117 protein-coding genes, 7 pseudogenes and 1 CRISPR repeat array are annotated in these 190,939 nt (G+C 69.9%); of the genes and pseudogenes, 70 read left to right on the forward strand and 54 right to left on the reverse strand.

From position 1 onward, the window contains the following. Positions 1–134: 134 nt before the first annotated feature. Positions 135–2,603: direct repeats of the CRISPR family, unit length 29 nt; unit sequence GGGATCACCCCCGCGTACGCGGGGAGCAG. Between the two features lie 604 nt (positions 2,604–3,207). Continuing rightward, on the reverse strand, positions 3,208–6,468 hold the full coding sequence (locus tag ABTW87_RS01885; RefSeq protein ID WP_350647603.1) for an NACHT domain-containing protein: 3,261 nt from the start codon (positions 6,466–6,468) through the stop codon (positions 3,208–3,210). A gap of 1,167 nt (positions 6,469–7,635) precedes the next feature. Here ABTW87_RS01885 and ABTW87_RS01890 point away from each other — a divergent pair. From ABTW87_RS01890 to ABTW87_RS01900, 3 genes are all read left to right on the forward strand, one after another. Then, entirely contained in the window at positions 7,636–9,156 is a 1,521-nt protein-coding gene (locus ABTW87_RS01890; protein WP_350647605.1) for a pentapeptide repeat-containing protein, read from the forward strand. 253 nt (positions 9,157–9,409) lie between these two features. Beyond that, positions 9,410–16,129, forward strand: a complete 6,720-nt coding sequence (locus ABTW87_RS01895) for a polymorphic toxin-type HINT domain-containing protein (protein WP_350648034.1) — start codon at positions 9,410–9,412, stop codon at positions 16,127–16,129. 2 nt (positions 16,130–16,131) lie between these two features. After that, complete coding sequence (locus tag ABTW87_RS01900) at positions 16,132–16,512, forward strand: DUF6188 family protein (protein WP_350647607.1); 381 nt, start codon at positions 16,132–16,134, stop codon at positions 16,510–16,512. 211 nt (positions 16,513–16,723) lie between these two features. Here the strand turns inward: ABTW87_RS01900 and ABTW87_RS01905 are convergent, their stop codons facing one another. Next, positions 16,724–16,966: a hypothetical protein gene (locus ABTW87_RS01905; RefSeq protein WP_350647609.1), complete on the reverse strand. Its 243-nt coding sequence runs from the start codon at positions 16,964–16,966 to the stop codon at positions 16,724–16,726. A 52-nt stretch (positions 16,967–17,018) separates the two neighbouring features. Continuing rightward, on the reverse strand, positions 17,019–18,443 hold the full coding sequence (locus ABTW87_RS01910; protein ID WP_350647610.1) for a hypothetical protein: 1,425 nt from the start codon (positions 18,441–18,443) through the stop codon (positions 17,019–17,021). Positions 18,444–18,825: 382 nt separating this feature from the next. Between ABTW87_RS01910 and ABTW87_RS01915 the strand changes: the two genes are divergently transcribed. The 4 genes from ABTW87_RS01915 (at position 18,826) to ABTW87_RS01930 (ending at position 23,803) form a co-directional block, all read left to right on the forward strand. Further along, entirely contained in the window at positions 18,826–21,003 is a 2,178-nt protein-coding gene (locus ABTW87_RS01915; RefSeq protein ID WP_350647611.1) for a glycoside hydrolase domain-containing protein, read from the forward strand. Positions 21,004–21,012: 9 nt separating this feature from the next. Continuing rightward, entirely contained in the window at positions 21,013–21,675 is a 663-nt protein-coding gene (locus tag ABTW87_RS01920; RefSeq protein ID WP_350647613.1) for a hypothetical protein, read from the forward strand. A gap of 80 nt (positions 21,676–21,755) precedes the next feature. Then, the gene (locus ABTW87_RS01925; protein WP_350647615.1) at positions 21,756–22,232 is read left to right on the forward strand and encodes a hypothetical protein; all 477 of its coding nucleotides are present in this window, start codon (positions 21,756–21,758) and stop codon (positions 22,230–22,232) included. A 392-nt stretch (positions 22,233–22,624) separates the two neighbouring features. Then, a complete protein-coding gene (locus ABTW87_RS01930; RefSeq protein ID WP_350648036.1) occupies positions 22,625–23,803 on the forward strand; it encodes an NAD-dependent epimerase/dehydratase family protein in 1,179 nt (392 codons plus the stop codon). A gap of 14 nt (positions 23,804–23,817) precedes the next feature. Here ABTW87_RS01930 and ABTW87_RS01935 read toward each other — a convergent pair whose 3' ends face one another. Further along, positions 23,818–24,546, reverse strand: coding sequence for a hypothetical protein (locus tag ABTW87_RS01935; RefSeq protein WP_350647617.1), 729 nt, complete (start codon positions 24,544–24,546; stop codon positions 23,818–23,820). A 344-nt stretch (positions 24,547–24,890) separates the two neighbouring features. On the opposite strand from ABTW87_RS01935, the gene ABTW87_RS01940 reads away from it, so the two are divergent. Further along, positions 24,891–25,400, forward strand: coding sequence for a PD-(D/E)XK nuclease domain-containing protein (locus ABTW87_RS01940; protein WP_350647619.1), 510 nt, complete (start codon positions 24,891–24,893; stop codon positions 25,398–25,400). 24 nt (positions 25,401–25,424) lie between these two features. Further along, positions 25,425–25,667 carry a hypothetical protein gene (locus ABTW87_RS01945; RefSeq protein WP_350647621.1) on the forward strand — a complete coding sequence of 81 codons (243 nt, stop codon included), beginning with the start codon at positions 25,425–25,427 and terminating at the stop codon, positions 25,665–25,667. A 318-nt stretch (positions 25,668–25,985) separates the two neighbouring features. Here the strand turns inward: ABTW87_RS01945 and ABTW87_RS01950 are convergent, their stop codons facing one another. Beyond that, entirely contained in the window at positions 25,986–26,795 is an 810-nt protein-coding gene (locus ABTW87_RS01950) for a hypothetical protein (protein WP_350647622.1), read from the reverse strand. Between the two features lie 345 nt (positions 26,796–27,140). On the opposite strand from ABTW87_RS01950, the pseudogene ABTW87_RS01955 reads away from it, so the two are divergent. The 3 genes and pseudogenes from ABTW87_RS01955 to ABTW87_RS01965 all read left to right on the forward strand — a co-directional run bounded on the left by ABTW87_RS01955 (position 27,141) and on the right by ABTW87_RS01965 (position 29,764). Next, positions 27,141–27,912, forward strand: a pseudogene (locus tag ABTW87_RS01955) (transposase family protein). Between the two features lie 278 nt (positions 27,913–28,190). Beyond that, a complete protein-coding gene (locus tag ABTW87_RS01960; RefSeq protein ID WP_350647623.1) occupies positions 28,191–29,297 on the forward strand; it encodes a ParA family protein in 1,107 nt (368 codons plus the stop codon). Then, the gene (locus ABTW87_RS01965; RefSeq protein ID WP_350647624.1) at positions 29,294–29,764 is read left to right on the forward strand and encodes a hypothetical protein; all 471 of its coding nucleotides are present in this window, start codon (positions 29,294–29,296) and stop codon (positions 29,762–29,764) included. The genes ABTW87_RS01960 and ABTW87_RS01965 overlap by 4 nt, the downstream gene beginning before the upstream one ends. 742 nt (positions 29,765–30,506) lie before the next feature. Here the strand turns inward: ABTW87_RS01965 and ABTW87_RS01970 are convergent. Continuing rightward, entirely contained in the window at positions 30,507–34,247 is a 3,741-nt protein-coding gene (locus ABTW87_RS01970; protein ID WP_350647626.1) for a DEAD/DEAH box helicase, read from the reverse strand. A 624-nt stretch (positions 34,248–34,871) separates the two neighbouring features. Here ABTW87_RS01970 and ABTW87_RS01975 point away from each other — a divergent pair. From ABTW87_RS01975 to ABTW87_RS01990, 4 genes are all read left to right on the forward strand, one after another. Beyond that, the gene (locus ABTW87_RS01975; protein WP_502891519.1) at positions 34,872–37,814 is read left to right on the forward strand and encodes a COR domain-containing protein; all 2,943 of its coding nucleotides are present in this window, start codon (positions 34,872–34,874) and stop codon (positions 37,812–37,814) included. Between the two features lie 1,026 nt (positions 37,815–38,840). Then, positions 38,841–41,618, forward strand: coding sequence for a TrlF family AAA-like ATPase (locus ABTW87_RS01980; protein WP_350647630.1), 2,778 nt, complete (start codon positions 38,841–38,843; stop codon positions 41,616–41,618). A gap of 707 nt (positions 41,619–42,325) precedes the next feature. Continuing rightward, a complete protein-coding gene (locus tag ABTW87_RS01985; protein ID WP_350647632.1) occupies positions 42,326–49,465 on the forward strand; it encodes an RHS repeat-associated core domain-containing protein in 7,140 nt (2,379 codons plus the stop codon). A 324-nt stretch (positions 49,466–49,789) separates the two neighbouring features. Continuing rightward, on the forward strand, positions 49,790–50,686 hold the full coding sequence (locus tag ABTW87_RS01990; protein WP_350647634.1) for a hypothetical protein: 897 nt from the start codon (positions 49,790–49,792) through the stop codon (positions 50,684–50,686). A 356-nt stretch (positions 50,687–51,042) separates the two neighbouring features. Here the strand turns inward: ABTW87_RS01990 and ABTW87_RS01995 are convergent. Next, a pseudogene (locus tag ABTW87_RS01995) lies at positions 51,043–52,424 on the reverse strand (IS1380 family transposase). A gap of 257 nt (positions 52,425–52,681) precedes the next feature. On the opposite strand from ABTW87_RS01995, the gene ABTW87_RS02000 reads away from it, so the two are divergent. Next, a complete protein-coding gene (locus ABTW87_RS02000; protein ID WP_350647635.1) occupies positions 52,682–53,578 on the forward strand; it encodes an S-4TM family putative pore-forming effector in 897 nt (298 codons plus the stop codon). 114 nt (positions 53,579–53,692) lie between these two features. After that, entirely contained in the window at positions 53,693–57,211 is a 3,519-nt protein-coding gene (locus tag ABTW87_RS02005) for a tetratricopeptide repeat protein (RefSeq protein ID WP_350647636.1), read from the forward strand. Here ABTW87_RS02005 and ABTW87_RS02010 read toward each other — a convergent pair. Then, entirely contained in the window at positions 57,177–57,782 is a 606-nt protein-coding gene (locus ABTW87_RS02010; RefSeq protein ID WP_350647638.1) for a helix-turn-helix domain-containing protein, read from the reverse strand. The genes ABTW87_RS02005 and ABTW87_RS02010 overlap by 35 nt on opposite strands. 156 nt (positions 57,783–57,938) lie before the next feature. On the opposite strand from ABTW87_RS02010, the gene ABTW87_RS02015 reads away from it, so the two are divergent. After that, entirely contained in the window at positions 57,939–58,223 is a 285-nt protein-coding gene (locus ABTW87_RS02015) for a hypothetical protein (protein ID WP_350647639.1), read from the forward strand. A gap of 1,004 nt (positions 58,224–59,227) precedes the next feature. After that, positions 59,228–59,824: an SRPBCC family protein gene (locus ABTW87_RS02020; protein ID WP_350647641.1), complete on the forward strand. Its 597-nt coding sequence runs from the start codon at positions 59,228–59,230 to the stop codon at positions 59,822–59,824. A 418-nt stretch (positions 59,825–60,242) separates the two neighbouring features. On the opposite strand, the gene ABTW87_RS02025 is transcribed toward ABTW87_RS02020, so the two are convergent. Together ABTW87_RS02025 and ABTW87_RS02030 are read right to left on the reverse strand one after the other, a co-directional pair. Then, a complete protein-coding gene (locus tag ABTW87_RS02025; RefSeq protein WP_350647643.1) occupies positions 60,243–60,632 on the reverse strand; it encodes an amidohydrolase family protein in 390 nt (129 codons plus the stop codon). Further along, positions 60,515–61,093, reverse strand: a complete 579-nt coding sequence (locus ABTW87_RS02030; RefSeq protein WP_350647644.1) for a hypothetical protein — start codon at positions 61,091–61,093, stop codon at positions 60,515–60,517. The genes ABTW87_RS02025 and ABTW87_RS02030 overlap by 118 nt, the downstream gene beginning before the upstream one ends. 111 nt (positions 61,094–61,204) lie before the next feature. Between ABTW87_RS02030 and ABTW87_RS02035 the strand changes: the two genes are divergently transcribed. From ABTW87_RS02035 to ABTW87_RS02060, 6 genes are all read left to right on the forward strand, one after another. Beyond that, positions 61,205–62,452 (forward strand): M20 metallopeptidase family protein, encoded by a 1,248-nt coding sequence (locus tag ABTW87_RS02035; RefSeq protein WP_350647645.1) that lies wholly within the window; start codon positions 61,205–61,207, stop codon positions 62,450–62,452. Next, positions 62,449–63,450 carry a Gfo/Idh/MocA family protein gene (locus ABTW87_RS02040; protein WP_350647647.1) on the forward strand — a complete coding sequence of 334 codons (1,002 nt, stop codon included), beginning with the start codon at positions 62,449–62,451 and terminating at the stop codon, positions 63,448–63,450. The genes ABTW87_RS02035 and ABTW87_RS02040 overlap by 4 nt, the downstream gene beginning before the upstream one ends. Positions 63,451–63,465: 15 nt before the next feature. Next, a complete protein-coding gene (locus ABTW87_RS02045) occupies positions 63,466–64,764 on the forward strand; it encodes an ABC transporter substrate-binding protein (protein WP_350647649.1) in 1,299 nt (432 codons plus the stop codon). 61 nt (positions 64,765–64,825) lie between these two features. Beyond that, a complete protein-coding gene (locus ABTW87_RS02050; protein ID WP_350647651.1) occupies positions 64,826–65,785 on the forward strand; it encodes a carbohydrate ABC transporter permease in 960 nt (319 codons plus the stop codon). Next, entirely contained in the window at positions 65,782–66,615 is an 834-nt protein-coding gene (locus tag ABTW87_RS02055; protein ID WP_350647653.1) for a carbohydrate ABC transporter permease, read from the forward strand. The genes ABTW87_RS02050 and ABTW87_RS02055 overlap by 4 nt, the downstream gene beginning before the upstream one ends. After that, positions 66,612–66,986, forward strand: a complete 375-nt coding sequence (locus ABTW87_RS02060; RefSeq protein WP_350647655.1) for an L-rhamnose mutarotase — start codon at positions 66,612–66,614, stop codon at positions 66,984–66,986. Before ABTW87_RS02055 ends, ABTW87_RS02060 begins: the two co-directional genes overlap by 4 nt. 114 nt (positions 66,987–67,100) lie before the next feature. Here the strand turns inward: ABTW87_RS02060 and ABTW87_RS02065 are convergent, their stop codons facing one another. Continuing rightward, complete coding sequence (locus ABTW87_RS02065; RefSeq protein ID WP_350647657.1) at positions 67,101–68,231, reverse strand: mandelate racemase/muconate lactonizing enzyme family protein; 1,131 nt, start codon at positions 68,229–68,231, stop codon at positions 67,101–67,103. Between the two features lie 126 nt (positions 68,232–68,357). Between ABTW87_RS02065 and ABTW87_RS02070 the strand changes: the two genes are divergently transcribed. From ABTW87_RS02070 to vioC, 12 genes and pseudogenes are all read left to right on the forward strand, one after another. Continuing rightward, on the forward strand, positions 68,358–69,293 hold the full coding sequence (locus ABTW87_RS02070) for a thiamine pyrophosphate-dependent dehydrogenase E1 component subunit alpha (RefSeq protein ID WP_350648037.1): 936 nt from the start codon (positions 68,358–68,360) through the stop codon (positions 69,291–69,293). Continuing rightward, on the forward strand, positions 69,286–70,266 hold the full coding sequence (locus ABTW87_RS02075; protein WP_350647659.1) for an alpha-ketoacid dehydrogenase subunit beta: 981 nt from the start codon (positions 69,286–69,288) through the stop codon (positions 70,264–70,266). Before ABTW87_RS02070 ends, ABTW87_RS02075 begins: the two co-directional genes overlap by 8 nt. Next, entirely contained in the window at positions 70,263–71,039 is a 777-nt protein-coding gene (locus ABTW87_RS02080) for an SDR family NAD(P)-dependent oxidoreductase (protein WP_350647661.1), read from the forward strand. The genes ABTW87_RS02075 and ABTW87_RS02080 overlap by 4 nt, the downstream gene beginning before the upstream one ends. A gap of 37 nt (positions 71,040–71,076) precedes the next feature. After that, positions 71,077–72,399, forward strand: coding sequence for a helix-turn-helix domain-containing protein (locus tag ABTW87_RS02085; RefSeq protein WP_350647663.1), 1,323 nt, complete (start codon positions 71,077–71,079; stop codon positions 72,397–72,399). Beyond that, positions 72,396–72,695 carry a YciI family protein gene (locus tag ABTW87_RS02090; RefSeq protein ID WP_350647665.1) on the forward strand — a complete coding sequence of 100 codons (300 nt, stop codon included), beginning with the start codon at positions 72,396–72,398 and terminating at the stop codon, positions 72,693–72,695. Before ABTW87_RS02085 ends, ABTW87_RS02090 begins: the two co-directional genes overlap by 4 nt. After that, the gene (locus ABTW87_RS02095; RefSeq protein ID WP_350647667.1) at positions 72,695–74,281 is read left to right on the forward strand and encodes a hypothetical protein; all 1,587 of its coding nucleotides are present in this window, start codon (positions 72,695–72,697) and stop codon (positions 74,279–74,281) included. Before ABTW87_RS02090 ends, ABTW87_RS02095 begins: the two co-directional genes overlap by 1 nt. Before the next feature lie 1,015 nt (positions 74,282–75,296). Continuing rightward, on the forward strand, positions 75,297–75,554 hold the full coding sequence (locus ABTW87_RS02100) for a hypothetical protein (RefSeq protein ID WP_350647669.1): 258 nt from the start codon (positions 75,297–75,299) through the stop codon (positions 75,552–75,554). A 567-nt stretch (positions 75,555–76,121) separates the two neighbouring features. Further along, positions 76,122–78,914 carry an AfsR/SARP family transcriptional regulator gene (locus ABTW87_RS02105; RefSeq protein ID WP_350647671.1) on the forward strand — a complete coding sequence of 931 codons (2,793 nt, stop codon included), beginning with the start codon at positions 76,122–76,124 and terminating at the stop codon, positions 78,912–78,914. 345 nt (positions 78,915–79,259) lie between these two features. Then, complete coding sequence (locus tag ABTW87_RS02110; RefSeq protein ID WP_350648039.1) at positions 79,260–80,402, forward strand: branched-chain amino acid aminotransferase; 1,143 nt, start codon at positions 79,260–79,262, stop codon at positions 80,400–80,402. A gap of 63 nt (positions 80,403–80,465) precedes the next feature. Continuing rightward, a pseudogene (locus ABTW87_RS30160) lies at positions 80,466–80,603 on the forward strand (hypothetical protein); the annotation flags it as partial. Next, positions 80,600–80,731, forward strand: a complete 132-nt coding sequence (locus ABTW87_RS02115) for a hypothetical protein (RefSeq protein ID WP_350647673.1) — start codon at positions 80,600–80,602, stop codon at positions 80,729–80,731. The pseudogene ABTW87_RS30160 and the gene ABTW87_RS02115, both read left to right, overlap by 4 nt. Before the next feature lie 463 nt (positions 80,732–81,194). Then, positions 81,195–82,238, forward strand: coding sequence for an arginine beta-hydroxylase, Fe(II)/alpha-ketoglutarate-dependent (gene vioC / locus ABTW87_RS02120; protein WP_350647675.1), 1,044 nt, complete (start codon positions 81,195–81,197; stop codon positions 82,236–82,238). Between the two features lie 50 nt (positions 82,239–82,288). On the opposite strand, the gene ABTW87_RS02125 is transcribed toward vioC, so the two are convergent. The 3 genes from ABTW87_RS02125 to ABTW87_RS02135 form a co-directional block, all read right to left on the reverse strand. Next, positions 82,289–83,428 (reverse strand): aminotransferase class I/II-fold pyridoxal phosphate-dependent enzyme, encoded by a 1,140-nt coding sequence (locus tag ABTW87_RS02125; RefSeq protein WP_350647677.1) that lies wholly within the window; start codon positions 83,426–83,428, stop codon positions 82,289–82,291. Between the two features lie 70 nt (positions 83,429–83,498). Continuing rightward, positions 83,499–84,665, reverse strand: a complete 1,167-nt coding sequence (locus tag ABTW87_RS02130) for an aminotransferase (RefSeq protein ID WP_350647679.1) — start codon at positions 84,663–84,665, stop codon at positions 83,499–83,501. 29 nt (positions 84,666–84,694) lie between these two features. Beyond that, a complete protein-coding gene (locus ABTW87_RS02135; RefSeq protein ID WP_350647681.1) occupies positions 84,695–85,288 on the reverse strand; it encodes a LuxR C-terminal-related transcriptional regulator in 594 nt (197 codons plus the stop codon). 340 nt (positions 85,289–85,628) lie between these two features. On the opposite strand from ABTW87_RS02135, the gene ABTW87_RS02140 reads away from it, so the two are divergent. Then, positions 85,629–86,315, forward strand: a complete 687-nt coding sequence (locus tag ABTW87_RS02140) for an SDR family NAD(P)-dependent oxidoreductase (RefSeq protein WP_350647683.1) — start codon at positions 85,629–85,631, stop codon at positions 86,313–86,315. Here ABTW87_RS02140 and ABTW87_RS02145 read toward each other — a convergent pair. Next, on the reverse strand, positions 86,310–86,516 hold the full coding sequence (locus tag ABTW87_RS02145; protein WP_502891515.1) for an MbtH family protein: 207 nt from the start codon (positions 86,514–86,516) through the stop codon (positions 86,310–86,312). The genes ABTW87_RS02140 and ABTW87_RS02145 overlap by 6 nt on opposite strands. A gap of 117 nt (positions 86,517–86,633) precedes the next feature. Between ABTW87_RS02145 and vioD the strand changes: the two genes are divergently transcribed. Further along, positions 86,634–87,749, forward strand: coding sequence for a capreomycidine synthase (vioD, locus tag ABTW87_RS02150; protein ID WP_350647687.1), 1,116 nt, complete (start codon positions 86,634–86,636; stop codon positions 87,747–87,749). Here vioD and ABTW87_RS02155 read toward each other — a convergent pair. From ABTW87_RS02155 to ABTW87_RS02170, 4 genes are read right to left on the reverse strand one after another with little or no spacing between them, the layout of a single operon-like run. Continuing rightward, positions 87,736–88,920, reverse strand: a complete 1,185-nt coding sequence (locus ABTW87_RS02155) for a cytochrome P450 (RefSeq protein ID WP_350647688.1) — start codon at positions 88,918–88,920, stop codon at positions 87,736–87,738. The two genes, vioD and ABTW87_RS02155, sit on opposite strands and share 14 nt — an antisense overlap. Beyond that, entirely contained in the window at positions 88,917–91,250 is a 2,334-nt protein-coding gene (locus tag ABTW87_RS02160; RefSeq protein ID WP_350647690.1) for a M20/M25/M40 family metallo-hydrolase, read from the reverse strand. Before ABTW87_RS02160 ends, ABTW87_RS02155 begins: the two co-directional genes overlap by 4 nt. Further along, the gene (locus ABTW87_RS02165; RefSeq protein WP_350647692.1) at positions 91,240–91,692 is read right to left on the reverse strand and encodes an SRPBCC family protein; all 453 of its coding nucleotides are present in this window, start codon (positions 91,690–91,692) and stop codon (positions 91,240–91,242) included. The genes ABTW87_RS02160 and ABTW87_RS02165 overlap by 11 nt, the downstream gene beginning before the upstream one ends. Next, entirely contained in the window at positions 91,667–96,337 is a 4,671-nt protein-coding gene (locus tag ABTW87_RS02170; protein ID WP_350647694.1) for a condensation domain-containing protein, read from the reverse strand. The genes ABTW87_RS02165 and ABTW87_RS02170 overlap by 26 nt, the downstream gene beginning before the upstream one ends. Positions 96,338–96,579: 242 nt before the next feature. On the opposite strand from ABTW87_RS02170, the gene ABTW87_RS02175 reads away from it, so the two are divergent. From ABTW87_RS02175 to ABTW87_RS02200, 6 genes are read left to right on the forward strand one after another with little or no spacing between them, the layout of a single operon-like run. Beyond that, the gene (locus ABTW87_RS02175; RefSeq protein WP_350647695.1) at positions 96,580–99,684 is read left to right on the forward strand and encodes a non-ribosomal peptide synthetase; all 3,105 of its coding nucleotides are present in this window, start codon (positions 96,580–96,582) and stop codon (positions 99,682–99,684) included. Further along, complete coding sequence (locus ABTW87_RS02180) at positions 99,681–100,829, forward strand: thioesterase domain-containing protein (protein WP_350647697.1); 1,149 nt, start codon at positions 99,681–99,683, stop codon at positions 100,827–100,829. Before ABTW87_RS02175 ends, ABTW87_RS02180 begins: the two co-directional genes overlap by 4 nt. Then, the gene (locus tag ABTW87_RS02185; RefSeq protein ID WP_350647698.1) at positions 100,826–106,093 is read left to right on the forward strand and encodes a type I polyketide synthase; all 5,268 of its coding nucleotides are present in this window, start codon (positions 100,826–100,828) and stop codon (positions 106,091–106,093) included. Before ABTW87_RS02180 ends, ABTW87_RS02185 begins: the two co-directional genes overlap by 4 nt. A gap of 20 nt (positions 106,094–106,113) precedes the next feature. Beyond that, positions 106,114–111,486 (forward strand): SDR family oxidoreductase, encoded by a 5,373-nt coding sequence (locus ABTW87_RS02190; protein ID WP_350647700.1) that lies wholly within the window; start codon positions 106,114–106,116, stop codon positions 111,484–111,486. A 6-nt stretch (positions 111,487–111,492) separates the two neighbouring features. Next, complete coding sequence (locus tag ABTW87_RS02195; RefSeq protein ID WP_350647701.1) at positions 111,493–113,787, forward strand: lantibiotic dehydratase family protein; 2,295 nt, start codon at positions 111,493–111,495, stop codon at positions 113,785–113,787. Then, positions 113,784–114,551 carry a thioesterase II family protein gene (locus ABTW87_RS02200; protein WP_350647703.1) on the forward strand — a complete coding sequence of 256 codons (768 nt, stop codon included), beginning with the start codon at positions 113,784–113,786 and terminating at the stop codon, positions 114,549–114,551. The genes ABTW87_RS02195 and ABTW87_RS02200 overlap by 4 nt, the downstream gene beginning before the upstream one ends. Here ABTW87_RS02200 and ABTW87_RS02205 read toward each other — a convergent pair. Next, the gene (locus ABTW87_RS02205; RefSeq protein WP_350647705.1) at positions 114,548–115,363 is read right to left on the reverse strand and encodes a class I SAM-dependent methyltransferase; all 816 of its coding nucleotides are present in this window, start codon (positions 115,361–115,363) and stop codon (positions 114,548–114,550) included. The genes ABTW87_RS02200 and ABTW87_RS02205 overlap by 4 nt on opposite strands. Beyond that, on the reverse strand, positions 115,360–118,149 hold the full coding sequence (locus tag ABTW87_RS02210) for a condensation domain-containing protein (protein ID WP_350647706.1): 2,790 nt from the start codon (positions 118,147–118,149) through the stop codon (positions 115,360–115,362). Before ABTW87_RS02210 ends, ABTW87_RS02205 begins: the two co-directional genes overlap by 4 nt. 110 nt (positions 118,150–118,259) lie before the next feature. On the opposite strand from ABTW87_RS02210, the gene ABTW87_RS02215 reads away from it, so the two are divergent. Then, the gene (locus ABTW87_RS02215; protein ID WP_350647707.1) at positions 118,260–119,018 is read left to right on the forward strand and encodes a thioesterase II family protein; all 759 of its coding nucleotides are present in this window, start codon (positions 118,260–118,262) and stop codon (positions 119,016–119,018) included. Positions 119,019–119,150: 132 nt separating this feature from the next. After that, complete coding sequence (locus tag ABTW87_RS02220) at positions 119,151–119,690, forward strand: DinB family protein (RefSeq protein WP_350647709.1); 540 nt, start codon at positions 119,151–119,153, stop codon at positions 119,688–119,690. Here ABTW87_RS02220 and ABTW87_RS02225 read toward each other — a convergent pair. From ABTW87_RS02225 to ABTW87_RS02270, 10 genes are read right to left on the reverse strand one after another with little or no spacing between them, the layout of a single operon-like run. Next, entirely contained in the window at positions 119,687–119,890 is a 204-nt protein-coding gene (locus ABTW87_RS02225; protein WP_350647710.1) for a ferredoxin, read from the reverse strand. The genes ABTW87_RS02220 and ABTW87_RS02225 overlap by 4 nt on opposite strands. Continuing rightward, positions 119,883–121,118, reverse strand: a complete 1,236-nt coding sequence (locus tag ABTW87_RS02230) for a cytochrome P450 (RefSeq protein ID WP_350647711.1) — start codon at positions 121,116–121,118, stop codon at positions 119,883–119,885. Before ABTW87_RS02230 ends, ABTW87_RS02225 begins: the two co-directional genes overlap by 8 nt. After that, on the reverse strand, positions 121,115–121,423 hold the full coding sequence (locus ABTW87_RS02235; protein WP_350647712.1) for a phosphopantetheine-binding protein: 309 nt from the start codon (positions 121,421–121,423) through the stop codon (positions 121,115–121,117). Before ABTW87_RS02235 ends, ABTW87_RS02230 begins: the two co-directional genes overlap by 4 nt. Continuing rightward, complete coding sequence (locus ABTW87_RS02240) at positions 121,420–122,685, reverse strand: cytochrome P450 (protein ID WP_350647714.1); 1,266 nt, start codon at positions 122,683–122,685, stop codon at positions 121,420–121,422. The genes ABTW87_RS02235 and ABTW87_RS02240 overlap by 4 nt, the downstream gene beginning before the upstream one ends. Further along, the gene (locus ABTW87_RS02245; protein WP_350647716.1) at positions 122,676–123,938 is read right to left on the reverse strand and encodes a cytochrome P450; all 1,263 of its coding nucleotides are present in this window, start codon (positions 123,936–123,938) and stop codon (positions 122,676–122,678) included. The genes ABTW87_RS02240 and ABTW87_RS02245 overlap by 10 nt, the downstream gene beginning before the upstream one ends. Further along, positions 123,929–125,716, reverse strand: coding sequence for a non-ribosomal peptide synthetase (locus ABTW87_RS02250; protein WP_350647718.1), 1,788 nt, complete (start codon positions 125,714–125,716; stop codon positions 123,929–123,931). The genes ABTW87_RS02245 and ABTW87_RS02250 overlap by 10 nt, the downstream gene beginning before the upstream one ends. 2 nt (positions 125,717–125,718) lie before the next feature. After that, complete coding sequence (locus ABTW87_RS02255; protein ID WP_350648041.1) at positions 125,719–126,489, reverse strand: thioesterase II family protein; 771 nt, start codon at positions 126,487–126,489, stop codon at positions 125,719–125,721. A 22-nt stretch (positions 126,490–126,511) separates the two neighbouring features. Continuing rightward, positions 126,512–128,317, reverse strand: a complete 1,806-nt coding sequence (locus tag ABTW87_RS02260; RefSeq protein WP_350647720.1) for a gamma-glutamyltransferase family protein — start codon at positions 128,315–128,317, stop codon at positions 126,512–126,514. Then, positions 128,314–129,270, reverse strand: coding sequence for a 3-methyl-L-tyrosine peroxygenase-related protein (locus ABTW87_RS02265; RefSeq protein ID WP_350647721.1), 957 nt, complete (start codon positions 129,268–129,270; stop codon positions 128,314–128,316). Before ABTW87_RS02265 ends, ABTW87_RS02260 begins: the two co-directional genes overlap by 4 nt. Continuing rightward, a complete protein-coding gene (locus ABTW87_RS02270) occupies positions 129,267–129,740 on the reverse strand; it encodes a VOC family protein (protein ID WP_350647723.1) in 474 nt (157 codons plus the stop codon). Before ABTW87_RS02270 ends, ABTW87_RS02265 begins: the two co-directional genes overlap by 4 nt. A gap of 185 nt (positions 129,741–129,925) precedes the next feature. Between ABTW87_RS02270 and ABTW87_RS02275 the strand changes: the two genes are divergently transcribed. Then, positions 129,926–131,167 carry a cytochrome P450 gene (locus ABTW87_RS02275; RefSeq protein WP_350647724.1) on the forward strand — a complete coding sequence of 414 codons (1,242 nt, stop codon included), beginning with the start codon at positions 129,926–129,928 and terminating at the stop codon, positions 131,165–131,167. Between the two features lie 40 nt (positions 131,168–131,207). After that, positions 131,208–131,903, forward strand: a complete 696-nt coding sequence (locus ABTW87_RS02280; RefSeq protein WP_350647725.1) for a sulfotransferase family protein — start codon at positions 131,208–131,210, stop codon at positions 131,901–131,903. Positions 131,904–131,955: 52 nt separating this feature from the next. On the opposite strand, the gene ABTW87_RS02285 is transcribed toward ABTW87_RS02280, so the two are convergent. From ABTW87_RS02285 to ABTW87_RS02315, 7 genes are all read right to left on the reverse strand, one after another. Next, positions 131,956–134,187, reverse strand: a complete 2,232-nt coding sequence (locus tag ABTW87_RS02285) for an arylsulfotransferase family protein (RefSeq protein WP_350647727.1) — start codon at positions 134,185–134,187, stop codon at positions 131,956–131,958. Next, positions 134,184–134,939 (reverse strand): thioesterase II family protein, encoded by a 756-nt coding sequence (locus ABTW87_RS02290; RefSeq protein WP_350647728.1) that lies wholly within the window; start codon positions 134,937–134,939, stop codon positions 134,184–134,186. The genes ABTW87_RS02285 and ABTW87_RS02290 overlap by 4 nt, the downstream gene beginning before the upstream one ends. A gap of 3 nt (positions 134,940–134,942) precedes the next feature. Further along, entirely contained in the window at positions 134,943–135,800 is an 858-nt protein-coding gene (locus tag ABTW87_RS02295; RefSeq protein ID WP_350647729.1) for an aspartyl/asparaginyl beta-hydroxylase domain-containing protein, read from the reverse strand. Beyond that, positions 135,800–136,672 carry an LLM class flavin-dependent oxidoreductase gene (locus ABTW87_RS02300; RefSeq protein WP_350647730.1) on the reverse strand — a complete coding sequence of 291 codons (873 nt, stop codon included), beginning with the start codon at positions 136,670–136,672 and terminating at the stop codon, positions 135,800–135,802. The genes ABTW87_RS02295 and ABTW87_RS02300 overlap by 1 nt, the downstream gene beginning before the upstream one ends. Beyond that, positions 136,669–139,020 (reverse strand): non-ribosomal peptide synthetase, encoded by a 2,352-nt coding sequence (locus ABTW87_RS02305; RefSeq protein WP_350647731.1) that lies wholly within the window; start codon positions 139,018–139,020, stop codon positions 136,669–136,671. The genes ABTW87_RS02300 and ABTW87_RS02305 overlap by 4 nt, the downstream gene beginning before the upstream one ends. A gap of 85 nt (positions 139,021–139,105) precedes the next feature. Then, entirely contained in the window at positions 139,106–140,455 is a 1,350-nt protein-coding gene (locus tag ABTW87_RS02310) for an MFS transporter (RefSeq protein WP_350647732.1), read from the reverse strand. Further along, positions 140,440–141,174, reverse strand: coding sequence for a thioesterase II family protein (locus ABTW87_RS02315; RefSeq protein WP_350647733.1), 735 nt, complete (start codon positions 141,172–141,174; stop codon positions 140,440–140,442). The genes ABTW87_RS02310 and ABTW87_RS02315 overlap by 16 nt, the downstream gene beginning before the upstream one ends. Before the next feature lie 122 nt (positions 141,175–141,296). Here ABTW87_RS02315 and ABTW87_RS02320 point away from each other — a divergent pair, with 122 nt between their 5' ends. Then, a complete protein-coding gene (locus tag ABTW87_RS02320) occupies positions 141,297–144,635 on the forward strand; it encodes a non-ribosomal peptide synthetase (RefSeq protein ID WP_350647735.1) in 3,339 nt (1,112 codons plus the stop codon). On the opposite strand, the gene ABTW87_RS02325 is transcribed toward ABTW87_RS02320, so the two are convergent. Beyond that, positions 144,613–145,632 (reverse strand): Rieske 2Fe-2S domain-containing protein, encoded by a 1,020-nt coding sequence (locus tag ABTW87_RS02325; RefSeq protein ID WP_350647736.1) that lies wholly within the window; start codon positions 145,630–145,632, stop codon positions 144,613–144,615. The two genes, ABTW87_RS02320 and ABTW87_RS02325, sit on opposite strands and share 23 nt — an antisense overlap. A 105-nt stretch (positions 145,633–145,737) precedes the next feature. Then, positions 145,738–146,403: a 4a-hydroxytetrahydrobiopterin dehydratase family protein gene (locus tag ABTW87_RS02330; RefSeq protein ID WP_350647737.1), complete on the reverse strand. Its 666-nt coding sequence runs from the start codon at positions 146,401–146,403 to the stop codon at positions 145,738–145,740. A 168-nt stretch (positions 146,404–146,571) separates the two neighbouring features. Between ABTW87_RS02330 and ABTW87_RS02335 the strand changes: the two genes are divergently transcribed. Together ABTW87_RS02335 and ABTW87_RS02340 are read left to right on the forward strand one after the other, a co-directional pair. Beyond that, the gene (locus tag ABTW87_RS02335) at positions 146,572–147,270 is read left to right on the forward strand and encodes a 2OG-Fe(II) oxygenase (protein WP_350647738.1); all 699 of its coding nucleotides are present in this window, start codon (positions 146,572–146,574) and stop codon (positions 147,268–147,270) included. Beyond that, positions 147,267–147,878, forward strand: coding sequence for a GNAT family N-acetyltransferase (locus ABTW87_RS02340; RefSeq protein ID WP_350647740.1), 612 nt, complete (start codon positions 147,267–147,269; stop codon positions 147,876–147,878). The genes ABTW87_RS02335 and ABTW87_RS02340 overlap by 4 nt, the downstream gene beginning before the upstream one ends. 21 nt (positions 147,879–147,899) lie before the next feature. Here ABTW87_RS02340 and ABTW87_RS02345 read toward each other — a convergent pair whose 3' ends face one another. Beyond that, complete coding sequence (locus ABTW87_RS02345; RefSeq protein WP_350647741.1) at positions 147,900–148,562, reverse strand: helix-turn-helix transcriptional regulator; 663 nt, start codon at positions 148,560–148,562, stop codon at positions 147,900–147,902. Positions 148,563–149,135: 573 nt separating this feature from the next. Between ABTW87_RS02345 and ABTW87_RS02350 the strand changes: the two genes are divergently transcribed. From ABTW87_RS02350 to ABTW87_RS30165, 6 genes and pseudogenes are all read left to right on the forward strand, one after another. Beyond that, positions 149,136–153,635 carry a non-ribosomal peptide synthetase gene (locus tag ABTW87_RS02350; RefSeq protein WP_350647742.1) on the forward strand — a complete coding sequence of 1,500 codons (4,500 nt, stop codon included), beginning with the start codon at positions 149,136–149,138 and terminating at the stop codon, positions 153,633–153,635. 10 nt (positions 153,636–153,645) lie between these two features. After that, positions 153,646–155,556 carry an AMP-binding protein gene (locus ABTW87_RS02355; RefSeq protein ID WP_350647744.1) on the forward strand — a complete coding sequence of 637 codons (1,911 nt, stop codon included), beginning with the start codon at positions 153,646–153,648 and terminating at the stop codon, positions 155,554–155,556. A gap of 114 nt (positions 155,557–155,670) precedes the next feature. Continuing rightward, positions 155,671–156,438, forward strand: a complete 768-nt coding sequence (locus ABTW87_RS02360; RefSeq protein ID WP_350647746.1) for a thioesterase II family protein — start codon at positions 155,671–155,673, stop codon at positions 156,436–156,438. Continuing rightward, positions 156,435–158,594 (forward strand): AMP-binding protein, encoded by a 2,160-nt coding sequence (locus ABTW87_RS02365; protein WP_350647747.1) that lies wholly within the window; start codon positions 156,435–156,437, stop codon positions 158,592–158,594. Before ABTW87_RS02360 ends, ABTW87_RS02365 begins: the two co-directional genes overlap by 4 nt. Continuing rightward, on the forward strand, positions 158,594–161,968 hold the full coding sequence (locus ABTW87_RS02370; protein ID WP_350647749.1) for a condensation domain-containing protein: 3,375 nt from the start codon (positions 158,594–158,596) through the stop codon (positions 161,966–161,968). The genes ABTW87_RS02365 and ABTW87_RS02370 overlap by 1 nt, the downstream gene beginning before the upstream one ends. Positions 161,969–162,032: 64 nt before the next feature. Continuing rightward, positions 162,033–162,156 (forward strand): annotated as a pseudogene (locus ABTW87_RS30165) (transposase); the annotation flags it as partial. A gap of 78 nt (positions 162,157–162,234) precedes the next feature. On the opposite strand, the gene ABTW87_RS02375 reads toward ABTW87_RS30165, so the two are convergent. Further along, entirely contained in the window at positions 162,235–162,726 is a 492-nt protein-coding gene (locus tag ABTW87_RS02375) for an SRPBCC family protein (RefSeq protein WP_350647750.1), read from the reverse strand. A 10-nt stretch (positions 162,727–162,736) separates the two neighbouring features. After that, positions 162,737–163,291, reverse strand: a complete 555-nt coding sequence (locus ABTW87_RS02380) for a CGNR zinc finger domain-containing protein (protein WP_350647752.1) — start codon at positions 163,289–163,291, stop codon at positions 162,737–162,739. 384 nt (positions 163,292–163,675) lie between these two features. Here ABTW87_RS02380 and ABTW87_RS02385 point away from each other — a divergent pair. Further along, positions 163,676–164,479: pseudogene (locus ABTW87_RS02385) on the forward strand (IS5 family transposase). Between the two features lie 10 nt (positions 164,480–164,489). After that, positions 164,490–165,059: pseudogene (locus tag ABTW87_RS02390) on the forward strand (IS3 family transposase); the annotation flags it as partial. A 127-nt stretch (positions 165,060–165,186) separates the two neighbouring features. Here ABTW87_RS02390 and ABTW87_RS02395 read toward each other — a convergent pair. Further along, positions 165,187–168,585 carry a 3-keto-alpha-glucoside-1,2-lyase-like domain-containing protein gene (locus ABTW87_RS02395; protein WP_350647754.1) on the reverse strand — a complete coding sequence of 1,133 codons (3,399 nt, stop codon included), beginning with the start codon at positions 168,583–168,585 and terminating at the stop codon, positions 165,187–165,189. A gap of 719 nt (positions 168,586–169,304) precedes the next feature. Here ABTW87_RS02395 and ABTW87_RS02400 point away from each other — a divergent pair. The 4 genes from ABTW87_RS02400 (at position 169,305) to ABTW87_RS02415 (ending at position 172,890) form a co-directional block, all read left to right on the forward strand. Continuing rightward, positions 169,305–169,691 (forward strand): hypothetical protein, encoded by a 387-nt coding sequence (locus ABTW87_RS02400; RefSeq protein WP_350647756.1) that lies wholly within the window; start codon positions 169,305–169,307, stop codon positions 169,689–169,691. Further along, positions 169,688–170,170 (forward strand): hypothetical protein, encoded by a 483-nt coding sequence (locus ABTW87_RS02405; RefSeq protein WP_350647758.1) that lies wholly within the window; start codon positions 169,688–169,690, stop codon positions 170,168–170,170. Before ABTW87_RS02400 ends, ABTW87_RS02405 begins: the two co-directional genes overlap by 4 nt. A 945-nt stretch (positions 170,171–171,115) precedes the next feature. Beyond that, on the forward strand, positions 171,116–171,634 hold the full coding sequence (locus tag ABTW87_RS02410) for a MarR family transcriptional regulator (RefSeq protein ID WP_350647760.1): 519 nt from the start codon (positions 171,116–171,118) through the stop codon (positions 171,632–171,634). After that, positions 171,631–172,890: an MFS transporter gene (locus ABTW87_RS02415; RefSeq protein ID WP_350647761.1), complete on the forward strand. Its 1,260-nt coding sequence runs from the start codon at positions 171,631–171,633 to the stop codon at positions 172,888–172,890. Before ABTW87_RS02410 ends, ABTW87_RS02415 begins: the two co-directional genes overlap by 4 nt. A 201-nt stretch (positions 172,891–173,091) precedes the next feature. Here ABTW87_RS02415 and ABTW87_RS02420 read toward each other — a convergent pair whose 3' ends face one another. Then, positions 173,092–173,463: an ArsR/SmtB family transcription factor gene (locus tag ABTW87_RS02420; protein ID WP_350647763.1), complete on the reverse strand. Its 372-nt coding sequence runs from the start codon at positions 173,461–173,463 to the stop codon at positions 173,092–173,094. A gap of 79 nt (positions 173,464–173,542) precedes the next feature. Here ABTW87_RS02420 and ABTW87_RS02425 point away from each other — a divergent pair, with 79 nt between their 5' ends. Beyond that, the gene (locus ABTW87_RS02425; RefSeq protein ID WP_350648042.1) at positions 173,543–175,489 is read left to right on the forward strand and encodes a heavy metal translocating P-type ATPase; all 1,947 of its coding nucleotides are present in this window, start codon (positions 173,543–173,545) and stop codon (positions 175,487–175,489) included. Positions 175,490–175,613: 124 nt separating this feature from the next. On the opposite strand, the gene cydC is transcribed toward ABTW87_RS02425, so the two are convergent. The 6 genes from cydC to ABTW87_RS02455 are packed head-to-tail and all read right to left on the reverse strand — an operon-like array spanning position 175,614 to position 182,829. Next, a complete protein-coding gene (cydC, locus tag ABTW87_RS02430) occupies positions 175,614–177,365 on the reverse strand; it encodes a thiol reductant ABC exporter subunit CydC (RefSeq protein ID WP_350647765.1) in 1,752 nt (583 codons plus the stop codon). Then, complete coding sequence (locus ABTW87_RS02435; RefSeq protein WP_350647766.1) at positions 177,362–179,086, reverse strand: ABC transporter ATP-binding protein/permease; 1,725 nt, start codon at positions 179,084–179,086, stop codon at positions 177,362–177,364. Before ABTW87_RS02435 ends, cydC begins: the two co-directional genes overlap by 4 nt. After that, positions 179,083–179,880, reverse strand: coding sequence for an ABC transporter ATP-binding protein (locus ABTW87_RS02440; RefSeq protein WP_350647768.1), 798 nt, complete (start codon positions 179,878–179,880; stop codon positions 179,083–179,085). The genes ABTW87_RS02435 and ABTW87_RS02440 overlap by 4 nt, the downstream gene beginning before the upstream one ends. Beyond that, positions 179,877–180,851 (reverse strand): iron chelate uptake ABC transporter family permease subunit, encoded by a 975-nt coding sequence (locus ABTW87_RS02445; RefSeq protein ID WP_350647770.1) that lies wholly within the window; start codon positions 180,849–180,851, stop codon positions 179,877–179,879. The genes ABTW87_RS02440 and ABTW87_RS02445 overlap by 4 nt, the downstream gene beginning before the upstream one ends. Beyond that, a complete protein-coding gene (locus ABTW87_RS02450) occupies positions 180,848–181,852 on the reverse strand; it encodes a FecCD family ABC transporter permease (protein ID WP_350647771.1) in 1,005 nt (334 codons plus the stop codon). The genes ABTW87_RS02445 and ABTW87_RS02450 overlap by 4 nt, the downstream gene beginning before the upstream one ends. After that, a complete protein-coding gene (locus ABTW87_RS02455; RefSeq protein WP_350647773.1) occupies positions 181,849–182,829 on the reverse strand; it encodes an ABC transporter substrate-binding protein in 981 nt (326 codons plus the stop codon). Before ABTW87_RS02455 ends, ABTW87_RS02450 begins: the two co-directional genes overlap by 4 nt. Before the next feature lie 190 nt (positions 182,830–183,019). Between ABTW87_RS02455 and ABTW87_RS02460 the strand changes: the two are divergent. Then, positions 183,020–183,139: pseudogene (locus ABTW87_RS02460) on the forward strand (IS5/IS1182 family transposase); the annotation flags it as partial. 300 nt (positions 183,140–183,439) lie between these two features. Here ABTW87_RS02460 and ABTW87_RS02465 read toward each other — a convergent pair. Together ABTW87_RS02465 and ABTW87_RS02470 are read right to left on the reverse strand one after the other, a co-directional pair. Continuing rightward, a complete protein-coding gene (locus ABTW87_RS02465; RefSeq protein ID WP_350647775.1) occupies positions 183,440–184,195 on the reverse strand; it encodes a hypothetical protein in 756 nt (251 codons plus the stop codon). Positions 184,196–184,233: 38 nt separating this feature from the next. Next, positions 184,234–185,349, reverse strand: a complete 1,116-nt coding sequence (locus ABTW87_RS02470) for a cation diffusion facilitator family transporter (protein ID WP_350647777.1) — start codon at positions 185,347–185,349, stop codon at positions 184,234–184,236. Between the two features lie 64 nt (positions 185,350–185,413). Between ABTW87_RS02470 and ABTW87_RS02475 the strand changes: the two genes are divergently transcribed. Further along, positions 185,414–185,773, forward strand: a complete 360-nt coding sequence (locus ABTW87_RS02475; protein ID WP_350647779.1) for an ArsR/SmtB family transcription factor — start codon at positions 185,414–185,416, stop codon at positions 185,771–185,773. Between the two features lie 32 nt (positions 185,774–185,805). Here ABTW87_RS02475 and ABTW87_RS02480 read toward each other — a convergent pair whose 3' ends face one another. Next, entirely contained in the window at positions 185,806–187,116 is a 1,311-nt protein-coding gene (locus tag ABTW87_RS02480; protein ID WP_350647781.1) for an MFS transporter, read from the reverse strand. Positions 187,117–187,178: 62 nt separating this feature from the next. Between ABTW87_RS02480 and ABTW87_RS02485 the strand changes: the two genes are divergently transcribed. Together ABTW87_RS02485 and ABTW87_RS02490 are read left to right on the forward strand one after the other, a co-directional pair. Next, positions 187,179–188,915 carry an ABC transporter ATP-binding protein/permease gene (locus ABTW87_RS02485; protein ID WP_350647783.1) on the forward strand — a complete coding sequence of 579 codons (1,737 nt, stop codon included), beginning with the start codon at positions 187,179–187,181 and terminating at the stop codon, positions 188,913–188,915. Beyond that, positions 188,912–190,720, forward strand: coding sequence for an ABC transporter ATP-binding protein (locus tag ABTW87_RS02490; RefSeq protein ID WP_350647784.1), 1,809 nt, complete (start codon positions 188,912–188,914; stop codon positions 190,718–190,720). The genes ABTW87_RS02485 and ABTW87_RS02490 overlap by 4 nt, the downstream gene beginning before the upstream one ends. Positions 190,721–190,939 lie beyond the last annotated feature (219 nt).

A 190,939-nucleotide genomic window follows, 5' to 3' on the forward strand; every position in this document is an offset into this window, starting at 1 on the left:
CGCCCAGTCCTCCACGCTCAACACCCTCCCGATACTGGAAGGGGGGTCCAGATTCGCCCGCCGCCTGGGGGTCAGTCTTCACGCGTCGCCGACAGGGAGCAGATTCGACTGCTCGTCGCGGTGGGCGGCGAGGACGGATCACCCCCGCGTACGCGGGGAGCAGCAACGCAAACGCGCGTCTCAACGTCTCTCCAATGGATCACCCCCGCGTACGCGGGGAGCAGGCCGGCACGAACAGGAGGTAGTCCCAGTCCAAGGGATCACCCCCGCGTACGCGGGGAGCAGTGCGCCAGGAGATCGAGGCCGCGGTGGACCGCGGGATCACCCCCGCGTACGCGGGGAGCAGGCCGCCTTCCCACCCAGCGTCGGCCGGTCGAAGGGATCACCCCCGCGTACGCGGGGAGCAGCGCTCCCTTGGTTCACTGCGGCTTGCTCCTCTGGGATCACCCCCGCATACGCGGGGAGCAGCTCGCGGAAGACGCGTACGTGCTCGAAACCCGAGGATCACCCCCGCGTACGCGGGGAGCAGGGCGCCGAGGTGGTGCTCGGGTTCGACGGGTCGGGATCACCCCCGCGTACGCGGGGAGCAGGACGTGCTCACCGACCGGTGGGGCTGGGAGGCGGGATCACCCCCGCGTACGCGGGGAGCAGCGCGGCCACGGTCGCGGTGGCCACCGCCACCCAGGATCACCCCCGCGTACGCGGGTAGCAGCGGGCAGTGGCGGGTGGAGGTTTCCGCGACGGGGGATCACCCCCGCGTACGCGGGGACCAGGTCGTCGGCGTGCCCGGCCCCTTGGTTGACCAGGGATCACCCCCGCGTACGCGGGGAGCAGGTGACCACGCCTACCCTCATCATTGAGGTCGGGAGTTCACCCCCGCGTACGCGGGGAGCAGGAGCGGTTGTGGGCGCAGGTGCTGGGTCGGGAGGGATCACCCCCGCGTACGCGGGGAGCAGTCAGCCACCACTACCCCCTCGGAGTGCCGGGTGGGATCACCCCCGCGTACGCGGGGAGCAGTCCGCCAGCCCGTATTGCACGTCGAACTCATCGGGATCACCCCCGCGTACGCGGGGAGCAGCCGAACACCTCGCCGCGTTCGATCCGCAGCAGGGGATCACCCCCGCGTACGCGGGAAGCAGTCCTGCGCCCGCCACACCTCAACCCGGTCCGGGGGATCACCCCCGCGTACGCGGGGAGCAGGACGCCGCCCGGGCGCTGCGCGCGGCCGCCAAGGGATCACCCCCGCGTACGCGGGGAGCAGCGGGCCGACCAGCGCGACACCGCCGAATACGAGGGATCACCCCCGCGTACGCGGGGAGCAGTCCAACAGCTCCTCCAGGGACCGCTTGCAGGCGGGATCACCCCCGCGTACGCGGGGAGCAGCCGGTTGAGGACTCCGGGGTGCTGGCCGGTGACGGATCACCCCCGCGCACGCGGGGAGCAGGGCGTTACGGGCGGCGCGCTCGTTGCGGTCCCGGGATCACCCCCGCGTACGCGGGGAGCAGAGTCCCCGCTCATGCGACCAGCCGCCGGGCCAGGGATCACCCCCGCGTACGCGGGGAGCAGTTGTACGCGTTGCGCGCGCCCTGATGCGCCGAGGGATCACCCCCGCGTACGCGGGGAGCAGATCTGCCCGCAAAGGTAGAAACAACTCGCAAGGGGATCACCCCCGCGTACGCGGGGAGCAGACCCCGATGCTTGCGCTCATCGCGTGCATCCTGGGATCACCCCCGCGTACGCGGGGAGCAGGTTGAGCAGGCCGGCCTCGACGCTGAGCAGGCGGGATCACCCCCGCGTACGCGGGGAGCAGCTTCTTGGTCATGGCGGGCTCCTGTCCGGTCAGGGATCACCCCCGCGTACGCGGGGAGCAGGCCCGCCTTCGGGCTCGGCGGGCTGCCACGGCGGGATCACCCCCGCGTACGCGGGGAGCAGAACCGGACGATCATCCCGGTGGGGATCGGCGAGGGATCACCCCCGCGTACGCGGGGAGCAGGACGAGGCGGCCGGCAACATCAAACACATCACGGGATCACCCCCGCGTACGCGGGGAGCAGATCGCCTTACGGACCCGCTGCTTCGTCACCTTGGGATCACCCCCGCGTACGCGGGGAGCAGAGCCTGGACGGTGCGGTGACGGAGCTGGTCGGGGGATCACCCCCGCGTACGCGGGGAGCAGGCCGCCTCGGCGATCTCGTCAAGACGCTGCGAGGGATCACCCCCGCGTACGCGGGGAGCAGAGGGCGCGTTGCTGGCTGATGTGATCCGCCGGAGGATCACCCCCGCGTACGCGGGGAGCAGGTACAGGCGCATCGTCTCGATGGCCGGCCGGCGGGATCACCCCCGCGTACGCGGGGAGCAGTGCTGCGCACGTTCCGCACCGAGGTGATGTGCGGGATCACCCCCGCGTACGCGGGGAGCAGACCCGGGGCCGTCCGGGCCCCCCTCAGGGCCACGGATCACCCCCGCGTACGCGGGGAGCAGCTACGCTTCTTGCTCTGTTCCATCATGCGAAGCGGATCACCCCCGCGTACGCGGGGAGCAGGACAGCCACGACTTCACCGCCGACAGCAACCAGGGATCACCCCCGCGTACGCGGGGAGCAGACTTCCTGACCTGCTGCTCTAAAGATCGTTTGAGTAGTTTTTCTTCACTCGACCTTCTAAGATCGTCTTCTGCCGGCTCGTGAACTTCAGGACTCAATCTGGTTGCAGCCTATATGGCAATCGCTGTGATGGGTTGGTGCGAACCTTCACCCGCTCGATGTCAGTGGTGTCATGTATCAATAACCGACGGAGCCGGTTTCGGCGTGTGGCGTTGCCTCTAATACCGACGCGCCTTCACGACCCGGCGAGCAGCGCCTGCCACCTGGCGTCGGGTTCCCCTTTTCCTGATCGTTCCTCTCGACCCCTGACACCAGGTGCGACGGCCATCAGCAGGATCGCGAACCGCCGGGGAAGCGTCAGCGACTGCTCACCGTGGGCGGGACCGCACAGGGGCGTAACCATAATGGTCATTCCGCACGCGTCGGGTCCGGCCGCCAGTCCTTCCGCGGCGAGTCGGCGGCTCGCCGCAGCTTCTGGTCGGGCCATTGACCGGCGGTGTTGGCCGACCAGACGGCGAGATCGCCCGGAGGACAGCATCGACGCACCAGCCTGCATGAAGCAGCCCTCAGAACATCATCCACGGGCCTTCGCATCGAGCAGCAGATTAGCGCGACGTCTTGACGGCCGTGAAGGTGGAACGACTAGGAACTACCTGGTCGATTTTCAGAAGATAGCGGACCCACCGCATCGCATCTTCGGCGGAGCTAACTCGCTGTCGACGAATTCCAGCTGCTGCGGCGGCAGCTTCGGCGAACTCCTCCAGCATGCTGATGTCGCCCGGCAAGAGGGCAGGATTGGAGGCGGCAGCTGCGAAGACCAAAGAAACCCAAATTGGCGACTCGGGCGAGCTTCCGATATAGATCGTCGGGTTTCGCAACTCGCCGAAATGCTGAACTAATTGCGGGTGGATAGCCACGGGAATGGCGAGCTCCGGAACGGGTTCCTGTGGAGGCCGGTTCTCTAGACAGAGGCGAACTAGCACAGCAATATCGTCAATCTTTGCGTTGATTGAGTGATGGTAAAGGTAGTTCGCTATCACCCGACAGAGGTTCTCCCCCCTAAGGCCAGCAGGTGCTATGTGCGACTCGGCCAAGTGCTTGAGGCGGGCTGGAGCAGAACCGGACGGCTGGGCGAACCCCTCCGCCAGAACGCTCACCAGAACTCCGTATTCATTGTGGCCGTCGTCGTCGGGATGAATTCCTGCATGTAGTGCCAAACCGGCCCGAAGGTCGGCCTCGGCTTCTCTGTCGCCGATCAGGCGAAGGTACGCGATGTGCGAGGAGACGGGCGAGCTACGAAGACGTCGCTTGACAGAAGGCGGATCTGGCCGAACATCGAGAGCGTCATGGAGCGACATCCAACCCGATGGGTCAAGTCCCGCACGCCAAAGGTTGACGGTTGATTCCCACCAGTCTCCGGCCGTCGTGTCGGGGGGAGCGATCTGTTCGATCGGCACGTAGGATTCCGAGGCAGACACACGCAGCAACAAGAGGTTAGCTGAGTAAGCCGCTAGGCGACGGAGCTCGTCGTTGGACGACGCTTGGTACGAGGCGTAGACCGGGTTGATCCGACGCTGGCGGCTAGACCTTATCAGCATGTCGATGGTGCTCTGAAGGGCGCTCACCGCGGCGTCGGCACCTGAAATCTCGGATACGAAGTCCAGGATGCTCTGACGTGCGGAGAGCGGGTGGTGGCTGAGCAGTGCGTACAGCAGGTTGTCGTCCGTCACTTGGCCCGGCAGCGCCCCGAATCCTGCTCGCACCGCCGGAAGTTGCCGAAGCATCTGCACCGTGAATTTGGCAACTAGGTACTCGCCGAATGTGGCGTGCAAAAATTCGTAGGACCGACGAACTCCGTCCGGCCTGTGAACGTTCGCCTCCGCCGCGTAGACGAAGAAGAACCTACCGATAGTCTGCTGACCTATCTGTTCACGTGAGACTCCTTGGGAGTCAGCGCGAAGGGCATTCGGCTCGCCCAAGGCTACCAGGTCGTCCCCAAGTCGATTGTCGGCAATATCCTGTCGACCACGGTTGAACATCCCGAACGCTGTAACCCCTAGCCTCCACAGTTGTGCGTAGACTGCGTCGTCGACTTCCTCATCGCGCCGTCCCTGTAGCTGCTTCAAGACCTCGCGGCGAACGAAGTTCGTTAATAGGCGCTCGTATAGCGCAGTCGTTGACAACTTCCCAGCCAGGATGGGGGCGTTCGGATCGGCTGCATACAGGGCGAGCATAAGTAGTAAGAGCGGCTGACGCGCAAGAGACGGATAACCCAGCGCAACTTCGGCGCTGAGTTCTCCTACCGTCCCGTCCTCAATATGTGCTTGATTCGCCCGTCGCCACGTCTGCAACCAGGATTTGATGTGGTTGTCGCTAAATTCCTCTAGCCGGGCAATCGGCAAACCTCGAGGGATGCGGACGTTATCCGTCACGACGGTCCTGCTGGTTACAATTACCACAACCGGATGATTCTGGTCGGCCTCCCGTTGCTGGAAATCCATGATCTCCTGGAGGTAGCCGGCCCGGTCGTTGGCGGTGGCTTGTAGCAGCTCGTCGAGCCCGTCCAGGAGTACTACTCGGAGCGTGTCCTTGCTCTGCTCGACCAGGGTTGGCCAGTCGGTCCGCCCGTGGGTGACCTCGTCCAGTGCCTGCTGAATTTGGTGGTACACGGGTGCCGTTGCGTCGACGCGACGCAAGGCGACGCGGACGACCGTATATGAATCAGATGGGATGCGGGCTGCCAAGACCTTCGTTAATAGCGACTTCCCTGCTCCGGGATGGCCAAGGAGTAGTAGGGGGATGCTCGCGCTCGTCGGGGACATCAAGTGCGCGGCTAAGAAGATGCTTAGGTTCTTCGAAACCGGGACTTCTCGCCACCAGTTATCGTTGGCGGGCTGGCTTTCTTTGTCAAAAACTGTATGTCTGAACTGCGGCTCGACGTAGATTTCTTCGACCGTCGGGAAGATGATGTCATCCAAGCCGTGGAAAGCATCGGCTGGAACGATCGGCTCACGTAGGAGACCGCGTGATGCGTTCATCAGCGCTTGACGGGCTGTCTGGTCTTGTGGTGGATTGTTGATCGATACCGTGGCGAGAAGCGCTTGTGTCGAGGCGAGAGCCCTTGATTGGGCCCGAAATGCCTGGTTAACCTCGTCTCGCAGGGTTGCGATTTTTGCCCGCGTTGAAGAATGTTCGCCGAGGGTTGCCCAAACAAACAACTCCGGTACGTCGGCCGCCATTTTAACGTAGTGCGACTTGTACCGCTCTAGCGCCCCGGACACGACGTGATCGCGCTTTTCTGTGTTGTCGAGTGTTCTGACGAGACGCTCCTGGCCGGCGGACTGAGCCAGGCCAGCGATGAAACGCTGTGTCTCTGTTGCCATCAGGAAGAGGTGCTGCTGTATACGATCGAGGTTCTCGTAGTAGCCGACTGACGCGGACGGAATCGGCGTTCGGCTTAGGAGGAGCCGCTCCAGTACTGGTTGTACCAGCAAACCGTCCGTGCCGGCCGTGAGGCTAACCTTCTCGCATAAGGTAATTTTGAGGGAGTCGTAGTCCTTCTTGTCTACGCTCTCCCGCATCACTTCGAAGAACGCGCTACCTACAAGGGTTGTGTGCGCTGCTGCTATTAGCTCATGTCTTTCAAGGCCGCCTGTCTTGAGTAAGCGGTTCAGGCCCGCATCCAGGAGTTGCCGCACGGTCGATGCTGCTTCATTCTTCTGGTCCACCAGTCCCCACAGTCCGCCCAGCCACGCGACGGGCGCGAGCGGGCTGAGCAGGAGGATCCCACCCATGAGCGTGTTGAGGCGTTCGAGACGGGGGTGATCGTTTTTGCCCAGAATCTTGAGAGCGCCCGCATAGGTCATGCTTGGGTGGTGTCTCATGAGCAACCGCCAGTGCTCGGGGTCGGTGCAGCCTTCATAGCACACCCGTCGCTATGCAGCGATCGTGAACGATGCTCAAGCTCCCGATGCGTGTGGGCAGGCCATGAGGCCGACATAGACCAGTCCGACCGTGGTCTGTCCAATGAGGATCTTGTTTTGTCCTGCAACCGCGAGGATGTTCGCTGTTCGCCCGACTCGCAGTAGTGGTCACCGCAGCAACGCGACGCCTTCGACGCCGCCCATCAGCGTCACGGCGACCAGCAGTGGTGGCTGCTGTTCTCCGGAACCGAGGCCGGCAACGGATACGGCTCCCCGGTCGACCCGGCGGAGGCAACGAGGATCGCGGCGGCTTTCGCCCAGCCGTACTGGTACAGCTGGGTGAGAACAGCCGGGTTCCACGACGACGCCGGACTCTGCGGCCCTGCGACGCCCCGTACTGCCACCACCACTGGAACGTCTCCAGCAGCGGATGCGGCACATGCCCCCGCGGCTGCGGCAAGAGCCTCGACCCCCCTTTGGTGGCCCGACGACCTCTAGCCTGGGCCTCTCTCAGCTGCCTGGCGGGTCAGTCGAGGTCAAGGTCGATGTAGGCGGGGTCGTGGTCGGATCCGTCGCCGCTGATCTGGGTGCGGCGCATGACGCATCGCGACCACGCGGAGCTGTTCCAGTCGCTGAAGCCCACTTCGGGCGACTACCGAACGCTCTATGATGACGAGTTCGCGGCCCGGGCGGAGCCGTACTACTAGCGGTGGATCTGGGCGGCGAAGGTTCCGGCGCCGCTGGAGGCCAAACCGGATCAGACCGAGACGTCGGTCCAGTGCTTTCGCACCGACGACATCCGGGCGTGGACTCCGGGGGCCAGGGCCAACCTCGCCGGAGGCTACGAGAAGGTCGCCCCGCACATCCGCCCTGGGCTGATTCTCTGCGACTGGGAGTACACCCGCCCCGGCGACTCGTACGACATGGCGTACAACGGGTTGGCGTACGTGACCAGCGCTGGGTGTTCACACCGAAACCGTGGCGGGTCCTCGGGTGAGAGGACACCAGCCTCCGCGGCGATGCAGGAAGCCACCAGCCACGCCGGCGTCCGCTCCCGCGCCCGTGTCCGATCCGGCCCCGACGCCCGTCCCGGCTCCAGTGGTAACACTCATGCCGGCCCTGGTCGACTGGTTCCAGCGGGTCGCCGCCGTCGCGGCCCTGCTCACCGCCCTAGGCACGGTCGGCGCGCTGTGGTTCACCCGCCAGTCGCTGGACCACACCGCCGAAACAACTGACGCCACCCGGCGCCAGGTCGAGGTCGCCGAGAAGGGGCAGGTGACCGATCGCTACATCCGGGCCACCGACCAACTGGGCTCCGGCGTCCGGCTGGGCGCGATCCACGCCTTCGCGCGGCTGATGGACGACTCGAAGCCGGACATCCCCACCATCGTGGAGGTGCTGGCGGCCTACGTCCGCGAACACGCGCCGCGGGCGCGTCCCGGACCCACCCCGTCGCCCCTGCCCGAGGGTTGCCCCGAGAAGACGGCCAAACCCACCCGCACACTCGCCGCAGACGTGCAGGCCGCGCTCACCGCGATCGGTCGGCGGCCGGTCGACCCCGGCCTGCCACCAGCGCGGATAGACCTCACCGGCGTCGACCTCACCGGCGCCGACCTCGTCCGCCTCCATCTGAACGGCGCCCAACTGTCCAGCGCGGACCTCTCGAGCGCCAACCTGTTCGAGGCGCACCTGGAACAGGCGGTGCTGCGCAACGCCCGACTGACCCACGCGACGCTGCGTCACGCCCACCTGTCCGGCGCGGACCTGTCCGGCGCGGACCTGTCCGACGCCGACCTGAGCGACGCCAATCTGGAAGAGGTCGACGCCACCACCGCCTTCTTCCCCGATGCCACCATGCCTCGGGTCAGGTTGTCGCACGCGGTGCTGAACCGAACGGACTTCGTCCTGGCGAACCTGTGCTGGGCGAGCCTGGGCAGCGCCACCCTGACGGCAACCAACTTCACCGCGGCGAACCTCACCGAGACGTACCTGGTCGACGCCCGCTTCGACAACACCCAGCTCATGGGCGCCGACCTCACCCGCCGAGGGCCTAACCAGGCCGCAGCTCGCAAAGGCGGTCACCGACCGGCGAACCCGGCTCCCCGCCGACCTACCGTGAGGATGACGTCCGTGTCACGTCGCCCGGGCCAACCCCGCAGCTATCGAGAATCGCGTCCGGCGTTGTCCGACTTCGGGGTTCCCTCCGAGTCAGCCGGTCCGACGCCGATCAGGTCGCCTTCCTTCTCGCGCCTGTCCGCAGGGCGTCGAGGTCTCGTTCGGCGAACTGCCGGTGATGCCACTCATGGTTCAGGACGATCAGCAGGCACTCGCGCACCGGGAAGCTTTCCGGCGATCGCCAGCCGGCCCCCTCGACCGGCTGAGTGCGGCTGGCCAGGGACTCATCGGTCAGACCGTCGAGCACCCGTGCGCACGGTCGCCATCCGGTCGCGGCGCAGCGCCAGGACCTCGTCGAGCGAGGGACGGGCCTCGCGGTCCCGCGGAATCCCGGGGCGTCCGGCATCTCGTCCCACGGCAAGTCTAGCGGGTTCCGCGGCTTGTTCTCCGAGGCTCGGGCCGCAACCGCCGCTCGACATTCAGGTAAGAAGATCTCTGGCATGCCCGCCAAAGTGAACAAATCCGACTATCGAGATCTGCATTAGGGCGACTCGGCTTCCGCTGCTGTTTCGGAACTAATTGAATCTACCGGGCACCTACGGTCATGCCGCGTGCGGTTAGATGGGCATTTCGAATCATGTCTTGACAGGTTCTTGATCTCCTCCGGATACTCGCGGGACTCGTTGATCATCCAGCCCCCGGAGTTCGCGTGTCTGCTCACCGTCGTATGGCTTCGGCTCGTCGTCGGGCCCGCCTCCTGTCGCCGTTGTTGGTGGGGTCGTTGGTGGCCTCGTTGCTGGGCGGGGTGCCGGCGGCGCTGGCCGCCCCTGCCGCAGAGCCGGGTGGGCAGGAGCGGCCGGTGCCGGTGTCATCGGCGGCGACGAAGCCCAAGCCGCTGCCCAAGATGCCGGCGTTCGTGGGCAAGAAGGTGGTGTGGCCGTCCACGGGGTCTGCGGTAGTGGACTTGCCCTTGTCGGCGGATCGCTCGCGGCGTTTGCAGGGTACGGCGAAGCCGGGCGGCCTGCCGGTTGCGGTGACGGCAGTGGACGACGGCGCGACGGATGTGCTGTCGGGTCGGGCGTTGGCGGATGCGGCGGACGCGTCGGAACTGCCGGGGAAGGTGCGGGTTGAGGTCCTCGATCGGAAGGCGGCCGAGCGGGCGGGGGTGGCGCTGGCGCTGAAGGTCGCCCGCGCCGACGGTGCCGGGCGGGGGCGCGCCGAGGTGCGGGTGGATTATTCGGCGTTCGCGCACGCGTACGGCGGGGACTGGGCGTGGCGGCTGCGGTTGGCGAAGATGCCGGCGTGTGCGTTGACCACACCGGAGGCTGAGCAGTGCGGCCAGGTCAGGTGGCTGGACTCGGTCAACGACGGTGAGGCCGGTGTGGTCACCGCAGAGGTGGATCTGGCCGGTTCGTCGCCGGTGACGCGGGATGCCGGCACGACGGGGGTCGACGACACCCTGACGGCGGCTGGCGGTGAGGTCATGGTGTTGACCGCCAGCGGTTCCTCGAGCGAATCCGGGGACTTTTCGAAGACGGACTTGAAGGAGTCCTCGACGTGGGCGGTCAGCGGTAACTCGGGCAGCTTCACCTACGCGTATCCGATGGAGGCGCCTCCGGTGCCGGGTGGTCTGGTGCCGCAGGTGGGCTTGGGCTATAGCTCGGGTGCGGTGGACGGGCAGACGGCGGGGTCGAACACGCAGCCGTCGACGTTCGGGGAGGGCTGGAACTACACCCCTGGCTTCATCGAGCGCACCTACCGTGCGTGTGTGGACGATTCGGAGAATTCGCCGTATTGGACGTCGCTGAACTACACCGGGGACCTGTGTTGGCGGCTGCCGAACGCGCAGATCATGCTCAACGGCATCTCCAGCGAGATCGTCCTTGGTGACGATGGGAAGTGGCGGCTGGGTGACGACGACGGGTCGAAGGTGGAGTTGCTGACCGGCGCGGGCAACGGTGACAACGACGGTGAGCACTGGAAGATCACTACGACGGACGGGACCGAGTACTGGTTCGGTCGGCATGCTCTGCCCAACGGCAAGGGCTACACGAATTCCACGCCGGTGGTGCCGGTGTTCGCGAATCACTCGGGTGAGCCGTGTTTTAGCACGTCGTCGGCGGGGGCGTCGCGGTGTCAGCAGGCGTGGCGGTGGATGCTCGACTATGTCGTGGACCGCAACGGTAACGAGATCTCGTACTGGTACGGCCGGGCGACCGTTTTTACCGGGTTGATGAACTCGGCGTCGACGACGGCCGGTTATCACCGTGAGGTGTACCTGAACCGGATCGATTACGGTACCCACAAGTCCGATGCCTCGACGGTGTCGGCGCCGGCGCGGATGGTGTTCACCAACTCCGACCGCTGTGTGACCACCTCCTGCGGTACGCATGATGAGGCGAACTGGCCGGACACTCCGTGGGACTTGGAGTGTCTCTCCGCGCCGTGTTCCAACAACCTGACGCCGACGTTCTGGTCGACCAGGCGGGTGTCCAAGATCTCGACCGAGGTGCTGAAGAGCGGCTCGTACTCGGTGGTGGACGAGTGGGCGATCGGACAGTCCTTCCCGTCGGCGCCGTCGCCGGTGTTGTGGCTGTCCAGTATCCAACGCACCGGCAAATCCGCGGGTACCTCGGTCACGCTGCCGAAGCTGCTGACCTACGGCACGAAGACGCAGAACCGGGCCGACTACGACCCGAACGCGACGATGCAGTCCCACGAGAAGTACCGCATCACCAAACTGCAAACCGAGACAGGCGGCCAGGTCGACGTCACCTATGCGGCCCCCGACACCGGCTGTGCGTTCGGCGGTAGCTTCCCCAACCCGGACAACAACTCCAAGCGCTGCTTCCCGCAGTACTACACCAACCCGTCGGGTCAGACGGGGTGGGCGTGGTGGCACAAGCGGATCGTGGCCAAGGTCGTCGCAGCCGACCTGCTCGGCGGATCCCCGCCGATCACCACGGAGTACAGCTACTCGACGGCGAACTCCTCCACCAGCGTGCTGTGGGGACACTCGGACGGTGCTGCGGTGTGGGGAGCGCCGTTGGCGAAGCGGTCCTGGTCGGACTGGGCCGGCTACACCAACGTCACCGTCAGGAAGGGCAACCCGACGGGTACCAGGTCGCAGGTCGATTACCTGTACCTGCGGGGCCTGCACGGTGACCGCACCGACTCCGGCACCCGCACGGTGTCGGTGACCCCGTTCGACTCGGTGGCCGGTGGGGGAGCGGCCACGGACGCCGAGTACCGGCGTGGGCATCTGCTCAACGAGCGGACCTACGACCAGGCCGGCGGCAGCGTGGTACAGATCCTCAAGCACGACCCGTGGACCTCCACCACCGGCACGCGGACGCTGTCGACGTCGTGGGCGGTGCCGAACGTGCACAAGTCCTACATCAACAGGACCGGCAAGGAGATCCGCTGGGAGTGGGTCGACGGCGCCTGGTCACAGCGGTTTCTGGTCGACACCAGCTACGACTCCACCTTCGGGCGGGTGCTGACCGTCTCCGACGAGGGTGGCCCAGCCACCGACGACCAGACCTGCACCACGTACACCTACGCCGACAACCCGGCGACCTACAAGTACGCCTTCGTCGCGCGGAAGAAGATCACGTCCGGCAGTTGTTCAGGGAGCTTGTACTCGCTGCTCGGCGATACTCGCTACTACTACGACGGGCTCGCCTACGTCGGTGACGCGCCGGGACGCGGCAATGTGACGAAGAGTGAGAGCTGGAAAGACGCCAAGCTCCACTTCCCGGCTGACGGCTGGGTCATCGCATCGCAGAACGTCGTCTACAACCCGCACGGCCAGGTCACCTCGGCCACCGACGCGCTGGGCCGCACCACGACCACCACCTACACCGAAAACGCCGACCGGCTGGCTACCCAGATGACGGTCACGAACCCGGCCGGGCACGCGGTCACCAGCACCTTCGACGTGACTCGCGGCCTGCCACTGACCGTTACTGATGCCAATGGCAAGGTCACGACCGGGACCTATGACGCGCTGGGCCGGACGCTGTCGGTGACCAAGCCCGGCAACACGACCGGCACCCCGGACGAGCAGTACGGCTACAGCCTGTCCCAGACCGCGCCGTCGTGGGTGTCAACCAAGTCCCTCGGGCCGAACGGCACCCAGGTCAGTTCATACGAGATCTACGACGGCCTGCTGCGACACCGCCAGAGCCAGGCGACCGCCGCCGACGGCAAGAGGGTTATCACCGAACGCGTGTATGACGAGCGGGGCCTGACAATCAAGGACTCGCTGTTCTGGAACACCGACTCCGCGCCGACCTCCACGCTGGTGACGGCGGCAGACTCGGTGATCGAACGACAAACCCGGTTCGCCTATGACGGGCGTGGCCGTCAGACCGCGGCCGAACTTTGGTCGCTGGACGCGTACAAGTGGAAGACCACCACCGCGTACGCCTGGAACTCGACCACCGTCACGCCGCCGGCCGGCTCCTTCCCGACGCGGAACGTGGTCGATGACCACGGCCGGGTTGTGGAGAAGCGTCAGTACCACACGGCGGACACCAGCGGTGCACACGACACGACCCGCTACGACTACAACTTGCGCAACGAACTGGTGTCGGTCACCGACCCCGCCGGCAACATTTGGCGGTACTCCTACGACCTGCTCGGCCGCCAACGCACCGTCGGCGACCCCGACGCTGGCACCAGCGTCTTCAACTACGACGACGCCGGCCAGGTGACAAGCATCCGTGACGGCCGCGACGAACTGCTGGCCTTCGTCTACGACAACCTCGGCCGCAAGACCGAGATGCGCGATGACACAACGACGGGAACCCTGCGCGCCAAGTGGGTCTACGACACCCTCGCCAAGGGCCAACTGACCAGCGCCACCCGCTATGACACCGACGGGCTGGCCTACACCACCAGCGTCGGCTCCTACGACGACGCCTACCGCCCCCGGTCCACGACGGTCACCATCCCGGCGTCCACCGCGAACGGCGTCCTCGCCGGCACCTACACCACATCAATGACCTACAAGGCCAACGGCGCACCGGCGACGATCAGCCTGCCCGGCGTCGGCGGCCTGCCCACCGAAACGCTGACCTACACCTACCTCAACCAAGGACTGCTCACCTCGGTGAGCTCCGGTCAGCAGACCTACCTCGCCGACGTCGACTACGCCTACGACGGCCTGCCCTACCGCACCTACCTCGGCGCCGCCGGCAAGCAGGTCCGGTTCACCACGCAGCACGCCACCAGCCACCGCCGCCTGATGGACGCCCAGGTCCACACCGAAAACCAGACCACCCCCGGCACCTGGGACGACAAGTTCAGCACCCAATACGCGTACCAGGACAACGGCCTTATCGCCGTCATCGCCGGCAAGACCAACGGCGTACGTGACCAGGTCGAATGCTTCGACTACGACTACCAGCACCGGCTCGTCGAAGCATGGACCGAAGCAAGCTGGAACTGCGCCACACCACAACGCGCCGGCGCGGACCCCTACTGGCGGCAGTGGACCTTCGACACCGTCGGCAACCGGACAACCCAGGTCGACAAGGACCCAGGCGGTGACACCACCTGGACGTACACCACCCCCGCGGCCGGGCAGCCCCAACCGCACACGCTGATCAGCGTGTCCGCGACCGGACCCAAGGCCGGCACCCCCACCCGATCCTTCACATACGACGCCGCCGGCAACACCCTCACCCGCACCACCGAAACCGGCGCCGGCCAAACCCTGACCTGGGACCCCGAAGGCCACCTGGACACCCTCACTGAGAGCGGCCAGACGACTAGGTATCTGTACGATGCCGACGGCAACCGGCTCATCTCCCGCGCACCCGACAAGACCACCCTCTACCTCGGCAACACCGAACTCGAACTCACCACCGGCAGCACACAACCCGACGGCACCCGCCACTACGACGGCTACGCCGTCCGCGACGTCACCGGCCTCAAGTGGACGATCAACAACCACCAAGGCACCAGCAACATCCAGATCGACCCCGGTACCCTGGCCAGCCAACGCCGCCGAAGCATGCCCTACGGCGAAGAACGCGGAACAACACCAACTCCCTGGCTGGGCACCAAGGGATTCGTCGGCGGCACCACCGACGACACCGGCCTCACCCACCTCGGCGCCCGCGAATACGACCCCACCCTCGGACGGTTCATCTCCGTCGACCCCATCCAAGACCTTGCCGATACCCAGCAGTGGCACGGCTACGCATACAGCAACAACAGCCCAATCACCTTCTCCGACCCCAGCGGCCTCATCCACATCGAAGGAAACAGCCAAAGCGAAGGCGGCCAGATCGGCTACCAAACCGACAGTGGTGTCACTGTCACCGGACAGCCGTTGAACCAGCCCGCGACGCCCCCGCCCCCGCCCCCGCCGCCCACTACCAACAACCTCGGACAGGCCACCCTCGGCGTAGAACCAGGCGTCACCGAAGTCTGGACCCTCGACCACATCGCGACACTCAGATTCCAAGCAGGTTACGACCAAATCGGCACATGGGAGCAGGGTCAGGTCCTGCGCCTAGTCTTCTGCCACAACAACCCCAAGCGCTGCGCGGAAATGGAGGCCGAAGAGAACCACCAAGCAGGCGAATTCTTCGCCGGCCTCGCCCTTGAACTGTCCGGCTACAACGACGCCAAGGCCTGCGTCGGCGGAAGCGTCTCAGGCTGCGCCTGGACCGGCGTCGCTCTCATTCCGATCGTGGGGAAAGCCGCCGGCACGCTAGGGAAGTCATTCGTCAAATGGGCAACGAAGTTCTTTGGGAAGGCATGCAGCTTTAGCGGCGACACACACGTCCTCATGGCCGACGGCAGTACCAAGGCCATCAGGGACGTTCAAGTTGGAGACGTGGTCCTGGCCACAGATCCCGAAACGGGCGAGGAAGGCCCCCGCACGGTTGTCCGTCTATGGGTCCACGAGGACCAGCTGGTCGACTTGAAGTTGGCAGGCGGTGAAGTCGTCACAACTACCGAGGACCACCCGTTCTGGAACCAGACCGACCAGCAGTGGCAAGCCAGCCAGGATCTTGACCCAGGCGATACCCTACGCACGGCATCCGGAGGAAGCGTTGCTGTCAACGGCATCGAATGGGACACCTTCCAAGAAGGCTTGGCGTACAACCTGACCGTCGCCGACATTCACACGTACTATGTGATGGCAAGCAACACCCCGGTCCTCGTACACAACACTGGGTGCGATGTCCCTGTGCCGCTCGGTCCTCATCGTCCCGCTGGAACAGGCGATAACTGGGTGGCGAGAACGGCTGATAATGGCAAGGGGCAGGTGTGGCAGGCCCCTGGCGCAACGGGAAACGCGGACATGGTTCGCGTGATGAATCCGACCACGATGTATCCGAATGGGTATGTGCGCTTCTACAACGGACATGGTCAGCCGATCGGGCTCAATGGAAAGCCGGGCTCGAAGGCCGAGACGCACATCCCGATGAATTCCGATGGTACGTACCCTCTTCCGAACGGCTGGTAGGTATGGATTTGAGTGTTCGAGGTCAGTCGGTGAATCGCGTCTGCTTCGACGCCGCCTTTACGATCCTTACGAGTGGGGACTGCGAACTGCGCGTTGAGACGGAGGCGATCATTAGGGCGCCGGAGGGTGAAAAGTTCCGCTTTGACCCGGAATATCCGGGCGATGCGGCAGCTCATCTGGCGCAGTTAGTGCGCGATACGATTACGCTGGCTGAAGCGGGAAGCGCTGGGGATCTTCGAGTGCTGTTCGAAAGTGGCGCGGCACTAACAGTTGCTCCGCATTCTGACTACGAGGCTTGGGGGTTTGTGGGGCCGAAGGGAAGGCGGATTACGTGCATGCCTGGGGGCGAGATCGCATTGTGGGGTGGGCAGGGGGCATCGTGAACTTGATCCCGGACCTATAAGTCATGCCCGCCCGGGCGTCCGGTGTTGGCTACAGCGCTTGCAAAGTGGCGGCCTTAATCGTCGAACGGTTTCAGTGTTAGGTGAAGCAGCTTTGGACGTGGTGTTGTCAGACCCACCTAATAGCGTACCTACGGCCAGGCCGGCAGGAGACTATTTCGATGATGTCTGTGTAGTCAATGCTGAGTCGGGACTATAGACAGTGATTGACGGGCGCTGGACGCCGCCGTGAGCGCAGTTCGCCCCGTTCCAGGGCGTCCTGCATGCTGCGGCCCTCGATCCACTTCATGACGAAGTACAAACGGTCGCCCTCGCCGTCCGGTGCCTGCCCGACGAACACCTCCCGTACCTTCACCAGCGCCCGATGCTCCAGGTGGGTCAGAATCGCCGCCTGGGTTCGCAGCTCCTCCAGCTGGCGTTCGGCGCCACCACTCATCTGGCTACGCGCGATACCGGACTACCCCAAGCCATGATCCAGGAGACACGCCCTAGTGGTTCGCGCTCGCGTACACCTTTTCCGGCAGGTTGAGCCACCACGCTGCCGCGGCTCTTACCGGCTCCGGCATCCGGTCGTCGGCGCGTAACCGTTGCAGCATGGCGACATTCCGGGACATGCCGAGGCCGTAGGTCAGGCCGTTCAACGCCGCCGCGCTCGCCGACTGGCGCGTCCGCCCCCACAGGCGGGCGTGATAGGCGATCGCCCGCCCCCAGAACTGGTCGTCGCTGCGCCCGCCCACGTGCCCGATCGCCTGTGCTGCCGCAACGGTGATCGGGGCCGGCATCCCGCTCGCGATAACCAGCCGCTCGATTACCGCCCGTTGCTCGCTTCCCCCGAGCAGCCGCAGCGCCTCGATCATGGCGGGCGCCACCGGCGCGGCGAGTACCGCCGGACCGGCCAGCTCCGCGGACAGCGCGGTGGCAAGGCGTTGGCGGTACGGAGTGCCGCTCACGGCGATAGCTGCATACATCCGGACGTCGAACACCGGGCTGAAGAGCATCTCGTCGACCAGGATCGGCAGCACGTCGTCGTGGAACGGAGGTGCGTCGCCGGGCATCAGGGCCAGGACAGTGTTGGTGATGCGGTCGACCAGGTGCCGGCTCGCCTCCCCTTCCGCCAGCCGGCCGGCGCGAAGGACTTGCTGCAGAGTCGGATCGGTGGCCAGTCGGCGCAGCCGGTTCCGGCTGGCCCTCGAGGCGGTGTCCGGCAGTCGGCGGAGCAACTCGACCGCGAGCGGCTGGACATCTTCACGCCTGGTCGAATCGGAAGCCAACTCGTGAATGATCGCCACCAGGACCGGCATCTCCCCGTCGGTGAAATGCCCGAAACGGAGCTTCCTCACGCTCGCCAGCAGAGCGCCGAACTGGGCTCGTTCATTCGTCGGGTGGATCAGCTGACGCAGCACGTGCCGGTTGGCGTCGGGATGGCCGCTCGCGTCGAGCGCGCTCACCGTCTCGATGAAGACCTGATTGGTGCGGTCGGCCGCGAGGCTGGCGCAGGCGGCGACGGCTGCCTGTTGGCCGACGGGATGGGCCAGCAGGCGGCTCAGCGCTTCGTAGCGCTGCATCCAGGCGATCCCGTCGGCGACGATGGTTTCGCTAAGCAGTCGCTCGGCAATGGCCGTCCAGGCTCGCTGCGGGCTGATCACCACCTGCGGCGCCGCGGCCAATCGCCGGGTGAGCTCGTCCCACTCCATCCCGGTGAGCAGTGCCGTCGAGGAGCTAGCCATGTCCACGAGCTCGGTGAGTCGGTCCGGCGCCGCCAGTCGCTCCGGACCTCGGGTCAGCACCGGCGAGGCGTCGCCGGTGGATGCCGCGTACCGATAGATGGTGTCGATCAACGCCACGAGCCGATGCGACGGTAGGTCGAGCAGCTCCTCGTACCGGCAGATCGCCAGGTACGGCACGCGGACCACGGCGGTCTCCCAGCGCGAGATCTGGTAGACGCTGGTGCGTTCGGGCCAGGAGCCGCCCTGGAACGCCTGGGCGAAGTCGGCCGACCGCAGCCACCGCTCGGTTGGCCCGTACAGCCGGTTGACCCGCAGCAGCCATCCCACGCGCTGCTGGTGCGCCGGCAGACGCGGACGGGCCGCCGGTCCGGCACTCGACCCGTACGGACGCCCACGACGGCCGGAGGCACTCCGCCCGGCTCCCACGGGCTATTTATTGCACAGGGGGTTACGCTGTGCAACGCCTCCGCCACTAGCCGACACCAAGGCCGATCCTGTGGGCACCCCACGCACACCGACCGTCCTCCCGCCTCTCCGCCCACCTGAAGCGCCGTCGGAACGAGGAGCCATGCCCATCGACATCCACAAGCGGGCAATCTGGGCTCAGTACGTGAACCCAGACCAGCAACCGCACGCCGCCGCAGCTCCCAAGTGCAGTAGCAACCCCGACTGGAACCCGGTCGGCGGCGTGTTCATCCACCACCGCGGCCCGGCGGACCCATTCGGCAACGATTACGAGTCGGAGGTCGCGTGCCAGATGGATGTCGCCGAGATCTACGAAAACCACATCCGTGACCACAAGGAGTACGACGGGGACATCGCCTATAACTTCCTCGTCTGCCGGCACGGCGACATCTACGAGGGCCGTGGGTACGAGCGCGGTGAGGCCAACTCTCCGGGCTACATCTGCGACGACGGGGAGACGATAGGCAGGAACGCGGGGTTCTACTCCATCTGTGCGCTCATGCGGTCGAACCACACGGCGACCGAGGCGATGCTGGGCGCCTACCGCCGGCTCATCGCGCACCTACGGGCCGAGGCTCCCAGGAAGGCTGGGCTCAGGATCCTTCCGCATTCCTTCGAGTCCAACATTCCCACCGAGTGCCCCGGCAACCTGACGATGTACGCCCAGCGGGGCTCGACGATCGACCCGAGCGTGCCCTGGACCGGCCTCGCGGACATCCACGTCTTCGGGGCCCAGCGTTGGGTGAACGCCGCGTACCGCGCTGCCCCGGGATACGTGGCCTGTCCCGAGGACGGGCGTACCGGCTGGTCGACCGTGCTGTCGCTCACCCAGGGACTGCAACACGAACTCGGCATCTCTCCGACCGTGCAGAACTTCGGCCCCGGCACCTTCGAGGCGGTCCGCAGGCGCGACACCCTCCCCGCGGAGGAGTTCAACCTGAACCTGGTGCGGATCTACAACGCGGCCCTGTGGTGCAAGGGCTACTGGACCTCGGACGAGCTGATCGACTGGAACAGCGACTCCCGTAACGCCCTCGAGAAGCTCTACGGTGACGCGGGTCTGTCGTACGCGGACGAGTCGATGCGGCGCAGGATGTGGCCGCACGTCGTCAAGGCGCTGATGCGCATGGACCAGTTCCAGCTCGTGCCCGGCGGCGACGCCGAGATCCAGCGCATCCAGCAGCGGCTCAACGTACGCTACGTCGCCGACGTGGGAATTCCCACGATGCGGCTTGTGCCCTGCGACGGCTTCTACTCCCGGGACGTCCAGCAGGGGCTCATGATGGCCGTCCAGTACGAAATCGGCATCTACCTGCACTCGATCAACGGCTACTTCGGACCCGGTACCCAGGCTGGGCTGAAGGGGCGGGGTTCCGGCCAGCTCACCGGCGACCTCCGGTACCTGTTCCGGGCGGCCTGCTACTTCAACTCCCCAACCATGCTGGCGGGCCCACGCCCGACGCCGCTGGGCTACCGTCCGGAGGACATCGGTACCGACAGTACGACCAGCACGCACGTGGAGTGGGTGGCTGCCTTCCAGCGCTTCTCGCAGATACCGGTCACCGGCACCAACGACTACACCACGTGGGCGCAGCTGCTCGTGTCCTGTGGTGACACCGCCCGGCCGGCCACCGGCTGCGACTGCATCACCCAGATCACCGCCACCCGCGCCGCGCAACTGAGGACCGCCGGCTACCAGATCGTCGGCCGCTACCTGGACGAACACCTGCCACCGACCGACGAGTACTACCTTGACAAGGCTCTCAAGCCCGGCGAGCCGCAGACCATCCTGGACGCGGGGCTCAGCTTCTTCCCGATCTTCCAGTACAACGGCACGCAGTTGGTCAACTTCACGTACCAGAAGGGGTACGACCAGGGCAGGATCGCCCACCAGAAGGCCGTCGAGCACCGCATCCCCGCCGGCGCCTGCATCTACTTCGCCGTCGACTACGACGCGTTGGACGTCGACATCGACACCCACATCAATCCCTACTTTCGAGGAGTGCGGGACGGCCTTGCCGAACTGGGCAACCGCTACGTCTTCGGCGTCTACGGCTCGCGCCACGTGTGCACCCGCGTCTCCCGCGAGGTCGGCGCCCGCTGGTCGCTGGTCTCCGGGATGTCCTGGGGCTACTCCGGCAACCTCGGATTCCCTTTGCCGGACAACTGGTCGTTCAACCAGATCAGGGAGTACGAGTTCCAGCCGGGCTGGGGACTGGACCACGACGTCTGGCGCCACGGAGCCGACCCCGGCGTCTCCGCCCTCGACAGCGCCGGGTGAGGAGCAAAGATGATCACAAGACGTAATCTGCTCGGCGTCGCCGCCGGTGCCGGCATCCTGGCCGTCGCCCCCGGTATGGCCGCCCGCGCGAGCGACACGAGCGCGGGTCGGTGGACGGGTCCCCGATCCGCGAACGGCTGGCGCATCGACCCCGCCGCCATCGCCACGTACCGGGTCGAGGGATCGAGCGCCACGGTGGCCCTGCGGCCAGGTCCCGCCGCCACGGTGCTGCTGCACGTCGCCCGCCGCTGGCACTACGAGATCGCCCCCCTCGACAGCGGCGAGGGCGGCGGGATCGCCGGCCACACCACCCGCCGGACGGTCCGGGCGGCCTACGAGTCCAACCACCTGTCCGGCACCGCCACCGCGCTGCATCCCGCCGCGTACCCCGCCGGTGGCAGCGAGCGGTTGTGGCCGCATCACGAGACGATCGTGCGGGACATCCTCGTGGACTGCGACGGCACGGTCGTCTGGGGAGGCGACCTCACGCCGGCGAAGGCCTCGCACTTCCACCTCGTCGCCGGACCCGGCGACGCCGCCCTCGCCCGCACCGCCGCACGGCTGGACACGAGCGTGCAGACGGAGTTCCGGGCCCAGACCGCCGGCCGGGTCGCCGATCCGGCGACACCCGCACGACGCGCCAAGGCTCGCCGTCCGCCCCGCCCACGCTGACCGTCAGCACACCACCGGAGGCGAGCGGTCGCCCGTCGCCTTGCCTGCCCGACCACCCGGTCACCCACACGGTCAACGGCATGGACCGTTGCCAGCTCACGCGAGGAGAAGTGATGAAAAGGTCCGCAACACGAGTCGTGGCCGCATTGGCTCTCGGCGTCCTTCTGGCTGGCGCCGGCGCCGCGCCCGCATCGGCTGGGCCCACCGGAGTGAATCCCGCCGGCTGCGGCACCGGCAACACCTGGAAGTACAAGGATTTCGATGTGGATGGCGCGATCATGCGCGAGGAACTGCGGCACTCGTATGGCTGCAGCGGAGTCGGCTGGGGTCGCCTGTCGCACCTTCGAGGTTCGAGCGCCCGGCCACTTGCCCTGGTCCAGTCGGCCTGGAATCCCGGCGGACCCAGTCAGGGCGGCGTGCCTGGGACAAACTGGACGTATACCGTCGATGCCAGCCCGGGCAAGGAAGTCTGCGCCGGGTTTCAGGCTTACTGGGTGGACGGCTTCGGCACCTGGCACCACATCGACTGGTTTTTCGCCGGCTGCTACAGGGCGTAGCGCTGCCGCCTCCGCGACGACGGCTCAACCAGCACCTAGCGGCCTCCCGGCCCGTCTAGAGCGGATAATTCTCGCGCCTGAACTCCCGGCACCTCGCTCGATTTGTGCGCAGGGGCGGATATAGGCGACACACCTGAGCGGCGACGCCAGGCGAACGGGGCTCTGCTTCGAGCTGTGAGAGAAAGCTAGGACGCATAATGTCGGCAACGGACGAAGTCCTGCAACGCATGGTAGGGGTTGTTCCCCACCAGAGAGAAGTCTCCGCCGCTGACCGCGGACGACTGTCGGAGCTGACCGCCGAGTTGCTGCGAGCGCGTTCCGGGTACGTCGAGGAACTACGCCGCTACGTGGCCATCCGGAAAAGGACAATACCTTTGTCGGTAGATGCGGTCATGGCGGCGGTCCGTGGCCGACGGATTGTCGTGACCGGGGGTAGCGGTTGTCTCGGTACAGCCCTTCTGCGCCGTCTCAACCTCCTTGGACCGGTCGCCTTGATGAGTGCAGCCATCACACCGCCTACGCGGCCCGTTCCAGGCGTGAGGTACCTGCAGTTGGATATTCGCGATTACGAATCGGTTAGCGCGTTTATGCGCGAACATCGCCCGGAGGCGGTATTTCACCTTGCCGCGCAGCGTGACCCCGGCTTGGCTGAGTTCCAAGTTGCCCGAACCGTTCACACCAACGTAATGGGCACCCGCAACGTTGCCGAAGCGGCCGAACGTGCGGGCGCCAAAAACTTCGTATATGCGTCGACGGGGAAAGCGTTGCGCCCGTACAGCAGTGATATTTATGCAGAGTCAAAACGGATGGGTGAGTGGGTGGTGAGCCAGGTGGCGGCGCGCGGCAACATCGGCTGTGCGGGCGTCCGATTTACGCACGTGGTAGACAACTCGATTGTCCTGCAGCGGTTCCGTCGCTGGTGTCGCACCGGCAACCTGGTAAGGCTTCATTCGCCGGATACGCTGTTTTACGCCCAGTCTGCGGCGGAATCGGCACAGCTTATGCTCGCGGCTCTGGTGGTGTCGGCTAAGCCTGTTATGCGGCTATGCATGATCCGAGACCTGGGCTGGCCGGTGAATCTGCTCGACTTGGCGCTCGGCGTCGTCGCCGAGTCCGGCGGCGTTGCGCCACTCTACATTGCCGGTCACGAACCCGGTTACGAGGAGATGCCGTACCCCGGCCTGTACGACCCAATGCTAGCTGGAAACGTTAGCCCGCTGATGAACGCAATGGAGGCGCACAACTTGCCAGAGTCGGAAAGCCAGGCCGTTGACGTGATATCGGTGCATCCTGTTTCGGCACCGGCCCTTACGCGACGAATGCCAAAGCTCGAGGAACTTTGCACGGCCGGCGACGATGCTGCTGTCCGCATAGTCTTCGATGAGATGGCGTGGAACCTGATGGAGCAAATTGCGGTGGCGGCCCCAGCTGCCGCAGTGAAGCGCATGGTGCAAGTCAGCAAACCTTACCGCGCTCTACTAAGCCCTGAGCATCGGAAGTTGGACGAAATCCTCCGCCGGGCTGCCTATACATCCTCCGCTGAAGATCCGGGCGGCGTCACGGCTCGGTGAAGACGCCGGGGTGGCTACTGCCGATTCGGGGGCGGCTGTCCCAGACGGCTGTAGCATGCCCGCCGAACGTTTTCCTCCATCTTTCTGTTTTGCCACATGAGCTTCACGAAGCGGAACCAGTCTCGAATGAACCGCGGTCGCCACGTTCCTAGCTCCGGGATCGGGCTGTAATAGTCACGATTATTCAGCCCGAATGGCACGGGCAGTCCTTCGCGATAGGTAATGAAGTCGTACGGTTGCCGGCCCGGCGCTCGGTGACGGACGAAGAAGATAGGAGCGCCGTCGAACTCGTCACCATCTCGGGCGATGTCCTCAATCCAGGCCCATGGAATATGCCCGGATTCGATGACAGTAGGCGCTGGGTTTTCGGTTTTGGCAAGAGTGCGTCGTCCTTGAGCATCGTAATAGCTGCTCACACCTTTAATTACCACCTCCACACCACCGTGGACGATTTCGATCAACTCCGGTCCCGTGTAGGCGTACCCCCGCCAAGTCATCTTGTTACTGCCGTCGTAACCGCGCTTGTAGCGAGCCACATTCATGACTACAATCTTGCTATTGAGCCCTTCGTTACGAATTGGCCCGAGTACCTCCCAGGCTTTGGCTTCGAGCTCGCGAATCCGCTCACGCTGCTGTCGGAACGACAGGCGCCGCCCGAGGAAGAAGATGGCGATCGTGATGCCGAGCGAGGCCGTGGAGACTACGAGAGCCACAAGGTCTACCCAGGAGAACGATCCAGCCACGCGGCAATTCTACTGGCACGCGCAAAGTTGACGGCCTGCGGCGGTGATCGATCCCTTCAGGAGTACATCAACGCTGAGCGATCTGCTGGAAGGGCTCGATCCGCTTCGGGCTGCACGCGATCGAACTAACCAGGCTCTAGCAGCACACCATCCACCGTACCTAGCGGTCCGCCAGCCTGGCGAGCCGTAATAACGTAGGGCGACACTAGATTGCGATCGAGTCCGTCAGGATACCGACGCAGTCCGCATCAACTGTCTCTACCGACTCGGTGATCCTGGTAGTGGGCTGGGGGCGCTCGTCGTTTGCGTCGGTGCTGTGGACGGCAGGGGTTGCAAGGATAGCAATGCAGCAGCAAGCCCTTTTCGAAGACGTACGAGCCAATCTGTCGATTCTCCGCGCTTATCTGCTAAACCCAGTCAACCCGAAAGCCGAACGCATTTCCGGCATCGCAGATTTCCTGGAGACGAACCTTCGAAGGGCGATGCTTCACATGCCTGAGAGGGAGAGGGACGTTCAGGGCGTGGTGGAACAGCTTCTCATCGGTAAGGGGATGGAGAACGGTCTTGACTATGACCGGGAGTCAGGCCGCGTCAAGTACTCCGCGAAGGAGGTCATTCCCGACTTCAGTCTCCCCCAGCTCTTCACGGCAATCGAGGTTAAGCTCGTCAAGGATAGGTCAAAGATGGGATCGGTCGTCGATGAAATCAACGCCGACATAGTTGCCTACGGGAGGGCCTACCGAGCTTTGGTGTTCGTCGTATACGACGTGTCCGGATGTATCAGGGACGGCGCCGAGTTCCGGCGAAATATCGAGGCAGCCGACGGCGTTCGGGCGATCATCGTCAAACACTGAGGACGACTGATTCGATGGGCAGCCGTGTCTATCGGCGGGCGGATCGCCGCGTATGAGGTTGCCGCAGTGCCGGTTTTATCAACAGCCTTCGGGGTGTCCCTCAGGCTGTCGAACCAAGCGCTGTTCATCAAGGCCAAGTGGCTCAGGAAGTTACGAAACAAGATCGCACATGAGGGTGAAGCGGTCGACCGTGACGAATGCAACCAACTCGTGCTTGCTGCGACCCAGCTCTTCGACTGGCTGGACGCGATCCAACCCACGCCGTAGGAATTTGCTGCCGCCCTTCCGCACGTCGCCCGGTGCTCCTCGTAGCGCGTCTGGAGAACCTCCCGGCAGCAGCAGGGACTGCCAGCATAAAGCCCTTAGTCCCTCTGGCCGATACCCGAGCGGTCGGCCTAGCCACGACAGCTGATGCGCGTGCGGCGCACCGCACGAGCCGCCCTCCCCAATGATCAACGCATGCGTCGACGGCGCTGCAACGCTCCGGCGGTGCGGCCGGGTCTCGCCCTATACCCACTAGCAGGTGCAGGACCACCGTTCGCCCCTACCGTGCCAGCGGCACGCTGGTCGGCGATCTAGGCGTTCCTAAATGGGCAGGTCAGCCGCTATGGCCAGCCGCCTTTGTTGGGAGCAGGTTTGGGATGTATCCTGCCCTGGAGATCGACCTGCACCTGTCACCCGCTCTCGCAGGATGTCGAGGATGTCATCGCGAAACCGAGGCTTGACGCGGTGCTTGGTGCCGGCCTTCATCTCCTTGACGAACTTCACCAATGACTCAGCGTGACGGAAGGCTCCGCCCGCGGCGAAGAACGCCCGGAGCCAGGCGTCCCCATCGAGCGGGTACCCCGAGCCGGTGAAGGCCCTCAGCAGTTGGACGACAGCGTCCTTGCCGCGACCGGAACTCAGCCCGTTGTACTGCTCGGCGACCATCAGCTTGGCGGCGGCCACCTGGAGTGGGTCGGGCGCAGGACAGGGCGTTCCGGTGTGCAGGTCGACAGCACCGTGTCCGTCCAGCCAAGCGCGGATGATGTCTCGTGGAGACCAGATCAGAGCGAACACGCGGCTGGCCGCTTCAGATCCGATCATCTCGCTGAGGGCCTCGCAGTCCCGCTGATCGAACGGATGCAGCACCACGACCGCGACATTGACCAGTCGGTCATCGTCTGCGAGACGCGTGAGGTCAGCAATGTCAACGACGTGGTGCCGCGCACGACCCACGATGTACTCTGCCGCCTCAAGATCGGCGCTGTGGGCGCCGTTGAACTTCCTCTTGTCGGTGACTGCGAAGACCACGGGTCCGTCGCCGAGCCACTCGCGGATGCGAGCGCTACTTGAAACCATCGCCGTGCCCTGCTGAGCCCAGTCCTCTCGGACCATGTACGCAAGATCGGTCATGCAACAAGTATGGCGGGAGCCACTGACATCGACGCAGAGCCAAGTTCGCGGAGGTGTCACGGGGAAGCTTCGTCCGTCTCTCCGACGTTCTAGGGTCGCCGACCTGGGACAAGCAGGCTAACGTCGTCGAGCCGGCCGCACTGTGGGACGCGCTGCCGCAGACACTCGACTGGCCGCTACGAGACGACGACGATCGACGGACAGCGCACCATCTTGAGTGAGCATTTTCATCGTGATCAGGGAGGCCTGAGCAGGTACGCAGCGGCGTGTCGTTGCTCCAGATAGGACGAAGCTCCCGGTAGGACAGCAGTCGACCAAGAACGACCGCCCAGTACGGGAGCTTCGTTGCTGACCTATCCTGCCAGCATCCCGCTGTCCACGCGCAGCCTGACCCGCTTGACCGAGTTGATCCGCGACCGGCGCCGCGCACTGGGCGGCCGCTGGCGTCGGCTGCCCGCGCGGCAGCAGGCGCTGATGGCCTTGGCCCACCTGCGCAACGGCGACACCCTCACCCGGCTGGCGGCCGGCTTCGCGGTGTCGGTGGCGACCGTGTGGCGCTACTTGCGCGAGGCCGTCGACCTGCTCGCCCGTGCGCCGACGACCTCAACGCGGTGATGCGCCACACCCGGTTGGCGTACGCGATCCTCGACGGCACGCTGATCCCGATCGACCGGGTCGCCGACCAGCGGCCCTACTACTCGGGCAAGCACAAGCGTCATGGCGTGAACGTCCAGGTCCTCGCCGACGCCGCCGGGCGGCTGGTCTGGGCATCGCCCGCCCTGCCCGGCTCGGTCCATGACCTGACGCCGCCCGCACCCACGGCCTGATCAAGGCACTGACCAGCAGCAACGTGCTGACCTTCGCGGACAAGGGCTACCAAGGCGCCCGCGGCACCGTCTGGACCCCGTTCAAACGCCGCCGCACCCGCCTGTCCCGCCGGCAGAAGTCCGTCAACCGGCACCACGCCAAGATCCGAGCTCTCGGCGAACGCGCCGTGTCCACCCTCAAGACCTGGAAGATCCTGACCAAACTACGCTGCTGCCCCCGCCGCGCCACCCCGACCTTGCAGGCCAGCCTCGTCCTCCAAGCCGCCGAAGACGCCCGCTACCCACGATGAAAATGGCTCAGTACTAGCGCTTCGAGCAGGCGCTGCCGCTTATGACCTTCGCCCTGTGCGACCTACCGAGGGAACTGGCCGCGTCGGCTTCTCTCGGAAAGGATCTCGCGCTGTAGTCCGGTCGTACCCAACGCTGGGCGACTACTCCTGCATCAAGGCCAACGATGGTCCAGGCGCCGATCCGGCGGTGAGCGCCTACACCAGCGGACGGGGCGAAGTCGAGCTCAACGTCATCGTCGAACATTCCTCCGCGCTGGACCACCTTGACGAAGGCGTGAATGACGTACACACTTGGGTTCGGTGGCGTGAACGTCATTCACAGGGGGAGCGCGGTGGTTGCTGACGATGCTGATCTCGTCGGCTTGGCGGAGATCGCTGAGCTTGCTCGCGTCAGCCGCACGGTGGTCTCCAACTGGCGGGCGCGGGACGAACGTTTTCCGGCTCCTATAGCGGAGCTGCGCGCGGGGCCGGTCTTCGCGCGTGATGCTGTCAGGCGATATCTTCGGCGGAGGAACAGGCATATGGCACACGTAATTTCGACGATCAATCTCAAGGGTGGTGTCGGAAAGACCACCACGACGGTTGGCTTGGCCGAAATGCTGTCCGCCGAGTTTGGCAAGAAGGTTCTTGTCATCGACTTGGATCCTCAGACGAACGCAACCACCGTTCTCATCGGGGAGGACCGGTGGCGTGACCTGAATGCGCAGAAACACACGCTGGTCACCCTCTTCACGGACGCGCTGCGCCCTGACGGCGAGTCGGCGAAGTTCGACCTCGATGCTGCGCTTCAGCGCAAGGTGAGTCCGGTTTCCGAGGTGCGGACTGTCGACCTGCTTCCTTCATCGCTAGACCTCATCGATGTGCAAGACCGGCTCGCGTCGATGCCATCCGGACGGTTCTACTCGAACAACCCCACCGACCTGTTACGAAGAGCAGTTCGGCCGATCCTCGGCAACTACGACTTCGTCCTGGTTGACTGCCCTCCGAACCTCGGCATCGTGACACTCAATGGGCTTCGCATCTCGGACGGATATATCATCCCAACAATCCCGGACGTTCTCTCAACGTACGGCATTCCACAGATCCAGGCCAGGGTCAAAGCTTTCGCCGACAACCTTGGGGAAACAATTCATGAAATCGGTATCATTGTTACGAAGTATCGTGCTGCATCGACGGTTCACCGCACGACGATCGACCGGCTACTGAACGACGAAGAACTGCCGCCCGTGTTCGAGACGGTCATCCCCGAAGGCAACGCGATCGCGGCTTCGGCCGAATTTGCCTCAACATCGACACTGCGCCAGAAATACCAGTACCAGGGTGGCTACGAGGTTTTCCGTGACCTGGCCAAAGAGTTTATCGACGCTGTAGAGGAAGCCGCATGACCAGCCAAGCCGCTCCGGATGACATCTCTGGCGCACTCCAGGCCGCCTCCGATTCGCTGTCGCAACTCGCCACAGCACGTCCAGAGGTTGCCGTGCCGCTCGCCCGGCTCCTCTCGGTGGTAGCCGACGAAGCAATCCGCACCGGACGGTTCGCCAGTGCCCTCCAACGCGCTCTTGCCTCGGAGGCCCCGACCGCCTCAGCTACCCCTACACGGAGAAGCGGACGCCGAGCTCCTGGTGTCCTCGACCCGTTCGCTGTGTTCGGCGAACAAGGTGAGGCCGGCCTGCGGACGAGGCTGGCTGAACTCGACCTAGAACAGCTTCGTGACATCGTCGCGGAGCATGGCATGGACCACGATCGGCTCGCGATGAAGTGGAAAGACCCGTCCAGGGTCGTCGACCGCATCATCGAAAAGGTCGAGGCGCGAACGGCGAAAGGCTCCGCGTTCCGGCAAGTTTCCAGCTAACCGAAGCCGGGCCGATGTGAACCGCCGTACAGACGCCTTTAGTACGCCGGCCCGCCTACGTGTTGTGCCAATCCATGGCAGAACAGTAGGCGGGCAACTAACGCATCCAAGTATCACGGGTGCGCGACGGGCCTCACGGCAACCGTCTGCGAACCGCCGACACGGTCACTATCGGCCCCTGAGCTGCGGGAATGCGGTTCGGGTTCTGCCTCATCCGGTCCACCGCGTGGGGATGTAGCTCAATTGGTAGAGCAGCGGTATGTCTTGGCTTGAGGCCGGGGCGGGAATCCGCTCCAGCCTCGCCAGCTCCCGAATCAAGTGCCGGACAACGCAGCTTCCCGTCTGGCAGCCGAGTCATTGCCGCTGGGCCGCGGGCGCAGCCGGCTCCGGCACATCGACTTCGTCGCAACGGTCCGGGATTCAGGGGATGGCTGACGCCTGGCCGCACATGGCCGCGTAACTAGTAGCAGACGCATGCCGCTGCCTAGTCGAGGAGCACTTACGTGATCCCGCCGTGCGCACCCGTTCGGCACTCGAACGCGGGTGGAGCGACGGGTCTGGCCAGGAAACCTATAGCGGTGCAACTCCCGCCGGAACGCGGCCAACCGCCCGACCTCCTCCGGTCCCGGCATCGTGCAGACTGATCACCAGACAGCCCTTGGTTCTTGATTTCTTCCCTACGCAAGGGCTGTTCCCATGATCAGCCGGGGTCGATGCCGCCACCCAACAGGTCAAGATCAAGCTACCTGTGGTTGCGCCTAGCGTTCCATCTCCACCCCGGAAGAGCTTCGAGGGTTCTGATGTGGCCAGGCGGAAGGTCACCGCGTTTGTACTGGACGCGTTGCCTGCTGACCCAGGCGCCGAGCCTGAAGCCTCCCTCGGTGACATGGGCGGCAGGCACGCGAGCATGGTGGTACCCGGCAACGTAACCGAGCAGGGCCGCCATCCCGTCGTTGAAGCTGGCGGCGCGGGTCTCACGCTGCACCGTCCAGCGCCAGCCGGGCAGGCTCTCCAGTTGCACAGCGCGCTCGTCAGAGAGGACGCCCTTTTTGTAGTCCTGCCTACGGCCGTTGACCCACGTGCCCAACGCGAAACCGTCGGCCGCGACATACCCCTGGGGGACGCAGGCAGATCCGTGGACTTCGACGTAGGAACGCAGGGCGCTCAGGCCTTCGTCGAACCTGGCTTGGTGTCGGCTCCATGACCAGCCGGGAAAAGCCTCCAGCGCGGCGATCCGCTCTTGCGCCAGCCTGTTCGCCTTGTATGCGGACTGCTGCTTGGTGATCCACTTTCCCAGTTCGAGGCCGTCGGGCGTCACGTGGTCCAGGCGCACCCTTGCGTTGCCGTTTTCGGCGACATAGCTAGCGAGGGCAGCCAGGTTCCGTTCGAAGCGCTCGTTACGTGTGTTCCACGACCACCCGGGGAGCGCCTCCAGTTGCTTTGCCCGGCTACCGGAAAGGTTGCCGTTCGTCTTGTCCTGACGGCGCACCACGACCCATTGGCCGAGCTTGAACCCGTCGGCGGTGACGTAGCTCGCCGGGACGCGTGTGTGGCCGTGGTCGTGGGCGTAGGCCGTCAGCACGGCCAGTCCCGTTTCGAAGCCTTCGTCGAACACTTCCCATCGCCAGCCGGGCAGGTCCTCTAGCTGTGCCACCTGCTCGGCCGAGAGCCTGTTGCGCTTCCGGTTCTCACGCCGCTTGCTCACCCATGTACCGAGCTGATAGCCCTCTGCGGTGACATAACGAGCCGGCACACGCGCGTGGTGCTGCTCGGCGACGAAGGCCAACAACGCCTCATATCCCGCGTCGTAGCGGGAGTCCTGAACGTTCCAGAGCCAACCGGGAAAGTCCTCCAGTTGGGCTATGCGCTCGCTGGAAAGTCGACCGATCTTGCGATCGAGTCGACGGACCTGCACCCATTGGCCGAGTGGGAAACCGTCGACCGTGACGTAGTCGGTTCGGACGCGGGCATCGCCAAACTCGGCCACGTATTCGGCCAGCGCGTTGAGACCGGCTGCGTAGTCGGCCTCCCGGGTGTCCCAGACCCACCCGGGCAGCGCCTGCAATTCCGCCGCCCGGACGCTCGACATCCGGCCGGCGCGGTGCTCTCCGCGCACGCGCGTCACCCAGGCGCCGAGGCTGAACCGGTCAGCGGTGACATAGCTCTGCCGAACGCGGGCACTTCCGTTCTCGCGGGCATACGACTGGAGACGGCCGAGCCCTTCGTAGAAGCCGCTGGAGGCTACTTCGACGGCCTTGATCCTGAGCTGTTCGGCAAGGTCGGACGAGTTCCAGATCGGCAGGTCAATGATCAGCCGCCGGAGGGATCCCCCGGGGATCTTCCGGTCGCGACCAAGCGTGGTGCGTAACTCGTCCAACTCTTCTGCAAGACGTTCATCGTGGTCGCGGAGCGCTGCAATGACTTGCCACACCGCCTCGAAGGCGCTGCTGGACAGGACGGTGTCGGGGTCGTCGTCTGCTCGCAGAACGACCGGCAGGACGATTAGGCCGCGGTCCTTCCCGGTAGTCCGACGCAGGGCACGACCCACCGCCTGTACGATCTCGATCGTCGAGCGGCGAGGGTCGGCGAACACGACCGCGTCCAGATCCGGCAGGTCGACCCCAGCGATGAGGCATCGCGCGTTGGCCAACAACGCCCGTTCGGCCCCGTCAGCCGTTCCGGTCGCGGCAAGGTGGCGTATGAGGCGAGCCCGCTGACTAGTGGGCATGGCACCACTGACATGGGCCGCGTTGATGGGGCCCGGTGAGGCTGCGGGCGCGGTCGCATCCAGGTTGCCGAGGAGGCTGGCGAACTCCCGGGCCCGGGAAACGGTGGTGTGGAAGCTGAGCGCGGTGCGGACTTTCCGTTCGCGGAAGGCGCGGCCGGTGGCGACCAGGGCAGCGAACGCGGTGGCGTCGACGGTACGCCCGGCCGCATCGACGAGGTACCTGTTGGACAACGCCGCTGCGACGTTGTCCGCTGGGCGGTCGGGGTCTACGCCAAGGACGAGCACCTGGTAGTCGGCCAGCAGCCCCAGGCCGATCGCCTCGGCGAAGCTGAGCCGATGCGCGACCGGACCGAATACTGCCGTGTCGCTCATGCTGGTAACCGGCAGATCCATCTGCTTGGCCCGGGCGGCGACCCGCGGGTGGACGACCTTTGGCGTCGCTGTCGCGAAGATTCGCCGGGTCGCTGTGATGCGATCGCCGTCCAGGATGGTGCCGAACGCCGGCGGGCATCTTCCGGCGAGGTAGTGCGCCTCGTCCGCGACCGCGAGATCGAAGGGCGTCGGCGTGCCGGCCGCGGCGAGCACCCGCTGAGCCTCGGCGACGACCGGGCTCGAGTGATACGTCGAGAAAACGACCAGGGGCCGAGTATCGCTGGCTGCGGCGTGTACGCGAGCGACCAACTCGCGGGCGTCGGTGAGCACCGGGATTGCCAGCTCGGCCGCGGAGATGTCGGCGTCGTCACCGGCGGCCTTGGCGACTGTGTCATCGCTGCACACGGCGACCGGTTGAATGTGGCCGGTCGACTGAGCCGACCACTCTCTAAGCGTCTGCGACATCAACGCCAAGCTGGGCACTAGGACCAGGGTTCTACGGGCGCCGATACGTTCGGCGATGCCGTGGCAAGTTAGCGTCTTGCCCGAGCCGCATGCCATCACAAGGCACGCGCGGGCGCTCCCGCCCGAAGCAAGCTGGCGATCCAGCTCAACAACGACGTCGTCCACCGCTGTGAGCTGGTGCTCGCGCAAAGCGCGCCGTGCTGAACGCAGCGACGCTGCGGGGTCGGCCACGTGAAGCGCGGCTAGTGTCCTCGGCCAGCGCATCGGTGACGCCTCCAGCTGGGCGAGCCCGACGACGGTGACCGGGGTGGACTGCTTCAGAACAGTGCGGTGGGCGTTGCGGGCGAGGTGGTCCGTCGACATGACAAGCAACCGCTGAGCGAACTCACCCGTCGCGGAGGCAGACAGGAAAGAATCGATGTCTGCCTTGGTGACTGAGCTCGTCGCGGCATATCCCTTGCACTGCACCGCCCACAACGCGCCGGTGACGGTCTCGACCACCAGGTCGACGCCCATGTCGGGGCCATCAGCACCCGGCCACTGCTCCCACCGCCAGATCCGGGCCACCTGCGGCGCATACACCGGATCGGCCTGGAGCCAGAAACGCACGATACTCTCGAACTGCATGCCTCGCAGAGTGCTGTTGTCCTCGGCGAGCTGCGTCAGCAGTACCGCTAGGGCGTCGCGGTGTGAATCTGGCGTCCGCCCGCTCGAGTTCTGAGCGCCGCCACGGCCCTCGTCGTCACAGACGGCTACATCGACCGGGCGATCCTGGCGGATGGGCATCCTGCGCTCCTCCTGCTGCAAGCCGGCACCGGCGATCTTCAAGGCCGAGCGGCACCCACCATAGTGCGACGCACCGACACGAATTTCGCGTCCGATTGCCGCGATGACCCCTTCAGTGAGCGAGACGCACATGGGCGGCCTCTCGCTCGCTCTCGCTCCGGCAGGCGGGGCTGACACCATCAAACGCCGCCGAGCTAGCGGGACTTGACCCAGCCGGCCTGAGCGGTGGAACCCTCCACGGCCTGACAGATCTACACGTTGCGGATGAGCTATTCGGCACGGCGACACGCGGCCGCTCGGTCAGGACCCCTGCTGCAGCGTCCGCTCGGGCTGGGTGCGGGGCCGAACGATAGTCCACTTACCGCGACCGCATGTGGACACCCGTGAACGTCCGTTCCGCACTCCGACTCCGGTGGACTCCGGTCCGGTCGTTGGTGCCTGATTGTCGGTCGCAGATCCGACTCGTTGTGTTGCGGGTGCCTTTGACGCTTTTGGCCAGTCGCAACGCTGTCAGGAAGCTGACAGGCCATCCTCGTCACGCGGGTCGACTGTAACTACCGCCATTCGTTACGGTCGACGTCAAATCCTGACACCACAGAGGGCTGGGCTTTGCCCAAGTCCGAATCATGATGAACCGTGGACACCTCGGAATGAGGGGGAGTCATCAGCAAGGCGGACCACACCGAGCGCACGTTCACTGCCGCAGACGCGAACCGTGCCCGGAAGGAAGGGTTTGTAAGATTCTCCGGATGGGGACTGAAGAGTTTGCCGGCGGAAATCAGCCAACTTGGCGACCTTGACCGGCTCTACCTCATCCACAACGAACTGGAAACCCTGCCGGCCGGCATCGGCCACCTGATCAACCTTACCGAACTGGACGTTCGCAGCAACCGCCTCTCGTCCCTTCCCAAGGAGATTGGGGAGCTGCGGAAGCTCGAAGAACTCTACCTAGATGACAATCAGCTCGGGACGCTGCCGGCAGAGATTGGAAAGCTGTCCGAGCTGCGCGAGCTGGATCTCGACGGAAACAACATCGCGCATCTTCCTGCCGAGTTGTTCCGGCTCCGGAACCTCGAACAGCTTGACCTCAGAAACAACAAGCTCACCGAGATCCCGCCTGACATCTGCAGGCTCACCAATTTGCGGCGCCTGTATCTCAGCAACAATCAGATATCCGAGCTGCCGCCAGAAATCGGTCTACTAACCAAGCTGGACAAACTAGAACTGGACGGGAACCAGATCCGCGAGCTGCCACGCGAAATGGTTCAACTGCTCGGTAGATCGATTTCGCTGTCCCTCTCCCGCAACCCGCTCTCCGACCCGCTGCCGGATCTGCTTACTCGCGGCCTGGACGCATTGGCCGCCTACCTTCGAAGCCTGGAGGACGCAGTACCTCACTACGAAGCCAAGGTCCTGGTGGTAGGCGAGGGAGCAGTCGGGAAGACCTCCCTGCTGGCCGCGCTTCGAGGTGAACCCTTCGTGCTAAACCGCGAAACCACCCACGGTCTGGAGATTCACCCTCTCGTCCTGCCGCATCCCGACCTTGATCTCGACATGATGGTGCGAGCCTGGGACTTCGGGGGCCAAGAGGTCTACCGGATCACCCATCAGTTCTTCTTCAGCCGACGGGCTCTCTACATCCTGGTCTGGAATGCTCGCCAAGGACAGGAGCAGGGCGAGGTTGAGGGGTGGTTGGGTCGCATACGGCTCCGGGTGGGCCATGAGGCCCGAGCAATCCTGGTGCCGACGCACTGCGACGAGCGCAACCCCGAGGTCGATTTCGAGCAACTGAAGCAGGGATTCCCCAACATGTTGGCGGGCCAGTTCAGCGTCGACAACCAGAGCGGTAAGGGGATAGCGGAGCTACGAGAGCAGGTGGCGAAGGAGGCCGCAGCGCTTCCGCAGATGGGGCGGATGCTGAGCCCGCGTTGGATCGCCGCGCGGGACGACATCCTGTCGCGCTACCAGAGCGAGCCGCAGATATCCTGGTCCGACTTCGTCAAGACGTGCCGTGAGCAGCATCTCACCGACGAGGAGACCACAACGCTAGCGGAGTTGCTGCACGACCTCGGGCACATCATTTACTACGGTGACGACGAGGGCTTGAAGGACATTGTGGTCCTGAACCCCGAATGGCTCACAAAGGCGATCGCGTACGTCCTTGAGGATTCTGCGACGCGAGAGGCGAAGGGAGTCCTCGACCATGCTCGCCTGCGCGCGATTTGGCAGGACCACGACCGGGGAGAGTCGTACCCTGTGCGTCATCACCCCTACTTCCTTCGACTCATGGAGAAGTTCGATATCTCCTACCGCCTAGAGGATCACGAAGAAAAGAGCCTCATCGCGCAACTCGTCCCGCACTCAAGACCCGTATTGCCCTGGATATTCAAGACTCCGGCACCATCGAACATGCGCACCGTGACGCTGGTGTGCAAGCTCCAAGAGCCAGCACCGGGTCTGATCGCGTGGATGACCGTCCGGCATCACAATGCCTCCGTCGGCAAGCACTGGCGAAACGGTGTCTTCCTGCGCCACCCGACTGCCGCCTACGCGTCCGAAGCGCTCATTGAGCTGCAACAGGACGGACGGCTCCTGCTTCAGGTGCGTGCCCCGTCGCCGGACCTGTTCTTCAACGTGCTTCGCGACAGCATGGAGCACCTGCTGGCGCGGCGCTGGCCCGGTCTGCAGTACCAGTTCCTGATTCCCTGTCCCACTCCTGGCTGCGTCGGGGAATTCCCCCTCAACGGCCTACTGCGCCGGCGAGAGCGCGGAAAGACGACCCGAGACTGCCTCGACTGCGATGTCGATCACGACATCTCTACCCTGCTTACCGGCTTCACCTCTTCCCAAGCCGAGATCCGAGCGCAGCTGGAGGCACTGCACGAAGAGTTGGGGGCGATCTCTGGGGGCATAGAGCGCATCGAGGGCGGCGTGCAGCGGGTCGAGGTCTTCGCCGCGCAAAGCGCTGATTCGCTTCGCCGCGTTCTCAAGGTTGTTTCAACCGAGGTGGTCGACTGCCCCAGAATGTTCACCCTGGCACCGCCGCCGGGAAACACGGAGCCACTGAACCCGTCAGGTCTGGTCAGACAACGGCGCATCACGTTCCAGCTGGTCTATCTCACCCTCTGGTGTGAACACCCAGGGGAGTGGCACCCGTGGCAACCGGCCACCTACGAGCTGAGGCAGGAGCGCGAGTGGGTGGCGAGACTGACCCCGTACGCCAACTTCGTGCTCAAGACACTCCGGCTGGTGGTGCCCATCGTTGCTGCCGTTTCGGGCATGACGCTGCCGAAGCAGCAGGCCGAGGATCTGTCGAAGCGGATCGAGCTCATGAAGGTGATCACCGACCGTCTGCCCTCCGAGGTCGAGCGCCAGGAGCGCCTCGAAGGGATGCCCAACAACGAACTCACCAAGGCGGAGGGGCAGGCCCTCCGCAGCCTTCGGGCGTTGCTCTTCAAGTACGACGAGGGCCGAGCGTTCGGCGATCTGCGCCGGGTACAGGCGCCGTCTGGAGAACTGCTCTGGGTGTGCCCACGTCACTATCACGAGTACGACCCGGGCCTGCCACAACTTCCAGAACCCGCCGCGGATCCGTCCACCGACGTGTCGCAAGGGTCGCAGGCCAGGTCTCGGGATGCCGACGCGGATCAATTGCCTCCCGCTCTTGCCCTTCGACCCGCCGTTCCGGATCTGCCCTGACTCGGCCGACAGGAGCCCTCGCCCGACCGGCCACAGATCCGAGTCGTCACGTTGGTACGGGCGAGGACGTGGAGCGGGCGGCGACCCAGTGGGATGTTCTCGCCGCCTGCTCGGGGTGTACATCCTCCTAGCTGTCGGCGACGGACTCGGACAGGGCTCGGAGCCCGTCACGGAAACGCTCCAGAGGGTGTGCCTACCTCAGCGGCCGGCAGCGCTACGAACTCGACCGACGCTGCGGCCTCCACCCGCCGGTGAACTAGAGCACGCCGAGGCACGGCCGGTGGCGCGCCGCCGCGAGGGTCCCGATGGCGGAGGCCATGCGCAGCCTGCCGTCGGCGGGGAGACGGCCATGACGCTGGCTGCTTTGGATTGCCTTGATTACGGCAATGCGGGCCATCGCACGGCCGCCAATGACCGCGGATGCGAGTTCGGACACTGAGACGCGGATGGCCCGGCGGTTGTGTACCAGGTGCGCTGGCAAGTCGGGGTCGACAGGGAGGACGGTGATCCTTAGCGTGGCGAGGCCACCCGCGGCCGCTCGGTCCTGAGCGGGAAGGGCGAGGAAGCTCAGAGCCGCTGCGATCGAGGTGACACCTCCTCGTCGTTGATCGGCTGCCGTCCGGGGTGCTGTCGAGTCCGGCCGGGGGTGCCGGCCGTCGAGGCAGAGGGCGATGCTGCCGCTGCGGTTGTCGTGCAGCTCGCATGACCCTGGGGCCGGCAGTTTCCTCGACCAGACGACCGGTTCAAGGAGTCTCCTACAAACATGTGGCGGCGCGACCGACTTCGCCAGCATTGCCGATCGTGTCGCTCTGGCATTCAATCCGAGTCTCAACAGGGCAATGATGATCTTGTCGGTGTAAACCGCTTCGCAACTACATGCCGCGATGGTCTAGCATCTACGGCCGACTGGCCGATCACGCCAGCCCCTAACGTCGCGACGGCGCCCGACACTCGGGATACCCCTCCGTTCCGCCACGGCATGTGGTCGACAGCAGGCTTCGACCTGCGCGGAATAAGGGAAGACCGATGACCAACGGAGGCTCTCGGTGGCGCAGAGTGGACTTCCACCTGCACACCCCCGGTGTGGACAGCTTCGCCGGGTTCGACGGCATGAGCTACGACGGCCCTGACGACCAGCGCAAGCTGGCGACGGCGTACGCCGACCGGCTCAGCAACGCCGGCATCGAGATCGCTGCGATCACTGACTACAACGGCATCAGGCTCCCTTGGTATGACCTGATCAAGGAGGAGGCCGCCAAGCAGGGCATCATCGTGCTGCCCGGTGCTGAACTTAACCTTGCCGAGGGAAGGCAGGGCGTGCACATTCTCGTGGTGTTCCCGCAATACACGCCGCCCGCCGCCATCAACGACTACCTGAAGTCGCTCGACCGGGATCCCTCCACGCCGCTGTGGAAGGGCCGCACGCACCGCGAGATCGAACTGCAGAAGCCACCGGCTGAGGCTCTGCGTCAGCTGCGCGAGCGGTTCGGCTGCCTGATCATCCCCGCGCACGGCGACGCCAAGAAGGGCATCGTGGCCGCGATGGGCGCCAACCTAGCCGCTCGCCTCATCGCGGAGACTGACGTCGATGGTCTCGACCACGCCGGCGGTGCGCTGCCCAAGTTGCGTAGCACCGGGATCAGCCACCGCTGGGACCACCTGGCCCAGGTCGAGTTCAGCGATCCCCGCTCTATCGATGACATCGGCGGCAAGCCGCTGGCCGACGGCACGGTGCGCGGTACCTGGCTGAAGCTCAGCTCCACAAGCCTCGAAGCGATGCGCCTAGCGCTCCACGACCCCGAGACCCGCGTACGCACGGTCGCCCCGGTCCTGCCCTATAACCCGCGCATCATCTCGATCACGATCGAGGGGAGCGGCTTCCTGGCCGGCACCCAGCTGGTGTTCGACGCCCACCTCAACACGCTCATCGGCGGTCGCGGAACCGGTAAGTCGGCACTGCTGGAGACCATCCGTTACGGCTTGGCCCTCGAGCCGTTCTGCGAGCAGAAGCGGCGCGACGAGCTTGTCAAGCACGCACTGGGCAGCGGCGGACGCGTGACCTTGGAGATCGAACGCCACAGCGACTCCGGCCCGACCCGTCGTTACATCGTCAAACGGGTGCTGGGCGAGAGCCCGCGCGTGTTTGACCCTGACAGGGGGCAGGTCGACATCGCGCCACGCGACGCCTTCGGCCCGGACCGGGAACCGATCATTCTGCTGCAGCGGGAAATCGACCAGGTCAGTGGCGAGGTCGACTACCGCCGCCAGCTGCTCGACCGGCTCATCGGCGACGAGGTCAAGGCCGCCGAGCGCGAAGTCGACGATGTGCGCCGCCGGCTGCGCACCAACGGCGCTGAGCTGCGAAAGCATGTGCTGGAACAGGCCAAGCGTCCCGAGTTGGAGAGCCAAATCGCGAAGCTGACCCATGAGTTGGACCTCTTTCAGCAGACCGGCGCGATGGACAAGCTGGCTACGCATGACCGGCTGCAGACCATCGAACGGTCTCTGACTTCCGCCTGTGACTTCACCTCACAGACATCGGGCATCGGCAATCCTTGGCGGCAGGCGCTGCAAGACCTACAGGAGACGATCGATAACAAGCGGGGGGACCTCACCGGGCGCGCAGATGATCTCACCGGCGTGGCCGAGCAGGCCTTGAGCAAGGTCACAACCGCCATCACGACGGCCGAGCAGCAAATCATCGCGGCCCTGATTGAAGCGAACGAGACTATCGAAGGACTGCGCGCCGAGCACGCCGCCCGGGTCCTGCCGCTGGCGGACGAACTCAACCACATCAAACAGGAGCTGCACGCTGAGAGGCTAGACCCGGAACGGCCTCTGAAACTGTCATCCGACCGCACCGTGCTACGGGACCAGCTGGCCACCCTCGAGCGCAAAGTGCCCGCTGGCACAGCACTGCGCAATGCGCGCCTCGGCTTGCTCGACGAGCTGACCAAGGCCCGCGCACGTGAGAGCCAGGTCCGTGCAGACGCTGCGGCTAGAATCAACTCTCAGCTGAGCGGTCGGGTCGAGGTGGCTATCGTCGCCCACGGCGACCGGCACCGGTTCACCGAAGACCTGCGCCAGCTGCTGCAGGGTAGCGGAGCCAGCGGCGCGGCGATCGAAGCGATCGCCATGACAGACGGAGCCGACGGCAGCATCATCGCGTCGGCAGTCACCGAGGGCCCAGCTAAGCTGACCCAGCAGTTCGATGTGACCGTCGCGCAGGCGAACAAGATCTGGACTTGGCTGACCGACGAGAACGCTGACCGCATCAGCGAGCTGGAGATCCTCGCACCCCGTGATCGAGTCGACATCCGGCTGCACGTCGACGGCGAGGCCAAGACCCTCGATCGCCTATCGGCTGGTCAACGGGCTACCGCGATCTTGCTGCTCATCTTCGCGATCGACGGTCGATGCATGATCCTCGATCAGCCTGAAGACGACCTCGACAATCGGTTTAGTTTTGACGATGTGGTCCAAATGATTCGTAGCCAGAAGGCCATCTCTCCCAGCGGAGGCAACCGGCAGATCATCGCCGCCACGCACAACCCGAACATCCCTGTGCTCGGCGACGCCGAACTCGTCGTCGTCCTCGACGCCGGCAACGACCAGGTACGAGTGCTCGCCCAGGGTTCGATCGACGCCGAGGACATCCGCACGCACATCCGGCAGGTACTCGAAGGCGGCGAAGAGGCGTTCCTCCGCCGGTACACCAAGTACGGCGGCGCCCGCCTGAGTCTGCCGTCTTCGGGTATCGCGCTGGCAGCCATTGCGAAGCAGCCGGTGGCATTGGCGTCGTAGGCACCTCATGGCCGACAGGTGGGCCAGCTAAAGGAGCTCCGGCACCAGACGGGTCCCGGGCCGTCAGCCCGGGACCCGCCTTGTCCAGCTAAAGTGGCTATCCGCCGAGCGTGATGGCGCCCCGTAGGCGCAGGCCGCGTTGGGAATCGGTTTGTGTCGATCCCGACAAACACCCAAAGCCAACACACCAGGTCAAGCCCGATGTCGAGGTGCTGACCTTCAAGGCGACTCGAACCCCAACGCTGCAACACATCGTCTCACTGCAAGGTCCGGGGCGGTTCGATCTTCCGTGTCTGTGGCTTGACGGTGCGGTCCGTCTGCCCGTGGAGTGGCGAGCTTTGCCTTCGGTACGCCACTGGCTTCCCCGCCTGGGACTTTCCCGGTTCGGGAGGCGGTCTGGAAGGCGGGAGTGAGGGCAAGTCAAAGTGTTCGATAGCTGGCGTTATGGCCGCTTCCGATCAGATTGATGCGCCGTGATGCGGCCCTTGACAGGGCAGTGACCTCCTCTGATACTCGCGGGACCCCTCGTTGATCATCCCGCTTGTGGAGCTCGTGTGTCTGCTCACCGTCGTGTGGCTTCTGCTCGTCGTCGGACCCGGCGTCTGACGCCGTTGTTGGTGGGGTCTTTGCTGGCTTCGCTGGTGGGGTGGGTGCCGTCGGTGCCCGCCGCTGCGGCCCCGTCCGACGTGGGTAGCAAGGATCGGTCGGTGCCGGTGACGGCGGTGCCGGGGGAGCAGGTACGCCAGACGGCGACGCAGCGGTGGCAGGCAGCTCCGGCGAGGTTTCCGCGGTCCGCGTCGGCGGTGGTCGACCTGCCGGTGCAGGCCTCTGGGGACCGGCGGGGGACAGCGACGGTGGGGGGTCTGCCGGTGACGATCTCGTCGCCGGGGTTGGCCACGGATGTGCTCTCGGGGCGGGTGCTGGCGAGCCTGGCGTCGGGTGGGGGCGCGCCGGAGAAGGTGCGCGTCGACGTCGTGGACGGGTCTGTGGCGAAACGGGCCGGGGCCGCGGTGGCGTTGAAGGTGTCCCGAGCCGATGGCCTCTCAGGTGATGCGCGGGTTCGGGTCGAGGTCGGGTACGGCGATTTCCGTGACGCGTTCGGCGCGGATTGGGCCAAGCGGTTGGATGTGCTGCTGCTGGCCGACTGCGCGGCCACGACACCGGAGAAGGACGCCTGTAGGAGCCGCACTCAGCTGGAGTCGGTCAACAACGCCTCGACATCGACGGTGTCGGCGAACGTGGACCTGATGGCCGCCCCCACCGCAGTGGTGGACGAGCCGCTGGTGGACGCGTCACCTGTCGAGCAGAGTCCGCCGACGGTCGGTCTGTCATCGGTGCAGGTGACCGGCTCGGACTCGCAGATCGCGCAGCCGCCGGCCGAGCCGTCCGTGCCGCAACCGGCGTCGTCACCGAGCGCCAGCGCGGCGCCGCTGGCGGCGGGTGCCGGCGACGGCGCGGTGATGCTCGCCCTGGCCGCGGACGGTGCGTCGGAGACGGGGACGTTCTCGGCGACGCAGCTGTCGCAGACCGCGTCGTGGCAGGCGGGTGGTCCGTCCGGCGGGTTCTCGTGGTCGTATCCGGTGGCGGCGCCGCCGGTGCCCGGCGGGCTGACACCGAAGGTGTCGTTGGACTATTCGAGCGCGGCGGTGGATGGGCAAACGGCCAACAACAACACCCAGCCGGGGTGGGTCGGCGAGGGGTTCAGCTACGAGCCGGGGTTCATCGAACGGTCCTACCGGGCGTGTGACGAGGACACCAACGTGGCGCCGTACTGGCCGACGACGGCGTCGATGAAGGATCTGTGCTGGCGGCTGCCGAACGCGCGGCTGGTGTGGAACGGCAAGGCCACCGAGTTGGTGCCGGACGACCAGAGCAACCCGCCGAACACGGCCACTCCCACAGTGTGGCGCCTCGCCGATGACGACTCGACGAAGGTCGAGTACGTCTCGGACCGGGGAACCGGGATCACGGGGTACTGGAACAACGAGCGGTGGAAGCTGACGACCAAGGACGGCACGCAGTACTGGTTCGGCCTGTCCGCGGTGCCGGGTTCGGGTGCGGGAACCTCGTCGGTGCTCGGTGTCGCGATCATGGGCAACCACGCCGGCGAGCCATGTTTCTCGTCGTCGGCGGTGACGTCGTCGTGGTGCCGCGTCGCCTACCGCTGGAACCTGGACTACGTCGTCGACGTGCACGGCAACGCGATGTCGTATCACTACAACCGGGAGTCCAACGGCCAGCGGATCTACAACTCGAACGCGTCGTACGTGGGCTACTACCGCGCCTCGACGCTGGCTCGGATCGAGTACGGGCTGCGCGCCGGGAAGGTGAGCGGATCCGCGCCCGCGCGGGTGCTGTTCACCGTGTCGGACCGGTGCTGGGAGAACTGCTCGACGCACGGCAGCAACTGGCCCGACGTGCCCTGGGACCTCGAGTGCACCGCCTCCCCGTGCCACGGTCCGACGTTCTGGTCGACCAAGCGCCTGACCAAGATCGATACTCAGGTGTGGACGGGCTCGGCGTACCGGACGGTGGACTCGCACGCGCTGAACTCGACCGTGCCGGGCACCGGACACGCCGGCAACGGCGGGGTCCTGCGGCTGTCGTTCATCCAGCGCACCGGCTCGGACACGGGCACGGGTGTCACCGGCGGAAATCTGAGCACCCCGCCGGTTCAATTCGACTACGGCGACGCCCTGCAGAACCGGGCGCTGTTCGCGGCGGGCTCGGGTGCGGCGGAGTCCTGGAAGTTCCGGCTACGACAGATCGACACCGAGTCCGGCGGCCAAATCAAAATCGGCTACGGGTTGGACTCCACCTGTGTGGGCGGGCAGAGCGCACCCAACCCGGACAGCAACACCCGCCGCTGCTTCCCGCAGGAATACCAGGGCGCCTGGACGTGGTGGCACAAGTACCTGGTCACACAGGTCATCGAGCATGACACCCGCGGCGGTGCCCCGGATGTGGTGCGCCGCTACTCCTACGGCATCACCGCAGACGGGCTGCGCGCCAGCGGCGGGTCCATCGGCTCGAACACGGCGGTGCTGTGGCGCCACGACATGAACGCCTTCGCCACCGAGCTGAGCCACCGCAGCTGGTCACAGTGGGCCGGCTACCCACTGGTGACCGAGACCGTCGGCTCCGGATCGACGGTTTCGAAGACGATGAGCCTGTACTTCCGGGGCATGGACGGGGACCGCACCGACGCCGGCGACGGCACCCGCAACGCCACCATCACCGACACCGACCACGCGGCAGCCACCGACGCCACATACCGGGCAGGGTTCCTCAAACAGCGGATCACGTTCAACGGCACCGACGTGGTGTCGAAGGAATTCTTCGACCCGACCTCGGTGCGCACCGCGCGGCGAACGTTGAGCGCGACGTGGGCGGCGTCAGCGCCGGTGGAGGCGTGGCGCACCCACACCGGCTGGTCCAAGACGATGACCTGGGTCGCGGCCAGGAACACCTGGCGCACCGCGCAGACGCGCTGGCCCAGCTACGACGGCTACGGCAACGCGCTGCAGGAAGAGCGACTCGGCGACCTCACCGTCAGCAGCGACGACGTGTGCGTACGCACCACGACGATCCTCAACACGGGCGCGGACCTGCGCCGCTTCGACACGATCAACGGCGCTGCACAAGGGACGTGGCTGGCCGACTTCAGCGCCTACGACCGCGTCTTCACCGCCGGCGACATCACCGGTGGAAGAGCCACGGATCTGCTCGCCCGCAAGGCCGACGGGACGCTGTGGGTGTTCACCGGCACGGGCAACGGAGAGTTCGGCGCCGGTACCCAGATCTCCGGCACCTGGAACGTCTACGACACGATCCTGTCGCCGGGAGACTTCACCCGCGACGGCAACAGCGACATCATCGCCCGCAAGCCCGATGGAACCCTGTGGCTGCACACCGGCAACGGCACCGGCGGGTTCACCGCCACCGGTGTGCAGGTCGGCAGCGGCTGGGGCGGCTTCGACATGATCTTTTCCGTCGGTGACTTCGCCGCCAACGGCGTCGGCGACGTCATCGCCCGCAAACCCAACGGTGAGCTGTACCTGTACTCCGGCAACGGCTCCGGCGGGTGGACCAACGGCAACGGCGGCACCCTCATCGGCACCGGCTGGCAGGGCTTCGACGCCATCACCGGCTGGGGCGACTACTCCGGCGACGCCCACCCCGACATCGTCGTGCGCGGCGGCGGCGGTCTGCGCCTGTACCGAGGCAACGGCGCCGGCGGATTCGTCTCCGGCTCCACCGACCTGCACTACGGCATGGCCGCCACCGACGTCGGCGGCGAACTGATCGCGGTCGGCAACATCACCCTCGGCGATCTCTCAGGGGACCTGATCGCGCGAATGCCGATGTACCAGACCGGCACCCTCAAGCGGCAAGAGAGCACTGCCGGTACCTGCGCAACCACGCCCGCCTACCCCGGCGATGCCCTCGGCGCGGTGCGCTACTACTACGACCAGCCGGGCGCCTCGTCGCCGAGCCTGGACCGCAAGCCGTCGTTCGGCGATGTCACCCGCGTCGACAACGTCAAGGACTACACCGCCACCACACCGAACTGGATCACCGCCAGCGAAGCAGCGCACGACAACTACGGCCGCCCGACGACGGTCATGGACGCGCTCGGCCGGGCCACCACCACCGACTTCTCCGTCAACTATGGCCTGACCAATCAGATCCGGGTCACCAACTCGCTCTCCCACACCGTCACCACGAACCTCTCTGTGGGCCGCGGCCTGCCAGTCGCCGTCGTCGACCCGAACGGCAAGACCAGCACCGGCCAGTACGACAGCCTAGGACGGCTGACCAAGACCTGGAACAACCGGCCCACCTCGGAAACCCCGGACGCCGAGTACACCTACAACCTCAGCAACGCCGCCGCTTCCTACGTCACCACCAAGACGCTCGGCCCCAACGGCAACCAGATCATCTCCCACCAGATCCTCGACAGCCTGCTGCGTCCCCGCCAAACCCAGAGCACCGCGCCGGACGGCAAACGCGTCATCGCCGACACCGTCTACGACGACCGGGGTCTGGTCGCCAAGTCGTCGGTGTTCTACAACAACGCCTCCGGCCCCACCACCACCCTCGTCACCGCCGCCGACACGACTATCGAACGGCAAACCCGCTACGCGTATGACGGCCTCGGCCGGCAGACCGCCGCCGAAACCTGGTCACTCAACGCCTACAAGTGGAAGACCAGCACCGTCTACGACGGCGACCGTACCGCCACCATCCCACCCACCGGCGGCACCACCACCCAAGATCTCGTCGACGCCCGCGGCAACGTCATCCAGAAACGGCAGTTCCACACCGGCGGCAGCCTCGCCGGTAGCTACGACGCCACCACCTACACCTACAACCGGCGCGGCGAACTCACCGGTGTCACCGACCCGGCCGGCAACGACTGGACCTACACCTACGACCTCCTCGGCCGGCAAACCCAGACCGTAGACCCCGACGCCGGCACCACCGTCAAGACCTACGACAACGCCGGACAGCTGACCACCTCCCAGGACGGACGCGGCGAGAAACTCGCCTACACCTACGACAGTCTCGGCCGCAAGACCGAGGTGCGCGACGACAGCCCAAACGGGACACTGCGCGCCAAATGGGTCTACGACACCGTCGACAAGGGCCAACTGACCAGCTCCACCCGCTACGACACCGGGCTGGCCTACACCACCAGCATCGGCGATTACGACGATAGCTACCGGCCCCTGTCCTCGACGGCTACCATCCCCGCCTCCACCGCCAACGGTGCCCTCGCGGGCACCTACACCTTGTCAATGACCTACAAGGTCAACGGCGCCCGGGCCACCGTCAGCCTGCCCGGCGTCGGCGGCCTGCCCGCCGAAACCCTCACCTACGGCTACCGCGATGAGGGCCAGCTGAACTCGATGAGGTCGGGCCAGCAGTTCTACCTGAACAGCGTCGACTACCACTACGACGGGCTGCCCTACCGCACCTACCTCGGCAGCCTTGCCAAGCAGGTACGGCTGGGCACGACCTTCGACCCCGCTACGCGCCGCCTGACCAACGCCCAGGTCGACACGGAGAGCCAGCTCACGACGGGCACGTGGGACGACAAGTTCACCACCGACTACGCCTACCGGGACAACGGCCTGATCAGCGTCATCGCCGGCAAGACCAACGGCACCCGCGACCAGGTCGAATGCTTCACCTACGACCATCTGCAGCGGCTGGTCGAAGCGTGGACTGAATCCTCGTGGAGCTGCGCCACACCACAGCGCGCCGGCGCAGATCCTTACTGGCGGCAGTGGACCTTCGACAAGGGCGGTAACCGGAAAGCCCAGGTCGACAAGGACCCCGGCGGCGACACCACCTGGACCTACACCACCCCCGCTACGGGACAGTCCCAACCGCACACGCTGACCAGCGTGTCCGCGACCGGGCCCAAGGCCGGCACTCCCATCCGGTCGTTCACCTACGACGACGCCGGCAACACGCTCACCCGCACCACCGACATCGGCACCAACCAAACCCTGACCTGGGACCCCGAAGGCCACCTGGCAGCCCTCACCGAGAACGGCCAAACCACCAGCTATCTGTACGACGCCGACGGCAACCGCCTCATCACCCGCGCACCCGACAAGACGACCCTCTACCTCGGCAATACCGAACTCGAACTCGCCACCGGCAGTAGCCAGACCGACGGCACTCGCTACTACGACGGCTACGCGGTCCGTAATGCTGCCGGCCTCAAATGGACGATCAACAACCACCAAGGCACCGGCCAAATCCAGATCGATGCCGGCACTTTGACAAGTCAACGCCGCCGAACCATGCCCTACGGCGAAGACCGCGGAACACCACCAACTCCCTGGCTGGGCAGCAAGGGATTCGTCGGCGGCACCAAGGACGACACCGGCCTCGCCCACCTCGGCGCCCGAGAATACGACCCCACCCTCGGACGGTTCATCTCCGTCGACCCCATCCATGATCTTGGCGACCCGCAGCAGTGGAACGGCTACACATACAGCAACAACAGCCCGATCACCTTCTCTGACCCCAGCGGGCTAATCCACATAGAAGGAAACAGCCAAAGCGAAGGTGGCCAGATCGGCTACCAAACCGAGAGCGGTGTCACGGTCACCGGCACCCCGATGAACGCGCCCGAGCCGCCTCCGCCGCCGCCGCCGACGGAGGAGAGCGGTAGCTCTGGCGGCGCCGGGGCGTCTTGCACTGGATTCAGGTCTTGTGAGCAGCAGATCGACGAGGATACGAGGACGCTCGCCAGCGGGACGTCGCTGTATGGATTCTTGATCCTTGCCCCTTCGCCTGAAGAACTTAACGAGGCGCTCGACGCTGCTGAGCGGGATTATTGCAGTTGGAAGATCTTCTGCGATAGGAACAACGAAGGTGTTGCCGGTCAAATGGCGACGCAAATCTGCGGAAGCCATGCCGATTGGTGCGGATTCGATCCGAACGGGCCTTTCCCCGTCATGGGATACGAAGAAGCAGGAGCCGGTTCACTGCTACGGCCATTGCTTCCCAAGGCGCTCGCCGCTGGTCGCAATTCAGTCGGGGGCTATCGGGTCTACATGGGCTATGCGGACGACGGTACAACCTGGGTGTATTCCGGAATAACGAAGCAGGGAATTGCCAAGCGGCAGGCGCAGCACGGTACACGATTTGACATCAAAGAAATCACAACGTCGACCGTGACCAGGGGCGAGGCGCGTGCTATTGAGCAGGCGTTGATTGTGCGAAACCAGGGGTTGAACAAGATTAACAGTATCAGCCCAAAGCATTCATACTATGAAAGAGCCGTGGAATGGGGGAACGCCTGGCTTAGGTTGAATGGCATCTAGCCCTCTTTCGCATAGGAGTGGCTGTAGGTGTTCATAGAGTGGTCATGGACGTTTTGGCTCGGGGAAAGCGTGACGACGGTCCAAAGCCCGATTGATCGCATAAGTTTATCGCTAGGAGAGTGCCAGGTCAGATTTTTTTGCTCGTGGCGCAGAGTGATACAATGTCGACGTATCGGAGTGTTCAATTTGTCGACGGTCACCCCTGAAAAATCGCGCGAAACTATTGTTTTGGATGGGAGGTGCTAGGTATTGGAACGTTTCGTCACAGTTCAGTCTCCGTTTGATGTTGCCTCCCTTCGAGCGTCGATCGATACCCTTGAGAGGGTGCAGATCGACCGCAATCTGCATGACGACGAGTACCTTGCGCTAGCCTCGTTTCTGCAGGAAAACCCGCAGATTCTGCTTAGGGCGTTCGGCTTCGACCAAGAGATGGCGAAGCTTGAGTTCCTTCGCTGGTTTCCGTCTCTCAGAAAATTCAGTCTTGCTGGCTTGCACCATGTGACCACGCTGGAAGGACTGAGGTACTTACCGGCCGACTTGGCCTACCTGGATCTAGGCGAGACGGCCCATGCGCTTGACTTGGAACCTGCGATGCGATTCGAGCGTCTGCGGACGCTTCGGGTCGTGCAACATGTCAAGGGTTTGGTCGACCTCCTGCAGGTAAACAAGGAATTGCGCGCCCTAGCTCTTTGGCGTCACTCTCTGGACGGAATATTGCAGACGCTCGAGCTGCCGAGATTGGAATCCTTGGCGCTGACGCTCGGATCCCTCAAGTCGGATTCTTGGGTGTCGAGAGTGGGGGATTTGCATTATCTGGCAGTGAGAGGAACTCGTGGCGTAACCACTGTTGATTGGGTTAGGAAGCTTAGATCTCTCAAGTGGCTGTGGCTTGACGATCTCAGTAAGGTGGGTCGTCTGCCCGACCTAAGTGCGAATGTTGAGTTACTCAGAGTTGACTTGACGGACATGCGAAACCTGCGCGAAGCTGATTCGCTTGAATCGCTGAGGAATGCACCAAATCTGGAGGAATTGCTCATTACGGAGTCGCGTCTACCTGTCGAGGCGTTTCGTCCCCTTGTGGACAAAGCTAGTCTGCGGCGGGTGGGTGTTGGACTAGGTAGCCAGCGTCGGAACGAGGATGCCCAGACTCTGCTTGCCAGGCCGGCCCCCAGTTCTCTGACGGATTTCAGCAGTCGGATTGGTGTGATCCAAGTCGTCTAGGTAAGGCGTGGAAGGACGGGAATTGATTGTTTTTCCTCTGAGGAGCCAGTAATCCCAGATTTTTGCGCAACCACGACTATGATCCCGGCTGCCCCATTTGTCGACCAATCGGTTCGAGTGAGAGATCGGGTCGCCTGGCGCAGCGCGAGGGGATGCGTCCGAAATCGTAGGCCCGCCGGGAGCAGGCGTTCTAGCCTCGATGATTCGCGCCTGACGCCGGTTCCTTCCGCCCCGGCAGGTGTGATCGCTGTTGATCGATGCGATTGTGGTTCCGGGCATGGTGGCGGGCCGTCTATCGCGGCGGCGGGCGTGGTCTCCTGGGGTCCTCCGGGTTGTCGGGGCAGCGGCTGAGCTGGTCAGCCGGGGGCGGGGATGGCCGTGATCCGGGTGAACGCGGCGGTGATCTGTTCAGCCCAGGGCCAGGTGGCGGGAACGCGAAGCCAGCGGCGGCGTTGCCCGCGCACGAGTCGGGCGGCGGGGTGCAGCAGGCGGTAGCGCAGCCGTTTGGGTTCGGCTTTGGCCAGTTCGCCGTGTAGAGCGTGGATCTGCAGCCAGGCGATCAGGTCGACCGCGATCGCCGCCGCGGTGCACCAGGCGGCGTTGATGGCGAACTCGCGGGAGGGTAACCGGCCCAGGCCGGTGTCCTTGGCGCAGCGGATCCGGTCCTCGACACGGGAGTGGGCCCGGTGGCGGGCCTCCAGCCACTGCAAGGCGCCGGTGGTGGTGTTGGTGACGAACGCGGTGTAGCGCCAGCCGTCCCGGTGCTCGAACAGCGTCAGCTGGGCGCCGGGGTGGGGGCGTTCCCGCCGAACGATGACCCGCATCCCGGCCGGCCAGCCTGGCAGGTGCAGCAGACCGGTCAGTTCGGCCACGGCGGCGCCGTCGCGCACAGCGCCGTCGGCGTCGATCGCTGGCGACCACGCGGAGGCGGGCAGGCCGGTGATGGCGGCACGTTCGGTCTCGCCGATCGACCACCCGAGGGAGTACTCCACCCGCTGGCCGCGCTTGCTGTCCTGCTCCGTGAGCCAGTCGAGCACGGCGTGGGTGGCCGCCGCGGAGTCACCGCGGATGAGCAGGTGCCGGCGGTGCGGTGCGGGGACCTGCGCGATGGCTTGGGCGAGCACGTCGAGGTGATCGGCGGCGGTGTTGGCGCCGGCGTTGCCCGGCCGCAGCTTGACGGCGAGCAGCTCGGCGGTGTTGTCGCAGGTCACCAGGATCGGATGGAACCCGAAGGTGTGCTTGTAGGTGGCCGCCGCGCCTTCCTTTTCGCTGTGGGCGAGGACGATCGTGGAGTCGATGTCCAGCACGACGACCTCGGAACCGACGTCCCGACCGGCCGCCGTCGCCGCCGTGGACCGCCGAACAGCTGCCACATCCGGGCCCGCACCTTCGCCCTGGCCTTGGCGATGCGCCGCAGCTGCACCGCACCGATCTCATCCAGGGCCCGCCACACCGTGGTGTCCGAGGCCACCGGCCCGAACACCTCCTGCTGGTGGCGCAGCACGTCGATGTCGGCGATCGCTTCCCCGCCGTCGGCGATCATCACTGCGAGGTCGACCAGCACCCGACCCCGATCATGCACCGGCCACCGGCCCGCCCGGGCCAGCCCCGCCGACAACGCCACGGTCAACCCGGTCCGGTCGGCCAGCATCCGCAGCAGCGCCGCACCGACGTGCGACACCACACCCGACCCGCCCGCGGTGACCCGCAGATCCCTCGACCACGCCGTAAGCTGCACCTTGGAAGTGCCTCCCTCGAAGAGAAACCTGTAGATGTCGCAATCACAAGTTTCCCTTGCAGGGCAGGCACTTCCGCTCATCTACACGCCGACGAACAGCACACCTCGGCGATCACCGTGAATCACCCAGGCTAGAGTCGGGGAGCTGCCGGGAACGTTCGAGCCGCAGCGGCCCGTGCCCAAGTGCCGGCTCGCACTATGCCGAGGCCTGCCTCGTCACTAGGTTCTAGTCATCGGCCCGGCTGCTGGAGGTCTTGATGGCGGATCTGGCGACCCGACAGAACAGCGCCCGGATCCTCGACTTGCAGCGCGCCATCGCCGTCACGCATGAGCGTTCACAACGGGTCTATACTGGCGCGCTGGTCCTCTCCATGGCTGTTGCCGCACTCGGCATCGTCGCCAAGATCGCACCAATGACCGCGTCCGCCGTCAGTTTGACGGGTGCCTTGTGGACTGGTGTGTACGCGATCGTCTTGAGTCCATGGGCGGAGCGCTACCAGCGCTTGGGTGCAGTCCTGCAGGACATGATGGACTGCACGCTGTTCGACCTCCCTGCCAACCCTGTCCTCGTTGGGCCAGCTGTCCCCGAGGACCAGTTGAGTGAGCTGAAGAGCCGTTTCCACGGCGAGGAGAGCTGGCTCAGGGACTACTACGTCGTCGCCGAGGTCCCCGGGCCCTATGCTGCTCTGTTTTGTTTCGAGCAGAATTTCGCCTGGGGTTCCAAGGTGCGTCAACGCTACGCCCATTTGCTGGCTGGCCTGGCTGTTCTGTGGGTACTGACCGGAGTGATCATAGGCTTGCTCACCGGTATGAGCGTGTCGGCACTCATCGGCGGTTGGTTCGTGCCGTCGTTGGGTCTACTGATGCTGTGTCTCGACACCTACCGCGTCCAGCTGTCGAACAATCGCGAGCGGACCCGGGTCCGGGAGATGGTGTACGGACTGAGCGCCCAGCCGTCCACGACTCGGCTGATGCCGGGACCGGAGTGGGATGCCCTCGCCCGCCAGCTCCAGGACGTGCTCTTCCTCCTGCGCCGACAGCAAGCTCGCACGCCGGTGTGGTTCTTCCGGCGGTACCACGATCGCGACCAGCGCGACTTTGAGTATCGGAAGCAGGCGCTCGAGGAGCGCTTCAACAGGCAGCCCGGGCCCTGAGTTCCTGTCTGTTTTCCGACAGGGCTCCCGTCGCGCCGTGACGACCGGTATCGGCTCGGTGGCAGATGTGTGACACTCGCGGCACGCCGCTGTCAAAGAGATGGGGGGCCTGCAGTGCCGCAACAAGACCCCCTTGCCGAGGCACTGGGTAAGGTACCGGCGGATGCGGTTCGGGCAGCGTTCGGCGATCGCAATCTAACGATCAGACCGGACTCGAGTGGCTGGCAGGCACGTGGTTTCACTGGCGCCAAGCTCGTCGCTGTCGTGGTCGAACACGCGCACGCTGACCACAAGGTGCCACAACGATGCATTGCCAAGGTCAGCCCACCGGGCGCCGCTGCGCCCGAGAACGCCCAGCACGATGCCGCGAACCAGCACGGCGTCGTCTCGAGTTTCCCGCGGAACCACATGGTCAGCATCGCGTTCGACCCGGTGAGGTGTCCGACCGATGAACTCGTCAGTTTCCAGCACCTTGCCGGGGACGACCTCGACAGCATGACGGTCCTATCGAGGATCCGGGATCACCAACTCGGTGACGTATGCCATCAGGTACGCCGGGGTTTGCTTGAGGAGTGGACGGGTCCGGCCTTTCAGATGCCCGAGATGACGGTTCCGGAGTTGCTCCGAAGCGAGCTCGGGGACCTAACGAGCGGCTGGGTCGTTCCCGCCGACGTTCGGTGGTTCATGACCGACGACGACGGGGCGCTCCCCAATCCGCTGGCCCTGCTGAACGATCCTGCACTCTCGACGGCGCGGCCGGAGCCCCGCATCAGCGGCCATGTGCACGGCGATCTACATCAGGACAACATTTTGGTGCCGGCGAACATCGGGCGCGACCCGAGCGCCGGCCGGTATCGATTGATCGACCTTGCCACGTTTCAATCCAGCGCGCCGCTGACCCGGGACCTGGCCACGCTGCTCGTCTCCCTGCTCGCGCATCGGGTCACGAATCTCGATCAGGTGGCATTCAACGGCCTTCTGCAGTTCGTGCTCGCGCCGGGTAAGCAACCGACCGATGCGCCGACCGACCTTGCCGCCGTGATCCGGGCTCTCTGTGATCCAGGCGAGGCGCCTTTCGCGGCCACATGGCGGGGGCCCTGGAACAAGCAGATGCAGGTCTCCCTCCTCGCCCAGGCCGTTTGGCACAGCACGTACGAATCGGTGGGCCCGGTCGGGCGCTGGTGGTGCCTGCGGCTCGCGGGTCTGCTCGCCCGCGGTCTTCTGTCCTATCGACGGCCCGACGTTCAGCCGATGCGCCTCATTCCGGAGATGTTCGCCGTCGCCGGGGGATCGCATGCCCTGCTCATTCGGCCGGTCATCGGTCACGAGGGAACGAGGAAGCAGCTCCGTGAGGCACTGGAGTCCCCTGGTCCGGCCGTGACACTGCTACTCGGCCCGGCCGGTGTCGGCAAGTCCATCATCGCCCGGGCGGTGACGGCTGAGTTGCGGCTTCGTGGCGTACGGGTGGTCGAACACCACGCCGCTGCCGTTCGTCGACCAGATGCCATGACCTTGGTGGAAAGCCTAGAGTACGGGACTACGGACGACCGGCTGCGGCCCGGCGAGACGGTGCACATCCGTCTGAACGCCGCTCTGGATGCCCTCGATCGACTGGTCGTGATCATGATTGATCAGGCCGAAGTATTGCTCGAGAAGGAGACCGGTGCTGTCGTCGACACCGAGTTCGACCAAGCCCTCGATACCATCGCAACCACACCGGGCCGGGCTGCGAAGGTGCTTCTCGTGTCAAGCGCCCGCCCGTCATCGACACTAGGCTGTACGTGGCCGGGCGCAGCCAAACAGATCGCGGTGGAGGGTCTGCATCAGCCGCACTTCGGCCGGCTTCTCCGGGTGCTCAATGAACCGGTGGGGACAGGCCTGACCGGGCTGACCAAATCCCAGGCCGACACGCTGCGCGAACGGCTCGGCGGCAACCCCTCGTACGCCTGGCTCGCCCAGGTCATCGTCCAATCGGTCGGCAGCGAGTATGGTGCCGGTGCACTGGTCGACGAGGTTACTGCCCGACCGTCGGAAGAGGTGCCCCGCTTCCTCGCGGACGCCTTCAAGAATCAGCTGCATGAACACTCACGGCGGCTGCTCGCGGCTCTGGCTGCCTTCGGTACGCCGGTGGCGCCCGAGGCGATTGCCGCCCTGGTCCAGCATTGGCTCCCCGCCCAACACGCAGCCTCGTTATTGCAGAAGCTGGCCGATCAACGACTGGTCACGGTGGTTGACGGCCTCTACAGCCTGCCACCCTCAGACCCGTACCAGATGCGCGGCGAGCCTCCGCTAGAAGGGGAGGACTGGCGGCGAATGTTGTGGAGCGCCGCACGTGAGCTTGGATCCCGACTGAAGGCTGACGATGACGTCAATGGCGTCGATGACCTGCATGGGCACTTCGCCCTCATCGACGTGTTGCGGCGCGCCGAACGGTACGAGGCCGCGCTCTCCAAGATGGAGCAGCTCGACGTCTTGCTCCGAAGATGGGACAGCGAGGCACTCCTTCTCGGGCGCCGCGAGCACATTCGGAACCTGCTCACCGACCCGAGACCGAAGATGTTGAACCTCAACAGTCTAGGCGACCTCTATCGATCAAGGGGCCGTCTCGACGACGCGATCGAAGCGTTTCAGGACGCCTTGAACATTGCGGAATCCGAAGGTGATTCGTCCGACCGTCTGTCCATTGGGATCAATCTGGCTGCGACGCACTGGGATCTGGGCGAGACGGAGAAGGCCGCAGACCTGTTCGGGCTCGCGTTTTCCGAGGCGAACCTGCGGGAGACGCCGGACGATCAACTCGCTGCGAGCGAAGGGCTTGCCGACTGCTACCGCCGCTGGGGTAACTACCGCGAGGCGGTACCGCTGGCGCAACGGGCGCTGAAACTGGCCCGCGAAATCGGCTCGGACGGCGCCGTCGCCATCGCGCTCAAGCTCGCCCGATGGTCGGCCGAGCTTGGCGAGTTCGCCGACGCTGAGCGGTGCATCGCGGAGGCCCGGGACGAAGCAGAGAACCAGCCGGACAGCACGCTGCGCACCGCGTGCGACGACGCGAGGGCAGACCTCCTTCTCGATCGCGGCCGGCCCGACGAGGCGCTGATGCTGGCGGACGACGTGCTCGCCCGGGCCCGTCGCCAACGTAGCCTGCTTTTGCAAGTTCAGGCGCACACCGTCCGGTGCATGGCGTACCTGCGGATCGAGCCCGTCGACCTAGCCGCCGCGCAGGCTGCGATCGATGCCGCCAACCGCATACGACGCAAGCAGCGGTCGCTGATCGTTCCCGCTCTCCGAGCCCTGACAATCGCCCTCGACGGCCGGGTCGAGGAGGCCCATCGGTGCTTCGAGGACCTGCAGAATGAGGCCGAGCGCCGCAGCCGGGACCCCCAAGACATCAGCGCGTTGCAGATGCGGGGGTTCGCGCTTTGTTGGCGTGCGCTCAACAGTGATACGGCGTTGCGTGCGTCCGTCGACGCCTTCCGCGCTGCCCGAGACTGCACCGACCCGCCGGCCATGGGAACGGAAGAGCTCCTGAACTTCTTGGTTCGGCAACTCGAGACGTGCGGCCGCCAACCGGGCCGGCTCGGCCCGGTGCTGAGTGCAATCAGCAGAGCCAACCCCGGGCCTGGGCACGGATGATGGCCTGCATGCGGCCCTCGACTCCCATCTGCTCGTACAACGCCTGCAGCAACCTGTACATCGCCCGCTCGGAATAGCCGGCTTCGACCGCCAACCGCGCCACTGTGGTTCCGTTGGCCAGGCGCAGAAGCCATATCCGCTGTTCCTCCGATGGCATCGCCTCGCCAGGTTCGCCGGTCGCTTCGCCGGCAGCGAGTACGGTCGCGGTGTTCGACGGCAGCACCGCCTGTCCGTCAAGGGTCGCCTCGACCGTGCGGCACAGCGCTGCGGCGGTGACCTGCCGGGGCAGCACCGACCGCGCTCCCGCCCGGAGCGCACGTGCCGCGGTCACTGCGTCGACCTCATCGAATAGGGCGACGACAGCCGTGTGCGTCCGCTCGTGAAGCTGTCCTAGCAGCTGCCAGTCCTGGTCAGCGCCGAGTGTCAGCAGAACCACCCCGGTTGACGCCCGACCTGCCCACGCCACCACATCCTCAGGGTCGTACGCGTCGTAGCCAGCGGCGGACAAAACTGCCACCACCCCCTGGCGGAACATCGGCAAGGGGTCGAAGACGCCGACAGGGACGGCCACGGCCGACAGACCTCCCCAGCGCGACAGAACCTCAGCTTAGACACCGCAGAGCTGCAGGTTTCCGCATGTCTATGGCAGAAGCATGCCGGCACGCCGTCATGGACCCGCGATCCGCGTGCTCCCTAGCGTCGGTCTCCCGAGGCTAGGGAGGTACAGGTGGTCCGTGACGAAGACATCGGCCGACGGCTGTATCGGCCGCTCCACCTTTACAGCGCCTACGGCGGACCGGACGAGGTCCCCTGGGCCAAGGTCAAGGCGATCATCGAGATGGTCGATCGAAGTCCGGCCGCGTGGACGCCCCGGCCCATCTACGAGGAGATCCGAGAGGCTGGGCGCCACGACATCCCTGAGGAGTTGGTGAACATGGTGATGAACGACCTCGCTGGGGTAACGGTGGATAAGGCCCTCGGCGACTCCATGAGCCCGGTGGACCTCCGGTAGTGGGGTAAGCCGGCTGAGTGCCGCGCCTGGCTGGGTAGCCACCTTCCTGACGGTGCGGTGCTGCCGGAATCGGCAGCTCGACGGCCGCAGCGGGCGGTCGCTGCAGCCGCTGGGCGCCGCCCCCAAACTGCCGAATGCCCGCCCGCGCGACCCGCAGGCCGTTGATCAGGGGAGCTGCGGTGGTAGGGATGCGATGAGCCGGGAACGGACCCCGAAGGTCCCCCGTCGACCCCCCGAAAGCCCACGGCTGAGGTTGACAATAAGTGACAATTTGCGATCACTCGTCGAGGGTGTCTATGCAGCTCGACGCCCACTTCCGATAGCTGATGACAAGTCCGGGATAGCTACTCTTGGTACCAAGGGGTTGTCGGCTCAAGTTGGGCTGTCTCGACGAGCGAGGTATCCGCAGGCCAAGACTCGCGGATACCCTCGATCGCTTTGGTCGGATGCTGGTCGGTGGCGTCGAACACGCTGCTCGATCCGGGTGGGCTGGCCCCCTCGATCCCGTCGGAATTAGGCCGATCGCCAGATGATGGTCACGGCACCGGCAGGGCCGGCAGTGCCGCTGATGCCGGGGACCATGACGGCCAGCGTCCTCTCTCACTCCGCCTCCGTCCGGTGTCAACGCCGGCTCAACCTTTTCAGGCGCAGCCGACATTCGGATGTGTGTGGATTGGGGTGGAGGTCGGCCGAGCTCTTTCGGTGCGGGTAGGGTGAGTATCAGCCGATCGGGATGGCGCCGACAACGCGCAATCCGCGTTGGGCATCGGTTCGTGTCGATCCTCGGACACGAACCGAATCCCAACGGTGCGCGGCAAGGTCAACACTTGCCCGCACCGTTTGTGTTTCCGGGTCGTACGACAGGTGCAGCCCGAGGCTGCGGTAGACCTCCAGCTTGTGTTCCGGCTCGGCGTCCCGAAGTGATCCGGGCGGTCGAGCCCACACCGTTCGTTTGGCTCCGACTCGGCAGGGAATGCGTGCCGGGCCGGAGCCGAGGAGACGTGATGATCGAGGTTCAGGGCACCATCCGTACCCCTCTCGAACGCATCTTTGCGGTGCTCGCGGATGGTTGGAGCTACGCCAGTTGGGTCGTCGGTGCCGCCCACGTGCGGGCCGTCGACGCCGGCTGGCCCGCGGTGGGCACCCGAGTCCACCACCGGCTGGGTCCCTGGCCGCTGCAGATCGACGACCGGACCGTGGTACGCGCGATGGAGCCGAACCGGCTACTCGAACTCGAGGCGCACGCCGGGCTACTCGGCATCGCCCGTGTCCGCCTGACCCTGGAACAGGTCTCCGACACCACGACCCGCGTACGGATGGGCTGGATGGCGGTCTCAGGAGCCGCCCGCTACATCCCGAAACCCGTACTGGCACTGATGCTGCGTCCTCGCAACTCGGAATCACTGCACCGCGTGGACGACCTCGCCGTACACCGGGAAACTCAGCCCACCCCGCGTCCGGCAATGAATGCCCTTCCTGCCGTGGCAGCCACTCCCCGCCGGGGTCCTTCGGCAGGCGGGGCATTACGCAGGCCAGCCACCAGCGCGGTGCCCGTCACGTCCGCTCGTTCTCGACGAGCCGAGCTCAGCCGGTGCTGCTGAAATCGCTAATCCTGCACGGGATGCGGCGAGGGTGCAGCCGCAGTGATCAGTTTCGGGCACTTTCGACGCCGGCTCAAGGTCGAGGCCCAGCTCAGCAGTACCAACTGCGCCTTCGCACCTACCGAAATCTCCCCGAGCCTGACGCCCAACCAGCGGTATGAGCGGACGTCCAGGGGGACGCGGAGTCGCCCGGCAAGCCCGGGTCGGTATGAGCGCGTACCGCCGCCAGGTCGTGGAGGCGGGGCCGGCTGAGGGGGCTCCGCGCAAGGGCGCCCGATCAGGGTGCGCGGCGGCGTGTCGCTGCTCCGGATAGGACAGAGTTCCCGGTAGCACGGCAGCGCGAGACGCGAGCTACATGTCCGCGGGCCTACGCGCGGATGATTCTCTGGTCAGGCGGTGGCCGGCGTGCCGGTTCGCGTCATGCATGAGTTGCCAGATCCAGCTGATGTCGTAGTGCCCTACGGAGGTTCCCGCCGTAGACGTCCGCCGTGTCGGCGGGGGAGAGGGCGTCCAGGCCGACCGGGTGCAGGGTCTGGATGAAGGAGACGTGGTCGAGGCTGGGGGAGAAGTCCGAACCCCAGTAGAGGCGCCGGGGGCCGAAGGCGTCGAGCAGCACGTCGACGAACGGGCGGGCGCTGTCGTGCGGGTAGGCGTGCGACGGGTCGCTGGCCGCGTACAGGCCGGAGATCTTCACCCCGACGCGCGGCAGGTCGGCCAGACCGAGCAGCGGCTCGAGCGCCGAGGTGGCGACGTCCCGGTCCGGCGGGACGGTGTGGGCGCCGGGCAGGCCGAGGTGACTGATGAGCACCTGCAGTTCTCCAGGGCGGCCAGCGTCGGGCCGAGGTGGGCGGTCGCGGCGGGGGTGGCGTTCAGGCTGAGTAGCGCTCCGACCCGGTTGAGGTCGCCGGCGGCGGCGTCCAGCCAACCGGTGAAGGTGCGGCTCGCCTGCGGGCCCGTCAGGTAGGCGGAGATCCCTACGAAGCCCGCCGACCACCAGCGGTCCAGGTCGTCCGGGTTCGCCGTCCCGGTTGGTGGAACGTAGGCGACGGGGGCGATCCAGTCGTGCGCGGCGGCGAGCCGGGCGAGGTGCGCGTTGTTGCCGGCGAATTCCGCAGCGCCCTCGTATCCGATCACGAGGGCGGGGCCGATGCCGTGCACGCGGCGCAGGGAGTCGTAGACCGTCAGTTCGTCGCCGCCAGCGGGGGACCGTCCGTAGCGGCCCGGGTAGCCGTCGGCGAACAGGTGTAGGTGTGCGTCGGCGCGTTCCATGGCCGGACCCTAACCCATTCCGACCGGGCCATTGACGCGAGAGCACCGCTCGCCTAGGTTCTTGTCTCAATTAGGTCCGGATTGTTGGCCGGAGGCGAGGAGTGAAGCCGCGTGGAGCAGGGGCACGAGGACTTTGACGATCTGGTGCGGCTGCGCCGGCAGCTCCATCAGCACCCCGAGCTGCGGTTCGCGGAGCACCGGACGGCAGCCACCCTCGCCGACCGGCTCACGCCGTTCGCCCGGGTGCGGACCGGAATCGCCGGTACCGGCCTGCTGGCCGAGATCGACGGGCGTGCCGACGGATCCTCGGTGCTGCTTCGGGCCGATATGGACGCCTATCCTATTCAGGATGCCAAGGAGGTCGAGTACGCCTCGGGCAACCCGGGGGTCTGCCACGCCTGCGGGCACGACGTCCACATGACCGTGATGTACGGGGTAGCCGCTCGGCTGGCGGCCGACCCGCCCGCCCGGGGCTCGGTGACCGTGCTGTTCCAGCCCGCCGAGGAGATCCCGTTCGGCGAGGCGTCCGGTGCCGCCGCCGCATTGGTTCACGAGGCCCTGCGGGGGCGGCGGTACGACGCCGTCCTCGGTCTGCACTGCTGGCCCGACCTGCCGGTCGGCGCGATCGGCGTCGATCGGGAGACGGCGATGGCCGCGAAGGACGCTTTCCGGATCGAGGTGCTCGGCCGGGCCGCGCACGCCGCCACTCCTGCCCTGGGCCGGGATGCCATCCTCGGCCTGAGCGGCATCGTCAACCTTTTGCATGCCGGGGTGGCCCGGTCCCGCAATCCGCACGACCTGGTCGCCTTCAACATCGGCACCATCTCCGGCGGGGCCAGCCAGAGCCAGGTTGCCGCGCACGCGGAGGCCACCGGCACGCTGCGTACCCACGACGAGGCCACTCGCGAGCGGCTCAAGGGGGTCATCGAGCGCATCGCCCGGCAGCAGGCCGCCGCGCTCGACCTGGGCTTGCGGTTCACCTGGGCCAACGAGATGCCCCCGGTGCGCAACGCGGCGTCGCTGGTGCGCCTCGCGCACACCGAGCTGCCCGGCCCGGTCGACGTGGTGGACCTGACGGAACCGCCGCTGACCACGGACGACTTCGCCCTGCTCGGTGCGCTCGGCCCCAGCCTCTACGTCAAGCTCGGGGTGACCGGCGAGCGCGGTGGGGCGCCGCTGCACTCCGGTGCGTTCGATGTGGACGAGCGCTGCCTCGGCGTGGGGGTGACCGCCCTGGAGCGCCTGACCCGGGCGGTCCTCGACGGCCGGCTCCCAGCCGACGACGCCGGCGAGTACCGCGAGCGCATCGTGGCCGGCCGCGGCGACCGGTCCGCCGGGGCCGAGGCGGTCCGGGCATGACCCGGTCGGTGATGGTGGTCGGGGGCGGTGCGTTCGGCGTCCGTCACCTGGCCGCGTACCGGTCGCTCGGTGTGCCGGTAGGGGCACTGGTCGAGCCGGAGGCCGCGACTCGGAACTGGGTGGCCGCCGAGTACGGTGTTCCGCGCACCTACGCCTCCGTGGCTGACCTGCTCGCCGCCGAGCGGCCCGATGCCGCCTCGGTCTGCGTACCCGGGCCGGTGCACCGGGCGGTCGCCGTGGACCTGCTCGACGCCGGGGTGCCGGTCCTGGTGGAGAAGCCGCTCGCGGCGACGGCCGCCGACGCGGCCGCGATCGTGGCCGTCGCCGAGCGGACCGGTGTGCTCTGCCAGCCCGGCCACATCCTGCGGCACAGCGCCCCGCACCGCGCCCTGTATGAGGCCGTCCGCGCCGGCCGGCTCGGTGAGGTGCTCGCCGTGTCGTCCCGCCGGGACCGGCCACGGACGCTCAGCCGTCTCTTCCCGCGCGAACACCCCGCGCTGCTCACCGCCGTGCATGACATCGACTTGGCGCTGTGGTACGCCGCAGCCCCGGTGGTCGAGGTCCGCGCGGTGGCCCGGACCCGACCTGGAACGGAGAACCCCGTCCTGGTCTGGGCGGAGCTGCGGCACGCCAACGACGTCGTGTCGTCGATCCGCAACAGCTACCTGCTCCCGGAGAACGCCACCAATCACACCTCGGACCTGGTCGAGGTGTACGGCACCGACGGGGTCGCACACGTCGACCTCGGCCATCCCACGCTGCTCGTCCAGGGCGAGCCGACCGAGGCGCCCGACTGGCTCCTCTCGCCGGCCGACGGCGGCGGAGCGCTCGCCGCCGAACTGCGGCACTTCCTCGGCCAGATCGACGGCACCGAGCCGGCGGCGGTGGTCCCGCTCGCCGACGGGCTGCACGTCGTACGAGTCGCCGAGGCCGTGGTCGACAGCGCCGCCTCCGGTGGCGCGGTCCGCCGGATTCCCCCGAGCCCCTTACCCACATGACAGGAGCTTCTGCCGATGTTTCGACGTAGCTGGGCCGGCATCGCCGCGGCCGGCACCGCCCTTGCCGCGCTGCTGAGCGGCTGCGGTGGCGGTGACGCCGCCTCCGACGGCCCGGTCACCCTGAAGGTGTTGACCTGGGAGCCGGGCGGCACCGAGTACTGGAAGCAGGTCAAGACCAGCTTCGAGGCCGCCCACCCGGACATCAAGCTGGAGATGCAGTCCGTTCCGTTCGACAAGTACCCCGAGGTGCAGGGCCCGTACATCACCTCGCAGTCCGGACCGGACGTGATGGCGAACAACGCCGGGCTGGAGCTGTTCGACCGGCGCGGCGCGTACGTGCCACTCGGCGACAAGGCCGCCGAGATCAACAAGGACCTGGTCACCTACAGCGGTGCTTGTGAGGGCTTCGACACCAGCAAGCCCTGTTACGGCGTGCCCTTCTCCTACCAGGGCAACGTCCTCTACTACAACAAGGACGTCCTGCGTGCCGCCGGTCTCGACCCGGAGAAGCCGCCGGCCACCTGGACCGAGTTCGGCGCTGCCTGCGACGCGGTGACCAAGGCTGGCAAGACCTGCCTCGCCCTCGGCCTCTCCGGCACCTTCCCCGCCTATTGGGACTTCCCGGAAATCGCCCGCAACTACCTGACCGAGGACGACATCCGGGGGCTGCTGGCCGGCACGCTGTCCTGGACGGACCCGAAGCTGGTGTCGGTGCTGGAGAAGCTGGCCGAGATCACCACCAAGGGCTGGACGAACAAGAACGCCCCGTCGATCACGATGCTGCCCGACGGCGCGGACATCTTCCAGCGCGGGGACGCCGCCTTCGCCGGGACGATCATCTCGGACGCGGTGAACTGGGAAGCCTTCGGCAAGGCCCTGGGCGACGACAAGCTCGGCGTCACGCGCTGGCCGGCGATCAACCCGGACGCGCCGCTGGCGCAGAAGTTCTCCGGCATCGAGGGCGCCGTCTACGGCGTCACCAAGTGGAGCGAGAAGAAGAACGCTGGCCTCAAGTTCATCAGCTGGCTGGCCGGCAAGGAGAACGGCGAGCTCTGGGTAAAGCACGCCAAGGGCCAGCCGCTGAACAAGAACGTCGACCCCGCGCTGCTGCCTTCGTCCCCGGCGTTCCGGAAGATCCAGGAGTTCGTCGCGGAGCCAACCCTGCACGCTGGCGTCATGCTCTCCGGCCAGGAGACCGACGCACTCGCCCGCGGTTGGCAGCAGGTGACCCTGGGCCAGCTCACCGTCGACAAGTGGGCGGAGCAGATGCAGCAGGCGCTGGAGCGCAGCCCCACCAAGAAGCAGGGCAACTAGCCGTACCGGTCGGGGCGGCCGGCGTGCCGCCCCGACCCGAGTCCCCCGGGAAGGAACCCTGATGACCCTTTCGACCGCGCCGGTCGCGAAGTCGGCAGGTGCCGACGAGCCCGCCCGGCCCACGCCTGCGCCGCGCGGGTCGGGCCGGGCGCGGGAGTGGTGGCTCGGTGCTGCGCTGGTGCTGCCCGCCCTGGCCCTGGTGGTGGTGTTCAAACTGGTTCCCCTGATCCGAGGGGTGATCACCAGTCTCGAGTCGTCGAGCGGGTTCGACGGGGGGTCCTTCGCCGGGGCGGACAACTTCATCCGGATGCTCGACGACCCGATGGTGCTCACGAGCTTCCGCAACGCCCTGCTGGTGGTGGCCACCCTGCCGTTCTGGGTGGTGATCCCGCTGGTGCTGGCGGTATTCATCCACCAGCGGGCCCCGGGCTGGAGGTTCTTCCGGGCGGTGTACTTCGTCCCGTACACGATCGCGCCGATCGTGGTTGGCATCATGTTCCGGCAGATCCTGGCCCCGGAGGGGCCGATCAACGCCCTGCTGCGCGGGGTCGGGCTGGAGCCCCTGGCCATCGAGTGGCTCAACGGCCGGTGGAGCGCGATCTTCTCGCTGGTCGCGGTGGCGCTGTGGAGCTTCTTCGGCTTGGGCGTGATGACCTACCTCGCCGGCCTCGCCACCATCCCGGACGAGACCCTGGAGGCCGCCTACCTCGACGGTGCGGGCTTCTGGCGGCGATTGTTCTCGGTGGTGGTGCCGATGCTGCGCCCGACCGTTGCCTACTGGAGCGTGCTGTGCGCGTCTGGTGTGCTGATCTGGCTGTTCCCGCTGATCTACGCGCTGACCCAGGGCGGCCCCGGTGACGCCACGATGATGCCGGAGTACCTGGTATTCCTGACTACCTTCCAGTTCCTCGACCGGGGCTACGGTTCGGCCATCGGCATCGCGTTGTTTGTCTTCGTCGCCCTGCTGTCGGTGTTCAGCGTGCGGCACATGTTCAAAGAGGGGACCCGCAAGCCGCGATGAACACGCATGCCGCCCGGATCGGGCGTTACTTGTTGACCTTCGTGCTGGTGGTGGTCGCGGTCGCGGCGATCTACCCGCTGCTGTTCACCGTGGTCAGCTCGCTGAAGACGCAGACCGGCTTCGCCCAGGACCCGCTCGGCCTGCCGACCAGCGGGGTCACCCTGGAGAACTATCTCGAGGCGTTCCGCCGGATGGACATGCCCCGGCTGCTGCTGAACTCGGTCGTCACCACCGTGGGCGGGCTGGTGCTGTCGGTGCTGGCCGCGCTGCTGGTCGCGTACGTGGTGACCAAGCTGCGCTTCCGGGGCGGCAGGCTGGTCTTCCTGCTGATCATCGTCTCGTTGACCATTCCCAGCCAGGCGATCATCTACCCGCTATACCAGACGGTGCTCGACCTCGGCATGTCCGGCGAGTACCAGGGGCTGATCCTGGCCTACGCCGCGTTCGGGCTGCCGCTGGGCACCTACCAGCTCGCCGGCTACTTTCAGCAGATCCCGGACGAGCTGATCGAGGCGGCCCGGGTGGATGGTGCCGGGCACTTCACCGTCCTGTTCCGGCTGCTGACCCCGATCGCCACCCCGGCGCTGGCCGCGCTGGCCATCTTCAACTTCGTTTGGATGTGGAACGACCTGCTGCTTCCCCTTGTGATCATGGGTGGCTCGGACAGCAAGACCCTGATGGTCGGGGTGTCGCTGCTCAGCGGGCAGTACGACGTGTCGGTGCCCCTGGTCAGCGCGGGCCTGATCGTCGCCCTGCTGCCGGTGCTCATCATCTACCTGGTCTTCCAGCGGCAATTGGTCTCCGGCGCGCTCGCCGGCTCCGGCAAGTGAGCGTCGGCCGCTCCCCCGGCCCGGCCGACGCCGGGCCGGGGGAGCAGGTGTGCCATCTGTACCGGCTACGGCCCGGCGCCGAGGAGGAGTACGAGCGCCGGCACGCCGAGATCTGGCCGGAGATGTCCGCGCTGCTCGACGAGGCGGGCATCTACGACTACCACATCTACCGGCACGGCCTGCTGCTGATCTGCGTGCTGCGCACCCGGCACGGTCACTCGTACGCCCGGCGGGTCACCGGGGGCTCGACGGTGCAGGAGCGGTGGACCCGTTCGCTGACGCACCTGTTCGCCGAGATCGCCGACACCGACGGGGAACCGTTGTGGGCGTACCCGGTCTTCCACCACGTCGGCCGGTCCCCGGAGACCTGAGCGGATCCGTCGGCGGGCGCGGCCACGGGCCGCCCGGTGGGGCGGGCGCGTGCCGACGGAGGCGCGGGGCGGGTGGCCCGGCGGTACCGGCCGCCGGGCCACCTGGAGCGGCGTTCAGACCGCGTAGGCCACCGAGCCGTCGGCGCGCAGCGGGATGCGCGTCAGCGGCCGGCCGGTCAGGTCCAGCGGTGTCGGGTCGTCGAGGTCGAGGGTGATGCCGAGCCCCGGCTCCTCCGGCACCGGCAGGTAGCCGCCCCGCCGGCGGACACACGCCCGGGCCGGGCCGTCGGCGAGCTGGTCGTCCAGAGGGGAGTATTCCTGCGTCACGAAGTTCGGGATGACGGCGTCCAGGTGCACCGAGGCCATGGTCAGCAGCGGGCCGAGACAGTTGTGGCTGACCACGGCCGCGTGGTACGCCTCGGCCAGCGCGGCGATCTTGCGGGCGTGGCTGATACCGCCGGCCAGCCCCAGGTCGGGGCGGACGTACTGGGCGCCACCCTGGGCGAGCAGCTCCTTGAACTCCCAGATGGTGTGCAGCCGCTCCCCGTTGGCCATCGGCACACCCAGCGCCCGCCGGGTGACGGCGGCCTGGCTGCTGATGCTGTCGATCTGAACCGGGTCCTCCACCAGCAGCGGCAGGTGCCGGGCCAGCGCGGGTACCACCGCCTCGGCCTGCAGCGGGGTGAGCTTGCGGTGCAGTTCGATCAGCAGGTCCACGTCCTGCCCGACGGTGTCGCGGACCGCCGCCGTGGTCGCCTCGGTGGCCGTGACCAGCCGGTGCAGCGACAGGTCGGCGTAGTCGGCGGGGAGCGGGTCGAACTTGACCGCGGTGAAGCCGTCGGCCACCGCGGCTGCCGCCTGCGCGGCCAGCGCCTCCGCCCCCGTGCCCGGCAGCAGCAGGTGCAGCCGGACCCGGTCCCGCACCCGGCCGCCGAGAAGCTGCCACACCGGTACGCCGAGGCGCTTGCCGAGCAGGTCCCACAGGGCAATGTCGACGGCGGAGACAGCGGCGGTGAGCACCGAGCCCCGGAACGGCCCCATCCGGTAGAGGTGGTGCCAGTGGTGCTCGATCCGGTTCGGATCGGCGCCGATGAGGTGCGGCCGGAAGGCCTCCACCACGGCGTGTACGGCGTCGGGGTAACCCCAGCAGGCGGACTGGCCCACGCCGGTCAGCCCGTCCGACGTCCGCACCTGGACGAAGTGCGCGTCGCCCCGCACCACCGACTCGACGGCGGTGATCTGCATGCCTGCCCCAAATTAGAGACCAATAACGGCCAGAAACTTGCAACTTCACTCTTCCATAGCCTTACAGCCCTGGTCTAGGCTCCGATGCGAACGAGCCGGAATAGGGCTCTAACTTCTGGGGGTGTGATGGGTCTGCCGGACGACTATCGGCTGATGGCCCGGATCCGCCGGTTCGAGGAGCGGCTGGCCGCCCTCAAGGACGCCGGCGAGATCCCGGGCTCGATCCACCTGTGCAACGGGCAGGAGGCGATCCCGGTCGGTGCCGCCCGCGCCTTGCGCGACGGCGACTACGTGACCGCGACGTACCGGGGCCACGGCTGGGCCATCGCCCGGGGCGTGGACCTGACCGGGCTGTTCGCGGAGATGATGGGTCGCGACTCCGCCCTGTGCGGCGGCCGGGCCGCCTCGCCGTACCTGACCGACCCGGACCGCTGGTTCATCGGCGAGAACTCAATCGTCGGCGCGGGTGTGCCGGTCGCAGCCGGCGCGGCGCTGACCGCCCAACGCACCGGCAGCGGCGCGGTCTCGGTGGTGAGCATCGGCGACGGCGCGATGAACCAGGGCAACGTGCACGAGGCGATCAACCTCGCCGCAGTGCTCGACCTGCCGCTGGTGCTGGTCGTGGAGAACAACGTCTACTCCGAGATGTCCCGGATCGAGGACATGGTGCGCGTCCGCCAGCTCGCCGAGCGGGCCGCCGGCTACGGCGTGCCGGGCCGGGTGGTCGACGGCAACGACTGCGACGCCGTCGCCGAGGCGGTCACCGAGGCGGTCACCCGCGCGCGCGATGGCGGTGGGCCGTCCATCGTGGAGGCGATGACCGAACGGCTGGTCGGTCACTACAGCGGCGACGTGCAACACTACCGGCCGGCCGGCGAGGTCGCCGCCGCCCGCGAACGAGAGCCCCTCGCGCGGATCCGGCAGGCCGCCGACCCCGAGCTGGCCGCCCGTCTCGATCTCATCGACGCCGAGGTGGCCGCCGAGGTCGAGGCCGCCGTGACCGCCGCCCGCGCCGTGCCGTTCCCGGACCCGGCGACCGTCAAGGAGCACGTCCATGTCTGAGTCCCTGCGCTACATCCAGGCCGTCAACGCCGCGCTGACCTGGGCGTTGGACAGCCGGGAGGACACCGTCTACTTCGGCGAGGACGTCGCCCTGCCCGGCGGGCCGTTCGGCGCCACCAAGGGGCTGCACAAGCGGTTCGGCTCCGCGCGGATCTTCGACACCCCGATCTCCGAGACCGGGTTCCTCGGCATGGCGCTGGGTGCGGCGATGACCGGCCTGCGGCCGATCGCCGAGATCATGTACGCGGACTTCTCGTTCGTGGCGATGGACCAGTTCGTCAACCAGATCTCCACCATCCGGTACTCCAGCAACGGCCGGTGGAAGGCCCCGCTGGTGATCCGGATGCAGCAGGGCTACTCGCCCGGCGCCTGCGCCCAGCACTCGCACTCCCCGGAGGCGTACTTCGCGCACACCCCGGGCCTGCGGATCGCGCTGCCGGCCACCCCGGACGACGCGTACCAGATGCTGCGAACGGCAGTGGTCAGCGACGACCCGGTGGTGGTCGCCGAGGCCCGGATGCTCTACCCGACCCGCGGCCCGGTGCGCACCGACGCGCCGGTCGAGCCCGTCGGTGGCGCCCGGGTGGTCCGTCCCGGCGGTGACGTCACCGTGGTCGCCTGGTCCCGGATGGTGTCGGCGTCGGTGGAGGCGGCGGGCGCCCTCGCCGAGGAGGGCATCGAGGCCGAGGTGATCGACCTGCGCTGGCTCAACCCGCTGGACTTCGACACCGTCGCCGCCTCGGTCGCCCGCACCGGCCGGCTGGTCGTCGCCCACGAGGCGAACCTGACCGGTGGGTTCGGCGCGGAGATCGCCGCCCGCGCCGCCGCCGAGTGTTTCGCCGATCTGCGTTCCCCGGTGGCCCGGGTGGGCCTGCCGGACCTGCCGATGCCGGCCGCCCCGATCCTCCAGTCCGCCGTGGTGCCCGAGGCCGCCGACGTGGTGGCCGCGGTACGGCGGACGGTCGGTCGATGACCGGGCCCACCTGGCAAGCCCCCGTCCCGCCGGCCGGTCTGCTGGCCGGCCGGCGGGTGGTGGTCGTCGGCGGTGCCTCCGGCATCGGGCTGGCCACCGTGCGGGCCGCCGTCGCCGCCGGCGCGTCGGTCGCCGTGCTGGACGCCGACGGTGACGGTGCGGCGCGGGCCGCCGCCGAGGCCCGGTCCGCCGGGGCCACCGCGTACGCCCGCCGGGTCGACGTGACCGTCGAGGACGAGGTGGCCGCCGCCCTCGACGCCGTCGCCGGCGAGCTGGACGGGATCGACGCCGTGCTGCACGTGGCCGGGGTGATGCGCGGCCAGGGGCTCGACGTGCGGGACGTCCCCATCGAGCTGTGGGCGCAGGTGATCGCGGTCAACCTGACCGGACCCTTCCTCGTCGCCAAGCACGCCGTCCGGCACCTCACCCCTGGCACAGGCGTGCTCGTCCTGGTCGGATCGAAGGCCGGCGTGCTCCAGGGGTCGGGCTCGGTACCCTACGGCGCGAGTAAGGGAGGGCTGCACGGCCTGGCGCTCACTCTCGACCGGCAGTTGCGTCCACAGGGGATCCGGGTCCATACGCTCTGCCCGGGAGACATCGACACGCCGCTGATGCGGCGGTCGCTGGACGAGGCACGCGCCAACGGCACCGACCGGGGGCGGGTAGCGGCCGTCGAGGCCGCGCTGGGCCGCCCGGAGGACGTGGCGTCGGCGCTGGTGCTGCTGGCCTCACCGGCCGGCGGCGGGGTCGTCGGCACCGTGCACGCCGGCTGAGCAGCCCATCCCAGACCGGCGACGACGTGGAGGCGCAGTGATCGGCATCATCGGCCCGGAGGACTCGATCCGGCTCGTACAGGAGGTCGCCGAGGGCGAGCAGCGGTCCGCAGACCTCACCGTCCGCGCGTACGGCCGGCCGGAGGAGGCCCCGGACCTGGCCCGGGAACTGGACGAGCTGTGCCAGGTGCTGCTCTTCACCGGGCGCATCCCGTACGCGTTCGCCGCCGCGGCCGACGGGCTGCGCGCCGAGATCGACTTCGTGCCGCACGCCGGCATCGACCTGTACCGGACGCTGTCGCGGATGCTGCTGGCCACCGGCGGGCGGCTGCCCCGGGTCAGCGTGGACACCATCGAGGCCGACGTCGTCCGCGAGACGTACCACGACATCGAGCTGGCCCCGCCGACCGAGATCCTGCCCATCGCCGACTCCTCCGGGCTGCTCTTCTCCGGCCTCGACGAGATCACGGCGTACCACCGAGAGCGGTACGCCTCCGGCGCGGTCGAGGCTTGCCTGACCTGCCTCGGGGCGGTGCACCGCGACCTGCGGGAGAGCGGGGTGCCGGTCTGGCGGGTGGAGCACACCCGCGCCTCGGTCCGCGATGCGCTGCGCCGGGCCTGGCTCGCCGCCGAGGTGCGCCAGTCTCGGGGGACCCAGATCGCGGTGATGATGATCGAGTTGGCCGAGCCCGCCGGTCGCCAGGGCGACCCGTACCAGGCGGAACGGGCGCGGTTGCGGTTGCGCGAGGCGCTGCTGGAGCACGCCGAGCGGATGCGGGGCCGGTTGGGTGGCATCGACGACCGGACGATGCTGATCACCACCACCCGGGGTTCCGTGGAGAGCGCCATCGCGCGACACCAGGCCGGACACGCCTCCCTGCTCACCCTGCGCGGGGTCGACGTCGCGCACACCGTCGGCTTCGGTACCGGTACCACCATCGCCGCCGCCGAGGACAACGCCCGCAAGGCGCTGGCGCTCGGCCGGGCCAGCGGGGACACCCACGTGGTCTTCCCGGACGGTGAGATCTACTCCAGCCGGGAGAGCCCGGTCAAGCAGCGCCTGCGCGAGACCGCGCCCGGCGTGCTGCGCGTCTCCGAGCAGCTGCGGCTGGGGCCGCTGTCCACCCGCCGGCTGCTTGAGGCGCTGCATCAGATGGACCCGAACCAGGTGACCGCGCGGGGCCTGGCCGACGCATACGGGGTGGAGGCCCGCTCCGCGCGCCGGCTGCTCAAGTCGCTGCGCGCCGCGGGCTTCGCCGACGAGGTCGGTGTGCACGTCAGCACGGGCGCGGGCCGGCCGCAGACCGTGTACCGGGTGGCCATGCAGCGGCTCATCGAGGCGATCGGCGGTGCCGCGTGAGGTTCGAACCCGCCTACCTGGTCACCGCCACCTTCGCCGCCGACGCCGCCACCCGCCGGGAACCGTACCGCGCGGCCCACCTCGCCCACGTCGCGTCGCTGCTCGCCGACGGCACCGCCCTGCTCGCCGGCGCCCGGACCGACCTGGGCTCCTCCGTCCTCGTCCTGCGGGCCGCCGACGCCGACGCGGCCCGCGCCCGTTGTGAACACGATCCGTACTGGCAGCACGGGGTCTGGACGGCTCTCCATGTGGTCGAGTACCTCGCCGCCACCCCGCAGTCCCTCGGGAGGTCATGATGTCGCAGTACCGCCGGATCGCCGGGGTCCGGGTGCACGGCGCCGAGTCCGCGCCGTACGCCGCCCGGCTGGTGGAGGAGGCCCTCGGTCGGGCGTCCGACGGGGTGCCGGTGCACCTCGACGCCGACCCAGCGCAGCCCGAGGGGGGCTACCGGATCGAGGTGCCCGAGACCGGCCCGATCCGGATCGTCGGTGACCCGTTCGCCGGGCTGGTATACGCCGCCCGGGAACTGGTCGACCTGACCACACCGGCCGGCGTTCCGGTGGGCGTGCGGGCCGGTTCACCCGGCCTGCCGCTGCGCACCCTGTGGACCTGGGACCACTCCACCAACTGGGACCTCCGCCAGCTCGGGCAGCAGGAGATCGGTGCACTCAACCCGTACGCCAAGTCCGCCGAGGCGTTCGGCGAGGACTACCGCCGGTTGGTCGACTTCTGCAGCCGGGAGCGGATCGGCGGCATCGTGGTGTACGGGCTGCTGCGCGACGCCCATGGCGGCGTCGATGCGGCCCGCGACCTGTGCGAGTACGCCAACCAGCGCGGTGTGCGAATCGTCGCCGGCATCGGCATCAACGCCTACGGTGGGGTCTACTTCGACGGCCGGCACCGCTTCAACCTCGCCACCTGGCTGCGCCAGCGCCCGGACCTGGCCGCCGAACTGCCGAAGAAGGTCGGCTTCGACATCGATGAATTCGGTGACCTTCACTTCCCGGCCAGCGAGTACATGATGGCCGCCTGTCCGTCCCAACCGGACAACCTGGCCTGGAACCGGGACGCCATTGACTGGCTGCTGGACACGCTGCCCGTCGGCGGGATCAACTTCGAGACCGGCGACTACGGCAGCTGCGCCTGCGCCCGGTGCACCGAGCGCACCGGCGGGGAGCGCACCTCGTGGTCGTACGAGGCGATGCGGTCGGTCTACCCGACCCTGTTGGACACCGCCCGCCGTACCGGCCCGGCCGGCGTGCCGCTACGGCACCTCGTCGAGGTCTACTGGGACAACATCTTCGACCTGGACGCGCAGCAGTCCCTCGCGGACCTGCCCGACGACGTGGCGTACCAGTACTGCGTGAACCGGGGCTTCTGGTACGACAACCGGGACCGGCTCACCGCAGCCCACGTCGAACGGCTCCCGCACACCACTAACGTGCTGCGCACCCATGCCGGGTCGCAATGGAACCGGCAGCGGCACTCCTGGGTGCCCGAGATGTACGCCGACATGGCCACCCGGGCCGGTGCGGCCGGGATGCGGGGCCTGACCATCTTCGCCGAGGCATCCGCGTACCACCCGACCAACGAAATCAGCTACCTGGCGTACGCCCGGTTCACCTGGAACCCCGAATTGCCCTGGGCCGACTTCTGGCGCGACGAGGTGGCGCCCCGGTTCGGGGGATCGGCCGAGGCCGAGGCGTTCCGCGACGGCGCGGCCGTTGTCGATGACGCCGCCGCTGCGGCGGACGCGCTGGACAAGGTCCGCGCCGACGCGCTTACCATGGTTGCCACCACCGGCGGCGATGTCCAGCGCCGTTGGCTCTGGCTGGCCGAACGCGCTACCCGCCACGCCCACTCCACCCCTGACCACATGTGACGTAGATGAGTGCCGATCGGCGCTGGTCGCCCCGCGGCGATTGTCGATCAGGGCACTCACGCAAGCAGAGTTAGTGCGGTCAAGTGCCCGCCCCGCACGCGACCGGTGGCCAGGCCCGCGGACCGATCCGTGAGCCGGGCCGCAGGTCACTTGCCAGCCGACCTGCTCGGCAATCTCCCGGCCACGTACGTCGCACGCACGCCGCGGCCCCGTCATGCCGAGGGGTGAGCCCGGTCGGGCCGCCGAGAATATGGGCCGTCATAGCTGTCCCACGGAGCCACGATCGCTATGGCGTGCGGGCGGCGGGGCAGAGTCACTCGTACTCCGAAATCATGAAACCGGCTCCGCGGCGCTCAGGTCGGAGGAGTGGGGCGGGACGACGAGGTACTACGACATGCCGAACGAACTCTTCGAGAAACTGGCCGGTTGATCGGGAAGGACCGCCACGACCGCCTCCGGCCGCTTGCCATCGCCACATCCGTTCATCGGCCCACTGCCCGATCGCCACCTCGTTCCCGCCGCTGGACACGATGTCAGTGCACGGGGCCGGGTCGATGCCTGCGCCAGTTAGCCGCGAATGTCAACGGGTACTTTGTTGTGCCCATCCATGAGGCGTGTCCGTGATGGAGCTCCCGGCACCGGGTGGGCCCTTTGAGCCCGAGGCCCACCGGCCCAGGTAGTGCGGCTGTCAGCCGATCAGGACGGCGCCGAATACGCGCAGCCCGAGCTGGGGATCGGTCCGTGTCAATCCTCGGACACCACATTGCAGCATCCATGCTGTGTTTCGCGTACTGGTGGTCAAGCACGCTTGACCACGCAGATCTCAGCCCAGCTACTCCCTCGATCGACTCTGTCTCGATCGGGGGCGATCGTCGTGGCTGATCGTTCCGTGGCTCCCGTCATCCCGCCGGTGATGCTGGCCGACTGGGAGCAGAGCTCTCGTCGCGCGCGTGGTGGAGCTCCTCGCCGTCCTCCGTTGCCGCTGCCAGCCCTACCGATTCCCCGTACCGGCAGGATGGTGTACGGCCTGGCTGCCATCGACACCAGTGGCCGAATCGCTGACCGGACGATCATTCGTGCCTTGGGATGGGCGCCGGGAATCCGGCTGCACATCCGCGAGGGCTCGGGGGTCATTGTCGTCCGACTGGACCGGCAGGGTGTCTTCACCGTCACCGGACAAGGCCACCTCCACCTGCCGGCGGCTGTCCGGCACTGGTGCGGGCTCAACGCCGGCGATCGGGTACTGCTGGCCGCGAACCCTGCTACTGCGTGACCGGACCGTTCCGCACCTGACCCGCCCTGGCTGGGACACCAACCCAGGGCGGCGACGAAGTTTCAGGTGACGCGGGAGTAGCGCCAGGGCGCGGGTGCTGTCGCGGACCGGTTGGCGGCAGCGATGTTGGTGACGCTGGCGGTGCGGAGTGCGCCGATGGCGGCTCCAACTCCTCGCGGCGCTCGCGATCTGGCTGAGCATGTCGGCCGGGGTGAGGGCGTCGACACCGATCAGCGCGGCATCCGCCAGCCAGGAGGGCCCTCATTCGGCGAATCGCATATGGTGACGACCCTGATACCCGCAGTCTTCAGGATCTCGACGAGACCGAGAAGGATGCAGGCGAGATGATCAACACATCGGGGCGGATCCCTCGCGCCGCAGACAAGTCATACCCGGCGTACGGGGTGACCATCGAGAATGGGTTCGATCGACTCCCCTGTCGCCGACTGTCCTTTCCATCCGTTAATTGCTGCGGCTCGAAGCTACAATGTCGGGAATGTATGCCTCGTATATTTGACGCACAGTGACGGCCTGGCGGGGTACGCGGAAAGGTGGTTACGATCGGCCGTGCTCCTCAGCTTCGATCTCCTCGGCCCGCTGAGAGTACGGCGGGACGGCGGAACGGTGTCCCTTCCGTCGGTCAAACAACGCCTGGTGCTGGCCGGGCTACTGCTGCGGCCGAACGAGGTCGTCACCATCGACGAACTGCTGGCGATCGTCTGGTCGGGCGAACCACCCGTGTCGGCAGCGGCAAACCTACGGACCTACGTGCGCAAGCTGCGGCAGGCACTGGATACCGGCCACGGCGGTCGGGACCGGATCGTCGCGGTCGGCGGCGGCTACCTGATGCGGTTGAACTCGCGCGAGCGGGATATCGACCGGTTCGACGCCGCGGTGGCGCGAGGTCATGCGGCGATGTCCCAGGGCGAACCGCAACGGGCGGTCGAGCACCTGGCCGAGGCGGTCGGGATGTGTCGGGGCGTACCGCTGTCGGATCTGCCACTGAGCCCGCTGCTGGCGCTCCGGGTCCGGCAGCTGGAGGAGCGACAGTTGCTGGCCGAGGAGGACTACGCCGAGTTCCGGCTCGCCGCCGGCACAACCGCCGGGGTGATCCAGCGGCTGCGTGTGCTGGTCGATCAGCATCCGCTACGGCAGCGGTCGTGGCTTCAGCTGATGACCGCCCTGTACCGCACCGGCGACGTTGCGGGGGCGGTGGAGGCCTTCCACCAGGCGCGGCAGAGGCTGGCCGAGCAGATCGGTTTGGATCCGGGCCCCGAACTCGTCCGGCTGTACGACGACATCCTGCACAACCGGGCCGTTCTGGCCGCGACCGGCTCGGTGGCCCGGCCGGCTGACCGTCGGCCGGCCCAGCTGCCGCTGGCGGTGGCCGGCTTCGTCGGACGCGAGACGGAACTGGCTCGCCTCGACGCTCAGCTAGGGGAGGGCGCGGACGGGCCGACCAACGTCGTGATCTCGGTGATCAGCGGCATGGCCGGAATCGGAAAAACGGCCCTGGCGCTGCGCTGGGCGCACCGGGTGGCCAAGCGCTTTCCCGACGGCCAGCTCTACCTGAACCTGCGTGGTTACGACGACGAGAATGCCGTGACCCCGGCGGAGGCCCTGCGCAGTCTCCTGGAGGCGCTTGACGTGCCGGACGGCCGGATACCGGCCACCTCGGACGCCCGTGTCGGGCTGTACCGGAGCCTGCTGGCGAGCCGTCAGATGCTGATCGTGCTGGACAACGCCCGCGACTCGGAGCAGGTACGACCGCTGCTGCCGGGCACCGGACGCTGCGCAGTGGTGATCACGAGCCGGGATCAGCTCAGTGGCCTAGTGGCGAGTGAGGGCGCGACGCCGCTGATGCTGGACGTGCTGACCGAGCAAGAGTCCCGCAGCCTGCTGGGCAGTTGGCTGGGCACACAGCGGGTAGCCGCGGAACCCGAGGCGGTGTCCGCCATCATCGACGCCGCCAGCCGGCTGCCACTGGCCCTGTCGATCGTGGCGGCGCGCATGGCGGCCAAGGCTTCCTTTCCCCTGGCCGCCCTGGCCGTCGAGCTGACCCCTTCCGAAACGCGGCTGGACGCGCTGGCCGACGGAGATGTCCGGCGCGTCTTCTCCTGGTCATACCGGGCCCTGAGCGAGCAAGCGGCGCGACTGTTCCGCCTGCTCGGGCTGCATCCCGGCCCGGATCTCACCGGTCCGGTCGCGGCGGCGCTCACCGGCCAGGCCCTGGCAGCTGCCATGTCGCAGCTGCGAGAACTGACCCGGCTGCACCTGTTGACCGAGCACCAGCCAGGCCGGTACGTGCTGCACGACCTGCTCCGAACCTACGCCGCCGAACTGGCCGAATCCGGTGAGCCGCCCGCCGAGCGCCGGGCCGCTCTGCACCGGCTCTACGACCATTACCTGCGCTGCGCCCATCCGGCGGCCCGACTGCTGCAGCCGCAGTGGGCGTCGATCAAGCCGGTGCCCCCGCTGCCCGACAACTTCGCCCGCCCACCGGCCGATCGTGCCGCGGCGCTGGACTGGTTAACCGCCGAGCACCCAGTGCTCGTCTGTGTCATCCGGCGGGCGGCCGAGACCGGCTTCGACGCCTACGCCTGCCAGCTCGCCTGTTCACTCACCGCGTTCCTGGCACCGCGTGGTCTGTGGCAGGACCAGTTCACCGTGCAGCAGATCGCGGTCGACGCAGCCGAGCGGGCCGGTGATCACGATACTCAGGCCATGGCGAACCGGATGCTGGCCCGGGCGGCGCTGCGGCTCAACCAGCACGACGTAGCCGAGGAGCGGCTGGCGTCCGCGCTGAAGCTGTACGAGCAACTCGGCGACCCGACCGGCCAGGCGCAGACCCTGCACAGCCGCACCGAGCTGGCGTACGAGCGAGGCAGGCTGCAGGACGCGCTGCACCACGGTCGCGAGGCGCTGAGATTGCACCGGCTGGCGGGCAGTCCCGCCGGGGAGGGGCGCACCCTGAACGCGATCGGGTTCCTGTACGCGACGATGGGCGACTACCAGCGCGCCATCGCGAACTGCACCGCGGCATTGGCTATCCAGGAGAAGATCGACGACCGCAACGGCAAGGCGGCCACGCTGGATAGCCTCGGCTTCGCGTACGAGCGGCTTGGCCACCACGAGCGTGCCGCGAACCTCTATGAGCGGTCGATCGAGATGTTCCGCGATTCCGTCGACCGGTACCACGAGGCGGAAACGCTGGTCCGGCTCGGTGACGTCCGGGCGACGATGGGCGACGGAGCGGCGGCCGAGGATGCCTGGCGCCGGGCCACCGAGATCTACCACAGCCTCGATGACCCAGCGGCGGACGAGATCCGACACCGACTGGCCCGCCTCGTCGGCCGGTGATCCGGACGCCGGTAGGTGCACCGCGAGCCGCCCCGACCTGCGTCCTCCCCGTTCCCTGGCTGCCGTCGAGGTCAGACGGGAGGTTGTCCGTGCCGCCTGGCCAGAAGTTCCACAGTCGGGCGCAGTGCGGGGTGCAGGTGTCCAGCCCGGGTGCGTCGGCTCGGCCACGAGTGTCCCCTCCGACGTCCACAGTGCCTGGCGCGGAAACCACAGCATGCCACCGGCGGGCTGGCGCGCGGGCCCAGTCGGATATTTCGGGGACACCGAGGGACGACGACAGCGCCTTACCGTGAGTCGACGCTGTCTGCGCGGGTCTGCCGTGCGTCCCCGGGGAGGGCAGTAACCATCCTAGATTTCGAGATCCGGCCGAGTCGGCGATGCCTGCCCGACGCGGACCGACGCTCGATCCTGAACGCGCCAGTTTTCGGGCAGGTCTTCACGGATCACATGGTCACGCTGCGCTGGGACAGCGAGCGTGGCTGGCACGACGGGCGGCTCGAGGAGTTCCACAATCTTTCCCTACCGCCGTCGGCGTCCGTTTTTCACTACGGGCAAGAAATCTTCGAGGGCATGAAGGCGTACCGCCAGCCCGACGGGTCGATCGCGCTGTTCCGGCCAGAGCGCAACGCTGCCCGGTTCAACGCGTCCGCGCGGCGTCTGGCGATGCCGGATCTGCCAGTCGAGGTGTTTCTGCGGGCCATCGAGTTGCTGGTGCGGCAGGACCGAAAGTGGGTGCCGGACGGTGCGGGCACGAGCCTGTACCTTCGCCCCTTCATGATCGCGACGCAGCCGACGCTGGGCTTCACCCTGCCGTCGAACAGCTATCTGTTCTGTGTCGTTGCGAGCCCGGCATCGCCCTATTTCAGCGTCGGGACGAGGCCGCCGGCCCTGACGGTGTGGATCTCCGAGGAGTACGCCCGGGCCGCTCCGGGCGGGACCGGGGCCGCGAAGGCGGGCGGCAACTACGCCGCCGCGTTCCTGGCCCAGCGCCATGCCTTCGAGCAGGGCTGCGACCAGGTGGTGTGGCTGGACGCCGCCGAGCACACCTGGGTCGAGGAAATGGGCGGGATGAACCTGTGCTTCGTCCAGCAGCCCGCCGACGATGGCCCGGCCACGCTGATGACCCCGGCGCTGACCGGCACGCTGCTGCCGGGCGTCACCCGGGACTCCCTGCTGCGGCTGGCCGCGCGGCTCGGCCTCGGCTGCGAGGAGGGGCGCATCTCGGTGGCGCAGTGGCGCAAGCGCTGCGAGGCGGGGGGCATCACCGAGGTCTTCGCCTGCGGCACCGCGGCGGTCATCGCGCCGGTCGGGCAGGTGCGCGCCGCCGACACCGGGTGGACGGTCGGTGACGGCCGCCCGGGCCCGGTCACCATGCGGCTGCGTGAGGAACTGCTCGGCATCCAGTACGGCCGTCGTCCCGACGACCTGGGCTGGCTGCGCACGGTGTGCGGCCCACCGGAAGGGTTGACCTCCGTTGAACGCGTTTGATGAGCCTGACGGCAGTTCGTCGTCCTGGTGACGGACCAGCACTCGCTCTGACCCGAGACGCTCGCCCACCCGGCCGGCTGGCGGTGGACCGGGACCAAGCAGCCGCGAGGCGTGCCGGAGTTCATCGAGTCGACGTGGCTGGACCTGCGGCCGGCCAGCGCCCGGGGCGTCGCGCCGCAGGGCGACCCGGGTGCCGTTTGATCCACCAGCTGGTCGAGGATCAGGTCTGGCGCATGCCCGGCGGTCCGGTGCTCAGCTACGCCGGCGCCACCATGACCTATCAGGAGCTGAACGCGACGGCGGAGACACTAGGCCGCGGCTGCCGGTGACCGGTGTGAGCGGCGGCGCGCTGGTCGCGGTGGTGCTGGACCGCGAGTTGCCGCTCAGCACGGCGCTCCTGGCGGTGCTCAAGGCCGGCGGCGCCGATCTCTTTCCGGATCCAGCTGAGCCGCTTCGACAACGCGCTGTGGCCAATAGAACCGGGCAGGAAAGGCGGGCTGTAGGTCGGCGGACCGGGCGTCGCCACCGGCTATCGTCGCAAGCCGTGGGCGACCGGCGGAGACGTTTGTCGCCGGTGCCGATCCCGAGTGCCCCGGCACCGGATGGTGTCGGACCGACGCCTGGTCATCGCCACCGGCGACGGTGACCTGGATTTCCTCGGCCGCGTCGACCGACAGGTGAGGATCCGTGACTGTTGGATCGAACCGAGCACGGTGGAGATCGATGCGGTGCGGTGGTTGTCCCTGCTTACGGGGACCGATGGGGCCGCACAAACGTTCGTAACCTCGGGGAGTGACTGTTATCGTGACGCACCACCTGGCACTCACGTCCGCAGACAACGCGGCGGTGGCGCCGATGCTCGCCGACGTGACGCGGCAGTACGACACCATCGAGAACGAGGACCTGATCCGGCGGGCGCCGGTGCTCGCCCGGGAGCTGCCCGCGCACCTCCTGGAGTTCCTCGAGGAGTTCCGGCTCGGCGAGCCGTCGGCGCTCTGCGTGGTCTCCGGCCTGGCCGTCAACGAGGAGGATCTCGGGCCGACCCCGACGCACTGGCGAGACAGCCAGCACGGCTCGCCGGCCTTCCGCCAGGAGGTCTTCTTCCTGCTCTGCGGATCGGCGCTCGGCGACGTCTTCGGCTGGGGCACCCAGCAGGACGGCCGGATCATGCACGACGTGCTGCCGATCAAGGGGCACGAGCACTACGAGATCGGCTCGAACAGTTTGCAGCACCTGTCCTGGCACACCGAGGATGCGTTCCACCCGTGCCGGGGCGACTATGTCGCGCTGATGTGCCTGAAGAACCCTGACGACGTGGAGACGATGGTCTGCAGCATCGACCTGCTGGACATCGAGCGCCTGGACGTCGCCGCGCTGTTCGAACCCGAGTTCACCGTGATGCCGGACAACTCGCACCAGCCGCAGCTGTCCCGCGGCTCGACCGGTGATCCGGCCCTGGACGCGTTGCGGGCACGCAGTTTCCGGCTGATCGAGCAGTGGAACAAGAAGCCGGAGAAACGGCCGCTGTTCTTCGGCGACCCGGGCAGCCCTTACATGGCGCTCGACCCCTATCATATGGATTCGAGCGGGTGGCCGGAGCGCCATCGGCAGGCGTTCGACGGATTGTGCGCACAAATCGAAGAGCGGATGTCCACGGTGGCGCTGCGGCCCGGCGACTGCATCTTCATCGACAACTTCCGCGCGGTGCACGGCCGCAAGTCATTCCAGCCGCGCTACGACGGCTCTGACCGGTGGCTCAAGCGGCTGAACATCACCCGCAACATCCGCGGCTCGCGGGCCTGGCGGACCTCGGCGGACAGCCGGATCATCCAGTGACGGTGTACGCGCCGGCGCCCCCCCGCGGGGTGCCGGCGCGGCCGGTTGCCTTACTTTCGGGCCGAGGCGGCCGAGAGGTCGAGATATGAGGCGGCGAGGGCCCGGGCTGCTTTAGTGATCGTTTCCCGCGGCCGGGCCAGCGAGAGCCGGATGAACCGCAGCCCGCCTTCCGGGTCGGCCCAGTGGAACGGTGCGCAGGGCAGCACGTGTACGCCCCTATTCAGCATGTCTTTGTAGAGCAGGTTGGAATCGGGGCCGTCGGCCGGCAGTTCGACGCGGGCCACGCTGATCCGCGACTGCGGGTCGGCCAGCGAGAGTCCCACCTCGGCGATGGTGCTCCGCACAATCTCCCGGTTGTCCTCGATGAACCGGTGCGACCGCTCGTAACCGCCGGCGGTCCAGTCCCGGGCCAGTTCGGTGATCAGCCGGAGCACGACCGGCGAGGCGGAGAGCAGCGACTCGGAGAAGGCCCGCTCGATCGGCAGGGTGAGGCGGCTGCTGTACGCGAGGAGGCCGATCTTGAGCTCGTGGGTCGGCCAGAGCTTGCCGGTGTCCTCGATCGTGATCCAGTCGGCGCCGGTGGAGTCGAGCACCGCGTACGTGTCGTACTGGGCGTCGTGCACCTGCCCGCGGAAGCTGGCGTCGAGGATGACGATCTGCCCGTGCCGGGCGGCGTGCTCGCCGAGCGAGCGCAGGTGCTCCGGCGGGGTCACCAGGCCGGTCGGGTTGTTCGGATGGGTGAGCACGACCGCGCGCACCGGCGGCTGCGGCCACTGGCGGGTCAGCAATGCCTCCTCGGGCAGCGGCACCAGCTTGAGCCCGCGGGTGACGAACAGGTCGGCGATGTTGTCGAACGTGGGGTGCAGTACGGCGATCGTCGCGCCGGCCGGCAGGGCCCGCGCCACGATGTCGGTCGCCAGCGTTGAGGAGTAGCAACTGAGGATTCGGCCGGTGCCGATCGGCGCCGTGTGCTGCCCCACCGCGTGCAGGAAGGTGGTGTGCGCCTCCCGCTCGATGTCGGGGAACGACCGCCGGGACGCCTCGGCGAACATCTCCGGCAGCCTTTCGATGATTTCCGCCTGCTGTCCGGTGAGGACGAGACGGGCGTGGCCGTCCGTGAGATTGAGCCCGCCGTCGACGTCAGTCAATGCATCGACTTCCATGGTGGTCAGATTGGCGACTGGGGTCATCGTCGGTCCTCCCGCTGCGAGCGCTGCCTGCAAGAACCCTAGGCGGTGCGCCGGATGCGTTCTTGTCCCATCAAGAAGGGGCTAAGGCCATGGCGGCCAGCCGGTCGGCGAACCGGCTTATCTCGTCCTGGTCGGCGTTGCCGAAGCTCACGCGCAGTGTGTGCCGGTCCCCGGGTTCGAAGGCCGTGCCGGGGATGACCAGGGTGTCGTGGCGCAGCACGAGATCGCGGACGACCTCGGCCGTAGGCCGGTCCCGGAACGGGTGCCGCAGCCAGCCGAAGAAGCCACCGGCGGCCAGCAGCTCGAAGCCGCCCGGGCGGTCGGCCAGCACCGACCGGAAGTGGTCACGCTTCGCCAGCAGGTGGCGGACCCGCTGGGCGCGCCACGCCCCGGCCCGAATGAGACCGGCCCAGGCGGCCTCCTGGCCGATCCGCGGCGCGCAGATCGCGACGCAGTCGAGCAGCTTCATGATCTCCCGATTGAGCCGGGTCGACGCCACCACGGCACCCACCCGATAACCGGGGATGGCCAGGTCTTTCGCGAAGCTGTGCAGGCTGACCACGGTCTCTGGCCAGCCCGGGTCGGCGAACAGCGGATGCGCCGGCTCGTCGGTGCCGCGGAACGATCGGTAGGTCTCGTCCAGCACGAGGGCGATGCCGTGCCGGTGGGCGACCGCGGCCAGCTCGGCGATCCGCTCCGGAGGCACCACCACGCCGCTGGGATTGCCTGGTGACACCAGCACGATCGCCCGGGTCCGCGGGGTGATCAGCGCCTCTGCCGCGGCGGCGGTCGGCACCAGGTCGGGGTACGGGTCGAGGTAGACCGGGGTCACGCCGTCCAAACGCAGCCACATGTTGTGGTTGAAGTAATAGGGCACGGTCAGCACGACCTCGTCGCCGGGAGCGGCCAGGGCCGAGGTGACGAGGCAGAACGCCTGGTTGCAGCCGGCCGTGACCAGCACCTGCTCGGGCCGGACGATGCCGCGGTAGTCGCGCGACAGCTCGGCCGCGAACGCCTCCCGCAGGTGCGGCAGGCCGCCCAACTCGACGTAGTCGGCGCCGTGCGGGTCGCGCGCCACCGCGGTGATGTGCTTTACGACCTCGGGCGCGGGTGGGCAACGCGGTGCGGCCTGGGCAAGGTCGAGCAGCTCCCCGCCCCCGGTGCGCTCGTCGAGCAGCGCGTAGGTGTCGGAGATCGGTGAGTCGATCTGGCTGAGCGTCCGCTGGCTGAGCCGCATGTCTGATCTCCGTCGTGGTCTGGGGCCGGTCAGCCGGCCAGCCTGCCGAGCAACGCGGCCCGCGTCAGCTCGGCCTTGTTGCCGACCCCAAGCTTGGCGCGGATGCGCTTGGCGTAGGTGTCCACCGTGTGCGGGCTGATGCCGAGTCGGGTGGCGATCTGACCGTGCGTCAGCCCTCGGGCGATCTGCCGCAGCACCTGCATCTCCCGCTGGCTGAGGTTGCGGCCGGCGGAATCGGTCCAGGTGACAGTCGGTGGTTCCTGGTCGGCCGGCGGGACGTTGCGTCCGGAGGCGACCGACCGGATGGCGTCGACGACCCGCTCCGCCGGGTCCCGTTTGTTGATCACGCCCGCCGCGCCGGCGCGCAGGAAGCGCAGGCTCTCGCACGGCGGCTCGTCGTTGACCACGATGACCTGGGTGCACTTGGCCGTCTCGGCGATGTGCTCGAGCTCGCCGAAGGGCGGCAGGGCATCGGTGTCGATCAGGGTGGCGTCGGCCAGCCAGGAAGCCTCGTCCTCGGAGGACGTTCGGGCCGACACCACTTTGATTCCGGCCTGATCCATCGTGTGGAGCAGGCCGACCAGGTAGATGGGTGAGCTGCTGAGAACATCGATCCGAATCACGGCAACCGTACTCCGCTACCAATCGTGTCTGCGGCGCCGGCAACGGACTGTTTGCCGCGAACGCCATGGTCAGGAGTGTTATGCATCGAAAGACGGCGATCAATCATCAACTTGATCGAGAGTAGCAGCGGCCTGGCGGAGCCTCGCATCCCTGCTTCACGGGACAGTGGCGAGTGTTTAGTCCTGGTGGAGATAGCCGGGGGGCCGGGACGTCGATGTACATCTGTCGAATGGGGGCCCCGTCGCGGCCGGTGGCTGCAACAAGCGACGTGACGGAACACCACGCGCCGTTCGACCATGGCCTCCCCGCGAACGCACGGCCTGGAAGAGGTGACCGACGATGCCGAATCGCGATGCGCGACGCATCGCACGCGACGACGGGGCCAAGGTGATCCCCTTACGAGCGATCGGATCATCGGCCGGACAAGCGGACGCCACCCGGCTCGACCCGGTGGACGAGCCCGTCGTCGTCGTGATCGAGGGCGACCCCGCGTTGACCCCCACCATCACCCGGGCGCTCGTCGAGTCGCCGGTCCGGGTCGTGCTCACCAGCCCCTCCGGGGCTACCGGGCGGGCGACCGTCGCGTTGCTCGGCGATCTCTCGGACCGCGTCGCCGTACGCCGGCTGACCCTCACCGACCCGGACAGCGTCGAACGCCTCACGACGTGGCTGCGGGTGCGGTTGGGCCGCTGCGACGTACTGGTCGACGCGGCGGCGACCACCGGCGCGGAGTTGATGATCCTGGAGGAGAACCTGGCCGGCACCCGGCAGTTGATCCACGCGGTGGAGCCGCTGATGCGCCGGCAGTACTACGGGCGCATCGCGTTCGTGCTGAGCGGGCCGGGCGTGACCGCGGCGGACGCGGCCATGGACCGGGTGCACGAGTTCACCCGGTCCATGGCCGACGACCTGTACGGCACCGGCATCGTCATCGACACCTACCCGCCGCAGCCGGCCGTCGGCGACGTGGACCTGCTGCGATGGCTGGCCGACCTGCTGCGTGACCCGCCGCGTGGCGGGTTATGACGCCAGCGCCTGCCGAACGCTCAGCGGCGTGATGTCGGTCCAGTGCTGCTCGACGTGGTCCAAGCAGGCCTGCCGGGATTCCGGGCCGAAGGTGACGCGCCAGCCCGCCGGCACGTCAAGCGAGCTCGGCCAGAGCGAATGCTGCTCCTCGTCGTTCATGAGCACCAGGAAGATTCCGTCGGGGTCATCGAAGACATTCATCGGCACGGCTCCTCGCAGATTGGCTCGACGCGAGCGTACTCATCCGCAGTCGCACGGCACCTGTCACCGCTTCACGCGACACCCCCGCGCGCGCCCCGACCATCGATAGTGAGGTGCATGAAGATCGCGCTGGCCAAGCTCGAGGAGTGGATGCGGCTCTATTACCACAACGTCGACCACGACATCGGCAGCAGTGGTGTCCGCGACCTGACCATCAAGGAACTGCGCGAGATCTGCGGCTTCGACCTCGACGAGCTCGATCCGATGATCTTCCACGACAGCGAGAGCTTCGGCGGCACGGTGTTGCGCACCGCCCTGGCCGACCGGTGGCTCGCCGGGGACGTGGACCGGATGATGGTGACGCACGGCTCCAGCGAAGCGATCTACATCGTCATGCACACTGTGCTCGACCCGGGCGACGAGATCGTCGTGGTCGACCCAGCCTACCAGCAGCTCTATGACATCGCCGGCGCGCTGGGCTGCACGATCAGCCGCTGGCCGCTGCGGCAGGCCGACGGCGGGTTCGCCGTCGACCTGGCCGAGCTGCGCAAGCTGGCCGAGCGCCGGCCGCGCATGATCGTGGTCAACTTCCCGCACAACCCAACCGGCCGCTCGATCACCCCGGAGCAGCAGCGTGAGCTGGTCGAGATCGCCGCTGAGGCGGGCGCCTGGCTAGTCTGGGACCATGCCTTCGGCGAGCTGACCTACGCCGCCGACCCGCTGCCGCTGCCGATCTGGTACGACCGGCTCATCGCATTCGGCACCTTCTCCAAGAGCTACGGCCTGGCCGGCATTCGGGTCGGCTGGTGCGTGGCGCCGAACGAGCTGCTCGCCCGGATGGCGGTGCTGCGCGACTACATCGCCCTCTACGTCTCGCCCGTGCTGGAGTTCTTCGCCGAGAAGGCGGTACGCAACGCCGACCGGATCGTCGCGATGCAGCGCGAGCACGCCGCCGGCAACCTGCTTTACCTGACCGAGTGGGCGGACCGGATGGGTGACCAGGTGCGGCTCGACCCGCCGGACGGCGGGGTCACCGCGTTCGTCCGGCTCCCACGCTGCGCCGACGTCACCGACCTGTGCCGGCGCCTCGCCCAGGAGCATCGGGTGCTGCTGGTCCCGGGCGAGTGCTTCGGCGACGACTTCACCAGATATGCCCGGCTGGGCTTTGGCGGCACCCGCGCCGAGCTGGCTGCCGGGCTGGCGGCCCTGCAAACGGTGCTCAGCGACGGGTGACGGTCGCCGGCAGCGAGATGAACCCGCGCTGGTGCGGCGAGTGCACCCGGCGGGCCCGGGCCATGTCGATCTCGTAGTCGGACACCAGCGCGCCGAACTCCTCCAGCGCGATGGTGATCTCCAGCCGGGCCAGGCCGGCACCCGGGCAGAAGTGCGGCCCGTGGCCGAAACTGATCATGGCGCTGGTGTCCCGGTCGAGGGCGAACACGTCCGGGTCGGCGAACACCCGCTCGTCCCGGTTGGCGGAGGCGGGCAGCAGCGCCACCCGGGCGCCGGCCGGTAGCCGCTCGCCGTGCAGCACCGTCTCCTCGGTCAGCGTGCGGGCCATCATCTGGCTGGGCGAGTCGAAGCGCAGCGACTCGTTGCACCAGTCCGCGGCGCGGCCGTACAGCCCGGCTTGCCGCACCTCGGGCAGCCGCCACCCGTGGTGCAACGCGATGCCGATCTGCTTGCCTGTCGACTCGTTGGTGGCGCTGACCATGAGGAAGAGGAACGCGACGAGTTGCCCGTCGGTCAGCGGGCCCTCCTCCGTCTCGGTGTCCAGCATCGCCGAGAGCAGGTCGTCGCGCCGGCGGCGCCGCCGGTCATTGATCAGGTCGACGTAGTAGACGGCCAGCCGGAAACCCGCGGCCACGGTCGCCGCCGATCGCGTGTCCGAGCCGTCCTCGCAGTGGTTGAGCAGGTCGTTGTCGGCGCGCAGCGCGTCGCGGTCCGCCGCCGGGATGCCGATCAGCTCGCACATCACGTCGTGCGGCAGCGCGGCGCCGAAGTCGGCCAGGTCGAACGTGCCCCCGTCGCGCAGCGGCGCCAGCCGGGCCCGGGCCAGTTCCCGGATCCGCGGCTCCATCGTCTGCACCCACCGGGGCTTGAAGACCGGCCCGGTCAGCCGGCGCATCCGCCCATGCCGGGGCGGGTCCATGGCGAGATAGAAGCTGGTCTTCTCGGCCTCGGGACCCCACAGGTCCGGTTCCAGCGAGATGCCGTTGCGGCTGGAGAACAGGCCCGGGTTGCGCAGCGCCGCCTGCACGTCGGCATAACGGGACAGGGCCCAGAAGTTCCGGGACTCGTTCCGATACAGCGGCGCGTTCTCGCGCATCCAGGCATAGGTCGGATAGGGGTCCTCGTGCAGGCGGTACGAGAACGGGTCGTAGACGGGTTGGGTCGTAGTCATAGCCGGTGGGTGCTCACGACGAAGGTCTGCCCGGCGACCGACGGCCAGCTCGCCCAGCTCAGGTCCGCCGGCAGCGACGGCGCGGAGGCGGGCAGGCCAGCCGTGGTCGTGGTGACCAGGATCCGCAGCGGGCCGGTGCCGCGCGACCGGATGGTCAGCTCGACTCCGTCGGCCGGCGGCCCGGCATAGCCGAAGCCCCAGCCCCAGGGCGCCGAGGCCGCCCCGACGTTGCGCCCGCCCGGCAGCTCACCGCCGTCGACCGTGGCGCCGAGAATCTCGTGCGCGGACGTGTCGGCGAAGACGATGATGCTGTAGACGTCGGAGGGCACCCGGATCCGGGTCTGGGTCGTGGTCTCCCCGTCCTGCACCCGCGTGGTGGGCTGCTCCACCTGCGCGCCGCGCACCTCGGGCGCCACCGCCGCCGGTCCGGCCTGCAGCGGAGCACCGGCCAGGTGCGGCACCCGTTGGTCGGGAACGATGCCGCCGCCGTTGAGCAGCGGCCCGACCACCGGCTGACCCGGTCCGCCATTGCTGATCCACGAGGCCCGCCCGGCGTCCGCCTCCAACAGATAGCCGAGGCTGACCGGCTGCGGGTGGCGACTGCTGTAGCGGTCGCCGACCGCCACGACGACGATCGCGGCCACCCCCGCGACGGTCAGCGCGAGCATCCCGGCGGTGAGCGCGCGGCGCGGGGGCAGCGGGCCGAACGCGGTCAGGAACGCCGCGCCCAGGGTGATCGCGAGCAGCAGACGCAGCGCGGTGAGCGGCAGGCCGAGCGGAGGGACCATCAGCATCACGACCGGCAGCACCAGCACCACGGCCACCGCCGCGAACACGCCGCCGGCCACCGCCGTCCACACCGGATCGGCCAGGCCGCGCCGCAGCGTCAGCCACGCGCCGGCCAGGCCGGCGAGCGCCGGCCAGGTGAACAGATAGGCCGCGCCGGGAGCCAGGACCGCGCAGGCGACGGCCAGCAGGCTGAACCAGCCGGCCACGCCGACTATCGCGTCCAGCGCGGACGCGCGCCGTCGTGCCCAGCGATACCAGACGAGCAGGGCCACCAGCAGCAGCGCCGCCGCGCCGATCAAGTACCGGGCCGGGTGGTAGACCCCGCCCATCAGCAGGAACGAACCCGGCGACCGACCGGCCAGGATCAGCCAGCCGACCTGCCCGAGAACAGCCGCGGCGAGCAGGCACAGCGGCAACGTGACGACCGTGCGCAGCACTCCGCGCGGGGAGAGCCCGCGTCGCCGGCCCCACCACAGCAGCGCCAGGAAACCGGCCGCCGCAAGCACCGCGAGCGGGAGCACGAGCAGGGCGGGATACCAGATCACGGTTCCGAAGAACGAGAAGAAGGTGCCCTCGCTGCCGGTGTCGGCGAGGTCGGCGTCGGCCAGCTCCTGGGCGGCGCCCAGCCCGGCCTCGCCCATGTCCTGCACGCTAGCCCGGCTCAACCGGTCGGCACTGTCGTGGGCCGTGTGATAATGGCCCGCGCTGGCCAGGTGGGCGAGGTTCAGACCCCGCATGCCAGCGTCGCCGAGCACGCTCAGGTCGGTGTCGTTTGGCATCGCCCGATAGACCTGGACGGCCGCCGACGTGGTCAGGGCGCCCGACGCCCGTACGGCCGGGGTCAGGTCTCCCCCCACGGTCTCGAACATGACCGCCGGCCCGGATGAGCCGCGTGCCTCGAAATTCACCACCACCACCCGGGCCGGGTCGCCGACGGCGCCCGAGTCCAGGAACGCCTTCGCGCCGAGCAGCCCCTGCTCCTCCGCGTCGGTGAAGAGCACGCCGATGTCGTTGCGGGGCTGTTCGCCGGCCCTCAGCACGCGGACGATCTCAAGCAGCGCGGCGACGTTGCCGCCGTTGTCGGCCGCGCCGGGCCCGATCGGCACCGAATCGTAGTGGGCGACCAGCAGCACCTGCCCGGTCGACTGCCGGCCGGCGATGGTGGCGTAGACATTCGACACCGACCCGGCGTCCAGCGTGGTCTCGGTTGCCCGCACGGCGACCCGGTCCTGGACCGAGGGTTTCAGCCCGGCGGCCCGCAGCTCCGCCACCAGATAGTCGCGGACCTGCTGGTGCGCCGGCGAACCGGTGGGGTGTGTCCGGGCGGCGATCCGGTCGAGCTTGGCCATCGCCCGGTCGGCGGAGAACTCCGTCGCCGGTGCGGACGCTGGTTTCGGCCCGGCCGGCCGCAGGCTCAGCAGAGTCAGGACGACCAGCAGAATCAGCGCGCCGATCGCGATCAGCGCGGGTAGCGGGCTCGTCCGCCCCGGCGGCGGCGTCTCGGTGCGTGGCGGCAAAGCGGTCACGGTCTCAGTCAGCACGGCTCGCCCTTTCGCCTCGCGCGGCGTAGCACTCCTCGACGTATGTCTTCGCGTTCTCCAGCTCTGTTCGCATCCAGCCGAGCTGTTTCTCGTACTCCGCCGCACTGTCCGCCGGCGACTTCACGTTCGTCATGATCAGTTCGCTGCCGCGGTGGTTGGGCGCCACCCGATAGGGGATGAAGACCTCGGTGCCGTCGGCGAGCGTCACGGTGTGGTCGAGCAGCCGCAGCTCCTCGTGGAAATGGCTGGTCAGCTGGACGTCGCCGGTCGGGCTGGCGACCACGAAGGTGTCCGCCGACATCGGGCGCACCTCCAGCGCGAACGGGGAGAAGCGGGGCCAGCCGGCGACGTTCGCCAGCGTGGCCCAGACGAAGTCGACCGGCGCGCTGATCGAGACGCTGTAGCTGTCGGAGCGCTCAGTGGCGCAGGGAGGTGTGCTCATCGGTCTCCTCGGCGGGTGCGGCGGGGCCGGCCGCGGCCCGGTCGATCCAGGCGGCGAGCTGGTCCAGCGTGGGATGGGCGAACAGTTCGTCGATGGTCAGGTCGACGCCGAGACCGGTACGAACCCGGGCGACCAGCCCGGTGGCCTGCAACGAATTCGCGCCGAGTTCCCAGAAGGTGCCGCCGACGCACGGCGTGCCGACGATCTCCAGCCAGACGCCCGCCAGCCATTGCCGGGTGGTCTCGGAGGCCGGGACCGCGCCGAACGGCGGCGCGGGCTGCGGGAGCCGGTCGCGGTCGATCGTGCCGGCGGCGGTGAGCGGCAGGTCGGCGACGGGGACCAGGACGCGGGGGAGCAGGTTGGCGGGCAGACGGCCGGTGAGGAACTCACGCATCTCGTGCGGGTCCGGCTCGGGACGACCGGGCCAGCCGCAGACGTACGCGGTGAGGCCGTCGCCCACGGGCACGGCCACGCCGTGCCGGACCAGCGGATGGTCGGCCAGCGCCTCCTCGATCCGCTGCGGATCGAGCCGGTCGCCGCGCACGGTGACCCGGCGGCCGGCGTCGCCGACCAGCTCGAGGCGGCCGTCGGCGTGCCGGCGCACCAACTCGCCGGTGGTGCACATCGGCCCGGTGCCGTGCGGGCCGGCCACGAAGGTGCGGGCCGTGCGGGCGGGTGCACCGAGGTAACCATCGGCGACCGCGTCGCCGGCCACGAAGAGCCGGCCCGGCACGCCGATCGGGGCCGGCCGCAGCCGGTCGTCGAGCACCAGCGCCCGGGCCCCTGGCACCGGGAGTCCGGGATGCGGGGACAGGGTCACGTCGCCGGTTTCGGCCGAGCCCAGCGCCACGTGCAGTCGCGCGCCGGGCCAGGTGGCGTGGAACCGGCGTTCGGTGTCGGCCGGCACCGCGTCGCCGCCGCAGATCACCTGGCGCAGGGTCGCCGGTGCGGCCGCGCCGATCAGTTCCCGCAGCTCGGCCGGGCCCGTCCGCAGCGCGGTGATGCCCAATCCCGCCGCGTCGGGGTGGCCGCCCGGAGCCGGCAGCACGACGGCGGCGCCGCAAGTGAGTGGCCAGAACAATTCGGTCAGCCAGGCGTGCCCGCCCTCCGGCGAGGCGTTCAGCACGCGGTCGCTCGGCTCCAGCGGGACGCCGTCGCGCAGCGCGGCGATGCGGGCCCGGACGGCTCGATAGGAGACGACGATCGGCGCCGGACCGCCCCCGAGGATCACCGCCGGAGCGGCTGGGTCAGGCTCGGCTAAGCGGGCCTCGGTGTTCGTGCCGGCGACATTATCGGCCGCTGTGACGACCAGAGCGGGCGCCGGGCCGGCGGAGCTGCCGGGCGGCACCAGGCAGGCCCCGGCCCGCCAGACCGCGAGCAGGGCGGCTACCCGCAACGGCCCGTCGATGCGCACCCCCACCGGCAGGCCGGGCCGGACGCCGCGCTCGCGCAGCCGGTGCGCCAGCCGGCCGGCGGCCCGGTCGAGCTCCCGATAGGTCAGCCCGGCGCCGTCGGCGGCCAGCACCGCCGGGGCGTCCGGGGTCCGCGCGGCGATCGCCGAGATCTGCTCGTGCACCGGGGGAGCGGTGGTGACAGGCGCGGCCTCGAGCAGCGCCTGCCGCCGTTCGGCCGCCGGCATGACCTCCAAGTCCGTGGCACGGGTGCCGGGATCGGACAGACCGGCCGTGAGGGCGGTGGCGAAGTGGTCGGCGAAGCGCTCGATCCGCTCCGGGTCGTAGAGCTCGGCGGAGTAGTCGATGGAGAGGTAGAGGCTGCCGTCCGGAGCGTCGGTGACGTCGACCGCCATGTCCCACAGCGTGTATTCGTCGTGCAGCCCGAACTGTTCGCCGGTGACGTCGTCGCCCAGACGCAGGGCGGCGTTGATGCCCGGCGGGTGCAGCGTGAGGCCGATCTGGAAGAGCGGGTTGCGGCCGGTCACCCGCTCCGGCCGCAGCGCGTCCACGACCAGCAGGAACGGCACGTCCTGGCGGCTGGTGGCGTCGAGCACGACGCGGTTGCAGCGGTCGACCAGCTCGGCGAAGCTCGGCTCGCCGGTCAGCTCCGGCCGCAGCACCACGATACTGCCGAGATATCCCACCATCGACTCGATCTCGGCGCTGGTACGGCCGGTGAGCAGCGAGCCGACCGGCAGGTCGAGCTGCCCAGTCCAGCGGTGCAGCACGGCCAGCAGGCCGGCGTGCAGCACGGCCAGCAGCGAGACCCGGCGCTCCCGGGTATAGGCGCGGACAGCGGCCGAGGTCTCGGCGGGCAGCACGCGGAAGACGTTCGCGCCGGCACCGGTCGGCCGGGCGGGCCGGGGCCGGTCGGCCGGGAAGTCCACGGTCGACAGGCCGGCCAGCGCCTCGCGCCAGTAACCGATCTGCCGATCGCGTTCGGGTCCGGCCAGCCAGCGACGCTGCCAGACGGCCAGGTCGGCCGGTTGCACCCGGGCCGGCGGCAGCTCCGCCGGGACGCCGGCGCGGGCGGCCGCGTACGCTGCGGAAAGCTCGTCGCCCAGGATCCGGCCCGACCAGCCGTCGGTGACGATGTGATGGAAGACCATCACGACAACGAAGTCGTCCGGCGCGACGCGCCCCACCCCCACCCGGAACGCCGGCGCGGCCGCCAGGTCGAACGGCTCGGTGTAGAGGCCCCCGGCCCACGGCTCGACCTGCTCCTCGGTCAGGTCGGTCACCGGCAGCCGAGTCTGCGCCGGCGGCGGGTCGATCACCTGGCGGGGCACGCCGTGCTCGGCGACGAACCGGGTGCGCAGCGACTCGTGCCGCACGATCAGCGTGTGCATCGCCCGCTCCAGCGCGGCAACGTCCAGGTTGCCGCGCAGTCGCAGCGGGATCGGCACGTGGTAGGACGTCCAGTGCGGGGCCACCTGGTGCATGAACCACATGGCCTCCTGCTGGTGGGTGCACGGCATCGACGGCTCCCGCGGCACCGGCACCAACCGCGGTGTCTCGTCGCGGCGTGCCTTCTCGGCGCGCTTGCGGGCCAACAGCTCCTCCAGCCGGCCGATCTCCTGGTCGAGGTCAGCATCCGACTCGGGTGCGTCGGTCTCCTCCGGCGCGATGGCCCGGGCCAGCTCGCGCACGCTGGGATGGGCCGCGATCAGCGCGACCGACGCACCCTCGATGCGGCCGGCCGCACGCACCGCGTCGAACGAGTCGCCGCCCAGCATGAAGAAGCTCGTGGTGACGTCGACGCTGGGCCGCTCCAGCACCTGCCGGTAGACCTCGGCGATGCGTTCCTCAACGGCGGTTGCCGGCTGCTGGCCGGGTGCGCTGTCCGCGACGGTCGCGGGAACGGGTAGCGGGCCGGCCGCCGGCCGGGCCGGTGCGATCTGCCCCACCCGGTCCGCGCGGGTCACCGCCTTTAGCGCCGCGGTCAGGTCGGCCACCAGGTTGTCGACGAAGCCCGCGGGAAACCGGTCCCGGTGCACCAGCATCTGTATCGTGCCGGAGCCAGGGGCGAAGGTGGCGGCGATCGGGGTGCTGGTCTTGTCGAAGAGCACGTCCGGGCGGAACGTGAGCTCACCGGCGAGCATCGCCGGGTCGATCGTGATGCTGTAGTTGTCGATCGACAGGGTGCTGTCGAAGAGCTGCTGACCGGACCGGCCGACCCACCGCTTGATGTCGGCGAGCGACGTGTACTCGTGCCGCCGCAGCTGGGCGGCGGCGTCCTGAATCCGGCGCAGCCAGTCGCCGAGGTCGCCCTCGTCGGGCACCTCGATCGGCAGTGGCAGGGTGTTCGCCAGCACACCGATCATCCGGTCGATGTTGGGCAGGTCCGCTGGGCGGCCCGCGGTGACACAACCGAGGACGACGTCGGCGCGGACGCTGTGCCGGCGGATCACCGCAGCCCACACCCCGTACGCCAGGGTGCCCACGGTGACGCGGTGCCGGACCGCCGCCTCGCGCAGCCCGCCCAGCAGGGCGGCGGGCAGTTGCACCTCGCGCCGGTCGATCGGGCCGGTGCCCTGCCGGGGGTCGGCCGGGGCCAGCGGCCGCAACCGGTTCGGAGTGGCGCCGCCGAGCAGGCCGGTCCACCAGCGGCGGCTCGCCTCGGGGTCCTGCCGCTGCAACCAGGCGATGTAGTCGCGGTAGGGCGGGGCCGGCGGCGAGGCCGGCCAGCCGGCGGTCCGGGCGCGGTACTCGCCGAGCAGTTCACCCAGCAGGATCGGGATCGACCAGCCGTCCATCAGCAGGTGATGGAAGCTCCACACCAGGCCGAACCGCTCGTCGCTGACGCGCACCACGTGCAGCCGCTGCAACGGCGGCACGGTCAGGTCGAAGCCGGTCGCGGCGTCGGCGGCGCGCAGCCGCTCCAGCCGGTCGGCGAGGTCATCCCCGGCATCCGGCCAGTCGTGGTGGATCACCGGCAGGGCGACCTCGCGGTGCACCACCTGCAGCGGCTTGTCGAGGTCCTCCCAATGGAAGGAGGTGCGCAGGGCCGGGTGCCGGTCGGAGACCGCCTGCCAGGCCGCCACCAGCGCGTCGAGGTCGAGCTTGCCGTCGACCAGATAGGTCTGCTGACTCAGGTACATGTCCGGCGCGCCGTCGTGTGCGCTGTGCAGCAACATCCCGCGTTGCAGCGGAGACAGCTCATAGATGTCCTCGACGTTGCTGGCGCCCACGGTCACCCCTTGTCCTCGCCGGCCTCCGCCCACACGCGACCTTCGGTGGGGCCGACACTACGAACCGCCCGATCACCCGTCGTGTCACCGGAAACCGTGGCCCGCGTGCCGGCCGGGGTCGACGGGTCGCCGGTTCCGGCGACACGACACCCCTCGGACGCCGCCCGTAGCGTCGGTGCGGCAAGGCTCGCAGGAGGGGGGTAATCGTCGGAATGCCGGTTCCCGGAGGTCCCATCCTGTCGATGCCCCATCCCGACCAGCCACCGGCCGCCGAGCCGCCGACCCCGCTCGGCCCGCGCCAGCACGCCGTCTGGATGCTGCAGCAGCTCGCGCCGGAATCAGCCGTCGCCAACCTCAGCATCGCCCTCCGCAGCAGCCAGACCCTGCGCTGGTGGCCGCTGGAAGCCGCGATCAACCACCTAGCCACCCGGCACCCGGCGCTGCGCACCCGATTCCCGGTCGCGGCCGGCGTGCCGGTGCGGCACGTCACCGCCCCGACCGACCTGCGGCTCACCGTCGACGTCGAGGCGGCCACCGAGGACGACCTCACGGACCGGCTCGACGCGGCCGCCGCCCGGCCCTTCGACCTCGCCACGGACCTGCCCGTGCGGCTGGTCCTCGTGCAGCTGGCCGAGGGCGGCAGCGTGCTGCTGCTGGTGGTGCACCACATCGCCGCGGACGCCGCGTCGGTGGCCCGGCTGGTCGGCGAGCTGGCCCGGGCGTACGACGCGTTCGCGGCGGGCGACAGCCTGCCCGCGGACATGGCCGGCGAGATTCTCGCGGTCGCCGACGCCGCGCCGCGCGCCGAGGACGTCGCGTTCTGGCGGGAACACCTGCGCGGCCACGACGCCGCCGCGGCGGTGCTGCCCACCGCACGGCCCAGCCCGGCGTTGCCCACCTTCGCCGGCGAGACGTTGATCGACACGCCCGCGCCGCCGACCATGGCCGCCGTCGGCGCCCTGCGCAAAGCGCTCGGCACCACCGAAAACCTGGTGCTGCTCACCGCGTTCTACCTGACCCTGTTCCGCCACGGGGCCGGGACCGACCTGGTGGTGGGGGTACCCGTCACCGTCGGCCGCGACCGCCAGGCCAAGGGGGTCGGCTTCCGGGCCAGCACCATGCCGCTGAGGGTCGTCATCGACCCGGACGAGGGCTTCGCGGCCTTGGCCCGGCGGGTGCGCGAGGCCTTCCTGGCCGGCGCGCAGCACGCCTCCGCCTCCACCGAGGACCTGCTCGCCGAGATCGGGCACCGGTCCGGAGACTGGCGGGTGCCGCTGTTCCGCTACATGTACAACTACCGGCCCTGGCACGACACGAACGTGAGCCTCGGAGGGGAACCTCTGCGGGCCGTCCCGCTGCTGCGCACGGCGACGCAGCTCGACATCCAGCTCGTGGTGATCGGCGGCGGGCAGACGCCGGAGACGATCACCACGTACGGCACCGACGTGCACGACCGTGCTGAGATAGCAGCACTGCTGGAGCGGATGGCGGCGCTGATCCGGCGGGCGTCGGCCGACCCGCACCGGCCGATCCGCGAGCTGGCGATGACCACCGACGCGGAGGAGCGGCTGCTCGCCGCCGCCAACGACACCCTGCGGCCCGGGTTCGGCGACACGTCCGTGGCACGGCGGTTCATCGGGCACGCCGAGCGGGACCCGGCGGCGACGGCGCTCATCGAGGACGGGCGGGAGTATTCGTACGGCGAGCTCCGGGCGGCAGCGGGACGGATCTCGGGCCGGCTGCGCGAGGCGGGCGTGGGCCCCGGCGACACCGTCGGCGTCGCCCTGCCGCGCGGCTTCACGATGGCCGCGGCAATGCTGGGCGTGTGGGGGGCGGGTGCCTGTTACCTGCCGATGGCCGTCGGACAGCCCGAGGCGCGCATGGTGGCCCAGCTGACCGACGCGGGCGTGCGGGTGCTGATCACCGAGTCCGACGCCGACCGGCCCGGCGGCATCGCCGTGCTCACCGAGACGGACCTGACCGCCGGCGACCCGATCGAGCCAACACTGTCCGGTCTGGACGACTCGGCATACGTCATCTACACGTCCGGCTCGACGGGACAGCCGCGCGGCGTGGTCGTCACCCATCGCAACCTGGCCAACGTCGTGGCCGACTTCGCCGACCGGCTCGGCGTCACCGGCGCCGACCCGGTGCTGTGGTCGACGACCACGGCCTTCGACATCTCCGCCCTCGAGGTCTTTCTGCCGCTGAGCCTCGGCGGCTCGGTCGTCGCCGCCGGTCGTACCACCCAGACCCGGCCACGTGACCTGCTCGACCTGGTGGCCCGGCACGACGTCGTGGTCGTGCAGGCGACCCCGACCTTTTGGCGGCTCGCCGTCGCCGAGGTCACCGGCGACGAGCTACGCGGCCGCACGGTACTGTGCGGCGGCGAGCCGATGTCCGCCGAGCTCGCCCGCGACCTGGTAGCCACCGGGTGCCGCCTGCTCAACGTCTACGGCCCCACCGAGACCACCATCTGGTCGACCGCCGCGGAGGTCGACGCCAGGGTCACCGGCACGGTACCGATCGGCCGGCCGATCGCCAACACGCACGTCTTCGTCGCCGACCAGCACGGCGCATCCCTGGCGCCCGGGCTGCTCGGCGAGTTGTGCATCGGCGGTACCGGGGTGAGCGCCGGATATCTCGGCCGGCCCGAGCTGACCGCGCAACGGTTTCCCGGCGCTGGCGCGGACCGGTACTACCGCACCGGCGACCTGGCCCGCTGGCGCGCCGACGGCACCCTGGAGCTGTTCGGCCGCAACGACCGGCAGGTCAAGCTGCGCGGCCACCGCATCGAGCTGCCCGAGATCGAGGCCGTGTTGCAGGCCCACGACGAGGTGGCGGAGGCAGCGGTGGTGATCGTCGGTGACCCGCAGGCCGGAGCGGAGCTGCGCGCCTTCGTCACCGCCGCCGGTCTGACGTCGGCAGACGGCCTGCCCGAGCGCATCTGGCCTCACCTGCGCGACATCCTGCCCGCCTATTCGCTGCCGTCGCGCATCACCGTGCTGCCCGAGCTGCCGGTGAGCCCGAACGGCAAGCGCGACCTGGCCGCCCTGGCCGCGATGGAGGTGACCGGCCCGGCCACCGCCGCCGCAGCCGACCGCGGCCCCGACCGCCGCCCCGAGCTCACCGCGAAGCTGGTCACCCTGTGGCGCGACATCCTGGGCCGGCCCGCGCTGGGCGAGCACGACCACTTCTTCCTGCACGGGGGGCACTCGCTGCTGGCCGTGCGGCTGGCAGCCCGGGCCGCCGAGATCGCCGGGACCGACGTCGCGGTCCGGCTGGTCTTCGACCATCCAACCCCGCGGCAGCTGTCCGCCCGCCTGGCCGAGGAGTCCCGCCCGTGACCCAGAACATGCCAGCGACCACCCCAGGCGGGTGGTTCGTCCGCGTCGGACCGGGCCTGAGCAGGGAGAGCGCCACCCGGCTGTACGTCTTCCCGCACGCCGGCGGCGGGCCCGGGGCGCTCGGTGCGCTCGCCGCCGCCCTGCCCGCGTCGGTCGAGCCGTGGGCGCTGCACCTGCCCGGCCGTCAGGCCCGCATCGCCGAGCCGCCGCGCACCGACCTCGAGCCGTTGCTCGACGAGATCGCCGCCGATCTGACCGCGACAGCGGGGGAGTACGCGCTGTTCGGCTTCTGTGGCGGCGCGCTGCTGGCCTTCCTGGCCGCCCGCCGCAGCAAGCCGACGCACCTGTTCGTCGGCTCCTACGCCGCGCCGGATGTCGCCGGCATTCCCCACCGCCTGCACACGCTGCCGAGCGATCGGTTCTGGGACGTGGTGCTCGCCCAGGGCGGCGTCGCACCGGAGCTGGCCGAGCGACGGGACCTGCGCCCGCTGCTGGAGGACGCGATTCGGGCCGACTTCGCGCTGTACGCCGGCTATCGGCCGGACCGGGCCCCGCCGCTCGGCGTGCCGGTCAGCGTGCTCTACGGCCGCGACGACCCCGAGCTGATCACCGGCGCGCTCGTCGGCTGGCGCCGGCAGACCGGCACGCGGCCCGCGCTGTACGAGCTGGACGCCGGCCACTGGCTGATCGACGAGGACCCGGCCGGGGTGGCGGCCTGCATCACGGCCCGGCTCGCCGGCGAGGAGGCACCGCCGGTGCGGCCCGCGGCGCGGCTCGCCGACCCGACCGTGCCTGTCGCACCAGACCGCGGGACGGACCTGCCGGCCGCCGCCGAGGACGTGCTCGCGGCGATCCAGCGGGCGGTGAGCGACGCCGTGGGGCGGCCGCTCGGCGAGAACGAAAACTTCTTCGACGCCGGCCTGGGCTCCTCCGACCTGGTGCGGGTGCACGCCGCCAGCACGGCGGGGGTGACCGACCCGTTTCCGGTCACCGCGATGTTCGCGTATCCGAACCTGCGCGCCCTGCGCCATCACCTGGCCGCCGGGCACACGGCGGACGGCACCGGCGTCGACCAGCGCCGCCGGACCGGCGAGACCTGGCGCGAGATGCGCCGACGACTCCACGGCGAGAGTGACCAACGATGAGTGATCTGTTCGAGCCGATCGCCATCGTCGGGATGGCCGCGCGACTGCCCGGCGCCCGCGACGTGCACGAGTACTGGAACAATCTGATCGCCGGCCGTGACTGCATCTCGTCACTGAGCGACGACGAGTTGCTGTCTGCCGGTGCCACCCTCCAGCAGATCGCCGACCCGTCCTACGTGAAGCGGGCGGGCCTGGTACCCGGCTTCGACGAGTTCGATCCGGACTTCTTCCGGATGACGCCGCGCGAGGCTGCGGTCTGCGACCCGCAGCAGCGGCTCTTCCTCGAGTTGACCTACGAGGCGATCGAGAACGCCGGCTATCACCCGTCCACCCTCGGGCACGAGGTGGCCGTCTACGGCGCGTCGGCGCCGGCCCGCTACGGCGACTACAACGTGCTGACCAACCCGGAATACAACCTGGGCGCCGACATCTTCGGGCTCGCCGTGCTGAACAACATCGACTACCTGGCCACGCTGGCCTCCTACAAGTTCGATTTCCGCGGGCCGAGCATGGCCGTGCTCACCGCGTGCTCCAGCTCGCTTGCCACGATTTTGATGGGCTGCCGGTCGCTGCACGTCGGCGAGTGCGACGTGGCGATCGCCGGGGCGGTGCACGCGGTCATTCCCTATCACGTCGGTTATCGCTGGAGCCCCGGCGACGTGCGCTCACCGGACGGGGTCGTGCGGGCCTTCGACGCGGGCGCCACCGGCACCCTCTTCTCCAGTGGGGCCGGCGCCGTGATGCTGAAGCGGCTCGGCGACTCGATCGCGGACGGCGACCACATCCTGGGCGTCATCCGGGGCATCGGCGCCAACAACGACGGCTCGGACAAGGTCAGCTTCAGCGCGCCGAGCATGCGCGGGGTGACCAACGCGGTGGTCGACGGTATGGCGCTGTCCGGTTTCGGCCCGGCCGACATCGACTGCGTCGAGATGCACGCGACCGGTACCCCGATCGGCGATCCGATCGAGGTCAAGGCGCTGGCCGCGGCGTATAGCCGGCTCGACGGCCGGCTAGCCGACGGCGCGATCCCGGTCGGCTCGGTGAAGTCGAACATCGGACACGGCGCGGCGGCCGCGGGTATGGCCGGCCTGCTCAAGCTGCTCCTCGCCCTGAAGAACGAGCAACTGCCGCCGACCATCAACGTCGCCCGGGCCAATCCGCGGCTGGAGATCGAGCGCAGCCCGCTGCGCGTCAACGACACGATCAACCCTTGGCCGCGTACGACGAACCGCGTGCGTCGCGCCGGCCTGACGTCGCTTGGCATCGGTGGCACCAACTTCCACCTGGTGCTCGAGGAGGGCCCGGCGCCGGCGCACACCCCGCACCTGAACCGCCCCCGGATCGTGGTCTGGTCGGGCCGGGACGCTGCCGCCCGCGCCGCCAACCGAGCGGCCCTGGCCGACTACTTCGCCGCCGGCCGCGACGACGAGTTCGCCAGCGCGGTGGCCACCCTGCAGCACAGCCGCGGCGAGTTCGCGCTGCGCGGGGCCGCGATCTGCACCGACCCGCGCGACGCCGCCCGGCAGCTCTCCGCCGACGGCAAGGTGCTCACCGGCGAGGTCTCCGGCGACGAGCCGCCCGGGGTGCTGTTCACCTTCCCCGGGCAGGCCGCGCAGCACGTGCGGATGGCGGCCGGGCTGGTCGGCAGCCACCGGGTCTTCACCGAGACGGTGGACACCTGTCTGGAGGTGCTGGACCGGCACGGCCTTGACCTCTACCCGCTGTGGCAGGACGAGCAGCCCGGGGATGCGCTCTACGAGACGGCGAACGCGCAGCCGCTGCTGTTCACCATCGAGTACGCGCTGGCACGGCAGTGGTCGGACTGGGGCATCCGGCCCGCCGGCCTGCTCGGGCACAGCGTCGGCGAACTCGTCGCGGCCACCGTCGCGGGCGTGTTCGAACTCGAGGACGCGCTGCGGTTGGTGGCCGCGCGCGGCCAGGTCATGCAGGCGCAGCCGCGCGGCTCGATGCTGGTCGTGGCGGCCACCCCAGACCGGGTGCGGGACCTGTTGGGCGACGATCCGGCCGTCACGGTGGCCGCGGTCAACGCCGCCGAGCAGGTTGTCGTCGCCGGTCCGGACGAGGCGGTGACGGCGGCCGCCGCGCTGTTCGCCGAGGCTGGCGTCGCTACCCAGCCGCTACGCACCTCGCATGCCTTCCACAGTCCGGCGATGGCGCCCGCGGTCGACGAGTTCCTGGCCGTGTTCGAGGGGGTTCGGCTGCACCCGCCGGCGATCCCGGTCTTCTCCGCCGTGACCGGGCGGCGGCTCAGCGACGATGAGGCCGTCGACCCGGCCTTCTGGGCCCGGCAGATCGCCGAGCCGGTGCTTTTCGCCGACGCCGTGGGCGCCGCCGTGGCCGGCACCGAGGGGCGGTTCGTGCTCGAGGTGGGCCCCGGCCGGACGCTCAGCGGCCTGGTCCAGCGTCACCCGGCGGTCGCCGGCGCGTGGCGGGTCCTCGCGTCGTTGCCCCGGCCGGGCAGGCAGCCGGACCCACGGTATGAGGAGCGGACCATCCTGGACGGCCTGGCCGAGCTGTGGCTGAGCGGCGCACCGGTGGACTGGCCGCGGGTCTACCGCGACGAGGCCCCGCAACGTGTCCCGCTGCCCGGCTACCGGTTTCAGCGTGCCCGCTACTGGGTGGACCCGGCCCCGGCCGCCGCGGCGGCCCCCGTGGCTGCGACACCCGCTTCGCCGCCGGAACAGCCGGGACCGGCGGAGATCGGGCCGTTCGCAGTGCCCGGCTGGGTCGAAACCCCACCGCCGGCCGGCCGGACCCGGCCGACCGGCACCACCCTGGCGCTGGTTCCCGCCGACCCCGCCTCCGCCACGCCCTACGTCGCTGCGCTGCAGCAGGCCGGCCATCGTGTGGTCCGGGTGCGCCCGGGCACAGCACGCGATGAGCGGGCCGGAGCGTTCGTGGTGCGTCCCCGGCACCTCGCTGACGACCTCGCCTGGGTGCTGGACCGGCTGACCGCGAGCGGCCGGGCGCCGGCCACCCTGGTGCACGCCTGGGGCGCCGGGCCGCTCGCCGCCGACCGAGACGCCGTGGACGACGAGCTTGACCTGACCGTCTTCGCCCTTCTGGACCTGGTGCGCACCGCCGCGCGCGAGCCGGTCGACGGCCGACTGCCCGAGCTGATCGTGCTCACCAGCGGCGCGGTGGACGTCTCGGGCGGCGAGCCGTTGATCCCGTGCCGGGCCGCGCTGGTGGCCGCCGCACGAACCTATGCGATGGAGACCGCCGGGGCGGGCTGTCGGGTGATCGACACCGGGCCGGTGCGGGCCGAGGACATGCTGGTCGCCGAGCTGCTCTCCGGTGCCCCCGACCGGCTCGTCGCACTGCGCGGCAGCCGCCGCTGGACGCCGGTGCAGCGGCCGTGGCCCGGGACCGACGACGAGCCGGCGATCCGGCGCGGTGGCGTCTATCTGATCACCGGCGGCCTCGGCGGCCTGGGCCTGGCCGTGGCCAAGGGCCTCGCCGCGACCGGCCGCCGACCGCGGCTGGCCCTGCTCGCCCGAACCGTCCGGGACGTCGCCGACGACCTCGCCGAGATCGAGGCTATGGGCGCCCAGGCGACGGTGGTGGCCGCCGACGTGGCCGACGGGCCGCAGCTGCGTAAGGCGTTGGACGAGGTCGCCGAGACGCTCGGGCCGATCAGCGGAGTGCTGCATCTGGCCGGACTGGCCGGTGGCGGGATGCTGCAGATGCGCGACCGGGCCGACGCCGCCGACGTGCTGCGGCCCAAGGTGCACGGCACACTCGCACTGGCCGCCGCGCTGGCCGGTCACCCGCCGATCGACTTCGTGGTCTGCTTCTCCAGCCGCGCCGCGCTGACCGGCATGATCGGCAACGGTGACTACGCCGCCGCGAATGCCTTCCTCGACGCCTTCTGCGCCGGGCAACCCGGCTGGCGGAGCATCGACTGGCCGCCGTGGACGACGGTCGGCATGGCCGCCGGCGGCGTCGTCGACCGGCTCACCGACCGGCTGCGCGCCGCCACCTCCGCGGCGGCCTCGGTGCTCACCCACGAGACGGTCGTCGCGGCCGCCACCCACTGGGAGCTCGACGAGCACCGCATCAAGGACGCAGCGGTAATGCCCGGCACCGGCACCCTCGACCTGGTGCTGCGGGCCCTGCCGGAGCTGGTGCCCGAGCTCGCGGGCCCGGTGACGCTGACCGACGTCATGTTCCTGCGGCCGCTGGTCGCGGACGCTCCGCGGCGGTTGCGGACTACCGTGGAGCCGGACGGCGACCGGGCCTGGCGGGTGCGCGTGCACGTGCGCGGGGCGGACGTGGACGAGTACGAGCACACCTCGTTCCGGATCACCCCGGCCGACAAGCCGGCGCCGGTCGCCGACGTCGCCGAGCTGCCCGCCGGGATGGCCGAGACCACGCCGCCGACCATGCTGCCCGAGCCGGGCGCCACGATGGTGTTCGGCCCGCGGTGGCGGTGCGTGCGTCGGCTCTGGGAGTCCGCCGACACGATCGTCGCCGAGCTGGAGCTGTCCGAGCCGTTCCGCGGTGAGGCCGCCGGGCGGGCGGTGCATCCATCGCTGGTGGACGTCGGTACTGGGCTGCTGCGCCGCCGTCGGCCGGACGAGCTGGTGCTGCCCTTCCACTACGAGCGGATGACCTGGTGGTCGCCGGTGCCCGGGCGGGTGTTCTGCCGGCTGCGACAGCGTCCCGGCACAGACCTCGTCGCGGACGTGCAACTCGTCGCAGACGACGGCACGGTGGTGACCGAGGTGGTCGGCTTCCGGCTGCGACCGCCGGTCGTCGATCCCGCTTCCGATCCCGCTTCGGCTCCCGCCGAGGTGCCGTCCGGTGAGGGTCTGTCCCCGGACGACGGCGTGCGGTTGCTGCTGCGGCTGCTGGCCGCGGGCGGGCCGGCCCAGGTGGCGGTGCTGCCGCATCGCGATGGACGGCCGGTGCCGCCGGACGAGCCGCTGGTCTCCGCCGTCGCAGCCCCGACCGCGCCGGCGGCGGAGCCGGTGGAGGCGGCGGTCGCGACCGTGGCTGCGACCGACGGCGGCGCCGTGCAGGACCGGCTCGCCGAGCTCTGGACGCAGGTGCTCGGCCGAACGGGGATCAGTCCGGAGGACGACTTCTTCGCCCTCGGCGGCGACTCGCTGATGGGCGTGGGGCTCGTCGGCCGCATCCGCGACACGTTCGCGATCGAGGTGAGCATCGGGGCCCTGTTCGAGTCGCCGACCCTCGGCGAACTTGCCGCGGTCCTGGTCCGGCAGGGCGCGCGATGACCGACTCGGAGGAGGTAACGGTGCTGGACTCGGACGATGCGATCGCCGTGGTCGGGGTGGCCGCCAGGGTGCCTGGCGCCCGCGATGTCGAGGAGTTCTGGCTCAACCTCGTCCGCGGCCGGGAGTCGGTGACCGAGCGCACCGACGAGGAGCTGCGGGCCAGCGGCGTCGCCGAGGAGCTGATCGCCGACCCGGCCTATGTGAAGACCGCGTCGATGATGCCCGAGGCCGAGTACTTCGACGCGCAGCTGTTCCGGATGACGCCGCGCGAGGCCGAGCTGTGCGACCCGCAGATCCGGCTGTTCCTGGAGATGGCCCACTCGGCGATCGAGAACGCCGGCTATGACCCGGGGACCCTGCGCGATGGCGTCGGTGTGTTCGCCTCCGCCGGGCCGGCGCACTACGCCGAGCAGCACCTCCTGCGGCACCCGGAGATCGCCAACTCGGCGCTGTCCGGCATCGTGACGCTCAACCACGGTGACTACGTCGCCACCACCACGTCGTACAAGCTGGATCTGCGTGGGCCCAGCGTGACCGTGCTGACGGCCTGTTCGAGCACCCTCGTCGCGCTGCACCTTGCCTGCCAGTCGCTGCGCATCGGGGATTGCGACGTCGCCGTGGTGGGCGGTGCGGACATCGAGTTTCCCTACGGGCACGGCTATTTGTGGGCGCCGGGCGGCGTGCGGTCCCGCGACGGGCACTGCCGACCGTTCGACTCGGCGGCCAGCGGCACGGTGTTCGGCAGCGGTGCCTGTGCGGTGATCGTCAAGCGGCTGGACGACGCGATCGAGGCCGGCGACCAGGTGCGTGCCGTCATCCGCGGCATCGCGCTGAACAACGACGGGGCCGACAAGGTCAGCTTCGGCGCACCGAGCAAGGCCGGGCAGACCGCGGTGATCATGGAGGCGATGGCGCTTGCCGGGGTACGCCCCGAGGACATCTCGTACGTCGAGGCGCACGGCACCGGGACGGCGCTCGGTGACCCGATCGAGGTGGCGGCGCTGACCGAGGCGTACACCCGGCTGGCCGGCGGCCCGCTACCGCCGGGTCGGTGCGCGCTCGGCTCGGTGAAGGGCAACGTCGGCCATCTCGGCCCGGTGGCCGGGATCGCCGGGCTGGTCAAGGCCGTGCTGGCGCTGGAACGTGAGCAGCTGCCGCCGAGCATCAACTTCACCGCCCCCAACCCACGGCTGAAGATCGAGGAGACCCCGTTCCGGGTGCAGGACGCCCTCACCGCGTGGCCGCGCGACCCGGAGCGCCCGCGCCGGGCGGGCGTCAGCTCGATGGGCATCGGCGGATCCAACGTGCACGTCGTCCTGGAGGAGCCGCCGGCACAGCGGTTCGAGCCGCACGACGAGCGACGCCGCGTCATCGTGTGGTCGGGCCTGACCGCCGACGCGGAGCAAGCGGCTCGGGCGCCGCTCGCGCACTACTTCACCGCCCGCGGCGAGGCGCTGTTCGCGGACGCCGTGGCCACCCTGCAGCACGGGCGGGCCCGGCACCCGGTGCGGGCCGCCGTCGTGTGCACCTCCGCGCACGACGCCGCGACCGTGCTGCGCGAGTCCGACCCGCGACGGATCCACACCGGCCGCACCACCGCCGCCCCGGCCCGCCCGGTCAGCCTGCTCCTGCCGGGCCAGGGCTCCCAGCACATCCGAATGGCGCACGACCTCTATCTCCGGGTGCCCTCCTTCGCCACCACCCTGGACGGCTGGTTCGATCTCTTCGGCGACACCGGCCGTGAGCTGCGGGCGTGTTGGCTCGGCGAGTCCGACCTGGACATCACCGACACCCGGCAGGCCCAGCCCCTGCTGTTCGCGGTCGAGGCCGCGCTGGGCAACCTCTGGCAGTCCACTGGTGTGCGGCCAGCGGCCCTGCTCGGGCACAGCGTCGGCGAGCTCGTGGCCGCCACGGTCGCCGGTGTCTTCACCCCCGCCGACGGCGCCAAGCTGGTGCTCGCCCGGGCCCGGGCGATGCACGACCACCCGGCCGGCGGCGGCATGCTCGCCGTCGCCGCCGCCGAGGAGCAGGTTGGCGACCTGCCGGCCGACGTCACGGTCGCCGTGGTCAACGGGCCCGACCAGGTGGTGCTGGCCGGCCCGCACGACGCTCTGGACCGCGCCGCCGCGGCGCTCGGCGACCGGGGCCTGCGCACCCGGCGCCTGGAGACCTCCGACGCCTTCCACACGCCGCTGCTCGGCGACGCCGCGAACGCGTTCGCGCAGGCTTTCGCCGATGTCACGCCGGCCGCTCCGGTGATCACCGTGTACTCCGCGGCCACCGGCCGCCCGATCACCGCGGAGCAGGCCGCCGATCCGTCCTTCTGGGCCGGCCAGTTGGTCGGTCCGGTGCGCTTCGGCGCCGCCCTCGACGGGCTGCTGGAGACCGGCACGGGCGTGCTGCTGGAAAGCGGCCCGGGTCAGGTGCTGACCGGGCTCGCCCGCCGGCACCCACGGGTGCGCCAGGGCGCCTTCGTCGCCGTGCCCACGCTGCCGCTGGCCGGAACCGACGGCGACGACACCACCACGATGCTCGAAGCCGCCGCCCTGCTGTGGGCCGAGGGCCACGACATCGGCTGGGAGGCGCTCGGCCAGGCGCCGTTGCGGCAGCGGGTGGCGGTGCCTGGTTATGCGTACCGCCGTCAGCGGTACTGGATCGACCCACCGGCGCCGCAGGCCGCGCCACCGACCCCCGAGCCGGTGGTCCAGGCGCCGCAGGCGGAACCGCAGGCTCCGGTCACCCCTTTCTCCACCGAGGAGTGGCGGCCCGCCCCGGGCGGCCCGGTGACCGGCGACAACCGGGGCCGCACCGCGGTGGTGCTGCTGCCGCTCGCCAAGGACCGGGCGCTCGACATCGTGCTCGCCCTGCACCAGGCTGGGCTGCGGACCGTGCGGGCCCGGCCGGGCAGCGACTATCACGCCCACGGCGACGAGTTCAGCTTGCGCGACGGCTCCGCCGAGGACGTGGCCCGGATGTTCGACGAGCTCGCCGCCCGCGGGGTCCGGCCCGACCTGCTGGTGCACGCGAGCGCCGCCGCCACCTGGGAGCCGGTCTCCGCGGACACCCTCGGCGAGCAGCTCGACCGCTCGGCCAACACCCTGCACGCGCTCATCCGACACGGCCTGCGCACCGGCGCCTCCAACAAGCTCCCGGAACTGCTGACCGTGGCGACCGGCTCGGCGGACGTGTCCGGCTCGGACCCCCTGGAGCCGGTGAAGGCGACGCTGCACGGGCTCGTGCGGAGTCTCGCCAAGGAGGTGCCCTGGCTGTCCTGCCGGCTGATCGACATCGCCGGCAACACTCCGGTCGAGCAGCTGCGCGACGAGCTGAACCGGGCCTGCGACGACCTCGTGGTCGCGCTGCGCGGCCGGCGCCGGTGGGTGCCGCGCGAGGTGCCGCTGTGGGTCACACCCGGGCCGCAGCCGGTCATCCGGCACCGCGGCGTCTATGTCATCACCGGTGGGCTTGGCGGTCTCGGCTTGGAGATGATGCGCGGGCTGGCCGCCACCGGAACGAGCCCGCGGATTGCACTGCTGGGCCGGCACGTGCCGGACAAGGGGGCGGAGCCGGCCGCGGTCGCCGACGCCACGGCTCTCGGCGCCGAGGTGCGGCTGCTGCGCTGCGACGTCGGCGACCTGCGCCAGGTGCGCCGGGCACTCGACGTCGTCACTGCCCACTTCGGTCCGGTCAACGGCCTGCTGCACCTGGCCGGGGTGGCCGGCGACGGCATGCTGCAGGTGCGCCGGCCCGAGCAGATGGCCGAGGTGCTGCGGCCCAAGGTGCAGGGCACGTACGCCCTCGCCGAGGCGCTGGCCGGTCGCCCGGAGCTCGACTTCGCCGTGCTCTTCTCCAGCCGCGCCGCAGCCGACGGGCTGGCCGGCAGCGGTGACTATGCCGCAGCCAACGCCGTGCTCGACCTCTATGCACGCGACACCGGGCTGCCGGCCGGGCGGGTGCTCAGCATCGGCTTTCCGAGCTGGGCGGACGTGGGCATGGCGGCCGCCCCGCCGCCCCCGCCCGAGCCCACCGGTGTGGTCCGCTGGGAGACCACACTCGACGACGCCGGCACCTGGGCCCTGGACGAACACCGGCTCGACGGACGGCCGCTGCTGCCCGGCACCGCCTGCCTCGACCTGATGCTGCGCGCCTTCCACGAGCGCCTGCCGGCCGACGACGAGTCGCTGGCCGTGGTGATCTCGGACGTCGCGTTCTCGGTCCCGCTCGTCGCGAGGGCCGCCCGGCGGGTCCGGATCGATTTCGTGGCCGATGGCGACACGCACTCCTGGGCGCTGCTGTCCCGGCCGGCCGATCGGGCCGGCGCCGGTTGGGTGCGGCATGTCACCGGCCGGATCGCGCGACAGGCGGTGGCCGCCGACAAGGCGGATCTCGAGGCGCTGCGCCGGGATACCGAGCCGCGGCCGCTGCCGGACACCGGCGAGCCCGGCCGGCTGTTCCGGCTCGGCCCCCGCTGGCGCGGCATCACCGAGCTGCTCGCCCGGGGCGAGGAACGGCTCGTCTCCGTGCGGCTGCCAGCGGCCTTCGAGGCCGATCTCGACGTGCACCCGCTGCACCCGGCGCTGCTCGACTGCGCGACCGGCTCGGCCCGCGACGAGACCGAGCCGTTCCACGTCCCGTTCCTCTACCGCCGGATGGTCGTGCACGGCTGGCTGCCCGCCGAGCTGATTGCGCACATCCACCGCCGGAAAGTGGCGAACGGGCTGCTCGTCGCCGACATCGACCTGTTCGACCCGGACGGCCGGGTCCTGGTGCACATCGACGGCTTCACGATGCGGCGGGTCGACGGACCGTCTCTGGGCGACGCGGAGGTCGGCGCGGACGAGGCCGAGGTCGAGGCGGACACGGTCGCGCCCGAGGCCGGATCGCGGCCGGACGGCGCCATCGGCATCCCGCCCGCGGTCGGCGTCGACCTCGTCTTCACCCTGCTCTCCGCGCCGACCCCGGAGCGGGTCCTGGTGCGACCGTTCGTCGACGGCCGGCCGGTGCCGCTCAGCGAGCCAGGTGGTAGCGGGATGTCACCCGTTGCGGCTCCCGCGGCCGCCGCCGGGCCGGTGGCTTTGCCGCCGGCGCTCGTGCGCCTGGTCGAGCCCGTACCGGCGCCGCCGGCCGAGCCCGCTGCGCCGCCCGCGCCGGTGGCTGTGGGCAAGGCCCCGATGCTCGACCGGCTGCGTGTGCTCTGGACCGAGACGCTGGGCATCGACGACATCGCGGTCGACGACGACTTCTTCGAGTTGGGCGGCAACTCGCTGTCCGCGGTGGAGCTGATGTCGCGGGTCCGCGACGTGTTCGGCGTCGAGCTCAACATCGGGCTGCTCTTCGACGCGCCCACGCTTGAGCAACTCACCGTCCTGCTCCGGCGGCAGGTGGAGGACTGAGCATCGATGCGGACCGCCGCCGTTCCGACGCTGCCGGGGCCGGCCGGCGAAGCCGTGGCAGTGCACCGGGTGCCGCTGGCCGGCGACTGGTCGCTGTGGCGGCTGAGCGCCGTGCGTGGCACCGGGATGCCGGTGTCCTGGCTGGACGCTTTCGTCCCGCCGGACCCGGATGCCGCCAGCGAGGAGGAGGCCCGCGCCGTGTCCGCCGCCGCGGTGCGGGCGCTCGCTGCCCGGCCGATCTTCGTCGAGGCGGTCACCTGGCAGAACCCGGCTGTGGTGCGCAACTGGCTGGGCCGCTTCGCGGCCGACCCGGACGGCCGGCTCTCCCGGCGGGACCAGCGGGAGGCGCTGGTCGCCTTCCTCGCCCAGCGGTACTGCGCCAAGAACGAGACCATCGGCTTTTTCGGGCCGGTCGCCTGGGCGCGGTTCGTCGATGAGCGCTCCGGCCTGACGATGACTGGCTCCGGAGGCCTGCGCAGCCGGTCGGTCTATCGGGAGACGTGGGCGGTCGACGCGGTGGCTCGGGCGTTCGCGGCCGACCCGCGGGCGGCCGCCCACCTGATCGTTCGCCGCAACCCGGTGTGCGACCTGACCGGTGGCGTGCTGCGTCGCCCCAGGTCGCGGCCGGAGGAACTGACCGGCGCCGAGGCCGTCGTCGCGGCCGCGCTGACCCAGCCCCGCCGGGTCGGTGAGCTGGTCGACACCTGTGCCGGGGCCGCCGCGGCCCTGGACCGGCTGATCGCCCGCGGTGTCGTTCTCGCCGGCCTGCCGATTCCGGTGCAGGAACACCCCGAACGCGACCTGCGCCGGCACGTCGCCGGCATCACCGACCCGGACCTGCGCGCGGAACTCACCGGGCGGCTCGACGAGCTGGACCGCTCGGTCGCCGCGGTGGCCGCCGCGGTCGGCGACCCGCCCGCGCTGTTGGACGCCCTCGACCGGCTGGCGGAGACGTTTGGCGCCATCACTGGGCAGGCCGGCCACCGCGACAAGCCGGGCACCCCGCTGGGCCGGGCCATGGTGTACGAGGACTGCCGCCGGGACCTCGACGTCACCATCGGCGCCGACCTGCTCGACGACCTGCGCACCCCGCTGGCCCTGATGCTGGACACCGCGCGCTGGCTGCTCGCCGAGATCAGCGTCGAGGTCGAGCGCGACCTCACCCGGCGATACCGGTCGCTGCGGGACCGCGCCGGTGGCCCGGTTGCCCTGTGCGACCTCGTGCTGGCCGCCGGCGACGTGCTCAACGGCATGCCGGGCACGGCCGCCGACCGGGTCGGCGACGACTTCCGCGAGCGCTGGCGCGAGCTGCTGTCCACCGCCCGGGGCGCCCCGGCGCGGATGTCCAGCGCCGTCGTGGCGCCGCTGGTGCGGGCGGTCTTCCCGGCCGGGCCGGTGGCCTGGCGAGCCGGCCGTCAGCACAGCCCCGACCTGCTACTGCGCGCCGATCCGGCGGGCGGCCGGCCGCAGTGGGTGCTCGGCGAGCTGCACCTGGCGCTGAACACGATGGAGAACCGGGCCTTCCTCACCCAGGCCGACGACCGCGCGGAGCTGCTCGACGCCACCGCGGCCGACTTCGCCGGCGGGCGGTTCGTGCCGGTTTACCCGCCGGACGCGCCGGCGGTCACCTCGCGCACCTATCCGCCGCCCGCGATGGATCTGCCGAGCCACTACACCTACTGGTCGTACACCGCCGACGAGGGACACCCGGAGGACGTCGATCCGCTGCCCGGGGCCGGCCTGCTGGTCACCGAGGAGGACCGCCGGCTGGTCGTCCGACCGGCGGCCGGTGGCCGTCCGGCCCGGCTGCTCGAGGTCCTCGGTGAGTTCCTCACCGCGCTGGTGGTCAACCGGTTCCGGGTGCGCGACCCGGACGGGCACCAACCGCGGCTGATGCTCGACGAGGTGGTCATCGCCCGAGAGACCTGGCACGTGCCACTCGCTGGCATCCCGACGCCCGAGAACGCCGATTACCGGCACCGCGAGCTGCGACAGTGGCTGATCGAGCGGGGGATGCCGCGGTTCGTCTTCGTCAAGACCGCCGACCAGCCCAAGCCTTACCTGGTCGACCGGGACGCGCCGCTGTCGCTGCGCAACCTGGCCAGGGGCGTGCGGCGCAGCCGGGCGGAGCACGGTGACGCGGCGGCGGCCACCTTCACCGAGATGCTGCCCGCGCCGGGCGAGCTCTGGCTCGCCGACGCGGACGGGCAGCGCTACACCAGCGAGCTGCGGGTCGTCGCCTACGACGAGATGCAGCCGAATGAGTCATTGTGCTTGGGCGACGAGGAAACGCGGACATGATCACAACCAACCGGTGGTTCGACGACCTGCTCAACCCGGAGGGCACCGAGGCGGTGGTGGTCGCCCTGCCGTACGCCGGCGCCGCCGGACGTGCGTTCCGCCCGCTGCACCCCTACCTGCCAGACAGCTGCGCGCTCGCCCTGGTCGACCTGCCGGGGCACGGCCGGCGGATGAGCGAGACCTGCCTGCGCGACGCCGAGGCGGTGATCGACGGGGTGCTCGACGCGATCGGCACCCTGGGATCGCGCCGGCTGGTGCTGCTCGGCTACAGCTTGGGCGGCTGGTTGGCGTACGAGATCGCCGCCCGGCTCACCGAGGCCGGCACCCCAGCTGCCGGCCTGATCGTGTGCGGCACCCGGGCGCCGCATCACGGGATCGGCCACCCGCCGGTGGCGCACCTGCCGGCCGGCGAGACGTTCCTGCGCGAGGCGGTCGCGATGGGTCTCGCCTCCCCGGCGATGCTGGAGCTGCCGGGCTTGGCCGACCTCTTCGCCACCGCGCTGCACGCCGACCTGACCGTGGTGCAGAGCTTCGCCTTCCGGCCGCGGCCGCCGCTGCCCGTCCCGGCCTGCGTGCTGGGTTTCGACGCCGACTGGCTGGTGCCGGAGCCCGCGCTGCGGGCCTGGGACGACCTGTGCGCCGCGCCGCCCCTGCACCAACGGATGGTGGGCGGTCATCTGGCGATGCACGACCAGCAGGAGGAGTTCGGCACGGCGATCCGGGCGGGCCTGGACCACGTGCTGGGTGTCCGCAACGGCGGCTAGGTGGCGCGGCCGCGGATCAGCAGCGCGGCGGCCGGCACGGCGACCTCCTCGCCGCCGACGGTGAAGTCCCGGGCCTCGGCGAGGAACGCCTCGCGGGCCGCCTGCTGCACTTCCCGGCTCTGCACCTGCAGCAGCTCGGTGAAGCCGCAGGAGCCGCCCACCAGGCCCTTCCACCAGTGCCCCGGCGACGGCATCCGGACCACCGTGGTGACCGTCTCGACGGTGACCTCGGAGAAGCCGACCCCGGCCAGCCGGGTCGCCAGGTGGTCCGCGTCGGTGCGTTTGCCGGCCTCGGCCAGCAGCCGCGCTTCGGTCGCGGCCGCCCGGTGCCGTAGCAGGTCGGCGCTCAGGCCGGTGAACGGCGAGACCGCCGCGGACGCCCAGCCGGCCAGCGCGAGCACGCCGTCGCGGCGCAGCACCCGGCGGGTCTCGGCCAGCGCGGTGTTTAGGTCGTCGAGGTGGGGCAGGACAAACGCGCTGGCCACCGCGGCGAGGCTCGCGCTCGCCAGGGGCAGTCGCAGGGCGTCGCCGATGACGACCGGGCCGCCGGTGCCGGCCAGCGCGGCGGCGGCCAGCTCGGGGGAGATGTCCAGGGCCAGCGACACCCAGCCGGCTGCCCGCAGCTCCCGGGTGACCACGCCGTCGCCGCAGCCCAGGTCCAGGGCCGGACCGGTCGGGTGGCCGAGCCGGCGCACGAGCGCGCCGGCGAACCGGGCGGTCACCGGCGAGAAGAACCGGGTGTACGCCTCCGCGCGCCGGCGTTCCTGCCGGGCCCGGAAGTCGGCGAGCGTGGCTCGGTCCGCCGCGGTCACGGGATCCGCTCGTCCAGCAGCGACTCGAGGTCCTCGACGCCGACCATCTCGGCCTGGGCCTGCACGACCAGCCGGGCGAGCTGGTCGACGGTCGCCGAACCGAACAGTTCGCGCAGCGGTAGCTCCACGCCGTAGACGTCGCTTACCCGGGCGACGAGTCGGGTGGCCAGCAGCGAGAAGCCGCCCAGCTCGAAGAAACTGTCGTAGACGCCGATCCGCTCCACGTCGAGCAGCTCGTGCAGGATCGCGGTCAGCTCGCGTTCCAGCGGCGTGCGCGGCGGCACATAGGTGCCCAGCGCCTCGCTGTTCTCGTCGGGCTGCGGAAGGGCGGCCAGGTCGTATTCGCCGTCTGCGGTCAGCGGCAGCCGGTCGAGCACCACCAGGTGGCGGGGGAGCAGGTTTTCCGGGAGCCGGGTCACCAGATGCTGGTGCACGGCGCCGGTGCCGATCTGCGGCCCGCAGACATACGCGACCAGCCCGGTGACCAGGGCTTCCCGGACGTCCGGGGCGTCGCGCAGGGTGCCGACCGTCTCGGTGACGTCCGGCGCCGTGTCGGTGGTGCCGACGAATTCGAGCGTGCCGTCGGCCCAGCGCCGCGCGAGGTGGCCGGTCCGCCGCTCGCCGGCGTGCAGCTCGACGACCTCGCCGACCGCGGCCGGGCGGCCGGAGCGGTCCGGCTGCCGGAGGGAGCTGCCCGGCAGCTCGGTGCCGAGCGGCACGCGCAGCGGAGCGGTCTCCAGCTTCCATCCGTCCGGCACCGGGTAGGCGGCTAGCGGGCCGTCCGGCTCGTCCACGCCGTAGAGCCCGACGCAGCCGGCCGAGGCGGACAGCCGGCGCACCAGCTCCACGTCGTGCGCCAGGAAGTCGCCGTGGTTGCCGACGAAGACGTGGCGCAGGGTTGGCAGCCCGGCGTCACCGGCCCGCCAAACCAGCGCGCGCAGCACCGGCGGGTCGACGTGCAGCACGCTGATCGCGGCGTCGCGCAGCCAGGCGAGCAGGGCGTCGGGGTCGCCGAGCGGCGCGTCCGTGGTCGGGACCACCTCCCCGCCGGAGGCGTCCGCCGCCGCCCAGTGCCCGGGCCGCGGCGACAGCACCGCGATGCGCTCGGACCGCAGGTCGGGAAGCGTGGCCGGGACGGGCGCCACGGCCGGCTCGGCGTCGGTGAGCGGATAGTCGAAGACGGCCCGGCCGGGGTCCGCCACGGCGGCCGGCAGCAGGGTGCGCACCTGCTCGAAGAGCGCGCGGATCATCGGCTCGGTGTAGCGGTCGGCGTTGTACTCCAGGTCCAGGTGCAGCACGCCGCCGGACTCCCGGGCGGTCAGCGTCAGGTCGAACTTGCTGGGCGGGGCCGGTGCGTCCAGCAGCTGGGTGGTCACGCCCGAGAGCGGCTCGACGCCGATGTCGTCCACCACGTTCAGCGCGACCTGGAAGAGCGGGGTACGGCCGGGCACTCGAGTGAACTTTAGCTGGCCCGCCAGCAGGTCGAGCGGCGCGTCGGCGTGCTCGTAGCCACCGAGCGCGGCCCGGCGCACCCGGTCGAGCAGGTCGGCGAACGACGGCCGGCCGGCCAGATCGATGCGCAACGGCAGGGTGTTCACGAAGAAGCCGATGAGGTTCTTGGTGCCGGCGTCGGTGCGGCCGGTGATCGGCACCCCGATCACCACATCCCGGTCGCCGGTCCAGCGGGCCAGTACGGTGCCGAGCGACGCGAGCAGCGCCATGAAGGTGGTGACGTGGTGTTGCCGGCACAGCCGGTGCACCGCCTCGGTGTTCGCTTCAGACAGCACCGCTCGGATGCGGTCGCCGCGCGCCTCCTCAGCCTGCACCCGCCAGCGAGTCGTCGGCAGGTTCAGGGCCGGGGGAGCACCGGTCAGGTGGTCGCGCCAGTAGCTCACCTGGCCCTCGAGCGCCTCGCCGACCAGCCACCGGCGCTGCCACGCGGCGAAGTCGCGGTACTGCACCGGCAGCGGCGGCAGCTCGGCCCGGGTGGCGTCGCCACCGACCAGGTAGAGCGCTGACAGCTCGCGAACGAACAGCCCGGTCGACCAGTCGTCACAGACGATGTGGTGGGCGGTGATGCTGAGCACGTGTTCGGTGTCGTTCAGCCGGATCAGCGTGCACCGCAAAAGCGGGCCGGCGGCCAGGTCGAAGGGAGTGGCCGCGTCCTCGTCCGCCACCCGACGGGCCGCCGCGGCGGGGTCGCCCGGCTCGCCGCCGACGTCCCGGACGGTGATGTGCCAATCCATGTCGACGTCGGCGACCACCTGCTGGGGCCGCCCGTCCACGAGCGGGAACCGGGACCGCAGCGCCTCGTGCCGCTGCAGGATCGCGGCGATGGAGGCGTCGAGCGCCGCGACGTCCAGCGGGCCGGAGAGGCGCAGCCGGCCGTGCACGTTGTAGGCCGACTCCGGCGCCAGTTGGTTCTCCAGCCACAGCCGCTGCTGGTCGAAGGAGAGCACCGGCTCGGAGTCCGGGTCGCGGGGCGTGACCGGCAGCCGTTCCGAGGGCATGCCCGTGGCGACCGCGGCGGCGAGCGCGGCGACCGTCGGAGCCTCGAAGAAGGTCATCGACGGGATGCTGACGCCGTAGCGGTCGCGGATCTTCGCGATCACTTCGATGGCCGCGAGGGAGTCGCCATCCAGCTCGAAGAAGTCGTCGTAGACGCCGATGTCCGTTCGCTCCAGAGCCGTCGCCCAGATGTCGGCGATGGCCTGCTCGCGCGGTGTGCGCGGCGGCACTCTGGTGCCCTCGTCACCGGTCGGTTGCGGGTGCGATTCCAGGGCCATGACACCACGCTAGGCAACCCGGAGGGCGCGGGGACGTCGCCGAAAGCGGGGACCGCCGGCCCCGGCGCACGGCCGATTAACTGATGACGGCGTCTTGCGGAGGGCTCATCATGTCTGGTGTCCACTCGTGGTTTCCCTACCGGGTCCCGGCCGAGGGGACCGAGATCTTCGCGTTCCCGCACACCGGTGCCGCGTCCACGGTCTTCAACGCGCTGCGCAGGCACCTCGAGCCGGACGGGACGACGCTGACCGCGGCCGTGCTGCCCGGGCACGGGCGGCGAGTCCGCGAGCAGCCGCATCGGGAGATGAGCGCTCTGGTCGCCGACTTCGACCGGGCCGCCGCGAGTGACGGCTACGCGGCCTTCCAGGGCGACTACGCGTTGATGGGGCACTGCCTCGGCGCGCTGATCAGCTTTGAGCTGGCCCGGCGGCTGCTGGACGCGCCGTGCCGCAACCCGCGGCTGCTGGTGTTCTGCCACTGCCCGCCGCCGGCCCTGATGTACGACTCCGGGATGAGCCGGCTGCCAACCGAGGAACTGCTGGCCCGGACGTCGTCGATGGGCGGCACGCCACCGGGTCTGCTGGCGGACCCGGACTTCAGCAAGCTGCTCGAGCGGATGTTGCGCGCCGATTGGGCGCTCGGCGACGACTACGTGTTCCGCGGGCCGGCCCGGCTGCCGATCCCGGTGTTGGCCGTGCGCGGCGCCGACGACCCGTTCGTGGACGCAACGGATCTGCCGTTGTGGGGTGACCACACCAGCGCCTGGTTCCGCACCGCCGAGGTCGGCGCCGGGCACTGGTCGCTCGCCGACGACGCCGCCGGCAAGCTCGCCGATGAGATCCGTTCCGCGCTGGCGGCGACCGGCTGATCACTCGGGCCGGTGTCGCCCGGGACGCGCCGCGGGTCAGCCCACCGACCTCGCGGTGGACGTCGGCGGCCGGCGGCACACGGTGCTGCCTGTCGGATGCTCTTGCGACCGGGCCGACGGTACGGTCAGGGCATGACCACTTGGGACGATCAAGGCCGCCCCGAGCCGCCGGGCGCCGGCAACGAGGTCGAAACGCTGCTCGGTTTCCTCGACTTCCAGCGGGCCACGCTCGCCTGGAAGACCACCGGGCTCGACGCCGACGGCCTGCGGGCCCGCCTGGTGGCCTCCCCGATCAGCCTCGGCGGGCTGCTCAAGCACCTGGCCTGGGTGGAGTACTTCTGGCTTTCCTACACCCTGCACGCCCACGAGGAACAGCCGCCGTGGGCGGCGGTCAACTGGTCGACCGACGCCGACTGGACCTGGGAGTCGGCCGTCGACGACAGCCCCGAGGAACTGACCGCCCTCTGGGAGCACTGGGTCGCCCGGGGCCGTGAGCTCACCGCCGCCGCGCTGGCGACCGGCGGGCTCGACCAGATGTCCGGCCGGCCCTGGCCGGACCGCGAGGGGCCGACGCTGCGCTGGATCCTGGTGCATCTGATCGAGGAGTACGCGCGGCACCTCGGCCACGCCGACCTGCTGCGCGAGGCGTACGACGGTGTAACCGGCGACTAGTCCGCCGGGCTCAGGTGGATCGCCGCGGTCGGACAGAGCTGGACCGCCTGGTCGACCACGTCGGTGTCGCTGACCACCTCGATCTGCGGCACCGCGCGGTCGTGCTCGTCCAGTTCGAAGAGGCCGGCCGCGACCACCGTGCAGGTCGCTGACCCGACGCAGCGTTCCGGGTCGACCGTCACCCGCATCTGGTCAGCCATGCTGAGACACCTCTAGTTTCAGCGGAGCGTGCCGATAGCCGGCCACGAAGTTGGACGCTACGTGGCTCGGTGGCCCGGCCGGCGCGACGTCGGTGACCAGATCGAACATCTCGGTGAACACGTGCCGGATCATGCGGCGAGCGAGCGGTGCCCCGAGGCAGTTGTGCGGACCGCTGCCGAAGGCCAGGTGCCGGTTGGGCCACCGGGTCGGGTCGAAGGCGTACGGGTCGGTGAAGACGGTCGCGTCCCGGTTGGCCGAGCCCAGCCAGACCACCACCGGCGCGCCGGCCGGCAGCCGTACCCCGCCGAGCTCGACCTCCGTCATGGTGTGCCGCAGGAAATGGTTGGCCGGCGAGGCCCACCGGAAAACCTCCTCGATCAGCGGGTCGAGCAGCTCGGGGCGGCCGGCGAACTCGGCGTAGCGCCCGCTCGCCGCCAGTTCGTAGAGCCCGGCCGCGGCGGCGTGCGGCCAGGTGGCAGCGCCCACCATCAGGCTGTAGCAGTTGGACACCATGCCGCCCGGGTCGGGCTGGTCGTCGATCCGCAGGTCGAGCAGCGTGCTCATCAGGTCGGATCCCGGGTGCTCGCGCCGCTCGTGGGCCTTGTCCTGGAAGTAGGCGAACAGCGCGCGGTGGGCGCGTTGCAGCGTCGCCTGCGGGCCCTTGGGCAGCATGCGGGCGGGCTCGTCCGGGGCGACGGCCATCGCGGCCAGGTCGGTGAGCTGCTGCCAGTCGTCGCTGGGCAGCGCCATCATGCCGCCGAGCACCGCGACCGGCAGGCCGGACATCACCGCGGCGACATCCATCTCGCCGGCCTCGACGGCGGGCGCCAGCAGCGCCCGTACGCGTTGCCGGATCATCGGATCCTCGCCGGCAGTGGTCCGCAGCGACAGGGTCTGGTGCAGCGGGCTGCGCATCGCCGTGTGGCGGGGCGGGTCGGTGGCGGCGAGTTGCCGGCCGGCCGCCGGGTCGGACCGGCCGAGCATGTTCAGGAAGGTGCCGCGGGTTGAGGTGAACGACCGGTGGTCGCGCAGCACCCGATCGACGTCGGCGTGCCGGGTGACCGACCAGTACTCGATCCCGGCGCCGGTCTGGCGGAGCGACACCGGAGCCGTGCGGCGCAGCTCGTGCCACACCGCGTGCGGTTCGCCGTCGACGTAGTACGCCGGGTCGGTCAGATCGGCGTCGAGGTCGACCGGACGACCCGGATCGGGCGGGGAGAGCCTCACGATCCACCGCCCCGGAGCTGCTCGATCGCCTCCGCCAGTTCGGCGATGGTGGGCCGCAGGTAGAGCGTCGTGGCCGGCACGTGCACGCCCATCGCGCGCTCGGTGGCCACCAGCAGGTCCGCGGCCCGCAGCGAGTGGCCGCCGAGCTCGAAGAAGTCGTCGTCCACCCCGACCCGGTCGACCTTGAGGTATTCGCTCCACATCCGGGCCAGTTCCCATTCCAGTGAGCTGCCCGGCGCCCGGTAGTCGGACGACAGCTCCCGGTCCTCCCGCCGTACCACGGTGTCCTGTTGTGGGTCGCTCACGTGATCACCGCCGCCCGACGGGCCGAGACCGGCTCGAAGGTCACCGGCAGACTGGTGATGCCGTTGATGAAGTTCGAGGTCAGATGGGCGATCGGCCCGGCGACGTGGAACTCGCCCAGCCGGTCGATCATCTCCTCCAGCAGCACGCCGAGCACCTGCTGGGCCGGCGGCCCGCCGATGCAACGGTGCGGGCCCAGACCGAAGGCGAGGTGCGGGTTGGGGGTGCGGCCGGGGTCGAAGGTGTACGGGTCAGCGAAGACCGCGTCGTCCCGATCCGCCGACGCCACCCAGGCAGCGACCAGCTCACCGGCCTCCAAGCGGGTGCCGACGATCTCCACCGGAGCGTTGGTACGCCGCAGCAGGTGGTTGGTGGGCGAGGCCCAGCGCAGGCTCTCCTCGACGGCGGTCGGCACCAGGCCGGGCGTGCTGCGCAGCCGCTGCCACGCCTCCGGCCGCTCGGCCAGCGCCAGGATCAGGTGCGAGGCCACCTGTGCGGTGGTGGTCACCGAGCCCATCGCGAAGCTGTAGCAGTTCAGCAGCACCTCGTGCGCGTCCATCGGCCGGCCGCCGGGGCGTAGCCCGAGCAGCACCGAGACCACGTCGTCGGCGGGGTGCGCCTGCTTGTACCGGATCAGCTCGGAGAAGACGGCGATCAGGTTGTGGTGTGCCTTGCGCAGGGTCTCGGCGGGACTGCCGTCGGCGTAGTGCGGGTCCTCCGGCGCCACCCCGGCCATCGCCCACCTCGGCAGCTCGTCGAAGATCGATTCCGGCAGGCCGATGGTCTCGCCGACCGCGCACATCGGCAGGTGCAGCATGAGCTCCGCGACGTCCACCGTCCCGCCCGCGTCGAAAACGCCCGCCACCAGCCGTCGCACCCGGGCCCGCACGTGGTCGATGCGGTTGCGCACGGTGTGGGTGGACATCAGCCGCATCGTCGGCAGCCGGACCTCGGCGTGCTTGGGCTGGTCCATCAGGTTGATGGTCTTGCCGCCCGCGCTGTCGCCGGCCGCCACGGCCAGGATCGTGCCGTGCTCGGAGCTGAAGTTCTTGTCGTCCATCAGCACCGCGGCCACGTCCCGATAGCGGGTCACCGACCAGAACCGGATGCCGTCCGAGGTTTCCTGCGGCCATATCGGGTGGTCGCGCCGCAGCCGGTGCCAGGCGCCGTGCTGGGACTGCGCGGCGTACCGCGCCGGGTCGTAGAGGTCGATCTCGTCCACCGGATCGGCGAACTCGGCGGCGGCCGGCCCGGTCATCTGCATGCCGTGTTCCCTCCCAGCTGCCGGACCGGCAGCGACACCAGCCCGTTGATCCAGTTGGACCGCAGGTGTGTCGGCGGCCCAGTCAGTTCGAAGCCCGCATAGCGGCGGACCAGTTCCTCGAAGAGCAGGGTGAGGGCGAGCCGGGACATCGGCGCGCCGATGCAGTAGTGCGGGCCGCCGCCGAAACCGAGGTGCCGATTCGGGCGCCGGTCGATGTCGAAGGTGTACGGATCGTCGAACACCGCCTCGTCCCGGTTCGCCGAGGCCACCCACGCCGCCACCCAGTCGCCGGCCCGGATCGTGACCCCACCGAGCTCGACGTCCGCGGTGGCCCGCCGGACCAGGTGGTGGGTGGGCGAGGACCAGCGGACGCCCTCCTCCACCAGGCCCTCGACGGCGCCGCGGTCGTCTCGCAGCCGGGGCCACAGCTCGGGACGTTGGGTGAGCGCCAGCAGCGTGTGGCTGGCGACGTTTGGCGTGGTGGTGTTGGCCCCGAGGATGAAGCTGTAGCAGTTCAGCAGCACCTGCCACTCGCCGAGCGGCTTGTCCCGTCCGCTCATCGCGTCGATGCTCTCGATGAGCACCGAGACGAGGTCCTTGCCGGGATGGGCCCGGCGGTGCCGCACCAGGTCGCGGAAGACCGCGAAGAGCTGATGGTGGGCCAGCCGCAGGGTCTGCGCCGGGTTGGCGCCGAGGGCGTAGGCCGGGTCGTCCGGCGCCACGCAGGCGGCCGCCCACAGCGCGATGTCGTCCCAGTGCTCCGGCGGGATGCCCATGAACTCGCCGGCCAGCACCATCGGCAGGCGCCGCATCAGCCGGGCGAAGTCAACCTCACCGTCGTCGCACGGCTTGACCAGCTCGGTGATCCGGGCCTGGATGATCGGGGTCCGGTCCTGCACGACCGCGTGCCCGAGGGCCCGCATCGACGGCACCCGGATCGCGGCGTGCTCGGGCGGGTCGGTCAGCGTGATGGTCTGCCCGCCGGCCGTGTCGCCGACGCCCACCGACGCCAGGATGGTGCCCTCCTCCGAGCTGAACGTGCGGTAGTCCTTCACCACCTTCTCGCAGTCGGCGTGGCGGGTGACACACCAGAACCCGGTGGCGTCCGTCCGCTCCTGCCACCACACCGGGGCCTTGGCACGCATGGTCCGCCAGGTGGGGTGCTGGTCGGCCAGCACGTACGTCTGCGGATCGTAGAGGTCCACGTCGGCCAGCTCGACCGGCATGTCGAACGGCGGCAGCGTCAGCTCCACGGTTGCCCGCCCGCCCGGTCGGCCGTGAGCTGCGGGTCGACGACCGCGGCCAGCTCGCGGATCGTGGGGTTGTTGAAGAACTGCACCGCGTCCAGCTCGATGCCGTGCGCGCGCAACTGTTCGAGCATCGCCACGCTGCGCAGCGAGTCCCCGCCCAGCATGTAGAAGTCGTCGTCGATGCCGACGACGTCCATCGTGAGCACGTCGGCCCAGGTGCGCGCGAAGACCTGCTCGATCTCGTTCTCCGGCGGCGCGTAGGGCGGCAGGAAGGTGAGCTCGGCCCGCGCCGCGAACGGGTTGGGCAGCTGGCTGCGGTCCGGTTTGCCATTCGGGTCGAGCGGCAGCTCGTCCAGCGTCACGAAGGTCGCCGGGATCATGTAGGCCGGAAGGCGCTGGCTGAGCCAGTCGCGCACCGCCGCGACGGTGATCCGCCGGCCGGGTGCGGGCACCACGTGCGCGGCCAGGCGCTTGTCGGCGGTGTCGTCGGCGACGGCGACCACCACCGCGGCGCCGAGGTCGGGATGACTCAGCAGGGTGCTCTCGATCTCGCCCAGCTCGATCCGGAAGCCGCGGACCTTGACCTGCCGGTCCACCCGGCTGCGGAAGTCCACCGAGCCGTCCGGCAGCAGGCAGCCGAGGTCGCCGGTGCGGTACATCCGGGCACCGGGCTCCTCGACGAACGGGTCGGGGAGGAAACGTTCCGCGGTCAGCGCGGGCCGGCCGTGGTAGCCGCGGGCCACTCCGGTGCCACCGAGATAGATCTCGCCGACCTCCCCGGCCGGCACCGGCCGCAGGTCCGGTCCCAGCACGTACATCGTCTTGCCGGCAAGCGGCGTGCCGATCGGCACCCGGGCAGGCTCGTCGCCGCCCGCCGACACGTGGTGCAGGGAGGCGTAGACGGTCGTCTCGGTCGGGCCGTAGGCGGCGTAGACTCGGGCCCGGGTCGCCGCGGCGGTGCGGATGTGCCGGGGCGACAGCACGTCGCCCCCGGTCAGCAGGCAGCCGACCGCGTCGAGCGCGGCCGTGTCGTGCTGGGCCAGCAGGTGAAACAGCCCGGTGGTGAGGAACAGCCAGTCCGGCCGCCACCTGCGCAGCTCCGCGCCGAGCTTGGCGACGGTGCTCCGGGCGTCCATGATCACCACATGTCCGCCGGAGCACAGCGCGCCCCAGATCTCGAACACCGACGCGTCGAACGCGGCCGGGGCGAGCTGGGCGACCGTCTGGCCGGGGCGGACCGCGATCCGCGCATCGGTGGTCAGCCGCACCACGCCAGCGTGCGGGACCACCACACCCTTGGGCTGGCCGGTCGACCCGGAGGTGTAGACGACGTATGCGGCGGCGTCGGGTCCGACCCGTACGCGGGGGGCCTCGACCTCGGTGGCGGGCAGGTCGTCCAGCACCACCACCTCGGCCGAGTCGCCGCCCGGCTCGGCCGGAGCGCCCGCCTTGTCGGTCACCAGCACGGCGACGCCTGCGTCGGCCAGCACGAAGGCCCGCCGCTGCTCGGGATAGTCGTTGTCCAGCGGCACGTAGGTCCCGCCGGCCTTCAACGTGGCCAGGAAGGCCACCACCATCGCCGGCCCGCGTGGCAGCGACACCGCGACCCTGGTCTCCGGGCCCACCCCACGCGTCGCCAGATGACCGGCCAGCCGACCGGCCCTGGCGTCCAGCTCCGCATAGGTCAGCGTCTCGTCGTCACCCCCGACAGCGGGCGCGTCCGGTTGTTTCCGGGCCCACCGTGCGACGAGCTCATGGATCGTGGCCGTCTTCTCCGTCACGGTCACCCGCCCCTTCGAACCACGTGGTTTGTCTTCAGCCATCGGTCCAGCGCCTGGCGCAGGCCGTTCGGGCAGTGCAGAAAGTCGAGATGCTCGCCGTCCAGCAGTTCCTCGGTGACCTCGGCGCAGTCCGCCCAGCCGGGAAACACCGTCTCCGGCGGGACGACGTCGTCGCGGGTCCAGGCGACGACGACTACCCGGCAGGGCACTCGGCGGCCGGACTCGAAGCGGTAGCCGCGCTGCACCTCCAGGTCGGTGCGCAGCACCCGCGCGGCCAGCTCGACGAAGTCCGACCGGATCGGCGACCCGGCTTGCTCGAACAGCGCGGTGGTCTCGGCGATCAGGTCCAGCGCCGTCAGGTCGGCGAAGTTGAGCCGGCCGTAGAGGCCGCGGTCCGGCGCACCCCACGAGGAACTGATCAGGCGGGTCGGCAACGGCAACACGCGCCGGTCCAGCTCGGCGATCGTGTCCAGTGCGAACGGCACCCCGCCGCAGTGCGCGGCGAACGAGTACTCGCCGTGCACGAAGGGCTCGAGCACGTCGGCGAGGTCGGCGGCGAAAGCGGTGTGGGTGCGGTGCGGCTCCTCCCGCATCCGGTTCTCCCGACCCGGCGGTTGCAGGGCGCAGACCTGGTGGCCGCCGATCTGCCGCGGCCACTGTCGGTAGGACGAGGCACCGACCCCGGCGTATGGGAAGCAGAACAGGATGGGTGTGTCCGCGGACGGTGGCGGCATCAGCCATCGCCGCGCCGAGACGTTCACTCCGGCGGTCATGGTCACCAGTCCCTCCGCACGTTCAGCGACATACCGCGTACGCCTGACGTCCGCGCGGACCGGCGGCGGCCCGGACGAACCCGCGCTCCGGGTCCACCCCGACCGCGCACACCTTGCCGAGGGTGTGCGCCGGCACCGCGTCCACCTCGTGGCCCCGCTCCCGCAGCTCGGCCATGAGCTCGGGGCCGAAAGACGACTCGACCGCCACCACGCCCGGCCGGGATGTGCGCGGCGCAAACGACTGCGGGAAGTGGTCGATGTGGAACATCGGCTGCTCGGTGCTCGCCTGCAGGTCCCGGCCGTGCTCGGCCACCGCGAGGAAGGTCTGCAGCGTCCACTGGTCCTGCTGGTCGCCGCCGGGCGTGCCTAGCGCCAGGAACGGCTCGCCGTCACGCAGCACGATGCCCGGGCTCAGCGTGGTGCGCGGGCGCCGGCCCGGTGCCAGCGAGTTGGGGTGGCCCTCGGTCAGCCACATGGTCTGCGCGCGGGTGCCGAGGGCGAAGCCGAGCCCGGGCACCACCGGCGAGCTCTTCAGCCAGCCGCCGCTCGGCACGGCCACGACCATGTTGCCCTCGCGGTCCACCACCGCGACGGTGCACGTGTTGCCGGCCCCGGTGCGGGGCGCGCCCGGCCCGACGACCGTCGGGATGCCGCTGCTCAACTGCACCAGCCAGTCGGGGGCGTTCGGCGGCAGGGGCGTAGGGGCGGGCCATGGGAACCAGGACTTGCGGCCCTCCGGCGTGCCCGGCTGAGGGTCAGTTGCGGCACGGGCGCCGATCAGCGCCCGCTGTTGCGCCGCGTAGTCCTCGGCGAGCAGCGCCGCCATCGGAACCGGGGTGTGCTCCGGGTCGCCGTACCAGGCCTCCCGGTCGGCGAACGCCAGCTTCGCGGCTTCGACCAGCAGATGGACGTGCTCGGCGCTGCCCGGCCGTAGGCTGGCCAGATCGCAGCCGGCCAGGATGGCGAGCTGCTGGAGGAAGACCGGTCCCTGCGACCAGGGTCCCGGCTTGTGGACTGTGAACTCGCCGTAGGCGGCGATCGCTGGTTCCTCGACCCCGGCCTGCCAGCCCGCGAGGTCGTCGCCGCGCAGCAGACCGCGGTGCCGCTGCCCGGTGTCGTCCAGCACCTCGGCCGTGGCCAGGAACCGGTCGATGCCCTCGGCGACGAAACCTCGGTAGAAGGCGGCGTGTGCGGCCTCGATCTGAGCCTCCCGGCCGCCGGCCGATCGCGCCTCGTCGACGAGCCGTCGATAGGTCGTCGCCAGCACCGGGTTGCGCATCCGTGAGCCGGCCGCCGGGGTGGCGTCGCCGGTCAGATAGGTGCGGGCCGACTCGGTCCAGTGCTCGCGGAAGAGCGGCGCCATCACCTCGATGGTGCGGGCGGTGGCGGGCAGCAGCGGGAAGCCGTGCTCCGCATAGCCGATCGCGGCCGCCAGCGCGTCCGCCGGTGTGGTCGTGCCGAACTCGGCCAGCAGCCGCATCCAGGCGCCGAAGGCGCCGGGCACACAGGCCGGCAGCAGGCCGCCGGCGGGTACCCGGTCGAGGCCCAGGCCGGTGAAGGCGCCGATCGTCGCCGCCCTCGGCGTGGGGCCCTGCCCGCAGATGACGCGCACCTGTCCGGACGCTCGAGAGTAGACCGCGATCGCCACGTCGCCGCCCAGCCCGTTGGAGTGCGGCTCGACGACCTGCAGCACGAAACCGGCTGCCACCGCGGCGTCCACGGCGTTGCCGCCCCGCTCCAGCGCGGCCATGCCGGCGGCCGAGGCGAGCCAGTGCGTGGCGGACACGGCGCCGAAGGTCCCGGTCAGCTCGGGTCGCTGGACACTCATGCGCGGGCTGCCTTCGCCACGCCGCTGCCCACCGGCTGCGGCCGGTTCGCCGGTCCACCGACGGCGGCCCGGGCCACGTCGACGAGGATGCCGGGCATCCCGGCGGCGCAGGAGACCACCTCGTCGAGCCGCAGCTCATCGGGGAGCACGCCGTCGTCGGGGCACGGGTAGAGGCCGTTCGCGGTCAGGTCGCGGACGATCGCGGTGAGCCGTCGCATCAGCTGGCTCACCGCCTGGCCGCGGGTGACCGGGGTGCGCACGGTCATGAAGTAGCTGTCGTAGACGATGCCCAGCAGTCGGTGGTTCAGGCGGCGCACCGGCGCCTGGTTGAGCAGCGATTGGCCGTTCGGCACCAGCCGCGCCGCTACGCCGTCGTGCACCCGGCCGTGCAGCCGCACCGCGCCGTCCAGTTCGCTCGGGCCACTGGTCAGCCGGGCCTGCGCTCGGCCGCGCAGCAGCGCGCGGACGTGCAGGTAGTCCGGGGCCCAGCTGCCGCTGAACGCGCGGTGCCGCAACCGCATGCTGGGCCGGATCACGTCGTTGTAGATCTGGTGGGTGCACGACCCGGTGTAGAGCAGCATGGCCGAGTAGCCGTCGACGTAACGGCTGAGTGGCGGGATCGCCTCGTCGGCGGTCGTCTCGCCCTCGGCGACATCCTCGAGGAGCTGTCCCATCAGCCGCCAGAGCAGGAAGCACACCTGGTGCCCGGTGATCCAGCGGAACCAGAACAGCTCCTCGGGCTCGCCGCGGTCCACGGTCGGTCCGCCCTCGGCCAGGTCGCCGACCAGCCGGCTTGCGGCCACGTGCTCCGCCGCCACGTCCGGGCCCGCCAGTGCGCCGGCCGCGTCCACCGGGGGCAGCAACAGCGGTTCCAGAGCGTACGGATACCCGCCGAAGTCCCAGGCATCCTCGGCCGGCGGGTCGGCGATCGGCGTGGTCGGTCCACGCATCATGAGGCCTGAGCCGGCACGTAGGTGAACTCGAGTTCGACCCCGTTGACGTCGTACGCGTAGAAGCTCTGGATGCCGTCCGCGTCCACCACCACGTCGGTGGGCGGCTTGTCCAGGGCGAACGTGTAGCGGCCCGACCCGTGGAGGGCGATCCAGCGGTCACGCAGGCGGACGAGTTCGTCGGGGTCGTCGACGGAGAGGCAGAGATGCTGGATGCGTACGTCGCTGACGGCCGGGTCGGTGGCGCTGCCGGGCCGCTCGAACAGGTGCAGGCGAAGGTCGCCGAGGGTCAGCTCGGTCAGAGTGCGAATTCCCGGCAGCCGGCTGCGGGTCAGGTCGGAGAACTTCTCCAGGGTCCAGGAAGGCTTGCAGCCGAGAAAGTCCTCATACCAGGCCACGCTGTTGCCCAGATCGTTCGTCTGGATCCCGACGTGGTGGAACCGGGGATCCCGCCGGCCGTGTGCTTCTGCCATCTCGCATCACTCCATACCACCCAGGCGTCACCTGGCGTCCATGGTGGTTCAGCGACCTCGCGCGCAGCGCTTCCCCGCTTTAGGGGACAACCGTTTCAGCAGCTCGACGCCGCCACTCCTTTACGTGACACCCTCCCCGCTCCGGCTCGCCGTAACGTCGGGCCAACGGCGTCACCGGGAGGACCATGCTGAGTCGAACCGACGAGCCGATCCACCCCGATGACCTGCTCGCCGAGGCCCGAAAGGTTGACCTCACCGATCCCCGGCTCTACGGGAGCGAGCGGCCCGAGCGGATCTGGCGGACGTTCCGCCGCGCCGGTGGCCCGGTGCGCTCATACGGTCTGCGCGACCACTGGGCGATCACCCGGCACGCGCAGATTCGTGAGGTGCTGCGGCACAGCGACCGGATCTCCTCGGCGAAGGGCAACCACCTGGGGGAGAAGCCGTCCGACGTGGTGGCCAGCGCCGCCGCCGGCGGGATGTCGCTGCTGGTCAGCGATGGTGAGACGCACGCGGAGATGCGGCGGGTGCTGGGCGCCGCCTTCACCCCGCGGCTGATGCGGAGGCTCACCGACAGCACCCGGGAGCTCGCCCGGCGGCTGGTGACCGAGGCGATGGAGCAGCCCTCGGTCGACTTCGTGCAGGCCGTCGCGGCGCCGCTGCCCGCCTTCGTGATCTGCGACCTGCTCGGCGTGCCCGAGGCCGACCGGCCGGAGGTGGTGCGGCTGACCCAGACGGCGTTCGGCGGGTCTGGGCACACCACGTCGGGTGCCCAGATGGCCGCGCACACCGAGCTGTTCTCCTATTGCCACCGGCTGGTGACCGAGAAGCGCCGGACGCCCGGCGAGGACGTGGCGACCGTGCTCGCCCAGGCGCAGTTCATGGGTCGGCCGATGAGCCGGACCATGGCGGTGATGAACTGTCATGACCTGATCGCGGGCGGCAACGAGACCGCCCGGCACGCGTCCGGCGCAGCGGCGCTGACCCTCGTCACCGAGCCGGAGTTCTGGCGGCAACTGCGCGCCGGCGAGGCCGATCCAGACGTCGCGACCGAGGAGATCCTGCGCCGCGAGACGCCGGTCAACCACATCATGCGGGTCCTGATCGGCGATCTGACGATCGCCGGCGTGCCGATGCGCGCGGGCGAGTTCGTTTCGCTCTGGCTGCGGTCGGCGAACCGTGACGAGGACATCTTCGACGCACCCGGGGAACTCCGTGCCGCCCGGCGGCCCAACCCGCACCTGGGCTTCGGGCACGGCCCGCACTACTGCATCGCCGCGCTGCTCGCCCGGATCGAGGTCGGCGCGGTGGTCCGGGCACTGGCCGGCCTCGTGCGGACCGCCGCGCTGCGCGCCGAGCCGGTCCGGCTGGAGTCCAACTTTTTCCGCGGTTACCAGTCGCTGTCGCTGGCCCTGACCCACCGATAGCGGTGCTCACCCCACCCCACTCACGAAAAGGAGCAGCGCCATGAAAATCATCGGTGTCGGCTTCGGCCGGTCCGGAACACTATCGCTGCGGGCCGCTATCGAACGGCTCGGCGCGGGACCCTGTCTCCACATGCTCGATATCATCAACGGCGAGCACCGCCTGCGGGACCTGTCGCCGTGGGTGGCTGCCGCCCGCGGCGAGCAGGTCGACTGGCGATCCGCCCTGGCCCGCTGGGAGGCCACCGTGGACTGGCCCGGCTGCACGGTGTGGCGGGAACTGGTCGAGGCGTTCCCCGAGGCGACAGTTCTGCTCAACGTCCGGGGCTTCGAAGGCTTCTACCGCAGCTGCCAGAACACACTGCACGCGGTACGGCAGGCGGCGCACGCCGGCCTATTGCCCGCCGACGCCGACCGGGTGCCGCCGCGCGAGACGTGGGAGGTGATAGAGCGATTCGTCTGGCAGGGCGACTTCGGTGGCCGCTTCGAGGACAAGGAGTGGGTGCGCCGGATGTACGAGGACCGGATCGCCGAGATCAAGGCGACCGTGCCGGCCGACCGTCTCGTGGTCTGGACCCTCGGCGTCGACGGCTGGGAGCCGCTGGCCGAGGCGCTCGGCGTGCCCGTGCCGGCTGAGCCGTTCCCGCATCTGCACGACACCGACGACTTCCGGCGCGCCTGCGGGCTGCCGCCGCTGTCGGAGTCCGTGCCGCTGACCGCCACCACCGCATCGCCCTGACCGCCCGACGACCACCGGCCGTGCCCCGCGAAGGGGCACGGCCGGTCGCTTGTCAGGCGCCCTGGGTCGTCGGCTCGGCCTCGGTCGACGCTGGCTTCGCCTTGGCCGACGCCGACGCCGACGCCGACGCCGACGCCGGCTCGGCCTCGGCCGACGCTGGCTCCGCCTCGACGGACGCTGGCTCCGCCTCGACGTCGGCCGGCGGCGGCTCCGCCTCGACCCGCCCCGGCTCGGGCTTCGGGCCCGCGGCCATCGGCGCAGGACGGATCATCCGCCGGACGACGATCACGGTCACGATCGTGGTGACGATCCACAGCGGCCAGCCGAGCAGGGTCTTGGCGATGCCCAGGCCCACCCAGTTGCTGGTCAGATAGAGCGGCATCTGCACGGCGGTCTTCACCCCGAAGAAGCCGAGCCACAGCCAGCCGGCGACGCGGTAGGCGCGCATCCGCTGGGGGTCGTGCCGCCACGCCCCGCCTGAGCCGGAGAGCAGGCCGGTCACGGTACCGACCAGGGGCCAGCCGACCAGGTTGGCGACCAGGAAGGCCAGCGGATAGATGATGTTCAGATAGATCAGCGGGGGGTAGAAGCTCTGCGCCAGGCCGCCGGTGATGTTCACCAGCATGACCAGCAGCACCATCCCGGCCAGGCCGTACAGCGCCTTGCGGAGACCCTTGCGGGTGGCGAGCCGGATGACCGCCCAGACCAGCCCGAGCACCAGGCCGACGATCAGCGCCACCCACAGCGTCAGGCCGAAACCGCCGAATATGGCCAGCATCAGCAGCGCGGTCCTGCCGATCACGCCGAGCGCCGACGGGCCCTCCGGGGCTGGCCCCGCCACGGCGCGGCCGTGGTCGAGTGGCTTGCCGGCCGCGTCCAGCGCCTGCACGCCGACCGCCGCCGTGCCGCTCGGCACGGCGATCGAGGTCTCGAAGCCGGCCCGGGGGATCGGAGCGCCGACCGGTCGCAGGTTGTCCTCGTCCGGCCCGCCGAGTAGCTGCCAGGAGGCCACCTCGGTCGCGCCGTTCCAGCTGACCACGAGCTGCGAGCCATCCCGCACGGCGGTTGGCGGGGTGAGCGGGAAACCCTGCCACTCGGCACGGTACACCCGATAATTGATCTGCCCGAAGTTCATGTCCAGCACCGGCCGGCCGGCCGGGTCGAACTCGGTCACCCGCTGGGTCTCGCCCCACGACACCAGGCGGTTGCCGTTCGGTTGGGTCGAGATGTCGCCGCCGAATGTCGCGGAGATCTCCGGCTGGTGCCGCACGGTGTCGACCACCGTGGCGGTCCTGGCGGCCTCGTCGAGGCGTATCTTGAGCCCGCGCGAGGCGTGCCCGCACCCAGGCCCGCCGTTGCCGTTGTCGAACAGCGAGATCGTGCCATCCGCCTCCACCCGGGCGTCGTGCTGATAGCAGAACCAGCCGGCGTCGGAGCCGAGCAGCTCGGAGCCGAAGCTGCCGCTGCCGTCGGCCGGCTTGCCCAGCGTCCAGAGCACCCGGCCGTCCTTGCGCGAGACCTTGTAGACGCTCCACGTGTGCCGAGCAGAGATCAGCAGGTCGCCGTCCGGCATGACCTCGATCGAGTTGCCGTGGAAGTAGTCGAAGATGCCCAGCGGGCCGGGCACCGGAAGGTAGGACTGGGACAGCGGGACGTGGTCGAGCGCGCGCCACTCGAAGAGGATCTTGTTGCCGTGCAGGAAGTCGACCTCCTGCACGACGTAGTCGTAGACCACGATCGGCCGGGCGTCCACCACCCGGATCACCGGGGTGTAGGCGCCGACCAACGCCGTGTTCTCCGGGGTGATCCGTAGCTCGTGGAGGCCCGGCGCGTTCGTGGCGTTGGTCTTGATCGTGGCGACCTCGCGGTAGTGCTCGTCCAGCATCACGTATTCGCCGCGCGGGTCCAGGCCGTACACCAGCCAGGTGCCCCGGAAGTAGACCAGCCGCTTCTTGCCCTGCACCGTGACGACCTGGAAGTTGTGGGTGTCCGCGACGGTCTCCGGCTTGTTCCAGATCACCGAGCCGTCGTTGGCGTAGATCGTAGGGCCGCCGCGGCCCGGCCCCTTCGACGAGGCGAAGAGATAGCCCGGCGCGGCGCTGCCGGTGTCGAGATAGGCGCAGGCGCCGATCGGCCGCAGGTCCGGCCGGCTGTGATAGATCGGCGCCGGTGACAGGCAGTCGCCGGTGTCGAGCACCGGCGCGGCGACCGCGGCGCCGCCCGCCCCGGCCGCCAGCAAGACCGCGAACAGGGCGACGGCGGCGCGTACGATAATGCGGCTCATCGATGGTTCCCCTCCGGCCGGGGTTCCCGGCCCAGCAGGCGTTCCCGCACCCCGGCGAGAATGGTGTCGATCAGGTCGGCCGGCGCCGCGTTGAACTCGTTGTGCCGGCCCGGCAACTGGATGAAGGTCGCATTCCCGCACTCCGCCCAGCCGGCCAGCGACCCGGGCGGATACTCCGGGTCGTCCCGCCAGCCGAAGACCGTGATCGGGCAGGACAGGCGGATCGGCTCGGGCGCCTGGTAATTGCGGCGCAGCTCGATGTCCGACCGCAGGATGCGGACATAGAGGTCGACCAGCTCCGGATGCGGCTTGCGGCCGATGTCGCGGACCGTGGCCGCCACCTCGGCGGCCAGCTCGTCGGCGTCCATATCGAGCATCCGGCCGGCCGGTCCGGCCTGCGGCGGCACCTCGGAGGAGACGAAGAGCCGGGCGGGTTCGTGCCCGGCGCGTTCCAGCCGGCGGGTGACCTCATAGGCGAGGATCGCCGACCAGCAGTGCCCGAAGAAGGCGAACGGCACGCGGAGGTAGGGCTCCAAGCCGTCGATCATGGCAGCTGCCAGGTCTTCGAGGGTGTCCGGCGGCGCCTCGGTGAACCGGGACAGCCGGCCGGGCAGCTCCACGGGCAGGAACTCGACCCCGGCCCGCTCGGCGGGCCAGTTGTCGAACACGGTCGTGCCGCTGCCCGCTTGCGGGATGCAAAAGACCCGGCCGGCCGGCGCGGCGGCCGGCCGGCGTTGCAGCCAGACGCTCACCGCCTATGCGCTCCTTTCCAGGGTGTAGTGCTTGCACAGCTCCTCGGTGTGCGGCAGCACGGCCTGGTCGGGGCTCTTGGCGGCCAGCTCCAGCATCGTGTTCCAGACGAAGTCCGGCCCGCCGTCCCGGCGGAAGTGCTTCTTGATCACGATGCTGAAGACCTCGTCGAACGTGTCCATCGAGAGCAGCGGCGCCAGGCCGAGGAGGTCCGCCCGCTCGTCGTCGCCGAGCGGCGGCCGGGTGACGATCCGGTCGGCCGGGATGCCGACCTCGACACCGCCGCCAGCCACCCGCGCGGGCGATCCCGCTCCGGGCGTGTCGACGAAGTCGAGCATCAGGTGGATGCGTGGCTCCGCGGTCAGCACCGCCACCGAGTGGATCCGTGAGGCGTCGAGGAACCACACCTCGCCCCGTCGCATGCGATAGACCACGTTGTCTTCGTTGAAGAAGCAGTTGTCATTGGTGGCCAGCGGAATGTGCATCCGGTGCTCGTTGCGTGTCTCGTCCGGCAGGTCGCTGAGCTCGAGCAGGTCGCGGTGCGGGATGATCACGCTGTCGGTGACCAGCGCCAGCCGCGCGAAGTTCAGCCGGTCGAGGTCGGCGGTCTCGCGGATCAGCTCGGCCAGATAGGGCAACCGCTCGGCGTGTGCGGTGAAGCCCGCCGGCCGGTCGTAGACGTAGTTGGTGACCACCCCGTCGCCGGCGTCCCCGCCGGGCGCCCACAGCATGCAGCTCTTCCACGATCCGCCGAAGACGTAGTCGCTGTACGCCTCCGTCCACTCCAACGATCGGCACGTCGCGAGGTCCGACTCGAGTCGTGCCAGGTCCAGGGCGACCTCACCCACGAAATGCGTCCGCATCACAGCTCCTCGGCGACCTGATCGAGCACCTTGACATCCCCGGTGTACGGCTCGTCCGCTCGCGGCCACTGCACCACCAGGTCGGTGATGCCCGCCTCGGCGAACCGGCCGGCCGCGTCGAAGAACGCGTCCTTGCTGGCCAGCACGTCGCCCACGGACGGGCCGGTGACCAGGATCCGGGCGATGCCGTCCGGGTTGCGGCCGGTCGCCGCGCACGCCTTCTCCAGCTCCTCGACCTGACGCCGGATGAGCGGCACGGTGTCGGCGTAGGGCGTCCGTTCGAAACGGTTGGGTGCACCGGTGGTCACCCAGTACTGGCCGAACCGGGCGGCCAGCTGCATGCCGCGTGGGCCGGCCGCGGCGATCGCGAACGGCACCCGGGGCTGCTGCGTGTCGTGCGGCCGCACGTGCACGTCGTTGGCGAAGTAGTAACGCCCGTCAAACGAGGTCACCGGTCCGGACAGGAGCCGGTCGGTCAGCTCGACGTATTCGGCGAACCGCGCGGTACGTTCCGGCCGGGTCCACGGCGTGCGGCGGGTCATGCTGGCGTCGACGCCTTCGCCGCCGGCGCCGAGCCCGAGCACCAACCGGCCACCGGCTATGTCGTCCACCGTGGCGATCTCCTTGGCGAGGTACGCCGGGTGCCGCAGGTTCGGCGAGGACACCAGCACACCGATCTTGATGCGCGAGGTCTCCAGCGCCGCGGCGGTCATCGTCGGCACGGCGGTGAACCATTCCTTGGTCTGGAACGTCCGCCAGTTCATGTGGTCGTAGGTCCAGGCGTGCTCGAAGCCCATCTCCTCGACGCGCCGCCACTTCTGCCGTGCCCTCTGCCAGCGGTCCTCGGGCACGATCATCACACCGAATCTCATCGGAACCCCTCGTCTGTCGGTCGCTCTGCGCTGGCCCCGGTCCGCAGCGAGGCCGCGACCTCCCGCAGCGGGCTGGTGAGCAGCACGGTCACCTCGGGCTTGGCCCGTAGTCTCGCCTCGCACTCGTCGAGCAGTTCAAAAGCCAGCAGTGAGTGGCCGCCGAGCTGCACGAACGTGTCCTGCACCCCGACCGTCCCGACGTTGAGGACCCGGCGGTAGATCTCCACCAGGGCGGCCTCCAGGTCGTCGACCGGCGCCTCGGCGTCCCGTCCCGCGGACTCCTCGGTCCAGGCGCGCAGCAGCGCCTCCTCGTCGGTCTTGCCGTTGACCGTGGCCGGGATCTCCGGCACCGCGACGATCCGGTCGGGACGCAGGTAATCGGGCAGGTGCGCGAGCGCGTGCTCGTCGACCGCTTGGACCGTCGCCTCCGGGCCGGCGAGCACCACGAAGGCGAGCAGCCGGGCCGGGTTGCCGTGCGCGAGCACCGCGCAGTCGACTACCGACGGATGACCGACGAGGACCGATTCGACCTCGCCGGGCTCGATGCGACGGCCGCGCACCTTGACCTGCCGGTCGATCCGGCCCAGGTGCTCCAGCAGGCCGTTCTCGCGATAGCGGCACAGGTCACCGGTGCGGTAGAGGCGGCTGCCCGGCGGGCCGTAGGGGTCGGCCACGAACCGTTCCGCGGTGCGGCAGGGGGAGCGCCAATAGCCGTACGCCAGACCGACCTCACCGCCGATGTAGGCCTCGCCGGCCGCGCCCACCGGCGTCAGGCCCAGATTTTCGTCGAGCAGCACGATGCGGAAGTTGGGGGCGGGACGGCCCACCGGCACGGTCGGGCCGGTCGACCCGTGCGGGATCACGTTGTCGGTGACCGATCCCGCCTCGGTCGGCCCGAACGCGTTTACCAGCGTGGTCGCCGGCAGGGTGGCGTGGAACGCGTCGCGCAGCCAGGGCGGCATCGACTCGCCGCCGCTGACCACCCAGCGCAGCGCGCTGGCGGCGGTGGGGGAGAGCCGCTGCAGCAGCGGCGTCAGCACGGTCGGCACCGTGAAGATCATCGTCACCCCGTGCCGTTCGATCAGTCGCGCCAGGTGGGCGGGGTCGCGATGCCGGCCCGGCTCGCAGATCAGCAGCCGCGCGCCGTGATGCAACGGCCAGAAGAGCTCCCAGATGGACACGTCGAAGCCCGGCGACGTCTTGAAGATCGCACAATCACCTGGGGCGTACGGATATTGCCGTTGCATCCAGTCGATGTTCGCCAGAGCCGCCGCCGTCACCACCGCAACGCCCTTCGGCTGCCCGGTCGTGCCGGAGGTGTAGAGCACGTGCAGCAGCCCACCGGCCGTGCCTGCGACCGGGTTACCAACCGGCTCCGGCTCCCACGCCGGCGCGTCCGCCTCCACGTCGACGACCTGCCACGCGCCGTCCGGCACCTGCTTCCGGCCGGCCCGGTTGGTCAGCACCAGCAGCGGCGCCGCGTCGGCCAGCATGAGGGCGAGCCGGGCGTCCGGCAGGTCGACGTCGAGCGGGATGTAGCCGGCGCCGGTCTTGACCACCGCGTAGATCGCGATGATTTGCGCGACCCCGCGGTCCATCCGGATCCCGACCCGCTCGCCCGGCCCGGCGCCCCGGCTGATCAGGTGGTGTGCCAGCCGGTTCGCGCGCTCGTTGAGCTCCCGGTAGCTGACCGTGCCGCCGTCCTCGGTGACCAGCGCCACCGCGTCCGGCGTGCGCTCCGCCTGCTCCTCGAACGGCTGCGCCACGGTCCGGAACGGGGTCCGTGGCACGCGGTGCGGGTAGAGCCCGTGCAGGATCCGCTCCCGCTCGTCGTCGTCGACGAGCGGCAGGGCGGCCACCGGCTCGTCGGGCCGGTGCACCATCGCGGTGAGCAGTGTCCGCACCAGGCGCGCCCAGCCCTCGGCGACCGGATCGTCGACGACCGGCGTCATGGTCTCCACGTAGAGCTCGGTACCGTCCGCAGTGATCAGGATCGTGACGTCGACCGGGATGTCGCCGGCGCCGGCCGGCTCCGGTGGCGCCTGAGCCACCCCGCGCAGGGCCGCGCGGAAGCCGGTGGCCGGGTCGGGTCCGGCGTCGTCCGGCGGGGTGACCGCCCCGTGGGCACCGCAGATCACCTGGGCGCGGCAGCCCGCAGCCCCCGGCAGCCGCCGCATCAGCACCGCGGCGCAGACCCACCAGGCGTGCAGCTCGTCCGCTCCGGTGTCGGCGCACAGCGACCGCAACGCTGCGATCACACCGGCCGGCACGGCGAACGGGCCGACGCACTCGGCCGGCGCCTCGTCGTCCTCGACGCTCGGGTCTGCGTGCTGCTGCGTGCTCGTCACGAGAACTCCCTGGAGGTGGTACGTCTCTGTAGTTCACGGGTCCGCGCCGCGGATCGAACGTCGCCGGTTTCCGTGACCACGGCCGTCACGCCGGGTCCGCCACCACTGGCCGGCCGGTCTCGTCCCGCTCCGGGACGGTGTCGGGCAGCTCCCGCTCCAGGCCGCGTAGCCGCGGCGCGGCCGCCGCGACCGCGACGGAGACGACGATGAGCGCGCCGACGATCATCATGAGCAGCGCGGCGCCGCGGCCGGGCCCGTCGCCGATCACCGCGGCCAGGCCCGGCGACCGTACGTCCTCGCCGCCGACCGCGGGGTCGAAGACGCGGTCGACCAGCACCCCTGCCAGCAGGTAGGCGATCAGCTGCGGGATCTGCGACGCCGTGTTGAGCAGCGCGGCGACCCGGCCGAGCAGCCGGGGCTCCACCTTGCTCTGCCACAGCGCCTGGTTCGTGGCGAGCACCACGCCGAGGGCGCCCATGAAGACGAAGGCGGCGGCCGCGACCAGCGCGACGTTCGGCCGCGTCGCACCGGCGATCGTCGCCACCGCCATGGCCAGCGAGCCGATCAGGATGCCGCGGACCCGTCGGCGCGGCCCGCCGGTGACGGTCACCGCGATGCCGCTCAACACCATGCCGACCCCGCCGATTGACAGCGCCATGCCCAGCTCGTCCGCCGAGGCGAAGGAGAGCACCAGCGGGGTGATGAGCAGGTCGATGAAGCCCGCGCTGAGATTGATCGCGCCGAGGAAGAGCAGCAGCGCGGTCAGGCCGGGCTGGGCCGCGACATAGCGCCAGCCCTCGCGGAAGGAGACCAGCAGGCCGGTCAAGCGCCCCGCGGTCTGTCCGTCGGTGTCGATGTCCCGCGGGATCGGCACGATCGCGACGCTGAGCAGGGCGAGCCCGAACGTGATCAGGTCGAGCACCACGATGCCGCGCAGGCCGACGGCGACCAGCAGGAAACCGGCGGCGACCGGGGCCAGCACCTCGTTCGTCGCGATCGCCGACATCCGCATTCCGTTGACCCGGCCGAGTTGCTCCTTGGCGACGAGTCGTGGGCCGAGCGTGGCGAACGCCGGCAACTCCAGGGCTGCCACCACTGACGAGGCGGCCACGATTGGGTAGACGTGCCAGATCGCGAACGTTCCGGAGAAGAGCAGCGTGGCCAGTACCAGCGCGATGACCATGTTGGCGATGTTGCTCACCAGCAGCGACCGCTTCGTGCCCCACCGGTCCACCAGGGCGCCGGTGAGAGGCGTGACCACGATGGCCGGCAGGAGGCTCAGCGCGAAAACCGCGCTGAGCGTGGTCGCCGATCCGGTGACCCGATAGACGTGCACGCCCAGGGCGAAGGCGGTCAGCCCGGAACCGAGCAGCGAGAGGAACTGGCCCGCCCAGACCACCGTGAAGGCGCGCATGCCGGTCAGCGCGACGCCCATTGCTCCTCCAGGCCGTGGCGGAGCAGGTCGATCAATTCTGTCGGGGCCTCGGTGAACCGGTGGTGGCCGCCTTCCAACAGTACGAAGCTGGTGTCGCCACACTCCGTCCAGCCACCCATCGTGGTGTGCGCGACCTCGTTGTCAGCGGTCCAGCCGATCGCGGTGATCGGGCAGCTCAGCCGGGTCACCTGGGGCACCACGTAGCGTTTGTTCGCCTCCACGTCGGCGCGCAGCACCCCGAGGTGCAGCGCGACCAGTTCGTCGGTCACGGTGCCGCCCAGCTCGCGGATCAGCTCGGCCAGCTCGGCGCCGAGCGCGGCGTCGTCCATCTCCAGGTAGCGGCCGACCGGCCCGTGCTGCGGTGCGACCTCGGAGGAGATGAAGAGCCGGGCCGGTGGTGTGCCGCGCCGGGTGAGTTCCAGGGAGACCTCGTACGACGCCAGCGCCGATCCGCAGTGCCCGAAGAACGCGAACGGCACGTCGAGGTGCGGTTCGAGCCCGTCGGCCATGGTGACGGCCAGCTCCTGATAGGTCTCGAAGGTGGGCTCGGCGAACCGTGTCTCGTGACCGGGCAGCTCCACCGGGAGGAACTCCACGCCATCGACCCGGCGCGGCCACTGCCGATAGAGGCTGGCGCCGCACCCGGAGAAGGGGACGAGGAAAACCCGGCCGGTGGCGTCTGCTGCCGGCGCTCGGGGCAGCCATTTGTTCCGGCGCATGCGTCGAGGATGGGGTGCCCCGGCCCGCGGTCACCGTCCCGGTTTCCCGCGACAGGGTCCGGCCGCCGGCGCCGCATAGCTTGGCTGGTAGCCGGTGCCCGACGTTCCGATGGTGGTGACCCATGACGGATCTGCGCAGTCAAATCGCGGCCCTCCCGCCGGACCGGCGAGCGCTGATCGAGAGCCGACTGGCGCGGCTGATGGCCGAGCGCGGGCCCCGGGACGGGCGGATCACCCCGCGCGACCGGTCCACACCCACGCCGCTCGGCTTGGCACAGCAGCGCGAGTGGGCCTCCGAGCGGGTGCGCGGCGCCAACAACATCACCGCCGCCTTCCGGGTGGAGGGTGCGCTCCACCTCGACCTGCTCGGCACTGTGCTCACCGAAATCGTCGAGCGGCACGAGGTGCTGCGGACAACCGTGCGGGTCGGCGCGGACGGCGCGCCGGTCCAGGTGATCGGTGAGGTCGCCGGGGTCACCGTCCCGGTCGTCGACCTCAGGCAGCTGAGCCCCGAGGAGCAGCAGGCCGAGGCGCGCCGCCGCTACGGCGCCGAGCCGACCCGGGCCTTCGGCGCGGACGATCCGCTGCGGCTGCGCGTCACCCTGCTGCGGCTGGCCGACGAGACGCACCTGGCCCTGTTCGCCATCGACCATGTCGTCTCGGACGCCTGGTCGATGGCCATCCTGGTGCAGGAGATCGCCGCCCTCTACGCGGTGCACCGGCACGGCGGCCCACGGCCACCCGCCCCGTCGGTCCAGTTCGGCGACTTCGCGGCCTGGCAGCGCGAACGGCTCACGCCCGAGCGCACCGCCGCCGAGCTGCGGCACTGGCAGGAGACGCTGGCCGGCATCCCGGGCGGGCTCGGGGTGCCGACCGACCGGCCCTATCCGATCCGGCCCACCTATGCCGGCGACGTCCATTTCACAAACCTCTCGCCGCAGCTCAGCGCCGATCTGCGCCGGCTCGGCGACCAGCAGGGCGCCTCGCTGTCGATGGTGTTGCTCGCCGCCGCGGCCGTGCTGCTGCACCGCTATCTTGAACGCGACGACCTGGTACTGGTCTCGATGGCCTCGGGCCGCAACCGGGTGGAGACCGAGCAGCTGATCGGCTGCTTCGCCAACCCGTTGCCGCTGCGCCTGCGGGTACGTGACGGGGACACCCTGCTCGGGCTCGTCCACCAGGCGCGCGAGGTGATGACCACCGCCCTCGACCACCAGGACGTGCCGCTGGAGCGGCTCATCGAGGCGGTCGGCCTCGACCGGGAGGCGTCGCAAACGTCGCTGAGCGGCATGTGGGTGAACGCGCTCACCGGCCCCGACATGACCCTGGAGCTGCCCGGCTTGCGTATCTCGGTCGAGCCGATCCACCTGGGCATCGCGCCGGTCGCGCTGACCCTGGTCGCCGTGCCGAACGGCGACCGGCTCCAGTTGCAGTGGCTCTTCATGACCGAGCTGTTCGACGCCGGCACGGTGGCCCTGCTGGCCGACCAGTTCGAGCGGGTGCTCCAGCGGTTGCTGGCCGAGCCGGAGAGCACGGTCGGGCAGGTGAGCCTCGCTCCGGCCGCGTCCAACGCAGCGGCGTCACCGTCGACCGGTGACGCCGGTCCGGGCTTCGTGGAGCTGCTGCGGCGCCGCACGGCGGCCGCCCCGCACGCCCCCGCGGTGATCTGCGACGGCGTGCCGACCAGCTATGCCGACCTCAGCCGGGAGGCGGGCCGGCTGGCCCGTCGCCTTCGGCAGCTCGGAGTGACCCAGGAGAGTCGCGTGGGCATCCTGCTCGACCGGTCGCCCCGGCTCGCGGTGGCGGTCTGTGGCGTGCTGGAGGCCGGTGGCGCCTATGTGCCGCTGGATCCGTCCTATCCCGCCGACCGCCTGGCCTTTCAGCTGACCGACGCGGGGATCGGGGTGCTGGTCGCCGAGCGCCGCACCGCCGAGCTGCTCACGGCCGCCGGTGTGTCGCTGCCCAGCCAGGTCATGCTGCTGGACGAGCTGGTCGGGGAGGTCGATGGCCCGGAGCCGCCGGCGCCGCACCTCGACTCGGCGGCCTACGTCGTCTACACCTCTGGCTCGACCGGGCGGCCCAAGGGCGCCGTCATCACCCACCGGTCGCTGGTCACCTTCGGGCGCGACATCGCGGATCGGCTGGGCCTCGGCGCGGGGGACCGGTTCCTGCAGTTCGCGTCGCCGGCCTTCGACGTGCTGGTCGAGGAGCTGTTCCCGATCTGGCTGGCCGGCGGCGCGGTGGTGACCTCGTCCGAACCGGTGTCCCGGCTCGACCTGGTCGAGCTCATCGAGCGCGAGCGGATCACGGTGATCGAGCTGCCCACCGCGTACTGGCATGAGTGGGTGCGCGAGCTTGACCGCCTCGACCGCAAGCTGCCGAGCTGCCTGCGTCTCGTGATCATCGGCGGGGAACGCGTCCTGCCGGAACGGTTGACGCGGTGGCGGCGGCACGCCGTGCCGCTCCTGCACGTCTACGGCCTCACCGAGGCCACGTGCAGCTCCACGTTCTTCCGCCTCGACCCGGCCGAGCCGGAGCGGGACTGGCCGAACCTGCCGATCGGCACGCCGATCCCGTCGGCCGACCTGCGCGTGCTGGACAGCCGGCTGCGACCGGCCCCGCGCGGCGGTACCGGCGAGCTCTACATCGCCGGTGTGAGCCTGGCCCGGGGTTATCTCGACCGTCCCGGGCTGACCGCGCAGCGCTTCGTCGCCGACCCCGACCCGGCACAGCCGGGCGGGCGTCTCTATCGCACCGGCGACCTGGTACGCGAGCGCGCCGACGGCAACCTGGAGTTCATCGCCCGGGTGGACACCCAGATCCACATCCGCGGGTTCCGGGTCGAGCCGACCGAGATCGAGTCGGCGCTGAGCCGGCATCCGACGGTGGCGGAGTCCGTCGTGACGATGCACGAGCCGCTTGCCGGCGACCGGCGGCTGGTCGCCTATGTGGTGCCACGTCCGCGAGGGAGCGTCGACGTCCGCGAGCTGCGCCTGTTCCTGGAAGCTCAACTGCCGCCGTACATGGTGCCGTCCAGCTTCGTGGCGCTCGACGCGTTGCCGCTCTCGGCGAACGGCAAGATCGATCGGGATCGGCTGCCCGCGCCGGTACAGCGACCGGCCGGCGAGCCGGGCGCCGGCATCGCCACCGAGACCGAGCAGACGCTGGCCTCGGTGATCGCCACCGTCATCGGCCTCGAGCAGGTCGGGCCGCACGACAACTTCTTCGAGATCGGCGGCGACTCGATCCTGGCGATCCAGGTCGTGGCCCGGGCCCAGGAGGCGGGTCTCGCGCTCACCCCGTACGATCTCTTCGCCCATCCCACCGTGGCGGCGCTGGCCGGGATCGCCGAGACGGCTGCCGCCGACGCCCCGCCGGCGCCGGCCGAGCCGGGGACGTCCGCCTTCCCGCTGGCGCGGGCCGACGACGACGAGATCGCTAAGCTGCTGAAGCGGCTGTAGTGCCGCGGCCGTCGATCAGCTCCTGATAGATCCGGCGGTACTCCAGGCTGAACTTGTCGGAGCGTGTGTGCGCCTGGCTGTGCAGGTCGAGCGGGGCCTCGCGGGGCCGCAACCGCTCCATGATCGGGAAATCCTCGTCGAAGATCTCCTGCTCCCACTGGCGCATCTCGGCCATGCTCGCGCCGTGCTTCTCCGACACGGCCGAATCGATGCCGATCGACCAGAAGTGCCGCACCTTCTCACCGTCGGTGGTGATCGGGGTGGCGAACTGGACGACCAGGCTGTGCCCGCCCCCGGGAAACTCGGCCTTGACCGTCGCGAACATCGGCGCAGCGAGATAGAAGTCGAACCGCTGCTTGCCGGCCACACCGGTGTTTCCGTCCATGGCGGTGCCGCCCAGGTCGACGTCGAGCGTCCAGCGCAGCTCGATGCCGTCCCGGTGAACCTTGTAGGGGTCGACAACCTGCTGCACGTTCGGGCCCATCGAGCCACGGTGCACGAAGGCGAAGTGCGACATGTCGCGGAAGTTCTCGGTGACCTGACGCAGGCCGCAGCCCAGGTCGGTGGGCCCGCCGTGCTCGAACTGCCAGTCCGGGTCGGATGCCTCGGGCATCGCGGGCAGGTCCCGATCGGGGGTGTCCAGGGCGGCCCAGACGTGGCCGTAGGCCTCGCGTGACGGATAGACCCGCAGATTTGAGCGCGGCGGCGTCGGGCGGTCCGGCAGCGACGGCACCGCGGTGCACGTGCCGGAGCCGGGGGCGAACCGCCACCCGTGATACGGGCACTCGAGCTCGCCCTTCACCATCTGCCCGACCGTGAGGTCCATTCCTCGGTGCGGGCAGTAGGCGCCGGCCACCGTGGACACGCCGTCGGTCCGGTAGACGACGAGGTCCTCGCCGAGGATGTTCGCGCCCAGCAGCCCGGTCTTGTCAACGTCCGCCACGCGGGCGACCGGGAACCAGGTGCGGCGCAGCATCTCGTATTCGGCGGCAAGCATCGGGTGTCCCTTCCGGTTGTCCGTCTCCGCTCATCGTGGATGATCCGGATTCCGGCGAAGCTTCCCTGCTTTTGGGGACACCCGGGGGACGCCCGCGGCGTACGGTCAGGCGGTGGCCACCCACGTGGCGACGCAGGCCTCGTTACCCTCCGCGTCGGCGAGCACCCACCAGCCGGGTGCGTACCTGTCGGTCACCAGCTTGCCGCCCGCCTTCAACGCCGCCTCGACCCGGGCCTCGGCCTCGCGGAACGGCACCCAGACGTCGATGTGGATCCGGTTGCGCCCGGTCCGCGGAGCGTCCATCTGCTGGAAATAGACGCCCGCCGTTCGCCGGCCCGGGTCGACGATCTCCTGGTCGGGCGCGTCCACCCGCGGCTCGTAACTGAGCACGGCCCGCCAGAACGGCAGCACGTCCGGGATGTTGAGGGCGTCGATCGTGATGATCAGATTTTGCGCGGCGGACGGCTTGGCGGTCAGGCCGAGCTCGTGCGCGGCCGCGGAGACGCGCCTGGCGAAGTCGACGTCGTCCTCGGTGAGGCCGGTGAACTCCGCGCCGACGGTGAGCAGCCGGATGGTGACGCCGTCCGGCCGGATGTCGATCTCGGGGGCCGCGTGGCCCTCGCCGCCCGCCGCGCTGATCGCGGTGACCAGTTCCGCGCTGGCCGCGAGCGACGCCGTCGGATAGAACGTGAAAGCCGCCCGGGCGACGCACGCCCAATCTTCGACGCCCGGCAGTTCACCGAACCGCTCCGGCGTGATCCGGCCAGTCATGTCGATCACCTTCTGTCGCGTCGGTGGTCTGTGGTCCTCGTCAACATATTCGACGACACCTTCCCGCCGGCCGGGCGGAACTGATCTCCCCGGTTTACGGGACGCGGTGAGGTGGCCCTGAGCCGGATACGTTGCCAACGTGGATACCCTGGGAAGGGAGAACCCGAGATGTCTGATCTGACGCCGGATTTTCTGAAGGGCGCGTCGAACGCCTCCCGATTCAGCTGGCTCAGTTTCGACGTCTCCACCGCCATGCCGACCGGCTGGCGGGAGGAGATCGAGAAAGTGGCCCGAAACGATCGGATCACCAAGCGGCTGGTGCCGCCGCACCACACCTCGCGGGAGAGCGCCGACGTGACCGCCGTTCAGGTCATGACCGTGCGTGGCGTGACCGTGTGGGAGCGCCTGCCGTGGCTGATCGACCTCTACCGCGGGTACTTCCGTGAGCTCTACGAGGAGGTGACCGGCCGCCGCCTGCACCCCACGGACGACCAGCGGTACGCCGTCGTGATGAACGTCCAGGAGGGCGGCGACCGTTACGAGTGCCACGTGGACACGAATCCGATCGAGGCGCTGCTCTACGTCACCGACCACCCGCGCGGCACCGGCGGTGAGCTGGTGGTGGCCAACAACGCGGACGCCGCGTCGGTGGAGGAGGTCGACGAGGACTGCTCGATCCTCTACCCGTCGTCGGGCCAGCTGGTCTTCTTCGACGCCCGCCGCTGGCCGCACTACGTGCGCGCGCTGCGCGAGCCCGGCCTGCGGGTGGCGGTCGGCATGAACTACTACACCGACGAGTGCCCGGAGAGCACGCGGCCGCAGGACCTCAACGAATATCTGTACGGTCCCCGAAACGTCGTCGCGTGACCGAGCCCTTCGCCGGTCACGACGTGCGGGTGGCGCCGGCCAACGCGGCTTCGAGGGAAGACCTGCTGGCGGTCCTGGGCACCAGTGACCCGGGCCGCTGCCAGTGCCAGAAGTTCAAGATCCGAGGCTGGATGTGGACGAATTCCACCCAGCTGGAACGCACCGCCGCGCTGATCGAGCAGACCGGCTGCGGTGACCCGGAGGCCCGGACAACCAGCGGGCTCGTCGCCTATGTCGACGACGAGCCCGCCGGTTGGGTCGCGGTCGAGCCGCGCACCGCCTATCCCAAGCTCCGGGACCTTCGCGTGCCGTGGACGGGGCGTGCCGAGGACCCGGACGACGTCAGTGTGTGGGCGGTGACCTGCCTGCTGGTGCGCAAGGGATACCGCCGACGTGGGCTGACCTATCTGCTCGTTCTCGGCGCGGTCGACTTCGCCCGCGAGCGCGGTGCGCGTGCGCTGGAGGCCTATCCGATGATCACCCAACCCGGCCGCGTGATCACCTGGGGCGAGCTGCACGTGGGTGCGCGGCAGACGTTTGCCGACGCCGGTTTCCGTGAGGTCAGCCACCCCACCCTGCGTCGGGTAGTGATGCGCGTCGACTTCTGACCCGGTGTTCAGCCGCCTGACTCAGGCGGCGGGCTTCATCGGCGCGGACGGTTCCTCGTGGCCGGCGGAAGTCGTGCCGCGCACCACGCCGCCCAGCAGGGCCGCCCGGGTGAGCTCCGCCTTGTTGCCGACGCCCAGCTTTGCGCGGATGCGCTTCACATAGGTGTCCACCGTGTGCGGGCTGATCCGCAGCCGGGTGGCGATCTGGCTGTGTGTCAGCCCGCAGGAGATCTGGCGCAGCACCTGCTCCTCGCGCTCGGACAGCTGCTGGCCGGGGGACTGCGGCCGTTCCGCGGCCGGTCGCTTGGTGATCCCGTCGGGGCCGACGCAATAACCTGCCGTGACCGCGTGAATGGCCTCGACGATCCGGGCCCGTGACTCCCGCTTGCTGATCACGCCGCAGGCGCCGGCCCCGAGATAGCCACGGTCTTGTGCGGTGCCGTTGACGAGCACGAGAACGGCGGTGGTCCGGGCGGTCGTCGCGATCTGGCTCAGGCTTTCGGTGGGGGTCAGAGCGTCGATGTCGATCAGTGCGGCGTCGGCCAGCCAGGACGGTTCCTCGTCCGGCGAGTCACGCACGGCGACGACCTTGATGCCGGCGCTGTTCAGCACCTCGACGAGCCCGACGAGGAAGATGGGTGAGCTAATTACCAGATCCGTACGAATCACGCCAACCCCAATCAATCCTAAGGAAGATGCGTAATTGCCTGTTCAGGGTGCGTTTCTGCCCCGAGATGATCTCTGACCCGTCGCCGACGTTAGCAACACCGGAGTCCCGCCCGAGGTCCCCGCTTTCGGCGACCGACAGTGGCTCTTGATCACAGGGATTGAAGCTACAGTGGCGTTCGTATATGCCCGGTACATCGGCCGCACACCCTGGCTGCCCGCGGTGGGGTAGCCCAACCCGGCACAGGCCGGCGTCGAACACTGCTACGAGGTCGCGGGCGATCGACGAGCGTCATGGCGCACGCCCGCTCCAGCCCCACGTCGTCTCACCGAGACTGATCCGCTGTGCCGCGGCTGGCCAGCCGAGACGCTCACCCGGTCGGTCAACGACACCACGACGTGAGGTCACCCAGCGGCGTGGCTCAGGGAGACCCTCGCCGGCGAGGACGTCGCCGGCGAGCGGGCCGCGACCGGTCGGGCTCACCCGGTGCCAGGTGCACAACGACGAGGACGTCGCGATCGGCGCTGCGCGGAGCTTGCCAGTTTTATGGGACGTCCCGGTTCCCGCCGGCGATGGCAATCTCTGGTCGTATGACACGTCCGCCGGTGGACCTCAGCGTTGGCCGTGACCTCGTCGAACAGTGGCGTTCGCGCCGGGCCGAGCAGCCCGCCGCCGGTCGGGCGGCGGTGTCGGCCGCCCAGCGCGGGATCCTGGCCTTCGAGCGGCTGCACCCGGGCACCGCGGCCTTCAACCTCGTATATGTCCTCAAGCACACCGGTGAGCTGGACGAGCGGCGGCTCGACGAGGCGCTGGCCACGGTGCTGCGGCGGCACACCGCGTTGCGCACCACCTTTGCCGACACCGCCGACGGGCCGGTCTGCACGGTGCGGGACGACGTCACCGTGACCGTGACCTGGAGCGACGAGGGGCAGGTTGCGGCGGCGCTGTCCCGGGCCGAGGCGGTCGCGGCGCAACCGTTCGACCTGGCGACCGGGCCGCTGGTGCGCGTGCACGGCTGCCGGCTCAGTGACAACGAGCGCGTGCTCGTTCTCGTCGCGCACCACCTGGTCTGCGACGGCGGGTCGATGCCGGTGCTGCTCAACGACCTGGACGCGGCCTATCGGGGCGTTCCGTCGCGTGCCCCGGTCGGCCCACCACCGGACGACCCGCCCGCGGCGGAGACGCTCGACTACTGGCGGGACCGGCTGGCCGGCCTGCCCACGCTCGACCTGCCGCCGGACCGCGGACTGCCGGTCCGGCCGGCGTTCGGCGCCGGGTCGGTGCCGTTCACCGTGCCGGCCGAGGTGGTCGCCGCGGCCGACGAGCTGGCCCGCGCGGAACACGCGACCCAGTTCATGGTGCTGCTCGTCGCGTTCCAGCTGCTCCTCGGCGAACACAGCGGACAGACCGACTTCGCGGTCGGCTCACCGGAGGCCGGCCGGGCCGGGCCCGGCCGGCGCGACGCCGTCGGTCTGCTGGCCGACCTCCTGGTGCTGCGGGCCGACCTGAGCGGCCGGCCCACCTTCCGCGAACTGTTGCGCCGAGCCCGGGAGACCTGCGTCGGGGCGTTCGCCCACCGCGGTGCGCCGCCGGCCACCGTGCTCGCCGCCGGCCGTGTCCTCGGCGAGCCGGTCGTGCAGGCCGTCCTCGCCTATCAGGGCGAGCGCGCCGAGCAGTCCCTCGCCGGTGGCCGGCTGGAGCCGCTCGCCATCACCCGGCCCGGCCTGAGCAACACCGTCGAGGTGCAGGCCTGGCGCGACCGCGGCCGGCTGGTGGGCAGCTGGGACTATCGCGACGAGATCTTCGAGTCGGCGACCGCGGAGCGGATGGCCGCCCGGCTGCCGATGCTGCTGGCCCGTCTGCTGGCCGATCCGGACCGGCCGGTCGGCGTCCTCGACCTGCTGGCCGACTCCGAACGCGGGCTGCTGGAGCAGTGGTCCCGTGGCCCGGAGCCCGACGAGCTGGACAGCACGCTGACCCAGCTGTTCGCCGTGCAGGCCGGCAGAAGCCCGGAGGCGGTCGCCGTGTGCGATGCCCGCCGGAAGCTCACCTACCGCGAGTTGGCTGGCCGGTCCGACCGGCTCGCCCGGCTACTGCGGTCCAGGGGCGTGCGCGGCGGCGACGTGGTCGGCATCCGGCTCGGCCGCGGCGTCGAACTCGCCGTGGCGATGCTGGGCATTCTCAAGGCCGGGGCGGCCTGCCTCCCGCTGGACCCGACCTATCCGGCCGAACGCACCGCCTTCATGCTGGCGGACAGCGGCGCCCGGCTGGAGGTCACCGACGCGCTGCTCGGCGAGCTGGACGGTATGCCGGACACGCCGCCGGACGGGCCACCGCCGGGACCGGACGCGCCGGCCTACGTGCTCTACACCTCGGGGTCGACCGGCCGCCCGAAGGGCGTGCTGGTCACCCACCGCAACGCCGTGCCGATGGTGCGCTGGGGCCGGAGTGCCTTTCGGCCCGAGCACCTCTCCCGTGTCCTCGCCTCGACGTCGCTCTGCTTCGACGTCGCCATGTTCGAGTTCTTCGTTCCGTTGAGCGCCGGCGGCACAGTGGTGATCGTCGACAACGTGCTGTCGCTGACGACGGACCGGCCCGACGTCACCATGGTCTGCACGGTGCCGTCGGCGGCGCGCACGCTGGTCGCCGTGGGCGGGCTGCCGCCGAGCACCCGGGTGGTCGTCCTCGCCGGGGAGGCGGTCACCGGCGACCTGGTCGACGACCTCTACGCGACCGGGCACGTCGAGGAGGTGCGGAACCTCTACGGCCCGACCGAGGACGCCACCTATTCCACCGGCGCGGTGGTGCACCCGGGTGAGCAGCCGCCGCCGATCGGCGCGCCGTTGCCGCACAAGCGCGGCTATGTGCTGGACCTGTCGCTGCGCCGCGCACCGATCGGCGCCGTCGGCGAGCTCTACCTGGCTGGGCCGGGCCTGACCCCCGGCTATCTCGGCCGGTCGGCGCTGACCGCGTCCCGTTTCGTCGCCGATCCTTATGTGCCGGGCGACCGGATGTATCGCACCGGCGACCTGGTGCGTCACCGGCCCGACGGGCAACTGGTCTATCTCGGCCGCAGCGACTTCCAGGTCAAGATCCGTGGCCACCGCGTCGAGCTGGGCGAGATCGAGACCGCGCTGCAGCGCCACCCGGCGGTCCGGGACGCGGTCGTCGTCCTGCATGGCGACCGCCTGGTCGCGCATCTCGGCGCCCCCGGCGGCGCCGACCTCGACGACGTGCGCGCGCACCTGCGCCGCATGCTGCCCGAGGTGATGGTTCCGCAGGCCTTCGTCGTGCACGACGCGCTTCCGGTCACACCCAACGGCAAGATCGACCGTACCGCCCTACCCGCACCCGAGGCGGTGTCGGCCGACCACCTGACCGACGACGCCGCCCCGCCCGCGACCGCCGAGCAGGTGATCGAGGCCGCGCCAAGCGACCGGGCCCGGCTGCTGGAGGGTTATCTGCGGGCCCAGGTCGGCCCGCTGGTCGACGCCGGCGGGAGCACGATCGATCGGGGCGAGCCGCTTCTCCACGCCGGCCTGGACTCGCTCGCCGTCGTGCAGCTCAAGCACCGCGTGCACGCCGACCTGGGGGTGGAGCTGTCCCTGCCACCGGTCCTGGCCGGCGGCAGCCTCGCCGACCTGGTCGATGAGCTGGTTGGCAAGCTGGACCGGCCGGCCCCCGCCCCGGTCGTCCGCGCCGAGAGGGACCTCGACGCCGACGAGCACGTCGCGCCGATGTCCTACGGCCAGCGGTGGATCTGGCTGACGCACCACCTCGAACCGGACAACCCCGCCTACACCATCACGGCGGCCCTGCGGTTCTCCGACCGCGTCGACCGCACCGCGCTGCGCCGCGCCCTCGACACTCTGGTCGCCCGCCACCCGATCCTGCGCACGACCTTCCCCGTCCGCAATCGCGAACCGGTCCAGGTCGTCCGGCCGCACGCCGAGACCGTCCTGCGCGGGCACGACGCCCGTCACCTCGACCACGAGGCCCTGCGGGACGAGCTCACCCGGGCCGGCCGCCGCCCCTTCGACCTGCGTACCGGGCCGTTGCTGCGCCTCGACCTCTACGACCACCCGGACGGTGAGGTCCTGCTGGTGGCCCTGCACCACATCGTCACCGATTTCTGGGCCACCTCCGTGCTCGCCGACGAGCTGGGTGTCTGCTACACCGCGTACGCGGCCGGCCGCGACCCCGCCCTGCCCCCGCCGCGCGCCACCCACCTCGACGTTGTCGCCTGGCAGCGGTCCGTCCTGGACGATCCCGAGCAGCTGCGGCGGCTGGAGTGTTACTGGCTCGACCTGGTCGGCGACACCGTGCCCGGCCTGCGCCTGCCGCCACCCGAGCCCGGCCGCCCGGCCGGCGATGGCGGTCGTCGCTTCGCCCTGTCCGCGGAGCTGACCGGTCGGCTGCGCGAGCGGGCCCGGGCCGAGCGGGTGACCCTCTACGTGTTCCTGCTGACCGCCTATCAGCTGCTGTTGCACCGATACACCGGCCAGGACGACCTGATCGTCGGGTCCAGCACGCTGGCGCGCACCCGGCCGGAGTTCGCCGACGTCGTCGGGTGCTGCACCAACCCGCTGATCGTCCGCAGCCGCACCGACGACAAGGAACCGGTTCGCGCGCTGCTGACCCGAACCCGCGAAGGCGTGCTCGGCGCGATGGAGCACGAGGACTACCCGTCGATCCTGCTGGTCGACAAGACGAAGGCGATCCGCCGCGGGCGCTGGCTGTTCGAGGCGATGTTCACCTTCAACCGCTCGCCGCGGCCCGGCGACGACCTGGTCGCGCTCGCCAGCCTCGGCGAGCCCGGAGTGCGGCGGTCGCTCGGACCGCTCGAGATCGAGAACTTCCCGCTGCCGGCCCACGCCGCCGGGATGCCCATCGAGCTGATGATGGCCGAGCTGGACGGGGTGCCGCACGGCGTGCTCAGCTATCGGGCCGGCACGCTCGACGAGCCGACCGTCGACCGGTTCGTGGCCGACTACCTGGCCGTGCTCGACGCGATCGCGGCCGATCCGTCGATGCCGATCGGCGCCCTCCCTGCTTTACGTGACGTCCCTGCTCCGCCCACCGCTCGATAGCCTCCGCGGCATGGTAGACGTGAGCCTCGCCGACGTGTTGCTGACCAGGGCCGGCGAGACGCCGGACAACGTCGCCTACGAGTTCGCCGAGCCCGCCGGTCCGATCAGCACCATGACGTACGCGCAGCTCGCCGGCCGGGCATCGGCGCTCGCGGCCGACCTGGCCCGGTGCGACGACGGGCCGGTCCTGCTCGCCTGCCCGGCCGGCCTGGAGTATGTGGTCGCCGTCTTCGCCGCTTTCCTCGCCGGCCGTCCGGTGATCCCCGCCGACGCCCCGCCGCCGTCGCCGCGGCCCGGAGACACGCGGCTGGCCGGCATCATCGCCGACGCCCGCCCGCCGGTGGCCCTCGCCCCGCGGCCCGACTCGATGCCCGGGGTGGCCAGTGTGCTGACCGTGCCCGGCACCGAGGCGGACGGCACCGAGTGGCGGCGCACGCGCCAGCCGACCGGGAGCGACATCGCGATCGTCCAATACACGTCCGGGAGCACGAGCCGGCCCCGCGGGGTGCTGGTGCGGCACTCCAGCCTGATGGCGAACACCGCCGCCATCACGCACAGCTTCGGCCTGACCCCGGCCTCACGCGGCCTGACCTGGCTGCCGCCCTTCCACGACATGGGCCTGGTCGGCGGCCTGCTCACCCCGATGGCGGCCGGCGTGCAGACGCGCATCCTGCGGCCGGCCGACTTCCTGAAGGCTCCGTTGTGGTGGCTGCGACAGATCACCGAGACCGGCGCGGACACCACCGGCGGCCCGAACTTCGCCTACGACCTGTGCGTGCGGCGGGCCCAGCGGGACGATGCGACCGACGGGCTCGACCTCTCCCGCTGGCGGGTGGCCTTCAACGGCGGCGAGCCGGTCAACCGGGCGACCCTCGACGCATTCGCCCGACGGTTCGCCCCGGCCGGCTTCCGGGCCGGGTCGTTCGTGCCCTGCTACGGGCTCGCCGAGGCGACCCTAATCGTCAGCGCCGGGCACTGGTCACCCGAGGCCGAGGGGGCGACCGTCAGCTGCGGTCGGCCGGTCCCGGGCCAGCAGTTGGCCGTCGTTGATCTGGTGCGGCACGAGTCGGTCGCCGACGGCGTCGAGGGCGAGATCTGGCTCGCCGGACCGCACGTGACGACCGGCTATCTGTCCGGTGCCGACGACGAGCTGTTCGGCGAACTGGCCGGCGTGCGGATGCTGCGCACCGGCGACCTCGGCCACCTGCGCGCCGGGGAGCTGCACGTGACCGGCCGCGCGAAGGACGTCATCGTCTTCCGCGGCGTCAACCACCACGCCTCCGATGTGGAGCGGGCGGCGCTCGACAAGGTCGGCCGAGCAGGCGGCACCGCGGCCGCGTTCGGCGTGGAGACCCCAGCCGGCGTCGAGGCGGCGCTCGTCGTGGAGGTGCGCGGCGAGCGAACGCCAGCGCTCGCGGCACAGGTGCGGGCGGCCGTGCTGAGCCGTACCCGGCTGCCGCTGGGCGTCGTGGCGCTCGTGCCGCCCCGCTCGGTGCCGCGCACGTCGAGCGGCAAGGTGCGGCGATCCGCGTGCCGGGACATGTTCCTCGCCGGCCACCTCGATCAGGCGGTGGTGCACGACCAAGCCGGGCTCGCGGCGCACGTCACCGCCGGCGCCGAGGAGCCGCCGGCCGGCGGTCTGGTCAGCGTGATCTGCGGTGTCGTCGCCGCGGTCGGCGGCGCCGACGACGTGCGGCCCACCGACGGTCTCGCCAGCCTGGATGTCGACTCCGTCCAGGCGGCCGAGGCCGCCGCCGTGCTCGAGGACGCCCTCGGCCTGCCGGTGCCACTGGAGACGGTGCTCGGCGCCGCTACGCCGCAGGACGTGGCGGACGCGCTGGTCGCTCGCTGGCTCGCCGACGGCCACGCCCCCCAGCTCGTGCGCCGCCGGGTCGACGCCCTCGCGCCGAGCCCCGGGTGAGCTCGGGGTGCGCGACACGGGTCGCCGGTTCCGGCGACAGGACCCTGAGCGACGCCGACCGTAGCGTGCAGACAAATGGTGCTCGTCGACGGCAGTCGGAGGAGGAGCGCAGGCGTGGACAGCCGGGACCTGAGCCCTTGGTTCGAGCTGATGCCGCCGGACGGACCCGGCCCGATGGTGGTCGCCATCCCGTACGCCGGCGGGTCCGGCCGCGCCTTCCGGTCATTGCGACGGCACGTGCCGTCGCGGTGCGGCCTGGCGCTCGTCGACCTTCCGGGGCACGGCCGGCAGGCGGCCGAACCCTTCCTGCACGACGCCGACCAGGCCGCCACCGGTCTGCTGGCTGCCCTGAAGACGTTGCCGGCCACCGATCTCGTGCTGCTCGGGCACAGCCTCGGCGGCGTACTAGCCTATGAGGTGGCGGCTCGCCTCACCGAAAGCGGCACCCCACCCGCCGGCCTGGTGGTCTGCGGCAGCCGGGCGCCGTTCACCGGTCTCGGTCATCCGCCGGTGGCCCACCTGCCGGCCGGCGAGCCGTTCCTCCGGGCGGCCGTCGACCTCGGCCTCGCCGCCCCGGAGATGCTGGAGCTGCCCGACCTAGCCGAGACGTTCGGCGGCCTGCTGCAGGCCGACCTGGCGATGACCGCGAGCTATCGCCCCCGTCGCCGGCCGCCGCTGCCCGTGCGCGCCTGCGTGATCGGCTTCAGCGCCGACTGGATCGTGCCCGAGCCGGCCCTGCGCGCCTGGGACACGCTGTTCGACTCGCCGCCGCTGCACCTGCGGACGGCGGGCGGGCACCTGGCACTGCACGAGCGGGAGAACGACTACGGCGAGGCGGTGCGAGCGGCCGTGGAACACGCGAGCGAGAGAAGGGTGCCATGACCCGGACCGTCGAATACCCGCCGGCAGCCTGGAACGCCACCGAGCATCCCTACCGAAGCGACATCGTGCCGGCCCAGCTGATCGTCGAGGCGGCCGGCCGGGCGCCGCGAGCCCCCGCCCTGCTCACCGGCGAAGGGCTCACCCACACGTACGGTGAGCTGCTCGCCGAGGCGAACCGGCTAGCCCACCTGCTGGCGGAACTGGGCATCGGCCCGGGCGACTACGTCGGGGTGGTCGGCCGGCACCGCCCCGACACGGTGGTGGCCCAGGTGGCCGTCGCCCTGGCCGGCGCGGCCTTCGTGCCGTGCAAACCGGACTGGCCGCCGAGCCGCCTCGGCCACGTTCTCGAGTCGACCGGCACCCGCTGTCTGATCGGCGGCGCGGGCGACCTGGCCCGGCTGGACGGCTTTCCGCCGGTGGCAGCGACGCTGACCGATGTCGTGCTGCTGGACGTGCCCACCGAGGAGCCGCCGCTGCCCCGGCCGGCGCCGACCGTGCGGCGACGGACGATGGACGAGGCGACGGCCGGCCGCATCGTCCGGCTGGTGCTGGCCGGCGAGCCGTCCTCGGTGCTGGAGATCGGCTTCGGCGACGGTGCCGTGCTGCGGCAGGCGGCCCCGCACGTCGACCTCTACGCCGGTCTGGACCCGGACGCGGAGGCCGTGCGCGCCGCCCTCACCTGGACCAAGGAGCAAGGCCTGCTGGCAGACCTCGTGCAGGGCGCCGCCCACGAGGTGGGTGAGCAACTGCCCGGTCGCTACGACGCAGCCGTGCTCTCCGACGTCGCGCACCTACCCGGCGTCCGCTATCTGCACGCCGTGCTCGACGCGCTGGCCGATGTCATCCGGCCCGGCGGCGAGGTCGTGCTGGCCGGCATGGCCCTGCCCGCCGAGTTCTTCGCCACGCTGCTCGGCGAGGTCTGGTCGCCGGTGCCGGCGGGCGAGGGCCCGGAGGTCGTGCTGCGGCGCGGCGAGGAGGCGCCGGGCGGCCGCGCGGCGCCTCCTCGCATCTGGACCGGGTACCACGTGGCGCGGCATCCGGCGATCGACATGCCCGTGCGGGGCCGGCCAGGCGACGTCGCGTACGTCATCTTCACCTCGGGCTCCACGGGGCGGCCCAAGGGTGTCGCGATCGCGAACACGGCGCTGGTCAACATGCTGCAGTGGGCCACCGAAACGTTCTCCGTCGGCCCGGCCGACCGACTATTGCAGGTCACCTCGTTCTGCTTCGACCTGTCCATCTATGACGTCTTCGGCCTGCTGTCCGCCGGCGGTTCGATTCGGATGGCCACCGAGGAGGAGATTGCCGAGCCGGCGCGGCTGGCCGACATCCTGCTGACCGAACCGATCACCCTCTGGAACTCGGCGCCGCCGATGTTCGCCTGGGTGCTGCCATTCCTGTCCTCGTCCGGCTCGGTGAGCACCTCGATGCGGCTGATGTTCCTGGCCGGCGACTGGATCGCGCTGTCGCTGCCGGACGAGACGAAGAAGGTCTTCCCCAAGGTCCAGATCGTCAACTTCGGCGGCGCCACCGAGACGACGGTCTGGTCCACCTACTTCGTCATCGACGAGGTCGACCCGTCGTGGGCGAGCATCCCATACGGCCGCCCGCTGTGGAACACCCGCTACTACGTGCTCGACGACGACCGCCGACCGGTGCCGATCGGCGAACCCGGCGACATCTACTCCGCCGGCACCAGCACGGCGCTCGGCTATCACGGCGACCCGGCCCAGACCGCCCGGCGCTTCGTGCCCGACCTGCTCGTCCCCGGCGAGCGCATGTACGCCTCCGGCGACCGCGGCAAGTGGCGCCCCGACGGAGAGCTGCAGTTCCTGGGCCGGGTCGACCACCAGGTCAAGATCCGCGGTTACCGGGTCGAGCTGGGCGAGATCGAGTCGATCGTCGCAGGGCTCGACGGCGTGCGCGAGGCGGTCGCGGTGACGGCGAACATCGCCGGCGAGCAGTCCCTGGTCGCGTTCTACACGTGCCGGCCGCCGGGACCCGAGATCGATTCGGTACGGGCGGCGCTCGCCGCCCGGGTGCCCGACTACATGGTGCCCGCGCGGATCATCCGCCGAGACGAGCTGCCGCTGACCGCCAACGGCAAGGTGGACCGGGCGGCTCTGGCCGCGCTCGCGCAGCAGGGTGGCGCATGATGACGCACATTGACGTGGCGGCCCGGGTGCGGGCCGCCTGGGCCGAGGTGCTCGGCGACGATCAGCAGGCATTCCTGGCCGGGGGCGGTCACTCGCTGGCGGCCGCCCGCCTGATCGTGCGGCTGCGTGAGGAACTGCAGGTCGACCTGCCGATGTCGGCGATCCTGCGCGACGACCCGACGGTGGCCGAGCTGGTCGAGGCGGTGCAGGCACGGCTGGCCGCCCCGCGTACGGCCGCCTTGCCACCGCGACCAGTGGCCGACCCGTCGTCGTCCGCCGCCCCGCTCGCCCCGACCCTGCGCCGCATCTGGGCGTGGCACCGCCTGCATCCCGACTCGCCCGCCTACAACGTGGTCCGGGTGCTCGCCGTCGCCGGCCGCGTGGAACCGGCCCCGCTGCGGGCCGCCTTGGCCGACCTCGGCGCGCGCCACGAGGCGCTGCGCTGCGCGGTCGTCGAGCAGCGCCCGGGCGAGCCCAAGATCGTCGTGCAGAACCGGGTCGCCGCGCCGCTGTCGGTGGAGGTGCTCCGCCAGACCCCCGTCGAGGAGACCCTCTACCGCATCGCGGACCGTCCGTTCCCGCTGGCGAAGGCCCCGCTGTGGCGGGTCGGCGCCGTGCACGAGCCGGCCCGGGACCGCACCTGGCTCGTCCTGGTCATGCACCACCTGATCTCCGACCTGCGCTCGTCCGACATCGTGCTGAACGACCTCGCGCTGGCCTACCGCGCGCGGGCCGCCGGCGAGGAGCCGAGCTTCGCCGCGCCGGCGCCCAGCCTGCTGACCCACCTGGCGTTCGAGGCGCAGGTGCCCGGCACACCGCGCTGGTCGGACGACCTGGACTGGTGGTCACGGCGGTTGTCCGAAACCGCTCCGGCCGGTCCGCTGCCCCTGACCGCGGCCCACCGCGACGAGCACGTCTTTGCTGGCGCGACACACAGCGTCGAACTGTCCGCCGGCGAGTCGGACGCGCTGGACCGCAGGCTGCGCGCGCAGGGCCTCACCCCAGCGGTCTTCTTCCTGACCGCGGCCGGCGCCATCCTCGCCGCGTGGACCGGCTCCGCCCGCGACGAGGTGCTCGGCCTGCCCAGTGTGCGGATGAGCCGGGCGGAGGACGAGCGGCTCGTCGGCTTCCTGCTCGACACGCTGCCACTGCCGGTCACCGTCGACCGGTCGGCGAGCTTCCTGCAGTCGTACGAGGCGGTGCGTGACGCCTTCGCCGACGCCGCCGACCACGCCCTGCCGGTCTTCGACGAGATCGTCGACCGGGCCCGGGTGCCGCGCGCCGCCGCGAGCCGCACACCGCTGATCAGGTTGTGGTTCAACGACCTCACCCAGGCGGCCCCGCCGCGGACGCTGGGCGACCTGCCGGTGACCGAGTACGACCTGCCGCCCGCCTGGGCGCTGTTCGACCTCGGTCTCTACGTGCGCCACAGCCCCGACGGCTACCGGCTGCACCTGGTCACGCCGCGCGGGCTGTTCGACCCGGCCGACACCGCCGCGTTCCTCGACCAGATCGTCCACACGGCCGTCCGCGCCGGCACCGACCCCACCCGCCCGATCGGCGAGCTTCTCGCGGCACCCGATGCCGCCACCGCGCCTGCCGCGAACCTCCCCGCGGTGGCCTCCACCGTGGACCTGATCGATCAGCACAGCCGGAACCGGCCAGCCGCGACCGCGCTGGCCGACCGCGAGGGCGACCTCGACTACGCGTCGCTGCACCGGCGGATCGACGACATGGCCGCGCAACTGCGCGACACCGCCGGCCCGCACGCGGTCGTCGCGCTGCCGGCCCGGCGCGACCGGCTCTTCGTGCTCCGCCTGCTCGCCTGCCGGCGGGCTGGGGCAGAGGCCGTGCTGGTCGACGCCGGCTGGCCCGAGTGGCGCCGGCGCCGGGCGATGGAGATCGCCGCGGTGACACACGCCTTCCCGTGGAGCGGCGAGGGCCCAGCCGCGCCGGTCGCGGCCGGCCGGGAAGGCGGCGGCCACCACGTGCTCTTCACCTCCGGCACCAGCGGCGACCCACTGGCCGTCCGGGTGCCCACCACGCTCACCGACGCCGCCCTCGCCGCCCTCGGCGACCGGCTCGGCATGACCGCCGACGATCGGGTGTCGATGCTCAGCGGCCCCGGCCACGACCCGGTGCTGCGCGACCTCGGCCTGGCGCTGCGGGCCGGCGCGACCGTCTGCGTTCCACCGCCAGAGGTGATCGAGAAACCGGACCGGCTGGCCGCCTGGCTGCGCCGGGAACGGGCGACCGTGGTGAACGCCACGCCGGTGATGCTGGCCCTGGCGTTGAGCACCGACCCGGAGCCGCTGCCCGACCTGCGGGTCGTGGTGTGCGGCGGGTCCCCGCTATCCACGGCGACCGCCAAGCTGATCAGATCTCGCGCAGAGCGGGCGGTTCTGCTCAACGGCTACGGCTGCACCGAGACCCCGCAACTCGTGACCGTGTTCGAGATCGGCCCCGACCAGCCGTTACCGCTGGCCGCGCAGGTGCCGATCGGCGAGCCTCTGCCCGACCGTCGGGTCGAGCTGCGCGACCCGGACGGCCGGCGGTGCGCCGCCGGCCAGCTCGGCGAGGTTTGGGTCGCGGCGCCGCACATCGCCGAGGGCTATTGCGGCGGTACGGGCACCGACCGATTCACCACCGACGCCGACGGGCTCCGCTGGCTGCGGACCAGCGACCTGGCTCGCCTCGACGCCGCCGGCCGGTTCCACCTCGCCGGTCGCACCGACCGGCAGGTCCTGCTCAACGGCCACCGGGTCACGCTGGAGGAGATCGAGTCGGTGGCCCGCGGCTGCCCTGGTGCGGTCGAGGCGATCGCTCAAGTCGTCGGCGAGGACACCCAGCAGTCCCTGCGTGTGTGGGTGCATCGCTCAGCGACCGCCACGCTGACCGAGACCGACGTTCGTGCCCGCCTCGCCACCGTGCTGCCGGCCACGATGGTGCCGGCCCGCGTGCACGTGGTGGACCGCCTGGCCGTTTCGCCGAACCTGAAGCCGGCGGCCCCCGGCCCGCTGCCGTCTCCGGCCGCCCACCGCACCGAACGCCGCCTGCAAGAGCTGGCCGCGTCGGTGCTGGGCCGTCCCATCGACCCGGCGACGAACTTCTTCGACGCCGGTTTCACGTCGATCTCGCTCCTGCAGATGTGCGCCGAACTGACCGACCTGCTGGGTCGCCCGGTGGAGCCGCTGCACGTCTTCGAACGCCCCAACCTGGAGTCGCTCAGCCTCTTTCTCTTCGGCCCGGGCGACCCGGCCACCGCACCGCCCCCACCGCCGGCCGCACCGGGGCCCACCGGCGATCGCTCGGGTCGCCTGGCCCGTATGCGCTCGACCCGACGCCAGGTGCGCGCCCAGATCCGCGAGCTGTGACCAGCTCCGTGCCGCCAAGCCGCCACCACGTCGCCGGACCCCAATCACATCGACGGTGCCGGTGGGTCAGCACGACCCGGCCGGGGCGAACTCCGGGAACTCGCGTAACGGCAGCCGGTCCAAGACGGGTGTTGACCGATGTCGGGCCGGTGCAGATCGACGTGCCGCGGGACCGGGCGGGATCGTTCGAGCTTCACCCACGCCCGCCTTCCACACGCCGCGTGAAAACCTGAAACAAGTGTGAAGAACCCAGCGACCAAAGATCGCTAGCCCGGCCGAACGTTCGACACGCCTCCCGCCTCGGCGACATCGCGCAGGTCGTCAAGTGCAGCTCTCAGTCGGTCGACCCTGGATGAGAAGTCCACCGGGGACTCCCGCGGCCGCTGAATGGACGAAACGATCAGCTCGGTGCCGTGATGGTTCGGAATCAACCGGCATGCGTGGAAGAACGCCAACCTTATCGGCAGGATGACAAGATGATCAAGTATAAGGCGATCCCGGTCGAAACCGGTTCTCAGGACTACCTTGCCCTGCTGTCGGGAGGTGAGATGGTATTCGCCCCCAGCCACGAGCCTGGCGGAGAGGACGCATCGTACGAAGTGCGGCCACCGGGTGACGTCGGAAGCCATGTCCCATACGACGTCCGCTGGCCGCCGGATGGACACGGTCAATGTCTCGGGCCTCAACGTCTTGTAATCGCTGGTATCGTCCACCGACGCTTTCTCCTCATTGCCCGGACCGTGTCGGTCGATCAGCACGGTCCACCGTTCAAGTGACTGCACGCCGGACTGATGCGGCGCGGGTGCGATATGCGATTACCGCGGCGCGATTGCTGCAGCGGACGTCGCAGTACCGCTTGGACCTGTTCCTGGAGAGATCGACGAGCACCCTCGTGCACTCCGGAACCCCGCATGAACGGAGGCGGTTCAGCTCCCCGAGGCACAGCAGATCTGCGACGGCCATCGCCGCCTCGACGGCGAGGTGGGCTGCCAGCGGCCCATCCAGCGGCACTACGTGAACGTGATACTCGTATGCGTCGTGCCGAACCAGTTGCGGTAGGGCTGAGAAATCGCGGAGCAGCTCGTTGACGATGTCGATTACCTGTTTCTCGCGCGCAAACCAGAGTTGCCGCAGCCGGGGTCGCAGGTCGCGAACCTCGCGCAGATCCGACGCGTCGCACTCCTGGCGTGGGCTGAGGGGCAGACTGCGAGCCAGATCATTCAGGGCCGCGACGTCGGAAACGAGATCATTCCTTCCGTCGTTGGTGTTCACCAATGCGGCCGTGGCCACCAGCGCCGTTGCCGCTTCATGCCGAAGAATCACCTCGACCCCTGTCCTGCCTAGGTGGGGCAGCCGCCATGCGCAACGGGCATTCATTGGCCTGTCGCAAGGAGATTCGCGGGTCGATCCGACCGACGCCGCTCTTCTTCACGCTGCGCGTTCCCCCGCGACCGTGACCGTACATCGGCGACCGTTGCCATGCAACACGGGAATGCCCCACCTTGTGGCCGGTGAAAGTGGCCTCTGTCCTGCAAAGATGGGACTTGCTAAGGGTCTCAGTCATTCGCCACGGGCTGCTCGGAAGCGACTACCGCCCCAACCAGATGACCTACGACCTACGCCGGCTGCGCCTCAACGGCTTAGAGCGTGGCTCAGGTGGCAGTGGGCTGATCTTCGTGGTAGATCGTTTCTACTGTGGACGCGCGGTTGATCCAGCAGTGGGTGCCTGAGGAGTTGTGGAACCTGGCCGGCCCGTTGATCCCGCCGCCGCCTCGGCGTCGGCAGGGCGGAGGGACGCCGCCGATCGATGCGCGGGCGGTGTTCGCGGCGATCGTGTACGTGCTGACCACTGGTGGTGCCTGGCGGCATCTGCCGCCCGGGTTCGGGGTGTACAGGGCCACAGCGCATCGCCGGTTCCAGGCGTGGACAGCTGCCGGACTGTGGCGGCGGCTGCACGTCGCCGCGTTGGATCAACTCGGCGCCCGCGGGCTGATCGACTGGTCCCGGGCCACCGCTGACGCCGCCTACGTGCGGGCGAAAGGGGGGCGCTCTGACCGGTCCGAGCCCGGTCGACCGGGGTAAACCCGGCAGCAAGATCCACGCCCTGTCCGACCGCGGCGGGCTGCCACTGTCGGTGGGGTGTCGGCGGCGAACACCCATGACAGCCGCTGCCTGGAATCCCTCGTCCAGGCCATCCCCGCCGTCAAGTCCCGGCGCGGCCCCCGCCGCCGACGCCCGGACAAGCCGCACACCGACAAGGGCTACGACTACCCCCACCTGCGCCGCATGTTCCGCCAGCGCGGCATCCGCCCCCGCATCGCCCGACGCGGCATCGAATCGACAAACCGGCTCGGCCGGCACCGATGGGTCATCGAGCGGACCTTCGCCTGGTTCACCGGCTACCGCCGGCTCACCACCCGCTACGAACGCAACCCCGGCCTGTACTGCGCATTCGTCACCCTCGCCGCCGCCCTGACCTGCCACAAGCGCTACCTCAAACTCACCACCTGAGACACGCCTTATGAGCTGCGCGATCGCTTCGGGCTCGAGCCCGTCCTCCGGGTCATCGGCGTGGCGGCCTCGACCTACTACGGCTGGCTCGCTCAGGCCGCGAACCCGTCCGCTCGGCGACGCGAGGACGCGGAGCTGGCGGTGGAGATCGCGGAGATCCACACTGTCCGGCGGCACCTACGGCAGTCCGCGGGTGCACGCGATGCTGCGCCGCCAAGGCCGGCGCGTGGGCCGCAAGCGGGTCGAGCGGTTGATGCGCAACGCCGGCCTGCAGGACGCGTTCCTGCGCAAGAAGTGGCGCATCCCGTCCACCCGGTCGGACCCGAAGGCGACACCCGCTCCGGACCTGGTCAACCGGCAGTTCACCGCCGCGGCCCCGAACCGGCTATGGGTCGCCGACGCCACCCGCATCCCCTGCGGCGAGGGGGTGTTCTGGCTGGCCGCCGTGCGGGACGTGTTCTCCAACCGCATCGTGGGCTGGCGGTGCTCCGACCGCTGCGACACCGACCTGATCCTCGGCGCCCTCGAATACGGCATCTGGTCCCGCGACGTCCGCGACGGCCAACTGATCCACCACTCAGACCGCGGGGCAATACACCAGTCGGGCCTTTGGGCAGCGGCTCCGGTCCGCCGGCTGATCGCAGCCCCTCCCCGCCGGGCCGGGTCCGCAGCGTGGTCGCCTGCGGAACCCGGCCCGGCGTGCGCGGTCAGGTCAGTGGTTCGATCCAGATGTTGCGGTAGCGGACGTTCTCGCCGGCATCGCCGTGGTCCTGCAGGCGGATCGGCCCGCCGGACGGCCCTTCGGCCGCGCCGGCGCCGGTCGGACCGTCGATCGGGATGTTGTCGTGTACGGTGACGCCGTTCCAGGCGACCGTCACGCGCGCGTTCTCGGTCTTGTTGCCGGCGGAGTCGAAGCGCGCCGCCCGGAAGGTGATGTCGTAGGTCTGCCAGGTCTGCGGCGCGGTGGCCGCGTTGCTGTCCGGAGCCCGCTTGCCGTAGATGGCCGCGGCGTCCGCGTTGGTCAGGTTGGTCTTGCCGTACGAGTCGAGGACCTGGATCTCGTAGCGGTTCTGCAGGTAGACGCCGCTGTTGCCGCGCGCCTGCCCGGTGACGTTCGCGGGGTAGTTGGGCTGCCACCACTCCACGTGCAGTCGGAAGTCACCGAAGCTCTGGGTGGTGCGGATGTCGCCGCCCGCCGATTCCATCGAGCCGTTGGCGATCGGCCAGGTGGCGGCGCCGCCGCCGGTGGTCTGCCAGGCGTCGAGGTCGTCGCCGTCGAACAGTTGGATCCGGTTGGTTGCGCTCCCGCCGTTGATGATCCAGTGCTGGTTCGCGCCGCCGACGTAGGCCCAGATGTGGATCTGAGTGCCGTTGGCGGTGGATCCGCCGGCGGCGTCGAGCACCTTACCCGACTGGGGGTTGAGGATGGAGCCGTTGGCCTGCGGCTGCCACACCTGGGCGCCGGTGCCGTTGCAACTCCAGAGTTGGACCTTGGTGCCGTTGGCGGTGCCGCCCTTGTCGACGTCGAGACACTTGCCGAGTGCCCGCAGGGTGTCGCCGACCCGGGTCCACTTCTGGGCGTCGGTGCCGTTGCAGGTGTAGAGCTGGATCTTCGTGCCGTCGGCGGTGCCGCTGTTGCTGACGTCGAGGCACTTGCCGCCGATCCCGGTGATTGTGCCGGCATCGCCGCCGGTCGCGGTGACCGTGATGGCGTCGAGGTTGACGTGGCCGTCGTCGCCGCTGTCGTGCCGGTAGGCGATGGTGTTCGTCCCGGCGTTCAGCGTCACCCGCTCGGTCTTCGTGGCCCAGCTGGTCCACGCGCCGGTGTCGGCGAGGCTGGTCTGGCGCACTTTCGTGCCGTTGACGTACAAGCTGATCTTCTTGGTGCCGGTGAAGGGGTTCGGGCCGTTGGCGTAGCGCAATTCGACGTCGTGCGCGCCGGCCGAGGCGGCGGTGACGGTGAAGGTGGTGGTGGCCCCGAGTGTGCCGTAACCGGCGACGAAGCCGCTGCCGGTGTAACCCGCGTGGTTGCTGTTGACGACCGCACCGCCGGCCAGGGCGGCGCTCTCCGCCTGGTAGTTACCACCGGTGGGCGGCGGGGTGCTGCCGGGGATGGCGTTGAGCGTGTACCAGGCCTCGGTGCTCCACAGCGACTGTCCGGTGGAAGAGGTGAACGGCCGTGGTGAGCGGACGTGCACGACGTGCCCGGCCTTACGGCCCGCAATGGCGAGGGTGACGGTCTTGCGGTCAGCGGACAGGGATGCCGCTGAGACGGTCAGGGTCTCCTGGTCGATCTTCGGTCCGCCGTAGCTGGCGGTGGGTTGGTAGCGCCACTGCTTGACCTTGTAGCGGGCGGCCAGGCCGGCCGCGGTCTCGGTGGACAGCGGCTGGGTGTACTCGAGCTGAAAGCCGCTGGCGGTGGCGCGCATGGCGAGAATGTCGAAGGTGCTCGTTCCGTTCGGGGTGAGCTTCTGCAGGCCGTACTGGAGCTTGCCGCTCTGGCCCCAGTTGCCGCCGGCGCCGAGCCCGCCGACGTAGACGGCGCCGTCCGGGCCGAGGTGCACCTCGGAGACGCCGGCCTCCAGGCCCTGGGTCATCCGGAACAGTGCGCCCTGGTACTCGCCGTTGACCTTCTCCAGGTAGGCCCGCTGGAGGCCGCCGTAGGTCACGTCCCCGATGAGCAGCTGACCTGCGTAGGTGCCGCTGGGCACGGTCACCAGCCCGCTGGGGGAGTTGGCGATCTCGTTCTGCGGCATCCACAGCACCGGCGGAGTGATCGGGTTGCCGTCGAAGGGACCGTCCGGGTTCATGTAGTGGTTGAAGAACCGGTCCTGCTTGATGTGCAGCAGCTTCGACGACGGCAGCCAGCCGCCTTGGTTGTCGGTGACGAAGATGCCGTTCTCCGGGCCCCACCCGATGCCGTGCGGCGTCCGTAGCCCACCTGCGAGGTAGGAGACCGCGCCGGTGTCCTTGTGCACCTTGATCGTCGTGCCCCGGTTCGGCGCCGGCTGCGGGTCGGTGGTCGCCCCGCCGTAGTTGATCGACACCGACAGGTTCAGGTAGAAGTACGGCGCCTGATACAGCAGGCCGAAGGCGAACTCGTGGAAGTTGCCCCCGTACGGCCAGGTGGCCACGGTCTGGTACTGGTCGGCCACCTCGTCGCCGGTGGTGTCCACGAGCCGGGTCAGCCGCTGCTTCTCCGACACGTAGACGACCTCGTCGACGATCTTCAGGCCCATCGGCTCCTTGAGATTGTCACCGATCTTCTTGGTGGTGACACTGCCGGGACCGGTGGAGCCGCCGGTGTTGGACAGGATGTGGATCTCGCCGTCCTGCGAGGTGCCGGACTGGTCGTTGCCGCCCCAGGTGGAGATGACCATCCGCCCGTCGGGGAGCCAGTCCATCCCGGTGACCTTCGGCTGAAAGCCGTTGGGCCGCAGGTTGGTCAGCGTGTAGCTGGGGTGCACTCCGTTGAGCGGCAGGCCGTCGCCGGGGGAGTCGAAGACGCCCTCGCACTCCTTCTTGCCCGGGGCGGTCACCCGGACCACGCCCGCGTCGGTGCTCAGGGCGGAGTTGGGCACCACGACGAAGGACGACGAGCCGGGAACCTTCCACTGCAGGGTGATCTGCTGCCCACCGGTGCGCTCAAAGTGGTCGATCCGAAACGGGTGCGCCCCGGCGGTCAGGGTGACCGTGCCCTCCTTGGGCGGGTCCGCGCCGTGCAGGCCGTCATGGTTGATCACGACGGAGTTGTCGATGGTGAGCTTCGACCCGTCGTCGCTGGTCAGCCGGAACGTATAGGAGCCGGCGTTCGGGACGTTGATGTTGCCGAGCACCTGCGTCACGAAATAGTCGGCGACACCGAAGTCAGCCGTCGACGTCCAGTTGATCGTGGACATCAGCTTGTCGACGTTCGGAGTCTGCGCAGGCTTGAGAGTGCAGAGTTCATCGAGCGGCACCTGCACGTCGTACACGCGCAGGGTGACGCCCGGCTCCTGGGCGGGCGCCGCACCCGCCGGCGCGGCCGACAGGCCGGTAGCGGCGACGACGAGGGCGATGACGCCGAGTGTGGGCCGGCGCAGCCGCTTGGACAAGCGTGTACTCATGGACGCTCCCGTGCTGAAGGGACTCGATGCTCAGCAACGGCGCCGACCCGGTACGGCATCGATGGTGGTAGCTCGTCACGCTAGACGTCTTTCGATGTGTCGTCCAGGTCTTCCCTTCGGACGGGCTCAACTTCTGCTCAGTCGGACAAAAGGCGGTGTTGTGATGAGTGGAGACCGTTGAGGGGCGGGCGCTGCCGTCACGGCTGTTGTCACCGGCGACGGCCGGCTCGGGTGTCCGCCAGCGCTCTGCCTGCCGGACGATCGCGGCCGTGCAGGAGATCTCCACAATGCTGAACAACATGTAGAAGGGGGTGGGTGTCCCCACCAGCAGCGTCGTTGCCGACGACACCCATCACTTCCAAGCCCTGGTCGACCAGGCTTGACATACCTCGCCCGCTACCACGTGCTCGCTCACTACCCGCTCGACACCCTGCTCGGCCGCTTCGCCGGACAACCCGTCAGCGCCATCGAAGCAGGCCAACACCTGGCCACCCTCATCCGAGCGGAAGACCAACGACAGCCCGCTGATGTCCTAGGACGCTCTGCAGGGGGTGAGGCGTCTCATGTCAGCGAGGAGGTCAAGCCACCCGTGATGCCTTACCGACAGCCGACAAGGGCTGGTCGGGGCGGTCAGCGGTAGGGCGTTGCGGGGCTCGCCAGCGGGGGAGGCGATAGGCTGCAACCGGTTATGCCCTGGTTTCGGAGGTGAGGTGCGCGCTGTGGGTACCGGCTACGAACCGATGAGCCTGGCGGTGTTGGCGACCCATCTCGCGTCTGCGGACAGCGATCGGATCCGCTGGAAGCTGGTGTGGGAGTTCCTGGAGGAGTATCGGTGGGAGCCAGCCGACACCAGGGTAGGTCTGTTGCAGGATGAGCCCGGGTCGACCGGGGACGTACGGTGGGATGCGCTGTTGGCGGCGATCGCGGAGCATCTGCTCGCGCAGGCGGATCTTGCTCCGCCGGCGTGGGTCGAGACCCGGGTGCTGCGCCGGGCCTGGTTCCCGGCCGAGTTGGCTATCCATCGCGCTGATGCTCTGGCGTGGGCGCCGGCCGCGTTTCGGAAACATGGTGTGTTCGTGTCGGTGCACGATTTGGCGGCGGCGTGAGCGGGTCGGACGGCGTCCTGATGGGGCGCGCGGAACTGGAGCGTGCGTTTACCCGTTTGGGCGAGCGGCTCGTCCGCCGTGGCGTCGTGGCTGACATCTTCGTGGTGGGTGGTGCCGCGATGGCGCTGGCCTATGACGCGAAGCGGGTGACCAGGGATGTCGATGCGATGTTCGTCCCGCACGGCGTGGTTCTCGACGAGGCCCGTGCGGTGGCCGACGACCTGGGACTGCCCCCGTGGTGGCTCAATGAGCAAGCCAGCGTCTACGTCTCGGGCAAGATCGATCCGGGCCGACGGCGGGTTTTCGACCATCCCGGGCTGCGCGTCATGGCGGCTTCGCCGGAGCACATCTTCGCGATGAAGCACTCGCGGCGCGGGCCCGCGACGTGGACGATCTCCGTACCTTGGCGGCGCTGGCCGGCGTCACGTCGGTGGACGACGCCGTACGCCTGTGCAGTGACTTCTACCCAGACGAGGTGATCTCACCACGGGCCATGGGAGTCATCCGCGAACTCTTCGAATGAGCCTGCGGCAGCGGTCCAGCACTGGGATCGGTTCGTGTCAATCCTCGGACACGTCAACCCCACGGGTAGTCTTCACGGTCGATGAAGCGCCTTGATGGGGTTTCTGCTGCGCATCGCCGCTTTGGCCCGGAACCGGGGGCGTTGGACCTCGCGTTTCGAGTGCACGCCGAGCAGGCCAGCAGTGACAGGTGGAGCTCATTGCTGGTGTCGACTGGCCCGTTGAGCTCGGGTAGCCACAGCTGCACGCCGTACAGCTCGAACAGCGAGGTCGCGGAACCGGTTGCCGTAGAAGGCTCGCTCGAGCTCTCCCACGATCACCGCGCCGAACCCGCGGCCAGGGGTGGCGAGAGCTGCCAGCAGAATACCTGGTGGCTGTGGTGTTGCCTGGCGCCAGCTCCGCGGGCAGCCTCGCCGGGTCGACTGCCGTAGGCCACCAGTCGAGCAGGTCGGGACCGTCGAGTTCCGGCACGTGCTGCATCAGGACCTCCCACAGTGGAGGCGCTGCCGCCATCCAACCGATCGCACGTACTCCACTCACGACACGCACGGTCCACCGTCCCTGCTCCGGCTCGCCACCGACCTGCCCGCCGCAGTCCTGGCGCGCATGCTCGGCATGCACGTCTGTAGCGCCGCGGTCTGGCAACGCGCCAGGGCCGGCGACTGGACAAGCGATGCCGCAAGACATCGGCCGCCGAGCGACGGGAGGTGGAGACATCGACTCGCCATCGAGCCAGTAGGGATCGACCCAGGATGCGTGGAGCGGTGTTCTTCGATGCCGACGGGACGCTGCGACCGCCAGCAGCGGACAGTACCTGCGGTTGGCGCCCTACCACGAGCCGGGTTTCAGCGTCACCGCGACTCGATGTAACAGAACTTATATAAGCACTGTTACAGTGGTGGTATGGCAGACGGTGACGGGCAAGCCGACGATCGAGATCTCGTTGACAGCAGCCACTGGCTCCCGCTGTTTCAGATGCTGAACGCGATGGATCAGGACATCGCTTCCTTGTACGACGACGCCGGCGTCACCGGGTTGCGCACCCGTTTCGTAGGTCCACTGATCAAGTTGGGCCGGCACGGCTCGATGACGATCAAAGAGTTGGCGACGGCCGTCGAGGTGACTCATTCGGCGATGAGTCAGACGGCCGCCGCGATGCGCGCCGCTGGTTTCGTCGAGGGCGCTGAGAGTGGTGACGGCCGGACCCGCTGCATCCAGCTCAGCCAACGAGGGCGCGAGCTCCTACCCCTTCTTCAAGCTGAGTGGCGGGCGACTGAGGTGACCCTGCGGCAACTCGAGGCCGAGATCCCCTACCCGCTTACTCAGGTCGTCAAGGACATCAATGCCGTTCTCGCCAGACGCTCGTTCAAGCAGCGGCTCGACGACAACCTGACCAGAGCCCTTAAGGAAGACCTGAGGTGAGTCTCCTGGGCGCCCTGGTCGACATTCGTCCCCTGCGGGAGCACCCAACCTTCCGCCGTCTGTGGTTGGGCGCGACCGCCTCCGGTTTCGGCAGCCAACTGGGGGCCTTCGCCGCGACCTTCTACGTTTGGGACCGAACGCACAACCCGCTGATGGTCGGGCTCATCGGTCTGTTCGCCGCCGCCCCGCTGATCGCGTTCGCCCTGCTTGGCAGTGCCTTCGTCGATCATGTGGACCGACGACGCCTGGCCATCGTGACCACCGTCGGCCTGATCATGACCAGTCTGCTCATGACTGGTGTCGCCTTGTGGCCCGGCGACGGGGTGTGGGTCATGTTCGGCCTGGTCGCCGTCGCCTCGAGCTTGTCCGCGTTGGGTACGCCGGCCCGGCGAGCCTTCGTCCCTCGGCTGCTTCCTCCTGATCGTCTGTCCGCAGGGCTGGCCCTGGACCACCTGTCCTTTCAGATCGCTGTGCTGCTCGGCCCGGCGATCGCGGGTTTCCTCACCGCACAGTGGGGAACCGCCGTCTGCTTCGCCATCGAAGCTGTCACGTTCGTGGCCGCGCTGATCGGTCTCACCGGCCTGCCGAGAACGAGCAGACTCGAGGGAGCGGGACGAGTCGGCGCTACCGCGGTCTGGGAAGGAGTCAGTTTCGCGGTCCGCACGCCAGCCGTGCGGGGAGCCTTCCTCGTGGACCTGGCCGCGACCGTACTGGCCATGCCGGTAGCCCTGTTTCCCGTCGTCAATCAGGAGAAGTTCGGTGGATCACCGGAGATCCTCGGCCTGCTCACTTCGGCGCTCGCCGTAGGCGGTGTGGTCGCCTCCGCGGTGTCGGGCCTGATCACCCAACGCAACCGCCCCGGCCTCGTACTCCTGGCCTGCGCCGCCCTATGGGGCGTCTCGCTGGCCGGGGTCGGCCTGAGCAGCCAACTCCCCGTCGTCCTCACCCTGCTAGCTCTCGCCGGCGCCGCCGACACCTGGTCCGTCGTGTCACGTGGCACGATCGTGCAATCATCGACGCCAGAGTCTCACCGTGGACGAGTCGCCTCCCTGGAACACATCGTCGGCGCCGCCGGACCACATGTCGGCGGCCTCCGGGCCGGGCTGGTCGCCGCCGAAGCCTCCGGCGGCACCGCCCTCGTCATCGGCGGACTCACCTGCCTCGCCAGCCTAGGGCTGATTACCGCGCTCATCCCTCAACTCCAACACTTCAGGATGACCCGACAATCTCCAGCCCAAGCCGAGGCACACGTGTAACCCTCTTGGTCGATCAACTTCGATCAACTGCCCGGTGACGTCCCCGAGTTGGCGAGGCATGCAGCTACGACCCGGCGGTGCGCCAAAACTCGTCGTCCTTCTCCCACCTCCTTGTGCAGGCAGGATGCACGGCCGGCGGTGTCGGCCGCTACGACGGTGGTGGTGGCTGTGCGGGGTGCCGCCTCTTCTGGCGGCGGGGTGTCACCGGCCGAGGTCTGGGCCGGCGGGGCGGGCGGGCGTGTCCGCGGCGGTGCCGCTGTCGTGCTGGTCGGCGTGGAAGAGCGCCTCGGTGAGCAGCCGACCCACATGGACGTCGGCGGCAGAGTAGTAGACGAAGGTTCCCTCGCGCCGGCCGCGTACCAGGCCGGCGAGGCGCAGTTTCGCAAGGTGTTGGCTGACCGCGGTCGGAGCCGCGCCGACGAGTTCGGCCAGGCAGGCGACGGAGGACTCGCCCTGCATCAGCGCCCAGAGAATCTTGATGCGGGTGGGGTCGGCGAGCAGCCGGAAACCCTCGGCGGCGAGGTGGACCTGCTCGTCGTGCGGCATGCGGAAGTCCGGCAGCGACGTGTGCACGCGGTCATCGTACCGCCATCCTCTTACATACCTGCACATCTGTATGCGCAACTGCGCAGGTATGCTCCTGGTCGTGACGATGACACGCGACGAGGCTCCCGTCCTCGCGACCGGCGCCGCATCCACTCGACTCCTTCGGCGCCGGCTGTGGGCGTTGGCCGAGGTGCGGTGGGCGGCCACGGCCCTGGCGCTGTTCGCCCTCGGTGGGACGGCCCATCTGGCGGGCGCACCGGCGCCGGTGTGGTGGGCGCTGTATCTCGCCTGCTACCTGGTCGGTGGGTGGGAACCGGCGCTGTCGGGGCTGCGGGCGCTACGCGAACGCACCCTGGACGTCGACCTGCTGATGGTCGTCGCGGCGGTCGGTGCCGCCGGCATCGGGCAGGTCTTCGACGGTGCCCTGCTGATCGTCATCTTCGCCACCTCCGGGGCGTTGGAGGCGTTCGCGACGGCGCGTACCGCCGACTCGGTGCGGGCCCTGCTCGACCTGACCCCGGAGCGGGCCGTCCGCGTCGACGACGGGCGTGAGGAGGCGGTCCACCCGGCCGAGCTGCGGGTCGGCGACGTGGTCCTGGTGCGTCCGGGCGAGCGCATCGGCGCGGACGCGGTGATCGTGGACGGCACCAGCGATGTCGACCAGGCCAGCATCACCGGCGAGCCCATGCCGGTGTCGCGGGGGCCGGGGGAGGAGGTCTTCGCCGGCACGGTGAACGGCACCGGTGCTCTGCTGGCGCGGGTGCACCGCCCGGCGGGGGAGACGGTGCTGGCGCGCATCGTCGCCCAGGTGGAGCAGGCCTCGGCCACCAAGGCCCGCACCCACCTGTTCATCGAGAAGGTCGAGCAGCGGTATTCGGTCGGTGTGGTCGTGGCCACCCTCGCCCTGTTCGTCATTCCGCTCGTCCTGGGCGCGGCGCTGCAGCCGACCCTGCTCCGGGCGATGACCTTCATGATCGTTGCCTCCCCGTGTGCGGTGGTGCTGGCGACGATGCCGCCTCTGCTGTCGGCGATCGCCCTCGCCGGCCGGCACGGCGTCCTGGTCAAGTCGGCCGTCGTGATGGAGAAGCTCGCCGACGTCGATGCGGTGGCTTTCGACAAGACCGGCACCCTCACCGAGGGCACCCCCGTCGTCGTGTCCGTACGACCGCTCGGCGCCGCCGAGGACGAGATGGTCCGCCTCGCCGCGGCGGCCGAGCAGCACAGCGAGCACCCGCTCGCCACCGCCGTGGTCGCCGAGGCCGGACGGCGGGGTCTGACGGTCCCGTCCGTGGCCGACGTCACCGCCCTGCCGGGCCGGGGCGTCACCGCCACCGTCGCCGGCCGCCGGGTGCGGGTCGGCAGTCCCACCCTGCTCGACGACCTGCCACCGGGCGCCGGTCGTGCCCAGGTGAAGGCCGCCGTCCAGGCCGCCGAGAACGACGGCCACACCGCCGTGCTCGTCGTGCTCGACGACGAACCGGCGGGCGTGCTCGCCCTGACCGATCGCACGCGCCCGGAGGCGGAGCCGAGCGTGGCGGCTCTCACCGTCCTGACCGGACGGGCACCACAGTTGCTCACCGGCGACAACCGGGGCGCGGCCACCCGCCTGGCCGGTGAGGTCGGCATCGACGCGGTCCACGCCGGGCTACTGCCAGGCGACAAGGTGGCCCGCGTCCGCGGGCTGCAGGACGGCGGGCACACGGTGCTGAGCGTCGGCGACGGGATCAACGACGCACCCGCCCTGGCCAGCGCCGACGTCGGTGTCGCTATGGGGCGGGGCGGGGCGGACCTCACCCTGCAGACCGCAGACGCGGTGCTGGTACGCGACGATCTCACCGCCCTGCCCGCGCTGCTCAGGCTCGCCCGGCGGGCCCGCCGGATCGTCGTGGCGAACCTGGTGATCGCCGGTACCTTCATCGTGGTCCTGGTCACCTGGGACATCGTCGGACACCTGCCGTTGCCGCTGGGCGTGGCCGGCCACGAGGGCTCCACCGTCATCGTCGCCCTCAACGGACTGCGTCTGCTGCGCGACGCCGCCTGGCGAGCGCCGTAGGCGGCCCGGTCACCCGGCCTGAGGCCGGCCGAACCGCGCCACGGGCCGCGCTGTCGTCCGTCAGCGCCGCCGCCACGCAGCGCGCGGTGTCGCTCCCTCCGGGCGGTCCGCACCCGGGGGCCGGTCAACCGACGGCCTCGTCGCCTCGGATCGCCGCGACGAGGACTCCCCGCTCGCGCAGCTGTTCAGGAGCGTCGTCGGCGACGACCCGCCCGCCATCGAGGACGATGACCCGGTCGGCGCGCATGATGGTGGCGAGGCGGTGCGCGATCAGCAGGGTGGCCCGGTGGCTTCCGGTGGCTTCCAGGGCGGCGGCCAGGTCGGCCTCGGTGGCGGCGTCGAGGTTGGCGGCCGCCTCGTCGAGGACGAGCACCGGTGCGCCGGTGAGCAGTGCTCGGGCGACGGCGACCCGGGCCCGTTGACCGCCGGACAGTGCCGCTCCCCGTTCGCCGGCCGGCGTGTTCAGGCCGGCCGGTAGCGTGTCGAGGAACGGTGTGAGCTGGGCGGCGTCGGCGGCGGCGTGCACCTCGGTGTCGGTGGCGTCCGGCTGACCCAGGCGGATGTTGTCGGCGATCGAGCCGGGGAACAGGTGAACGTCCTGCGGGACCACGGTGACGGTGCGGCGCAGGTCGGCGTCGCCGAGGTCCCGCAGGTCCACCCCGCCGACGGTGATCCGCCCGGCGCTCGGATCGTGGTATCGCAGCAGCAGGTGCGTACACGTGGACTTGCCCACCCCGGAGGCGCCCACGAGCGCGACCGTCTCACCGGGCCGGACGGTGAACGAGACGCCTCGTAGCACCGGCCGGTCGGGCAGGTACTCGAAGTGCACGTCGTCGAAGACCACCTCGCTGTCCACGGGCGCGGCCACGGGCCGGGCCGGTGCCGGGACCGGGGAGGGCGCTTGGAGCAGTTCGTCGATCCGGTCGGCGGCGGCGCGCAGGGTGCCGGCTTCCTTCAGCAGACCGGCCACCTGGCTGGCCGGGCCGAGGACCGCCCCGGCGAGGACCAGCGCCACCGGACCGGCGGCGACGTCGAGCCGCCCCGCGCGTACGCCGTCGAGGACCACCAGCACCGCGCCGATGCCGGCGGCGGCGACCAGTGCGTCGATCAGCGCGGTCTCCAGTCCGACGTGGGCGGCGTTGCGCCGCTGGACCCGCCCGAGCCGTCGGGTACGGGCGGCAAGGTGGGCGCGGCGGCGCTCCAACGCCCCGAAGACGGTCAGCTCGCGCAGCCCGTGCACGGTGTCGACAATGTCGGCGGTCAGGTCGGCGGTGGCGGCGCGGACCTGGGTCCCGTGCCGATCGGCGTGCCGGCGCAGCAGCCAGGGGGTGACCGTGATCAGGACTGCGGCGGGCAGCACCACGGCGGGCAGCCACGGGTCGATCCAGGCCGCCAGGGCGGTGCCGGCGGTGAGGACCACGGTGGCGGTGAGCAGTTGCGCGATGGTGTGCGCGAACAGCCACTCCAGGGTCTCGATGTCGGACAGCGCGACGGTCGCCAGGTCGCCGGAGCGGCGTCCGCCGAGGCCGCCCGGAGCGATCCGGGTGATCGCGTCGTACACCCGGGTGCGCAGGTCGGCGAGGATTCGGTAGGCGAGGTCGTGGGAGACGTACATCTCCCACCAGGTAGCGACGGTGACCACCGCGACCAGCGCGCCCAGCGCCCCCGAGACCACACCGACCGGCGTGGGGGCGCCCGCTACGGCCCGGCCCACCAGGGTGGCGCCGAGGACCGCCGTGGCGAGGCCGGCGAGCTGTCCGAGGAGGTTCGCCGCCAGGGTGCCCCGGAAGGCGCGCGGGTGCCCGGCGATCGCTGGCAGCAGCCGGCGTAGCGCTCCCGGGCGCCGATCGTCGGCCGGCCGGTCCGGCGCCGTCATCCGGCCATCTCCTGTGCTGCGACCAGCTCGGCGTACTCGGGGCAGGACGTCAGCAGGTCGTCGTGGCGGCCTGCGGCGACGACCCGGCCGTGCTCGAGCAGCACGATCCGGTCGGCGTGGCGTACCGCGTTGAGCCGGTGGGCGATGATCAGGCAGGTCTTCCCGCGGGCGGCCTTGGTCAGCGCGTCGAGGATGGCGTTCTCCTGCGGGACGTCGACGGCGGAGGTGGCCTCGTCGAGGATGAGCACCGGGGTGTCGGCGAGCAGCGCCCGGGCGATGGCCAGGCGTTGCCGTTGCCCACCCGAGAGGGTTGCGCCGCGTTCGCCGACCTGGCTCGCGTACCCCTGCGGTAGCGCCTGGACGAAATCGTGGGCGCCGGCGGCGCGGGCGGCGGCTGCCAGGTCGGCGTCGGTGGCCTCCGGGCGGGCCAGCCGTAGGTTGTCGGCCACCGAGCCGTGAAACAGGTACGTCTCCTGGGCCACCACGGTGACCGCGCGGCGCAGCGCGTCCCGGGTCAGGTCGCGCAGGTCGGTCCCGTCGACGGTGATCCGGCCGGTGTCCGGGTCGAGGTGTCGCAGCAGCAGGCTGGCCAGGGTGGACTTCCCGGCGCCGGAGCGGCCGACCACCGCGACGGTCTCGCCGGGGGCCAGCCGCAGGGTCACCTCCCGCAGCGCCGGCTCAGCTCGGCCGGGGTAGTGGTGGCCGACCGCGTCGAAGACGACCGTCGGTGCGTGGTCGAACCGGCGGTCGACCTGTCCGGTGTGCACGACGCCGGGCGGGGCGTGCAGCAGCTCGGTCAGGCCGTCGACGGCGGTGACGCCGAGGTAGCCGGCGTGCCAGTGCGCGCCGAGGTCGCGTACCGGCCGGAAGCACTCCACCGAGACCAGCAGCACCAGGAACACGGCCGCCGCGTCGGCCCGGCCGGCGTAGGCGGCGACGGCGGCGGCCACGGCTGCGGCGGCGAGACCGGCCTGGATCAGCAGGGCGCTGATCCCGCTCTCGATCAGTGACAGGCGCAGCTGCGTCATCGTGGTGGTGTGCAGGTCGTGGGTGCGTCCCAGGATCCGGTCCCGCATGCGGTCGACCGCACCGAACGCGCGCAGCGTTGCCGCGCCCTGGAGGGTGTCGAGGAAGTCGGCGGCGAGCGCGGTGAACGCCGCCCAGCGGCCCCGTCCCCGGCGCAGCAGGGTGGCGTCCCAGACCCGGGGAACGGTCAGCACCAGCAGCACGGCCGTGCCGAGGAGCCCGGCGGCGACCGGCTCCACCGTGGCGAGCCAGGTCACCAGTGCGGTCGGCACGGTGACGGTGACCAGTACCTGCGGCAGGTACCGCCGGTAGTAGGCGTCCAGCCCTTCCACCCCGTCGACGAGGGTGGCCTGGGTACGGCCGGTACGGGACCCGGCGAGCCAGGCCGGGCCGAGCTCGGCGAGCCGGGCGACCAGCCGATCCCGCAACCGGGCCCGGATCCGGGCGCCGGCGGCTGCGCCGGCGACCTCGCGGCACCACAGCAGCGCCGCCCGCACCAGGATCACCCCGAGCGCCCCGGCCAGCAGGCCGGTGGCGGCGTCGAGATCCCGCCGGGCCGTCGCCGCCAGCGCGCCGGCGACCAGCAGGGCCTGACCGACGTACGCGGCGGACACGGCCATGCCCAGCGCCGCGCACCCGGCGACCGGCCCGGTGACGGCGCCGGCCAATCGGACCAGCTCCCGGTGGACGATCACAGGTCCGCCAAGGGCTCGTCGGCCAGCGCGCGGACCGTGCCGGTGTGCGCGTCGGCGAGCACCCGCCCGCGTACGCCGAACACGTCGGCGAGCAGCGCCGGCGTGACCACCTCGGCCGGTGGCCCGTCGGCGGCGACCCGGCCGCCGGCGAGCGCCACCACCCGGTCGGTGAACCGGGCGGCGTGGTCCAGCTCGTGCAGCACGGTCACCACGGTCAGCCCTCGCTCGGCGTGCAGCCGCCGCACCAGCGACAGCACCTCCAACTGGTGTCGGACGTCGAGAAAGGTGGTGGGCTCGTCGAGCAGCAGCACCGGCGTGCGTTGAGCCAGGGCCAGGGCGAGCCGGACCCGCTGCCGCTCCCCGCCGCTGAGCGAGTCGACCTGCCGGTCGGCCAGTCCGGTGACGCCGGTCGCGGCGAGGGCGGCGGACGCCTCGGTGTCCTCCGGCTGCCACAGCATGCCCAGCGGTCCCCGGTGCGGGTAGCGGCCCTGCGCGACGAGCTGCCGGACGGTCAGCCCGGGCACCGGCGGCAGCTGCTGGTGCAGGACCGCCACCTGCCGGGCGACGTCGCGCCGCCGCTGCGCGTACGCCGGATGGCCGTGCAGCAGCACCCGGCCGCTCTCTGGCCGGTCGGCGCCGGCAAGGAGACGGAGCAGGGTGGACTTGCCGCACCCGTTGCGCCCGACGAGCGCGACGCACTCCCCGGCCCGGACGGTCAGCGACACCCCGGCGAGCACCACCCGGTCCCGATAGCGGTAGCGGGCCTGATCGACGGTGAAGACCGGTGCGGTCACGACACCTCCACGTGCGGGGAACGACGGGCGACGACGACCAGCGCCACCGCCCCGAGCAGAGCGGTCACCGCTCCGGCGGGCACCCCGAGCCGCTGCCCCGCGGACCCGGCCTGCACCAGCACGGTCAGCGCCTGGGCCACCGCGTCCGCGCCGACGACCGCCGTGGCACCGAGCAGGGCGGCGGCCGGAAGCGCCCGACGCAGGTCCGCCCCGCACAGGGCGCGGGCGACGTGCGGGACGACCAACCCGACGAAGGTCAGCGCGCCGGCCAGCGCCACCGCACCGGCGGCCAGCGCCACCGCCAGGGCCAGCCCGAGAGCGCGGACCGGTCGGGGTGAGAGCCCGAGCGCGGCGGCGTGCCCGTCACCGGCGGCGAGCACGCCCAGCACGGCGGAGCAGAGCCAGGCCAGCAGCAGCGCCGTGACCAGCCACGGCCAGGCGACCCGCACGTGTGCCCAGACCCGCCCGTCGACCGAGCCGACGAGCCAGCGCATCGCGTTGCCGAACCGGCTCGGCTGGTACGCGAGCAGCAGTGTGGTGAGACCGGCCAACGCCGCCGAGCCGAGTAGCCCGTACGCCGCGACCTGGGCCGGGGAGCCGTCGCGGGCCAGCAGCCACATCAACGAGCCACCGGCGGCTCCGCCGAGCAACGCCGCCACCAGTGCCCCGGCGGCAGAGTCGGCCGGAACCAGGCCGAGCTGGATACCACCGAGCACACCCAGCACCGCACCGGGATTGACCCCGGCGAGTTCCGGCGCGGCGAGCGGGTTGCGCAGCACCGCCTGCAACAGCAGCCCGGCAGCGCCGAGGCCGGCGCCCGCGAGGAGCGCGGTGACCAGGCGGGGCAGCCGCAACTCGACGAGGATCCGCTGCTCCAGCGGATCCAACTGCGGCCAGTCGACGCCCCGCCCGACGGCGATCTCGGCGGTGACGGCGAGGACCAGCGCCGAGACTGCCCACCACCACCTCACGACGCACCCCGACGGCGGAGCAGGATCAGACCGGAGAGGATGCCGACGGCGGCCGTCCACGCACCCAACGGGGTCTCGGCCGGCGCGAACACGTGCCGGGCGGCCAGGTCTGCCACGGTGGTGAACAGCGCGCCGAACGCCGCCGCCCAGGGCAGCAGGGCCCGGGCGTCGGCGTGCGGGCGTACGTGCCGGGCCACGTGCGGGGCCACGAACCCGATCCAGGCGATCGGGCCGCACGGGCCGATCACGACGGCGACCAGGACGGCGGCGAGTCCGAGCACCGCGACGCGGGCCCGCCCGACGGGCAATCCGAGGGCGGCGGCCGCCTCGTCGCCGAGGCGTAGCACGCCGAGCGCGGGCAGGACCGCCACGACCAGCGGCGCGCAGAGCAGCAGCCACGGCAGGGTGAGCCGGGCGTGGTCCCAGGTGATCCCGGTGAGGCTGCCCACCAGGTAGCGGAAGAGCGTGTCGTACTGGAGACGGTCGGCGGCGGCCATCACCGCCAGCAGTACCGCCTGCAACGCCGTCGACATCGCCGCGCCGATGAGCAGGACCGCGCCCGGCCCGCGGCCGGTCCCGGCCGCGGCGAGGCAGAGCGCGCCACCGGTGAGGGCCCCGGCCAGGGCCACGACGGGCTGTGCCGCGGCCGGAACCGGGAGCGCCCACACCACGACCACGGCGGCGGCGAGCGCGCCGCCGGTGGAGACGCCGAGTAGTTCGGGTACGGCCAGCGGGTTGCGCAGCGCGGCCTGCATCAGCAGCCCCGCCACCCCCACCGCCGCCCCGCCGAGCAGGGCCAGCAGCAGCCGGGGTACCCGCAGCTCCCAGAGCACCACCCGGGCGACCTCGGCATCTGCGGGCAGGGCAAGAACGAGGGTCAACACGATCGCCGCCGCCAGGGCGATCGGCAACGCGACCGCCGCCGGCCACCGGCGTGCCGCCGGAGACGTCGGGAGCGCCGTCCCGGGCGTGCCGCCGGTGGCGGCTGTCGGTGCGGTCATGCCGTGGCCTTGGCGACCGCCTCATCGAGGATCAGGCCCAACGCCCGGGTGCCACGGCCCGACGCCCACAGCTCCGCGGGCACCTCGTGGGCGCGGCCCTCACGCACGGCGGTGATCCGCTTCCACACCGGGTTCTCCGCGTACTGCGCGGAGACCGTCTTCGCGTCCGGACCGAACGTGAACGACTGGATGAACACGAGGTCCGGGTCGCGCGTGAGGATCTCCTCCACGCTGTACGCCTGCGCGGTGTCGAAACCACCGCCCTTGCTCGGCCACGGGTAGTCGAAGACCTGGGACAGCAGGTGACCGAGCAGGTCGTCGGAGGTGTTCACACCGATCGAGGTGCCGCCGTACATCGCCAGCGCGGTCGTCTTCCGCAGGCCGCGCTGCTCGGCGGCGGCCCGTGCCGCGGCGAGCCGGTCCCGGAACCTCTGCTCGGCATCCGCCTGCTGCGCACCCCGGTCGGTCAACGTGGCGATGTCCCGCAGGTAACGCACCGAGTCCTCGTAGGTCTTCACCTCCACCAGCCACAGCGGCGCGAACTTCTCGATCGCCGGCCGCAACTGATCGTGCACCCCGGCCAGACCGATGACCAGGTCCGGCCTGGTGGTGGCGATCGACGCGACGTCCTCGTTGCCGAACATGCCCGGTAGCGCCGGCACCGCCGCGCCGGCGGCACCGAGGTAGTCGGGACGGCTGATGAGTTTGGGCGTGGTCGTCGCCGTGGGAGTGAGCCCGAGTTCCACCAGGGCGTCGTCGCACAAGCCGGTGAGGCACACGATCCGCTCGGGCCTGGCCTTGAGCGTGATCGTGGCACCTCGGACGTCGGTGACGGTCAGCTGATGAGCGACCGGCTCGACGGGCGGCGCGGAGGGGGCGGCCGGCGCGGTGGCGGGAGCGGGGTCGACGCTGCCGCAGCCGGTCAGGACGGCTGCGGCGACGAGGAGAGCGGTGAGGGCGTTGCGATGATGTGTCACGGCCTGCACTTCCGATAGCGGATGGACCGCGAAACAGTAATGATTTTCATTGCTGGTTTGCAAGGCGGCTCGCGTGACCCCTGGGCGACCGGATCCGCGTCTCGCGCGATCAGCGGCGAGACCGCGACCGCGAGCAGCGCGCATGCGGCCAGCCAGGCCGCGGTGCGCCACCGGCTCCACCCGTGTCGCTGACGGCGCGATCACGAAAGCGCCGTGTGGCCGCGACCGGGCCGGCCGCTCACCGGTCGACCGCGGCAAGGGCGGTATGAAACGCTCCACCGGTGTGGACGGCTACGGCATCCCGCTCGGGATCACCGGCGTCGTTCCGGCGTCTTGCCGGTACCCGGACGGGGTGGGCGTACCCGCCGGGGTTGACTTCGCACCGCCTGGCGCAGTCCGCGGGCGTCCACACTGCGAATTCCACACCGGCAAGCCCCGCCAACAGCCAAAACGCTCGAGCCCTCATCGCGTTCCTACGCCAAGTCGGTGTCGATCCCATCCTGTAAGGATTCGCAGGTCAGCGACGTACCCAAGTCGGCGCGCCTCACCCATGGCTACGGCAAGCGCCAACTCCGTGCGAAAGAACCGCCGGCCGGTGAGAGGGCCGAGCTCAGCGTTGCTGCGGAACCGGCGAGCGGAACCGGTCCAGGAACGGCCCGAGGGGCGGAATCTGCCCGGTCGGTCCGGTGCGCACGACCGCCGCCGGGACCGGGACCCGTTCCACGAGTGCGGCGAGGTCGCCGCCGTCCGGGACACACGTAATCAACAGAACGCCGTGCACGTTGGCGGTCGGCAACCGGGCCAGAAATGCCGCGGTGAACTCCGGCTTGAGTGAGCCGTGCATGGTCGGCGCGAACATCGCGAAGACGCCGATTCGCACGTCGCCAGCGAGCACGACGTCAAGCAACGGATCGCCGGTGCCCGGATTCGACCGCGGGATCACCTGCTCACAGGTCAGCATCGCTGCGTCCCGCACGCGCGCTTCGAACAGCAGCACGTCGATCAGGGTTACCAGCGGTTCGGCGAATTCCTTCGGGCTCGCTTCCTCGATCGTCGACAGCAGCAGCCTAGCTTCTTCGTTCGGCAGGTGGGCAGCGAGATCGTGGACCGCCCGGCGTAGCCGCGCCGGCATCTGGAACTCGAACTCCATGAGCTTCGCACTGAGCAAGGGCATCCCGTTGACCCCGAACAGCACGAACACCCCCCCGACGAGCAACAGAGCCACGCTGCCGGCCTGGTTGACAGAGAGGAATACGGCGAACGCACCAAGGGCGAGAAGCGCACCGCCAGCCGCCGTCACGATGATCCGCTCCCACATCGACAGCGGGAACGCGACGTCGGCCAGTCCCTCGGGCTTGTCAGCCATGCACATGAAGCTAATCGATGCACACAAGCGCCCTGCTCTCATGGACACGGCATCCGAGAGGGTTGTGTCGTGTCTCGTGTGGTGGTGCGTCGTCGCTGGTGGGAGAGGTTGGTGTGGTGGTGTCCGCCGGGGTGGCTGTCGGGGTCGGTGTGGACGGTGGCGGCGGTCAGCCGGGGTATGGCGTGGGTGAGTTGGTGTTCGGCGTCGGCGGCGATCTCGTGGGCGGCGATGAGGCTGAGGCCGGCGTCGACGACGAGATCGGCTTCGGCGTGTAGGTGGTGGCCGATCCAGCGCAGTCGTACCGCGGTGACGTCCTGGACGCCGTTGACGGCTCGTAGGGTGGTTTCGGCCTGGTCGACCAGTTCGGGGTCGACGGCGTCCATAAGCCGTCGGTAGACCTCGCGGGCGGCGTTTTTAAGGACGAAGGTGATGGCGATGGCGATGGCCAGTCCGACGACCGGGTCGGCCCAGCGCCAGCCGAGGGCGGCGCCGCCGGCGGCGGCGAGGACGGCGAGGGAGGTGAAGCCGTCGGTGCGGGCGTGCAGGCCGTCGGCGATGAGGGCGGCAGAGCCGATGCGGCGGCCGACGCGGATGCGGTAGCGGGCGACGGTTTCGTTGCCAATGAATCCGACGAGGCCGGCGGCGGCTACCCAGGGCAGGTGGGTCACGTCGGTGGGGTGCAGGAGCCGGTCGACGGCGGTCCACGCGGCGGCGACGGCGGAGCCGGCGATGACGAGGACGATAATGATGCCGGCGAGGTCTTCTGCGCGGCCGTAGCCGTAGGTGTAGGCGCGGGTCGCGGCCCGGCGGCCGAGCAGGAACGCGATCGCGAGGGGCACAGCGGTGAGCGCGTCGGCGACGTTGTGCAGGGTGTCGCCGAGCAGGGCCACCGAGCCGGACAACACCACGATGACGGCTTGGGCCAGGGCCGTGATGCCGAGGCCGACCAGCGAGATCCACAGGGCGCGAAGGCCGTCGCGGGATGACTCCAGCGCGGGGTCGATCTTCATCCGGGAGTCGTGTGAGTGCGGGACGACGGCGTGGGTCAGCCGGTGCCGCCAGCCGGCGAGCCGGCCGCCGTGGTCATGGTGGTGGTGATCGTGCCCGTGATCGCCCCCTCGACTGCGGCCGTGGTCGTGCGTGTGATCGTTCACCCGTTCCCCAGGTCTGCCGGTCGCACCGAGGCTGTTCCCGTGACGACCGCCATAATATGTGCTCATGTACGCACGCGACAACGTTGCAGGTGCCAGTGACCTGCAACAAGGCCTCCCTGGCGTTCCGGAGGTGGAGGCGGCGACGGAGATGCTGCGGATGCTGGCCGACCCGACCCGGTTACGGCTGATGTGGCTGCTCGGAGAGGGCGAGTACGACGTGACCGCGCTGGTGGCGGCGGTGGGGACGGCCCGGCCGGCGGTGTCGCAGCATCTGGGCAAGCTGCGGCTCGCTGGGTTGGTCAGCGTGCGGCGCGAGGGTCGCCGGGCGGTGTATCGGGCGCGGGGCGGGCATGTGCGCCGGCTGGTGGCGGAGGTGCTGCACGCGGCGTCGCACCGGGTGACCGGCGCGCCGGAACACGACTGAGCGGGGGGTGGCTACTCGGCCGAACACGCCCGTCAGGAGGGTGACAGGGGAACGTCGAGATGGCCCTGGCGCAGCAGCGTCAGCCAGGTGGCGCCGGCGGCCACCATGAGCGCTCCGGCGGCGACGGCGACCAGCCCGGGCCGGTACCGGTCGACCAGGATTCCGCCGGCGAGGGATGACAGGGCCAGCGCGCCGGTAGCGGTGGCACTCCACAGCGCCATGAGGCGGCCTCGCATCGCATTGTCCGCGTGGCTGAGAAGGGTGGCGATGGCCACCGGACCGTAGAGGACGTCGGCGGCGGAGGCGATCGCCCAGCAGGCGAGGGCGAAGCCGACCCCGGGTGCCAGCCCGAAGGCGATGGTGGCCAGTCCCTCGCCCAGGCAGGACAGGCCGAGCAGGGTCAGTTGCCGCCCGAGGGGCAGCCGCTGGATACGGGCGGCGGCCCAGAGCAGGACGCCGGCTCCGGCGACCCCCTGTACCGCGTAGAACCAGCCGACGCCGCCGTCACCCAACTGGTATGTGCGGGTGGCGAGGAACGTCATGGTGACAATCGCCGCGCCGAGACCGAGGCAGAACACGGCCTCGACAACCAGCAGGGCGCGAATCTGTCGGTGCCGCGCCGCGTGCCGGACACCGGCGGCCAGAGCGGTCCGGAACACGACTCGGCCGGTCGCCCCGGTCTCGCCGTGCCGCTGGCCGCCGTGCGCCCGCAGCGTGCACCAGGTGGAGGCGAGAAACGACGCGGCGTTGAGAACGAAGGCCCACCGCCAGCCGAATAGTGCCACCGCGGCCGCGCCGGCCAGGCCACCGACTGCCTGCAGCAGTAGCCCGTTGACCTGGACCAGTGCCCCGAACAGCACATACTCGTCCGGCTCGACGAGACTCGGCATCCAGGCGTTGCGAGCGGCTTGGAAGGTGAAGCTGGTGGCTGCCGAGAGGAACGTCAGGGGATAGACCAGCCAGATCCACCGGGGACTGTCGGCGAGCAGGAAGGTCAGGGCGAGACCGGCCAGGGCCAGGTCGGTCACCACCATGAGGGTGCGGCGGTCCATCCGGTCGGCGAGGACTCCAGCGAACCCTCCGACGAGGACGCCGGGCAGATACCGCAGGGCGAGTGTGGCGCCGGCTGCCAGGCCGGCACCGGTGTGGTGGTAGACCATCGCGAACACGGCGACAGCGCTGAACCAGCCACCGCAGACGCTGATCAGGTTGCCCAGCCACAGCCACCGGAACTCGGTGCGGTCGGAGAGCACGCGCAGCATCCCGGGCGTGGCAACGGCGGTCACCGGGCCGAGCGTACTGAGATCGGTGGCCATCATCAAGATGTTGACAACCGTTTTCATGTGCTGCATGGTGGGTGCGGCCCACGGTCCGTGATCGGCGGCTCACCGACAGAGGAGGTCTCGTGCTGGTACGGCGACGGTTGCTCGGCCTGGTGGCCGAGGCTCCCGGGCCGGTCGCCGGCACGGTCGCCGCGGCGCTGGCCGCCACCGGTACGGCGGTCATCACGGCGGTCGCTCTCGCCGAAGCGCTGGAGCGCGCGGTGGCCGGTCAGCAGGTCTCCCGACTCGCCGGTCCGTTGACCCTGGCGGTGGCCGGGGTCACCGCGCGCAGTGTGCTGTTGTGGTTGCGGGACCTCGCGGCGACGAAGACCGCCGCGAGGGTGAAACTGCGGCTGCGCGAGAAGCTGACGCGCCGCCTGCTGGCACTCGGCCCGGGCGGAACGGCCGGCCGTCCGGCCGGCACGGTCCAGACAGCCGTGTCCGACGGTGTGGAGGCGCTCGACGCGTACGTCGGTTTCTACCTCCCGCAGGCGGTGGTGAGCGTCGTCGGACCAGTGTTCGTCGTGGCGATCCTGGCCGGCGTCGACCCGGTCAGCGCGCTGATCGTGGGCGTGGCGGTCGCGTTGCTGCCGGTGGCGCGGCCGGTCTTCCGCCGTCTGCTGGGCCGGCGCGGCGCGGCGCACTGGGCCGCCTACGAGGCGTTCGCCGCGCGGATGCTCGACGCGCTCTACGGCATGACCACGCTGAAGACGCTGGGTGCCAGCGACCGGCACGGCGAGCGGCTGCGGGCGGAGGCCGCCCGGGTGCACCGGGCAAGCACCCGGGACCTGGCGGCCTCGGCGACGGTGTACGTCGCCACCGCGCTGGTCACCTCGGCGGGAACGGCGCTGGTCGTCGCCGTCGCCGGTCTCCGGCACGCGAACGGGGCGGTGGACGCCGCCGCGGTGCTGCTGGTGCTGCTGCTCGCGGCCGAGGCGTTCCGGCCTCAACTGGAGTTGCAGAACTACTGGCACGAAGGCTTCTCGGGCGTGGCCGCGGCGGACGGGATCTTCGCGTTGCTCGATGCCCCCGCCCCGGTCGCCGAGCCCTGCCGGGCTCGAGCGGCGCGCTGGGGCGGTGGGCCGGTCGAGGTGCGATTCCAGAAGGTGAGCTTCACCTATCCCGGCACAGACCAGCCGGCGGTGGTAGACGTGGATCTCATCCTGCCGGCCGGCCGGACCACCGCCCTGGTGGGTCGCTCCGGCGCCGGGAAGTCCACCCTGGCCGCCCTGCTGCAACGCTTCCACGACCCGGACCGGGGCGTGGTCGAGGTTAACGGCGTGGACCTGCGGCACGTTCCGCTACGGCAGGCGCGCGCCCTGACCGCCGTGGTAGGTCAGGACACGTACCTGTTCCACGCGAGCGTGGCCGACAACCTGCGGATTGCCCGCCCTGACGCCACCGACGCGGACCTGGCGGAGGCCTGCCGCAGGGCCCGCGTCCACGACGAGATCACGGCCCTGCCGCGGGGATACGACACGACGGTCGGTGAGCGCGGCGCGCGGCTGTCCGGCGGGCAGCGGCAACGCCTGGCGATCGCCCGGGCGCTGCTGGCCGACGCGCCGGTCGTCGTCCTCGACGAAGCGACGTCCAGCGTGGACGGCGCGACGGAGGATCACCTTCGGATGGCCCTGGCGGAGGTGACGGCGGGGCGGACGACGCTGGTCATCGCGCACCGGCTCTCCACGGTGGCGGATGCGGACCAGTTGGTGGTGCTCGACGGCGGCCGGGTGGTGGAGTGCGGCCGGCCGGAGGATCTGCTCGCCACCGACGGCCCCTGGTCGCGGCTGGTCGCGGCGCACGCGGGAGCGACGCGATGACCTGGCGGCCGGGGCTGCTCGGCGACACCGGTCCGGGCCGACGAGGCACCGCCGGGCTGCTGCGGGTGTTGGCCGCGTACCGGTTCCCGTACGCCCTGTCCGTGCTGTTCGGCGTGCTCAACCAGGGGGCGGGTATCGCGGCGCTGACGCTCGGTGGATACCTGGTCGGGCTGGCGTTGACCGGGGCTCCGGCCGCCCGGCTGTGGCCGCTGGCGGTGCTGACCGTGGCGCTGATGGTGGTGCAGGCCCTGGCCAACTGGTTGGAGGCCTGGATCTCCCACGAGCTGTCGTTCCGGCTGCTGGCGGAGGTCCGCTACTGGCTGTACCGGGTGTTCGAGCGGATCGCGCCGGGTGGCCTCGTCAAGCGCCGTACCGGTGACCTCGCCGCCGTCGCCCTGCGCGACGCGGAGAGCTTGGAGATCTTCTACGCGCACACCTCGATCTACCTCGCGGTCGCGCTGATCCTGCCCCCGGCCGCCCTGGTCACGCTCGCCGTCGTCGCGTGGCCCCTGGCGGTGGTGCTGGCGCCGTGGCTGCTGTTGGTGGCGACCGTGCCGTTCGCGTTGCGCCGCCGCAACGCCGCGCACGGCCGGCGGGTGCGGGACCTGCGTGCCCTGGTCGGCACGCGCGTGCTGGACCTGGTGCAGGGCCTGCGTGAGGTGCTGACCTTCGGCCGCGACGAGGACGCCCGGGCCGAGCTGGCCCAGGCCGGCGCGGAACTGGCCGAGGCGCAACGGCGGCAGGCCGCCCGCGGTGGTCTGGAACAGGCTGTGTGCGCGGCGCTGACCGGTGCCGGCACGGTGGCGGTGCTCGCCACGGCGGCGTGGCAGGGGGTCGAGGTGCCTGTTCTGGTCGCCGCGACCGTTTTCGCCGGCCAGTCGTTCACCCCGCTGCTGACCCTGCTGAAGGTCACCCGGATCTGGGGACTGACCTCGTCCTCGGCGGACCGGGTCTTCGACCTGCTCGAGGAGCCGGCCGTGGTCGACGACAGCGGCACCCGCGACGCCCCGGGCATCGCCGGCAGCGTCACCTTCGACCGCGTGTGGTTCCGGTACGGCGAGGACGAGGCGTGGGTGCTGCGGGGCGCCGACCTGACCGTCCCGGCGGGCAGCACGGTCGCGCTGGTCGGCGCGACCGGCGCGGGCAAGTCCACCATGGCCGGCCTGCTGCTGCGCGCGTTCGACCCACAGCGTGGTGCGATCCGGGTCGACGGCGTCGACATCCGCGAGTACCGCCTGGCGGCGTTGCTGCGGCTTGTCTCTCACGTGCCACAGGACGTGTTCCTGCTGCACGACACGCTACGGGAGAACCTGCTGCTGGCCGCACCGGACGCGAGCGACGCGGCGCTCGACGAGGTGACCACGGCGGCGCAGCTGCGGCCGGTCCTGCGGCGGCTGCCGGATGGGCTGGACACCGTCGTCGGCGAGCGTGGGTCCCGCCTCTCCGGCGGGGAGCGGCAGCGGGTCGCGCTGGCGCGCGCACTGCTGCGCGACGCCCCGATCCTGGTTCTCGACGAATCCTCCAGCCAGCTCGACGTGCTCAGCGAACGCGAGATCGGGACTGCCGTGGATCAGCTGCGCTCCGGCCGGACCACCCTGGTCATCGCCCACCGGCTGGCCACCATCCGTACCGCAGACCTGGTCGCGCTGCTGCAGGACGGGCAGGTCGTCGACGTCGCACCGCACGAGGTCCTGATGCAGCGCTGCGCCGGGTACGCGGCGCTCATCGCCAGCCAACGGGACGCCGACGCGCTTCTGGCCGCGGCCCCGTCGGGAAAACCGTCCCCGAGCCCGGAAGGGAGGTGACAACCATGAAGGTCGAGAAGCTGCAGGTGCAGACGGTGCGCGCCTCGGTGCACACGTCGAACCACGCGACGCTGCGCAACGCCAGCGCCGCCTGGAACAAGCGGTGACGCCGCCGCACCGGCTCCCGGTGAGCCGGTGAACCGGGGGTGGGGGGGGGGGGGGGGGGGGGGGGGGCGGGCGCCGCCCAGGACCCCGCCAAGGGAGGACGGACAGTGCTGG

This window comes from Micromonospora sp. NPDC126480 (assembly GCF_040302465.1).
GTDB lineage: Bacteria > Actinomycetota > Actinomycetes > Mycobacteriales > Micromonosporaceae > Micromonospora.

What these genes read in the sequence shown, in the direction of transcription:
- ABTW87_RS02080 (WP_350647661.1), top strand. Translation starts at nt 70,263, where the DNA reads ATGACCGGGCCCACCTGGCAAGCCCCCGTCCCGCCGGCCGGTCTGCTG.
- ABTW87_RS01930 (WP_350648036.1), top strand. Translation starts at nt 22,625, where the DNA reads ATGGCGGCGGTCCGTGGCCGACGGATTGTCGTGACCGGGGGTAGCGGT.
- ABTW87_RS02255 (WP_350648041.1), bottom strand. Translation starts at nt 126,489, where the DNA reads ATGACCGCCGGAGTGAACGTCTCGGCGCGGCGATGGCTGATGCCGCCA.
- ABTW87_RS02275 (WP_350647724.1), top strand. Translation starts at nt 129,926, where the DNA reads ATGCTGAGTCGAACCGACGAGCCGATCCACCCCGATGACCTGCTCGCC.
- ABTW87_RS02215 (WP_350647707.1), top strand. Translation starts at nt 118,260, where the DNA reads ATGTCTGGTGTCCACTCGTGGTTTCCCTACCGGGTCCCGGCCGAGGGG.
- ABTW87_RS02000 (WP_350647635.1), top strand. Translation starts at nt 52,682, where the DNA reads ATGGCGGATCTGGCGACCCGACAGAACAGCGCCCGGATCCTCGACTTG.
- vioD (WP_350647687.1), top strand. Translation starts at nt 86,634, where the DNA reads ATGAAGATCGCGCTGGCCAAGCTCGAGGAGTGGATGCGGCTCTATTAC.
- ABTW87_RS02100 (WP_350647669.1), top strand. Translation starts at nt 75,297, where the DNA reads ATGGTGTACGGCCTGGCTGCCATCGACACCAGTGGCCGAATCGCTGAC.
- ABTW87_RS02125 (WP_350647677.1), bottom strand. Translation starts at nt 83,428, where the DNA reads ATGACCCCAGTCGCCAATCTGACCACCATGGAAGTCGATGCATTGACT.
- ABTW87_RS02260 (WP_350647720.1), bottom strand. Translation starts at nt 128,317, where the DNA reads ATGAGTGTCCAGCGACCCGAGCTGACCGGGACCTTCGGCGCCGTGTCC.
- ABTW87_RS02040 (WP_350647647.1), top strand. Translation starts at nt 62,449, where the DNA reads ATGACCCGGTCGGTGATGGTGGTCGGGGGCGGTGCGTTCGGCGTCCGT.
- ABTW87_RS02210 (WP_350647706.1), bottom strand. Translation starts at nt 118,149, where the DNA reads ATGGCCCTGGAATCGCACCCGCAACCGACCGGTGACGAGGGCACCAGA.
- ABTW87_RS01940 (WP_350647619.1), top strand. Translation starts at nt 24,891, where the DNA reads ATGCAGCAGCAAGCCCTTTTCGAAGACGTACGAGCCAATCTGTCGATT.
- ABTW87_RS02425 (WP_350648042.1), top strand. Translation starts at nt 173,543, where the DNA reads ATGACACGCGACGAGGCTCCCGTCCTCGCGACCGGCGCCGCATCCACT.
- ABTW87_RS02055 (WP_350647653.1), top strand. Translation starts at nt 65,782, where the DNA reads ATGAACACGCATGCCGCCCGGATCGGGCGTTACTTGTTGACCTTCGTG.
- ABTW87_RS02045 (WP_350647649.1), top strand. Translation starts at nt 63,466, where the DNA reads ATGTTTCGACGTAGCTGGGCCGGCATCGCCGCGGCCGGCACCGCCCTT.
- ABTW87_RS02200 (WP_350647703.1), top strand. Translation starts at nt 113,784, where the DNA reads ATGATCACAACCAACCGGTGGTTCGACGACCTGCTCAACCCGGAGGGC.
- ABTW87_RS02140 (WP_350647683.1), top strand. Translation starts at nt 85,629, where the DNA reads ATGCCGAATCGCGATGCGCGACGCATCGCACGCGACGACGGGGCCAAG.
- ABTW87_RS02185 (WP_350647698.1), top strand. Translation starts at nt 100,826, where the DNA reads ATGAGTGATCTGTTCGAGCCGATCGCCATCGTCGGGATGGCCGCGCGA.
- ABTW87_RS01890 (WP_350647605.1), top strand. Translation starts at nt 7,636, where the DNA reads ATGCCGGCCCTGGTCGACTGGTTCCAGCGGGTCGCCGCCGTCGCGGCC.
- ABTW87_RS02195 (WP_350647701.1), top strand. Translation starts at nt 111,493, where the DNA reads ATGCGGACCGCCGCCGTTCCGACGCTGCCGGGGCCGGCCGGCGAAGCC.
- ABTW87_RS02280 (WP_350647725.1), top strand. Translation starts at nt 131,208, where the DNA reads ATGAAAATCATCGGTGTCGGCTTCGGCCGGTCCGGAACACTATCGCTG.
- ABTW87_RS02370 (WP_350647749.1), top strand. Translation starts at nt 158,594, where the DNA reads ATGACGCACATTGACGTGGCGGCCCGGGTGCGGGCCGCCTGGGCCGAG.
- ABTW87_RS02475 (WP_350647779.1), top strand. Translation starts at nt 185,414, where the DNA reads ATGTACGCACGCGACAACGTTGCAGGTGCCAGTGACCTGCAACAAGGC.
- ABTW87_RS01965 (WP_350647624.1), top strand. Translation starts at nt 29,294, where the DNA reads ATGACCAGCCAAGCCGCTCCGGATGACATCTCTGGCGCACTCCAGGCC.
- ABTW87_RS02285 (WP_350647727.1), bottom strand. Translation starts at nt 134,187, where the DNA reads ATGAGCCGCATTATCGTACGCGCCGCCGTCGCCCTGTTCGCGGTCTTG.
- ABTW87_RS02220 (WP_350647709.1), top strand. Translation starts at nt 119,151, where the DNA reads ATGACCACTTGGGACGATCAAGGCCGCCCCGAGCCGCCGGGCGCCGGC.
- ABTW87_RS02300 (WP_350647730.1), bottom strand. Translation starts at nt 136,672, where the DNA reads ATGAGATTCGGTGTGATGATCGTGCCCGAGGACCGCTGGCAGAGGGCA.
- cydC (WP_350647765.1), bottom strand. Translation starts at nt 177,365, where the DNA reads ATGACGGCGCCGGACCGGCCGGCCGACGATCGGCGCCCGGGAGCGCTA.
- ABTW87_RS02490 (WP_350647784.1), top strand. Translation starts at nt 188,912, where the DNA reads ATGACCTGGCGGCCGGGGCTGCTCGGCGACACCGGTCCGGGCCGACGA.
- ABTW87_RS02225 (WP_350647710.1), bottom strand. Translation starts at nt 119,890, where the DNA reads ATGGCTGACCAGATGCGGGTGACGGTCGACCCGGAACGCTGCGTCGGG.
- ABTW87_RS01980 (WP_350647630.1), top strand. Translation starts at nt 38,841, where the DNA reads ATGACCAACGGAGGCTCTCGGTGGCGCAGAGTGGACTTCCACCTGCAC.
- ABTW87_RS02480 (WP_350647781.1), bottom strand. Translation starts at nt 187,116, where the DNA reads ATGAAAACGGTTGTCAACATCTTGATGATGGCCACCGATCTCAGTACG.
- ABTW87_RS01960 (WP_350647623.1), top strand. Translation starts at nt 28,191, where the DNA reads ATGACGTACACACTTGGGTTCGGTGGCGTGAACGTCATTCACAGGGGG.
- ABTW87_RS02050 (WP_350647651.1), top strand. Translation starts at nt 64,826, where the DNA reads ATGACCCTTTCGACCGCGCCGGTCGCGAAGTCGGCAGGTGCCGACGAG.
- ABTW87_RS02130 (WP_350647679.1), bottom strand. Translation starts at nt 84,665, where the DNA reads ATGCGGCTCAGCCAGCGGACGCTCAGCCAGATCGACTCACCGATCTCC.
- ABTW87_RS02365 (WP_350647747.1), top strand. Translation starts at nt 156,435, where the DNA reads ATGACCCGGACCGTCGAATACCCGCCGGCAGCCTGGAACGCCACCGAG.
- ABTW87_RS02465 (WP_350647775.1), bottom strand. Translation starts at nt 184,195, where the DNA reads ATGGCTGACAAGCCCGAGGGACTGGCCGACGTCGCGTTCCCGCTGTCG.
- ABTW87_RS02030 (WP_350647644.1), bottom strand. Translation starts at nt 61,093, where the DNA reads ATGGAACGCGCCGACGCACACCTACACCTGTTCGCCGACGGCTACCCG.
- ABTW87_RS02070 (WP_350648037.1), top strand. Translation starts at nt 68,358, where the DNA reads ATGGGTCTGCCGGACGACTATCGGCTGATGGCCCGGATCCGCCGGTTC.
- ABTW87_RS02350 (WP_350647742.1), top strand. Translation starts at nt 149,136, where the DNA reads ATGACACGTCCGCCGGTGGACCTCAGCGTTGGCCGTGACCTCGTCGAA.
- ABTW87_RS02240 (WP_350647714.1), bottom strand. Translation starts at nt 122,685, where the DNA reads ATGCAGATGACCGGGCCGGCCGCCGCCGAGTTCGCCGATCCGGTGGAC.
- ABTW87_RS01885 (WP_350647603.1), bottom strand. Translation starts at nt 6,468, where the DNA reads ATGACCTATGCGGGCGCTCTCAAGATTCTGGGCAAAAACGATCACCCC.
- ABTW87_RS02295 (WP_350647729.1), bottom strand. Translation starts at nt 135,800, where the DNA reads ATGCGGACGCATTTCGTGGGTGAGGTCGCCCTGGACCTGGCACGACTC.
- ABTW87_RS01920 (WP_350647613.1), top strand. Translation starts at nt 21,013, where the DNA reads ATGATCACAAGACGTAATCTGCTCGGCGTCGCCGCCGGTGCCGGCATC.
- ABTW87_RS01950 (WP_350647622.1), bottom strand. Translation starts at nt 26,795, where the DNA reads ATGACCGATCTTGCGTACATGGTCCGAGAGGACTGGGCTCAGCAGGGC.
- ABTW87_RS02310 (WP_350647732.1), bottom strand. Translation starts at nt 140,455, where the DNA reads ATGGGCGTCGCGCTGACCGGCATGCGCGCCTTCACGGTGGTCTGGGCG.
- ABTW87_RS02355 (WP_350647744.1), top strand. Translation starts at nt 153,646, where the DNA reads ATGGTAGACGTGAGCCTCGCCGACGTGTTGCTGACCAGGGCCGGCGAG.
- ABTW87_RS02450 (WP_350647771.1), bottom strand. Translation starts at nt 181,852, where the DNA reads ATGACCGCACCGACAGCCGCCACCGGCGGCACGCCCGGGACGGCGCTC.
- ABTW87_RS02320 (WP_350647735.1), top strand. Translation starts at nt 141,297, where the DNA reads ATGACGGATCTGCGCAGTCAAATCGCGGCCCTCCCGCCGGACCGGCGA.
- ABTW87_RS02065 (WP_350647657.1), bottom strand. Translation starts at nt 68,231, where the DNA reads ATGCAGATCACCGCCGTCGAGTCGGTGGTGCGGGGCGACGCGCACTTC.
- ABTW87_RS02145 (WP_502891515.1), bottom strand. Translation starts at nt 86,516, where the DNA reads ATGAATGTCTTCGATGACCCCGACGGAATCTTCCTGGTGCTCATGAAC.
- ABTW87_RS02165 (WP_350647692.1), bottom strand. Translation starts at nt 91,692, where the DNA reads ATGAGCACACCTCCCTGCGCCACTGAGCGCTCCGACAGCTACAGCGTC.
- ABTW87_RS02265 (WP_350647721.1), bottom strand. Translation starts at nt 129,270, where the DNA reads ATGATGCGTGGACCGACCACGCCGATCGCCGACCCGCCGGCCGAGGAT.
- ABTW87_RS02020 (WP_350647641.1), top strand. Translation starts at nt 59,228, where the DNA reads ATGATCGAGGTTCAGGGCACCATCCGTACCCCTCTCGAACGCATCTTT.
- ABTW87_RS01905 (WP_350647609.1), bottom strand. Translation starts at nt 16,966, where the DNA reads ATGAGTGGTGGCGCCGAACGCCAGCTGGAGGAGCTGCGAACCCAGGCG.
- ABTW87_RS01925 (WP_350647615.1), top strand. Translation starts at nt 21,756, where the DNA reads ATGGACCGTTGCCAGCTCACGCGAGGAGAAGTGATGAAAAGGTCCGCA.
- ABTW87_RS02315 (WP_350647733.1), bottom strand. Translation starts at nt 141,174, where the DNA reads ATGCGCCGGAACAAATGGCTGCCCCGAGCGCCGGCAGCAGACGCCACC.
- ABTW87_RS02410 (WP_350647760.1), top strand. Translation starts at nt 171,116, where the DNA reads ATGGCAGACGGTGACGGGCAAGCCGACGATCGAGATCTCGTTGACAGC.
- ABTW87_RS01970 (WP_350647626.1), bottom strand. Translation starts at nt 34,247, where the DNA reads ATGTGCGTCTCGCTCACTGAAGGGGTCATCGCGGCAATCGGACGCGAA.
- ABTW87_RS02330 (WP_350647737.1), bottom strand. Translation starts at nt 146,403, where the DNA reads ATGACTGGCCGGATCACGCCGGAGCGGTTCGGTGAACTGCCGGGCGTC.
- ABTW87_RS02270 (WP_350647723.1), bottom strand. Translation starts at nt 129,740, where the DNA reads ATGGCAGAAGCACACGGCCGGCGGGATCCCCGGTTCCACCACGTCGGG.
- ABTW87_RS02175 (WP_350647695.1), top strand. Translation starts at nt 96,580, where the DNA reads ATGCCCCATCCCGACCAGCCACCGGCCGCCGAGCCGCCGACCCCGCTC.
- ABTW87_RS02095 (WP_350647667.1), top strand. Translation starts at nt 72,695, where the DNA reads ATGTCGCAGTACCGCCGGATCGCCGGGGTCCGGGTGCACGGCGCCGAG.
- ABTW87_RS02325 (WP_350647736.1), bottom strand. Translation starts at nt 145,632, where the DNA reads ATGCTTGCCGCCGAATACGAGATGCTGCGCCGCACCTGGTTCCCGGTC.
- ABTW87_RS02075 (WP_350647659.1), top strand. Translation starts at nt 69,286, where the DNA reads ATGTCTGAGTCCCTGCGCTACATCCAGGCCGTCAACGCCGCGCTGACC.
- ABTW87_RS02395 (WP_350647754.1), bottom strand. Translation starts at nt 168,585, where the DNA reads ATGAGTACACGCTTGTCCAAGCGGCTGCGCCGGCCCACACTCGGCGTC.
- ABTW87_RS01915 (WP_350647611.1), top strand. Translation starts at nt 18,826, where the DNA reads ATGCCCATCGACATCCACAAGCGGGCAATCTGGGCTCAGTACGTGAAC.
- ABTW87_RS02335 (WP_350647738.1), top strand. Translation starts at nt 146,572, where the DNA reads ATGTCTGATCTGACGCCGGATTTTCTGAAGGGCGCGTCGAACGCCTCC.
- ABTW87_RS02155 (WP_350647688.1), bottom strand. Translation starts at nt 88,920, where the DNA reads ATGACTACGACCCAACCCGTCTACGACCCGTTCTCGTACCGCCTGCAC.
- ABTW87_RS01900 (WP_350647607.1), top strand. Translation starts at nt 16,132, where the DNA reads ATGGATTTGAGTGTTCGAGGTCAGTCGGTGAATCGCGTCTGCTTCGAC.